At 41.7% G+C, this 230,686-nt stretch carries 217 protein-coding genes and 1 pseudogene (2 of these 218 cut by a window edge); 99 read left to right on the top strand and 119 right to left on the bottom strand.

The annotated features are described in order from the left end of the window. Positions 1 to 1,691, top strand: partial view of a carbamoyl-phosphate synthase large subunit gene (gene carB, locus AC6JA8_RS09045; protein WP_497976769.1) — the end only. 2,734 nt of this gene lie to the left of the window's left edge; 1,691 of the gene's 4,425 nt are visible here — the last part of the coding sequence; its start codon lies off the left edge, out of view; its stop codon occupies positions 1,689 to 1,691. 8 nt (positions 1,692 to 1,699) lie between these two features. Continuing rightward, a complete protein-coding gene (gene pyrF / locus AC6JA8_RS09040; protein ID WP_497976768.1) occupies positions 1,700 to 2,398 on the top strand; it encodes an orotidine-5'-phosphate decarboxylase in 699 nt (232 codons plus the stop codon). Here the strand turns inward: pyrF and AC6JA8_RS09035 are convergent. Further along, complete coding sequence (locus AC6JA8_RS09035; RefSeq protein WP_497976767.1) at positions 2,384 to 2,938, bottom strand: hypothetical protein; 555 nt, start codon at positions 2,936 to 2,938, stop codon at positions 2,384 to 2,386. The two genes, pyrF and AC6JA8_RS09035, sit on opposite strands and share 15 nt — an antisense overlap. A gap of 25 nt (positions 2,939 to 2,963) precedes the next feature. Beyond that, entirely contained in the window at positions 2,964 to 4,262 is a 1,299-nt protein-coding gene (locus tag AC6JA8_RS09030) for an inosine/guanosine kinase (protein ID WP_497976766.1), read from the bottom strand. 24 nt (positions 4,263 to 4,286) lie between these two features. On the opposite strand from AC6JA8_RS09030, the gene AC6JA8_RS09025 reads away from it, so the two are divergent. Beyond that, positions 4,287 to 5,228, top strand: a complete 942-nt coding sequence (locus AC6JA8_RS09025) for a hypothetical protein (RefSeq protein WP_497976765.1) — start codon at positions 4,287 to 4,289, stop codon at positions 5,226 to 5,228. A gap of 2 nt (positions 5,229 to 5,230) precedes the next feature. Here AC6JA8_RS09025 and AC6JA8_RS09020 read toward each other — a convergent pair whose 3' ends face one another. Then, positions 5,231 to 6,499 (bottom strand): hypothetical protein, encoded by a 1,269-nt coding sequence (locus tag AC6JA8_RS09020; RefSeq protein ID WP_497976764.1) that lies wholly within the window; start codon positions 6,497 to 6,499, stop codon positions 5,231 to 5,233. Positions 6,500 to 6,627: 128 nt separating this feature from the next. Between AC6JA8_RS09020 and AC6JA8_RS09015 the strand changes: the two genes are divergently transcribed. Then, a complete protein-coding gene (locus tag AC6JA8_RS09015; RefSeq protein WP_497976763.1) occupies positions 6,628 to 7,308 on the top strand; it encodes a hypothetical protein in 681 nt (226 codons plus the stop codon). A gap of 6 nt (positions 7,309 to 7,314) precedes the next feature. Here AC6JA8_RS09015 and AC6JA8_RS09010 read toward each other — a convergent pair whose 3' ends face one another. Further along, on the bottom strand, positions 7,315 to 8,238 hold the full coding sequence (locus AC6JA8_RS09010; protein ID WP_497976762.1) for a hypothetical protein: 924 nt from the start codon (positions 8,236 to 8,238) through the stop codon (positions 7,315 to 7,317). Continuing rightward, on the bottom strand, positions 8,238 to 9,113 hold the full coding sequence (locus AC6JA8_RS09005; RefSeq protein WP_497976761.1) for a hypothetical protein: 876 nt from the start codon (positions 9,111 to 9,113) through the stop codon (positions 8,238 to 8,240). The genes AC6JA8_RS09010 and AC6JA8_RS09005 overlap by 1 nt, the downstream gene beginning before the upstream one ends. A 250-nt stretch (positions 9,114 to 9,363) precedes the next feature. Here AC6JA8_RS09005 and AC6JA8_RS09000 point away from each other — a divergent pair, with 250 nt between their 5' ends. The 3 genes from AC6JA8_RS09000 to AC6JA8_RS08990 are packed head-to-tail and all read left to right on the top strand — an operon-like array spanning position 9,364 to position 11,156. After that, complete coding sequence (locus AC6JA8_RS09000) at positions 9,364 to 9,675, top strand: hypothetical protein (protein WP_491635305.1); 312 nt, start codon at positions 9,364 to 9,366, stop codon at positions 9,673 to 9,675. Between the two features lie 3 nt (positions 9,676 to 9,678). Next, the gene (locus AC6JA8_RS08995) at positions 9,679 to 9,966 is read left to right on the top strand and encodes a hypothetical protein (RefSeq protein ID WP_497976760.1); all 288 of its coding nucleotides are present in this window, start codon (positions 9,679 to 9,681) and stop codon (positions 9,964 to 9,966) included. Further along, positions 9,963 to 11,156 carry an Hsp20/alpha crystallin family protein gene (locus AC6JA8_RS08990; protein ID WP_497976759.1) on the top strand — a complete coding sequence of 398 codons (1,194 nt, stop codon included), beginning with the start codon at positions 9,963 to 9,965 and terminating at the stop codon, positions 11,154 to 11,156. Before AC6JA8_RS08995 ends, AC6JA8_RS08990 begins: the two co-directional genes overlap by 4 nt. 6 nt (positions 11,157 to 11,162) lie before the next feature. Here AC6JA8_RS08990 and AC6JA8_RS08985 read toward each other — a convergent pair whose 3' ends face one another. Continuing rightward, entirely contained in the window at positions 11,163 to 11,903 is a 741-nt protein-coding gene (locus tag AC6JA8_RS08985) for an MgtC/SapB family protein (protein WP_102243496.1), read from the bottom strand. A gap of 66 nt (positions 11,904 to 11,969) precedes the next feature. Between AC6JA8_RS08985 and AC6JA8_RS08980 the strand changes: the two genes are divergently transcribed. Then, complete coding sequence (locus AC6JA8_RS08980) at positions 11,970 to 13,133, top strand: phosphatase domain-containing protein (protein ID WP_497976758.1); 1,164 nt, start codon at positions 11,970 to 11,972, stop codon at positions 13,131 to 13,133. Here AC6JA8_RS08980 and AC6JA8_RS08975 read toward each other — a convergent pair. Further along, positions 13,094 to 13,333, bottom strand: a complete 240-nt coding sequence (locus AC6JA8_RS08975) for a hypothetical protein (RefSeq protein ID WP_491635295.1) — start codon at positions 13,331 to 13,333, stop codon at positions 13,094 to 13,096. The two genes, AC6JA8_RS08980 and AC6JA8_RS08975, sit on opposite strands and share 40 nt — an antisense overlap. Positions 13,334 to 13,365: 32 nt before the next feature. Here AC6JA8_RS08975 and AC6JA8_RS08970 point away from each other — a divergent pair, with 32 nt between their 5' ends. Further along, positions 13,366 to 14,988, top strand: a complete 1,623-nt coding sequence (locus tag AC6JA8_RS08970) for a hypothetical protein (RefSeq protein ID WP_497976757.1) — start codon at positions 13,366 to 13,368, stop codon at positions 14,986 to 14,988. Between the two features lie 61 nt (positions 14,989 to 15,049). Here AC6JA8_RS08970 and AC6JA8_RS08965 read toward each other — a convergent pair whose 3' ends face one another. Beyond that, positions 15,050 to 15,658, bottom strand: a complete 609-nt coding sequence (locus AC6JA8_RS08965) for a DUF4360 domain-containing protein (RefSeq protein ID WP_497976756.1) — start codon at positions 15,656 to 15,658, stop codon at positions 15,050 to 15,052. A 226-nt stretch (positions 15,659 to 15,884) separates the two neighbouring features. Here AC6JA8_RS08965 and AC6JA8_RS08960 point away from each other — a divergent pair, with 226 nt between their 5' ends. From AC6JA8_RS08960 to AC6JA8_RS08940, 5 genes are all read left to right on the top strand, one after another. Beyond that, complete coding sequence (locus AC6JA8_RS08960) at positions 15,885 to 16,637, top strand: DUF4360 domain-containing protein (RefSeq protein ID WP_497976755.1); 753 nt, start codon at positions 15,885 to 15,887, stop codon at positions 16,635 to 16,637. Between the two features lie 119 nt (positions 16,638 to 16,756). Then, on the top strand, positions 16,757 to 17,581 hold the full coding sequence (locus AC6JA8_RS08955) for a hypothetical protein (RefSeq protein ID WP_497976754.1): 825 nt from the start codon (positions 16,757 to 16,759) through the stop codon (positions 17,579 to 17,581). Beyond that, the gene (locus AC6JA8_RS08950) at positions 17,578 to 17,907 is read left to right on the top strand and encodes a hypothetical protein (protein ID WP_497976753.1); all 330 of its coding nucleotides are present in this window, start codon (positions 17,578 to 17,580) and stop codon (positions 17,905 to 17,907) included. The genes AC6JA8_RS08955 and AC6JA8_RS08950 overlap by 4 nt, the downstream gene beginning before the upstream one ends. A gap of 21 nt (positions 17,908 to 17,928) precedes the next feature. Then, positions 17,929 to 18,585 (top strand): class I SAM-dependent methyltransferase, encoded by a 657-nt coding sequence (locus AC6JA8_RS08945; protein ID WP_497976752.1) that lies wholly within the window; start codon positions 17,929 to 17,931, stop codon positions 18,583 to 18,585. 96 nt (positions 18,586 to 18,681) lie between these two features. After that, entirely contained in the window at positions 18,682 to 19,335 is a 654-nt protein-coding gene (locus tag AC6JA8_RS08940) for a hypothetical protein (RefSeq protein WP_497976751.1), read from the top strand. A 23-nt stretch (positions 19,336 to 19,358) separates the two neighbouring features. Here the strand turns inward: AC6JA8_RS08940 and AC6JA8_RS08935 are convergent, their stop codons facing one another. Next, complete coding sequence (locus tag AC6JA8_RS08935) at positions 19,359 to 19,820, bottom strand: hypothetical protein (protein WP_497976750.1); 462 nt, start codon at positions 19,818 to 19,820, stop codon at positions 19,359 to 19,361. Positions 19,821 to 19,984: 164 nt separating this feature from the next. Between AC6JA8_RS08935 and AC6JA8_RS08930 the strand changes: the two genes are divergently transcribed. From AC6JA8_RS08930 to phnE, 3 genes are read left to right on the top strand one after another with little or no spacing between them, the layout of a single operon-like run. Continuing rightward, positions 19,985 to 20,890 carry a phosphate/phosphite/phosphonate ABC transporter substrate-binding protein gene (locus tag AC6JA8_RS08930; protein WP_142409541.1) on the top strand — a complete coding sequence of 302 codons (906 nt, stop codon included), beginning with the start codon at positions 19,985 to 19,987 and terminating at the stop codon, positions 20,888 to 20,890. Positions 20,891 to 20,936: 46 nt separating this feature from the next. Then, positions 20,937 to 21,695, top strand: coding sequence for a phosphonate ABC transporter ATP-binding protein (phnC, locus tag AC6JA8_RS08925; RefSeq protein ID WP_491635281.1), 759 nt, complete (start codon positions 20,937 to 20,939; stop codon positions 21,693 to 21,695). Between the two features lie 23 nt (positions 21,696 to 21,718). Next, positions 21,719 to 22,768 (top strand): phosphonate ABC transporter, permease protein PhnE, encoded by a 1,050-nt coding sequence (phnE, locus tag AC6JA8_RS08920; RefSeq protein ID WP_497976749.1) that lies wholly within the window; start codon positions 21,719 to 21,721, stop codon positions 22,766 to 22,768. Between the two features lie 50 nt (positions 22,769 to 22,818). Here the strand turns inward: phnE and AC6JA8_RS08915 are convergent, their stop codons facing one another. Both AC6JA8_RS08915 and AC6JA8_RS08910 read right to left on the bottom strand, forming a co-directional pair. Continuing rightward, a complete protein-coding gene (locus AC6JA8_RS08915) occupies positions 22,819 to 23,592 on the bottom strand; it encodes a substrate-binding periplasmic protein (RefSeq protein ID WP_497976748.1) in 774 nt (257 codons plus the stop codon). 7 nt (positions 23,593 to 23,599) lie between these two features. After that, positions 23,600 to 25,081 carry a sensor histidine kinase gene (locus AC6JA8_RS08910; protein ID WP_497976747.1) on the bottom strand — a complete coding sequence of 494 codons (1,482 nt, stop codon included), beginning with the start codon at positions 25,079 to 25,081 and terminating at the stop codon, positions 23,600 to 23,602. A 131-nt stretch (positions 25,082 to 25,212) separates the two neighbouring features. On the opposite strand from AC6JA8_RS08910, the gene AC6JA8_RS08905 reads away from it, so the two are divergent. From AC6JA8_RS08905 to AC6JA8_RS08880, 6 genes are read left to right on the top strand one after another with little or no spacing between them, the layout of a single operon-like run. Further along, complete coding sequence (locus tag AC6JA8_RS08905; RefSeq protein ID WP_497976746.1) at positions 25,213 to 26,856, top strand: ABC transporter substrate-binding protein; 1,644 nt, start codon at positions 25,213 to 25,215, stop codon at positions 26,854 to 26,856. Between the two features lie 3 nt (positions 26,857 to 26,859). Next, positions 26,860 to 27,876, top strand: a complete 1,017-nt coding sequence (locus AC6JA8_RS08900; RefSeq protein ID WP_497976745.1) for an ABC transporter permease — start codon at positions 26,860 to 26,862, stop codon at positions 27,874 to 27,876. Between the two features lies 1 nt (position 27,877). Continuing rightward, positions 27,878 to 28,744, top strand: a complete 867-nt coding sequence (locus AC6JA8_RS08895; RefSeq protein ID WP_497976744.1) for an ABC transporter permease — start codon at positions 27,878 to 27,880, stop codon at positions 28,742 to 28,744. Between the two features lies 1 nt (position 28,745). After that, entirely contained in the window at positions 28,746 to 29,753 is a 1,008-nt protein-coding gene (locus AC6JA8_RS08890) for an ABC transporter ATP-binding protein (RefSeq protein WP_497976743.1), read from the top strand. Then, positions 29,750 to 30,712 carry an ABC transporter ATP-binding protein gene (locus AC6JA8_RS08885; protein ID WP_497976742.1) on the top strand — a complete coding sequence of 321 codons (963 nt, stop codon included), beginning with the start codon at positions 29,750 to 29,752 and terminating at the stop codon, positions 30,710 to 30,712. The genes AC6JA8_RS08890 and AC6JA8_RS08885 overlap by 4 nt, the downstream gene beginning before the upstream one ends. 19 nt (positions 30,713 to 30,731) lie before the next feature. After that, positions 30,732 to 31,064, top strand: a complete 333-nt coding sequence (locus AC6JA8_RS08880) for a hypothetical protein (protein WP_497976741.1) — start codon at positions 30,732 to 30,734, stop codon at positions 31,062 to 31,064. On the opposite strand, the gene AC6JA8_RS08875 is transcribed toward AC6JA8_RS08880, so the two are convergent. The 3 genes from AC6JA8_RS08875 to AC6JA8_RS08865 form a co-directional block, all read right to left on the bottom strand. Beyond that, complete coding sequence (locus AC6JA8_RS08875) at positions 31,059 to 31,772, bottom strand: hypothetical protein (protein ID WP_497976740.1); 714 nt, start codon at positions 31,770 to 31,772, stop codon at positions 31,059 to 31,061. The two genes, AC6JA8_RS08880 and AC6JA8_RS08875, sit on opposite strands and share 6 nt — an antisense overlap. A 107-nt stretch (positions 31,773 to 31,879) precedes the next feature. Next, complete coding sequence (locus AC6JA8_RS08870) at positions 31,880 to 32,638, bottom strand: hypothetical protein (protein WP_497976739.1); 759 nt, start codon at positions 32,636 to 32,638, stop codon at positions 31,880 to 31,882. A gap of 123 nt (positions 32,639 to 32,761) precedes the next feature. Then, positions 32,762 to 33,592, bottom strand: coding sequence for a phosphatase domain-containing protein (locus AC6JA8_RS08865; RefSeq protein ID WP_497976738.1), 831 nt, complete (start codon positions 33,590 to 33,592; stop codon positions 32,762 to 32,764). Between the two features lie 87 nt (positions 33,593 to 33,679). Here AC6JA8_RS08865 and AC6JA8_RS08860 point away from each other — a divergent pair, with 87 nt between their 5' ends. Continuing rightward, complete coding sequence (locus AC6JA8_RS08860; RefSeq protein WP_497976737.1) at positions 33,680 to 34,276, top strand: hypothetical protein; 597 nt, start codon at positions 33,680 to 33,682, stop codon at positions 34,274 to 34,276. Here the strand turns inward: AC6JA8_RS08860 and AC6JA8_RS08855 are convergent. From AC6JA8_RS08855 to AC6JA8_RS08820, 8 genes are all read right to left on the bottom strand, one after another. Beyond that, on the bottom strand, positions 34,273 to 35,295 hold the full coding sequence (locus AC6JA8_RS08855) for an alpha/beta fold hydrolase (protein ID WP_497976736.1): 1,023 nt from the start codon (positions 35,293 to 35,295) through the stop codon (positions 34,273 to 34,275). The two genes, AC6JA8_RS08860 and AC6JA8_RS08855, sit on opposite strands and share 4 nt — an antisense overlap. 84 nt (positions 35,296 to 35,379) lie before the next feature. Then, the gene (locus AC6JA8_RS08850; RefSeq protein WP_497976735.1) at positions 35,380 to 36,096 is read right to left on the bottom strand and encodes a 2Fe-2S iron-sulfur cluster-binding protein; all 717 of its coding nucleotides are present in this window, start codon (positions 36,094 to 36,096) and stop codon (positions 35,380 to 35,382) included. A 9-nt stretch (positions 36,097 to 36,105) separates the two neighbouring features. Then, positions 36,106 to 36,390, bottom strand: a complete 285-nt coding sequence (locus tag AC6JA8_RS08845) for a polyhydroxyalkanoic acid system family protein (protein WP_497976734.1) — start codon at positions 36,388 to 36,390, stop codon at positions 36,106 to 36,108. 21 nt (positions 36,391 to 36,411) lie between these two features. Further along, positions 36,412 to 36,870: a dUTP diphosphatase gene (gene dut / locus AC6JA8_RS08840; protein WP_497976733.1), complete on the bottom strand. Its 459-nt coding sequence runs from the start codon at positions 36,868 to 36,870 to the stop codon at positions 36,412 to 36,414. Further along, a complete protein-coding gene (gene pnp, locus AC6JA8_RS08835; protein ID WP_497976732.1) occupies positions 36,870 to 39,002 on the bottom strand; it encodes a polyribonucleotide nucleotidyltransferase in 2,133 nt (710 codons plus the stop codon). The genes dut and pnp overlap by 1 nt, the downstream gene beginning before the upstream one ends. Before the next feature lie 237 nt (positions 39,003 to 39,239). Beyond that, positions 39,240 to 39,518 carry a 30S ribosomal protein S15 gene (gene rpsO / locus AC6JA8_RS08830; RefSeq protein WP_185902995.1) on the bottom strand — a complete coding sequence of 93 codons (279 nt, stop codon included), beginning with the start codon at positions 39,516 to 39,518 and terminating at the stop codon, positions 39,240 to 39,242. A gap of 78 nt (positions 39,519 to 39,596) precedes the next feature. Further along, positions 39,597 to 40,565: an RNA polymerase factor sigma-32 gene (locus AC6JA8_RS08825; protein WP_497976731.1), complete on the bottom strand. Its 969-nt coding sequence runs from the start codon at positions 40,563 to 40,565 to the stop codon at positions 39,597 to 39,599. Positions 40,566 to 40,607: 42 nt separating this feature from the next. Then, positions 40,608 to 42,284, bottom strand: coding sequence for a hypothetical protein (locus AC6JA8_RS08820; RefSeq protein ID WP_497976730.1), 1,677 nt, complete (start codon positions 42,282 to 42,284; stop codon positions 40,608 to 40,610). A 41-nt stretch (positions 42,285 to 42,325) separates the two neighbouring features. On the opposite strand from AC6JA8_RS08820, the gene AC6JA8_RS08815 reads away from it, so the two are divergent. Continuing rightward, entirely contained in the window at positions 42,326 to 43,735 is a 1,410-nt protein-coding gene (locus AC6JA8_RS08815; RefSeq protein ID WP_497976729.1) for a hypothetical protein, read from the top strand. 1 nt (position 43,736) lies between these two features. On the opposite strand, the gene AC6JA8_RS08810 is transcribed toward AC6JA8_RS08815, so the two are convergent. The 4 genes from AC6JA8_RS08810 to AC6JA8_RS08795 form a co-directional block, all read right to left on the bottom strand. Continuing rightward, positions 43,737 to 45,590, bottom strand: a complete 1,854-nt coding sequence (locus AC6JA8_RS08810) for a FecR domain-containing protein (protein WP_497976728.1) — start codon at positions 45,588 to 45,590, stop codon at positions 43,737 to 43,739. A 97-nt stretch (positions 45,591 to 45,687) separates the two neighbouring features. Beyond that, positions 45,688 to 47,184 carry a SpoVR family protein gene (locus AC6JA8_RS08805; RefSeq protein ID WP_497976727.1) on the bottom strand — a complete coding sequence of 499 codons (1,497 nt, stop codon included), beginning with the start codon at positions 47,182 to 47,184 and terminating at the stop codon, positions 45,688 to 45,690. Between the two features lie 12 nt (positions 47,185 to 47,196). Continuing rightward, positions 47,197 to 48,312, bottom strand: a complete 1,116-nt coding sequence (locus AC6JA8_RS08800; protein WP_102243463.1) for a DUF444 family protein — start codon at positions 48,310 to 48,312, stop codon at positions 47,197 to 47,199. Between the two features lie 24 nt (positions 48,313 to 48,336). Then, positions 48,337 to 50,394, bottom strand: coding sequence for a PrkA family serine protein kinase (locus AC6JA8_RS08795; protein WP_102243462.1), 2,058 nt, complete (start codon positions 50,392 to 50,394; stop codon positions 48,337 to 48,339). A 177-nt stretch (positions 50,395 to 50,571) separates the two neighbouring features. Between AC6JA8_RS08795 and AC6JA8_RS08790 the strand changes: the two genes are divergently transcribed. From AC6JA8_RS08790 to AC6JA8_RS08770, 5 genes are all read left to right on the top strand, one after another. Further along, on the top strand, positions 50,572 to 51,315 hold the full coding sequence (locus AC6JA8_RS08790; protein ID WP_497976726.1) for a Stp1/IreP family PP2C-type Ser/Thr phosphatase: 744 nt from the start codon (positions 50,572 to 50,574) through the stop codon (positions 51,313 to 51,315). A 133-nt stretch (positions 51,316 to 51,448) separates the two neighbouring features. After that, complete coding sequence (locus AC6JA8_RS08785) at positions 51,449 to 52,549, top strand: peptidoglycan DD-metalloendopeptidase family protein (protein WP_497976725.1); 1,101 nt, start codon at positions 51,449 to 51,451, stop codon at positions 52,547 to 52,549. A 47-nt stretch (positions 52,550 to 52,596) separates the two neighbouring features. Beyond that, positions 52,597 to 55,152, top strand: coding sequence for a preprotein translocase subunit SecA (secA, locus tag AC6JA8_RS08780; RefSeq protein WP_497976724.1), 2,556 nt, complete (start codon positions 52,597 to 52,599; stop codon positions 55,150 to 55,152). Positions 55,153 to 55,163: 11 nt separating this feature from the next. Then, the gene (locus AC6JA8_RS08775; RefSeq protein WP_497976723.1) at positions 55,164 to 56,555 is read left to right on the top strand and encodes a hypothetical protein; all 1,392 of its coding nucleotides are present in this window, start codon (positions 55,164 to 55,166) and stop codon (positions 56,553 to 56,555) included. Beyond that, complete coding sequence (locus tag AC6JA8_RS08770) at positions 56,552 to 57,997, top strand: glycerol-3-phosphate dehydrogenase/oxidase (RefSeq protein ID WP_497976722.1); 1,446 nt, start codon at positions 56,552 to 56,554, stop codon at positions 57,995 to 57,997. The genes AC6JA8_RS08775 and AC6JA8_RS08770 overlap by 4 nt, the downstream gene beginning before the upstream one ends. A 3-nt stretch (positions 57,998 to 58,000) precedes the next feature. Here the strand turns inward: AC6JA8_RS08770 and AC6JA8_RS08765 are convergent, their stop codons facing one another. The 3 genes from AC6JA8_RS08765 to AC6JA8_RS08755 are packed head-to-tail and all read right to left on the bottom strand — an operon-like array spanning position 58,001 to position 61,345. Then, positions 58,001 to 58,558, bottom strand: a complete 558-nt coding sequence (locus AC6JA8_RS08765; RefSeq protein WP_497976721.1) for a GNAT family N-acetyltransferase — start codon at positions 58,556 to 58,558, stop codon at positions 58,001 to 58,003. A 10-nt stretch (positions 58,559 to 58,568) separates the two neighbouring features. Then, positions 58,569 to 59,756, bottom strand: coding sequence for an outer membrane beta-barrel protein (locus AC6JA8_RS08760; protein WP_497976720.1), 1,188 nt, complete (start codon positions 59,754 to 59,756; stop codon positions 58,569 to 58,571). A gap of 17 nt (positions 59,757 to 59,773) precedes the next feature. Next, positions 59,774 to 61,345 carry a hypothetical protein gene (locus AC6JA8_RS08755; RefSeq protein ID WP_497976719.1) on the bottom strand — a complete coding sequence of 524 codons (1,572 nt, stop codon included), beginning with the start codon at positions 61,343 to 61,345 and terminating at the stop codon, positions 59,774 to 59,776. Between the two features lie 119 nt (positions 61,346 to 61,464). On the opposite strand from AC6JA8_RS08755, the gene AC6JA8_RS08750 reads away from it, so the two are divergent. The 4 genes from AC6JA8_RS08750 (at position 61,465) to AC6JA8_RS08735 (ending at position 65,292) form a co-directional block, all read left to right on the top strand. After that, positions 61,465 to 61,689: a hypothetical protein gene (locus tag AC6JA8_RS08750; protein ID WP_102243454.1), complete on the top strand. Its 225-nt coding sequence runs from the start codon at positions 61,465 to 61,467 to the stop codon at positions 61,687 to 61,689. 18 nt (positions 61,690 to 61,707) lie between these two features. Beyond that, entirely contained in the window at positions 61,708 to 62,661 is a 954-nt protein-coding gene (gene trxB / locus AC6JA8_RS08745) for a thioredoxin-disulfide reductase (protein ID WP_166637353.1), read from the top strand. Positions 62,662 to 62,812: 151 nt separating this feature from the next. Continuing rightward, positions 62,813 to 64,318 carry a hypothetical protein gene (locus AC6JA8_RS08740; RefSeq protein WP_497976718.1) on the top strand — a complete coding sequence of 502 codons (1,506 nt, stop codon included), beginning with the start codon at positions 62,813 to 62,815 and terminating at the stop codon, positions 64,316 to 64,318. 182 nt (positions 64,319 to 64,500) lie between these two features. Continuing rightward, positions 64,501 to 65,292, top strand: a complete 792-nt coding sequence (locus AC6JA8_RS08735) for an enoyl-CoA hydratase-related protein (RefSeq protein WP_497976717.1) — start codon at positions 64,501 to 64,503, stop codon at positions 65,290 to 65,292. Here the strand turns inward: AC6JA8_RS08735 and AC6JA8_RS08730 are convergent. The 6 genes from AC6JA8_RS08730 to AC6JA8_RS08705 all read right to left on the bottom strand — a co-directional run bounded on the left by AC6JA8_RS08730 (position 65,289) and on the right by AC6JA8_RS08705 (position 71,479). Beyond that, positions 65,289 to 66,209: a mevalonate kinase family protein gene (locus AC6JA8_RS08730; RefSeq protein WP_102243451.1), complete on the bottom strand. Its 921-nt coding sequence runs from the start codon at positions 66,207 to 66,209 to the stop codon at positions 65,289 to 65,291. The genes AC6JA8_RS08735 and AC6JA8_RS08730 overlap by 4 nt on opposite strands. Positions 66,210 to 66,217: 8 nt before the next feature. Next, a complete protein-coding gene (locus tag AC6JA8_RS08725) occupies positions 66,218 to 67,252 on the bottom strand; it encodes a diphosphomevalonate decarboxylase (RefSeq protein WP_497976716.1) in 1,035 nt (344 codons plus the stop codon). A 9-nt stretch (positions 67,253 to 67,261) separates the two neighbouring features. After that, positions 67,262 to 68,305 (bottom strand): GYDIA family GHMP kinase, encoded by a 1,044-nt coding sequence (locus AC6JA8_RS08720; RefSeq protein ID WP_497976715.1) that lies wholly within the window; start codon positions 68,303 to 68,305, stop codon positions 67,262 to 67,264. A 7-nt stretch (positions 68,306 to 68,312) separates the two neighbouring features. After that, on the bottom strand, positions 68,313 to 69,641 hold the full coding sequence (locus AC6JA8_RS08715) for a hydroxymethylglutaryl-CoA reductase, degradative (RefSeq protein ID WP_497976878.1): 1,329 nt from the start codon (positions 69,639 to 69,641) through the stop codon (positions 68,313 to 68,315). 44 nt (positions 69,642 to 69,685) lie between these two features. After that, the gene (locus tag AC6JA8_RS08710; RefSeq protein ID WP_497976714.1) at positions 69,686 to 70,705 is read right to left on the bottom strand and encodes a beta/alpha barrel domain-containing protein; all 1,020 of its coding nucleotides are present in this window, start codon (positions 70,703 to 70,705) and stop codon (positions 69,686 to 69,688) included. A 66-nt stretch (positions 70,706 to 70,771) separates the two neighbouring features. Continuing rightward, a complete protein-coding gene (locus AC6JA8_RS08705) occupies positions 70,772 to 71,479 on the bottom strand; it encodes an SAM-dependent methyltransferase (RefSeq protein WP_497976713.1) in 708 nt (235 codons plus the stop codon). Positions 71,480 to 71,590: 111 nt separating this feature from the next. On the opposite strand from AC6JA8_RS08705, the gene AC6JA8_RS08700 reads away from it, so the two are divergent. Continuing rightward, on the top strand, positions 71,591 to 72,802 hold the full coding sequence (locus tag AC6JA8_RS08700) for a GTP-binding protein (RefSeq protein ID WP_497976712.1): 1,212 nt from the start codon (positions 71,591 to 71,593) through the stop codon (positions 72,800 to 72,802). A gap of 102 nt (positions 72,803 to 72,904) precedes the next feature. Then, the gene (locus tag AC6JA8_RS08695) at positions 72,905 to 74,059 is read left to right on the top strand and encodes a hypothetical protein (RefSeq protein WP_497976711.1); all 1,155 of its coding nucleotides are present in this window, start codon (positions 72,905 to 72,907) and stop codon (positions 74,057 to 74,059) included. Here the strand turns inward: AC6JA8_RS08695 and AC6JA8_RS08690 are convergent. The 8 genes from AC6JA8_RS08690 to AC6JA8_RS08655 all read right to left on the bottom strand — a co-directional run bounded on the left by AC6JA8_RS08690 (position 74,048) and on the right by AC6JA8_RS08655 (position 82,074). Then, positions 74,048 to 75,541: a sensor histidine kinase gene (locus AC6JA8_RS08690; RefSeq protein WP_497976710.1), complete on the bottom strand. Its 1,494-nt coding sequence runs from the start codon at positions 75,539 to 75,541 to the stop codon at positions 74,048 to 74,050. The genes AC6JA8_RS08695 and AC6JA8_RS08690 overlap by 12 nt on opposite strands. Before the next feature lie 3 nt (positions 75,542 to 75,544). After that, positions 75,545 to 76,216 (bottom strand): response regulator transcription factor, encoded by a 672-nt coding sequence (locus AC6JA8_RS08685; RefSeq protein ID WP_497976709.1) that lies wholly within the window; start codon positions 76,214 to 76,216, stop codon positions 75,545 to 75,547. Between the two features lie 3 nt (positions 76,217 to 76,219). After that, a complete protein-coding gene (locus tag AC6JA8_RS08680) occupies positions 76,220 to 77,524 on the bottom strand; it encodes a hypothetical protein (protein WP_497976708.1) in 1,305 nt (434 codons plus the stop codon). Between the two features lie 104 nt (positions 77,525 to 77,628). Then, on the bottom strand, positions 77,629 to 78,063 hold the full coding sequence (locus AC6JA8_RS08675) for a hypothetical protein (RefSeq protein ID WP_497976707.1): 435 nt from the start codon (positions 78,061 to 78,063) through the stop codon (positions 77,629 to 77,631). Between the two features lie 82 nt (positions 78,064 to 78,145). Beyond that, positions 78,146 to 79,318: a hypothetical protein gene (locus AC6JA8_RS08670; protein ID WP_497976706.1), complete on the bottom strand. Its 1,173-nt coding sequence runs from the start codon at positions 79,316 to 79,318 to the stop codon at positions 78,146 to 78,148. A gap of 35 nt (positions 79,319 to 79,353) precedes the next feature. Then, positions 79,354 to 79,662, bottom strand: coding sequence for a hypothetical protein (locus AC6JA8_RS08665; protein WP_497976705.1), 309 nt, complete (start codon positions 79,660 to 79,662; stop codon positions 79,354 to 79,356). Positions 79,663 to 79,669: 7 nt separating this feature from the next. Continuing rightward, on the bottom strand, positions 79,670 to 80,866 hold the full coding sequence (locus AC6JA8_RS08660) for a U32 family peptidase (protein WP_497976704.1): 1,197 nt from the start codon (positions 80,864 to 80,866) through the stop codon (positions 79,670 to 79,672). Continuing rightward, positions 80,863 to 82,074, bottom strand: coding sequence for a peptidase U32 family protein (locus tag AC6JA8_RS08655; protein WP_102243438.1), 1,212 nt, complete (start codon positions 82,072 to 82,074; stop codon positions 80,863 to 80,865). Before AC6JA8_RS08655 ends, AC6JA8_RS08660 begins: the two co-directional genes overlap by 4 nt. Positions 82,075 to 82,132: 58 nt before the next feature. On the opposite strand from AC6JA8_RS08655, the gene AC6JA8_RS08650 reads away from it, so the two are divergent. The 3 genes from AC6JA8_RS08650 to AC6JA8_RS08640 all read left to right on the top strand — a co-directional run bounded on the left by AC6JA8_RS08650 (position 82,133) and on the right by AC6JA8_RS08640 (position 84,103). Further along, positions 82,133 to 83,299 carry a hypothetical protein gene (locus AC6JA8_RS08650; protein ID WP_497976703.1) on the top strand — a complete coding sequence of 389 codons (1,167 nt, stop codon included), beginning with the start codon at positions 82,133 to 82,135 and terminating at the stop codon, positions 83,297 to 83,299. Then, positions 83,296 to 83,757, top strand: a complete 462-nt coding sequence (locus AC6JA8_RS08645) for a Crp/Fnr family transcriptional regulator (RefSeq protein ID WP_497976702.1) — start codon at positions 83,296 to 83,298, stop codon at positions 83,755 to 83,757. Before AC6JA8_RS08650 ends, AC6JA8_RS08645 begins: the two co-directional genes overlap by 4 nt. A 142-nt stretch (positions 83,758 to 83,899) precedes the next feature. Beyond that, entirely contained in the window at positions 83,900 to 84,103 is a 204-nt protein-coding gene (locus tag AC6JA8_RS08640) for a hypothetical protein (protein ID WP_497976701.1), read from the top strand. 67 nt (positions 84,104 to 84,170) lie between these two features. Here the strand turns inward: AC6JA8_RS08640 and AC6JA8_RS08635 are convergent, their stop codons facing one another. Further along, positions 84,171 to 85,163 carry a malate dehydrogenase gene (locus AC6JA8_RS08635; RefSeq protein ID WP_497976700.1) on the bottom strand — a complete coding sequence of 331 codons (993 nt, stop codon included), beginning with the start codon at positions 85,161 to 85,163 and terminating at the stop codon, positions 84,171 to 84,173. A gap of 161 nt (positions 85,164 to 85,324) precedes the next feature. Here AC6JA8_RS08635 and AC6JA8_RS08630 point away from each other — a divergent pair, with 161 nt between their 5' ends. Then, positions 85,325 to 86,047 carry a hypothetical protein gene (locus AC6JA8_RS08630; RefSeq protein WP_497976699.1) on the top strand — a complete coding sequence of 241 codons (723 nt, stop codon included), beginning with the start codon at positions 85,325 to 85,327 and terminating at the stop codon, positions 86,045 to 86,047. Positions 86,048 to 86,076: 29 nt separating this feature from the next. On the opposite strand, the gene AC6JA8_RS08625 is transcribed toward AC6JA8_RS08630, so the two are convergent. Next, complete coding sequence (locus AC6JA8_RS08625) at positions 86,077 to 86,391, bottom strand: helix-turn-helix domain-containing protein (RefSeq protein ID WP_102243432.1); 315 nt, start codon at positions 86,389 to 86,391, stop codon at positions 86,077 to 86,079. 192 nt (positions 86,392 to 86,583) lie between these two features. Here AC6JA8_RS08625 and AC6JA8_RS08620 point away from each other — a divergent pair, with 192 nt between their 5' ends. Further along, complete coding sequence (locus tag AC6JA8_RS08620) at positions 86,584 to 87,354, top strand: exodeoxyribonuclease III (RefSeq protein WP_497976698.1); 771 nt, start codon at positions 86,584 to 86,586, stop codon at positions 87,352 to 87,354. Here the strand turns inward: AC6JA8_RS08620 and AC6JA8_RS08615 are convergent. Beyond that, entirely contained in the window at positions 87,351 to 88,652 is a 1,302-nt protein-coding gene (locus AC6JA8_RS08615) for a hypothetical protein (protein ID WP_497976697.1), read from the bottom strand. The genes AC6JA8_RS08620 and AC6JA8_RS08615 overlap by 4 nt on opposite strands. Before the next feature lie 179 nt (positions 88,653 to 88,831). On the opposite strand from AC6JA8_RS08615, the gene AC6JA8_RS08610 reads away from it, so the two are divergent. Further along, positions 88,832 to 89,365, top strand: coding sequence for a DOMON domain-containing protein (locus AC6JA8_RS08610; protein ID WP_497976696.1), 534 nt, complete (start codon positions 88,832 to 88,834; stop codon positions 89,363 to 89,365). On the opposite strand, the gene AC6JA8_RS08605 is transcribed toward AC6JA8_RS08610, so the two are convergent. Continuing rightward, positions 89,349 to 89,756, bottom strand: coding sequence for a hypothetical protein (locus tag AC6JA8_RS08605; protein WP_491635179.1), 408 nt, complete (start codon positions 89,754 to 89,756; stop codon positions 89,349 to 89,351). The two genes, AC6JA8_RS08610 and AC6JA8_RS08605, sit on opposite strands and share 17 nt — an antisense overlap. A gap of 188 nt (positions 89,757 to 89,944) precedes the next feature. Here AC6JA8_RS08605 and AC6JA8_RS08600 point away from each other — a divergent pair, with 188 nt between their 5' ends. The 9 genes from AC6JA8_RS08600 (at position 89,945) to AC6JA8_RS08560 (ending at position 98,420) form a co-directional block, all read left to right on the top strand. Further along, a complete protein-coding gene (locus tag AC6JA8_RS08600; RefSeq protein ID WP_497976695.1) occupies positions 89,945 to 90,148 on the top strand; it encodes a hypothetical protein in 204 nt (67 codons plus the stop codon). Positions 90,149 to 90,341: 193 nt separating this feature from the next. Then, positions 90,342 to 91,001 (top strand): GbsR/MarR family transcriptional regulator, encoded by a 660-nt coding sequence (locus tag AC6JA8_RS08595; protein ID WP_102243427.1) that lies wholly within the window; start codon positions 90,342 to 90,344, stop codon positions 90,999 to 91,001. After that, on the top strand, positions 90,988 to 92,229 hold the full coding sequence (locus AC6JA8_RS08590) for a beta-ketoacyl-[acyl-carrier-protein] synthase family protein (protein ID WP_497976694.1): 1,242 nt from the start codon (positions 90,988 to 90,990) through the stop codon (positions 92,227 to 92,229). The genes AC6JA8_RS08595 and AC6JA8_RS08590 overlap by 14 nt, the downstream gene beginning before the upstream one ends. Positions 92,230 to 92,241: 12 nt before the next feature. Beyond that, a complete protein-coding gene (locus AC6JA8_RS08585; protein ID WP_102243425.1) occupies positions 92,242 to 92,493 on the top strand; it encodes an acyl carrier protein in 252 nt (83 codons plus the stop codon). A gap of 2 nt (positions 92,494 to 92,495) precedes the next feature. Continuing rightward, positions 92,496 to 93,917: a phytoene desaturase family protein gene (locus AC6JA8_RS08580; protein ID WP_497976693.1), complete on the top strand. Its 1,422-nt coding sequence runs from the start codon at positions 92,496 to 92,498 to the stop codon at positions 93,915 to 93,917. Continuing rightward, positions 93,914 to 94,945: a 3-oxoacyl-ACP synthase III gene (locus tag AC6JA8_RS08575; RefSeq protein ID WP_497976692.1), complete on the top strand. Its 1,032-nt coding sequence runs from the start codon at positions 93,914 to 93,916 to the stop codon at positions 94,943 to 94,945. The genes AC6JA8_RS08580 and AC6JA8_RS08575 overlap by 4 nt, the downstream gene beginning before the upstream one ends. Next, positions 94,939 to 95,802 (top strand): alpha/beta fold hydrolase, encoded by an 864-nt coding sequence (locus AC6JA8_RS08570; RefSeq protein ID WP_497976691.1) that lies wholly within the window; start codon positions 94,939 to 94,941, stop codon positions 95,800 to 95,802. Before AC6JA8_RS08575 ends, AC6JA8_RS08570 begins: the two co-directional genes overlap by 7 nt. Positions 95,803 to 95,806: 4 nt before the next feature. Beyond that, complete coding sequence (locus tag AC6JA8_RS08565) at positions 95,807 to 97,450, top strand: fatty acid CoA ligase family protein (protein ID WP_497976690.1); 1,644 nt, start codon at positions 95,807 to 95,809, stop codon at positions 97,448 to 97,450. Further along, entirely contained in the window at positions 97,437 to 98,420 is a 984-nt protein-coding gene (locus AC6JA8_RS08560) for an NAD-dependent epimerase/dehydratase family protein (protein ID WP_497976689.1), read from the top strand. The genes AC6JA8_RS08565 and AC6JA8_RS08560 overlap by 14 nt, the downstream gene beginning before the upstream one ends. Before the next feature lie 3 nt (positions 98,421 to 98,423). Here AC6JA8_RS08560 and AC6JA8_RS08555 read toward each other — a convergent pair whose 3' ends face one another. Continuing rightward, positions 98,424 to 100,517: a hypothetical protein gene (locus AC6JA8_RS08555; RefSeq protein WP_497976688.1), complete on the bottom strand. Its 2,094-nt coding sequence runs from the start codon at positions 100,515 to 100,517 to the stop codon at positions 98,424 to 98,426. A gap of 252 nt (positions 100,518 to 100,769) precedes the next feature. Between AC6JA8_RS08555 and AC6JA8_RS08550 the strand changes: the two genes are divergently transcribed. Continuing rightward, positions 100,770 to 101,543, top strand: coding sequence for a hypothetical protein (locus tag AC6JA8_RS08550; protein ID WP_497976687.1), 774 nt, complete (start codon positions 100,770 to 100,772; stop codon positions 101,541 to 101,543). Here AC6JA8_RS08550 and AC6JA8_RS08545 read toward each other — a convergent pair. From AC6JA8_RS08545 to fabG, 3 genes are read right to left on the bottom strand one after another with little or no spacing between them, the layout of a single operon-like run. Beyond that, positions 101,540 to 102,337: an enoyl-ACP reductase FabI gene (locus AC6JA8_RS08545; protein WP_497976686.1), complete on the bottom strand. Its 798-nt coding sequence runs from the start codon at positions 102,335 to 102,337 to the stop codon at positions 101,540 to 101,542. The two genes, AC6JA8_RS08550 and AC6JA8_RS08545, sit on opposite strands and share 4 nt — an antisense overlap. An 8-nt stretch (positions 102,338 to 102,345) precedes the next feature. Continuing rightward, entirely contained in the window at positions 102,346 to 102,759 is a 414-nt protein-coding gene (fabZ, locus tag AC6JA8_RS08540; RefSeq protein ID WP_497976685.1) for a 3-hydroxyacyl-ACP dehydratase FabZ, read from the bottom strand. Continuing rightward, entirely contained in the window at positions 102,759 to 103,496 is a 738-nt protein-coding gene (fabG, locus tag AC6JA8_RS08535) for a 3-oxoacyl-ACP reductase FabG (RefSeq protein WP_497976684.1), read from the bottom strand. The genes fabZ and fabG overlap by 1 nt, the downstream gene beginning before the upstream one ends. A 166-nt stretch (positions 103,497 to 103,662) precedes the next feature. On the opposite strand from fabG, the gene AC6JA8_RS08530 reads away from it, so the two are divergent. Next, on the top strand, positions 103,663 to 104,070 hold the full coding sequence (locus tag AC6JA8_RS08530; protein WP_497976683.1) for a DUF1036 domain-containing protein: 408 nt from the start codon (positions 103,663 to 103,665) through the stop codon (positions 104,068 to 104,070). Here the strand turns inward: AC6JA8_RS08530 and AC6JA8_RS08525 are convergent. Genes AC6JA8_RS08525 through AC6JA8_RS08515 form a run of 3 tightly spaced genes read right to left on the bottom strand, consistent with a single transcriptional unit; the run spans position 104,067 to position 108,270 of the window. Next, a complete protein-coding gene (locus tag AC6JA8_RS08525; RefSeq protein WP_497976682.1) occupies positions 104,067 to 105,494 on the bottom strand; it encodes a phytoene desaturase family protein in 1,428 nt (475 codons plus the stop codon). The two genes, AC6JA8_RS08530 and AC6JA8_RS08525, sit on opposite strands and share 4 nt — an antisense overlap. A gap of 8 nt (positions 105,495 to 105,502) precedes the next feature. Continuing rightward, positions 105,503 to 106,714, bottom strand: a complete 1,212-nt coding sequence (locus AC6JA8_RS08520; RefSeq protein WP_497976681.1) for a DUF7453 family protein — start codon at positions 106,712 to 106,714, stop codon at positions 105,503 to 105,505. Beyond that, positions 106,711 to 108,270, bottom strand: coding sequence for an NAD(P)/FAD-dependent oxidoreductase (locus AC6JA8_RS08515; RefSeq protein ID WP_497976680.1), 1,560 nt, complete (start codon positions 108,268 to 108,270; stop codon positions 106,711 to 106,713). The genes AC6JA8_RS08520 and AC6JA8_RS08515 overlap by 4 nt, the downstream gene beginning before the upstream one ends. 87 nt (positions 108,271 to 108,357) lie before the next feature. Between AC6JA8_RS08515 and AC6JA8_RS08510 the strand changes: the two genes are divergently transcribed. Further along, a complete protein-coding gene (locus AC6JA8_RS08510; protein ID WP_497976679.1) occupies positions 108,358 to 109,617 on the top strand; it encodes a CinA family nicotinamide mononucleotide deamidase-related protein in 1,260 nt (419 codons plus the stop codon). 1 nt (position 109,618) lies between these two features. On the opposite strand, the gene AC6JA8_RS08505 is transcribed toward AC6JA8_RS08510, so the two are convergent. Then, a complete protein-coding gene (locus AC6JA8_RS08505) occupies positions 109,619 to 109,897 on the bottom strand; it encodes a hypothetical protein (RefSeq protein ID WP_497976678.1) in 279 nt (92 codons plus the stop codon). Positions 109,898 to 110,241: 344 nt separating this feature from the next. Between AC6JA8_RS08505 and AC6JA8_RS08500 the strand changes: the two genes are divergently transcribed. The 5 genes from AC6JA8_RS08500 to AC6JA8_RS08480 all read left to right on the top strand — a co-directional run bounded on the left by AC6JA8_RS08500 (position 110,242) and on the right by AC6JA8_RS08480 (position 122,566). Continuing rightward, positions 110,242 to 115,281, top strand: coding sequence for a hypothetical protein (locus tag AC6JA8_RS08500; protein ID WP_497976677.1), 5,040 nt, complete (start codon positions 110,242 to 110,244; stop codon positions 115,279 to 115,281). 64 nt (positions 115,282 to 115,345) lie between these two features. Then, complete coding sequence (locus AC6JA8_RS08495; RefSeq protein WP_497976676.1) at positions 115,346 to 116,164, top strand: undecaprenyl-diphosphate phosphatase; 819 nt, start codon at positions 115,346 to 115,348, stop codon at positions 116,162 to 116,164. A gap of 246 nt (positions 116,165 to 116,410) precedes the next feature. Beyond that, complete coding sequence (locus AC6JA8_RS08490) at positions 116,411 to 119,569, top strand: hypothetical protein (RefSeq protein ID WP_497976675.1); 3,159 nt, start codon at positions 116,411 to 116,413, stop codon at positions 119,567 to 119,569. A 25-nt stretch (positions 119,570 to 119,594) separates the two neighbouring features. Continuing rightward, positions 119,595 to 121,913, top strand: a complete 2,319-nt coding sequence (locus AC6JA8_RS08485) for a hypothetical protein (protein WP_497976674.1) — start codon at positions 119,595 to 119,597, stop codon at positions 121,911 to 121,913. Between the two features lie 2 nt (positions 121,914 to 121,915). Further along, positions 121,916 to 122,566 carry a hypothetical protein gene (locus AC6JA8_RS08480; protein ID WP_497976673.1) on the top strand — a complete coding sequence of 217 codons (651 nt, stop codon included), beginning with the start codon at positions 121,916 to 121,918 and terminating at the stop codon, positions 122,564 to 122,566. On the opposite strand, the gene AC6JA8_RS08475 is transcribed toward AC6JA8_RS08480, so the two are convergent. Next, positions 122,556 to 123,131, bottom strand: a complete 576-nt coding sequence (locus tag AC6JA8_RS08475) for a hypothetical protein (protein ID WP_497976672.1) — start codon at positions 123,129 to 123,131, stop codon at positions 122,556 to 122,558. The genes AC6JA8_RS08480 and AC6JA8_RS08475 overlap by 11 nt on opposite strands. An 82-nt stretch (positions 123,132 to 123,213) precedes the next feature. Between AC6JA8_RS08475 and AC6JA8_RS08470 the strand changes: the two genes are divergently transcribed. Both AC6JA8_RS08470 and AC6JA8_RS08465 read left to right on the top strand, forming a co-directional pair. Beyond that, entirely contained in the window at positions 123,214 to 123,675 is a 462-nt protein-coding gene (locus AC6JA8_RS08470) for a DUF4430 domain-containing protein (RefSeq protein ID WP_497976671.1), read from the top strand. 177 nt (positions 123,676 to 123,852) lie between these two features. Continuing rightward, the gene (locus AC6JA8_RS08465; protein ID WP_497976670.1) at positions 123,853 to 124,950 is read left to right on the top strand and encodes a hypothetical protein; all 1,098 of its coding nucleotides are present in this window, start codon (positions 123,853 to 123,855) and stop codon (positions 124,948 to 124,950) included. Here the strand turns inward: AC6JA8_RS08465 and AC6JA8_RS08460 are convergent, their stop codons facing one another. After that, positions 124,951 to 126,885, bottom strand: a complete 1,935-nt coding sequence (locus AC6JA8_RS08460; protein WP_497976669.1) for an acetoacetate--CoA ligase — start codon at positions 126,883 to 126,885, stop codon at positions 124,951 to 124,953. Positions 126,886 to 126,895: 10 nt separating this feature from the next. Then, positions 126,896 to 128,338 (bottom strand): annotated as a pseudogene (locus tag AC6JA8_RS08455) (FumA C-terminus/TtdB family hydratase beta subunit). Positions 128,339 to 128,666: 328 nt separating this feature from the next. On the opposite strand from AC6JA8_RS08455, the gene AC6JA8_RS08450 reads away from it, so the two are divergent. Then, positions 128,667 to 130,718 (top strand): ATP-dependent helicase, encoded by a 2,052-nt coding sequence (locus AC6JA8_RS08450; protein ID WP_497976668.1) that lies wholly within the window; start codon positions 128,667 to 128,669, stop codon positions 130,716 to 130,718. Between the two features lie 226 nt (positions 130,719 to 130,944). Here AC6JA8_RS08450 and AC6JA8_RS08445 read toward each other — a convergent pair whose 3' ends face one another. Genes AC6JA8_RS08445 through AC6JA8_RS08435 form a run of 3 tightly spaced genes read right to left on the bottom strand, consistent with a single transcriptional unit; the run spans position 130,945 to position 132,483 of the window. After that, positions 130,945 to 131,274, bottom strand: a complete 330-nt coding sequence (locus AC6JA8_RS08445; protein WP_497976667.1) for a hypothetical protein — start codon at positions 131,272 to 131,274, stop codon at positions 130,945 to 130,947. After that, positions 131,271 to 131,621 (bottom strand): Bor/Iss family lipoprotein, encoded by a 351-nt coding sequence (locus tag AC6JA8_RS08440; protein ID WP_497976666.1) that lies wholly within the window; start codon positions 131,619 to 131,621, stop codon positions 131,271 to 131,273. The genes AC6JA8_RS08445 and AC6JA8_RS08440 overlap by 4 nt, the downstream gene beginning before the upstream one ends. A gap of 43 nt (positions 131,622 to 131,664) precedes the next feature. Continuing rightward, positions 131,665 to 132,483: an enoyl-CoA hydratase-related protein gene (locus tag AC6JA8_RS08435; protein ID WP_497976665.1), complete on the bottom strand. Its 819-nt coding sequence runs from the start codon at positions 132,481 to 132,483 to the stop codon at positions 131,665 to 131,667. A gap of 115 nt (positions 132,484 to 132,598) precedes the next feature. Here AC6JA8_RS08435 and AC6JA8_RS08430 point away from each other — a divergent pair, with 115 nt between their 5' ends. Then, positions 132,599 to 132,997, top strand: coding sequence for a hypothetical protein (locus tag AC6JA8_RS08430; protein ID WP_102243395.1), 399 nt, complete (start codon positions 132,599 to 132,601; stop codon positions 132,995 to 132,997). Between the two features lie 60 nt (positions 132,998 to 133,057). Here AC6JA8_RS08430 and AC6JA8_RS08425 read toward each other — a convergent pair whose 3' ends face one another. From AC6JA8_RS08425 to AC6JA8_RS08405, 5 genes are read right to left on the bottom strand one after another with little or no spacing between them, the layout of a single operon-like run. Further along, a complete protein-coding gene (locus tag AC6JA8_RS08425; protein ID WP_497976664.1) occupies positions 133,058 to 133,966 on the bottom strand; it encodes a hydroxymethylglutaryl-CoA lyase in 909 nt (302 codons plus the stop codon). 5 nt (positions 133,967 to 133,971) lie between these two features. After that, positions 133,972 to 134,442, bottom strand: a complete 471-nt coding sequence (locus AC6JA8_RS08420) for an acyl-CoA carboxylase biotin carboxyl carrier protein subunit (RefSeq protein ID WP_497976663.1) — start codon at positions 134,440 to 134,442, stop codon at positions 133,972 to 133,974. Then, complete coding sequence (locus AC6JA8_RS08415) at positions 134,442 to 135,941, bottom strand: acetyl-CoA carboxylase biotin carboxylase subunit (protein WP_497976662.1); 1,500 nt, start codon at positions 135,939 to 135,941, stop codon at positions 134,442 to 134,444. Before AC6JA8_RS08415 ends, AC6JA8_RS08420 begins: the two co-directional genes overlap by 1 nt. A gap of 2 nt (positions 135,942 to 135,943) precedes the next feature. Next, positions 135,944 to 136,720, bottom strand: a complete 777-nt coding sequence (locus AC6JA8_RS08410) for an enoyl-CoA hydratase-related protein (RefSeq protein WP_497976661.1) — start codon at positions 136,718 to 136,720, stop codon at positions 135,944 to 135,946. A 14-nt stretch (positions 136,721 to 136,734) separates the two neighbouring features. Next, the gene (locus tag AC6JA8_RS08405) at positions 136,735 to 138,357 is read right to left on the bottom strand and encodes a carboxyl transferase domain-containing protein (RefSeq protein ID WP_497976660.1); all 1,623 of its coding nucleotides are present in this window, start codon (positions 138,355 to 138,357) and stop codon (positions 136,735 to 136,737) included. A gap of 175 nt (positions 138,358 to 138,532) precedes the next feature. Between AC6JA8_RS08405 and AC6JA8_RS08400 the strand changes: the two genes are divergently transcribed. Together AC6JA8_RS08400 and AC6JA8_RS08395 are read left to right on the top strand one after the other, a co-directional pair. Beyond that, the gene (locus tag AC6JA8_RS08400; RefSeq protein ID WP_497976659.1) at positions 138,533 to 139,030 is read left to right on the top strand and encodes a hypothetical protein; all 498 of its coding nucleotides are present in this window, start codon (positions 138,533 to 138,535) and stop codon (positions 139,028 to 139,030) included. A 129-nt stretch (positions 139,031 to 139,159) separates the two neighbouring features. Then, positions 139,160 to 140,200 (top strand): hypothetical protein, encoded by a 1,041-nt coding sequence (locus tag AC6JA8_RS08395; protein WP_497976658.1) that lies wholly within the window; start codon positions 139,160 to 139,162, stop codon positions 140,198 to 140,200. A 31-nt stretch (positions 140,201 to 140,231) separates the two neighbouring features. On the opposite strand, the gene AC6JA8_RS08390 is transcribed toward AC6JA8_RS08395, so the two are convergent. The 16 genes from AC6JA8_RS08390 to AC6JA8_RS08315 all read right to left on the bottom strand — a co-directional run bounded on the left by AC6JA8_RS08390 (position 140,232) and on the right by AC6JA8_RS08315 (position 161,078). After that, positions 140,232 to 142,727 carry a hypothetical protein gene (locus AC6JA8_RS08390; RefSeq protein ID WP_497976657.1) on the bottom strand — a complete coding sequence of 832 codons (2,496 nt, stop codon included), beginning with the start codon at positions 142,725 to 142,727 and terminating at the stop codon, positions 140,232 to 140,234. 38 nt (positions 142,728 to 142,765) lie between these two features. Further along, on the bottom strand, positions 142,766 to 143,515 hold the full coding sequence (locus AC6JA8_RS08385) for a hypothetical protein (RefSeq protein ID WP_497976656.1): 750 nt from the start codon (positions 143,513 to 143,515) through the stop codon (positions 142,766 to 142,768). Between the two features lie 195 nt (positions 143,516 to 143,710). Further along, positions 143,711 to 145,336 (bottom strand): sensor histidine kinase, encoded by a 1,626-nt coding sequence (locus AC6JA8_RS08380; RefSeq protein WP_497976655.1) that lies wholly within the window; start codon positions 145,334 to 145,336, stop codon positions 143,711 to 143,713. Then, complete coding sequence (locus AC6JA8_RS08375; RefSeq protein ID WP_497976654.1) at positions 145,333 to 146,274, bottom strand: YcaO-like family protein; 942 nt, start codon at positions 146,272 to 146,274, stop codon at positions 145,333 to 145,335. The genes AC6JA8_RS08380 and AC6JA8_RS08375 overlap by 4 nt, the downstream gene beginning before the upstream one ends. After that, entirely contained in the window at positions 146,259 to 147,650 is a 1,392-nt protein-coding gene (locus AC6JA8_RS08370; RefSeq protein ID WP_497976653.1) for an ABC transporter substrate-binding protein, read from the bottom strand. Before AC6JA8_RS08370 ends, AC6JA8_RS08375 begins: the two co-directional genes overlap by 16 nt. Positions 147,651 to 147,677: 27 nt before the next feature. Then, positions 147,678 to 147,905 (bottom strand): hypothetical protein, encoded by a 228-nt coding sequence (locus AC6JA8_RS08365; protein WP_497976652.1) that lies wholly within the window; start codon positions 147,903 to 147,905, stop codon positions 147,678 to 147,680. A gap of 229 nt (positions 147,906 to 148,134) precedes the next feature. Then, positions 148,135 to 151,230 (bottom strand): hypothetical protein, encoded by a 3,096-nt coding sequence (locus AC6JA8_RS08360; RefSeq protein ID WP_497976651.1) that lies wholly within the window; start codon positions 151,228 to 151,230, stop codon positions 148,135 to 148,137. 128 nt (positions 151,231 to 151,358) lie between these two features. Continuing rightward, positions 151,359 to 151,553: a hypothetical protein gene (locus tag AC6JA8_RS08355; RefSeq protein ID WP_497976650.1), complete on the bottom strand. Its 195-nt coding sequence runs from the start codon at positions 151,551 to 151,553 to the stop codon at positions 151,359 to 151,361. Next, positions 151,540 to 152,904, bottom strand: coding sequence for a sigma-54-dependent transcriptional regulator (locus tag AC6JA8_RS08350; RefSeq protein WP_497976649.1), 1,365 nt, complete (start codon positions 152,902 to 152,904; stop codon positions 151,540 to 151,542). Before AC6JA8_RS08350 ends, AC6JA8_RS08355 begins: the two co-directional genes overlap by 14 nt. Before the next feature lie 100 nt (positions 152,905 to 153,004). Further along, positions 153,005 to 153,625 carry a hypothetical protein gene (locus AC6JA8_RS08345; protein WP_497976648.1) on the bottom strand — a complete coding sequence of 207 codons (621 nt, stop codon included), beginning with the start codon at positions 153,623 to 153,625 and terminating at the stop codon, positions 153,005 to 153,007. Between the two features lie 2 nt (positions 153,626 to 153,627). After that, positions 153,628 to 154,875: a hypothetical protein gene (locus AC6JA8_RS08340; protein ID WP_497976647.1), complete on the bottom strand. Its 1,248-nt coding sequence runs from the start codon at positions 154,873 to 154,875 to the stop codon at positions 153,628 to 153,630. Next, positions 154,872 to 155,240, bottom strand: coding sequence for a hypothetical protein (locus tag AC6JA8_RS08335; RefSeq protein ID WP_497976646.1), 369 nt, complete (start codon positions 155,238 to 155,240; stop codon positions 154,872 to 154,874). The genes AC6JA8_RS08340 and AC6JA8_RS08335 overlap by 4 nt, the downstream gene beginning before the upstream one ends. 7 nt (positions 155,241 to 155,247) lie before the next feature. Further along, a complete protein-coding gene (locus AC6JA8_RS08330; RefSeq protein ID WP_497976645.1) occupies positions 155,248 to 156,228 on the bottom strand; it encodes a hypothetical protein in 981 nt (326 codons plus the stop codon). Positions 156,229 to 156,251: 23 nt separating this feature from the next. Next, positions 156,252 to 157,730, bottom strand: coding sequence for a hypothetical protein (locus AC6JA8_RS08325; protein WP_497976644.1), 1,479 nt, complete (start codon positions 157,728 to 157,730; stop codon positions 156,252 to 156,254). Between the two features lie 8 nt (positions 157,731 to 157,738). Beyond that, positions 157,739 to 158,341: a hypothetical protein gene (locus AC6JA8_RS08320; protein WP_497976643.1), complete on the bottom strand. Its 603-nt coding sequence runs from the start codon at positions 158,339 to 158,341 to the stop codon at positions 157,739 to 157,741. A 196-nt stretch (positions 158,342 to 158,537) separates the two neighbouring features. Then, entirely contained in the window at positions 158,538 to 161,078 is a 2,541-nt protein-coding gene (locus tag AC6JA8_RS08315; protein WP_497976642.1) for a hypothetical protein, read from the bottom strand. Positions 161,079 to 161,276: 198 nt separating this feature from the next. Here AC6JA8_RS08315 and acs point away from each other — a divergent pair, with 198 nt between their 5' ends. Further along, positions 161,277 to 163,145, top strand: coding sequence for an acetate--CoA ligase (gene acs, locus AC6JA8_RS08310; protein ID WP_497976641.1), 1,869 nt, complete (start codon positions 161,277 to 161,279; stop codon positions 163,143 to 163,145). On the opposite strand, the gene AC6JA8_RS08305 is transcribed toward acs, so the two are convergent. The 5 genes from AC6JA8_RS08305 to AC6JA8_RS08285 all read right to left on the bottom strand — a co-directional run bounded on the left by AC6JA8_RS08305 (position 163,142) and on the right by AC6JA8_RS08285 (position 172,599). Then, the gene (locus AC6JA8_RS08305; protein WP_497976640.1) at positions 163,142 to 164,470 is read right to left on the bottom strand and encodes an MBL fold metallo-hydrolase; all 1,329 of its coding nucleotides are present in this window, start codon (positions 164,468 to 164,470) and stop codon (positions 163,142 to 163,144) included. The genes acs and AC6JA8_RS08305 overlap by 4 nt on opposite strands. Positions 164,471 to 164,499: 29 nt before the next feature. Then, the gene (locus AC6JA8_RS08300) at positions 164,500 to 165,306 is read right to left on the bottom strand and encodes a hypothetical protein (RefSeq protein WP_497976639.1); all 807 of its coding nucleotides are present in this window, start codon (positions 165,304 to 165,306) and stop codon (positions 164,500 to 164,502) included. Then, on the bottom strand, positions 165,296 to 168,553 hold the full coding sequence (locus AC6JA8_RS08295; RefSeq protein ID WP_497976638.1) for a hypothetical protein: 3,258 nt from the start codon (positions 168,551 to 168,553) through the stop codon (positions 165,296 to 165,298). Before AC6JA8_RS08295 ends, AC6JA8_RS08300 begins: the two co-directional genes overlap by 11 nt. Positions 168,554 to 168,777: 224 nt before the next feature. Further along, entirely contained in the window at positions 168,778 to 172,119 is a 3,342-nt protein-coding gene (locus AC6JA8_RS08290; RefSeq protein WP_497976637.1) for a 2-oxoacid:acceptor oxidoreductase family protein, read from the bottom strand. 114 nt (positions 172,120 to 172,233) lie between these two features. Then, the gene (locus tag AC6JA8_RS08285) at positions 172,234 to 172,599 is read right to left on the bottom strand and encodes a DUF1304 domain-containing protein (protein WP_497976877.1); all 366 of its coding nucleotides are present in this window, start codon (positions 172,597 to 172,599) and stop codon (positions 172,234 to 172,236) included. Positions 172,600 to 172,700: 101 nt separating this feature from the next. Between AC6JA8_RS08285 and AC6JA8_RS08280 the strand changes: the two genes are divergently transcribed. The 12 genes from AC6JA8_RS08280 to AC6JA8_RS08225 are packed head-to-tail and all read left to right on the top strand — an operon-like array spanning position 172,701 to position 183,076. After that, positions 172,701 to 173,009, top strand: coding sequence for an EthD family reductase (locus tag AC6JA8_RS08280; protein ID WP_497976636.1), 309 nt, complete (start codon positions 172,701 to 172,703; stop codon positions 173,007 to 173,009). Beyond that, positions 173,009 to 173,788: an enoyl-CoA hydratase-related protein gene (locus AC6JA8_RS08275; protein WP_497976635.1), complete on the top strand. Its 780-nt coding sequence runs from the start codon at positions 173,009 to 173,011 to the stop codon at positions 173,786 to 173,788. The genes AC6JA8_RS08280 and AC6JA8_RS08275 overlap by 1 nt, the downstream gene beginning before the upstream one ends. Before the next feature lies 1 nt (position 173,789). Further along, entirely contained in the window at positions 173,790 to 174,578 is a 789-nt protein-coding gene (locus AC6JA8_RS08270) for an enoyl-CoA hydratase/isomerase family protein (RefSeq protein WP_497976634.1), read from the top strand. A 30-nt stretch (positions 174,579 to 174,608) separates the two neighbouring features. After that, positions 174,609 to 175,442, top strand: a complete 834-nt coding sequence (locus tag AC6JA8_RS08265; RefSeq protein ID WP_102243364.1) for a 1,2-phenylacetyl-CoA epoxidase subunit PaaC — start codon at positions 174,609 to 174,611, stop codon at positions 175,440 to 175,442. A gap of 6 nt (positions 175,443 to 175,448) precedes the next feature. Beyond that, a complete protein-coding gene (locus AC6JA8_RS08260; protein ID WP_497976633.1) occupies positions 175,449 to 176,312 on the top strand; it encodes a 3-hydroxyacyl-CoA dehydrogenase NAD-binding domain-containing protein in 864 nt (287 codons plus the stop codon). After that, entirely contained in the window at positions 176,305 to 176,961 is a 657-nt protein-coding gene (locus tag AC6JA8_RS08255) for a 3-hydroxyacyl-CoA dehydrogenase family protein (RefSeq protein WP_497976632.1), read from the top strand. Before AC6JA8_RS08260 ends, AC6JA8_RS08255 begins: the two co-directional genes overlap by 8 nt. Next, positions 176,958 to 178,154, top strand: a complete 1,197-nt coding sequence (locus tag AC6JA8_RS08250) for a thiolase family protein (RefSeq protein ID WP_102243361.1) — start codon at positions 176,958 to 176,960, stop codon at positions 178,152 to 178,154. Before AC6JA8_RS08255 ends, AC6JA8_RS08250 begins: the two co-directional genes overlap by 4 nt. A 7-nt stretch (positions 178,155 to 178,161) precedes the next feature. After that, a complete protein-coding gene (locus tag AC6JA8_RS08245; protein ID WP_497976631.1) occupies positions 178,162 to 179,415 on the top strand; it encodes a hypothetical protein in 1,254 nt (417 codons plus the stop codon). A 21-nt stretch (positions 179,416 to 179,436) separates the two neighbouring features. Beyond that, positions 179,437 to 180,924 (top strand): aldehyde dehydrogenase family protein, encoded by a 1,488-nt coding sequence (locus AC6JA8_RS08240; protein WP_497976630.1) that lies wholly within the window; start codon positions 179,437 to 179,439, stop codon positions 180,922 to 180,924. Then, complete coding sequence (locus AC6JA8_RS08235; protein ID WP_497976629.1) at positions 180,911 to 181,441, top strand: hypothetical protein; 531 nt, start codon at positions 180,911 to 180,913, stop codon at positions 181,439 to 181,441. Before AC6JA8_RS08240 ends, AC6JA8_RS08235 begins: the two co-directional genes overlap by 14 nt. Before the next feature lie 7 nt (positions 181,442 to 181,448). Next, on the top strand, positions 181,449 to 182,063 hold the full coding sequence (locus AC6JA8_RS08230) for a glutathione S-transferase family protein (protein WP_497976628.1): 615 nt from the start codon (positions 181,449 to 181,451) through the stop codon (positions 182,061 to 182,063). Continuing rightward, entirely contained in the window at positions 182,060 to 183,076 is a 1,017-nt protein-coding gene (locus tag AC6JA8_RS08225) for an MBL fold metallo-hydrolase (RefSeq protein ID WP_497976627.1), read from the top strand. Before AC6JA8_RS08230 ends, AC6JA8_RS08225 begins: the two co-directional genes overlap by 4 nt. On the opposite strand, the gene AC6JA8_RS08220 is transcribed toward AC6JA8_RS08225, so the two are convergent. Together AC6JA8_RS08220 and AC6JA8_RS08215 are read right to left on the bottom strand one after the other, a co-directional pair. After that, complete coding sequence (locus AC6JA8_RS08220; RefSeq protein WP_497976626.1) at positions 183,073 to 183,636, bottom strand: hypothetical protein; 564 nt, start codon at positions 183,634 to 183,636, stop codon at positions 183,073 to 183,075. The two genes, AC6JA8_RS08225 and AC6JA8_RS08220, sit on opposite strands and share 4 nt — an antisense overlap. 143 nt (positions 183,637 to 183,779) lie before the next feature. Then, positions 183,780 to 184,613: a flagellin N-terminal helical domain-containing protein gene (locus AC6JA8_RS08215; RefSeq protein ID WP_497976625.1), complete on the bottom strand. Its 834-nt coding sequence runs from the start codon at positions 184,611 to 184,613 to the stop codon at positions 183,780 to 183,782. Between the two features lie 290 nt (positions 184,614 to 184,903). On the opposite strand from AC6JA8_RS08215, the gene AC6JA8_RS08210 reads away from it, so the two are divergent. The 5 genes from AC6JA8_RS08210 to AC6JA8_RS08190 are packed head-to-tail and all read left to right on the top strand — an operon-like array spanning position 184,904 to position 190,172. After that, on the top strand, positions 184,904 to 187,639 hold the full coding sequence (locus AC6JA8_RS08210; RefSeq protein ID WP_497976624.1) for a hypothetical protein: 2,736 nt from the start codon (positions 184,904 to 184,906) through the stop codon (positions 187,637 to 187,639). Positions 187,640 to 187,642: 3 nt separating this feature from the next. Beyond that, positions 187,643 to 188,707, top strand: a complete 1,065-nt coding sequence (locus AC6JA8_RS08205; protein ID WP_497976623.1) for an HD-GYP domain-containing protein — start codon at positions 187,643 to 187,645, stop codon at positions 188,705 to 188,707. Positions 188,708 to 188,734: 27 nt separating this feature from the next. Beyond that, the gene (locus AC6JA8_RS08200; RefSeq protein WP_102243351.1) at positions 188,735 to 189,130 is read left to right on the top strand and encodes a response regulator; all 396 of its coding nucleotides are present in this window, start codon (positions 188,735 to 188,737) and stop codon (positions 189,128 to 189,130) included. Between the two features lie 15 nt (positions 189,131 to 189,145). Next, positions 189,146 to 189,649, top strand: coding sequence for an Hpt domain-containing protein (locus AC6JA8_RS08195; RefSeq protein WP_497976622.1), 504 nt, complete (start codon positions 189,146 to 189,148; stop codon positions 189,647 to 189,649). A 13-nt stretch (positions 189,650 to 189,662) separates the two neighbouring features. Continuing rightward, positions 189,663 to 190,172, top strand: a complete 510-nt coding sequence (locus AC6JA8_RS08190) for a chemotaxis protein CheX (RefSeq protein WP_497976621.1) — start codon at positions 189,663 to 189,665, stop codon at positions 190,170 to 190,172. Positions 190,173 to 190,178: 6 nt separating this feature from the next. Here the strand turns inward: AC6JA8_RS08190 and AC6JA8_RS08185 are convergent, their stop codons facing one another. Next, positions 190,179 to 191,345: a metallophosphoesterase gene (locus AC6JA8_RS08185; protein WP_497976620.1), complete on the bottom strand. Its 1,167-nt coding sequence runs from the start codon at positions 191,343 to 191,345 to the stop codon at positions 190,179 to 190,181. Next, a complete protein-coding gene (locus tag AC6JA8_RS08180; protein ID WP_102243347.1) occupies positions 191,323 to 191,688 on the bottom strand; it encodes a hypothetical protein in 366 nt (121 codons plus the stop codon). Before AC6JA8_RS08180 ends, AC6JA8_RS08185 begins: the two co-directional genes overlap by 23 nt. Positions 191,689 to 191,818: 130 nt before the next feature. On the opposite strand from AC6JA8_RS08180, the gene AC6JA8_RS08175 reads away from it, so the two are divergent. Continuing rightward, positions 191,819 to 192,352: a M48 family metalloprotease gene (locus AC6JA8_RS08175; protein WP_497976619.1), complete on the top strand. Its 534-nt coding sequence runs from the start codon at positions 191,819 to 191,821 to the stop codon at positions 192,350 to 192,352. Here the strand turns inward: AC6JA8_RS08175 and AC6JA8_RS08170 are convergent. The 3 genes from AC6JA8_RS08170 to uvrB are packed head-to-tail and all read right to left on the bottom strand — an operon-like array spanning position 192,340 to position 196,084. After that, complete coding sequence (locus AC6JA8_RS08170; RefSeq protein ID WP_497976618.1) at positions 192,340 to 193,626, bottom strand: putative Na+/H+ antiporter; 1,287 nt, start codon at positions 193,624 to 193,626, stop codon at positions 192,340 to 192,342. The two genes, AC6JA8_RS08175 and AC6JA8_RS08170, sit on opposite strands and share 13 nt — an antisense overlap. A 32-nt stretch (positions 193,627 to 193,658) precedes the next feature. Beyond that, positions 193,659 to 194,012 carry a hypothetical protein gene (locus AC6JA8_RS08165; RefSeq protein WP_497976617.1) on the bottom strand — a complete coding sequence of 118 codons (354 nt, stop codon included), beginning with the start codon at positions 194,010 to 194,012 and terminating at the stop codon, positions 193,659 to 193,661. A 41-nt stretch (positions 194,013 to 194,053) separates the two neighbouring features. Beyond that, on the bottom strand, positions 194,054 to 196,084 hold the full coding sequence (uvrB, locus tag AC6JA8_RS08160) for an excinuclease ABC subunit UvrB (protein ID WP_497976616.1): 2,031 nt from the start codon (positions 196,082 to 196,084) through the stop codon (positions 194,054 to 194,056). Between the two features lie 25 nt (positions 196,085 to 196,109). Here uvrB and lysA point away from each other — a divergent pair, with 25 nt between their 5' ends. Beyond that, positions 196,110 to 197,333 (top strand): diaminopimelate decarboxylase, encoded by a 1,224-nt coding sequence (gene lysA, locus AC6JA8_RS08155; RefSeq protein WP_497976615.1) that lies wholly within the window; start codon positions 196,110 to 196,112, stop codon positions 197,331 to 197,333. Beyond that, the gene (locus AC6JA8_RS08150; RefSeq protein WP_497976614.1) at positions 197,333 to 198,262 is read left to right on the top strand and encodes a YeiH family protein; all 930 of its coding nucleotides are present in this window, start codon (positions 197,333 to 197,335) and stop codon (positions 198,260 to 198,262) included. Before lysA ends, AC6JA8_RS08150 begins: the two co-directional genes overlap by 1 nt. On the opposite strand, the gene AC6JA8_RS08145 is transcribed toward AC6JA8_RS08150, so the two are convergent. The 5 genes from AC6JA8_RS08145 to AC6JA8_RS08125 all read right to left on the bottom strand — a co-directional run bounded on the left by AC6JA8_RS08145 (position 198,255) and on the right by AC6JA8_RS08125 (position 202,345). Further along, positions 198,255 to 199,064 (bottom strand): hypothetical protein, encoded by an 810-nt coding sequence (locus tag AC6JA8_RS08145; RefSeq protein WP_497976613.1) that lies wholly within the window; start codon positions 199,062 to 199,064, stop codon positions 198,255 to 198,257. The genes AC6JA8_RS08150 and AC6JA8_RS08145 overlap by 8 nt on opposite strands. Before the next feature lie 9 nt (positions 199,065 to 199,073). Then, positions 199,074 to 199,868, bottom strand: a complete 795-nt coding sequence (locus AC6JA8_RS08140; RefSeq protein WP_497976612.1) for a nitroreductase family protein — start codon at positions 199,866 to 199,868, stop codon at positions 199,074 to 199,076. Then, on the bottom strand, positions 199,865 to 200,332 hold the full coding sequence (locus tag AC6JA8_RS08135) for a GNAT family N-acetyltransferase (RefSeq protein ID WP_497976611.1): 468 nt from the start codon (positions 200,330 to 200,332) through the stop codon (positions 199,865 to 199,867). Before AC6JA8_RS08135 ends, AC6JA8_RS08140 begins: the two co-directional genes overlap by 4 nt. Continuing rightward, entirely contained in the window at positions 200,332 to 201,795 is a 1,464-nt protein-coding gene (gene cysS / locus AC6JA8_RS08130; RefSeq protein WP_497976610.1) for a cysteine--tRNA ligase, read from the bottom strand. The genes AC6JA8_RS08135 and cysS overlap by 1 nt, the downstream gene beginning before the upstream one ends. A 76-nt stretch (positions 201,796 to 201,871) precedes the next feature. Then, complete coding sequence (locus AC6JA8_RS08125) at positions 201,872 to 202,345, bottom strand: CarD family transcriptional regulator (protein WP_142409579.1); 474 nt, start codon at positions 202,343 to 202,345, stop codon at positions 201,872 to 201,874. 240 nt (positions 202,346 to 202,585) lie between these two features. Between AC6JA8_RS08125 and AC6JA8_RS08120 the strand changes: the two genes are divergently transcribed. Then, positions 202,586 to 203,557, top strand: a complete 972-nt coding sequence (locus tag AC6JA8_RS08120; protein WP_497976609.1) for a hypothetical protein — start codon at positions 202,586 to 202,588, stop codon at positions 203,555 to 203,557. Here the strand turns inward: AC6JA8_RS08120 and AC6JA8_RS08115 are convergent. Then, on the bottom strand, positions 203,554 to 203,964 hold the full coding sequence (locus AC6JA8_RS08115; protein ID WP_497976608.1) for an NUDIX hydrolase: 411 nt from the start codon (positions 203,962 to 203,964) through the stop codon (positions 203,554 to 203,556). The genes AC6JA8_RS08120 and AC6JA8_RS08115 overlap by 4 nt on opposite strands. A 110-nt stretch (positions 203,965 to 204,074) precedes the next feature. Here AC6JA8_RS08115 and AC6JA8_RS08110 point away from each other — a divergent pair, with 110 nt between their 5' ends. Next, positions 204,075 to 204,524 carry a hypothetical protein gene (locus AC6JA8_RS08110; protein WP_142409582.1) on the top strand — a complete coding sequence of 150 codons (450 nt, stop codon included), beginning with the start codon at positions 204,075 to 204,077 and terminating at the stop codon, positions 204,522 to 204,524. Positions 204,525 to 204,582: 58 nt separating this feature from the next. Here the strand turns inward: AC6JA8_RS08110 and AC6JA8_RS08105 are convergent, their stop codons facing one another. From AC6JA8_RS08105 to sucC, 4 genes are all read right to left on the bottom strand, one after another. Next, positions 204,583 to 204,834 carry a TFIIB-type zinc ribbon-containing protein gene (locus AC6JA8_RS08105; RefSeq protein ID WP_497976607.1) on the bottom strand — a complete coding sequence of 84 codons (252 nt, stop codon included), beginning with the start codon at positions 204,832 to 204,834 and terminating at the stop codon, positions 204,583 to 204,585. A gap of 147 nt (positions 204,835 to 204,981) precedes the next feature. After that, the gene (ndk, locus tag AC6JA8_RS08100) at positions 204,982 to 205,404 is read right to left on the bottom strand and encodes a nucleoside-diphosphate kinase (protein WP_102243331.1); all 423 of its coding nucleotides are present in this window, start codon (positions 205,402 to 205,404) and stop codon (positions 204,982 to 204,984) included. A 33-nt stretch (positions 205,405 to 205,437) separates the two neighbouring features. Next, positions 205,438 to 206,337: a succinate--CoA ligase subunit alpha gene (sucD, locus tag AC6JA8_RS08095; protein ID WP_102243330.1), complete on the bottom strand. Its 900-nt coding sequence runs from the start codon at positions 206,335 to 206,337 to the stop codon at positions 205,438 to 205,440. 2 nt (positions 206,338 to 206,339) lie between these two features. Continuing rightward, entirely contained in the window at positions 206,340 to 207,506 is a 1,167-nt protein-coding gene (sucC, locus tag AC6JA8_RS08090; RefSeq protein WP_102243329.1) for an ADP-forming succinate--CoA ligase subunit beta, read from the bottom strand. Between the two features lie 191 nt (positions 207,507 to 207,697). On the opposite strand from sucC, the gene AC6JA8_RS08085 reads away from it, so the two are divergent. After that, positions 207,698 to 208,579 carry an MBL fold metallo-hydrolase gene (locus tag AC6JA8_RS08085; protein WP_497976606.1) on the top strand — a complete coding sequence of 294 codons (882 nt, stop codon included), beginning with the start codon at positions 207,698 to 207,700 and terminating at the stop codon, positions 208,577 to 208,579. Here AC6JA8_RS08085 and AC6JA8_RS08080 read toward each other — a convergent pair whose 3' ends face one another. After that, positions 208,580 to 210,052, bottom strand: a complete 1,473-nt coding sequence (locus AC6JA8_RS08080) for a DUF4339 domain-containing protein (RefSeq protein ID WP_142409586.1) — start codon at positions 210,050 to 210,052, stop codon at positions 208,580 to 208,582. A 37-nt stretch (positions 210,053 to 210,089) separates the two neighbouring features. On the opposite strand from AC6JA8_RS08080, the gene AC6JA8_RS08075 reads away from it, so the two are divergent. Continuing rightward, positions 210,090 to 211,004, top strand: coding sequence for an arginase family protein (locus tag AC6JA8_RS08075; RefSeq protein WP_497976605.1), 915 nt, complete (start codon positions 210,090 to 210,092; stop codon positions 211,002 to 211,004). Next, positions 211,004 to 212,245 carry a sensor histidine kinase gene (locus AC6JA8_RS08070; protein WP_497976604.1) on the top strand — a complete coding sequence of 414 codons (1,242 nt, stop codon included), beginning with the start codon at positions 211,004 to 211,006 and terminating at the stop codon, positions 212,243 to 212,245. Before AC6JA8_RS08075 ends, AC6JA8_RS08070 begins: the two co-directional genes overlap by 1 nt. Here the strand turns inward: AC6JA8_RS08070 and AC6JA8_RS08065 are convergent. The 8 genes from AC6JA8_RS08065 to AC6JA8_RS08030 all read right to left on the bottom strand — a co-directional run bounded on the left by AC6JA8_RS08065 (position 212,242) and on the right by AC6JA8_RS08030 (position 218,448). Then, positions 212,242 to 212,799, bottom strand: coding sequence for a pentapeptide repeat-containing protein (locus AC6JA8_RS08065; protein WP_497976603.1), 558 nt, complete (start codon positions 212,797 to 212,799; stop codon positions 212,242 to 212,244). The genes AC6JA8_RS08070 and AC6JA8_RS08065 overlap by 4 nt on opposite strands. Further along, on the bottom strand, positions 212,799 to 213,248 hold the full coding sequence (locus AC6JA8_RS08060) for a hypothetical protein (RefSeq protein ID WP_497976602.1): 450 nt from the start codon (positions 213,246 to 213,248) through the stop codon (positions 212,799 to 212,801). Before AC6JA8_RS08060 ends, AC6JA8_RS08065 begins: the two co-directional genes overlap by 1 nt. A gap of 450 nt (positions 213,249 to 213,698) precedes the next feature. Next, entirely contained in the window at positions 213,699 to 214,499 is an 801-nt protein-coding gene (locus tag AC6JA8_RS08055; RefSeq protein WP_497976601.1) for a DsbA family protein, read from the bottom strand. 71 nt (positions 214,500 to 214,570) lie between these two features. After that, positions 214,571 to 215,254 (bottom strand): response regulator transcription factor, encoded by a 684-nt coding sequence (locus tag AC6JA8_RS08050; protein ID WP_102243319.1) that lies wholly within the window; start codon positions 215,252 to 215,254, stop codon positions 214,571 to 214,573. Further along, the gene (locus tag AC6JA8_RS08045) at positions 215,251 to 216,795 is read right to left on the bottom strand and encodes an ATP-binding protein (RefSeq protein WP_497976600.1); all 1,545 of its coding nucleotides are present in this window, start codon (positions 216,793 to 216,795) and stop codon (positions 215,251 to 215,253) included. Before AC6JA8_RS08045 ends, AC6JA8_RS08050 begins: the two co-directional genes overlap by 4 nt. A 65-nt stretch (positions 216,796 to 216,860) precedes the next feature. Next, complete coding sequence (locus AC6JA8_RS08040; protein WP_497976599.1) at positions 216,861 to 217,094, bottom strand: hypothetical protein; 234 nt, start codon at positions 217,092 to 217,094, stop codon at positions 216,861 to 216,863. Between the two features lie 11 nt (positions 217,095 to 217,105). Beyond that, positions 217,106 to 218,008: a 30S ribosomal protein S6--L-glutamate ligase gene (rimK, locus tag AC6JA8_RS08035; RefSeq protein WP_497976598.1), complete on the bottom strand. Its 903-nt coding sequence runs from the start codon at positions 218,006 to 218,008 to the stop codon at positions 217,106 to 217,108. Beyond that, entirely contained in the window at positions 218,005 to 218,448 is a 444-nt protein-coding gene (locus tag AC6JA8_RS08030) for an ATP-dependent zinc protease family protein (protein WP_142409590.1), read from the bottom strand. The genes rimK and AC6JA8_RS08030 overlap by 4 nt, the downstream gene beginning before the upstream one ends. A 199-nt stretch (positions 218,449 to 218,647) precedes the next feature. On the opposite strand from AC6JA8_RS08030, the gene AC6JA8_RS08025 reads away from it, so the two are divergent. The 8 genes from AC6JA8_RS08025 (at position 218,648) to AC6JA8_RS07990 (ending at position 226,100) form a co-directional block, all read left to right on the top strand. After that, a complete protein-coding gene (locus AC6JA8_RS08025) occupies positions 218,648 to 219,322 on the top strand; it encodes a succinate dehydrogenase cytochrome b subunit (RefSeq protein WP_102243314.1) in 675 nt (224 codons plus the stop codon). Between the two features lies 1 nt (position 219,323). Further along, positions 219,324 to 221,261 (top strand): fumarate reductase/succinate dehydrogenase flavoprotein subunit, encoded by a 1,938-nt coding sequence (locus AC6JA8_RS08020; protein WP_497976597.1) that lies wholly within the window; start codon positions 219,324 to 219,326, stop codon positions 221,259 to 221,261. A gap of 123 nt (positions 221,262 to 221,384) precedes the next feature. After that, complete coding sequence (locus AC6JA8_RS08015) at positions 221,385 to 222,134, top strand: succinate dehydrogenase/fumarate reductase iron-sulfur subunit (protein ID WP_497976876.1); 750 nt, start codon at positions 221,385 to 221,387, stop codon at positions 222,132 to 222,134. A 268-nt stretch (positions 222,135 to 222,402) separates the two neighbouring features. Continuing rightward, positions 222,403 to 222,681, top strand: a complete 279-nt coding sequence (locus tag AC6JA8_RS08010; RefSeq protein WP_497976596.1) for a hypothetical protein — start codon at positions 222,403 to 222,405, stop codon at positions 222,679 to 222,681. A 190-nt stretch (positions 222,682 to 222,871) separates the two neighbouring features. Continuing rightward, positions 222,872 to 224,077, top strand: a complete 1,206-nt coding sequence (locus tag AC6JA8_RS08005) for an SPM autocatalytic domain-containing protein (protein ID WP_497976595.1) — start codon at positions 222,872 to 222,874, stop codon at positions 224,075 to 224,077. Positions 224,078 to 224,220: 143 nt separating this feature from the next. After that, a complete protein-coding gene (locus tag AC6JA8_RS08000; RefSeq protein WP_497976594.1) occupies positions 224,221 to 225,315 on the top strand; it encodes a SprT-like domain-containing protein in 1,095 nt (364 codons plus the stop codon). Between the two features lie 91 nt (positions 225,316 to 225,406). Continuing rightward, entirely contained in the window at positions 225,407 to 225,697 is a 291-nt protein-coding gene (locus tag AC6JA8_RS07995) for a hypothetical protein (RefSeq protein ID WP_142409597.1), read from the top strand. Between the two features lie 13 nt (positions 225,698 to 225,710). Continuing rightward, the gene (locus AC6JA8_RS07990) at positions 225,711 to 226,100 is read left to right on the top strand and encodes a hypothetical protein (protein ID WP_497976593.1); all 390 of its coding nucleotides are present in this window, start codon (positions 225,711 to 225,713) and stop codon (positions 226,098 to 226,100) included. A 15-nt stretch (positions 226,101 to 226,115) separates the two neighbouring features. On the opposite strand, the gene AC6JA8_RS07985 is transcribed toward AC6JA8_RS07990, so the two are convergent. From AC6JA8_RS07985 to AC6JA8_RS07960, 6 genes are all read right to left on the bottom strand, one after another. Next, the gene (locus AC6JA8_RS07985; protein ID WP_497976592.1) at positions 226,116 to 227,078 is read right to left on the bottom strand and encodes an FAD:protein FMN transferase; all 963 of its coding nucleotides are present in this window, start codon (positions 227,076 to 227,078) and stop codon (positions 226,116 to 226,118) included. Further along, positions 227,075 to 227,503: a TlpA family protein disulfide reductase gene (locus tag AC6JA8_RS07980; RefSeq protein ID WP_497976591.1), complete on the bottom strand. Its 429-nt coding sequence runs from the start codon at positions 227,501 to 227,503 to the stop codon at positions 227,075 to 227,077. Before AC6JA8_RS07980 ends, AC6JA8_RS07985 begins: the two co-directional genes overlap by 4 nt. A gap of 9 nt (positions 227,504 to 227,512) precedes the next feature. Next, positions 227,513 to 228,676, bottom strand: a complete 1,164-nt coding sequence (locus tag AC6JA8_RS07975) for a DUF3570 domain-containing protein (RefSeq protein ID WP_497976590.1) — start codon at positions 228,674 to 228,676, stop codon at positions 227,513 to 227,515. Next, on the bottom strand, positions 228,663 to 228,869 hold the full coding sequence (locus AC6JA8_RS07970) for a DUF4266 domain-containing protein (RefSeq protein WP_142409602.1): 207 nt from the start codon (positions 228,867 to 228,869) through the stop codon (positions 228,663 to 228,665). Before AC6JA8_RS07970 ends, AC6JA8_RS07975 begins: the two co-directional genes overlap by 14 nt. Before the next feature lie 75 nt (positions 228,870 to 228,944). Continuing rightward, entirely contained in the window at positions 228,945 to 229,358 is a 414-nt protein-coding gene (locus tag AC6JA8_RS07965; protein ID WP_497976589.1) for a hypothetical protein, read from the bottom strand. Continuing rightward, a protein-coding gene (locus tag AC6JA8_RS07960; protein ID WP_497976588.1) for a C1 family peptidase crosses the window boundary here: on the bottom strand, positions 229,355 to 230,686 show its 3' portion. It continues 60 nt past the right edge of the window; only the last 1,332 of its 1,392 coding nucleotides appear in the window; the start codon falls outside the window, past its right edge; it ends in the stop codon at positions 229,355 to 229,357. The genes AC6JA8_RS07965 and AC6JA8_RS07960 overlap by 4 nt, the downstream gene beginning before the upstream one ends.

Raw genomic sequence — 230,686 nt, 5'->3', positions numbered from 1 at the left:
GTTTTAAACAAAACATCTTCCCGGTTTATAAGGCGGTGGATACATGTTCAGGTGAGTTCCTGGCAGAGACACCTTACTTCTATTCAACTTATGCTGATGAAAACGAAGCTGAGTCATTAAGTAAAAAAGGAAAATCGGTCGCGATCCTGGGATCGGGACCAAACAGAATCGGGCAAGGGATCGAGTTTGATTACTCGTGTGTTAAGTCATGTGAGCGCCTAAAAGAAAAAGGCATTCAATCAATCATGATTAACTCAAACCCTGAAACGGTTTCAACGGACTACGATAGTTCTAACAGGCTCTACCTGTCTCCGCTTTACTCTGAAGACCTGTTTGATATCTTAAAAAATGAAAACCCATTTGGAGTGATCGCATCTTTTTCAGGACAGACGGGAATCCAGCTAAGAGAGCATCTTGAAAAAAGCTTCCGTCAGGATTTTTTCAAAATCAATTTCCTGGGCCCTACTTGGGAAATTCTGGAGCTGACAGAAGATAGAAAACTCTTTGGTGAAGTGACGAGAAAAACAAAACTCGCGCAAACTCAAAGCCGCGAAGTTTCTGGATACAAAAACCTGGTTAATGCCATGGTTGATATTGGCTTCCCGGTCATCATCCGCCCAAGTTATGTTATCGGTGGTGAATCGATGTACATTTTCTACGGCCACGATGAATTAAACGAGCTGCCAAAAGCTTTCAAAGATCAACTGCAAAGTGCAACTGCTGTTTTTCAGGTAGAAAACTATCTTGAAAATGCGATTGAGTACGATGTGGACTTAGTGCGCGACCAATACGGAAACTTCTGTTTCACCGTGTGTGAGCACATTGAATACGCCGGCGTTCACTCGGGCGACTCGGGAATGATCACGCCTCCGGTTATCCTGACTCAGAAAAACTATGAAGAGCTAAAAACCATTTCATATGCACTTGCTGATGCTTTAAAAATTGTGGGGCCGATTAACTTCCAGTTCGCCATTAAAGATGGAAAAATCTACTGTATTGAAGCCAACCCAAGAGGATCAAGAACACTTCCTTTCTTAAGTAAAGCCTACAATATTTCTCTGCCAAAAATTGCCACAGATGCAATGCTGGGAGAAAGAATTGAAACCATCGAGCAGCCGCTTTCTGGTTTCTTCTCGGTGAAACAATCGACTTTCCCATTCGACCGTTTCGTCCAGGACAACATTCTTCTTGGGCCAAAAATGAGATCAACTGGTGAGACCATGGGGATTGACCGCGATAAAGAAACGGCGATCTTAAAATCTTACCAAGGCAATTACCCAAAACTTTCGGAGAAAGGATTAATTCTTATGAGTCTTGCTGACAACAGCAAGGAGCTGATTCTTCCTTACCTAAAGTCTCTGCATAAAATCGGCTACAAGTTTATCGCCACTCGCGGGACTTGTGACTACATCAAAAAACAAGGAATCCCTTGTGAACTGGTTATGAAGCTCGATGAAAAAGGACTTACGATTTTAGAAGCGCTAAAAGATGAAAACATGAAAATGGTTTTCAACACTCCTCAAAATCAGGGGCAGTCGCAAAACGATGGAGAGCACATTAGAAACTCGGCCATCCAGTATGCGATCCCATGTTTCACTCGCCCGGAAAATATCCGCGCAGTGGCCATGGCCTTAATTGGAACTGACGACTTAGAGGTGAAGCCACTAGCATTGCAGGAAATGAATCATTAGGAGAATGCGTGAGTAGACTGGATAAAATTATTGTGGCCCTGGACCAGATGTCATTAGATGAGATCGACCAGTTTTTAAAACAAAAAGAAAACGACCTGCCCTTTGTAAAAATCGGCCTGGAGCTTTTTGTAAAATACGGCCCGGATTTAGTTCACAAAATCAGCCTTGAGTACAAAAAGAAAATCTTTTTGGATTTAAAGCTGCATGATATTCCAGTGACTGTGGCCAAGGCGATTTCATCGCTAAGAAACCTGCCGATTGATTTTCTCACTGTTCACTTAAGTGGTGGTGAAGCGATGTTAAAGGCGGCCATGGCCGAAGCTCGCGTGAGCATTCCTCACTGCAAAGTCCTGGGCGTGAGTTTTTTAACCAGCCTCGAAACAAAAGATTTAAACGACCTCTTTGGTATCACTAATACCGAAGAGGCCTTCTTAAGACTTTTTAAAACAGCTTCTGACTCAGGGATAGACGGGATTGTCTCAAGCCCTCACGAAGTGGGACTACTTAAAAAACATTACCCTCACCTCTTATCAGTGACTCCAGGAATTCGTTTCCGCGATGAAATTGAAGGTGCACAAGTGCAGGATCAAAAACGAGTAATGGACCCAAAAGAAGCTTTTAATGCGGGATCTGATTACCTGGTGATGGGAAGATCGCTCACTAAGAGTCAAAATCTCAGTGAGCGTCTGCGATTACTTAAGGAATAGGTTTTTAGCTTTTAAGCGAGTTCTCAACTCACTTGCCGAGTTTGCTTTGAAACATTCATAGTCTGAGTATTTCATCGGCACATGAAAAGTTTTTCCATCAACGTCTAGCGCTAGTGATGACTTTACGTAAGCGTACTCTCCGGCAAAACTTTTTTCGACACTTTCAGATGTATGAACGGCCCATAGGCTCACTTGGTGGCCTCCCATTTCAACTGCTGGCTGAGTTCCAAAACAATTAATCAGCATTCCATCCATTTGCTCGCAAGCTTTAGCTGGCATTTTGAAATCAAGAACACTTCCCAGGTCATAAAGCGCATTGGCCGCTTCTTGAATGTTTGGAAGGTCGTTAGGAGTGATGATGTTGCCCCAGATCGGCATGTACTTTGGTCCGTTGTGGTGAATCAGGCGGATCATTGTTTCATCCCCTTCCGTCATCGCGACAAAACTTGTCGTAGGAATTTCTGTCACGCAGGCCATGTTGATGCCGGCAAAAACATTGGCGCTTACTAAAAGAGAAGCGATGGTTAGAAACTTTTTCATTAAAACATCCTTGTTAACAATAAAATTATAAATCCCAATAGGCGTCTTCTAAACTTTCCTCTCTATTTGGCAGACCCTTAATTAGTCTTGGCGAATTCTGCTTTAAGACTTCAAAGCTTGCGCGGTTACAGTACTTACTCACCTGGTGAATAGATGAGTACGTTAAGTAGCGCGTGTTGTGCTTAGGAGAATTCGGTGTCACCTGACGGTGATATGTGTTGGAAGCAATATCATGTAAAACAGCTGAAAGGGCCGCATCTCCGGCGCCGTTAGTGTTCTTAATCACCCCTGGTCCACCCATATATGGATTGATATGAGTGTAAATTTTAAACGGGTGCTTGCAGTCTTTCTTTAAAATCGCACGCGAGTACTCATACTTGTTGTACTCTCCGATTGATTTTGAATGGATCATATCTTTTGTTTCGCGCTTATATTCTTCATCTGCATAAGCTGCGATATAAAGCCCTCTCGGCCCCACCGTTAAAAGCACCATATCCGTGTAATCCAGGACTTTTTCACAGGCAAGAAGCGGGTCATTTTCATTCACCAGCGCATGGGCCTCTTCTTCGTTCATTGCACAGACTGAAACATACTCTTTAATAAAATTTAAAAAGAACTCTCTTTTTGCTGCAATCAATGAGCTGGTTCCAAGCGATAAAATAACCGGAACATTATTTTGTTTGGCGTATTGGCAGGCCTTTAGATTCGATTGAAACATTGATGAACTTTCATCGCGAAGTGAATAGGCCGACACTAAAAGGGCAGCAGCTCCCTTGATCACATCCCCTGGAACATAATCAGGAGAAAGCTCATTCATTATCCCTTTGCCAATCAAAAACGATCTCTCGTGGTCGGGAGTCAAGAGACAAAGGGCCCTTCCCATTGGACCGTCAACCGGTTTTAAGTAAGAGAAGTCGACAAATGAATTCGTCGTACAAATGTATTTAAAAGCGTAGTCACCTACAGAAATATTTTTTGAAATAGCTCCCAGGGCCACTGAGCGCGAATCAGAAAGAACACTGTAGTTATGAAGTGTGTTTCCAATCGCCCCTCCGGCGTATTCACCGACGATGCATTTGTTGGCCTTCAATTCTCGATAAATTTCTTCAACTATTTTATCATCAAAAACAACTGACTCACCTTTTTGAATCTTGTATTTCTCCAAAAACTCAAAGCTCACATTGGCCTCGATATCGACAATCAATTGATCAATACCTACAACGTACACTGAGCTTCTCTCGGAGAAATCCGGATCAAAAGGAATACGTCCTGATTCATTGACTGGAAAGTAATGCTTCGTCTTTCTTTTGCCTGGAAATTTCAAAGGATTCCCCTTATAATTTATTTAATGCTAAATTTTAAAATTTATCCTGTTATTTTAGGACTTCTTTTGTCGTTCGTCACTATGGCAGCCGACAATTCTGTTATCAATGACCACGGCACAGTCGTCCTGACTGGTTCGACCCATAAGGCCCGTGTTATCACCAGTAAAGCTATTGTCTACGCCGATGAAAATATGCTGACACCCCTTGGGTATATTGCCAACGGGAAAGCGATCATCGTTGGAAATCCAAGACGCATGAACCGCGACCTCGTACCATTAGTAGTTTACGGAAGAATTGCTTATATTGAAACCAAAGACATCCGCTTTGAAGACGGCACCGAAGAAGAATACAATACCAAGCGCGGGGCACCAAGAGAGCACGATGTAGACATCACTATCCAAAAGCCAGAAGAGCGCCTTTCTGAAAATAACTCTTTTTACTTTAGCCTTCACCGCTACGGCGCTGGAGATGAGATTAAGCAACTCTTTCTCACAAACGACAATACTGAAAAAGATGTGATGACCGGGTTTAACCTCCAGTTCATCCACCGCCAGACGACTTCAAATTTCTTCTGGGGTGCTGCTGCTGATTACAGTGCCGTTTCAACCGGCAATATGAAATTTGGCTACTGGCTTTTTTCACCAACAGTTGGTTACAGCATTTTTAAAAATCCACTTTTCTCTGTTGATATCTACGCTTCACTCGATCTTGGTGTGAACCTGGAATACAACATTGAAACCAATTACGAAGAAGAGCCGGCCGGATGGATCTGGGGAGTACAAGGAAACGCGCGTGTTGTGTTTTTCCCGACAGCTAAGTACCACGCTTTTGCCGGAATGGGTCTTCGCAAATACAGCGTCACTGACCTGGCCACCGTTAAAGACCTCAATGGCAACGCCATTCCGGGAGTCAAAGACATCACAGGCGTGAGTCTTTTTATTGGTGCAGCAATAGAGTTTAGATAAGACTATTCAATCGAGAGCACTTTATCACTGTCATCTGAATTGACCTTATTGTCTTTGGCCTTCTGAAGATTGTATTCTATTTTTTCTTCAGGTGTACTGAACTGTCCTTCAAACTTCGGCTTCCCATCCACAGACTCTTGATTGACTTCTTTATCAAGGTCTTCATTGATCTTGCGCTTTAAGGCCTCTGCTGCCGTCTCATTTAAATAACCACTGGCCGATGAAAGTGTTGAACCGAATTTGCGGTAAGCAAACTCATAAAACGGTTTTAAGTATTTCAGGTTGAGTTTCCCGCGCTCAAGAAACAAAATAATGACACGAACAAAATCGCGGTTATTCAAATCGTGCGACCACGCCGAATAAAGATAAATCATCCCTTGCTGGTCCAGGCGCTGATTGTAAGAAATTTGCTTATAACGGGCGTAGATCGGGATGGCCGAATCAGTGCTTGTGGCCTTGTATTTAATTTCGCGGATAAACTTAGTCCTGAAATTCATCGCGGCCAGTTCATTGGTCTTCGTCTTGATAAGAATGGGATAGATCAATCCTTTTTCAATGATAAATAAGCGCTCTACTTTCATCTTGTCGCTATCGCTTGGAAGCTCCACAATCCCCATATTTTGTTCAGGATAAAAAGAAAACTTTGTCGTCTCTTCTGGCAAGACAAAATGGCGGTTGTAGAGAATATAAAGATTGTAAACCAGCTCGTAGTAGCTCACGTCCTGCAAAGTCACCAATGATTCAAAAAAACTTTTCCCATCGTTGGATGGAAGCGAAAGTTGCTTTTTAAACACATCGGCCCAAACATCATCACTGCTTTTGCGATTGATGTAATTTTTAAAAATCGGCAGAATGAAAATCTTCTGGTCACCGGAAGTTGTTTCAAACTTATAGGGTCTCTCTATCATAAAACTAAAAAACTCTGAGTTTTTAGAGTTTTGAAAACTCGCCCCAAGTCTTGGGCCTGCAGCTTCAATACGAATAATAGGAATTAAAGAAAAGAGCGAATGATTAATCGGTATCGGCATTTCAAAATGCCCAAAATGAACACTCTGGTAGAGTCTTTCATCATCCATTCTCTCTGGCATTTTAACGTCGATAGTTTCACCGTCATAAAACACAGCTTTAGTGGGCTTCATTTGTAAAAACTGCGTGTTCACCCCTTCCGTCAACGTCAGAGTGTAGATGTGGTATGGAGCGATCGCCACCAGGACGCCGGCACCACCCAAAAGGGCCAGTGTTATGATCAGGTAAATAATCTTTTTTAACATAACCCCTTATCGACTCGTTAAAGCATTAAGATTAGGGGGTGCCTCGATTTTGGCTAAACTATTTAAAATAATAGCCGAAGAGTTTAATGAACTAATAGGCCCACGCCTTCTTGGGGTAAGGTAATTTTATGAAAAAACACATTCCAACACTTGTACTGCTAGTCGCGACCAGTATCTTTGCAACCTCTTGTGACTCACCTAGGTCTGCAAGGTCAATCATTTCATCTCAAAGCGGAAACTCATTAACTGGCAATGGAACAACTTCTGGCAATGGTATTGATCTTGGCGGAACAACGACAGACAATACAACAGGAACAACAACCAACACAAACATTCCTTCAGATGCTTCTCACTGTAAGTTCTCTACTGACGGTGTAAATGGATTTGAATCGACAAGCACTCACCTTGGTTCATACACTCTATGCCAAAGTAGCACTGATAAAAACAGCTTCTACATGCAAGTTAAAACTCCTCCTGTCGGAAGTTCTGGGGATGTGAGTATTTGTTTTATCCCACACACGACAAGTGGATCTAACTCGATTTACGTTGGTAACCCAATGTGCGGGACATTCTCTGATCCAAAAACTGTTAAGAAAATCACTTTCGTAAAATACACTCAGTATAGCAGCGCGCTTATTAACTCTGTTATGTTCTTTAAAGACACAAGCTACTACTACTCATCACCCTACAACCGTACGATGATGACATTAGATGCATATAAGACTTGTATGAACGCTTTAGCGTACAACAACTCTTACTACTGCCAGGCCTTCAAAACTGTTGGCCAGTACGTTTTAAAATCTTTTTAATTAATTCTAGTTTTGTAGAGGGCCGGTCAATCTTGTACCGGTCCTAAATTCCTGACACATTTCCATATCAATCGTCGGCAGTGCCAGAATCGGGTAGACATTTGTCATGGCATTGTCTGAATTTCTCTTAAGACAAATAACAATGTAGAAAAAGCTCTCATCTGCACGAGTGCCCATCGAAAATGATTTGATGTAATGAAAGAGTTTGTCCCCTTCATTGTCACGGGTTTCGAAGACTTCATCCGGTTGATCCAGAGTTTCCTGAAAACAAGACTCATAACCTGAATAGTCTTCAAAAGGTATATCGTTGTCTTTTCTTTTTATCAGAATATCAGCAAGGACTTTTGATTTTTTACTTTCCAAAAGCTGCAGAAAGATCATGTCCTCGTCTGCATCGGCCTCTTCCATCCCGGCCGCAAATTCTTCTTCTGAAACACTCATCATGCCCGTAGGTGCCTCTTCTTCATTTAAAGAAGAAAACCAATCGCGCACTTCCTCTCCAGTTCTAAATTCATTAATTAAGGCCTTAGAGCTGGTTCTGGTTGTCAAAAAGACAAAAGACGCTTCTTTGCGATAAACACTAGAGACCACAATCACAGAAGAATGCGAGTAGTGTTTTATAAAATTGTAATAGGTTTCATGAAGCTCATTGCTTTGGCGGTAAATCTCATCGGGAGTGGCCAGCACTTCTTCCACCATCTCTTGGTCCACGATCTGATTGATGGCCTCATCTAAGAGATTAAGTTTTTTCCGAAGAGAGTTCTCCATCACTTCATAATACTTAATAAGTGGAAAATAAAAGTCTTCAATGCAGTCTTCAGAGCAGAAGCCTTTAAGGGAGTATTCATCAACAAAGAGCAGGTCATCGAGATGACCCACTACTTTTTTGCATTCGTTACAGAAATAAAGAGGTTTTTTTAATGTTGTCACTAGATTGTTAAGTTAAGTCCCGCAAAAAGAGAGTTTGAATTTGCGCCGTGAAGGTCAAACACTTTGGCCGACATCAAGTCAGCTTCACTCTTTGCTTTTTTCATTCTGAATCTCGCTCCCAACTCCAGGTTAACGGCCGGTGCAAGTCCCAGATTGACTTTAGGTGATAGGGTTGAAAAACTCACTTTCTCGCCCAGGCGTGCTGCGCGGTTAGTGTCCTTAGCTTTATCGATTGTAAAACTTTCAGCTTCGATTTCAAATTGAATGTCATTAGAAACCATCCATCCTCCACTGATTGTCAGACGGCTGATGTTTCCAATCGCACGCTCTTCTGTATTCTTTGGTTTTCCAACCAAAGTCACGTCATATCCGATCCCCAGACCGAATGTTCCAAAACGTTTTGTGGTTTCAGCACCAATGATTTTATCGGTGCGCGAGCTTCCAAGCTTTGAACTTGAAGAAAGTTTCGCTCCACCATAGATGTCCACTCTTGCTTCTTCGCTTGGGTTTCCAAAACGAAGCCAATTAAATCCTAAAATAAGTTTTGGGTTACCGCTTGATGAACCTTCGTCACCATTAGCGTGCCAGTAAGAAGCATCAAAATAAACATCCACCGGTGTTTGAATATGAGTGGCGAAGTTCATCACTCCATATTTATTGCCGCCGACTTCAAGCGATTCATAATTGGTTTCGAGCGACATATCCGCCTTCCATGAAAGACTTCTTCCCGATCCTGAACTTTGTGGTTTTGACATTTTTTGAACTGATCTGGCAGGTGATTTATCAGCGGGCTCGTTTACTGTTTCCGAATAATCCACCAAGGCATGTGCATTTAAAGAAATAAGAGCACACGATAAAAGCAGAGACTTCTTCATTCAAACCTTCCTGGTCAATTTTTGCCCAAATCTTATGGGCAAATGGTTACTCCTTAATAGTATACTTAAACTTTTTTTAAATCCATACCCTGAAAATTTATCCGACCATTCCGGGCAAATATCTTAAGTTATGAGAATCCTTCGGGCAAAAAAAATAAGGACAAAGTTACCCTCTCCTAAAAAGTCGGGGGTGCCCATTAAAATAAGAAGTACTTGCTTAGGATGAGCGAGCGACTATTAGGAGGATTGTTTGGACATTACTTATCGCCCTGAAGAATCAATGAAGGCCCTGATTCACCTTGGAACAACGGGACATTTCCCTCTATTTCACGACATTTGGATGAATGATCCGGACATGAAAGAAAAAAGATTCCAGAAAATTACAGGGATCGAGCGCGCCAGAGCGAAAAAACTATTTCAACAAGTCTCTAAACACCGCCAGCTTGAACACAAAAAAACAGTGCTCCTTTCAATGTGCGACGAAGACAGAAAACTTTTCATGAAAGCTTTCTTTAAACTGGTTGAAGGAAAAATCCTCGATCAAAGGCCGGAGCTTCACTAGAAAATGAAACGCGGATCAATCATTCTACTTTTAACTCTCCTTTCTTCGCAGGCCTTCGGCGAATACAGGGTTTATCAGTATTACGTCCGCTCAAAATTAAAAAACATCAACCCCACTAACGCTCAACTGGTGACTTCAACCATGAACCCTACTGCCTACGCCGTTTATCATGGAGGAAAGGATTCAATTGAAGTGAGCCTTTTGCGCTCATGGGTTTGCATGGGTGATACGAGCAAAAAATCCATCTGTAGTATGAGCGAAGGGCGTGAGCTCGAAGGAAGTGCCCAATGAAAATCCCTGCCAATTCGGAAATGGCCCAAAGATTTAAAGACAATGAAGATCTGCTAAAACGCATGAACCAAGGTCTGGAAAAAAAGATCGCCGGAAAAGAACAGGAAATCAGGCAAGTCGACGAACTCTACGACAAAAAACTCGCTGCTGCTAAAACAGAAGGCGAACGCGAATACATGCAAGGATTAGATCGCAACAACCAACGCCTGGTTGGTGAAACAAAAAATTACGAAGAAAAAATGCAGGGCTACAAAGACCAGTTAAAAAAGGCCCAGGATACTGTCGAAAAAGAACAGGAGGCCCTTAAAGGCTCTCATAAAGAGAAGCTTGCTGACTTAAAAGATCAGATGGAAACCAATTACCAGGATCAATACTTAAGCTCTGAAGAGTCTCAACGCGAAATCCAGAGCTCTACTCAGGATGCCGTTAAAGAAATCGCTACCAAGTCAAAGATTGAAAAAATGGCAATGGAAAGCAACGCTCAATACGAAATCAACGCCCTCTCAAGTGAATTTAATCAAAAGGCCGCTACAGGCGAGCGCAATTTCAGAGATAAACTCGACAACGACGTCCGCCTTCACAATGCGGAAGTTGAAAGACAAAAGAGTGAACTCAAAAAAATGATGACCATGGATGCGGAAAAAAATAAGCGCTTAAGCGATGAAAAAAACCGCGTACACAAAGACCAGCTTTCTTTCCAGGACAAGCACCAACAAGAAATGCTTAAGCAGCGTGAGAGCGATTTTAAAGTGCGATATGAACGAATGGTTAAAGAGCACGATGAAATTTTAAACCATCTGAAAACAACATTTGCTGCTGACGTTAAAAAAATGGTCGATCAGACCTCAAGTGAGAAAAAACAGATCTCTGATAAAGTCACTGATCCTTTCTATCGCGTTGATAAATTAAACCCGAGCATGGTTGAAGATTTAGAAACAGTGACCATCAGTCTGCCAGTGGCCGACTACGAAAAAGAAAACGTGCACCTTTCAACTCAAGGGCGAAATATTAAAATCACCCTCTCAAGAAAATACTCCGATAGCACCAACGGTGAAGATGGAAGCATGAACAGGTCAACTCGCAGTGAGCTTTTCTCAAAAGAGTTCAACGCCAAAGACCTTTTAAGTCCAAAGCACATCACCCAGAACTATCAGGACGGGGTGCTGACTTTTAAAATCAAAAAAGCTTAATTAAGACTAAGACTCGCTCGTCGTGCTCTTGCTTTCAATCTGGTGATAGTGAACGCGGTCGACCTGAACGATGTCGCGAAGTTCATCCCCCATAATACGCATTTTTTTCGGGTGCATGTACACGTAGAAATCAATGTGTCTCTTGTTGGTTTCCTTGTCGACAATCTGCTCATGAAGCTCGTCAATTCTATCTGTTGTGTTGAAGACGATTTCTTTAACCAGGTTTTTAATATCCCCGTGTGAAAGAACTTCAATGTGATAGTATTTGTGGTTTTTTGTCGACTCGAAGCCTTGGTAAATTGGCCCAAGAAGTTTTAAAACCGAAAGAATTGTAATGGTAAAAATAGTGGCAATAACCGGGAATCCATACCCGATCGTCATCCCGATTGACGCCACAACCCAAATAGTCGCTGCTGTCGTTAGACCGATGATGTTACCTTTGTCTTTCATGATGGCACCGGCACCAAGGAAACCGATCCCTGATACGATCTGAGCTGGAATCCTCGCAGAATCGTACTCAATCCCGCCGCCTTGAACGTGGCCGAGCATTGAAATAGCAGTATAAAGCGTCGCTCCTAAACAGATCAAAACGTTCGTTTTGATCCCCGCGTTCTTCATTTTCTGTTCGCGGTCATAACCAACTAAGCTTCCCAGAATCAGACCTGTGACAATCTTGATTCCCATTCCTAAATAAACGTCAACGTTTCCTAAATATTCAATATAGACAGTTTGTTCGACATGCCCCATCTGCAATAATCCTTTTTAACTATTTCTTAATTCTGCTATACTTCATCTAAGAGAGCAACAGCGTTTATGAAAAGACCTCACCTCGTACATTTTTTGGCCATTGTCACTGATGATTCAATCAACATCAAGGCTTCCATTACAATGAAAGAGAACCTGATGGCCCAAAACCTGGACTTCGACATTGTGACGAAGAAGCTTCCCATTCAGGCCCTGCGTCTCTTGAATGCTTACCAGTTCACCATGAAAATAATTGGGGTCTCAAAGGATCAGCGTGAGATTTATAAAAAATCTTTTGAATCTGATTCTTTTGGAAACTTCAACTTCAAGATCCCGCTGACCAAAGAGCGCGAGGAAATTGAAATCCTGCAAATTTACGAAACCAAAAAAAGACCGGGGCTGGAATTGCATCTGGGGACATACATCCCTCTGCGCATCTTTTCGCCGAAAAAACTCATTATCTGTGATTTTGACAAGACTCTGGTTGATACAAAGTATTCAACAACCAAAGAAGTCTACCGCTCACTGACCCGCTCGCTGGAGGAAAACCCAACAGTGGCAAGCTCGGTAGAAATTCTTCACCGCTATATCCGTCGTGGGCATCACCCCTTTATTCTTTCGGCCTCTCCGCATTTTTACGAAGATGCGATGAGAGACTGGTTATATAAAAATAATATTTTCTCGGCCGGGATTTTCTTAAAAGACTACCGCCATTTCTTTTCTTTCCTCGACGGCGAATTGACCACGAAGGATTTAAAGCTTCAAGGTCTCTACAAGCTCAATCACCTTTTAGATATTCTGCTAATGACCGGGATTCCTGATGAGCTGGTATTAATGGGCGATAATTTTGAGTCGGACCCGACGATTTATTTAACGCTTACAAAAATCCTGCGCGAAGACATCGACCCGTGGGTTATCTGGAATGAAATTAAAGAGCAGGATATTTTCCAGCTTAAGAAAAAACAAAACTCGCAGTTTTTAAACAAGATCTATCAGCTGGATAATCTTTTAACCAGAAAGAGAAAGGAAAACCGCGGAAAAAAAATCGGTATCAAAATTTATATCAGAAAGCGCTTTAAAGCTGACGAGCTCCAGCTCTCACCTATTTTTGAAAAGCAAAAGAGATATCTCGAGATGATTGAGATGTACGACGGGCTTTACCAGGATGAGTTCCAAAAAATGATGGAAGAAGCTCAGGCAAAAAGCGTAAAAGGCGCAGAAAGCACAATATAGCCCAGACTCAAAAAAAGTCCGCTGCGGTGAAATTGACGGGCGCGCTCTTCATCTCCTTGAAACATTCCTTTGGTCAATGGAAGAGCTGCAAAATCAAATTTAATAATCTCTAAATACACTCTGAAAAGGGCGGCGATCAGAAGGAAGATATTGAGCCATTGATTGCTTCCAAGGTCATTTGCATTTACAATATCAAACATACATCACTCCACTTTTAGGACCCAACAAAGATATGGATCTACTTACTTTGATCGGTGACATTGACGAAAACTTTTACCAGCTGGGACTCAAAGACCGCGAAGTAGGAAAACTTGTTCATCAAGACGTCAAGATGATGCTGAGAACGCCCTGGAACTCCCTGAACTTAGTGATTCAGGAAGTGGGAAAGGCCGTTTTAAAGAACTCTCTTTTAAAAAACACCGAGCAATTTCGTCACCTAAAACACTATGCCGAAGGCATGGGGATTGCCGTCGATGAGGCGGCCTACGTGATGCTGATTCCGGAGCTTGTGAGCTCAATGAGCAAATGGGCGCCAGGATTTATCAAAGGAAACCTGGGCTGTTCGAGTTTTATGCTAAGAAACCCGGAAGGCGAAGTCGTTCACGGGCGCATCCTCGATTTCCCTCTACAGGGCTCGTACGATCGTTATGAGCGCGCTATCTCCTACGACCTGACTGGCATGCCTAAAATGTTAGGTTTTGGAGCAAGTGGCATTCCCTATCCTTCCATCACCTTGATGACTGAAGATGGAATCACCCTGGCCCTGCACCAAAAATTCACCAATACCTTTAACCCGAAAGGGATGTCGATTTTTGAATACATCTTTGCACTGACAAAAGTGGCCCGCGATAAAAAATCGGTCATGGAGTTTATCAACACCCACCAGACGATTACGACCTGGTGTTTATACATGACTTTTAAAAATGGTGAAGTTCTCGCTTGCGATCTTCACGGCGATAAACCTTTTATCAATGAACTGGAAGTGCCAGAGACAGGAATTCTTTATTTCTGCAATCACCTGGAAGATAAATCACTCAACCAAAGACAATTCCTTCCCTTAGGTTTTGACCAGTACAACCTAATGAGAGAGAGCATTGCGACGAAGAAGATTCACAACTTCTTAAACAAGAAAAAAACGCAACCGACAGAAGCTGAACTTATCCAACTCATGTCTACACCTCTGGATCAAAAGATTACTTCGCGCAATTTTAAAGACTATGAACTCGACAACGTCACTTCAACCAGTCTTTCAATTATGACGATGAATCCGACAGCTGGGCGCGCGCTTTATTTAGGCGGGCCAGCTCCCAAAATTTTTAACACCGATATTATTGAGATCAGCGATTCTTTTGGAAGAGCTAAGCAATCCCCTCATAAGCTTAAAAAAGCGGTTAATTTCGATCCTGAATACCACACAGGTCTTCACCTAATGATGGAAGCGCAAAAAGGATTTGATGCCCATGATTCGCAGGCGATTTATCACTACCTGCAAATGGCCATTGACCACCTAGAGCACTACCCGGAAAGAAAAATTGCTGAGTTTTATTTTTTAATCGCCCAGTACCTATACGAATCACATCCTCAGGTCCTGGCGAATTTATTGGGTGAATTTAAGAAGTTTGAAGATCACCTGCCGCCTTACCTCAACGACCAGTGCCTGCTTTTTATCGGGCGCCTGGAGAGGATTTTAAAACTTCCTCCGAGTTTGGAAGAAGATAAAATCCAAACGAAAAAATTAAGAGAGATTTATAACCGCGAACTCATGATTCCAAGAGCGGTTTTTCATGTGGCCAGCAAAGGGATGATTGTCCCGCGAATAGATATTTTAGATGTGATTTACGTTTTGACGGCATAAAAAAAGGCTTCCTTTCGGAAGCCTTTTTTCTTTGGAAGAATCATTATCAGTCAATTTATCACTAAAGAGAACATCTTCTCCATTGTAATTGGTATAAAATCCCCGCTTTAAAGTCAGCAGAGTCCACAGTCGCCATCGCTTCATCCAGGTAACGGTTTGTCTTTACCAGCATCGCTGCGTTTACACGTAAAATCGTGTCAGCTCCACATGGCGACCAAACCTGAGCGTTGATTCCAATCACGTTCTTAAATGTGTAATCAGTGTCTGTGCGGCCTAGGAAAGTTTTATCGAAGCGAGGTCCCAGAGATCCGGCCAGGAAGTATTCAGCAGTAAGGCGCGCAGAGGCCTGTGCTGGAAGTGAAACGTACCCGCGGTAGTCGACATCGATAACTGAAACGCTGTAGCCTTGTGGCACGTGAACTGGAATGGCAATATTACAGGTTTTTCTTTCTGTCTGTTTGTTCATCCCCCCAGCTTCAACAATAAACTGATCAAAGATGATTGAAAGTGATTTTGCATCTTCACTTAATGTAACAGAAGCAGAGTTTGCTGGACATCCGTTCCCACCATATCCTGGAACACCAAGCTTGATGTCGTTAAGATCGGCCATGGCCACAGATGAAAGAGTTAGAAGTGAAAGACAGAGTCCTAGAAGTTTCTTGTTTGTCATAAATTTTTCCCCCTCAATGGAAACGAACTTTTTTGTTCGTGTTTAATTTTTTTAATGGATATTTTTTTCGAAAGATAGTTCAAAATGCATGAGCTTTGAGTTTGACCGCCACGTGGTTTTTTAGAAAATCATGTCATCGCCAGCTGGCGGACAAAAAAGATTCACGCGCAGTTTGGTATTGAAAGCAACTCCTGCATCCGTTACATATAGAAACATAGGGGGGCCTATGAAAACATTAATCACAGCACTATCTTTTCTTTCACTCACGACTGCCACATCTTTATATGCGGCCGACTTTAAACTGCAAAACATCCGAGTAGGTGGTGTTGGTTGCCCAAGTGAATTGACAACCATCATCCTGGCACCAGATGCCAGCAGCGCTAGTTTAATTTTTTCTCAGTTTGAATCGCGCGTTCCGGTTTTAAATGCCGGTCCAAAAGTCTCGCGCAACATCTCAACTCTTAACTGTAATATTTTTTTAGATGTTAAAGTTCCGGCGGGTGTGAAACTTGATGCTTTAGAAGTCGCTTACGATATGCGCGGCTTTACGACTTTAGATAGAGGGGTTCAGGGAAGCTTTAAAAGTTTTCTCGTGAGTAAATCAGGTCTCGGCACAGAATCAGTGGGCAGCAGAAACCCAGAAACGCTGGCCGAAAGATCGTGGTTTAATACTTTTTCTAACCAGGAGGAAGATTTTACAGTGTCTGCTTTAAAGTCCATTGCCATTCCTTCACAGTGTGCCCGCGGATCAGCGACAGATGTCGTCTCAATCAGGCTGCAACATACATTAACTAGCCAAATCCTCGCAGGTTTTGAATCCCAATCACAGGGAAGCATTACAATGGATACCTCTGATATTAAAGGTGGGCTAAGACTTAGAGCACTCACTTCAGCATGTGGTTCGCAGCCGCAAACTCAGCCGGGGAGAAACTGTCGTTTGGTTAGAGTTGACGGGCGTACACAACAAGTTTGTATCTAAAACTATTGATGATCAGCTGGTGTCTTAATGGCGCCAGTTGATTCTCTATACCTAACTCTTTCCTACTTCTCATTGAATTTTGTTTTGCTTTTTTTATTCAACTGTTACAACCAAGAAATATGAATGAAACAACTTCAGAACAATCACATTCATCTTTCTCAGTTAACCAGGAACTCAGACGCATGACTGCTGCTTACCTGGATAAACACCCAGGCCTTACATTAAATGCCCTGGCACAAAGAAGTGGAGTTCCGGCCACGACCATGAGACGACTCATGCAGGAGGAGCAACGAAGCGAGCTTGCTCCCCACACTGTCTTGGCCCTTACCTCTTACCTGTTAAAAGAAAGAAAAATCTCAAAAATTTTAAAACTTGTTGAAGGCCCAATCGCCGATCTTCTCAATAAATGTTTTGATCAGTTCATCTTTGATGAAAAGTCTTCAACTCATGAAATGAGCGCAGATTTAAATACTGTGTTTCAAGATAAGTTTTGTTACTTGATCTATAAAATGGCCGCCAATAAAAATGGAACGAGCATTGATGAAGTTAAAAATGCTTTTGGCCTGGTTGGATTAAGAAAGCTTATTGACCTGATCGATAAAAACTGGATCTTAAAAAACGACAAAGACGAAAGACTTCACGCCAGAGAAAAAAATTTTTCAGTCGACCTTGCCCTGGCCCACGAACTAAGCCACGCCCTGGTTGATCTCTATAAACCATGTGACGTAAAAAGTGGTTTAAACCTTTTCTACTCACTTTCTGAAGGTATGAGTGAAGAAGGAATTAAAAAAATCAAAGAAATCGAAAAAGATGCCGTCAAAAAGATTTACGATGTGATGAATACCGAATCCCTCCAAGGGGATCTTCCCTACTTTGCTCTGGTCGTCTCAGACGTCATGGGCCCAACACCTTTAAATGAATCCAATACAGGAGTGCTCCAATGAAAATAATCATTCTTTCTCTTCTTTTTGTGGTCTCTTCCATGACGAGTGCTCTGGCCATAGATCAGCACAGTCTTGAGGAATTAAAAAAGCAGGGCTTTCAAGTCCGCATGGGAGAATTGACTGGAGCTGGTTCAAAACTTTCATTAGCAAGACTTGCAGGGTTTATTCACCCATCGGGAATTGTGATGAAGGGCGATTGCAAACAAATCGCTGTGGCCGCAACAAGTGACCGCGTAGACCCAAAAATTTCCGACGTCACAAAAGTTGTCGTTGATAAAAGTGTCATCTCCGCGCAAGAGTTTGAAGGCTTTTTTACATTTCAATAATCCTGAGCTACTTTAGGGGGCATGAATGATAATACCCTGCCCCCTACACCTAAAGAATTTTGGAGCGACGTCTGGAAAGAAGGCGTGATTCGCTTTCACCAGAAAGACTACAACCAGGCAATGGTTCATTTCTTTAAAGATATTGATCTAAAAAATAAAACAGTTCTCATTCCTCTTGCTGGAAAAACTAACGACATTCTTTTTTTCCTGGAAAAAGGGGCAAACGTCACAGCGATTGAGTTTTATGAAGGTGCTGTCGAGGCCTTTTTTAAGGAAAACGCTATCGCTTTTACTAAAAAAGAGCATGTCTACTCGGGCACCAATATCACGTTTTATGCCGGAGACTTCTTTGAATATAAGAATCAGACTCCTTTTGATGTCATGTACGACCGCGCCAGCCAGGTTGTTTTTAACCAAAACGACAGACCTCGATACTACCAGCACATGTCGAGTTTGATTAATGCACGCACCATTCTTTTTTCTGGGGCCATTGATCATCAAGGCCCTGCTGACTATGGCCCTCCATTTAAAATTTCACCGGAAGAAGTCATCAGCGCATATAAAAAGATGGGAATAACTCTCCAGATGGCCAGCTCCCGTCAGGATCCTGCCAGCGAAAAAATGCAGGCAGCTGGAGTTCAGGAAGTGAAAACTTATTTTCTTTCCAATATCGTTTGATTTAATTTTAAAACACAAATCTGACACAATCATAACTTGAGTCTCGTGCGGAAAACTGGCATAAATCGGCCAAAACAACCCTGCAAGGAGATACTCATGAAAACGATGCTGTCACTGGCACTACTTTTAACTTCACTTAGCTCTTTTGCCTTCGAACAAAAGGCCACTTTAGATTTCACAAACACTTACGGAAACACAAACGCAGGTCTTTATGAAATGACTGTTAACCTAAGCGCTAAAAAAACAATTTCTGAGACAACTCTTTCTTTCGGCACTCACCGCGACGACAACGATCTTTTCTGCGTTACAACTGCTAACTTTGAAGTCGGTGAAATGAATTTCAAACTTACAGACAAAAACACTGGATGGACAAAAAACATCACGAAAAAAGTTTTTGCTTCAATCACTCACCAGTCTGACGATGAGACATGTGAAACAAACCTGGAAAAATTCGCAGGAAATACCAACCTATACGCTTCCCTTTCACTTGAAGGAGCTATCGCTCTTCCTGTCAAAGCTCCCTTTGACTACACATCTGTCGGTGTATGGCTTTCTCCATTTAATGGATACCTTTACCTGAATGCTAATGTTGAAGTAAAAGGCACTAAGCTCTCACTTGACCCAAGCGAGCTGTTAACATCGAGATCAATTCTTTCAACTAACGTTGACAACAAAGCTGTTGGATACTTCGTGTACGCTTCAAAAGAAGCAACGACGCTTTCACTAGCTGTTGGTCAAGTTAAGTTCTAAAAAATAAGTGGGTCGGGCAGAAGTTATTTCTGCCCGATTTTTAGCATTTTCTGAATGTATTCGACTGATGAATTAAGATTTCTAATATCTGACTGAACCTTCTCGATGTCTTCATTTTTAAGCGTTAAAATATCCGCCTTTAATTTATCCATCTCTTGCATCGTAGGTCCCGGAGTCGCTTGAGCTGAAGCGGGAGAATCTGTTTTTTTCTCTCCTAATTGATCCTGGATTTTTTTGATATCCTGCTCTCTGATGGCCTTGACGATATCTTCGAGAGTTTTAATTTTTATGGCATTGGCATCCAGTTTAGCCTCCATATTTTTTAAAGAACCCGACAACTCCATCAAGTAGCGCTCAAGGTTATCGATTTGCTCTTTCTTATTTAGGCCTGTGTTGTCGGTGGATTGATAGGTTTTAATCTCCGCAAATGTGCTTGTCGTTAAGGCCATCAGCGCCAGCATCGAAAAAACAGTCTTTTTATTCACTGCAACATCCTCTCAAATAAGATCTCTTCACTGTAAAAAGTAACATCTTTTCAAAAAACGGCCAATAAAATCAATTCCTGACTAACCAAATCTAATATTCTATGTTAGTTTGACCCATCATTTTTTAATATAAACTGTTGAATTCTTTATTCTAGGAGATTTTCATGAAGTTCTTGAAAAGACCATTAGTGGGCCTTTTACTGATTGCTGTGTCTACTGTTGCTATGGCCGAAGACAAACTAGGTACTCGCGATAACCCAGTTAAAATTTTCTTCACGCCTTCTGTTGATGCCAACACAATCGCTACAAACTCAACTTCTTTTCTTAAATTCATGGAAAAAGAAACAGGACTTTACTTCAAGTCTGGGATTCCATCTAACTTCATCGCTGTAGTAGAAGCTTTCGGTTCAAACCGTGCTGACGTTGCGGTTATGAACTCATTCGGATACCTACTTGCTAATACAAAATTCGGAGCAGAAGCTAAGCTTAAAGCTCTTCGCCACGGAAAAGACTACTACGCTGGAGCGATCTACGTTTCTGCAAAATCAGGAATCAAAGACCTTAAAGACCTAAACGGAAAGAAATTCGCGTTCACAGACGCTTCTTCAACTTCTGGATACCTTTACCCGCTAAAAATCTTCAAAGATGCTAAAGTTCAACTTGGAAACACAATGTTTGCTCAAAAGCACGACAACGTCATCACGATGATCTACCAAGGTCAGGTTGATGCTGGTGCTGCTTTCTACTCTGATGCTTTCGATGGAAAAATCAAAGACGCAAGAGAGAGAGTTATGACTCAATTCCCAGACGTTGAGCAAAAAGTAAAAGTTCTAAAAATCACTGACAAAATTCCTAACGACCCATTCGTATTCAGAAAAGGAATCGATCCAGCAATCACGACTAAGATCGTTGCTGCTCTTAACAAGTACCTTTCAACTGAAGAAGGAAAAACGACTTTCAAAAACATCTACGCTATCGACGGAATCGTTCCTGCTTCAAACAAGGACTACGACTCTCTTCGCGCAGTTATTAAAGCTGCTAACGTAGACGTTGGTGCTCTAGTTAAGTAATTAACTGAACTTTTTTTTGAACTCATTTATATAGGAATAGATTGATATGTTAGAAATCAAAGGACTCGAAAAGGTTTACCCGAACGGCCACCACGCCCTGAAGAATGTTTCATTCAGTGTGCCTCAAGGGGAATTTTTAGTTGTTATCGGTTTATCAGGTTCTGGTAAATCTACTATGCTTAGATGTATTAACCGCCTTCACGACCCGACAGGCGGAGAAATCATCTTCCACGGTACAGATACAACAAAACTTAAAGGAAAGGCGCTTCGTAAAATCAGATCGGAAATCGGAATGATTTTCCAGCATTTCAATCTTATTCCTAGAAAAACAGTTATGGAAAACGTGCTTTCAGGAAACCTGTCTCGTACGGGAATCCTGGCAAGTATCTTCGGAATCCACTCTCCAGAGACTCGCGCTCTTGCCCAGAAGTACATTGAGATCGTAGGTCTTAAAGGAAAAGAGAGAAACAGAGCTGACAACCTTTCAGGTGGTCAACAGCAACGTGTTGCGATCGCTCGCGCACTTATGCAAAATCCAAAAATCTTACTAGCTGATGAACCGGTAGCTTCACTTGACCCGGCAACATCACACTCAGTTATGCAGTACCTTAAAAAGGTTAACGAAGAACTAGGTGTAACAGTTATTTGTAACCTGCACTTCCTTTCTCTTGTTCGTCAGTACGCTCACCGTGTAGTGGCGCTTAAAGGCGGAAAGATGATCTACGACGGAAAACCGTTAGAGATCAACGAAGAATGGTTCAAAACTATTTACGGCGAAGACGCTGTAGAAGTAACAATTAACTAATTTACGATCACGAGATAAATATAATGAAACAAAAAACGCACAAAACACCAAACAAATACGTTCAAAGCTTTAAAGCTTACGTTCTTGATACATTGGCATGGGCCTACATGGCACTTGTCGCTTATAAAGTTATTTACGAAAAGATCATTATTGATGAGCGCTACCCAGAGTTCACATGGAACCAGCCGCTACTTGCTCTTTATATTGGTCTGGCCATTGCCGCAGTATTATTCTTTACAAAATTCTCTCTAGGTCGCGGGATGTTCGGTCTACTAAAGTACGACGAAAACGAAAGCCCGACGTCTCAACCATTTGCATGGATTGGATACCTGCTTATCCTTTTAACTTTCATCACAGGGTTCTACTCTTCTCAAGTTTCACTAAAAGAATTCCTTTCTGAAAGTGGTCTTGAAGGTGCAAAACGTATCTTTAAAGCCTTATTTAACCCTAACTGGGGAATCTTTGAAGAAGGTCTATTCGCAGCGATCGAAACAATCTACATGGCCTTCATCGCCACTGCAGTTGCTATTCCTATCGCTTTCTTATTAGGATTTTTCGCAGCAAGAAACCTTATGAACACTAACCCTGTTCTGTTCTTCTGCTATAACGCTTTAAGAGCTTTCTTAAACATCTCTCGTTCAATTGAACCACTGGTTTGGGCGATTATCTTCTCAGTTTGGGTTGGTATCGGGCCTTTCTCAGGGATGCTTGCTCTTTGTATCCACTCAATCGCTTCACTTACTAAGCAGTACTCTGAGCAGATTGAATCTATCGACGACGGTCCAATTGAAGCGATCACTGCAACAGGTGCTCACCCAATCCAGATCGTATGGTTCGGGGTTGTACCTCAAATCGTTCTTCCATACCTTTCATACACAATCTACCGTTGGGACATCAACGTTCGTATGGCGACTGTCATCGGTCTTGTTGGTGGTGGTGGTATCGGTAACCTGCTAATGCAATACCAAGGTCAAGCACGTTGGAATGAAGTAGGTATGCTGGTTATCCTGATTGCTGCTATCGTTTGGACGATGGACTGGGCCTCTTCTAAGCTTCGCGAAGCTCTTAAGTAATCTCAAAAATGCACATAAAAAAGGCCTCCATTTCGGAGGCCTTTTTATTTCTACTCTACCCAATCACTCAGGCCGTATCGTAAAAGTATCTCTTTTAATTTTCCGCTTTTTCTTAACTCTTCCATCCCTTCATCCAAAATCTTTGCGTACTCTTTAGACTTGGGGTTGGCCGGAGAAAAGGCGATAAAAAGATCGGGGTCATTTGCCAGGTTTTTACTGACAATTTTAAAGATCGATTTATCTTTATTGAGCTTTTTCATGTTGTAATCCAGCACTAATGGATTTTCCACAAAGGCCATAAGTCTTCCGGTCTCCGTCATCTGAATCAATCTCAACAATGGGGATTCTCCAGAGACTTCTTTAATCGATTTGTGTTTTTTCTTAATCAGTTTATCAATTTCATCGCCATAGCTGTAATCGTTAACGACTCCTACGCCCACATAATCTAAAGAGCCCGCATCTTTGTAGCTCCATTTGCTGTCTTTGAGCGCCCAAAAATAATTCACCAGGATTCCGGTGGGAACTTGCGGAATCACAAACCCCTTTACATCAGTGCGGCTGGCGCCAACGACGGCATCATACTCTCCATTTTTGACGTCAGAGAGAACGCGTGCCCAGTTCATTACATTGTAGTCAATGGTGTAGCCTTTTTTCTTAAACACTTCACGGGCGATTTCCACCATGAATCCCGGGTGGTCGGATGTTGGCTCGCAGGCGTAAGGGCACCAGACGTCTGAGCGCATAGAGATGACTCTATCTTTATCTTTGGCCTGCAAAGAAAAACTTAAAATGAGACAAAGGATAAGAGAGAGTGGTTTAACCATAATCTCCTCAGGCGCTTTTGAGAACCGCTTGTACTTTTTTCAATGTAAAAATAAATTGCGTATTCATAGAGCGATCATTGTATTCCAATATCCCTTCATGTTCTTCGATAATTCCCTTGGAAATAGAAAGTCCAAGGCCTGTTCCCTTATTCAATTCTTTCGTCGTAAAAAAGGGACGCATGATTTTTTCCTGCAGCCCTTCGGGAATACCATTTCCACTATCCGTGACATAGAAATAAATCATATCTCCCCTGTCTTTGACTGCCAATGTGATCCAGCGGGCATCGGGGGAATGAATAATAGCATCGACGGCGTTTCCAATTAAATTAACCAATACTTGAGAAATCTGAACTTCACGCCCTTCGGCCATTAGCGAGTTGTCATCAATTGAAATATCAAAATTAATATCATGAGATTTAATTTTCATCTCAACAAGCATCTTCACATCTTCAATCATGCTCACAATAGAAAAAGGCACTTTCGGGTCAGCGTTACCATCGCGAGAGAGAGACTTTAACCCTTTGATGATCTTGGCAATTCTTTTAACCATCGCCTGAACTTTAGTCACCGATTGAGCAGCTTCCAAAGGAAGGTTGTAGTCCAGTTCGTGTTTTTTTAGTTTGTTAATGTGTAAGTCAATAACCGTGAGCGGGTTATTGATTTCGTGGGCCACATCGGCCGCCATTTCCCCTACGGCTGCCAGGCGGGCCGTATTGAGGTTTTTACTCATCTGGTCTTCAAGTTCGGCCGTGCGCTCTTGAACCAGTTTTTCCAAATCATTGGTGTAGTACATGATGTCGTTGTTGCGTTTTTCAATCATGCTGGCGGCCTGATTCAGGGCACGCGAGACGGTTTCCAGCTCATCCGGAAGGCCTTCTTCCATCACCATTTGATAGTCTTCATTCTCTAAACGGTGAACCTGGCTTAGGATTTTATTCAAAGGCGAGGTCAATGTTTGGTTATAATAAAAGCGAACAAGCTGGGAAACCAACAGAAGCATTAAAAGCGACACCACAAGAATTAGACCTAGCTGATTTCTAATAGCAACAATGTATCCTTCATTGGTCATGGCAATGGAAATAGTCGCAATATACTGCTTGCCTTTAAAAAGCTTAATCGTCTTCGTTTTGGTGTATGGAAGCTTCTCTGCCAGGCTAAAAGAAGCGATATTGTTAATACCTTTTTCAAATAATATGCTGTGCTCGTTCGTCTCAATCTTAAGCGCTGTAATATAAGTGTACTTGCTGTCGATTAAAAGAGAATTCCCCACCTCTTCAATCTGGTGCTGGTCATAAGTCCAGATGGGTTCCGTCAGGGCCTTTTTAATGAATTCCGACTTCTCCTCCAATTCGTTTTCCAGGAAGTTTTCTCCGAAGGAAAGCACTGTCAGATACACCACCGAAGTGATAAGAAGAATCGAGCCCGCAGTCAGCGCCAGGGCCGAAAGGGTCAATTTCTTAGAAAGACTGGTAGAAGATAAAACACCCATTAAAAGATTATCCTAGCATGCTCTAGTGTCAGAAAATGTAAGCTTCTGCTTACGGTCTTTTATCGGAGTTCTTGAGTAGAAAAGAACAAAATTTTACCTAAAAAACGACTAAAAAAGTTGTCAGAAAGGATATGTTATTAAACAATTATCATTACCTTTTATTAATCAACCACACCAAAAACCAAAGAGGGAATGTGAAAGCACTTCTATTTTTAGCGTTATCATTATCTTTTGGAGCACAAGTACAGGCAAAGAACTTTGTTTACTGCTCTGAAGGCTCGCCTAGTTCATTCAACCCACAGCTAGTCACAGATGGGACATCAATCACGGCTTCATCGGCAAACATCTATAACAGACTTGTAGAATTTGAAGCTGGAAGCACTAAAGTAGTTCCTGCTCTTGCCAGCTCATGGGAAGTTTCTAAGGACAAAAAGACATACACTTTCACGTTAAGAAAAGGTGTAAAGTTTCACACAACTAAATACTTCACTCCAACTCGTGAGTTCAATGCTGACGACGTAGTGTTTTCAATTGAAAGACAAAGAAACAAGTCTCACCCATACCATAATGTTGGTGGCGGAAAGTACGAGTACTTCGATGGAATGGAAATGGGGACATTAATCAAGGACATCAAAGTTCTTGATCCATACAAAGTGCAAATCACTCTTGCTCAGCCAGACGCTCCGTTCATCGCGAATATGGCCATGAGCTTTATGAGTATCCTTTCAAAAGAATACGCAGACAAACTAGCTGCCAGCAAAAAAATGGCCGACATGGATAACTTCCCAATCGGAACTGGTGCTTACCAATTCATCTCTTACCAAAAAGACTCTGTTATCCGTTACGAAGAAAATAAATCATTCTGGGGTAAAAAAGGAAACGTAGATAAACTTATCTTCGCTATCACTCCAGACGCTAACGTTAGAACGCAAAAGCTAAAGACTGGCGAATGCCAAATGGCCACTGACCCATCTCCTGCTGACGTAGCAGAGATGAAGAAGAACCCAAAGCTAACAGTGATGGAAGACGCTGGTCTTAACATCGGCTTCTTAGCAATGAACGTAACGAAAAAACCATTCGACAACGTTCTTGTAAGACAGGCCATCTCTCACGCGCTTGATAAAAAAACGTACATCAACGCTATTTACATGGGGAACGCGACTCCTGCTAAAAACCTTATCCCACCAACAATCTGGTCATACAACAACTCTGTAGCTGACTACGAATACAATGTGGCAAAAGCAAAAGATCTTCTAAAAAAAGCTGGTCTTCCAAACGGATTTGAAACAGAAATGTGGACTCTTCCGGTAGCTCGTCCATACAACCCGAACGGGAAGAAAATGGGTGAACTAATGCAAGCGGACCTGGCAAAAATTGGAATTAAGGTAAAACTTATTTCTTATGACTGGCCGACATACCTTGAGAAATCAAAACAAGGCGCTCATTCAATGTTACAAATGGGATGGACTGGAGACAACGGGGACCCGGATAACTTCTTTAACGTTCTTCTTGGATGTGCGAGTGTCAAATCTGGAAGTAACTACCCAAGATGGTGTAACCAGAAATTCAACAAGCTCATCACTGATGCCAAACTGGCAACAGACATTAAGACGAGAACAAAATACTACATGGAAGCTCAAGTGATTGCTCACAACGAAGCTCCTCTCGTTAACATTGCCAACTCAAAAACATTTAAAGTGATGGCAAAAAATATTAAAGGCTACAAGCTTGATCCATTAGGACAAGACTACTTAACTAACATTACTGTTGAATAAAAAATGAAATACATCGCTAAAAAATTACTAGACCTGATCCCGACTTTGCTCGGGATCAGTCTTGTTTGCTTCTTTTTAATCAGGCTGATTCCAGGGGACCCGGTTCTAAACCTTATCGGTGAGCGCGGGGCCGATCCCGAGCGCTACATGGAAATGAAAAGGGCCCTGGGCCTTGATCTTCCTATCACCCAACAGTTCTGGATTTATTTAAAGAGCATTTTTCAAGGCGATATCGGAACGTCGATTATTTCTAACAACTCTGTCTGGAATGAATTTATCGAGCGCTTCCCTGCTACATTAGAGCTTGGAATTGTGGCCCTGATTGGTGCAACGGTGATAGGTATCCCGGTTGGGATCTTTGCGGCCATGAAGAGAAACAGCTTCTTTGATTATTTTTTAATGAGTACCTCACTGGTTGGTTACTCAATGCCTATCTTCTGGTGGGGTTTAATCCTCATCCTTTTATTCTCAGTAAAAATGGGAATCACTCCGGTTTCTGGTCGCATTGATTTTATCTACGACATCCCGGTTTTCTCTGGACTGTATCTCATCGATACACTTAGACCCGCCGTTTTCTCTCAAGAAGGATTTGCTCCTTTTTTAAGCGCACTAAAACACCTTATCCTGCCGGCGATTGCTCTTGGAACTATTCCACTAGCAGTTATTGCTCGTATGACCAGGTCATCAATGCTGGAAGTTTTAGGTGAAGACTACATCAGGACAGCTAAAGCAAAAGGGATGAGCAAAAAAAGAATCATCTATATTCACGCTTTAAGAAATGCCCTGGTTCCCATCATCACAACTCTTGCTCTTTTATTCGGGTCTATTATCACTGGTGCGATTTTAACTGAAACCATTTTCAGCTGGCCTGGAATTGGCAAGTGGATCGTTCAAAGTATCACGGCCCGCGACTACCCGGTTATCCAAGGTGGGGTTTTGATCATCTCTTTTGTGATCGTCTTAACCAACATCATCGTCGATATTATCTATTACTTACTTAACCCAAAAATGAGGAGCTAAAATGAGAGTCTTTTTAAGCGAACTCTTTTTTGAGTTAAAGAAAAATAAAGGATCAATGATGGGAGTGATTATTATCATCCTATCAGTAGGTATCGCTCTACTGGCACCAGTCATTGCGCCTCACGATCCCACTCATATCAACTCTGAGTATTTAAAACTCCCTCCTAGTTTTGCAGCTGGTGGGAATTCGCAGTTTCTTTTGGGAACAGATGACCTTGGCCGAGATCTTCTTAGCCGCTTGATCTACGGGTCACAAGTCTCTCTTTCAGTTGGATTTGCCGTCGTTGTTCTCTCTCTTATTACCGGGACATTCTTAGGAGTGCTTGCTGGTTATTTCGGTGGATGGATTGATAAATCTATCATGAGACTCACAGATCTTATTATGTCTCTTCCAAGTATCCTTTTTGCGATTGTTATCGTAGCAGTACTTGGACCAGGAATTAGCAATGCCATTATTGCCGTTAGTATCGTGGCCATTCCAAACTTCGTGCGTATTATCCGCGCGCAAGTGATGGTGGAAAAAAACCGACAATACGTTCACGCTGCAAGACTTTTTGGTGCTTCTCACATGAGAATTATGTTTGTTGAGATCCTGCCAAACTGTATGGCCCCTTTAATCGTTCAGGCCTCTTTAGGTTTTAGTGACGGTATCCTTAACTGTGCCGCTCTTGGATTTTTAGGTCTTGGTGCCCAGGCACCAATGTCTGAATGGGGAACGATGCTTTCCGATGCCAGAAGCTATATTGAAAGCTCACCTTGGATGGTGACGCTTCCGGGGCTTTGTATCTTAGTCATCGTATTATCTTTTAACTTACTAGGCGACGGGCTTCGCGATGCCCTTGACCCTCGTTTAAAAAAGCAGAACTAAAATGTTATTAGAAGTTTCAAAATTAAATATTCATTTTAAATCTGACCGCTCCCCGGAACCGATTCATGCGGTTCGCGACCTCTCTTTCACTCTTAAACAAGGTGAAATGCTTGGTGTTGTTGGTGAGTCTGGATCAGGAAAAAGTATCACTAACATGGCGCTGATGGGGCTTCTTCCCGACACCGCTCTGGTTAAAGCAGAGAAGGCCAATTTTAACGGCCACAATCTTTTAAACTTAAAAGAAAAGGAATGGCAAAAAGTCAGAGGCCAGGAAATCGCCATGATCTTCCAGGACCCAATGACAGCACTCAATCCCTTTCTTTCAGTTCAATTCCAGATGGTAGAAACCATTCAGGCCCACCTGAAACTTTCTAAAAAAGATGCCATCGATAAAAGTATTGAACTCTTAAACCTGGTGGGAATTCCTTCACCAAAAGACCGCCTTAAGTCTTACCCTTTTGAACTCTCAGGTGGGATGGCCCAAAGAGTGATGATCGCCATGGCGATTTCAACCAATCCAAAACTTCTGATTGCCGATGAGCCAACGACCGCTCTCGATGTAACGATTCAAAAGCAGATTTTAAATCTTATTAAGATGCTTCAAGAAAAAAACAACATGTCAGTGATCCTGGTCACTCACGACTTAGGTGTTGTAAGTGAATACTCTGAGCGCCTACAAGTTATGTACGCTGGGGAGATCGTTGAAACAGGGGCCACTGCCGATTTAGTCAGACACCCTCGCCATCCGTACACCCACGCTCTTTTAGCGTCTCGTCCGGGTGCTGTCGTTGATGATAAAAAACGCATTCCGAAAACTCCACTTCCATCTATTTCCGGCATTGTTCCGGCCTTCCACCAAAGACCGCTTGGATGCCAGTTCAATCCAAGATGCCAGTATATGACTCATGAATGTCAACAGGGACACATCGCCATCGTAGGCGAAGGTCCACAAAACGATCAATTCCGCGAATACCGCTGTATTCACCCTATTGAGGAGGCCATCAGATGAGCCAAGTGAATACTCCCATTTTAGAAGTTAACGACGTTCATAAGATTTTTGAAATCAAAAAAGCGTTTAAGCCTAAGCTTGAACTAAAAGCGCTTTCAGAAATCAATTTTTCACTTTCAGCTAACGAGACTCTAGGGATCGTTGGAGAATCTGGATGCGGGAAAAGTACGCTGGCAAAAGTTCTCACTCAACTTGAAATTCCTACAAAGGGCGATATCAAACTTTTAGGTAAATCATACAGTGACTACAAGGCACGTGAGTTCCACTCGCTGATTCAAATGGTTTTCCAGGACCCATACCAGTCTTTGAACCCAAGAAAAAAAGCGTTTGATATCATCGCCGATCCTCTTCGCATCAACAGCGATAAATCAGAAGCAGAAATCAAAGAATTGGTTTATGCCATGATGAAAAAAGTAGGTCTGCGTGAAGAATTTGGTTCGCGCTACCCTCACCACTTTTCAGGTGGGCAAAGACAGCGTCTGGGCATTGCCCGCGCTTTAATGTTAAGACCTAAAGTTCTTATCCTCGACGAGCCAGTTTCTGCTCTGGATGTTTCGATTCAGGCCCAGGTTTTAAACCTTCTGATGGAGCTTCAACAGGAATTTTCTCTTTCATACTTATTTATTTCTCACGACCTTTCAGTCGTTGAGCACATTTCTGACCGCATCTTAGTTATGTACTTAGGTCGCATTGTCGAGTACGGTCCACGCGATCAACTCTTTAACAACCCAAAACATCCATACACTAAGATTCTTCTTGAAAGTGCTCCGAAAATTACTGGCGAGCATGTGGAGAAAGTGACAAGTGATGTGGCCCCAAGTGAAGCGCCATCAGCGCTTTATCTGCCAAAGGGATGCGCTTTTGCTCCAAGATGCCCGATGAGAACAGATCGTTGCATGGAGTCGATTCCACACCTGGAAATGAAAGAAGGCCGTCAGGTTGCTTGTTTTAATGCTTAGATTTAGGTAGATGCTATATATGAAAACTTTAATGTTCATTGCTCTTTTTTCTTTTTCACTCAACGCGTACTCGTTGGAAAAATATGTTTGCACGACCAACAATTTAAAACTTGAGATCACTGTCACTGAAGAGCTTGAAGGAAAATTCGTTCACTGGATTTTAGGCCTCGTCAATGATGAGAGTGCATCACTAGAGGGTCGCGGCCTTTGGCAAAAAGAAGTCGAATCAGACGATGCTTTCTCTGCTTACAATGAAGAGACGGCCATTTCTTACAAAAACAAACGCGCTGTATTTGTAAGCGGCACAAACTTGGGAGATGCTATTTTATTTCCTGTCTGTAAACAGCTATAGCCCTTTTCTATAATCAACCTGATAAAGGTCGCGCACAAACATCACTGGAAGTTTTCCATTTAGGTATTGCTCAATAATCTCATTTCCCCTTTTTGAAGCATCCCATTCCAGGTGAATGTGGGCATAAAAAAGATCAGAACCAGTATTGTAGTTTGAAAGCACGTTGTAGCAGTTTTCGATACTCGTTCCCTGAAGTGTGCTCGATTGCTGATAGAAGTTCACACAGTTTAGGGCGTGAATTGGTTTATTATAAGCAAACGGTGTGGGTTTAGAGACACCATCAATCAAGATCGTAAGATTCGGCAGCTGCCCGCATTTTTTAAGATACATGTCCGCCAGCTTCTGGGACATCTTGGCCCCCCAGCTATTGACCATCATAATGAGACCTTGCTTCTTTTTACACTCACCTTTTTCATCGACAGCGAGATTCATTACAGATTTTAATTCTGAGTCTTTTGAATAATGAGAAAGATAAACTGTTTTAAAGATTTTTGGATGGTTAATGTTCATGTACGTCCACACACCACTATCTTCTGAACCTTTTCCGATAGAATTAGAAAAAATATCCTCGCTTTCGCTCTTATCTCTTCCGGTTTTAAAACCAGAGACGGCCACCAAAAGGTATTTATCCGCATGGGCAGAGGGTTCAACATAATCCGCGCCAAAAGCGCTTCCTGCTAGGGTAAGGGCAATAAGTAGTGTTTTCATAAGAAAGGGTAAATACAAAGAAGGGGCCAAAAGTACGGATGAGAATTCAGGAGTTTTTAAGGCCGAAAAAGAAAAAGGCCGTCTAGTTTTTAGACGGCCGTATAGTCTTACTTAGATAATGAATCAGTATGGGCTGGTTGCTTCTCAGAAGGGCCATCGGCTTCAATAATTTTTGGAGAACGTCTAGTATTAGATGAATTATCTTTCACATTGCTCAATTGAAAATTCACATCTTCTTTAGGCAATAGAGAAAAATTACATTTTGACTCTGTTTTGATTGGCTTGTTATAAATTGAAACTACATGATGACTTGAGAAATAAGCTTCACATTTGACAGCACCAGATTTGGCATCAACTTCCCACTTATAAACCAATCGCGGGGCAATACAGTTCGGATCACCTTCTTTATAAGATGATGTTGGGCCCCCTAGATAATCTGTTTTGTAGCACTTTAAGTTTTTATTACCTACCAGCCAGCTAGCAGAAGTTGTCACTTCTTCTTTCTCTGGAACTTTTTCTACTATTTTTGGTAATAATTTTTTATCGCATTTATCATTTGTTGGAATCGTTTTCCCATAAATTGATGAGACTGGTATTCCCATTGAAGTAAATCCGGCCTGACATTCTACGGCTCCATCTTTCTTCACGGCCCATTTGTAGACAAGTTTTGGAGGTGCACATTTTGGATCACCTTCTTTATAGGCCCCTTGTCGAGCTCCCATGTAATCGACCTTATAACATTTAAGGTTTCCCCCATCACTAATATTCCATGAAAATCCTGGCCCTGCCACTGCAGGTTCCATATCCGCGGCCATAAGCCCCGAAATAAAATGCAAAGATAAAGCAATGTTAATAAGAACTTTCATAAAGACTCCCTATAAAGCAAAAAGCTCCTTATCTGGTCGGTCATCTCTTAGACAAACTTAACCCAGGGGCCTTCTAAGAGGGCCTCTGGGATTCTAAGTTATTGTTAAATTTGAAGGTGATTTTTAGTAACGGTGGTAGTACTCGGCCCAATACTTAAGCGCCTGAGTCTTCCCTTCTGCTTTACAGCTCTTTTGAACTTCTTCATTCACGACAATCGACTTGCCTTCACAGATAGCTTTCAAGCGATCACCAAGTGTGTCCAGAGTGTAACCTGGGATGAGGTCTTGTTTCTTGTATTGAGTAGTAATTAGGTCCTGAAGTTTTGGACTCATATAAGAAAAGAATGGGTCTTCAATAAGCTCGCGCTCAGAAAAGAAATACTTCACACCTGGAAGTCTTACTACTGGAAGAGTTGCACTAAAAAAAGTTGCTTCTGTACTTACATCGCGGATATAAATATCAGCGTTCAAATTCATTTCATTGTTTAGGTCGTAGTAAACTTTAGCGTCGTGCTGAGAGTTGTCTCCAAAGAAAATAACTTTTGGGGACTGATCTTCCATCATCTCTTTTTGCAGAAGCGCTTTAATCGTTCTGTATTTGTAAGCGTATGTTTCGCCGCCATTGTCTTTTGTTTTTAAAATCACCGGCCCAATTGGGAAATTATTTTTTCTAATCCACTCATCACCATCGAATGTAAATGAAGGAGCTGCTGAAACGTAATAGAAAGCTGTAGTCTCTCCATGATCGTTTTCATCTTTTTTGATTTCATTGAATAAATCGCGAGTTTCTTCGTAAGGCTTCTTCTTTAAAAAGTGCCACACGCCTCCGATCCCACCCATAGAGTTGGCCTTTTTGATGGTGTCGTCGATATCAGAAACAATAATTGTTTTAGAAAAGCTCGCAAAGGAATATGAGAACAAACTTAATAGAACTAAAAGCTTAATCGATTTCACTGGGTGGCCTCCATGGAGTTTACACATATATGGGAAATAGTTTAAAGTGAGGCCCTATCAAAAGTAAAATTTAACTCAAGGCGTATTATGGGTCTTATGTATATTTTCCCGGTTACAGACGATCAATCAGAGGGCGATCGCGCAGTTGTGAAAGACAACACCCTGACTCTTAAGACTTATGGTCTTCCAATGATCTTCTGGGGCTACCTGGCAGCGGCCTTATCAGTTCTTTTAATTATGTGGCTCGCTAGCCGTGCCGTTATTGCCAAGCTTTTAAGCTACGGGGAAGACCCTACAATGCTTTTTCTGGGGCACCTGGTTCAATGGACACTCATCTTGACTCCAATCGTCCTCTTAGGCTTTTTTTTCTACGAGAAGATGCTGACAAAAAAAGGACAGGAACTCGTTGTCACTTACCGCGTATTCTTTATCCCATTTTGGATTAAAAAATTCCGCTTAAACGCTCAAGACTCTTTTACTGTTGATCACTTTATGGACTCACCAAATATGGCGAGAATCAGAAACAGACAGGGCCTAGGAAGTGCTGAAGCGATGAAACACTTTGAGAACAAAGGGTACTTTGAGCTCAACATCAAGACTGACAAGAACAAGTCCGTCAACATCGACAGACACTCTCGCAAAGCTGATCTACTTAAGCTTAAAGAACTTCTTTCAAAGTACTAATTGAAAAACTTTTCAATCTCCAGCAGGACCACGCCTCTGTTGTGGTCCTGATCCATCAGCACTTCATGCTTCGAATCTTTCAGGAACACGCGGTTGCAATGAGGGGCCTCTTCACATAGGCGAACCATTTCACTTGGCTCAGAGTAAGTCTCATTTCCAGCATGGGCCATGCGAAGTGGAAGCTTTAGGTCGCTGTAGTTTTTTCTGATGTGAGCTGTGGCACTCATCACTTCATTGAGCCATCTGTTGGTCACTCCACCCAATTTTGTCTGTGGGAAGTAATCAAACATGTCCATCGCCATATTGTAGCGGGCCTGTGAAGTTGTAAAAGTGTTAGCTTCGAAGTTTCTATTTGGGTTAAAAGGTTTTTGTCCAATAGCGTACTTTTTCCCGCGTCCTGCGGCCATGCTGGCAAGGACGATGCTTCTAGCGACAGCGTAGCTATAAGGCGCCGTCTGGATTTTTAACATTGGGCTGGTTAAAAAAGCGCGGTCAAAATACTCCGGATTTTTCTGCATGAAATCCACAGCGATCCCAGCTCCTAAAGAGTGAGCAAGCAAAAGCTTCTCAGAGCAGCCGGCATTTCCAACGACGGTATCTAAAAATGTTTTTACGTCTAAGGCATAGTTTTCAAAATGATCAACATACCCTTTTTCAGAGTCACTTGCCTCATCATTAATCATGCGCCCTGAACTTCCCTGCCCTCTGTGATCCATCAGGAAATACTTAAAGGCCCCTGCCTTTGATCCATGGTCTAGGTCGTAGACGACTTCTGCATACTTCTCTAGTGGTTCGCTTCGCCCAGGAAGAATAACAAGACAGCGAGTGCTTTGATCGTTTGAAGTGTAAGTGGCGTAATGAATATTCACACCCGCCTGGCCTTTAAAAGTAGCATTTTTAAATAAGCCGATAAGCGGGAGGATTTTTTCTTTGTATTCTGTGCTGTAGTTTGATTCGCTAATGGCGAATGCTGATGTGGAGAAAACTGTTAAAGCGACAAGTGCTAATAAGTTTTTCATGCGTTTCTTCCTTGAGTGATGAATACCTAATACCAGAATAAGTATTAATTCAACTCTCAACATCGTCAAAACGCGAAGCGTTTTCTAGCCTCGGAACTTCTTAAAGTCTTTGTCCGACTTAGGAATCTCTTGAGATTTCTTCACGAGTTCCTTGTCATTCTTTAGCTCAGCTTCCTTAGCAAGACGCTCGTCTCTAAGCTTCTGCTTTTCGGCCGAAAGAGGTCTTGTGTACGTTTCTTTTTCGTAGTCGACCTTATCAGTGTCAAAGAACTTTGGACGCTTTCCACCGGCAAGTCTCTTGGGCGCGTTTGCGTCTTTTTCCTTTTCCCAGTGCTTTTGCCAAGTATCATTCTTTTGTTTTTGGTCGCGGTCAAACTGAGCGCGCTCTTCTTCTTGCTCAGCGCGGGCGCGGTCAATATCGCTTTCTTTTCTGACTCGCGTTTGAACTTGCTTTTTTTTTGAAAAATTAGAAGTCTTGCTTCTTAGTTTTTCTTCATCAGAGGCCTTATCGTGTTTTGAAATATCAATCGTCACGTCCCCAGTTACCATTGTCTGGCAAGCAAGGCGCTCTTTTGTGATGTGGAAAACATTCCCTAAAAGCTTCAGCTCCTCAAACGGAGGTGGAGTCAGGTTGTCTTCGCCTGAAACAACTTTAATGATACAGTCTGTGCATGTCGCGTGTCCGCCACAGCTTGATTTAACGTAAACGTCCTGGCCGCGTAATGCTTCAAGAAGATTTTTCCCTTCTTCAACTTCAACGACTTTCCCTTCTGGTCTTAACGTTACTTTATGAGATGTCATATATTCCTTCTATAAATTCTTTTTAATTTGCCCTTCGATTTTCTCTAAAATTTTGCCTTTAAGGGGCTTAAGAAGAAACGAAAGGTCTAAGTCTACATCACAGTGCTTATCAAAAAAGCATAGCTCCAATGTGAAGCCCGATCCTTTTGCTGTGACCTTTTTGCCGGCATCGTCGTATTTGATATCAGCTTTAACTTGAAACTTTTCAATATACTCAGGAGTAATCAGCTTCTTAACTTTTTCGTAAGCGTCTACTGAATTCGTGAGATTATTGTAATCAATTTTTAAACTCATCCTTGAATCTCCTAATACTAATTATTGTCTGCCAGTTGAGCCGAATCCGCCGGCCCCTCGAGCAGTTTCTGAAAGATCGCTCTCTGCAACAACATACGAAGCTTGTGTAACCGGTGCAAGCACCAGTTGGGCCACGCGGTCGCCGTGATTGATCACTTCATCATTCTTACCAAGATTTCCTAAAATGATTTTCACTTCACCACGGTAATCAGAATCGATTGTCCCAGGTGAATTTAAAACCATAAGTCCTGTTTTAAATGAAAGTCCTGAACGCGGGCGAACTTGAATTTCGTACCCGTGTGGGATTTCCATTGAAAGACCTGTAGGGATTAAAACGCGCTCCCCTGGTTTAATCAGCATCTTTTCACCGTTGCCAAGAGAAGCGCGTACATCTGCACCCGCTGCTCCTGTCGTTTCATACGATGGTAATGGAAAGCTCGAGTCGTAATGCTCGAGCTTTTTTACTTTTACAGTAATCACTATTTGCCTTCTTTCTTTTTTAGAGATGCGACAGCTTTAGCTGAAAGCTTGATTCTTCCCATCTTATCGATTTCAAGAACCTTAACTTTAATTGTCTCACCTTCTGAGATGTAGTCAGCTGGGTTTTGAACACGGTCATCAGACATTTCTGAAACGTGAACAAGTCCAGATACACCCGAACCGATATCAACGAAAGCTCCGTACTCTTTAATAGAGTCAACGCGAGCGTCGTATACTGATCCAATTTCTGGCCCATTGATTTGCATATTGATTGTGCTGATAGCAGTCTTAAGAACTTCCATATCAGATCCAAGAACCTTAACCATTCCTTCTTCAGTGATTTCGATTGTCACTTTGAATTCTTCTTGAAGCTTCTTGATGTTTTTTCCACCAGGTCCGATTAGAGCTCCGATTTTATCTGTCGGGATCATCACAGTCATGATTGTTGGAACACCTGGCTTGAATCCTTCTCTTGAAGTCTTGATCGTCTTTTCCATTTCACCAAGGATATGTAGACGTCCTTTGTGTGCTTGAGCGATCGCTTCAGCGATGATCTCGCGAGTAAGACCTGTAATCTTAATATCCATTTGGATAGCTGTTACACCATCTTTTGTTCCTGCAACTTTAAAGTCCAGGTCCCCAAGGTGATCTTCATCTCCAAGGATGTCTGTTAGAACTTTATACTTTCCACCGTCAGTTACTAGACCCATTGCGATTCCCGCAACTGGAGCTTTAATAGGAACCCCTGCATCCATAAGAGCAAGAGACCCAGAACATACTGATCCCATTGAAGACGATCCGTTTGACTCTAGAACTTCACACACAACTCTCGTCGTGTATGAGAAAGTTTCCTGAGAAGGCATAACAGCTTTAAGCGCGCGCTCAGCAAGGTTACCGTGACCTAATTCACGTCTACCAGCTCCGCGAGATCCTTTTGCTTCCCCTACTGAGAATCCAGGGAAGTTGTAGTGAAGGTAAAACTTATCGTAAGTTTGTCCTGAAATTCTGTCGGCCATTTGATCCCCTACAGATCCACCAACAGTTACAGTTGCCATTACTTGTGTTTCACCACGAGTAAATAGAGAAGATCCGTGAGGAGCATCTAGAACAGAAACTTCAGTTTCAATCTTTCTTACTTCATCAAGTTTTCTTCCAGCGATACGTTTTCCTTCGTTAAGGATGTCCGCTCTCATCATGTCGTATAGAAGACCATCTACTGCTTTGTAAGCTTCTTTAGATGCGCCTTTATCGTCTTTTAATCCGAATGCCGCCGGGTCAGCTTTGATAGCTTCAGCAACTTTCTTGTTAAGTGCTCTTACAGCGTCCTGACGTTGCATCTTATCGTTGATTGATAGAGCAGCACGAGCAGCTGTTGAGAAGTCTGCAGTTACTTTAGTTGATAAAGTTGTGTTTGCTTCAGCTGAAACGTATGTACGTTTTGCTTTACCAACTTCTTTTTGCATTTTAGCTACTAGTTCACAGAATTCTTTTACATGATCGTGACCAAAGTTGATCGCTTCAAGAACTTCTTTTTCCGGAACAATGTGAGCTTCACCTTCAACCATTAGAATCGCATCTTTTGAACCAGCGATAACGATTTCCATGTCTGATTTTGCCCAGTCAGCGTGATCAGGGTTAAGAACTAGTTTTCCGTCGATACGGCCAACTTTCGCCGATCCTAATGGAGCAGCAAATGGGATGTCAGAGATCGCGATAGCAGCGAAAGCTCCAAGACCTGCTAGAACTTCTGGGTCCCCTTTTTCAGAGTATGAAAGAACTGAACATGTAACAACAGTGTCGAACATGTAGTCGCTTGGGAACATTGGTCTTAGCGGTCTATCAATTAAACGACACGCTAAAATTTCTGCTGTTGATGGGCGGTTTTCACGTTTAATGAATCCACCTAAGAACTTTCCGGCAGCGTAGAATTTTTCTTGATACTCAACTAGAAGCGGGAAGAAATCCTGTCCATCTTTTAGTTCGCGTGCAGAGTTAACAGCAACGAGAACCTGAGTTCCGTTACAGCTTACTAAAACTGCTCCGTCTGATTGTTTTGCGAGTCTTCCAGTTTCGATAGTAACTTCCTTACCACCGTAATTGATTTTGTACTCTTTCTTGTTGTTTAAAGCCATAAAGTCTCCATGTCTATGCACCACCATCTTTGGCATTGGTGCTTTGTTATGGAAAAGATCTTTGTGCTTTTTAGGGAGGGATTTTAAAAGATATTTCAAGGCAGTGGTGTTTAAGACAGACACTAACTTCAAATATCCTTCAAATTCCTACACCCAAAAATTCGAAGTCTTTTCTCTAGTAATAGTTTAACGATATAAAACAAAAAGGGAACCCGTAGGTTCCCTTTTTTGGTTTTTTTACTTTCTTAGACCAAGTTTCTTAATTAGAGCTTGGTATTTTTTGTCATCAGTCTTAGCTAGGTAAGAAAGAAGTCTCTTTCTTTGACCAATTAGCTTTAAAAGACCTCTGTTTCCAGAGTAGTCGTGCTTGTTAGCTGCGAAGTGAGGTGCAAGGTTGTTGATTCTTGTTGTGATAAGCGCAACTTGAACAGCTGTACATCCTGAGTCTTTTTCTGATGAACCGAATTCTTTTCCGAACTCAGCTACGATTTTTTTTGATTCTGCTACAGTAATCATAATGTCTCCTCGCCAATGCCCAAGCATGGGGCCAATCCCCAAACCTAGATAAAGGTGTTTTTTAATAGTTCTAACCTTTTAGCGGATAAATTCAGACATGTAAACTTTTAAATTTCCGATCAGGCGCTCTTCGATCTGGCGGATTCTCTCACGCGACACACCATATTGATCGGCGATACTTTGAAGCGATGCAGGAACCTCTGATAAGAGGCGCATCTCAAAAATCTCTCTATCTCTTTCTTTTAGACCACTTAAGAAGTTTTGAAGCTGCTCTTTTAAGATCTCTACCCCTTGAAGGTCGGCCAGCTTATCATCGATAGCAAGCTCATCCTTGTCGGCCAGGACTTCCCCAAGGCTTGGGCCGTTTTCATCAATTTTGGCCTCTAAAGAAAGTTCGTTTCCTGAACTTCCCAGGCGACGGTCCATCACGGCCACGGCCTTTTCAGAAACACCTAAACTCTCCGAGATCATCTTGTTGTCCGGATTAAACCCCAAACCAATCAAGCGCTCTTTTTCTTTCATCAGATTAAAGAAGAGTTTTTTCTGTTCGTTAGTCGTCCCGATTTTTACCAGGCGGAAATTATCGAGAATGAATTTTAAAATATATGAACGGATCCACCAGCTGGCGTAATAAGAAAGCTTCGCCCCTTTACTGGCATCGTATTTTGAAACGGCCTTCATCAGACCAATGTTTCCTTCCTGAATAAGATCCATGACGTTTTGCCAGGCCGAGCGGTATTCGATGGCAATCTTTACGACGAGTCTCAGGTTGGCCAGCACGAGCTTCTTGGCCACTTCGATATCGCCGGTTTCCTGAAGCTCTTTTAACAGAGCTTCCTCTTCTTCATTTGAAAGAAGTTTGTAGCGGCTGATCTCACGCACGTAAGTTGTAAGCGGGTCAGTCGTTGTCGGAAGATCGCTGGCGCGGTTGTGCTCGAGAATGTTCTGAACCACCAAAGCATCAGATGTCTTTGGAAGAATCACCGGAAGGTGGTCTTCGCCTTTTTTAGATGCCTGATTTTTTGGTGTGCTTGTTTTTTTGGCCATGAAGGATTTTAAACCATTTCTGCCATTGTTGTCACATTTCTTTTACTTTTTACTCGGGAGTTTTTCTTGACTCTTTTGCACATTTAATTGGTGATTAAGGTACTTTAATGCAAAGAGGCCATAGTTGATTTCTACGTTTACTTCGTACATGCCGGCGCCTGTGAAATTAAGCAGCTTCTCAGGTGTATCGAGGATCTGAGTGGTTAACTCATTGACGATTAGCCCTTCAAGATCTCCCTTCCACGGAGGGATGATAAATTTTTCACGCGCACCTTGAACATCCTTAGTCACCTGCATTTTAAAACGGTTTTTGAGGCGCGCCTTTTCAGCAGTATCACGGTAGTCAGTATTCTTCATCGCAGTTCGGTAGTATTCAAGGAAACTTTTTTGCACAAAAATCTTAAACTGCACTTTTAATTTTCCGGCGCGCTGATTGATGCGGTCAAATTCACCCAGGTTCACATCAAAGGCCACGCGCAGTTTTCCCGAGCGGAAATCATAATACTGGTTGCGGTCGATCAGCTCCAGAGTAAGCGGCTCTTCGAAATAGAGATCGAGAGTATTGGTTTCACTTTGAGCGCGGGCCCATTTGCTCCAGGTATAATCGACACTCGAGCGGAAAACGTCTTCACCTGATTTGAACTTTTCTCCACGAAGAAGGAAGTCAGGAACACCAGTGATTAAAGCAATAAACTGTGAATTGATGAAGTTCTCTTCTTCAAAAGTCATACTGTTCATCATCTTGGCAAGTTTTGGGTCGCTGTCTTTTGGTTTATAATCAACCGTTCTGAATTCTTCACAGTAAAGGCGTTTGATATCATCAGTAATGTTTGTTCCCCCCACCGAGTAATAGAACTTATTTAAAAATTCTTCGCGGGAAACTTTTCTGCAAATCAGGTTTTCGCACCAGACTTGCGCAGTGTTTTTGTTTTCTTTTAAAAAAAGCGAGTTGTCGATTTCTTTCCAGCCAATATCCTGATTGGACATTTGTCTGGCAAAAAACGACATCAATGCCGGGTTTTTCAGGATGGGAACCATCAGGCCAGGATTAGTCGGATTTCCATTCCACGAACAAAGCGACTGAAAGAGCTTTACTGTATAAAGCATCTCCTGCTCCAGTGCTTTTTTCTCGGGAAGATAGCTTGAAAGATTATCAGGAAAATAAGGATTCCCTTCTACACTTGGAAGTTTAAAATTATTATCCTTGTCGAATTTCAAACGAAAGTTGGCCAGGAGTTCTTTTTTACTGATGATTGAGAGATTCGTTGAGCAATAGTTTCCAACCAGACCCTCTACCATGTTGTTGTATTCATCGCTGGTGAACTCCAGGGCCTTGGCGTACTTAGGAAGCGCTCTGGTGGTTAAGTCCAGGCCGATATACTGAATAAGCGCCAATACAGAGCGCTTCACCTGCACTTTCTCCCATTCAGTCGCATAACGAATATCTCTGCCTCCACGGCAGTAGTTCAACGTGTTTTTTCCTTCTTCGTAAAAACCGCGGTAAATAGCGAGCTCGCGCTTTAATTCAACAGAGGCATTTTTTAGAGACAGGTCGCGGGTGTAGACATAGTTGAGTGGATCACTTTTATTTTCAGAATAATCATCAGAGAAATTCCCTAACACTAAACTCTCCACCGGCGCCAAAGCAAAAGCACTTGGAAGAAGCACCAAGAAGGCAAAGAGAAAAACGGCAACAAGTTTTGTGTTTAAGACTTTCATAGTTTTTTAAAGTTATCGGGATAAAACCCGAAAAATTAAGCATGAAAGCATTATATGTCCTTTTATTCCTGAGCCTCACGGTTGGTTTTATTCCAACGAAGGCACATGCTCAGGCCAATGAAGACGAACTCAAAGAGATCATCCTTGAGGGCGAAGAATACTCGCTTGATGCTTTGACTGAAACCAATCAGATTAAAGACAACAACCAAAGACAAGTCGATCTCTACAATTTACAAAAAGCAAAATTTAAAATGATCAGCGGTGATTTAAAGCTGGCCGAATTTTTCCTGGGAAGAATCAGCGAAAAAGAAAGTGCGGTCATGGCGATAAAAAAACGCTACCTGGCGATGATTTATTTTGTCGAAGGACGCTTTGATAAATCGATTAAAGAACTCGATGACCCCAAAGTTAATAACAACAATTATTTTATTCAAAACTGTCTTCTGCGCCTGATTAACTTCATGGCGGTTAACGATGTTGCGGCCATTAACCGCGAAAAACAATCCTGCCAATTCTACACCATGAAATTCTCCAAGAACGATCAGTTCTGGCTGGATTCAATGATAAAACTAAAAACCAACGACACTCAGGGGCTCAAAAAAAACATGCTCACTGATATCGAGTACACCATCAGCGACGATGAAATGTCCAAGCTGTGGCTTAAGACCGGGCTGTATCTCAACAAAGAAAAAGACCTGCTTAACTTGATTTCTCTTTTACCGGAGAGCTCATATCAGTCTAAAAAACTGCGCGAGATTATCGCCTTCATGTATCTGCGCTCGGGTGATCCGAAAAAGGCCCTCTCCTTCGTCGATGACATCGACTCTGCCAACGCCGAAAACATCAAAGGGAATATCAATCTTGCCAACAAAGAATACGAACTCGCTTTTGGTCACTTCCGCCTGGCCCTGCAAAAAAAGCAAGACTCGCAAAACTCGCTTGAGCGCGCGATCCCGCTTTCATGGCTGCTCAACCAATGGGCCGATGGTCTTTCAATGCTCAACAATATTTCCAATAAGAGTCTAGATCCAAGAAATTCGCAGGCGCTTAAAATTGCTTTTTTAATCAGAGAAAAAAGATTTGTTGAGGCCCAGAGAGAGCTCACTCTTTTAAAGATCGCCTTTAAAAACGAGCCGCCTTTTGAAGTCAACATCATGGACAGTTACGTCAACCTGATCGTAGGCTCTGAAAAAAGAAAGGCCGAAGAGACGGCAGAAAAATCGTGTAAGTCTTTTGATGGTATGAGCTGCTGGATTTCTCTGCAGTATATCCAGTGGGAGAATCTAGGGAAAACGATTCAAAGGGATGAAGCCACTTATACAGATAAGACACTTTCTTTGGATTCACTAAAAGAAAAGAAAACAATTGAGCCGTTGGTTGAAGCAAAGAGTATCGACCAGTCTGATATTGAAGAACTTGATGGTGAGACCATCAAGATCTCACCGCAATAACTTAAAGATTCATTGTATATTTTAATTCCAGTCCGCGTTTTTCGCGTTTGATGTCGTTAGTGATAAGCCCCGTCCCGACCTTGGCCGATTCGTTTTCCATCACAAAACCAAAGGCCAGCGATCTCTTCTCATCCAAAGCATACTCTGGCATTAACTTAAATGTAAAACCGCTGATCTCTGAAACAACTGCATTGTTAAAACGTTTTCTAAATCCCATATTCGCAAAAAATTCAGCATTGAGTGAAAAGCGGTTTGAGCGCATTAACTCGGCCGTCGCTCCTAAGTTGATCTTAGTGACCACGATGCGGTTGAGATTAAAAACATCGGGAGACACTGAGGTTTGAACCGCATAAAGCGATTGATCTAAAACAAGTTTAGACACCAGGTCCATTCTGTTAGTTAAAGCGTATTTCAGACCAACAGTCATATCAAACTGCGCTTTTGAATCCTGAGAGAAACCACGGTTAGAAAGATCGTCAAACTCAGTCGCTCCATATGAAAGGCCTAAAAGAGGTGCAAATCGGTTAGTCGAAGCAATCTGCCATTCAACATTAAACTTATAAGGTTTGTCGGCATCCATGTCGAGGCCATCATTAACCTTGATTTTTTCTCCACCCATTCCCAGCATCAAACTCACGTGGTCACGGATAAATTTCTCGCGCAGAGTTTTAGCGGCGATGACCACTTCCCCATCCAGATCACCGACTACCACATCGCGGGCAATAGACTTGTTGAGGTCTTCTCTTAAAGCAAGAAGCTCTGGTTTTACTTCAGCATTTTTTTCAACCACAAATCCCTTTTGAGCATCAAGAACAAGTCCTTTTGGCGCCACATACTGTCCAGTATCGGCATCGATCTCTCCGCTTTTTTCTGAAACATAAACACCGTTTTTAGAATCAAACGTTGAGCCTGCTTCCGGAGCAACATAAAGACCTGTGGCCTCATCAATAAAACCTCCGGCCCTTGGTGCGAAATCGCCGTTTTTAGCGTTATAAAGACCATCGGCCGGTGCAGCTTGAGGAGCAACTGCAATTACTGGTTCAACTGCTTTGTCCATTTCTGCTGATTTTAAGTTCACCAGATTCTTTTCGTTAAACTCAGTGTTTTTGTATAAAGCATTTAACTGCACGGGAGAAATCTTAACAGGCAGAGAGGATTTTTTCAGGGCCTGTGAAGAAAATGAACTTTGTCCCGGAGGAACGATAACCACATCGTTTGAAGCAAGAACTTTTTTCAGTTCTGTTTTTTCATCAATCATTTTTCCCGGGACTTTTTGAATCTCAGGCGCCTTTGTCACGTCATCTCTTACGACTTTCGTTTCGCTGGTTTCAAAACGCTGGTGAGTGCTCTCATCAACCTTGGCCATGGCCACGGCACCTTTATAAGTGAGTAGCGAGGTCATGCGGTTTTCAGGGTTGTAAATTGTCTGGAAATCCGTCCCGCGCACACCGAGAGCAGCAGTGCGGGTTCTGATATAAAATTTATTCTGGTTTTGCGAATTAGGCTTTTGTGATTTCTCAACTTCCGTCCTGATTCTTCCTTTTAAAAGGGAGATGATCCCCACTTGCTCATTAGGATTCATTTCGGAAATAACGATTTTACTCTCCGGCCCCATATTGAGTTCTGACTTATCAATGAAAACGATTTTAACGAAACTTTTTGGGCCCGTAACAATCGATGTATCTTCCGGAAGCTGATCACCTGCTTCCAGGACAGTGGCCTCGAGAGCGCCAGGAAGAAGCTTCGTTACATTCCCGCGGATTTTTGCAACAGAAGCAATCGGAGTTTTTGCTGCAAAAAGTGGTGAAGACAATAAAAGAGTGACCAATAAACCTGTCGATTGGATTGTGCGCATAAACTCTCAAGCAAAACGAGTTAATATTTTTTTATTTATTTTACTCGAATTGATAAAGAGTACAAGGAAAGATCAGGAAAACTAAAGTGAGTTAACCTTACTTTGTCTGCTTGAATTCTTTCCCGTCAAAACTCAATGTGATGTTCTGCTCTTCCTGACGGCTGGTGATATTCACCGGTCTCTTCCAAAGAGCATAAAGGTTTTTAAGCGTATCAGAAGCATAACCAAAATCCAGGTCTACGCCACGGTGAACGTGACGAAGGAGTAGCTCTCCTCTATTTTGATAGTTTCCGCTTTCAATTTCAATCACCGGCGAACCGAAGTTTGAAAGAGATGAAAGAAGCTTATTTTTGATATCCATGAAATCGCGGGTCTCAATTTCATTGCGGCCCGTGCGTGGATTGAATTTATAAGTAAAGAGCTGTTGGCGCTCACAGAACTCAGGAGTGAAAAACTCATCGATAAAGCTTACGTCATTATGAGTTTTTCTCACTTCAAAGATTTTCTGGCGGCCCAGGCCTAGTTTTTTATCCCAGTTTGCTTTGACGTGCATATCTTCGCACTCGTTGTATTCTTTTCCGAAGCGTCCTGTATTCCAGCGGTATTCGATGTCTCTATAAAGCTCAATTCCGATTTTATACGGGTTGATGTTCTGTCTGCTCATTGCCATAACACCTGCGTGGTGATCGGCGTAATCGATGATCTCAGAGGCCTTAAGCGCTCTGGTTGTCATGATGTGTGAGTGCCAGTAACTTGCCCATCCTTCGTTCATAATTTTTGTTAAACGCTGAGGAAGGTAATAGTAAGCTTCATCTCTTAGGATCCCCAGAATATCTGCTTCCCACTCTTCTAAGGGAGCATTTTCCAGGAGGTAATGCATAATATCGCGAGGGTAATTAATTTTTTTCTCGCGCAGATCGGCCGATTCCTCAATCACTTGTTGAGGAGCAGATCCTTCTTTTCTATCTTTAGAACGCATAAATGACTTAAGCGCATTTGAGCGGTCATCAGAAAGGTTCGCGATCTCTTCGCGGGCTACTTTCATGCGCTCTTCACTTTGCCTTCTGCTTTCTGGTGTTTCAAAAAGCATTCCGACATCAATTAAATTTTCAATTGAGTTTACGCGGTCGATGAATTCTTCGACTCTATTTTGCCCGTAACGTTCCATATAACGACGGATTTTTGTCCCGTGGTTGGCCATAACGGCAAGCATATTTCTATCTGTGTTGGCAAACCAGGCATTGTTCTTAAAGAAATCAGCGTGCCCGTAAACGTGGGCCATAACGATTTTTTGATCGACCAGGTGGTTGGCATTTAACAGGTAGGCATAACAAGGATTGGTGTTAATAACCATCTCGTAAATTTTTTGTAATCCGTAAGCGTAGCCTTTAGAAAGTTGATCGTAGTCCATCCCGAAACGCCAGTGCGGATAACGAGAAGGAAATCCACCTTGAGCGGCCAGAATGTTAATAGTGTCATAGTCGCAAACTTCAAAGCGAACTTCGTAAAAATCCAGCCCGAACTCCTTGGCATAACCATGGATTTCATCTCTGATTCTTAGTAACTCTCCATCAAGTGGTTTGGTTCTCGACATCTGTCTTCCTCTTTATTTTCCCTTTCCTAGGAAATCTTTGATTGAATCAAGAATAGCGTCCTTATTTTTAATTTTTGAAAGGATCACTTTCTCGTCGTCTTCGCCGTAACGGCCGGCAAGGTCTTTATAGAACTGTCCTGAACCATAACGGCTTTCAACTTGTCCGTAGCAAAAAACGTTTGAAGCTGGAAGAAGGTCCTGATCCAGGATTTCTAAACACAACTTTGTGTCGTCTGCTGACCAGTTATCACCATCAGAAAAATGAAACGGGTAAATGTTCCACTCAGATGGGTCGTAGTCTTTTTCAATAATTTCTCTACATAGTTTAAGCGCACTGGAAATCAGTGTCCCTCCCGATTCACGGGTCTTAAAAAATGTTTCTTCATCCACTTCTTTTGCTGTGGCATCGTGGATGATGTATCTGACTTCAATGTCTTTATACTGAGACTTAAGCCATAGGTTGATCCAGAAAGACTCCGTGCGGACAATCTCTTTCTGCTCATCACCCATCGATCCCGAAACGTCCATCATGTAGATAACAACAGCTGAGTTTTCAAACTCAACTTTTGCGTCACTGGCACGGTAACGGAAGTCGCGCTTATGCGGGATCACTCGCGGGTCATTAAAATCGTAAGTCCCCGTCGCAATCTGGCGCTTCATCGCTTCTTTATAAGTGCGTTTAAAATGTTTTAATGAATTTGGACCAGTCATCCCGATAGACGTGTACTTGTTCGTCACCGAAGGCATGGCCTTCTTTCCTTTGGGTTCAATGCGTGGAAGTGCCAGCTCATCACCAAGAATTGAAGCCAGCTCTTCTAGAGAAAGATCGACTTCTAGTTCCTTGTTTCCGGCCTGGTTGCCGACTTCCTGTCCTTGTCCTGGTTGATCGCCTTCTTGTCCATCAACCGGGTCTCCCGATTGACCTTCACCCTGGCCCATTCCGCCCTGGTTTCTGTCGCCGAATTTAAAGCGAGGTGTATCGATCGAGGGCATCGGGATTTTAAAAGTCCCGTCGCCCTTCGGACTTGGCATTTCGCCTTTAGATACATACTTTCTAAGATTGTCGCGGATTCTTCCTTTAACAATCTTACGAAAGCGTGCATGGTCTCTTTTAATTGGATGATCCATCTAAAACCCTTTTAAAAGTTAGTCTTATGACTTAGCAGAGTCACCTTTAGCAAAAATCGATGCTACGAAGTTCAGTGCGTCTGTCGCACAGATTTCACAGTAGCCATGGTTTTTGATAAGGCGAGACTTCACAACATCAATCTTCTCTTGTGTTTCTTTATCCACAACTTTAGAGATGATAGTTGTAAGCTTGATTGAATCTTTTTGGTCTTCAAAAAGTTTCAGTTCAAGCGCTCTGTGCAGACGCTCATTCATTTTGTAATCAAAAACTTTACCTTCGATCGCAAGAGCTCCGATGTAGTTCATGATTTCTCTTCTAAAGTCGTCTTTTCTCGACTCAGGAATATCGATTTTTTCTTCAATCGATCTCATGAATCTTTCATCAGCGTCTTCTAACTTATTAGAGTATTTATTTCTGATCTTTTCTTTCTGTGTATAAGCTTTCACGTTGTCGATATAGTTCGCACAAAGTGTCTGGATCGCTGACTCATCAACTGAGATCGCTTTCTGCACGTCGTTTTTAACTGTATCTTCATACTCCTGACGAGCGATCGCCAGCATTTCTCTATAGTGATCAAGCTGCTCAGGTGAGTTGATCAAACCGTGGTGCTTAAGCCCTGATTCTAGTTCGTTGAAAACCATGAATGGGTTTAGACATCCTACGTGGCCGTTTTTAACCAGAGAGTTTGAAAGTTTATCCTGGATATAACGAGGAGAAATCCCTTCAAGACCTTCGCGGATAGCTTCTTTTCTAAGCTCTTTTACGTTGTCTTCGTTGTATCCCGGAAGTGTTTTTCCGTTATAAAGTTTAAGCTTTTGAAGCTTAGTCAGGTCAGATTTTTTCGGCTCTTCAAGACGAGTTAGAATCGACCATGTCGCTGCCATCTCAATTGTGTGAGGAGCGATGTGCACGTGAGGGATTCTTTCAGCATTGAAATCTTTTTGATAGATTTTTACTTCCTGATCCAGACGCGTGATGTATGGAACGTCGATTTTTACCGTTCTGTCTCTTAGGGCTTCCATGAATTCGTTAGACTGAAGTTTTCTGAATTCCGGCTCGTTAGTGTGGCCAAGAATAACTTCATCGATATCAGTCTGAGAGAATTTTTTAGGTTTAATTGACTGCTCTTGAGACGCTCCAAGAAGGTCGTACAAGAAAGCTACGTCAAGTTTTAACATCTCGATAAATTCAACGATACCGCGGTTAGCGATGTTGAATTCTCCGTCGAAGTTAAACGCACGTGGATCTGAATCCGATCCGTACTGAGCGATTTTTCTGTAGTTGATATCCCCAGTTAATTCTGTTGAATCCTGGTTCTTCTCATCTTTTGGCTGGAATGTACCAATACCAATACGGTCTTTTTCAGAAAGAAGTAGTCTCTTCACGCGAACGTGGTTGAGAACTTTTTTCCAGTCACCGTTGTATTTTTTTAGGTACTCACCAAGAATGTAGCGGTCAGCTGGACACACTTCACCTTTGATATTGATCTTATGTCCGTCTTTTCTTCCTTTGTTGATTTCTTCAAGGAATTGCTTTCTTACTTCAACCGGAAGAAGCTTAAGCGGCTCTTCGTGCATTGGAGAAGGGAAAATTTTCGCTCCACCAAGGATGTCTGATTCAGTTTCATCAAACCATTCAAAAGTAAAAAGAGCTCCGGCATCAGTGCGCGCGTAGTGCTCAATTCCTTTTTTGATCATTCTTGAAATCGATGATTTTGCCGATCCTACCGGCCCGTGCAGAAGAAGAACGCGTTTTTCAGTTCCGTATCCTGCAGCTGCAGATTTAAAGAAGTTCACCAGTTTCATCAAGTGAACGTCGATACCAAATACCGCATCTTTTCCGTTTTGGATTGGATCATCAAAGAAGTGGTAACGAACAACTTCTTTTTTGTATTCTGTATATGTAGTAGATCCGTATGACATAATCATATCGTGAACACGTTGGAATGCATTTCTCGTGATTTTTGGATTTTCAGTAACTAAATCCAGGTACTGTTGAAACGTTCCTGACCAGTGCAAATGAGAAAAGTCTGATACTTTATAATTCTCATCCATGAATCTATTGATATCTAATTTCGACATTAGGCCTCCCATCTTTTTAACGATTTCCACTTATAATTATGGCATAGATTCAAAAATTTACCTAAATATATAAACCCGAGCAAAAAACTCCAGTGTGTAAAAATGAAATTGACAAAAATTCCGGGCTTCCTGACAATAGATAAATAGAAACAACGTTTTTTAGGAATTTGCGAACAAATGGGTTTAATAGCTGCAGGTGCAACAGACATTGGGCGCAAACGCAAGAGTAACCAAGATGCTTACTTCTTAAGCCTTGAGAACAAACTCTTTGTAGTAGCTGACGGTATGGGTGGCCATAACGGTGGTGACATCGCTTCGCAGATGGCAGTTAAAGCGCTTCCTGAATACTTGATTAAAAATCTTTCTATGGAACCTACGCCCCTACTTACTGGTTCAATTAAAGAATCAAACAGGGCCATTAAGAATTTCGGAGAAACTCATCCAGAACTTGTTGGGATGGGGACAACGATTGTTAGCTTTTACTTCCGTGGGCAAAATATTTACATTGGAAACGTAGGCGATTCACGTGCCTATCTAGTTAATAATAAAAAAATTTTCCAACTTACACGCGATCATTCTCTCGTGCAGGAAAAGCTTAATTACGGCGTCTATAACCGTGAACAAGCGGCCCTTGATCCTCAAAAAAATGTCCTCGTGCGCACCGTAGGGTTTGAGGACGATGTCGATGTTGATGTCTTCATCTACAAAGTTGTCAAAAACGATATCTTTCTTTGCTGCTCAGATGGACTACATGGGAAAGTAAGTGACGAAGATATTCTCTACATCATCAACAAGCATATTCCCGACCCGGCAACGGCTACGGAAGCGACTTGTGAGCAAGTGGTAAAGAGTCTTATTGCTCAGGCCAACGAAAATGGGGGCCAGGACAATATCACGGCAATTCTGATCATAGCGCAGTAGAGCGAAAAAATGCGAAGCATTTTTACTTGTTAATTTAAGAGTTCGCTCTACCATATTTTCATTGCATTCCTCCCCCTCTAAATTTACAATTTATAAGTACATTTTCTGCTAGTGAAAACATTTGGAGTTCCCATTGGATCGCTATTACACTTTAATGATCATTCCGGAAAAAAATAAAGACGTCCGTTCGATCAAAATTCCACGCCTTGTTTTTAAAAGTATCGTGTTTCTTTTTATTACGTTCACGGTTCTTTTAGGAATCTTAACTTATGACTACTGGAACGTTCTAAGTCAGGTTTACGAAAACAAACATCTACTGGTTGAAAACCGCCAGCTCAAAGAACAAGTTCAACTTTTTCAGATGAAGCTTAACTCGATCACTGAAGATCTTGAGCGCATTAACGTTTTTGAAAGAAAACTTCGCGCCATTACCGGCCTTGAAGCGATTCAAGCGACAACGGTGGACAGCGGAAGTGCTGGACGTCCTAACGGCTCAAACGTTTTAGGCGAACCAGACCGCGATTACTCTCCGGGCTCAATGATCAGAATCTTCAAACAACAGCCGACTAAAACGGCGCAAAAGCTTGAGCAGTTTGAAGACGATAAAAAATACCAGGAAACAAAAAAGTCTTACGAAGAAAAAATCGCTACCGCTTATGTACAGAACAACGATTTTTCTTATTCAAAAGAATGGTCATTCCTGACTCGCCAGAGTTTAACAATGGCCCCGCTTTATGCGGAATTCGACTACAAGTATGAAGTGGTCGTCTCTTACTTAAAAGAAATTGAAGTGCGCGTTCATCAACTCGATCAGCACTTACTGGATAAAGAATCATTCCTGCGCTCAACGCCGACACTACTGCCGGCAGCAGGACATCTCACATCAAGTTATGGTCCAAGAATGTCTCCGTACGCCGGAAGAATCAAAATGCATGAAGGAATTGATGTCGGGGCCCCAAGCGGCACGGCCATTATTGCTCCTGCAGACGGTGTCGTGACATACTCTGGAGCGAAACCGGGATTTGGGAACTTTGTCCAGATCGACCACGGATACGGGGTCGAAACTATTTACGGTCACGCTTCTACTCTTACAGTTAAAAAAGGTCAGAAAGTTGTTCGTGGCGATCGAATTGCTACCGTCGGAAACACAGGGTATTCGACAGGACCGCACGTCCACTACGAGGTTCGTGTCAACGGCACACCCGTTGACCCACTTTACTACACGCTTAACTAACAACACTTAAAATTTATTTTTATATTGTATCTCAGGAGACCTTTTTTATGTTCAATCCATTGCAAATGATTTTCGGGACAAAATACGACCGAGATCTAAAAAAACTTAAACCAATTGTTGAAGTGATCAATTCACTTGAACCAAAAATGCAACAACTATCTGACGAAGAACTAAAAGCTCAAACGCCAAAACTAAGAGCAATGCTTGAGTCAGGAAAAACCACGGCCGACATCCTTCCTGAAGCGTTTGCAACAATCAGAGAAGCATCTAAACGCGTCCTTGGAATGAGACATTTTGATGTGCAGTTAATGGGTGGTATCGCTCTATTTAACGGCGCTATTTCGGAAATGAAGACCGGAGAAGGTAAAACTCTTACAGCAACCGCTCCTCTGTATCTTGTGGCCCTTGAAGGAAAAGGCGCTCACGTCGTAACTGTTAACGACTACCTTGCCCGCCGTGACTCGGAAGAAATGGGTGTTCTATACAAGTGGCTAGGACTAAGTGTAGGTGTCATCCTTTCACAAATGTCGGATGAAGACCGCCAGGTTGCTTACAAATGCGATATCACTTACGGAACAAACAACGAGTTTGCTTTCGACTACCTTCGCGACAACATGAAATTTTCTCTTGAAGAATACGTTCAAAGAGACCACCACTTCTGTATCGTGGATGAGGTTGACTCGATCCTAATCGATGAAGCAAGAACTCCACTTCTAATTTCTGGTCCATCTGAAGGCGACCCTTCACTTTACTACGTGGCCAACGACGTTATCCCAAAACTAAAAAAAGATGTTCACTTTACTGTGGATGAGAAGGCCCGCTCAGCAATGTTCACTGAAGAAGGGGTTATCCGCGTTCAGGAACTTTTAAAAATTGAAAACCTTTACAACATTGAGCACTCTAACCTACTTCACCATTTAAACCAGTCACTAAAAGCTCACGCGCTTTTCAAACTGGACGTTGACTACGTTAACCGCGACGGACAGATCATCATCGTTGATGAATTCACAGGACGTCTAAAAGAAGGCTCTCGCTGGTCTGATGGTCTTCACCAGTCGGTTGAAGCTAAAGAAGGTGTAAAGATCAAGTCTGAAAACCAGACACTTGCTTCGATCACTTTCCAGAACTACTTCAAACTTTATAAAAAGCTCTCTGGTATGACAGGTACTGCGGATACAGAAGCTGAAGAGTTTATGAAAATCTACAACCTGGATGTTGTCGTTATCCCAACGAACCTTCCAATGAAACGTATTGATGAAGCAGATATCATCTACAAAAACAGAGCTGCAAAATACAAAGCTGTTGCGGACTTAATTAAGACTCTTCATGCTAAAGGTCAGCCCGTTCTGGTTGGTACAATTGCGATTGAAACATCTGAGTTAATTTCAAACTACCTTCGCCAGGAAGGAATTCCTCACGAAGTTCTAAACGCGAAACAACACGAGCGTGAAGCTGAAATTATTAAAAATGCAGGTCAGCCTGGAGCGGTTACCATCGCTACCAACATGGCCGGTCGTGGTACCGATATTAAGCTGACTCCGGAAACAAAAGCGGCCGGGGGTCTTTACATCCTTGGTACTGAAAGACACGAATCTCGTCGTATCGACAACCAGCTTCGCGGTCGTTCGGGACGTCAAGGTGACCCAGGAAACTCGAAGTTCTTCCTTTCTCTTGAAGATGACCTGATGAGAATCTTTGGTTCTGATAAAATTTCAGGATTAATGAACACTCTGGGAATGAAAGAAGACGAGCCGATCGAACACAAAATGATTTCAAACGCGATCGCTAAGGCGCAAAAGAAAGTTGAGGCCCATAACTTCGATATCAGAAAGCACCTTCTTGAATACGATAACGTTATGAACGAGCAACGCCGTATTATTTACAAAATCCGCCGCGATATCTTAAACGACCAGGACAACAATGGTTTCGTTCAAGAGATGGTTGAAGATGTTGCCGTTGAATTATTAGACAACTACCGCCCGGAAAAGAAGGCTCCGCTTGATTCATGGGACTGGGAAGAAATGAAGAAAGGGTTTAAGTCAACTTTCAATACTGACCATGAGATCTCTTATCAAGAATGTATCCAGAACTTTGATGGTGAAGTTGAGCGCTACTTCGGGGCAACGGCCAACAGTGTACTGGAGAAGAAATTCTCTCAATACGAGCCTGAGCAAGTGACTTATGCTCTAAGAGAAATCCTGCTTTCAGCGTTTGATCAACACTGGAAAGATCACCTTCTGAATATGGATCATGCAAAAGAAGGGATCAACCTGCGCGCTTACGCTCAGAAAGACCCTCTGACAGAATACAAAAAAGAATCGTTCATGCTTTTTGATGCAATGAAAGTTCAGGTTAAAAAATCTATTGTAGCTAACCTATTTACTGTTAGACTTTATACTAAGGCAGAGATTGAAGAGCTTCAAAAGAGACACCAGGAAGAACTGGAGGCTCAACTTGAGGCCCACAGACGCGCCTTAGAAGCTGAAACTGTAAAAGAAGAAGCAAAACTGATCAGAAGATCAAACCCTAAAGTGGGTAGAAACGATCCTTGTCCATGTGGATCAGGGAAAAAATACAAGCAATGTCACGGGACAGAAGCTTAACAAGGTCTTAAATGACAAAAAAGAAAGATGACGAAAATAAAGACTTAACGAGAATCGAGGATCTTTCTGAGTTTTTACACCAGGAAGATTCTGATCTCGACTCTAGGTTCGACAACTTTCACTCTAACTCTTTCGACAACAATGATTCATCTTCTACGGGCATCAGTCTTGATGCCCTGGATGATGACCTTTCTCCCGATGTTCCACCTGAAGTTCCCTTTGATTCTGGATCTAATGCCTCTGAAGAGATGAGTTTTGAAGTCTCTGAGATGGAAGCTGACTCGCAAGAAGAAAATGTTTTTGGTGCCACAGAGGACAATCCTTTTGGTGAATCAGAAGAACTATCAACAGAATTATCTAGTGAACTGCATGAGCAGCAGGAAGGATCTTTTGACATCAATCTTGATGATGACTCACCTTTTGACTCAGAATCAGAAGTTTCCGAAGATTTCGCTCCATCGGAAGAGTTAGCTTTTGGTGAAGAAGAAACAACAGCTGCTGAAGAAGACTTCGCTCCAATGGAAACCGAAACTCTTCAGGAAGAAACTTTCCGCGACGAAAGCGCCTACACCAACACTTCAGAAAAATTTGAAGATGTTAAAACCTTTGCTCAAAATTTTTCATACGGCAAGGCCTCTGTCGGTGGAGGAAATCCTCCCTACAGCATTATCGCCCGTCATATTAAATACAAAGAAGAAGCTGACGACATCCTGGAACTTTTAAAAGAGTTCGGCGTGGTCAATGCTCAAAACGAAAAAGACACTGAACGCTCACTTGAACTGGGCTCACTTATCATTCCTCAGATCAGCGAGTACACGGCCATTGTCCTGGCCCATAAACTGCGCCGCTTCGATTTAGACCTGGAAGTTGGTCTCTCAGATGAAGTGCATCCTTCAAAATCAGGCGAGAGCAATCCACGCGGACTACTAAAAAAAGACAACCTAAAACAAAACCGTGCCGAGAGTTTAAAACTCTCAGACATCGATACGAGCATTAAAGATATCGTCGTCACCACCAGCTCACAAGTTCCAGGATACGTGGTGGAAAATTACATCGGCGTACAAACGACCTTTACCATTGTTGAAGAGGCCGAACTGGAAAGACTTCAATACGTGCAAAAAACCCAGCGCGATGCAGGTGAAATTCTCAATATGGAAGACCTGGAGAATCCAGAACTAACGTCTGAGAAAGCATTTAAAGACTACCAAAACTCATTTGCACTTCTCTACGAAGACCTGACGATGCAGTTAAAACAAAAGGCCTATGCTCAACACGCAAACGCTCTTTTGGGACTCAATTTTCAACTATCACCGCTGCAATTTGAACGCTCACATGGAAGAGTGAATGCGTACCAGATCACTTGCAGTGCCACTCTTGCCATCATAGGCCCGGAGACCACTTGAAAACAACGCCAGTAAAAGATTCTTATAAAACCGTCATCGTAGGCGGTGGGATTGTTGGCGCGGGCATTTTCCGCGACCTGGTTTTAAATGGCGTAGAAACGCTTTTAGTTGAGGCCGGAGACTTTTCATCTCAGACAAGTGAGCGCAGCTCAAAGATGCTTCACGGTGGAATCCGCTACCTTGAAAACATGGATTTCCCGCTGGTGTTTGAGGCCCTTCATGAAAAAAATTTATGGCTCAAACTCACTCCTCACCTCACTCGCGAAGTCCCTTTTTATATGCCGGTCTACAAAGACTCAAAACGTCCTTTATGGATGATCAGAATCGGGCTTTTCCTTTATGATTTTCTTTCTAGCTTTAAAAACTCACCTTTTAGTATGAAAAATAAAGATGAGTGTGCCAGAGATATTAAAGGGCTTAACCCTGACGGACTCTCAGGTGCGGGCGTTTATTATGATGGAATCATGGACGACGCTAAAATCACGCTGGAAGTGATTTACGATGCGCTCAATGAACCCCATGCCTTTGCCATAAACCATACAAAAGTCACCAACGTCAGAAAAATTAACAACAAAAATACACTCACGCTCAAAAACCAGATCACCGGCGAAGAAAAAAACATCATCGCTGATCAGGTGGTCTATGCCTTAGGTCCTTTTACTGATTCATTTTTAAAACAGTATAGCTTTTATCACTGGCAAGATGTGCTTCTTCCTTCAAAAGGTTCGCACATCTGGGTAAAGAGTGCAGATCTTCCTATCGCCCATCCGATTGTAATGACTCCTCAGGATGAGTACGGAGACCGTGTTATTTTTGTTATCCCTCATGGTGAAAAAGTTCTGGTGGGGACAACAGAAGTGCCTAACAAAGATGACCTCTTCCATGTCAAACCTACGGAAGAAGAAATCCAATACCTGCTTAAAAATTTAAACCTGTACTTTCCTCAGTCAAGCCTAACAAAAGATAAAATTATTGGGAGTTTTGCAGGAATTAGACCTCTGGTCAAAGAAGAAAACACAGGTGGAGACCGCGGAAAAACATCGCGAGAGCATAAAGTTTTTCAACCGGCCAGCGACACTTATGTAATCGCCGGGGGAAAATACACAACCTTCAGAGTCATGGGCAGAGAAATCACCCAGAAAATCTGTCATCGTTTTCAGCTAAGCTACAATCAAGATAAAACAGAATCACCTCTGCGCAGCCCTTCTGTGGTTGGCCCTTTCGAGTGGCATTTACCAAGTGAAGCTGAGCTGATTCATATTTGTGAAAAAGAAATGCCAAAGACGTTTGAAGATTTAGTGGTCAGAAGGCTCTCGGTTTTAAGCCGCGCGATCTGGAAAGAAAAAACGAAAGAAGATTTCGATCAGTACTTCCTTAAGCATCTTTCTGTTATCGAAAAATTTATCAAAGTCACAAAGGAAGATATTGCGAGTTTTAAATAATCACTAAGCGATTCTTTGTTTGATCTTCTGAAGCAATTCGCGGTCAACCTCATAAAGATTGGCCTCCAAAGGCCCAATTAAAACGGGAGATTCGAACACGGTTTCTCCCAGACAAGGTATCCCTAGCTTTTCTTTAACTTTATTGGCCCCAGCATTGATGAGCGGCGTTTTAAAAATCACTTTTTTAAGTGATAAAGTATCCATAAAAAACTCGATGGCAGCAGGATAAGAATAAAACCCTATTCCTTTCTTGCGGTACTCATCACTCCAGATATGAGCATGAAAAATGGCCGATTCATTTTCAATAAAATCAGTCAGCGTATGCACTCCGATAGGCTTTCCTCTAAAGAGAATCACCGCGATTGTTCTGACTCCGCCTGAAGTCTTAAATGAATTTTCATAATATTCAGTGAATTCTTTTTCAGATGAGAGTTTGGATTTATCAAGCCCTCTTTCTCTCCAATACTCAGCACTACTCTTTGTCCAATAATCGACAAGAGGAGTGATGTCTTCAAAAAGAAAACGCCTGACACTGATATCGTCTTTTTTTATTTTATCCATTTTTTAAATTTTAAAAACGGTAAGAAAGACCAAACTGAACACGAGGACCGGCCAGGGTTCTTGTTGAAACAAAAGTTCCGCCAGCTCCGTCATCAAATTCAAACTCTTCTGATGAATGGTAATAATCCAGGATTGCTCTTACACCAAAACCATTATTGAGGATGTATTTTGCACCTACGCCAACTGAGAAAAATGTATTTGTCCCATCAGTTGTGTTTTCAGTCGCCACTCCTCCAGTTGTCGATACCGACTTAACTGAAGCGCTTCCTTTCCCTGCCGTTAAGGCCCCGTAACCGATGAGCTTGTTAACTGAAGCTGCTGAGTTATAAAAATGGTAATTCGCTCCTACTCCATATTCAAACCAATCACTCGTCGATTTAACATCGTCACCAGTCTCAATTGTTCTCTTGTGTGCAAAAAGTGAAAGAGAAAACTCTTTAAAAAAGCTTGATGAAGTTAAGAAATATTTTTCAATTCCGGCGGAAAAATCAATTGTTGATCCAGAGGCCGCAGTAGAAGATGATGTCGTCGTATCACTTTCAACTGTTCCAGACAAAGAGTTCACGTATAAAGTTCCCCAGGCCTCCCAAGTCTTCGACGTATTTGACGAGTAGACAGGAGCTGATTCTTCAATCACTGGGGCCGATTTTGTTTTTTTAGAGCTGCTTACCGTCTTGGAAGGCACCGACTTTGTCGTGCCTACTGACATATCTTCTTCCAGTCCCAGACCTTTTAGTTCGTCTTTATCAGCATCGCTTACTACGATTTCATCACTTCCAGCGCCGTCTGCTGAATTGTCTTCAACATTCATCGTTTCAGTCCCACCTGGGATTGGCTCTTCTTTTAGACTTTTACTTGGGTCATCTGTGATTTTTACCGGAGTCGCGATCTTTAAGTTAAGCACTTTATCCTGCGTAATTTCATTTGGATCAACAATGCGATAAAGCGACCAGACCGATCTTGAAGGAGATACTTTTTCGGCCACTCCACGGGCCACAACACCTGCTGTGATAAAAAACTTGGCGTGATCTCCGACCACTAAACCGTCTTCACCACCGCGGTTAACGAGTACTGTTTTTTTACTTGATGAAACTTTCAAAAAACGAAGAGTTAATTTTTCATCGATTTCTAAAGCGCTGACGTTAGTCACATTAAAAGCGAAAACGGCAGGCAAAACAAAATATAATGATCTTCTCATGCCTCTAAATCCTCATCCTAAAAATAAACACTCATTCCTAGTATATATTTTAAGTCAGTGACAGAAATTTTGCTATTAATATTGTCATCTACGCGGTCGATGACTGACAAATTCTTCATGTCGATATTGACCCCAAAATTCACACTTACTCCCACATTGACCGTGTCTTCCTTCAGGTCTCCTGAACGGAAGCGGTATTTAGTCATGAGCTGCAGAGAAGGAGATAAAAGTTGATAAGAATACTCTTTTGAGAGATCAGGTGAAGAGACGCTGGCACTTCCATTCTTAAACCCAACTCCGGCCAGGTAAATGAACGAATTTAAGGTCAGCGGATTGTTGATGAAATAATAATTCAAGTAGGCCCCATAGTCTGTTTCTTCAGAGCGCGCATTGAACTCTCCAGTGTCGTATTCAGTTACCCCACGTTCAAGAAAAAATTGCAACGACCATTTTTTAAGAGAGGCCGATGTGCGTGCTAAATGCAGGTCATAAGCAATACCTAAACTATAACCGCGGCCTTGATAATTTGGATCTTGAGTGTTCCCATGGGCCACCATTGAACCCGAGTAATGAAGCATGATCTCATGGCCTTCAAGTTCATTAAGGGCCAGATCCCTTCTTCTAATTTCTTTTTCCATTCCCGTTTGAATGAAATAACGTCTTAAAGCAGCATCATCCATATCTGAGGACCACTGATCCCCGTCGCGCTTCATCTTCGCCATTGCTCTCGGGTCAACCTGATCAGCAAGTTTGGCGTCTTCTTTCATGCGGGCATAAGTTGAAAGCTCCACTCCTTTTTCTGCAATTTCCGGAAGTCCTGGAGTTCTCGCCTGCTCGCTGTAAAAACTTTTAATCCCGTATTTCATGCCATTGGTTTTTCTCTCATAACCATCGCTCATAGAATCAAAAAGTTTTTTATCTTCTGCTTTTTTAATATCACCTAAGGCCACTTGCTTATTGCCGATAAAATACTTTTGCGCCGTCAAATCACCGTAGTCATCGCTGTAATAGTTGCCTGATTTTTTCTTATAAGATTCATAGGTCGTCAAAAGGACATCTGTCTCAGGGGTGACGTCTTTAATTTCGTCGCGCTCAAAAATATCTGCTGAAGCCGCATAGGGTTTATCTTCTTTTACCAGTCTCGAAGGAACATTCTCCTGGTTTTGATCGATATAATCATCCACATCCTGGTACTGAGAATCAGAAATCACCACGTGCTTGTTTCTCATTTTTAGTGGACGCTCTCGCAAAAGCTCATTAGAAGTTGAAATCAAAACCTTTGAATCGCGCTTAATGGCCGAAGGAATATGGATTTTTCTTAGGATCCAGTAAGACTTGCGTGGAAAACTTTTAACCAGTTCCCCTTCTGCAACAAGGAATACTTTCGGGAACTCTTTTGGCCCTTTTTGCAGGTAAAAACGGGCCAGAAGCCCTTCTTTGTACTCTTCGAGGTTCCCGCGGTCGATAATCAAGCTTTTCCCCGAAGTGGAAATGTCCTGTAAATTGACCTCAGTAAGCCCAATTCCAAAGGCTTTGCCGGTAAAAACACCCATAAATAAAAGAACTGTGATTAAGGCTGAATTTTTCATATTAATTAATAGTTTAAAGCAAACTTGCGCGCCTTCCCACTGATGGGAAATCCTTGCTCTATTGGGGATAATTCTCTATAACTAGAGGTACATTATTCCCAATGAAGTAGGACTCAAAAATGAGCAAGAAAAAGATTAAAAAAATCTACAAGTACGAATGTAACGTGACAGGTGAAACTTTCAAAACAACCTCAGAAGCTCCGTCTCCAGGAGACCTGATGACTGTCAGCGCTTACTACCAAATGCATCCAGAGCTAGACGACCGTCCAGTTGATGTAAAAATCAAAGTTAAGCAGGAAGAAGAAACTGCTGCGGAATTAAAAGCGGCATTATTATCTGAGTAATCTCTTAAGGAATTTATCATGACAACAATCGCTCACAGACAAGTTATCATCGTGGGTTCTGGACCTGCTGGGTATACAGCGGCCCTTTACTCATCACGCGCTGGTCTTAACCCTCTCGTTATCGAAGGCCATGAGCCAGGCGGGCAATTAACAACCACAACTGACGTAGAAAACTTCCCGGGATTTCCCGAAGGAGTTATGGGCCCTGATCTAATGGCCAACATGAAAAAACAAACTCTACGTTTTGGAACTGAATACCTTTCAGCAAAGGTTACAAGTGTTGATCTTTCAAAAAGACCATTCCATGTAAAATGCGACAACGGCGCTGAATTCATGGCCGAAACACTGATCATTTCAACAGGGGCTTCAGCAAAATACCTGGGCCTTAAAAATGAAATGGAACTTATCGGTAAAGGTGTTTCTGCGTGTGCGACTTGCGATGGATTCTTCTATCGCAATAGAGTCGTTCACGTTGTAGGTGGTGGTGACACTGCTCTTGAAGAAGCAAACTTCCTGACTCGTTTTGCAGAAAAAGTTTACCTGATTCACAGAAAAGACCAATTCCGTGCAAGTAAACCAATGCAAGAGCGCACTTTCAAAAATCCAAAAATCGAAGTGGTTTGGAACACAGAAGTAAAAGAAATTCTTTTCAATGAAACTGGGGTTACAGGTCTTAAAGTTATTAACAATAAGACAAATGAAATCACAGAAAGAAAAACGGATGGGTTCTTCCTTGGTATCGGTCACGAACCAAATACAAAATTCTTAAACGGCCAGCTTGAGCTTGATGACCATGGGTATATCAAAACTCAGGGCTTCCACCCGGATACATCAGTTGCCGGTGTATTTGCTTGTGGTGACGTTCAAGATCCATACTACCGCCAGGCCATCTCGGCGGCAGGCTCAGGATGTACAGCTGCTATCCGCGCTGAAAGATTCCTGGAAGCAGAACACGACAAAAAGAATCAATAAAGACCTTTTAAAGGCCGCCTTGAGCGGCCTTTTTTATTGGATCAACCGACAACTCAACTTGGTTATGTGAATTATAAAGCATAAAAATTCACCAAAACGCTAAAGAATTTTATCGGATTCCCGCAAAGACATGTGGGGAGTTCCGAAATAAATGAAACTATCTCTTTTTGCCATAACCTATTCACTTCTTTCGCTCACTGCAGTTCATGCGGGCAATAGCCAATTTGAAAACCTGCTGGAGAAAAATGAAAATTACAAAGGTATGGTAGAAAAATTCGATTCCCATGTCTCAACCGGCCAGACGGCCGAGGGCTTTTCAAAAATCAATCAAGCGCTGGATAAGTATATTGCTGATAAAGAGGCCGGGGTAGCGGGAGAATCAGAACTGCTAAGCACTGCTCTCATTGATGAATCTGAATGCCAGACATGTGACACTCACCTCAACTTAAGTAAAGACGTCAGTAAAATTATCGCCAAATTAAAAAAAGGTGATGATGTGACAACCAATAACCAGATTGGCGTAGAACTCAATAACCTGAATTTCATGTACTATGTCGTCAGATGGGAGACTGCTGACGGGAAAATCCAATGTGGTAAATTTGGAAACATCGATGCCACCACAAAAAAATATGAAGGTGACTACAAGTTCATGCGCGAAGAACTAGTCGGTCTTCCCAACGTAGAAAACATTCAATACATTCCGGCCGATGGCCAGGAAGTAGTCTATCTTTACCGCGGCTCTGGCTCGCAAAGAAACACACTGGTCGAAGTACGCATGCAACCAGACGGGACGGCCAAGATTAGATACTTCGCCTATAAGCCAAGTGCTTCAGAGCTCAATCTCGAGCGTATCGCCAATGATAAAAGTACAGTTGAACTCCTTCGCAAGATTAAACCAAAGCCTAAGGCCGAGCCAGATGGATCATATATCGATATCGTTCCAAGTGTAAAATTCCGCGACGGTGCAGTTCCAACAGATGTCGAAGTTTTAAAAGCTAAAACTCAGACTTCCCTCACTGAGAATTTAAACTTTGAAACAAAAACAAAGTTTTCGTACAACGAACAAAGCACTGAATTATCTCTAAAAAATGACAAAGGCGCTGATTGGGTAAAGGTCAATGCCATTAACTACACAGCAGGAACAAAACAAATCGTTACCGTTGTTCCAATGTCTGTAAATATTGATGCCGATTCAAAATTAAAAGTCGATGCCAGCGTAAAAAACGAGACAGTCATCCCGGCCTCTGACAAAGCAGATGACAAAATCTCCAATGCCCAAACATACAACATGGCCCTTACCGACCATAGCAACAAGTATCTTGATCTTGAGCTTTATCAAAGACCAATTGATAAATACAGCAAGGTCTCTGTTGGAAATGAATTCAATAACGATGTTGTTGGAACTGTAACGACAAAGTTCTCAACCGACACTGACGGCGCTAAAACCTACAGTGTAGGTAAAAAAACCGACTTCGGTGACTACGGAAAACTAACGACTTCATTCGGAAGTGCGACAACTTCTGCCGGTGAACGCAATCGTTTTGTTGATCTTCAGCACGAAGTGGCCATCGGTAAATCTTCTTCACTTGCTATCACAGCAAGGGCCAGTGACGACCGCACCTACACGACGATGCTCCAATTTAAGTCCCGTTTCTAATCCGACCAATTTACTTTTATTGCTTTTAACTACCTAAATTCACATTATTTTATTTTTTTGTTACAAAAATGAACAATGGCCCTTTGACATTCATTTTTAAAATTTGAAAGAATAGATTCATGAAAGAGAATGACTCTCTTTCTTTCCTACAGGCCCTAAGTGTTTACTACCAAGGAAGGTTAATGAAAGCACTCACACGAATTCCTATTTTTAGTTACAACACCATTGCCACGACTCTATTAACAGACACCAAATCACTGGAAATCAAATTCAGAAAAAAGTTCATCAACCTTGAAGCACTTTTTGAATTTGAATCTATTCTTGCCTGGTGTGCAAGTCATCCTGAAGTGCAGTCGCTTTATATCACTGTCTATGGTGATTATTTCATCCAGGGAATTGACCCGGAAGAAATGAAGACAATGAACGAAGAGAAACTAAAAAAAATCACAGGGAAGCTCTCAACAATCTCTCAGTCACTTTTCTGCCTTCCTCAAACTGTGATCATGGATGTGAAACAAGGAACAAAAGGTATTGGACTTGAGCTGGCCCTGGCCGCTGATATCCGCCTTGCTGCTGAAAATGCTCAGTTTACTTTTGATCACCTCTCACAGGGACTGACTCCGGTTTGCGGTGTCTTCTCTTACCTTGCTCCTTACTTAAACCAGAATGTGGTTCGTTCGCTGATTTTAAGCGGAAGAACTTTTGATGTGAATGTCATGAATACACTAGGAGGCTGGTGTGACGTGGGTCTTCACCCGAAAGAAATCCTGGCCACTATCTTTGCTCAGGCCCCGGTTGCCCGTATGCAGGCCAAGCGCGGTCTTCTAGGAAGCAACTTCACTAATGATGTTAACGCTAAGATTGAAGTTGAAAGACAAATCTTTAATGCATCAGTGAGAACTGGTGACTACACATTAGAGCAGCCTTTTATGAGCCACTCCGAGTTTAAAGAAAAATTACAACAAGAAGTTTAAAAACTTAAAAGCAATCTAATTTCATGCGCCGAGAGGACTTGTTTTGCCTTCTGGAAATCGCGAGTGATCCCCATAAGGAACCCTCCACCTCCGGCGCCACATAATTTAAGCGCAAAATCCCCGCCTTTAATCCCTTCTACCCAAACGTCGCGGTAGAGTTTTGGAATCATCGGAGAAAGATGCTCAAACTGGAATTCAGAAAGTTTTTTGAAGTTCTCGGTTAGAGTTTCCATGTCAGCTGCCAGAAAATTTTCGATGCAGTTGTTGGTGATTGGCTTTAACTGAGTCTCACATATATCGTTAAAACGTGCATTGGTTGTTTTTTCAAGGAAGAGGTTTACCAGAGGTTCAGTTTTTCTTGAACGTTTTGTATTAAGCAGGAAAAGCCCCCCTTTTCCTTTGGGGAATTTAGGAAGAGTCACCGGCCCTAAGTCATTTTTATTTTTTATCAGGATAGGTGAATTTAAATAACTAATCAGCGGATCCATTCCAGAGCTCGCGCCGTGAAAGTGTGACTCCATCTGAGCAAAAATTCTCTTAAGCTTGCTGATATCCAGGTTCGAATGGCTCTCCTGTTCATAACGATCAAAGACCGCTGCCACCAGCGCCCCGGAGCTTCCGACTCCATATCCTTGAGGGATCGTAGAATCAAAATAAAGTCCTTGAGAAATATCAAATTCAAAAGACGTCACATCAAACTGAATGTTCAGTTGATTGCTTTCGATTAATTGTTTTAAGTATAAAGAAAAGGCCTTAAGTTCAGGATCAATGATCGCTGAGTTGTCTCTTCTAAAAGTCAGTTTTCCATCAAATAATGTATAAGGAATCACCAGCCCCATCGAGTGCTGGATCATGCTGTATTCACCGAAGAGGATAACCTTCGAGTAAAATTTCTTTTCTGTATGAGTTCTGCTCATTCTTAAGTCTAATCCTTGATCTTCACTGGTCCTGGCCCTGTTTCATCGTGAATGATTCGTAAATCCTTAAACTCCAGCGCCAGCCATTCTTTCACGAGCGTTTCGTGGGCCTTTGGGTATAACAGGTGGATGTTTGGCCCGGCATCAATTGTAAAACACACCGGGATATTTGTTTTTGCTCTGTAGTCCCTGATTTTCTCAATCAACAGAAGCGACATTGGTTTTAGTAAAATAAAACTCGGAGTCGATGTCATCATCAGCGCGTGAAGCATGAGTGCATCTTCTTCAACGATAGAAATAAAATCGTCCATCTTCCCTTCTTTCATCGCCGAAAGAAGTTTTTCTAAATTTTCGTGAGCACGCTTATAACGAAGCTCTCTAAAAGGATGGGTATCCATTAGCGAGTGTCCCGCACGGCTTGAAACTGATTTTTCAGCGGCATCCACAATCATGATTGAGTCACAGTAATCGTGAAACATTGGATGAACATCGCTCTTATTTACTGGAGCGGCAAAAAGATTGCTCGATCCAACAACTGAATCGATTTCTCCCCAGCTTACAAGAAAGGGATAAACAGATCTTGCGGCCGAACCTGAAGCTCTGCGAGAAAGATCAGAAGCTTCTTTATAGAAGTCTTCTGTCTGCGCCTTAACTCCAGTGATTTTTTCATCCAGAGAAAGAAGCGATAAACAAAGTGCTGACATCGAAGAGGCCGATGAGGCAATTCCTGATGAGTGCGGAAATGTATTTTCTGATTTAATTGTCAGTTTATAATTTGTAATCCATCCAAAGCGCTCGCGCTCAGACTCTAGAAACTTTACGATTTTTGATTTGAATTTTTCATTGATCTTCCCTTCAAAAAAGAAATCCACCAGGATCTCTCCAGCGTTGGTCTTTTCTGCCTCCACATCCATTCTGGTTAGCGAGTTTTTTAGAGTAAAACTCACCGATGGATTGCAGGGAATCTGGTGTGGGATCTTTCCCCAGTATTTTACCAGGGCAATGTTTGAAGGAGAGGACCAGCTGACGCTTAATTTTTCCAAAAGAAGTCCTTAGTGAAGCAGATGGTTTGAAAAGCCCATCTTCACTGCATCTTTAGACTCAGCTTCAATTGGATCAGAAATCAAGTCACTGTATCTATAAACTGTGTCTAACCCTTTGCCGGCAAAATAACTTCTTATGAAGTCAAAATCGTTTTCTGTGGCCACTAAAACGAAGTCTCCACCCCATGCTCCCAGAGATTTAACAGCTCCCGGGAAATCAGCAAAAAGCGCTGATTTAACCGTCTGCTGGTCAATCGTTTGTGAGACAAGCTCTTCATGCGACATCATTAGCGACTGGAATTGTTTTAGAGTTGAAGCATTGATAAATTCTTGAGTCAGCTCAGTGATCTTAGCGATCATGGCCGAATCAACCGGTCTTTTCTTTGTGTATTCCTTGATGGCCTCGCGCGAGTTTTGCTTTTTTCCCAGGTAAACAAAATAAAGATTTTGTTTAAAGCTTGGGTTGAAATAAATCGGCGACCAGTTAGGACCGCTTGAAACTTTCTTATAAGCAATCGGCCCGTCAGACTGCGCACACGCGATGTCGTAACCAGAGCCACCATGAGTTTTAAATAAAAGCTCAAACGGCGAGATGTAGGCCCATTGAGCGATATTATAGATAAGTGAAGAAGAGCTTCCCAGTCCCCATGTTAATGGGAATCCCAGGCGAGTTTCAACTTTTACATCGACATTGTCTCTTAAGAAATGAGGGTTTTGTTTCCTTACCTGCTGAAGAATTTTTTGCAAGAAAAGAGCTTCTTCCGATGGATTTTCATCAGTACACTTGAAGTGCCAGAACTCAAACGTGCTATCAAACCAGATATTGCCGTTCACATCGTATGATTTCCAATTAAGCGACGGAGAGAATGATTGATTGTATTTTACTGAAAGTGATTGACCAACTTTAGTCGGTAGAGCAAGAGAAAGGGCACCATCTAAGACGAAGTACTCGCCTGTCAGAAGAAGTTTGCCATGACCGAAGTAATACTGGTCTTTTTCCGGGCAAGTCTTCTTAAGTTCGTTGTTAATCTGGTTAAGGTTAATTTGATTCATACTTTTCCTAAACGTAGTTCCTTAAGCTGGCAATAAATTCACGCACTGATTGAAACGAGATCACTTCGTTAGCAAAGTGAACCTTGGCCTTCTCTCTTTCTTCTTCAGAGGCTTCAAGGTGATTTAAAATGTTCATCAAGTGCATTTTCATGTGACCCTTCTGAATTCCAGAAGTCACCAAACTTCTCACGGCACCAAAATTCTGAGCAAGACCAATAGTCGCCACCACTTTCATCAGCTCTTCGGCCCCCGGGCGTCCAAGCATATCAAGAGAGAGTTTCGACATTGGGTGAAGAGATGTCAGCCCCCCTACAGCACCAATGGCCATCGGGATATCCAGGCTAAAGCGGAATTTACCGTCTTTAATTTCTACGTTTGATAGACCTCTGTATTGACCGTCGCGGGCAGCATAAGCATGTCCGCAGGCCTCGACAGCGCGGAAATCGTTACCTGTAGCAATCACCACAGCATCGATTCCGTTAAAGATCCCTTTATTGTGAGTTGTCGCTCTCGTCACATCGATTTTTGAAATGCGAATAGCGCGGGCAAATTTCTCTGCGAACTCATGAGCATCCATCTCGAGCCCTGGCTCGTTAAGATCGGCGATATTGCACTCTACAGAGCTTCTTACGATACACTCAGGAGTGTAGTTTGAAAGAATCGCCATTACGACTTGCATTTCTTTTTCTGTATCAGTGAAATCTTTTGCATCAAGAAGCATTTCTTTCCACGTGCTGCCTAATTTTTCTAAGATTGAGTTGATGAAGTTTGCCCCCATCGCATCGCGAGTGTCGAACTCACCAAGAAGTTGGTAGTAACCAGCTTCATCTTTTGTTCTGTCTACTAAACGCAGATCAAGGATACCTCCCCCGCGCTTAACCATGTTGGCCGCAAGAGGTTCAACGGCCTTTAGAAGCTCTGCTTTTTTAAGAGCAAAGAATTTTTCGAGTTTTGAAGTTTCGCCATTCCAGATGAAGTGGACTTGCCCAACTTTTTTCACACCTAAAACTTCTGCTTTAAATCCTCCGCGAGTCAGCCAGAAGTTAGCGGCCTTTGCTGAAGCAGCAACAACCGAACTCTCTTCGATAACCATCGGAACACAAAATAGTTTTCCGTTGATCAGAACGTTTGGCACAACTCCCATTGGGAAGATAAAATTTGTCAGCGTGTTTTCGCTGAATTCATCAATTGTTTTTTGTAGGTTTTCGTCGCTAAGCCAGAATCTCTTAAACTGAGTTTTTACTGACTCTGAACCACTGAAGTAGTTATCGGCGATAAAATCGATCTTCTCCAACTTTGAAAGTTTAGAAAAACCTTTTACCGGAGCTGTTGGCATAGAAAGAATATTCATTCCTGTGCTTTTTGTTTCGATAGTCTGATTCACTGGACCTCCGAGGTCTTTATCGTCAGGAATTTCCTCGCCATTTTTAATCCCTCGATCTGAGCATTGGTAAAAGCTTTAAGCTCTTCATAGTTCTCAGAGCGAGTCAGGAAATTTTTGGCCTGGCCAATAATTGAAGAAAAGTGCAATTGCTCCTGCAGGTAGAATCCATCAAGGAAATTTCCAATCCCGCCAGAGATGATGATTTGTTTTTTAATATAGTCAGGATTTGCTTTGAGAAGATTATTAAGAATAGAGATCATTTCCAGAGACGTGTGACCAACTTTGGCCAACGCTTCGATCTCCAGTTTGTCTGCACCCTTTGTTCTTAGGTATTCAAGCTGAGAAAAATTTGTCCCGCCAAAACCAGCTAACTCAATAGCATCGATAGGAAGATCCAGAAGAGACTTTAAGCTCTTTGGTCCCATTCCCTGCCCAACTTCTTTCACGATGATTCTTTTACCGCTGCCTTTAAAAGCTTCACTTAATTTGGCAATCGTTTCAATCGGACTAAAAAGAAACTTGTCCCCTTCCGGTTGAAACCACTCTTGCAAAGGATTCACATGAACAATAAGTCCGTCTGTATCCAGTCGGTTTATTAAATCAAAAATTTTATTAATCTCCTGGTCGTGAACAAGTCTTTCGACTTGCGCGATTCCCAGGTTGGCATAAAACGGAAGATCATTTCCTAAAATAGGGCGAAGATTAAAATCTTCAAAGTACTGTCCTGATTCTAAAAGTGTTCTGCAAGACCCAAGCCCCATCCCCAAAGAAAACTCGCGGCAGACGCGCGCTAAGTTTTGATTGATATGGCGGGCTTCACCCACTCCACCAGTCATACTTGAAACCCAAAACGGTGCCTGGATTTTCTTTCCTAAAAATGTTGTTGAGATATCAGTTTCCTGAGTAGGATGCGCAGAAAGAAGAGGCTCATAGTAAAAGCGCGAGTCCACCAAAAGTCCATTAGTTTGGGACTTGGCGGTAAGCTCAATATGATCTCTTTTACGTGTCTCTTGCATAGCGCCCTATTTTTATCATGACGACAGTTAAACGTCATTTCTTTTTAACAATCTATCATCTTGAAATTACTCAGAAACTATCAATACAAATTCGCGTTTTACGTCGTTTATTACATTGAGAAGCTCCTTAGGGGTCCCTCGTTGTAACTCTTCCGTTTCCGCGTTTAAATCCATGGCCACAAAAAGCTTCTTTTTCGATGACCCCCACGCACTTTGAAATTCTTCAAGTACGCGCTTTAAGCGATAAGGAGTGTCCATCACAATTGCCGTGGTTTTTAAATTCAAAATATTTTTAATGGCCTTCGCTCTTTCTTCACTATCAATAGGAAGAAATCCTTCAAACCAAAATTTTCGATGAGAGAAACCTGAAAGGGCCAAGGCCAGACTGACAGAATTAAAAAACGGAGTTGAAGTCACGCGGATTTTATTCTGATGACAAAGATTCACCAGCTCAACACCCGGGTCATAAAACGCCGGAAGACCACCGTCACTCATAAGGAAAACGTTTTTTCCCTTCTGTAATTCAGCGAGAAGTTCTTTAGAAACAGTTTGAGCTGTGTGTTCATTATAAAGAACAAAACTCTCAACACAATCGCGTGGTAGTTTAAAACCAAGCCATCTTCTTCTTCCCGGTTTTAAATCCTCAATAACAAAAACAGAGTTCTCACGCTCGTTTGTGGCCGCTTCATTGAGAAGCCTGAACGCGCGAGGCTCAAGCTCTCCTTCTTCAGACAAAGGAGTCGGAATTAATGTCAAAGTCCCAGTGGTTTTCATGGGCGTGAAGGTAACAAAACCCCTTGCAAATTAAAAGAATAAAGAAGGCCCTGTGAAAAACCAACTTGGTGGGCTTGACATTTTTGCGAATCGCTTGCAATATTCAAGAATATGAAAAATGCAAATCAATCGCAAAACAAACTACCAGTCACTGTTCTTTCGGGCTTCTTAGGGGCCGGAAAAACAACCCTCCTAAACCATATTCTCCATGAAAATCATGGACTTAAGATCGCTGTAATCGTCAACGATATGAGTGAAGTCAATATCGACGCCGGCATCGTCAGGACCCAGGAAAAACTGGTGGAAATGAGCAACGGCTGCATCTGCTGCACACTCAGAGAAGACCTTTTAGTAGAAATTAAAAAGCTCGCTACCGAAAAAGCGTTTGATTACCTGGTTATTGAGTCCACTGGAATCAGTGAACCCATTCCCGTGGCCGAAACGTTCACCTTCGAAGATGAAAACGGAAACTCACTCTCGCAATTTGCAAAACTCGACACAATGGTCACAGTTGTTGACGGTTACAATTTCTTCCGCGACTACATGGAAGCAGTCGACTTGAAAGAAAGAAAAATGGAGCTTTCAGAAAACGACGAAAGAACGATCACTGATCTTCTTATTTCACAAATTGAATTTGCTGATGTCCTGATTATGAACAAGATGGACCTGGTCACACCAGAGGAAAAAGCGCGTTTAATCGGCATCCTGAAAAAACTAAATCCCAAAGCAAAAATCATCGAGGCCCACAAGTCTCAAGTGGATGTAAAAGAAATTTTAAACACCAATCTTTTTAATTTCGAAGAGGCCATGAACAATCCGGGATGGATGATGGAGCTGCGTGGACATGAAACAAAAGAGACCGAAGAATACGGGATTTCTAGTTTCGTTTATAGAGAGCAAAGGCCATTTCATCCAGAGAGATTATGGGATGTTTTAACTGCGCTTCCAGAGGAAGTCGTGCGCTCAAAAGGATTTTTCTGGGTGGCCTCTAAACCTGAAATCGTCGCTCTTTGGTCACAGGCCGGAAGAACGAGCACTCTTGAGGCCAGAGGAGCATGGCTTGCTTCCATGGATATGAGTGAATGGGAAATTGATGAAGAAGAACTCGCTCAGGTAAAAAAGAGCTGGCACAAAGATTACGGTGACCGCGTTCAGGAGATCGTTTTTATTGGACAGAAATTTTTAAATTCCTCTTTAAAAGAAGACTTAACAAAAAGACTCAACGACGCCCTTTTAGATAAAAGTGAACTCGCTCTCGGAAAAGAATTCTGGACGACAAACTTCAAGGATTCAGCAATCAATCATTATCTCAGCGCTGAGTAATCCCGTAACTTCCTCAGCACTGATGACATAAAACTGGCCATGGACGTAACCCCCATGGCCTTTTTTTTGGACTTTTAGGACTTTTTCCTCCATAACCTTTTTATGGAACAAACCGCACAATTTTATCTTATCTACCCTCTTGGTCTGGTTGATCAAGGTTTAGATGAACTCAAAGAAAAATGGGAGCTGCATTTTAAAGATCGGCCTCTTTCTATTCTTTCTGTGGATGAAGGTGGGATTCTTTTGTCGGCCACAACACTGCAAGGTTTTTTACTCAATCACCTGCTTCGCACTCCCACTCGTATTTTAATGAGGATTGCTGAATTTAAGGCCCGCGATTTTCCAAAACTTTTTCAGAAAATTTCTAAAATCCCATGGAAGTCTTTAATGATCGGACAGGCCCCTGAAGTGGTGGCCGCGGCAACAAACTCAAGACTTTTTGACTCGAGAAAAATTGCCAAGGCCGTTCAAGATGGAATTCTTGAGAGCTACCGCAAGCAACCGGTTAAGAAAAAATACCTCGATCACTTAGAGGCCAATAAAACGGCAGATCTTCCAAAAGTTTATTACCGCGCAGTCGATGATGTCATCACCATTAGTCTCGATACGACCGGTGAAATCCTCCATAAACGTGGAGATAAAATCTATACAGGTCTTGCTCCAATCAGAGAAAACCTGGCGGCTTTGCTTCTTTTAGCGACGACTAAAAATCTTCAAAAGGAAGAACTGACATTAATTGACCCCATGTCTGGTTCGGGTACATTCCTCATTGAAGGACATGATTATTTTTCGGTGAACACTGAAAGAGAGTTTGCTTACCAGCACACTCCTCTTTGGATTGATGTGGCCTTAAAGAAAAAAGTGATGGATGAACTTCAGGAAAAACCATCTCCTTTTGCCAAGCTTCAAGGTTTTGAAATTAATTCGGATGTAATCGCCTTGGCCCGAAAAAATGCCGAAGGTAAAAAGATCAACTTCACTCAAAGTGACCTTTTTTCAGAGGAGAATGCTCTCACTGGAAAAAATGTGGTAATCATTAACCCGCCTTATGGGCTGCGAGTTGGTGAAAAAGAAGAAATCAATCTGGATTATTATAAAAAGATCATTTCGATGATCAAGAAGAAGTACCAACCGATTCGTTTGGGGATTATCATCCCGGAAGAGCACAAGTTCACTCCAAAAAAAGAGGAACTCGTCGCCCGCCTTCCTTTTAAAAACGGCGGGCTTCCAGTTGTTTTTTATATCCTAAACGTCTAATCGCGGAAAAGTGATTCTTAAAACGGCGCCTCCGCCAGGATTATTATCAATTTTCATTTCGGCAGAATGGATTTCACAAATCTTGTTCATGATCACGGCACCAAGGCCTACTGAAATTTTTCCTTCAGTGTTTTCATTAATTCTTCTTGTGGCACGTTTTTTTCCAAATGTATCGATCTCATCCTGAGTCAGCCCTTGCCCATCGTTAGTGATTTCGATGGAAATATTTTTTGGGTCCACTTCAAGAATTCTCACACTCACCATACTACTAGCATTTTCAGCAGCATTAGAAAGTGCATTTTTCATCAAGCGTTGGAACAAGTGCTGGTCTGCTTTGACGAAGTAAAATTCATTGTACACAAAGGCAATCTTCACTTTCTTATGAGTTTCATTGGCCACTTGAACTTCATGCTGAATAACATCGTTGACATCAACAGTTGAAAATTTCCCGCGGTATTTTAAATCGTGCACACCCGATAAAAAAAGCAAGTCTTCAACCAAGTGATGGAAGTAATCCACTTCTTTAAGTGTCATCTCCAGGCTTTCCTGCCTGATTTCCCCACTCATGCGCTCGCCCTGATAAAGAAGACTCTCAAGCATACTCTTCATAGAGGCCACAGGAGTTCTTAAGTCGTGGGCCAATTCTTGGAGTAATTTTCTTCTTAAGCTATCTACATCGCGAAGATCGACAACGAGTTTTTCAATCTCATCGGCCATTTGGTTAAACTCGAGCATGAGCTCTGAAGCTTCATCAATTTTTGAAATAGGAAATCTCGCCTTCAAATCACCAAGCTTAAGAGCGCGCAGAACCTCTGCGGCCTTCTGGGCCTGACGTTTTAAGAAATAAAGCACAAGCAACGAAGACGCCGTGATAACAAAAAGAATGATCACAAAAGTTAAAACCAGAGGGATCATCACCATTGGAAGAGGTCTCCCTCCAATATCGATACGTGGCCCCGGAGGCCCCCCACCAGGTCCGCCCGGGCCACCAGGAGGTGGACCAAAATCGCGGCCACCTTTTCCAGGTCCACCTGGATCAAACTTAAAAATTAAAAAGTGTTCGCCGTCGTAATTATAAACCTGATCTTTAAATCTTTTTACATCGGAAACATTTCCCTGGATTTCTAAATACTCACCCACATTTTGTGGAAGACTAAACTTTGCCTCTTCGCGAGTGATAACTGAAATCGACACCGGAGGTTTTCCTCTGCCTCTTCTTTGTGGGCCAGGACCTCTGTCTTCGCGGGGGACATCCTGAAAATTGTTGTATTCAGAAACAATTTCTTCAATGGGCATTTTTGTTTTTTTAGCAATCAGCTCAATTGTCCTCAAGGACTCATACATGAAATGTCCTTCCATGCGTTTTTCCTGAGAGCTTAAAATGAGGTGAGTTCCTAAGAATCCAAGTCCCACGGCCAGAAAACTGATAACGAAGGAAGCGAGGATAAATTTAACCAGAAGCTTTTTATTTTTACTGACCATAACCTACTCTATAATTTCCAGTTTATACCCAACTCCATAAACAGAGCGGATCTGGATTTTGCTGACTTCATTGGCCTTTAATTGTTTTCTAATATGGCTAATATGAGAGTCGATCGTGCGATCGAAAATCTCTCCGCCTTTACCTAAAAACTCCATCAAGCGGTCGCGGGTAACGATTTTTTCTGCATTGATTGAAAGGCAATAAAGCAATTGGATTTCTGTATTGTTGAGATCAATTTGTTTTTCACCTAAGCGCACTTCGCGTTTTTCCAAATCAATCTTTAAATCGCGATAAGCTGTATTAGATTTAGACCCCGCCACATCGCGAGTGTGGGCCTTAATCCTTGCAAGCAACTCTTTTTGGCTAAAAGGTTTTCTCAAAAAATCATTTCCTCCGGCATCGAATGCCATGAGCAATGAGTCTTCATCTGTCTGTGCCGTTAAGAAGATAATGGGAGTTTTTTGAAACTCTTTCCTTAGCTCTTTACAAAGACTGATCCCGTTTCCATCCGGAAGTCCAATGTCCAAAAGAATGCATTGGAATTCGTTGTTAGCAATTAAATCGTGGGTCTCTTGAACACTTTTGCACCAAAGGACTTTAAAAGATTCAAGCTCCAAGGTCGTTTTAATACTTCTTCCTAAAATTGGATCGTCTTCAACTAAAAGTACTAACATTCTTTAATTCCCCATTTGTGCAAAAGATGATGTTCCCATATAAGGAATCCCAATTTGTGAGCCGTACGTTGCGTAGTAGCTGTTTCCACTGTAAGGATTCATCATCGAGTTGCCATAAGTATAACTAGAATTCATGCCTGGGGCCATAAAGTTATGGCCAGTCGTATTCGTTGGAAATGGATTCATCTGCAAGCGATCATTTCCATATCCGCCCATATTCATCTGGTTTCCATAGACGTTCATTTGATTATTCATCATGCCTTGTTGTGGACGACGCATTCTTGGCATTTGATTGCCAGTTTGCATACCGTACATTCCTTGTGACATTTGATTCATATTTCCCATTTGTCTTTGGTTCATACCACCCATCTGCATTGGGTTCATGTTCCCCATTTGCTGATTCATTCCACCCATCTGCATTTGATTCATGTTCCCCATTTGCTGATTCATGCCTCCCATTTGCATTCCAGATGACTGCCCCATATTTTGAAAGTTATTCATCATTTGTTGGCCCATGGCCGAAGCTATTTGAGAATGATTTAATGATGAACCACCCACGTTCATATTCATTCCCATTCCTTCGCCTCTGCCCTGACGGCCTTTGTTTTTTCCTTCGGCCATTTTTGGACGGTCTTCTTCTTTATCTTTATCTTTTTCTTTATCTTTCGAAGGACGATCGCGCATTTCTTCATTTGGTCTATTTTGGGCCATTTCTTTTTTCAGCTCTTCTTTTAGTTCATTTTTAAGTTCATTGCGCAGGTCAGACTTCATGCGCTTATACTCTTCTTCAGTCAGGATAATTTTTGTCACCTTCGCTGAGTCTTTCATTGAATCTGTCGTCGCTTTTTCAAGCACAGGTTGAGATTTTGCGCCTTCGCACTTCACATCCGCCTTAGCAATCGTTGATTTCTCTTTCTTTTTATTTTCCAGGATATTTTTGATGGCCTTTAAAAGGTCAAACTGAGCAACTTCTCTTTCTTCCTTCATTTTTTCAAAATCAGGACGAGTGCCGCTCTTTCTCATCTCATCCATTTTCTTTTTGCGCTCTTCTTGAACTTTAGCGAACTGATCTTTAATTTCTTTTGAACCTTTATTTTCAGTAAATAGCTTTTGGTATTCACTTGCTTCAGCTTCATCTTTAAAAAGTCTATTTTTTGAATCGTAAGTAAATTTTAAATCGTCCAGTGACTCTTCAGGGGGGCGTCCCATTTCCATGCCAGGAGTTCTCATTGGTGGAGGCGTAAGAGGTTCAGCTTTTACCGAAACCGAAAAAAGAAGGATTGTTAAAATCAACAGCCCGTTTGCCATAATAACTCCCGAAGTTTTGTTATTTTTGTCATTATGGCAAAGGATTGTTGAAACATCATGGAAAGGTCTTAAAGTGCCAGAATCCTTAGGGTTTCGAGGGGACCCTAAAGATCTTTTATTGCACTTAAAGTCTTATTCATCGATCTTTCTAAATTGCGAAGAAGGGCCATTTCTTGTTCAAGCCTGATCATCTCTAATTTCTTTTCTAAAAGAACTAGATTCTTTTCTTCCAATTTTTGTCTGTAGGCCTTTAATTTTTCCGAAGGGCTTAGAGTTTTACTCTCAGCAATCTCATCAACAGGAGGAACTTCAGTGGCCTCTGCAACTTCTGCCGCAGCAGGTATTGGTGTAGAAATTTCAATTGTTCTATCTGGAAGTGTCGGTTTAATAGCAGAAGCGCTTTTTTGACGTCCGTCCACAGTGACGCAGTTTAAGACTTCAGTACTTTCTTTAAGAATATCATCTTGTGCCACTTGAGTTGTATCAGCTGATGCAGCGGCCATAGTAAACAGAGAACTCATTAAAACAATTTTCTTCATAATCCCTCCAAGAATCGTCGATACATTCAAGTACCAAATGACTATGGAAAGATTGTGGAAGGATTGTCATTCTTACACGGTTTTAATCCAGGAGTTTCTTCCTGATGGTCTCGTCGTTAAAGCGCCAGACGACGCTGTCGATGAAAAAATGGTGAACATTGATAAAGACAGGGATGGCCACAAAGAAAAACATTACCTGAAAGCGTCTGTCTGTAGAAAAAAGTGAATCCATTGAACGTGGAATATAGTCAAAAGAAAGATATCCGACCAAAAAAAGAATGAGGATTTTTAGGCCCATCACTTTCATTTTTTTAATTCTTTCCCAATTATGATCAGGAGCTTCCAACTGGTAAGCAAAAAGAAGGTATTGAAGACCATGGAAAAAAGGAACGGCCAAATAGAAAAAATCCATCATCCCGAATAAAGGAATCCACCAAAAGTGCAACGCAATCCATGGAGCAAGAATCGCACTTGTCGGAGTTTTCCCTGCTTTAAAGTTTTTATAAAGGACAAAATAGACCACCATCAATCCACTGATAATGACGGCCCATAACGACCAGGTCTCCAGGATTGTTGGCAAAATGATTTTACTCATTGGAACATTAAAAAACATAGCAAAAGGACCATTACTTTGCGCTGCCAGGTTTGTCACAAAAAAGAAATTGTAAATCGCCACACTAAAAAGACTGATTTTCCAAATAAGACGTTGAAACTTACTAATGGGGTAATCATGATAATGAGAAAAAACCATAATACAACCGAAGGCCTGCTTAGAATAATGCCATCCAGTCGTAAGGTACATAATTCGAACAGCAAGTCCTAACAACTCAATCCCCAAGTTAGGAAGCTCTCCTACTTTATAGCCAATCCCTGCCGCACTAAAGATACTATTGAGTCCGGCGACAAATGATGAAGTGTAAATTTGTTCGTGAAAAAGAAAAAACGTCACAATATAGAGGATGAGAAAAAAAACTGGAACACCAATGAGCGAAGGCCAGTTTTTTAAAATGAAACCTTTCCCTCTTCCGTAACCAAAACGATAGGAAATTAAAAAATGTGGATAGTTGCAGACAAGAGAAAGCCAACTAAAGGCCAGCATCATTTGAAAAAATTGCGGCTGGGCATCCTGCTCTGTTTGTAAAAGTCGCATTGATGTCATGACTGCCCATACAATCAAACTCAGCCCACCTAAGAGCAAAAAATCCATCGATGGCGTTGTCAGCGAACGCAATGGTTTGTTTTCTACATTTTCCATAAATAAATTGTACTGATGATTCGAGAAGATGAGAACTAATTTCTCACAAAACACTGATAAGAGCTGTCGTTTTCAAATGTGCCCAGAAGTTTTCCGTCTTCGTAGGATTCAACACTAAAAACAACCTCTCCTTCGAGAGTAAAGATAAGCGTAGAGTCAACAGCAGTGCTGTCTACTTCGTCGAGGATATTAAGCTCATTGCCAAAGCGATCTTTAACAATGATCTCTCTTCTTTCGGTGTCAGCAATAATCAGCGCGCCTGTCTTGTAGCTACGGCACATAAATGTACTGCTAAAGGCAGAAGCTGAAAAAAGGCCGATAAAAAGAAGAGTCATGATTTTCATAAACTTCCTATTGAACCAGGTACACTTGAGTTTTTGCAACCACTCCACTTAAAAAAGGCAGAAGCACGATCTCGTTAGTCGCTGCACTTTCTTTTTCTAAGCGGCTAGTGTCAATCATCGTGTTGATGCTGACATTTTTCACTTTTCCTTCAGGGGTGACTAACTGAACTTCCTGGCCAAGGTTTAGTTTTAAGTGTTTTGACTTAATCACGAGGGCCATCTGTTGGTCGCGTTCCACATCAACGATCTCGCCAATGTAGTTGTCGTCCTGGCGCTGGATGCGCTTATTCTTAAGTTTCGTAAACAGGACATCAGTTTTATTGATGTTGTAGAAACCCTTAATCATCGGGCGAGGATGAGCATTTTTGATATTAATATCAGCATGAGACACGCGGCCATAGTAAAGATCAAGTATTGTCTCTAAGTGATTAAAGCTTTCATCAAAGCGCAGGTCAAAACGAACAGCAGCGATGTTTAGCGCTTTTAATTCTTCTAAGTGATCAAGTAAGTACAGGTCTTTTACGTTGAACATAAAAGTCCCGTGAGCGTTTTCAATTAAAGGGAATCCTGCATGGGGACTCTCCTCACTTGTTCCGAAGGCCTCGATATTTTTATCCTGAAGCGACTTCTGAATCTCTTCTTTTTTTAGTGGAGAAAGTAAAAGGCGTGGAGAATAAAAAAGAAGAATGCGACCAAAGGCCAGGACTTCTAGTCCCGATGACAGTTCACTAGCGTAGCGGCTTAAGTGCTCGCGTGAAAGCTCATTTGAAAGCACCAGGCGGTCTAGTTGAGAGCCCAGGAAAGAACTCCAACGAGAAAGGCCTTGGAAGTTATGGTTTCCATTTTCTAAAATCAACTGCACTTTTAACCACGGGTATGTTTCTACGATCGTGTTAAGCGCTCCCGGGTCTTGAACTCGGATGGCCTTAAATTCATGCAGAGGAAGTCTCGCAATTGTTTCCTTATTTTTTAAAAACAAGCTCTCTTGCTGAAGGACATCCCACTCTAAAACAAGCGGAAGCTTCAGCGACTGGTTTAATGTAACCAATTCTAAAAGCCCTTCAAGCCCCATTTCACTGTAGCGAGAAAGAGTTCTTGTCCCAACGATTACTTCGAGGTCATCGCGGTTAACTTTTCCAGCACTCACAAGTGAGGCCAGTTTTTCTAATTGAGTTTTATTTTCTGCATAGGTGATAAATTTCATACGCGCACCTCTGCTTTTTTTCTAATCAGGTTGAATCTTTCAGCTCCGGCCATATACGGAACCTTCACCACACTTCCCGGTTTTGATTTTGGGATTTCAATTCCTGCAATGGTTTTAATCGTCGCGATCTTATGATTAATGATTCTGCCCTTAAAAGGCATGATCTCTAACTCATCTCCAGGATAAAATGCACTTCTAACTTCCATCAGAATGTGTTCATTTTCTTTTACTTCAAGAACGACACCACTGACCGTATATTCGATTTCATCGCTTTCGCGCTGATTGTAGATAGAGCTTTCATCCGCATACTCATCCAGGCTTCCTGTCGTGTAATCGCGGTGAGAGATTTTTCTTAGTTCTTCTTCCCAACGGATTAAATCGTCTGAAAGGAAGTTCCCGTGAGTTTTATAATAGCGAAGAGCTTCAGCATAAACCTTCGACACAGTTCCTGCGTAGTAATGGCTTTTGTTTCTTCCTTCAACTTTTAGTGAATCAATTCCCGCTTCGATGAATTCTGTGAGCATGCGGATTCCTTCCAGGTCTTTGGAAGACATGAAGAAAGCTTTTTTGGCCTCTTCATCCTGGTTGAAATCAATACTGTATTCAAAACGGCAAGAGTGCGCGCACCCTCCGCGGTTTGAATCGCGGCCTTGAGTATAATTTGAGATCACGCAGTTTCCAGAGAAGGCCATACACATTGATCCGTGTACAAACATTTCAATCTCAAGACCTGTCTCTTCTTTAATTTTCTTTGCTTCTTTAATCGTCACTTCGCGACCAAGAACAATTCTCGTCACGCCCATTTTTTTCCAAAGTTTTGCAGACTCGACGTTTAAGCATGAAGCTTGAGTTGATAAATGGATGACTAAATTAGAGTGTTTTTGAATTTCAGTGATAACCCCTAAGTCAGAAACAATAACGGCATCAACTTTTAATTCTGATAGCAGAGCTAAAAACTCAGGAAGCTCTTCTAAATCTTTATCGTGAAGGAAGCTGTTAAGAACCACATAAACCAGTGAACCTCTTTCATGAGCGAACTCTACGCCTTCTTTTAATTCTTCGGCAGTGAAATTGTCTGAGGCCTGGCGAAGTCCAAACTTCTGCCCACCCAAATACACAGCGTCTGCTCCGTAAAGAACAGCTACTTTCAATTTCTCTAAACTTCCGGCCGGGCTCAAAAGCTCCGGGGTCCAAATGGTGTTGGTCATACTTTTCCTTTTTAAATACGCCCTTTTAGATACCAAAAAAATCCAATACAATCAAAGTATGTTAAAAAAGTTACTCATTTTGATTCTCCTTGGGGTTGTCGGCGCAAGTGCCTACTTATACTGGGATTATTCCAAAAAACGCACGGTCATCACCCCGTACCCATACTCTTTCCTAAACAGTTTTGATGAAAAATTCCAGAAGGACCACGCTAAGGAGATTCAGGAAGCAGAAAATGCCAAGATTCTCATTGTCGGCGATCGCATGGGAAAAACCCTAGATCCGTATACAGAAAACATTCGTTCGCAGTTTCAAGGATTGGTGAAAACACCTCCGACAATCTACAACTGGAGTGCGGATAATGAAGGGCTCTTTCGTACAATTCATAAGATAAAAATGCTTAAAAAACTTCCTCCCATCATCATTTATTTTGGAGGAACCAGTGAACTCTTTGAAAAAAAATTTGAGATCGATGACCAAAGAAAGATCCTGAAAAACTTTAAGACCTTCGATGATGAAAAACTTATCTCACTCATCATCACTTTCCCATGGGTCTCAAAAGCACTCTACCGCGATATTCATTATCAGGACCTGGGTGAATTTAAAGAGTACAAATCTAACCTGGCCGCCAATGCTAAACTGAGTGAAAAGCAACTGACTTTCAAACTTTTTGAATATGAAATCAGAGAATTTGTCGATTACATCAAAGACAAAAAAAGCAATCTGATTTTTATCACAGCTCCGCTCAATCTTGAGGCCGAACCTAAAGAAGTCTGTGCTCATGCTGAAAGCGAAGATGTCATCGGTGTCCAGCAGGAAATCGAAGCTGAACTAAAAGAAGGCGCTTATAAAATGGCCTTCCCTAAAGCACTAGAGCTCTCAGGTGTCACCTTCTCCAATGCCCGTTCATTCTATCTTCTGGGTCGCGCGGCCCAAGGGGTTGGCGATATCAAAACGGCCAGAGATGCACTGATGAAGGCCACTGTTTTTGACTGTGCAAATTGGCGAGGAAACGCTGTCTACAACGCCATCATTAAGGCCTATGCCCAGAAGAACCAGGTCAATGTTTTAGACTTTGATCAATTCATGAGTTCCAAACTCGGAGATGAAGGACTCTTTCAAGATGAAATTGTCCCGCAGAATGTTTTCTATCAAAGCATGGTCAGCGAACTTGGTGACATCTTAAAAAAGATTTTAAGTGTGAACGAAGAAGGAGTATCGAAATGAGTCTGGAGTCTGAAGGTACTGTAAAAATCAAATTGAAAAAAGATGACATTCTTTTTTTGGCCGAGGATGAAGAAAACGATCTCTTCATTATCCAGAAAGGAAAAGTCATGGTCTTCGTTCAGAAGGGATCACAGATTATCCCTGTGGCCTATCTCGGTGACGGAGAATATATTGGTGAGCTTTCTTTCTTCGATGAAGGCGCAAGAAGTGCCAGTATCATCTGCATGGAAGACACAGAGTTCGTTAAAATCCCTTACGAGGAAATGAATCAGCGCTGTCCTCCCTGGATGAAAGTCTTAGGTCAACAACTGACTAGAAAGATAAGAGAAGGAGATGAGCTGATAAGGTCAAAAGGTATCCGTAAAAAAAATGTAGAGGGCATAAAACCCCTGACAATCGAAGAGCAAACCCATTGTTTTAAGTTAGTCGATCAAAAAAAACATTCACGATCATCATAAAAAACGAGGCCATCGGTGCCACAAAAACACCGATAGTCACCTAAATGCCCAGCGAAACTTTGGCACGATACTAGCAGTATACATAGTAGAAGATGTTGAAAGGAATTCATCATCTTACTGAACGACTTTACAAGGAGGTCCTATGAAAACATTACTATCTAAAAAAGGTCTTTTAAACCTTTCTCTTTGTGTGTTTACAGTCGCTCTTCTAGCAAGCTGTTCTTCTTCGCCTTCAAGACAAATCGCTGAAGAACAAAAATCTGATGTTGCCAAAATTCAAGATGGAGAGCAGGCACCACACAAATTCCACAGCAAGAGATTTGAGAATTATAACGAAAACTATTAGCTAATAAAAAGGCCCCTTTAAAAGGGGCCTTTTTTTTAAGTGAATGTTTCGTTATGTTGTAAAGGAATTAGATAAGACCTAATTCTTTTACAGCGTCTCTTTCTCCGCGAAGCTCGTTAAGAGTCACGTTGAATTTCTCTGTTCCGAAATCGTTAAGCTTCACGCCATCTACGACTTGAAGTTTTCCGTTAACAGTTCTGCATGGGAACGAGAAGATTAGACCTTTATCGACACCGTACTGACCTTCAGAGGCCAGACACATTGAGTATGTCTCACCTGCTTTTGTTTCGTGAGTAAGGTGGTAAATTCCATCTACAACAGCATTTGCAGCTGAAGCAGCTGAAGAGAGACCGCGAGCTTTAATGATCGCAGCTCCACGCTTTTGAACAGTTTCAATGAAAGCGCCTTTTAGCCATTCCTGATCAGCGATTGCTTCGTGAGCAAATTTACCGTTGATTTTAGCATTGTAGAAATCAGGGTATTGAGTTGCTGAGTGGTTACCCCAGATCGTCATGTTTGAAACAGCAGTTACATCAACACCAGCTTTTTGTGCCAGCTGAGTTTTAGCTCTGTTTTCATCAAGAGTTGTCATTGCATAGAATCTGTCAGATGGAACACCTTTAGCTGCGTTCATCGCGATCAATGCGTTTGTGTTACATGGGTTACCAACAACGAACACTCTAACGTCTTTTGCGGCGTGTGCTGCGATTGCTTGTCCCTGAGTTGTGAAGATACCACCGTTGATCTTTAGAAGATCAGCTCTCTCCATTCCGTCTTTACGAGGAACAGATCCAACCAGGATGGCCCAGTTTACATCTTTAAATCCTACAGCGTAGTCAGATGTACATGTTACTTTTTTTAGTAGTGGGAATGCACAGTCGTCTAGCTCCATTGCTACACCTTTAAGTGCACCAAGAGCAGCTTCAAGCTCGATGAGTTGAAGTTCAACTTCTGTTTCAGGTCCAAACATTTGTCCAGATGCAATTCTGAATAACAATGCATAACCAATTTGTCCTGCAGCTCCAGTGACTGCTACTTTCACGCGGTTTTTTGCGCTCATTAGGATCTCCTCTATAGATTTTTGTGTATGAAAAAGAGTTTTAGATAGCTCTGGCATGATAACGCTAGAGAAAGCTTTGGTAAATAAAACATTTGAGCATTATGCGGATTGACTTAGATGAGTTTTTACCAATAATGTAAGCATCAACTAAGGATCAAAGAATGAGCGAGCAATCAAATAATAATTCTGGTGGAAATCAGCAGAGACCTCAAAGTAACCAAGGTGGCCAAAGCGGTCAGGGACAAAATAACAGAAGGCACAACAACCGCCGCCGCCACCGCCCAGGCGGAGGACAAGGAAACAACGCAGAGCCTCGCCAAGCAGGACAGGGCCAGCAAGGACAACAAGCAAGGCCGCAAGGTCAGCACCCTAATCGCCCTAATCAGCCTCAAGGACAGCAAGGCCAGGGTCAAGGTCAAAAAAAGAAACCAAGACCACACCACAACCGTCCACGCCCTCAAGGACAAGGCCAGCCCCAAGGGCCAGTTTCTCCTATTGAGCGCATTTATGAAAAGTATTTAAACCTGCTTGATCAGCATATTATTGCCAGAAGAAAATACCACGACCTTTTCTACAGAGCAGATCCTGCTCAAAAGGCAAAGCTCGAAAGAAATTTCTATAACACACTCAACGACATCCGCGACTTCGAAAGCAAGCTTGCGCCAGATGTGAAAGTGCTTTTTGAAAAGAGAAATAACGGTTATCAAAATGACCGCATTTATACGACTAACCACGAATTGCCGATTGAAGGTGATGTGGTTCCAGAAGACCTGCCACCAGCAGAGCCTCACCTTTTACAGTCGCAAATTAATTGTGATTATTCAGACGATACGGAAGAAAGTGTGGGAACGGCCGAAGACTATTTAAGGTATAAAAACCTATAGGACTCGGCCGGAGTTTTTTTAAATTAAAATTATAGAACTTCTACGTTTTCTAGGTCGCGAGAAGGAGCTTTTTTCGTCGCAGTTGCTTTATTGAAGTAGTTTGTCAGAGTTTCTTCGTGATCTTTAAGGATCGCAGTCTTAATCTCTTCAGCCGAGATATCTAAAACTTCTGAGATCTTCTTCATCATCTTTAGCGGCACGTTACATAATCCACGTTCTACGTTTGAAATAAACTGGCCGTTTTTATATCCAAGAAGTAATGAAAGGTCAGATTGTGAATAGCTCTTTGGATGGTTAATACGCTTTGTTCTAATCAATGCAGCGATATTTTTGAATGATCTCATAAATAATTTTCCTCCATCAGGTCGTCACTCACATGTTGTTATGTGGTACTTAATATTTTGTTTATATTCCAGAGCGAATTAATAAATTTTGAACTGTTAACTTCAAAACCTTTAGACTACCTTAACAAACTTTAAGAAAAACTTAAACAAAATTTTTGTAAAATATGCATTTTTTATTCACAGGGGTTTTTTATGCACATCGTCACATGGAATATCAATGGACTCCGCGCCGTAACTCAAAAGGGTTTTGCCAAATGGTTTGAAAAAAGTTCACCAGACATCATTGCCCTACAGGAAATAAAATCCACTCACGAGGATGTTCGGGAGATTTTGGAAGGTTGGAGCGACTTCTATGAGGTTTATTTAAACCCGGCCACCCGAAAGGGCTACTCCGGCACGGCCTTGATGATAAAAAAAGGTTCGGTACCCCCATTAAAAGTAAATATTGGTATTGGGATCGAAAAATTCGACATCGAAGGGCGTTTTATTTGGGCCGAGTACGCAGACTTCTACGTACTGACTGGCTATTTTCCCAATGGAAAGGAAGACCACTCTCGCGTCGACTATAAACTAGAATTCTCGCGTGAAGTTTTAAAGCTCGCTAAGAAACTCTCTCAAAAAAAAGGGGTTCTCATTACAGGAGACCTCAATACCGCCCATAAAGAAATCGATCTTGCTCGCCCAAAAAACAACGTCAATAGCACCGGCTTTCTTCCTCACGAGCGCGCCTTCTTAGACGAGATGGTTGAAGCAGGATTTGCTGATGCCTTCAGGCTTCATTATCCGGATAAAAAAGATGAGTATACCTGGTGGACTTACCGCGGAGGTTGTCGTGAGAAAAATATCGGGTGGAGACTCGATTACTTCTTCATTGATGAAAATATCCAAAAGCGCATGAAAAAAATTAAACATCTCCAAGATGTCATGGGAAGTGATCATTGTCCGGTGGAAATTATTTTCTAAAAACGGCTGCGCAACTGATAGGTAAGAGTCGCTTTTTTGTTTTCGTCGAATTTTACGTCGAGAACCATCGTAGTGCTCTTGCCTACTAACTTTTTGTGTTGAAGAGAAATAAACTTGCTGCGCTCTTCATCGCGACCGACAAACACAGAGGCCATTTCAGTTTTTCCCATATCAAAGTCACGCCCCAAAACCAGCGATGTTTTTGAAGTATTTTTATCGCGTCTCAATTCGGCCCTGATATGCTGGATATACCCATCAACTAAAGCAAGACTTGCAACTTGTGCGTGAGTCTGGTCTTCAACTCTTCCGGCCAGGCGATAAGCATCCTTATCATCCACACTGCTTAATCTCACTTCATAGGGAACAGCAAATGAATGCTCTGTCTCTCCGGTAATTTTTGTGCGTACATTGATCTCAACATACTTAAAACCTTCTGCATTTTGGATATCTAATCTCGCTTCATTCCCCTTCACTACAGATAGAGCTGTCCCCGCGTTCACACGAAGCCCACCGATAATCTCTTCACTCACTTCACCATCGGCAAGGTGTATGTTCTTAGGAAGATACTTATTTCTTTTTTCCAGTCGGGGCTTAAAATTCAAATTAAATTTGTCTTTACTTGCTGGCGCGGAAAAACCTGTCATTGTTTTTTCTTCAGGAAATTCCGGGCCTTCACTGATTTTCTTTTTCTTCGCTGTGACATCAGCTACTTCTTCTCCCAAAGAAGGAAGATTATAAGGATTTTTTTCTTTTTCACTCGGTCGATAATAATAGTAGCGAAACTTACCGCCGTCTTTTCCCATTACTGCTTGCACGATGATATTTTTTTGATCACCTTCACCGCGATAATAATAAATCACTTCTTCTTTATCCGGGTCTAAAACCTGAACAGTGGTGACTCCTTCAAACTTATAGGCATCCTCGGCCACCAGCTCCATTTGTCCGTCAAAGGCCGTCGGTTTTAAATCTTTTGTCACATCCATATAACGGTTGCACTTTAGAGCTCCGTCTTCTGTTCTGGTTTTCACTGTGAAATAGAGGAACTTTAAATGATTGATGTTCACCGGGATTTCATCATTGTCTTTAAGTTCCGGATTCTCTCTCATTTTCGAGAGAATATCGTTAATTGAGCGGGTCAATTTCAAATGACTTGGGCAATGACCACAGGCCGGTTTGTTATTAAACTCCTCTTCTTGAAGCTTAGTGAGTTCGCGCGTCTTTTTATCTTCATCCAGCCCCACTTTAACAATGGCCTCGGCTTCGCTGTACACTGCTGTGTTATAATTTTTTGCAGACATCCAATGATTGGCGTTATTGACCTTCGTAAAGGTATCATTGTCAAAAGCATAAGAAGTCTTCAGTAAGAAGACATAAGAGAAAAAAATTATAAAATACGCCCATTTCATAGTAATCTTCTCGGTAACATGATGACTTAAAGTAAATTCAAAATAACCAAACGTTTAAATCGGATTTCAAAATGGCAAAATTTTCTCTTACTCCTTTTAACAAAGAAAGCGCTCCTACCATCACTATCGCCAGCGAGTTCAACAACACAGAAGAATGCATCTATATAAGTTATAAGGTGCAAGGAAACCTCCCTGCCCTTGATTTAGGAACCGGCACACCAAAACATGCACGCGTGATAAAACTGTGGGAAAAAAGCTGTTTTGAGCTTTTTATTAAGAACGATAAAAACAGTTACATGGAATTTAACTTCTCACCCGACTTTGAGTGGAATGCTTTTTACTTTGAGAAAAAAGGCGACGCCTTAACTGAGTATGCCCCAATGGACAAAGTGGAATTTGATATCCTCTTGAGTATGGACGTGTTTCATCTGATCGTGAAAATTGATAAGACTAAATTTCCAGAAGGATTCTTCAAGGGAGAAATGTCGGCCGGGATTACCAGCGTGATTAAAGCGAAAAACGGTGATTTGAGTTATTGGGCCTTATCTCACGAGGATACAAGACCCAACTTCCACCATTTGGATTCGTTTAAATGTAAGTTTTAATCGAGATCGTATACTCTTTCTCAGAAACTTTACTCACAAGACCAGTCACCAGGAATTCCTGGAAACATGAAGCTGTCAGCTTCTTACCCATATCGTCCATAACGACCGAGTAAATCTTGTCATCAGTTTTGAAATCCAGACTAATTACTTTGCCTTCTTTTGAACGCTCTTTTGGTCTGATCGTTCCTGAAAGTTGAACTAATTTGTCTTTATATACGTAATAGCTTTCACGGTTAAAGCCACCAGATTCTGATTTGCCTTTTTTCCCGCTACCCTTGCCTTCTTCCCCGTCTTCGTCGTCGTCGAATGAGAAATCATCATCCCCACCCTCGTCTCCGTCGAGTTCTAGTTCTTCATCTAAGTCATCCAAATCGTCTTTAAATCCGCCCATGCGCACCTTTAGAAATTAATGTTTATCGAAAATATTACACTATCTTAGTCTAAATTTTTAAGAATGTTTCAAGGAAAATCAACATATTTGTAGGGGGAAGCCCCGAATTTCTTGCACTATTTTCTACTACCACCCGGCCAGAGAGAGTGCTATACTGGGGCATAGGCACTAATGGAGGCTCTTACCCAATGAAAACTAAACGTCTTTTATTACTAGGACTAGTTCTCTTCAACGTATCTCTGTCTTACGCACACGCTCAAGACGACGAGATGATCTTCCCAGAATCGGAAGAATCTGTTGCACCAGCTCCAGGATCGGCCTCGACTCCCCCAGTAATCATTGATGAAAGTGATTCATCGGATGTGTCTGACGTAGAAGAATACGACGGCTAAACACAATAATTAAATTCAAGTTTCTCTCAATAAAAGCATCCTTCGTGGATGCTTTTTTATTTTCATAACGCATATTCTTTATTCCCAAAGACATTTCTTTTACTAAATACCACTGGACAAACCCGCCTTAATCGCAAATATTTTATATATTATATTTTTATAATAACTTAAAAATATCAATGGGATCAGTCTTATGACGACATCAAATTCGATTGTTGAAGCAGAGATCTTAAAAGAGCTTCCAAGCTTTGAGATTTTCTTCTCGCGCATAGGTTTCAAAAGAATTGATGGAAGTGTTTTTGGTTTACTGGTTCTCGCTAAAAAACCACTCACTTCTGAAGAAATCGAACAGACATTAAATCTTTCTCAAAGTGCCGTTTCACTTTCACTAAAAACTCTCACCCACTTCGGGGCGATTGAAACAACTGGTGATAGAGATAATCAGGGCTCCAAGGCGAAACTTCATTCAGCGAAAGAAGACTCACTGGCGATTGTGGCAAGTGTGTTTAGAAAACGCGAAGAAGAAGTTGTCGCTGACTTTAAACGCATGGCCCAGAGGGTGCTGGATAAGTCCCAATCTCCTGAGGACGCCAGTAGAAAAAGAAGAATGCAGTCTATTGTGACGACTTGTGAGATCGCTGAGAGTGTCATGCATTTTGTAATCACTATGGCCCACAATAAAACGCGCGCTGAATTTGATGCTCAATATGAAGCGATGGTAAAGCGTCTGCCAAAGGCACTGGATCTTCTGGCGACGACAGCGGGACCACTTGCTGACATTACAATGACTATTAAAGATAACCTGACTGAAAAATTTAAAAATAATTTAAAGGGTATTTATGAAAAACGATAATCAGAGAATTGTGATCACTGGTATTGGATTAACTTCTCCTCTGGGAAATAACCTGGCCGAACTGCGCGAAGGACTTCTTACAGGAAAAAGTGGAATCGTTCACACGGAAATCCGCCATATGGGTGTCGTGGCCGCTGGTCTATGTAAATTTGATGAAACAAAACACCAGCCAAAAAAGATGAGAAAACGCGGGACACGCGCTGGAGCAATTTCAATCTACTGTACAAAAGAAGCATTGATTGATTCAAAAATCGATTTTGATGGCGTGGATAAAAACCGCGTTGGTGTTTATTTAGGAATCACAGAACACGGAAACGTGGAAACTGAAAATGAAATCCACGATCTTTATAATACTCATAATAAAGATGTGAGTTTTTGGTCTCACCACCACAACCCAAGAACAGTTGCCAACAACCCTGCTGGTGAAGTGACTCTTAACATGGGAATCACAGGCCCTCATTATACTATCGGCGCCGCTTGTGCCGCTGGAAACCTGGGAATCATTCAAGGAGCTCAACAGCTTCTTTTAGATGAAGTGGATTTAGCGTTTGCTGGTGGAGTTTCTGAATCGACAGAAACATTTGGGATTTTTGCTGCTTTTAAAGCCCAAGGAGCTCTTGGCCATCACGAAGACCCGGCCCTTGCCACTCGCCCACTTGATAAAGACAGAAATGGAATTGTCGTTAGTGAAGGTGGAGCTGTGTACGTACTTGAGAGACTATCAGACGCTAAAAAAAGAGGCGCTCATATCTACGCTGAAATCGTAGGATACCACTCTAACAGTGATGCTACAGATTTCGTTCTTCCCAACACTGAAAGACAAATTGAATGTATGCAGTTTGCGATGAAAAAAGCGGGTCTTGAAGCTTCTGATATCGACATCGTCAGCATGCACGCGACAGGGACAAACCAGGGAGATATCCAGGAATGTCAGGCAGTCGCTCAGGTTTTTGGAAACTCAAAAAAGACATTCGTCAACGCGACTAAAGGATTTATCGGACACGCCATGGGAGCGGCCGGGGCCCTTGAACTTGCAGGTAACATTCCATCATTTACAGATGGCTATGTTCACCCATGTAAAAAGATCGAAAACCTCGATCCAGAGTGTGCGATTCCCAACCTGGTTAACGGTGAAAAAATTGCTCATGATTCAAAATACATTTTAAATAACTCATTCGGAATGCTTGGAATTAACTCATCATTAATCATTAAGAAGTTTGCTCAATAAGGAGAGAAAATTATGTTATCAAACGCAGAAGTACGTACAAAAGTTCTAGACATCATCGCTGACATCGCTCTTGATGACGATGTAACAGGAATCAAAGACGAAGTCGCACTAAGAGAGCAACTTGACCTGGACTCAATGGACTTCCTGGACATCGTAATGGAGCTAAAAAAGCGCCACAAAATCGAAGTTCCACAAGAAGACTACCCAAGACTTGCTACAATGGCATCTTGTGTTGAGTACCTTGCTCCGAAGTTCAATCAATAATAATGAACACGACCGAAAAAGTTGATTGTGTGGTTATCGGTGCTGGAATGTCTGGTCTTGCGGCCGGCATCCGCCTTGCCATGTACAATAAAAAAGTCCTGGTTTTAGAAAAACACACAATCAGCGGTGGTCTGAATTCTTATTACGCCAGAGGAAAGCGCAAGTTTGATGTGGGTCTTCACGCCCTGACAAATTTTGTGACTCCATCTGATAGGGGAAAACCTTTTAACAAGCTGATGAAGCAGTTAAGAATCCCCTATGAAGAATTTAAACTTTCTCCACAAAACTATTCACTGATTCAGTTCCCGGATAAAAGTTTAAAATTCACCAACGAGATCAATGTCCTGATCGAAGAGATCAACCAGAAATTTCCCCAGGAAATTGACGGCTTCATCCGTTTACTTGAACACATCAAAAATTTTGATGAAGTCAATTTAAACAATGAAACCGTAATGGCCAAGACCGTGGTGAAAACATTTATTAAAAACGACTCCCTGGTTGAAATGATCTTTTGCCCCCTTCTGATTTACGGAAGTGCCTGGGAAAACGACATGGACTTCTCTCAGTTTGTTATCATGTTTAAGAGCATTTTCCTCGAAGGCTTTTCTCGCCCGGAAGGTGGAGTGCGCACGATTATTGACCTGTTGTTAAAAAAACTATCTGATGTCGGCGGAGAATTGCGCTTTAAATCGGAAGTGACAAGAATCATCAGCCACGGGGGGCGTATTGTCGGGGTTGAGATCAATCACAATCAAATTATTGAATGTGATCAGATTTTATCCAGCATGGGTCTTCCTGAGACTTATGGTGTCGTCAGTGAGTTTGAAAGCTTAAATCACCCGGCCGTGGGAAAACTTTCCTTCTGTGAAAGTATTCTTGTAACAGATAAAAAGCCGCGCGACTTGGGTGTCGATGCGACGATTATTTTCTACAACAACCGCCCAGAGTATTTATACCAAAAACCCCAGACTCTTTTTGACCGCGAAAGTGCGGTGGTGTGTTTCCCGAATAATTTTAAATACGACAATTACCAGGATGATTATCCTGAAGGTGTTTTACGAATCACCAATATCGCCAACTTTGATCTTTGGAATGAATTAAAATCAGCTGAAGATAAAACGCTTTATAAAGAACAAAAAGAACTCCTGTGTGAAAACGCAAAAGGGATTCTAAAAAATTGTGGAATCAATCCAGACTACCAGATTCTTTTTAAAGATATTTTTACACCGACGACGATCAAGCGCTACACTCAGCACTTTGAAGGAACGGTGTACGGCTCGACAGACAAATCAAGAAACGGAAAAACTCTGATTGATGGTCTTTACATTTGTGGAACTGACCAGGGCTTTTTAGGAATCGTGGGCTCTATGCTCTCAGGTATCTCAATGGCAAACCTCCATGTTCTACAAGGGGATTTAAAATGAAATTTAACAATGTCGTGATTCATAGTTTTGGTTACGACTTATCAGAAAACGAGTTTACCTCTGCCGCAATCGAGCAGAGACTCTCACCTATTTATGAAAAATTAAAACTTCCGGAAGGCAGACTGGAACTCATGACCGGAATTTCGGCCAGAAGACAATGGGCCCCGGGAACAAAACCAAGTGATCTTTCAACAGCTGCAGCACGCGCTTGTTTAAAGAACTCACAAATTAAAGCAGAAGAGATCGACCTTTTAATTCACGCTTCTGTTTGCCGCGATTTTTTAGAGCCGGCCACGGCTTCTGTTGTTCACGCCAATCTTGGACTTTCTCCAAAAGCGATGATCTTTGACTTATCCAACGCCTGCCTTGGTGTGATTAACGCCATTGTTGTTGCTGGAAATATGATTGAGTCAGGACAAATTAAAACAGCACTGATTGTTTCAGGTGAAAATGGCGGGCCATTACTTGAAAGCACGATTAATGAGCTTTTAACGAATCCATCTATTGATAGAAAAAATATTAAGAAGTATATCGCGAACCTGACAATCGGTTCAGCGGCGACGGCCTTCTTAATCACCCACAAAGACCTCTCTCCAGATTCTCCCCGCGTTTTAGGGGGAGCTGTCATGACGGACTCAAGTGCCAATCACCTCTGTCGTGGAGATGGAAACACTCACTCGCTGGTGATGGAAACAGACTCTGAAGAACTTTTAAAATACGGCATCGCCCTTGGCAAAGACACTTGGATGCTTGCTAAAAATAATCTTTCATGGACCAACTCAGATGTTGATTTCGTTCTCACTCACCAGGTGGGAAGTGCCCATGAGAAACTTTCCCTTGAATCTCTCGAACTCAATAAAACAAACACATTTAGAACGTATCCTTTTTTAGGCAATACGGGCTCAAGTGCTCTGCCTATTACTCTTATGATGGCCCATGAAAAAGGACTCATCAAAAAAGGCGACAACATCGCCCTTCTAGGAATTGGCTCAGGACTCTCTTCAATTATGTTAGGTGTAAAATGGTAACAATTCCTCAAGAACTAAAAAACGAATATCCTTTTTCTGCACATTTTTTAGATGTAAAAAATGAAAAACTTCACTACGTCGATGAAGGACAAGGGGAAGTCATCCTGATGCTGCATGGGAATCCGACATGGTCGTTTTTCTATCGCAATCTAGCGAAACATTTTTCAAAAAACTTTCGCGTCGTTGTTCCCGATCATATCGGCTGTGGTCTTTCGACTAAACCTCAGGACTACGAGTACACTCTTCAAAACCATATTGATAATACGATTGCTCTTGTTAAAAAACTTGGCCTAAAAGATATCACTCTCGTGGTTCACGACTGGGGTGGTGCTATTGGTATGGGTGTGGCGACTGCTCATCCAGAACTGATTAAAAAGATGGTCGTTATGAACACGGCAGCTTTTAGATCCCTTGAAATCCCAATGAGAATTAACATTCTAAGAAACCCGGTGGGCGAATGGTTCATCAGGACTTTTAATGGATTCGCAGGGCCTGCCACAACGATGGCCGTGACAAAGAAGCTCTCTCCTATCGTTAAAAAAGGATTTGTTCTTCCTTACGATTCATTTGAATCAAGAATTGCGACGGCAAAATTCGTCCGCGATATCCCCATGAATGAAGTTCACCCGACTTATAAAACACTTTCGGGAATCGAAGACAAACTTAAAAACCTAAAAGTTCCGGTTCTTCTTCTTTGGGGAGAAAAGGATTTTTGCTTCACTATGAATTTTCAAAAACGCTGGCTGGATTTTTTCCCGAATGCCAAAGTTAAGACTTACCCGGATGCAGGCCACTACCTGGTGGAAGATAAAACCAGCGACGTGATCGCCGAAATTGAAACGTTCTTAAAAAATTAAAACTATGAACATCGCCGAACGCTTAAGTCAAAATGCCAAACTTCACCCCGATAAACTGGCGGTGAAGTTTCCCAAATTTAATAAAAAAACCAAAAAATACGATTATGAGGCCCTGACATTTAGAGAGCTCGATATCAGGTCGAATAAATTTGCCACTTCTTTGCAGAAGATGGGCCTTAAAAAAGGCGACCGCACTCTGCTCTTCTTAAGACCGAGCCTGGATTTTTCGGCCATGACATTTGCTCTTTTTAAGCTGGGAGTTGTTCCGGTTTTTATCGATCCGGGCATGGGAAGAGAAAACCTTTTAAAGTGTATTAAAGACTGCGCACCAGTGGCGCTGATTGCAGAAAAAGAAGTGCACTTTGCAAGGCTCATTTTTAGAAAGACTTTCAAGTCTATCAAATTTAATGTCACAAATGGAAAGCGTGCTTGGGGAAAAATGCAAAAAATCTCCAAGATGAAAGAAGAAAAGGTGCAAACCTTTAAGATGGAAAGTTTTGCTCCTGAAGATACAGCAGCGATTCTTTTTACTTCGGGTGGAACTGGTGCTCCTAAAGGTGTCGTCTACTCGCATTTTATTTTTGATCAACAAACCAGCATCTTAAAAAACCTATATGGGCTGACAGAAAATGATGTGGACCTTCCAGGGTTTCCCTTGTTCTCGCTTTTTACTATCGCCATGGGAATGACAAGCTGTATTCCAGACATGGACCCGAGTAAACCGGGACAGTGTAATCCGGCAAAGCTTTATCAAAATATCATCGATAATAAACCGACTTTTGTCGCCGGCTCTCCGGCCATCTGGGAGCGCGTGGCCGACTACTGTCTGGATCAGGGACTGACTCTACCAAGTATTAAATACGTGGTGATGTTTGGGGCCCCTGTCTCTGTTCTTATTCACCGCAAGTTTAAAGGGCTTCTACCGAATGGGACGACTTACACTCCTTATGGAGCGACTGAAGCTCTTCCAGTTTCAAATATCAGCGGTGATTTTATTTTAAAACAAACAGCTCACCTGACAGAAAACGGAAAAGGCACTTGTATTGGTGAAGTTGCTCCGGGATCAGAAGTTAAAATTATTGCGATCACTGATCAGACGATTGAAAAACTATCAGATGCTAAAATTTTAGGAACAAACACTGTGGGAGAAATTATTGTTTCCGGCCCGACAGTGACCAAAGAGTACCTGGATCTTCCGGAAAAAACCCGTGAGGCCAAAATCTATGAAGGTGACAAAATCTGGCACCGCATGGGCGACATGGGATTTTTAGATGAAAAAAACCAGCTGTGGTTTTTAGGACGAAAAGCTCACCGAGTGGAGACGCAGGAAGGGCTTATGACTCCGATTCCCGCTGAAGCTATTTTTAACAAACACCCGGCCGTAAGACGTTCGGCCCTTGTAGGTCTAGGAGTTCGCGGTAAACAAACTCCGGCCATTGTAATCGAAAGAAAAGACGGGCAATTCCTCTCTGGAAAAGAGAGATCAATCTTTGAAAGCGAGCTTCTTTCTCTGGCAAAAAAATTCCCGCACACGTCGATGATTCAAAAGATTTATTTAAGTAAACACTTTCCGGTCGATGTCCGCCACAATATCAAAATTGACCGCAAGAAATTAAAAGAAGAGATTGAGTCCCATGAAATCAACTAAGGTTTTAGTCACCGGTGCCGGTGGTTTTCTAGGAAGCTATATCGTGCGAGATCTCAAAGAGCGCGGTTATGAAGTTTATAGTTTCTCGAGAAAAAAATATAAAAACCTGGACGATTTAGGCGTTATCCAAAGACAAGGCGACCTGGGAAACTACGACGATGTCGAGGCAGCCTTAGAAGGAATCGATGCCGTTATCCACACCGCTTCTCAAGTGGGAATGTGGGGGCGCTATGATGATTTTTATAAAACCAATGTGACGGGAACGGACAACATTATCCGCGCTTGTCACAAGCACCATATTAAAAAATGCGTTTATACCAGCACACCGAGTGTGGCCTTTGGAGAAGAAAGTCTTAAAGGTGTTGATGAGTCTATTGGTTATCCTGAACGCTATCTTTCAATCTATGCCGAAACGAAGGCCATCGCTGAAAAGAAAGTACTTATGGCAAACAATGGTATTCTTTCCACTGTTGCTCTTCGTCCGCATTTAATTTTTGGACCTGGGGACTTAAACCTGGTTCCTCGAGTGGTAGAAGCCGCCCGTGCCGGTCGATTAAAGATTGTGGGCGACGGTGAAAACTTAGTCGATGTCACTTATGTTGAAAATGCTTCCCTGGCCCATGTCATGGCCCTAGAAAAACTCGAAGCAAACTCTCCTATTGCCGGTAAAGCTTATTTCCTGGGTCAAGGCCCAATTAAGCTATGGGACTTCACTAATGAGCTTTTAGTGCGCTCAAAACTTCCGCCCATCACTAAGAAGGTTCCTTTTAGAATCGCTTATACAGTCGGCCTTATGATTGAGATGGGGCTTAAGCTCGTAGGAAAATACGACATCCACCCGCCGATGACGAGGTTTGTGGCCCTGCAATTAGGAAAATCCCATTACTACAATCACCACAATCTTGAGCACGATTTAGGGTTTAAACCTAAATACTCTATTGAAGAAGGTCTTGATAAACTTTTTTCTTAAATTCTACTGGTCAACAACAACTGACGATGGTGCTCTTAAGTTCTCCACACGCATATAGTGGTCAACTGCTCCCAACCCTTTAAACGCTCCTTCGTGGAAGCTGGTTGTGAAAGCACGGCCATCAGCTGTGTTGGCATCAAATGTACCAAAGAAGAACACATTCGTTAAACCAAACAGGTTGTAGAAGTGAACTTTGCTATAAGAGTTATTCACAATATTTGTCGATAAGTTCTTAAGCGGCCAAAGAGGAACATTTACCCATTCTGTCGCCGGAAGTTTATTGACATCGGCCAGGCAGTTTTTAATGAAAGCTCTTCTTTTACTTGGGAAGAAAATGTATTTTAAAGATTTCTTCTCACAACGATCAATTTCATCACTTGAAACTTTATCGTGAGTTAAGTCTTTCATGTAATCAATATAATCATTCTGAAGATTCTTGCGGCAGTTATCAAACAAGTTTCTAAAATTGATGAAACTGTTTTTTGGGTACTCATCACACAATCCATCGAAATGATCAAAGACGGTGTTAACACCCAATGTATTCAAGTAGCGGATACCATCGATGTTGACCTGGTATTTTCCTTCAATGTGGAAAGGGGCCACAAGATGCTCACTTTCAATCATACTGATGGCCAGTGGGTCTACACCTGAATATCTCTCAAGAATAAATTTCGCACGCTCACGGTATTTTTTCCCAGAGAAACCTTTTGTCTTTTGTGTTTTAAAGTCTGAAGTAAAAGTCATCGAGAGCTTTTGTTCATTCGATGCTCTTTCTCCAACATAAAGGTCTTCACGCCCTTCAAGCAGGTTTCTGGTTGCATCGTACTCAATAGTGACTTTTTTTGTATCGCTGGCCAGTTTTGTCGCAGAAACATCCGAATTTGTAATCGCATAGATTAAGCTTGCAAATAAACGCGAAAGAAAATCTTCCGTATACTTCATTTTCTCATAATAATGACGGAAGAACGTTTTTACTCGTCCTTCTTTCGTGATTTCGATTTGCTGTGTTTTAGAACTCTTTTGAGCTCCTAAAAGAAGGAAGTTGTATTTGTGAGACACTGCTTGAGACACTTTCTTTTCTTCAGAAATAATGTAAGGAGCAAGGGTATCTAAATCCCCTTCGCGGTTTTTCAAGATCTGAGTCAACTCCATCGCCACCGGGCTTTGAGTGTCCATTTCCATTAAATCCATTTGTGGGATGTTTAAGTAAACTTTATAGCTTGATTGCATTTCGTAGTTAAAGTCATACGAAAGCAGAGTCATTCTTAGAATCTTAAGGAAGTCGGCCTGGATAGCGAGGTTAAAACCAGCAGAGGCCACTTTTGTTTTTTCAGAACTTACCTGGATGTTTGAATTTCCAAGTGAAACCACTTCTACTCTTGTTAAGCGCTCAAACCTCGCCAGAACTCCGGCCATACCAGTGACACCGGTATAAAGAGGAGCTGAAACAAGCCCTCCTGCTTTTACAGAAATAGAGTCTTCTTTGAAGATCATTTCATTGGCATCAAGTTTAGCAACGTTAGAAAAAGTTAAAGCATTAAAAGGCATGAACAGTTTTTCAAAATGCCCCATTAATCCATCGTTATATGAATTAGCGTAGTGAACCCATGTGAACTTTCTTTTAAAGACAACTCCGGCAAAGGCCGCGAAGTTTTGTTCTGTCATATCAATCGCACCTGAGTCGCGCAGGCTTCCTAAAACTTTAGAAGCGTCGATATCAACAGTGAATGTATCTGTTACGATCCATCTCTTGTCATCAAAAAGATCCGGTGCCAGGTTTCTATCCACACTGACTCCGAAATTGATAAATGGCTTTTTATAAGAAAACCCGATACTGTTGAGACCACCAGTAATGGAAAGAGCATTGCCTGCCAGAACTTTGGCAGCTTCTCTTTTTCCGATATTTTCATACTCAAGATTAAATTCGTTGGCGATTTGTTGATAAAGATCCGCTTCTCCACCACCGATTGTATCCAATCCGCTTCCGGTAGAACTCGCGATATCTTTGTTCAATGTCAGGTAATTAAAATCTTCCTGGGCCAGTGCAAACTGACTCATCAGAAGAAACGTTAATGTAGCGATGAATTTGATTTTCATGACAGGCCCCATCCACTACGTGACATTGTATAGAGGCTCTTCGGTGTTCCCTAGATAAAACTTGACCATTTTAATTGTGTATATTTAGCGTCCACCAGCTCCCTGTAAAAGTGCCCAGAATTGTTCTCACGAGAAGTGTTTTTCACATAAAACTCAAGAAAATTAGTCAGGATTCCGATAGGACTCGCAAACTTGGGCGTCTTCGGGCATTATTCTTAAATTATGCGATTAAAGATATTTATTCTTTCTACTATGCTTATCACTCTCATCAGCGGTGTGCTCTTCTATAAAAACCTCACACAGATTGAACCGGGAAAGAGTGTTTTACGCTTTGATTTCGATGAACTGCGCTCTATTGACTCTCAGGTGGCCAACACCGCCTTCTATCTTCGAAAAAATTTAACGGCCGATAGTTCTGAGCTTTCAGATGAAATCCTTAGAATCAATGAATTACTCGGGCTCATTAACGACATCAATCGCAGCACACCTGAACTTACTGAGTCTGTAAAAAAAATCAGGTCACATTTTGAATTGAGAGTTAAGCAGTTACAAAACTTTGAAAAGGCCCGTGCAGAATTAAGAGACAGTTCTTCGGCCCTTCTTCCCGCTTACAATGAATTAGAAAAAAAGAATATCAAGTACACTCTTGATAAAAGAGATTTCTACCGCGAATGCATCTTAGACGCTTACATGTTCATTGCTTCATCTCATAAAGAAAATGAGATGCGCTTATTAGAAGACCAGAAAATCCTGGGGCAAATCATTAGCTTTGCCAATACAACTAACGAAGACCTGGTGAAATACCAAAAGCATCTGGATACAATTCATAAAAGAGTTAAAGAGATCGATGTGATCTTAAAGGGTGTTAAAGAAGTAAATATCTCTGCTGAAATGAAGATCATCGCCAAATACTATCAAGAGAGCGTGCAGGCCCAAAATGAGCAGACGGAAAACATCCTGAAGTTCACCATCGCGGCCATCGGGATTTATCTCATTTTCATGATTTTTATTCTGAGAAAGTCTTAGGTTCTTTTCGCGTAGGCCTCAACTACTTTTTCATCGAAGTAGTTGGCGCCCATACCTGCATCCACCACCATATTTGAAGCATTAACTCCACTTGAGGCCGGGCTCATAAGAAACGCCACCGTGTTTGCCACTTCTTGTGTCTCTAAAGCAACATGTCTCATCGTCAGCTGTTCAGCATAAAGATAGTTGTCGATATAACCTGGGATTCCAGCTGAAGCTGAAGTTTTAAGAGGTCCTGAGCAAACAGCATTAAAGCGCACTTTTGTATCGCTTGAAAAAGACTTCGCGAGGTATGCGACAGTCGCATCTAATGAAGCTTTAATCGGCCCCATATAACCATAGTTAGTCGCACGCGTGCTTGAAATAGAAATAGTCACCACTGAAGCGTCAAGGGCCAATACCGGCTTAATGGCGTTAGACATCGCCACCAGTGAGAAACATGAAATGTTTGAAGCCTGAAGATAATCGGCAAGCTTTGTTTCGTGAAAAGGCTTCATTCCTTCTGAGTAATTGGCAAAAGCAATGGAGTGAAGGAATCCATGAAGAGTGACTTTGTCATCTTGGAGTTTTCTTCCAAGATCTGTGATGCTCGCTTCATTTTCAACGTCGAGAATAAAAACTTTTTTACCAGGAAAAAGTTTTTCCACCTTTTCTTTGGCATCTGCATTTTGAACAGTAAAAATCAGGTCTGCTCCATTTTCTTCCAGCGTTTTTGCTGAAAAATAGGCCACCGATTTTTTATTGGCCACACCAGTGATTAAAAATGTTTTATTTTCTAATTTTAAAAAGCTCATAGTTTTCCTTAAACGCTGGCAACAGCAAACTCGATCACTAAAACAGTTTTCCCATCAACCTTCGTTGTGCCCTTCATGTAATGAGCATTAGAAATTGATTCTGTTAATTCAACATCCATCACTAGTTCATCTCCAGGACGAACCATATTTTTAAATTTGGCGTTTTGTACTCTCGTCACAACACCCAATCCCCCGCCTGCACGTCCTGCCATTAAAGCAGCACCTGACTGAAAAAGAGCTTCCTGTAAAAGCACTCCCGGCATAATAGGATTGCCTGGAAAGTGGCCTTTAAAAAAGTCTTCATTCCCGGTTAATTTTAAAGTCGTCGTGATTTTACTTTCTGATCTATCGATAATTTTATCGACGAATAAAAAAGGAGGTCTTTGTGGAATTAAGTCCAGGATATCCGGGTGAGTGTTCATTAAAGTCCTCCAGAAATCTCAAGGCTTGCTCCCGTGATGTAGCTGGCTTCACGGCTTGCTAAGAATAAAACGGCACTTGCCACTTCTTCAACGCGACCAAAGCGCTTCATCGGAACATCTTTCATGTATTCTTTTCTTTGCTCTTCTGGAAGATCGGCCAGAAGTTCAGTGTCGATAAATCCCGGGCACACGTTATTGACTGTGATCCCACGTTTAGCGACTTCTTTTGAAAGTGATTTTGAAATGGCAATCTGTCCTGCTTTTGAAGCAGCATAGTTTGCTTGCCCTGGAAGACCAAGTGATCCACCAATAGACGACATGTTAACAATGCGCCCGTAACGGTTTTTCATAAATTGAAGAACTGCGTGCTTACTCATCAGGAATGTTCCTGTTAAGTTTGTATTAATCACATCATTCCATTCAGTCATCGACATCGTCGCTGTTAACTGATCTTTTCTAATTCCAGAGTTGTTGATTAACACTTCAATTTTTGGAAATGTATTTTCGATGTATTTAAAAAACTCTACAACTGCCGCTTCATCGCGAACGTCACATTTTTTCACTTGCAGTTTCTCACCGAAAGTTGAGTTTTCTTCTTTCATTTTTCTTGCCGCTTCATCGTTGCCGGCATAAGTCGCGATAACGGTCGCTCCATTTTTTAAAAAGGCCTCAGTGATCCCACGTCCAATTCCACGCGTTCCACCAGTGACAATAACCGTTTGGTCTTTAAAATCCATAACACTTCCTTAAGTCTATTTTGTGCAGGGATTTTAGCCTGAGAAAGTTTTAAGCTCCACTTGCCCTGTGTCATATAGGTGTTAGAAAATGGATGTTTTCTTTAGTTTGCAGACCCTAATAGAGTTCCTACATTTAAAATGGAGAGCTTTTTCCTTGGAGGAATGAATGAAAACACTAGGACTTTTAATCGCGCTTTTTTCAAGCATCAGCGCCTTTGCCACAACTGGGACTGTAGAATCTTATTTCTCACCTTCGGCCGATAAACACGACAAGGTCGTTCACTTGTATCTACAAAATAACTGCTACCAGGAAGTCATGGTGGCCACTCGCTCACAAAACCCTAATGGGGTTTGGGAGACAAAAGGTTACATGCGCCTTTTTCCGGGGCAAGTGATCCCGAATGGAGACATGGTCAACAATATCTATTACCTCAATGCATTCACGATTGATGGAAGAGTGAGATGGGAAGGCGAACATCAGTTTGAAATCCACTCTCGCCCGGTAAGAGCGCTTCTGGTTGAACTGCCAAAAGAATACGGTGGGAACTGGACGACAGTTCTTTATTGCTACTAAAGCTTCTCTAATTTTGTAAGGTAGTTGTCGACTTCGTGGGCCTGAATGACTCCGTAGTTGGCAGCTCCCAGCCACCCCGACATAATAATGCCCACAGAACCTGCGTGGAAAAGCCCAGGAAGTTCTTTGTGCATATTCATCGAGACATCTAAACCTTCAAATTTTGTCCCGAAGCTTGCGCCCCTTTCATGAAGTGTATAGCGTTCAACTGTTAACGGAGTGGCCGCATCGACGTAATCGATTTTCTCGCGGATACCTGGAAGAATTTTTTCTAATCCTGATAGCGCTTTCTCAATCAAGTAAGCTTTCTGCTTCTCATACTCTTCTTCAGAAAGATTTTTCCAATCTTCATAACGGGCATTAGAGCTTGAAACAATAGCGTACTTTGGATCGAGGTGCGGTCTCATTTCCGGATAGTATAAAGAGAAAGTCTGGCTTCCTACTTTGGGAGAAAGAATCAGATCTGTTGAGAAATCTTTATCTTCTGAAGTAAAAATCAAATCACCGATAAAAGGGATACTCTCCCCTTGTTTTAGTCCCATGTAGACCTGACAAGAAGAAGTGTTCAGTCTCACTTCATCAGACTTTTTTACAAACTCAGGTGAGAAGTGTTCACGTCCAACCATTTTATTAACGGTGCTTTTTAAGTTTGAATTCGACACTACGGCCTTAGAATTAATTCTGTGGCCTTTAACTTCCACTCCAACCGCTTTGCCTTGCTCAATCACAATTCTATCTACGCGGGCCTGAAGTTGGATATCGACGCCATTTTTAAGCATCTCTTCCTTCATCATCCCAATCATCGTGTCAGTTCCACCGTGAAAGATATAAACACCTTTACTCATGAAGTTTGAGAAAACGATCCCATAACTAATCGCCGGGTCTTCCAAGTTAGATCCGTTGGCGTAGACGATCGGCTCTAATAAAAAGCGTGTAATGTCTGAGCGCCCCGGGAAGTATTTTTCAAACAACTCTCCGTTAGTCATCTTTGAGTTGTCGTAGAAATTCATATTGGCAAGTTCTTCAAAGAAACCAATGACGGTTTCTTCTTTCACACCGAATTTTTCGATGAGAACTTTAATGAAGTGCTCTTTTGTAAAATCTGTTTCCACTTCAAATTGTGGATTGATATAACGGACAGATTTTAACTGGTGAATGCGATCAGCGATGTCCTTGCTCCAGTACTTGCGGCAAGTTTTAATCATTCCCACAGGGAAGCCGTGAAGAGAGACATCAAAAATATGTGAGCCGTCTTTTCTTTTAAACCACGTGGCAAATCCACCAAGCTTATTGTGAGACTCTAGTAGTAAAACAGAACGTCCATCGCGGGCCATTTTATTAGCGAGGGTCATGCCGGCAAGGCCTGACCCAATAACGATGACATCGTAATTTTTTTCGATTTTATCTTTTGAAGAATACTGCATGCTTTATTTTAGAGCTTAGGCGAGACTTTGTAGACTGCCGAACCCCATTCCTTATTGTCTTTTGCGCCCACTACCAGGCAATAAAAAACAATCTCTCCATGATCGTTCATATCTACATCTCCTCCGAATCCAGGGAAATTTGGATTTGAAAGGATTTTTCCCATACCTAAGTCAGTCATCACTTCATCACCTTCTGCGACGATCTTTTTGACTTCTTTTGAATCAGCAAGATAAATTCCACGCTTGCCATCCATATCTTTTGCTCTAAAAAGAATTTGTCCTTGCTCATTGATTTTTGGCGAGAACATTTCGATTTCTGAAATCCCGTCTGATTTTTCAATCACAACATTTTTCAGATGCCCTTCTTTGTAGCGAATAAGGGCTTTTGTCCCGTCTTCTAAAACAGCAGTAAAGGCCACCATGTTGTTTTTTGAAATACTAGCTGAGTTAGTAAAACCTCTAAAGACAGAATTTGGGTCCATGTCTTTATCACGGGCAATAACCACTGGTTCCAATGAAGATCCATTTGGTTTTAACATCAGGATTTCATCGCCGTTTGATTCATCCCACTGTCCGACATCACCAATGCGTCTCTTAAAGGCCATGGCCCCAGAGTCGTTTAGGTAAGGTTTAAACAGGTATGAAGATTTTTGTCCGTATGAGCTCGCCCCTTCTGTGATGATAGGTTTTAATGAACCGTCATACTGGAAATACGTACGTGCATTTTCCTGGTCAGTTCCACGGAAATAAACTTTTCCGTTTGTCAGAACTTGAGGGTATGTATAAAAAGCAATGTCTTCATTTGCTGGCTTTAGAACTTGCTTTACTTCAGACGAATCACCGTTAAAAGTAAAAATCCCATCGCTTGCAAAATCATCGTACGTGTTAAACGCAATCACACCCGCATCGTTTAGACTTGGGTCTGTGACAAATTTTGTTTCATCTGTTGAGTAAACAATTTTTCCGCTCTCATCAATCCCACGCTTAAGCCATAGCCCTTGAGTGTTTTCTCCATTAAAGGCCATAAGCTTAAAGCTTACATCTCCACGGTTATTGATAACCGGTGATGTGTTTGAAAGAAAACTCATCGGTGGAAGATTGTATCCGTCGCCAATATTAGCGCGCGCCAGGATTTCTGGAGCATTGTATTCTGAAATGGCCGCGAAAGTTGAAAATGATAGCGAGAAAAGAGTAAGCGCTAACGTCGTTTTAATAGTCATGGTTCAAATCCTTTTTCTGTTTTTAAAAGAGACATGGCGATTTTTACGCCATCAACCGCTGCACTGGTAATCCCTCCGGCATGGCCTGCGCCTTCGCCGCAAGGATAAAGCCCCTGGTGGCTGGTTGATTCCATCGTCTCTTTATGGCGGGCAATCGTCACGGGTGCCGATGTCCTGGTTTCCGGTGCAATCAGTAGTGCTTTATCTGAAATAAAACCCTTTAAGTTATCATCAAATTTTACCAGAGCTTGCTCTAAATGTTTAGTCACAAATTGCGGTAATATGTCTCTTAATGGAGTTTTTACAATTCCCGAAGGTGTCGATGTTTTGACTCCTTCATTCGAAGGATTCAAAGAATGATTCATAAACTCTTTGAGTGTCTGAGCAGGAAGCTCTCTTCCATGGGCGCGGGCCATTGAAGCCTGGTAGGCCTTTTGTTCAATCCCGTGCTGGAAATCCAACCCGGCAAGTAGTTTATCACTTGAGAAATCTACTCCGGCGCGAACGCTGACAACTAAAGCGGCATTCGACCAGCGGGAATTGCGGGCGTAGTTACTCATTCCATTAACGACAATTCCATTGGCCTCTGTCCCCGAAGAAAGCACGTAGCCTCCCGGACACATACAGAAACTATAAGTTCCTTTTTTTGTCTTCGGGTCTTCGTAACTCAAGCGGTAGCGGGCAGCTCCCAGCTCAAGGCCTGCAAATTTTCCGTATTGAATATGGTCAATGAGTTCGCGCGGGTGCTCGATGCGAACTCCTACCGCGAAGTCTTTTTGTTTCATTTCCACCCCTAACTCTTCCAGGTGGTAGTACATTTCTTTTGCCGAATGCCCGGTGGCCAGGACAACACTGTTAGAAAAAAGTTTTTCTCCGGTGTTTAATTCAACACCGATGATTTTTTTTCCTTCAAAAAGCAAACGGTCCACTCGGGTATTGTAGCGAACTTCAGAGCCTTTTGAGACCAGGTACTCAGTCATCTTGTTAATGAGCCCTCTGATCTTGTTTGAACCCAAATGTGGGTTAGAAATATACGCTGTTTCTTTCGGGGCTCCAAAATCCACAAAGCGGTTCATGACGTACTGAACGAAAGGAGATTTGATTCGGGTAATCAGCTTTCCATCAGAAAAAAGCCCTGCGCCACCTTCACCGTAACACACGTTGTTTTCTGTGTTGAATTCTCCGTATCTCCAGAATTTCGAAATGTGCAGCATTCGGTTGTGAGCGCGGTCTCCGCGTTCAATCACAATCGACGGCACTCCGTAATCTGCTAACCGTAAAGCACAAAAAAGCCCACCAGGGCCGGCCCCAATGATAATAGGTTTATTTTTAAATGATCCTAGTTGAGGGAACTCCTCTCTGGCCGCTTCAAACTGCTCGCCTGGACTTAAAATCTCAACGTTGTAAGTGTAGCGAGGAGTTTTTCCTCTCTGGGCACCTCTGGCGTCGAGGGCCTGATTTAAAATGCGGTAGTCCACATGATCGGGAAAATGAGAGTCCAAATAGACTTCAACGTCCTCATTGTAATCGAGTGTGAATTGAATTTTTTTTGTCATTGGTTTGTCTCAATATTGGATGAGACAAGTATAAGCGTTTTATGGCAAAATTTAAAGCTATAAAACAAGAGTTTCTCGGAGAGAAAAATGAGTAAAGCACTAACCGTTTCCATGATCGTCATTGGGGATGAAATATTAAATGGCAGAACGACTGATTTAAACGGTTCGTGGCTCTCGAAGTTTCTCTTTAAAAAAGGCCTGGAATTTAAGTCATTGCGCTTTATTCGCGACAACGCCGAAGAGATGACTGCAGCCTTGAGCGCTTCTTTTTTTGACAGCGATATTGTCATTACCAGTGGTGGAATTGGGCCAACTCTCGATGATAAAACCAAAAACACGCTGGCCGACTATTTCAAAAAATCAGTCGTTGAAAGAAACGACGTCGCCGAACTTGTTGCCGAAAATTACATCCGTTTTGGAAGAAGCTGGACTCCGGAAACCAACCACTATCACTTTTTCCCCCAGGATTTTATCGCCATCAATAATCCAAGAGGACTTGCTCCCGGACTTGCTTTTTTTACAACCGATAAAAAACTAGTCATGGCCGCTCCCGGAGTGCCGCGCGAATTTACGGCGATGGTGGAAGAAGAATTTTATCCGCTCATCAAAAAAGGATTTGCCGATCGACTCAAAGAAAACCACCAATGCGTTATCAGGACTCAAGGAGTCCCGGAAGAAAAAATCTTCTTTGAACTCTGCCCGACTCTTTGGCAAGACCTGGAGGCCTTTGGAAAAGTGAGTTCACTTCCCCACACAATTGGTATTGATATAGTCATCGGTTTTACCGGGTCACAAAAAGAATTCGAGGAGAAATCACAAAAGATTAAAGAGCTCGTCATGAAAACTCCGCTTGCCCCTCATGTCTGGCAATGGGGAAATCGTGCCATCCACGACATGGTGTTAGAAAAAGCTTTAGAGAAAAAATGCACATTCGCTTTTGCTGAATCATGCACCGGTGGACTGACATCATCAAAGATCACAGATCTCTCTGGATCGAGCGCTGTTTTTTATGGTGGAATTATTTCTTACGACAACTCGATTAAAGAGAATGTTTTAAAAGTAAAAAAAGAGACGTTGGAAAAATTCGGCGCAGTCAGTGTTGAATGCGCGATAGAAATGGCCCGTGGAGTGCGCGAGCTTTTAAAAACTGATTATGCTGTTTCAATCACCGGCATTGCCGGCCCAACCGGCGGCTCAAAAGAAAAGCCGGTGGGAACAGTCGCCATTGGAATTGCCTCTAAAGACAAAAACACAGCAGTGCTTTATCAGTTTCCAGGAGACAGAGTAAAATTAAAAGATCGCTTTTCAGATAAAGCGCTTTTAACTTTGTTGGAATTAATGGAGTAGATTATTTGTTGGCAAAAGATTTAGAGGTCTGAATTTTTTCAAGAGCAGAAGCTTTTATTTCCTGAACACTCTCCTCTTGTACACTGGCAATTTCTCTTTTTGCTCTCTGAGCTTCTTCAGAATTAAAACGCCCACTTTGAGCAAGACGGTTAATCATCACTTCGGCCTGCATCTTTTCAAGCTTCATTGAGCTTATCATTTGATCAATTGTCTTACTCTCTGCCATCACCTGGAATGACATCGTTGCAACCGCGATCAAAAAAAGAATTTTGCATTTCATCGTGATTAACTCCACTTTGAGTTGTTTGAACTCTCCCCAGTATCGGGGAAAACTGCCTTTTTCTTGAGTTTTTCAATCGGAATTAAGCTGCTAAATCGTGATCTCAAGGGCCTAGAATAGAAACCTCAATGGGAAGATTTTTTATTTAAATTTTCTCCTCGCCGAGAAAAATGGGCAGAAACGTCCCACTCCACACTTTCCACAATTGTCTTAACTCTCTGAAAATAATCAATCACCGGAATTAAAGCCCTACTGTTTCAGAAGGCTTTTAAAATTAACGAAAGGTTATTAAGGGAAAACCGAATAGATTTAAGAACTTTGTTGCAAAAAGGCTTGTGGACTTGATGGATTATTTAAAGGCACATTTTAAAAAGTTTGGAGGCATCACTATCGTTGTGATGGTTCTCACTCTTTTTTTACAAGGCTGTATCCAGGCGCCAAAAGCAAATCGCAATTCTCTTAAAAGCGCCAGCACAACTGATTCAGGTGGCGCAACAAAACTTCCAGAATTCACAGCGGGAAACAACTTCATCCAAAATGGTGCAAGTGTTTATCTCTCAAGTGTTCCACTGAGTTTAAATTTTTCTGACTATATCCAGCTGCGCGGAAAAGACGTCGACAGTTACATCAGAAGCACAGGGACTTCGAACATTGTGTGTTTAACTTCACGTTATACGCAAGCATCAGTCAACAAAGTAATCCTGATGGCGGCGATTCCTCGCTCGGTATACAACTTCACTTCACAGACTCTTGAGTACTACTACAACATTTCTCCATCTGACGTAACATCAAACCAAAGTTTTTGTCAGAAGACAGGTGTTATCAACAAGCTTTATAGCTTGTACCCTACACTGACTCCCAAATATCAAATTTCAGAAATCTGTCCATCTGGAACATGCTCTAGTTCATCGTATCCGGGACAATCGCTGGAGTTATACAACACAACAGGAACGGCCTTAACTCAAATTGCAACGAAGCATCTGCTTTTTACTGTTTCCAACAGCACAAGCGGAAACTCTTCATCAGGACAGACTTGTACAGATTCATCGCAATGTAAGTCTCAAGGTTATGACTGTTGCAGCTCTGGTCAGTGTGTGAAAGACCTTGCTCAGAAGCCAGGAGTTGACACTTCTTCAAATGAATACCTTCAGGCCTTACAGGATATTTTAAATAACCCTTCTAACGTTTATTTATACCCTCAGTATTATTTTATCTGTTCAGAGCCGGTGACAAACCCAACGACACCGACAACTCCAACAGATCCGGTTAATGAGGCCAATGTTCGTTTAAAGAAGATGGCAAACCTTTATAACTGTACGACTAAAATTGAAGGGGAATACGGTCTTTGTACTAAGACTTATACCAATGCGACAATCGGTCAATTCTACAGCGCTGGAAAAGACGACAGAAGTTTTGCCGACACATTCACTCACATCAATGTTGATAAACAGACCCTGGTTTCAATAGAAGAAATCAGCTACGGTGAAGTTGTTATTTACGACTACACAACAAAAACTGACACTCAACTTCTGCCAAATATCTATGAAGATACAGCTGTTCGAATTGAAGGATCTCACAATGACGACCTGGCCACAGGTGCTGCGATTCAAGTTAAGGTAAAACCTTCTGCCGCAGTTTCAAATGACCTGGTTATCAAATACAAAATCGATGCAAGCTGTACGCAAGTCAACGCTTCTTTAGCGAAGTGTGAGAAATATTATATTCAAGGACAGGACGATGCTGGAGACACAATCGCAGCTCACCGCCGCGGCCGTGTCACAGACCACTACCCTGACTCAAATATTTTTAAGCTTCCTTACTACGCTAATACTGCTAAAGCGATCACTGTTGAAGTCGATGGGATCACTCAAAAACAAGACCTGGACTGGCAATTAAACATCGGTGCTCCAAGCACTATTCAATTCCTTCCTGTCAACTCCCTTAAAGTTTTCAAAGACCAAAAGGTTCGCATCTCATATTTTGTAGACCTGACAGTCAACAATGTTATGGAATCAAAACTAGCGGCGTTGAATGAAATTAAAACAATCTGTTCATGCTCAGGAACAAACTGTAGCCTGACTCCAGTAAAAAACACTTCTGGGGCCATCACTGATTACGCCTGCGTTTATCCAGACCCAGATCCGGTTGACCCACCGATGTCTCAAAAAATTTATTTGAGCTCAAAAACAGTTCCAGTGCGCTTCTTTGATTCAAATGGAGCAGCTCAGACAACTGTTAATGCCAGTACTTTAAAACAGGAAGGAACTGAGTTCAAATACAGAAATGATAACCTGCTTAACCCAAGCAACATGCCGGACATTACCAATGCGGCAGATACAAGTGACACCTACACAGGGTTCAACGAAATTTACGGAAGCCTTTCATACACTAACGGTTCAGCAAAACCAGCTTATGAAGTTTCGGTGAAAAAAGGCACGACATACGATATCTACGTTGACCGCGGGTCTTTTTCAAACTGTGTTCAGTGTGGAAACGACTACTACTCTCAACTAAATAAACTCTTCCCTCTTGCTCAATTTGGTGGTGGCGCTGTTCCACTACTTGGACAGACAAACCGCTCAATGAGTAACGGAATCCGCTCTGATGAAATGAAATTCGGTCGCGCTTGTCTTGTCCCTGCGACAATGATCCCATGGACACATGGAACTGAGTCAACTGCGCAAGTTCAACGTATGAACCGCATGCGTGCTCAGCATTTTATGTTCGCTAACGGTTACCAGTATGACTGGTATGGATTTGACTATGGTTCGGTTATCGGGTCTTTTGACGGTGTAAAATGGTTCTCTATCGGAACAAACCGTCGCATTAAAGCAGAAAGCAATAAAATGTTCGTTGCCGTCAACGGTCTTTTTGGAGACCTGACTCTTGAAGCAACTTATGAAGTGACAATCAATGATGGGACACTCAATCCTCTTGGTTCAAATATGGTCACGACAGATTACAATTCTGATGGGGCCCAATGTCAGCAGTTCCACCAATGTTCAACAGACAATGACTGTGCGACCACTCTTGGATGGGAATACTCATGTGCTTCTGTTAATGAAATCACAACGAGCTGGCCAAAATTTGATGACAATGCCAAAGAAATTCCTGAAACGAATTTCGACAATAACCGCTTCACTAGCATCCTTGGTATTTCAACAACAGGAAAACGTTGTGTGTACCGTGGTCGTGGTGCGCTTTGTACACAAAACTACAACAACGTAAACGTGAACTCGACTTTCAATCAGTCGACAAGCCAACAGATGCACTCATGTTCATCAAATACTTACTGTCAGTCAATTTCAGTAAATGGAACTCCTGCTGCGAAATTCAACAACCGCATCGCTCGTTACGGAAAAGTAAGAACAGACTCAACAGTCGATAGTTTCGGTCTCGCGGCCCTTATCCCGGGACGTCCATACTTATTTAATGGTGTTGAAACAGTTAGAGCTGAGACGCTAAAAAATCTTAACGTCAATAAGGCCATGGCAATGTGTATTCCTGGTCGCGATGTCGACCAGACAAGCTTCCTTGAACAAAACCGTGTGGCCCCTACTGGCACTGAGTTCACAGGTGATAAAGTTCTAGGAATCGGGATGAGTTATAGAAAGAGCACGCCAACCGCAGCTCCAAACTATCTCAATGCATGTTCGATCATGGATTCGACAAAAAATTTCTATCACAATACGACAACTCAGGCCGCAGCTTCTTTCAGTAGTGCAACCGTGTACCCTAATTTAAAATACGATGCCGGCTCTCAAGCAATGTCGACCAACGTCTTGGGAATCTTTGATTCTATCTTCTCAAGCAAAGGGATTTCTTTTGGTCTTTATAAATCGACAAGTGCAATCCTGACGACCACATCGTTCCAGGAAAACAGATGTCTTCGCGCTCCTGGTTCATCATGTTTTACAGACATGGATTGTGGTCCTTCAAAAGTTGTATCTGATAAAATCAAGTCATTAAGCGCTGCTGATTCAGTCGTGACTAATATCCTAAATAAATATGAAGTTATGTTCTGGCAGGAAGAACTAGTGTGTTCTCAGGCCGAGGCAAAAACCAGCTCTCTTTATGATCCAAAAAACAACCGTTGTTGTCGCGAAGTTGGTAAGACAATTTCACTTCCATCTGGAGACAATGTAAACCTGATTAACTATAATCAGGTTCCGGGCCTTGATACATCGATTGGTTATAAGTACCGCTACTCTCGTGCTGCGACTATGTACAAAGAATCAAATACAGATGCAGGAAACTTCCCTGCACTATCTGTGGCCTCAAAAGATCAGTGTGGTTCACCGGCCGATCCTCTTCTTTGTAAATCGACGGCCAATCTTGCAAATCAATTTAGAACCTTCACATCGCTAGCTGAAAAAACCAGCTGTTCAGGTGACTGGGTAAGAAGTTTTGCAACAAGTGGAACAAAATGGGAAAGCTCTCGCTTCCAGGCCTTTGCTCCATCTATGTTTAAATGTTTCAACTGGTATGGTGGTACAGGTGGATACACTTGTTCACAATATGAAGCGGATGATCCGGCCTGTCCAATGGCCCAAACACAACCAAGCACACCTAAAGCAAAAGAAATTTTAAGTTACCTTGGAAGACTGGAGCTAATGGGGATTCCACAAATTTCATTCCCATCAGAAGAGTATTACAGCGATGCAACTGAAGAGCGCGGGATGTCTTGTAAATCTCACCCGGCGGGAAGATCTAACACTTATCCAAACAATGCTTCAAGCACTGGTGGTACATACCTTCCTCCAAGCACTCTTTATAAGAGCGGTGCGATTAAAGAATACGTCGACAGCAATACGGCACCAACAATGTACAGTTACTCTGCTGTAGATAATACGAACTTCCAAAGCATGAAACAAATCTTCAAGTCTGATGAAGTGAGAGGATGTCTACCGGCCGGTACACAAATGACAACGGGTGCTGACCCTGCTCTATGCTGTACAGGGATGATCAACTCAAAAACATTAAAGTGTCAGCTTGATGACTACGTAGACGTCAGCGTTTATACAAACCGCTACGTTTCGAGTGAAGCTAAAAAGCTTAACATCACTCTCTTTGACTCAAACGGATATATCAAAGACCCGGCCTACGCAGCCAACCTGGCGTGTGAGAGACAAATGTGTGCGTCTGGGAAACTGGCCTACGGTATCTTGATTTCAAGATTAAAAACTCCTGGTCAAGAAAGCCTGCCAAATAAATACTTCCGTTTCCTTGAAGGAAACACTGCTGATAATATCAATAAGCTTCTGGATATCTACAATAAGGGGTTAAAGTTAAACAACCACGTTTATTGTATTCCAGAGTCTCTGGATAACTCTGCCACTCAATCAGATTCTGACGACTTGACGATTTTTACATGTGGTAATTAATTGTCAAAAGCTTTCGATGCTCTCATAATAAATCAAGACAAAAACTTTTCTTAAAGAGAGTCGCATGGAAGCATTGATTATTGCCGCAATCCTGGGCCTGGTTGAAGGTCTAACAGAATTTATTCCCGTATCCTCTACTGGACATTTGATCATCGTCAGCGAACTGCTGCACTTAGATCACGCCAAAAGTGATTCATTTAATATCATTATTCAATTAGGGGCCATCCTCGCAGTTGTTTATCTCTATAGAGAGAGATTCGCCGAGTTCTTTAACCTCACAAAACTCAAAGAGCTGACCGATCTTGAAGGAATTAAAAAGGCCAAGAGACTTAACCTGGTTCACGTCGCTTTAGCGATTGTCCCGGTTTTAGGAATTGGTTTTGTCACACGCAAACTTATTAAGACATACCTCTTCAACACCAATGTGGTGGTCTTCTCTCTTATTTTCGTCGGGATCCTGATGATCGTAGTTGAAAAGTTCAAACCAAAACCAAAGATTACTAGTCTTGATGAGATCACTTACTTCGATGCCTTTATTATTGGTCTTGGTCAGTGTTTTGCTCTGATTCCAGGAGTCTCGCGCTCAGGGGCCACGATGCTTACGGGGATGCTAAGAAAAGTCGATGTTAAAACTTCGGCCGATTTCTCTTTCCTTATTTCGGTGCCAGTTATCTCGGCCGCGACTATTTATGAATTCATCAAAGTCTACTCGCTCTTTACCATGGCCGACATGATGTCTCTCTTGGTGGGATTCACTGTCTCATTCCTGATTGCAATAGTCGGAATAAAAGGTTTTTTAGTCGTTTTAAAGCGCTTAAGTATCACGCCCTTCGGTATCTACCGCATTGTCTTCGGGCTGGTCTATTACCTTTTTATCAAGTAAAAAACCGCCTCATTTTATGGCCAGACAGAGGGAGAATATGCCCATTCAATCTTATTGAGGGCACTCTCCCTAACACTCCGAAACCATTATCCTCTCCTCTAAATTTATCGAATGTTTACCATCAGATGCGGTAAAAAGCGCATGATTAAATTAATCAAGCATTAAAATAAGGCCAAGATACCAAGTTTTTTGGAAAACCATCCGAATAGACTAAAGAATGATCTTTAAGCCTTAGGAATGATTGCTATGAAAAATTTAAAACGACTCACAAAAACATTCGCGGTTCATGCAATGATTATTTCATTGCTGCAGACTTCGTTTGTTTTCATGCCTGCTTACGCTGCTAACATGAATAGCACTGAAAAAACAGGACAGGAAATTTTAAATGTCGCTAAGACTGCCGTTGGTATCTATGGTTCTTTCTTAGGACAAAAACAGCAATCAATCATGCTGCAAATTCAGGCGCAAAAAAACCAACAACTAATGCAAACGTTAAGTCCAAGCTGTCGCAAAGCAGACGGGACTTCATGTTATACGACTGGAAGTAAATTCTTTCCAGAGTGTCCACTTCCCGCTTCAATGACGAGCATGCCACAAAACGTGTGTTCTGCTGCGAGCCCTGATCCAAATCAGATCGCGCAAATGATTACGTATGAATCAATTGCAAAGAGCTGGATGAACTACTTTGACCAGATGTCAAACGAAGCTTCAAACGCGAAAGTACCCTTTGGTCTTAAATGTCTTGGTGACAAACAAAAGGCCCTTGACTCTCAGTTAACTGAGATGGTGAACAACCTGACTCGCCTTCAGGATCAGTTAAATAAAGACAAAGAAACTTTCCGCAACAACAACAAAAAACTTCTTGAAGATCTTGCGACTTATAACGACGAACTTATGGGTGCAAGTGGTACAGGAAAAAACAACCTGAAACTTAAGACTCAAGACTTTGCAAAATACTTCTCAGCTAGCTGTCAATCAGTTATTGGCGAAGATGGATTGAGAGATGGACCAAGCATGGGTCTTTTAGGGATCATGCAGTCACTTTCTCCTGCAAGCAAAAGAGCTGCTGACTACAACAATAACCGTGCACTGATTGAATCAGAAATCAGAAACGATGTTGCAAAAATCCAGGCGGCCATTCAAAATGGTGGTCTACAAGATTACTTCGATGGAAAAATCGCTGAAACATCTAAATACCAGTCTCTGGTAGTGGCGACTCAAAAGCAGTCTAAAGAATTCAGCATCGCCAAAGAAAGAATTGCCAGCGAGTTAAAGAAGATTGGTTACACTCTTCCAGAAATGGATAAGAACTTCTCTGTCGATTTTGATGAGTTTTTAAAAGACTCGCAAACTTACTTCAAGAAACAATACATCAATGAATGTGTGACTGGTGCAGACAAGAGTGGGATCGCCATCTCTACTGACCAAATCCTAAAAGCTCTTCAACAAAGAAGTACAGGAAATGCCGGTACTGCTTTATCGAAGTATAAAGATGCTTTAAAGATCATTATGGAAAGTGACTCATCGATGGAGCAAAAACTTGCTGACATCAAGGCCCTGGAAGGAACTTACCAGGACATGAGCATCACTTATCAAAGCTCGGATGGACAAAAAGTTACAGAAACTCCTTACGATCTTTATATGAGAACTCTGGAAAAATGTAACCAACACTACAACAGTGACAAATCGAGCTCTGATGGCTCAGTTGCTGTGTCTCAAAAGAAAAAAGTTGAAAGAGGTCAGGCCCTTTTAAGAGAGCTTCAATCTCTACACAACAACTACTCTTCTCAACTGGCAAGCCGTGTTCTTGACCAGGCCCTTAACTGTAACGGTGAATCGAAAAAGGCCGGATCAGGATGCGGGAATAAAGAAGCCTTCGATCACACATCGGCAAACTTCTGTATGTCAAACGCTAACCTTTGTGCCAACGAAGTCTCTGGCTGTTACGCTGAAGCGACAAAACATGTAGAAGCAAGAAAAGCTAAAATGGAAGCATTGGCAAAAACATTTAATGCCAACACTGAAATTATGGTGGCAAGAGCTAACCAACTTTACAACGCTCAAAAGAACGCGGTTATGGACATGATTAAAGTTGTTCAGGCCCGCTTCCCTGGTACAAACTTCGAAATCCCTGAAGGGATGTTCGTTTCAATGCCAGAACTTAAAAAAGATGCTTTTGGTGTTGAGCTCGCTAACGACGGAAACCTCTCTTTTATGGACGAGCTTCCAAAAAAGATCGCTCTTCTAAAACAAGTTTTCGAAAAACAACAACAAGCTGTTGATAGAGAAATCGACGAGTATATCGAAAAACAAGCAGCGGCAATGCAAAAAGAAAGAGGCCGTTGGGAACAACTTGCGGGTGAATGTAAAGGCATGATCGACAGGTCTTCTCAAGAGCTGGCGAAATCTAATGCTGAAGGCGCTAAGAAACAAAATGAACTGGACCAAAAAGTTGGAAGCTTCTGTAGAAAATACTCACAGCTTCAGGACAACCCGTTTGGTGCCTGTGAAGATGCTAAGGATCTTGCTGAACAAGCAGATAAAATCAGCGCTCGCCTAACTAGCAACGCTGAAAACGTCACAGCTCAATTCCGCTCTCTTTGTAACATGTACAACAATGAAAGTTCTTCGGCCAGCAGCGAATATGAACTGTGTCGCAAGGCCAGCTACCGTGAAAAGAACGAAGACCGTTGTGCGATCGCTGAGAATAAAGAGCTGGCGAAACTAGGTAAAAAAGAAGAAGGCGGAAAAAAAGGTGGAAAGAAAAATGGGGCCATCTCCCTTGCCTCTCTTTGTGGAACAGATTCAAAACCAGCTACGAACAAAGACCTGGTTGAGCGCATCTTGGGAAAACTTCCTGAGAAAGAAAGATCGAAGTTTGACGGTGATAGAAAAGACAAACTTGTGAAGGCACTTGAGTCTCGCGACTTTGACGGCCTTGATGGATACGGCGACCTGGAAGATGAAGGTGTTTTCCAAAACATCGCTGATCTTGGAGGCGGTGCTGAGAACGTATGTTCGAAACTTTTCACGCTGAACACTGGGACTTCTGCAAATACAGATAAGCAAAAAGCAGAATTAACGGCTCTTGAAAATGAACTAAAAGCTGCTACGACAGAAGAAGCTAAAAAAACATTCACAACAAAAATTGAAGATAAAAAGAAAGAGATTGCTGCAGCTGACACAAAAGGAAGCAATCCTGTGACAAAAGTTCTTGATGATTTAAAATCTGCCGCTCTTGCGGGCACGACAGTTGAAGCTCAAAGAGAAGTTGCATTCAACCGTCTCGGGGAACAAATCGACGGTTCATGTGACGCTCAGGCAAGCAACACATCAATGCCTAAGGACTGGGGAAGCCAGCTGTTACAATCATTCGATAAAGCGATTTTGGGGAATACAAAGTAGTACGTTAGCGACAAGACAGGTTTAGATGGGGAAAAGAAACTGGGGCTTAAAACATTGCAAAACACTCACTGCACTTCTTTTAGTGTCAGTGGCGGTGTCGTCATGTATTCCGTCTGTGAGTTCTAATCCTCGCAGCCGTCTGAGTGCAAATGCGACCAATTCGAATGTTGGGCTTTACCAAGGAAAAATCCTTGCCGACAACCCTATCATTCTTTCAAACGATCCAAGTCTTAGCTTAAAGTACGACCTCAACAAGCTAACAAGTGTAGCCAACATCACGACTAACTCTTTTCTTCAAGGAAATCCGAATTGCTCGGGACTTACTTATTGTTTTGAAGTCAGACAGTATAAAGAGTCTGTTTCTGCTCTACAAACGACAGATGGGAAATGGGGTTACTCTGCCGCATCGGAAGAGTTTCTTCAGGTTAATACCTACTTTCATTTGAATAAGATTTTCGATCAGTTCTTTTCGAATCTTGGGCTTTCATATGGCAATGCCTACGATTCTTTTGCCTTCCCTATTTACGATACCGCTATTCCATTAAACCTATATAACTCAGATGGGACTTTTAACTTAAATAACCAAACATTAATGGCCTTCTCGGGTTGCGACCTGGAAAACAACGCCACTTATGACCAGGCCACAGAATCACTTTGTTTTGGATACACTGGAAGCAAAAAAGAGCTTCGCTGGGCACACGATAGCACAATCGTTTACCACGAAGCCGGGCACTTCTTCCAAAAGCTGCAATTGAATTTTAGAAACACAGCTTCTGTCACAAAAGCTCAACTGGGTAATTACCTTTACACAGAAGCGGGCTCTATTGGTGAGGGTCTATCAGACTTCTTTAGCTATTATGTCAATGGTCGCACGCACTGGGGTGAATGGGCCGCTGGAAAACTTGGCGGGTCTCGCCCACTTTCTGAAGACGACGCTCTTCACGTTCCAAGTTTATCAACAGATGATGACCAGAGATTAAACTATCCACAATACTTAAACTACGATCCAAACGATCCGGAAATCCCAGTTGAAGACATTCACATGTCAGGGATGATTATCTCCCATTACCTAACGGCCCTTTCAGTTGACTTGCAATCAAAATGCAGTATGACCTCAAAAGATGCTCGTGAATTTGTTATGTCAATTCTAAACGAAACGATGGCCGAACTTGGAGACTTAACATCAAAAGGAACTGTCAATGGTTCTGTAGGTAAAGTAAACATGGACGCCACGAATTCACTTCAATGGCTTTCAACAAATAATCCTATTAACTACCGTTCATTTTCTCAAACAATTGCCAAGAACCTGCTAAATACAATTGGAAACGCGGGTCTGAACCGTTGTAATGGGACATACTACACTCGCGATAATATCGAGGGGCTCCTTGATAGTTACGGGCTTCTCCTCTTTAAAACTTACAATCAACACAGAAACCTGACGAATACATCGACAAAGATCAACACTCAGGTAACTGCAACCAACAGAAAAAAATCAGTGTTGATTTCTAAAAACAGTTTAATTCTCGACCCGACAACTGGAGCAAGTTCTGCTTACGTTATCGATAGCCGTACACAAATCGCTGCAGGTATCACTCAACTTCAATCTTCAGGATTGATTGGGACGATGTCTGCCCAGACACCAAGTGATTTTGGTTTCAATAACGGAAACAGCAAAGTGAGCCCGGGTGAAGTTGTCGCCATCGCACTTAACTTATACAACAATTCAAACTCAGTGATGGGTGGAATTGAAGTCCTGGCCAACGATTGGGACCATGCTGACACGGCCACAAAAAAGCCATGTCTGTTTGATTCAAATCTTTCAAATGATGGATGGCCTCTGTCTTCTGAAGGTGCCTCAACAGATACAAACTGCCAGACTATCGGTGCCTCAACGACAGAATTTGCTCCTGTGTGCTTCGTGCAATCAAACGAATCCTCGGCCACAAAATGGATCTCTCAGCACGAGTTCAAAGAAAAAATGTCGATTGATACCAATTCATGTCTGGATAGATCTAATGACAAAGACTGTTTTATCCGCGCCATCAAAGGTGCAGACAAAGCTTACTTCTCAAAGATCAATCCAAAGTCAACATGGGGCCAGACGATGGCCAACCCAAAAACAGGAAAGGCCTACGGACTGGATTGGGGTAATGTGCTTTTATTTGAAGTTTCAAAACACATTCCTCCTGGAACAGTGATTGACTGTCGCTTGAGAGTACGCTTTACAAACTGTGAAGACTGCTTCCACGACAGCACAAGAAACAACAACGACTATTATGACTTTGAATACAATGGTCCAAGACCATTTAAGATTATCCACCTGCAGATTCCGATTACAGATTAATTATGAAGAAAACGTTCCTGTTTGTCCTTTCTGTATCCCTGGCCTTTGGTATAACTTTTTATATCAAAAGAAGGGAGTCTCAAACTTTTGCGAACAAGAGTCGTGAGTGGAAAACGTTTGTCAAAAAATCTGACTCTGAGGTTGCTTCTCACAACACGACTTCCGATGAATTTCAGGCGGCAAAAATCGTCAATCCTGACGAGAATAAAAAAGAAAGAGCAAGCCGCACAGTCGCCTCTGTTAACCCTTTTAAAGGGTTTATGGTCAGGCAAAACCGCATTCTCATGGGCGATATAGACCAGAAGTATGAAGATGAGGCCACAGAGCTAAAAATGCTCAATGCCATCAATCCTGACTGGAAAGAGATTATGGGTGAAGACCTGATGCGCTTTCAGCCTGAAGACACCAAACTCATGGTCAAAGAAGAAGTCCCGGTTATTAAGATCGTTGACGGCAAAGGACGCTTCTTAGAGCAAGTCATTGTGACTTATCTAAAAAAGAACGGTGATAAAAACAGCTTTAAAGCGCTTGTTGATTCAGAGACTGGAACCATTGTTGAAACCTGGGACAGGACAATTCATGAACAGCTTGGAAGACGAAAAGGAAGGATGGCCTTCCCTTCCGTCAATGAAAGCGGTATTGTTACAAAGTAAGTGGTAAACTCACACCAAGAACGATTTCTTTAAAATCGCGCTCAGGGCTCAAAGAGCCATTTCCTGCGCTAGATTCAAATTCATCAAAGTTAACCATTCTGTACATTAAGTTGATTGAAAGAAATGGCAGTCCGGTAAATCCAACTCCCAGCTCTTTTGTGTTTCCTTTGTATTCAGTGTTAATAGAATTATCGGCCTTCGTTGTGTTGCTGAAGTAATAGGCCCCCCATGCACGCACAAGAATTGGAAAATTATATCCGGCAAAAACACCAAACTCATTTCTTTTCATGTCTGTTTTCACAGTTCCTGTACTGCTTTTGGCCTCTTGTTCATAACTCGAACGTGTGTAATCAAGACCCAGCATTAAACCAAGGTTCTGCCACCCAATTCTCGCCCCTAATTGAGGCCCGTTATAATCGTATTCTACGCCTCCAGCATCGCCAGAACCTGAAAGGTTGTATCCAATATGCGGCTCGATTAAAAGGGATGCAGAAGCCGTCTGCGCGCTTAAAAAAACAACACCCAATACCAGGGCCAGTTTTTTTACATTTTTACAAATTCCCATAGTTCCTCCTTGATTTTCACGTGAATCAGTACTACTTACTTTCAATTATCCATTGAGCTTCTAAAAAGGAAAGATAAAACTTATGAAATCGCTGTATTCTCTTCTAGTTATCGCCCTTGTGTCTACGTTCTCCTTCAACGCGCACGCTGTGTATTTTAATGTGATTGGAGCATGTTCTGAGAGGCCAGTTCATTCTGGTTCTTTTAAGACAGATCTCGATGACAGTGTTGGAAAAATCTCAATGGACATTTTTGACTTTAACAAAATCCCCTATGCAGGGACTGAGCACGGAATGAATTCTATCATCAATTCCTCTGTTGGGTTAGATGCTATGGAAGTTATTTCAGACTCTAAAATGCGCGCTTATGGATGGTGCTTTTCCATCAATGGTGTAATTCCAGACGTTCTGGCCAGTGAAGTTCACTTTAGTAAACAAAATGATGTTTTAACCTGGTTCTACGCTTATTCAACGTACGATCAAGGGGTTTGGACTGATTACTGTGTTCCTTCGTATAAAATTAAGTCACCACAATTTTGTAAATAGTCCTCAATAACCGAGCGTCCTAATCCGATAAGTTTTTGATCTCGGAGGACGCTCATTAAAACTTATTCTCCCTACCTATTCATCCTGGTTGTCGCAAGCGCTGTTGGCCTGTGGTCAAGCCAGCAAAACTATACTCCATCGAGAGTTCAGCGCGATATTGCCAGCGACTGCAATAGCATGGTTCGCGAAATCGTCAGCCCGAGTGTTGAAGCAGAAAAAATCAAAAAGAAAGCTTCGGCCGATGAAGCCTTAGAAAGAGTTTATAAATTCAGAACGTCTATCTGGAATAAGATCATCAGTACAAAAGAATTCGAATCATTCAACGACATCGAATACTTTCGTTGGATGGCCATTTACAAGGACGCTAAAAGCGATCTTTCAAATGTTAACCCGGTAAGCATCGAACAAAAAATGGCCTTAATTGAAGTGATTAACGGACGCTTGATTCCAACTGCAATGAATGCAGAAAAAAATCTTTCTGCTGATGTTCAAAAACTCAATGCACTCAAACTCCGTAAACTGCAAACACGCATGAGAAGTTTTGATCTATCTTCAAAACTGACTCGCGATGACCTGGAAGATTTCTCATCAGAGTTGATGTTGATCCTTAAAGGACCTCCGGCAACGCTGCTGGATTATTTTACAAAAAATAAAACGAAACGCATGAACGAGAGACTTATGCGTATGGTTCAAGAAGACATCCTTCTTATGGGATTAAAAGGAATGGTTGAACGCATTCCTGAAAAGCAGTCTTACACATCACTTGAGCGCGGAAAATATATTGTAAAGCGCTTCTTCCAGTACAAAATCTGGAAGTACCTGGTAATCCCATACGACCTTCCATGGTTTGAACGCGTAAAGATCCCTGATGAACTTTTAGAAAAAATTATTATTGATGGATTGGATGCTCATGAGCAAGAACTCATTGCTCACTTAAAAAAGCAGAACATGATCGATCACTATGAACGCTTTAGAAAAGTTTATAAACCAATGGCCTTTGCTGTCGGTTTCTACTTCTACTACGATAAGTTCAATAACCAGATGAGTGGGAAACTGGATGAAAACCAGGAAGAAGAAAAGAAAAGATTCCTAGATGAGTTTAAAGAACTATCAGAATCCATCATGGAAGCTAACGATACGACAATTAAATCTGAGGATACATTAAAGCAGGAGCAATTTGAGCGCGTGCTTGAATCCTTCAGAAAGAAATACAAAGAAGAGCCTACTCCACAAGAGTATGAAGAAATGAGAGCGAAGATTTTCGGTAAATCTTAATTACGCCTGATACTGGTAATACTCTTCCAGCGACTCAGGGTTTGTCAGCGCTTCAAGGTTAGTCACCGGTTTTTTCGCCAGCACTCTTGCCACAGCTAACTCCACCTTTTTTCCAGAACGAGTATACGGGATGTCTTTCACCACATAAATCTCGCGTGGAACGTGCCTTGGTGTCGTATTCTTTTTGATTAAGTCTTTGATCTGTTTTTTGCGCTCTAAAGTTAATTCTTCGTTCGGTTTAAGCTTCACAAAAAGCACAACCTCAACGTCCCCTTCTACCGGGCGTCCAACGCAAAGAGAGTCCAGGATAAAGGCAAGGCCTTCAGTCTGACGGTAAATTTCCGCCGTCCCGATTCTCACTCCTCCAGGGTTTAGAGTTGCATCCGAGCGGCCATAAACAATCACTCCACCGTGCTCAGTGATTTTTACAAAATCCCCATGAGTCCAGACTCCCGGGATTTGGTCAAAGTAAGCGGCCTTGATTTTTTCTTTATTCGTGTCGTTTAGGAAATAGATAGGTCTGCTTGGAAAAGTCTGAGCACACACTAACTCTCCTTCAACTCCAACGACACTCTTGCCGCTTTCATCAAGGGCCTTCACATCCATTCCAAGCCCTCGGCACTGAATTTCTCCGCGGTAAACCGGAAGAATCGGGCAAGCGAGCATAAAACATGAAACGATATCTGTTCCACCGGAAATGCTTCCAAGCAGGACATCTTTTTTAATGTTGTTGTAAACGAAGTCGTATTGCTCAGGTAAAAGCGGTGACCCCGTTGAAAGGATTGTTTCAAGTGTTGGGTAATCTTTAAACTTCGCGTGCGTGTCTTCTAGTGCTTTTAAAAACTTTGGAGACGTCCCGAAGATATTGATCCCTTCTCTTTCAATCACATTAAAAAAATACTCAGGAGATGGAGTTGCCGGAGAGCCTTCATAAAGAACAACTGTTCCTCCTGAATACAATCCGCCCATGAGCCAGTTCCACATCATCCATCCACAAGTTGTGAAGTAAAGAATCTTTTTTTCAGCTGTCATATCACAGTGAAGGCCCATCTCTTTTATTAACTGAAGGAGTGTTCCCCCTTGAGAGTGAACGATACACTTTGGTTTTCCCGTCGTTCCCGACGAGTACATAATGTATTGAGGATGAGCAAAAGGAACTCTGGTGAATTCGATTTTGTCGTCACTCATGTTTTTAGCGATGATTTTTTTGTAGTCCACCGCTTTCGAAAATTTAGAAAGCTCATATCCTCTGCCTAAAAAATCGACCAGGATAATTTTCTCTAAACTAGGAATACGTTTTTCAATCTCAGCAAGCTTCTCTTGCAGGTCAAAATACTTTTCACCGTACTCATAACCTACAGCGGCCACCAGAACCTTAGGTTCAGACTGCCCGAAACGATCAAGCACACCTTCAATCCCGAAGTCACAGCTCGTTGATGTAAACACTCCTCCCATTGAAGAAGCGGCCAGCATTGAGATCGCCGTTTCTGGAATGTTTGGCATATAAGCTGCGAGCACATCCCCTTTTTTCATCACAGATTTCAGATACGTCTGAAGTGCTTTCACTTCTGTGCGCAGTTCTTTGTAAGTGATCCTTCTAGTGCGTTTTGATTCATGCTGAAAATTAAAAGCAACAGCATCGGCCTTGCCATTTTTTAGCAGGTTTTCAGCCGAGTTGATTTTCACATTTCTAAACCAAGTGTAATTTTCAAACCCCTCTTCCAGTAAAGCTGGATCGAGGCTTCCTTCATAGGCCACACCAAAATATGAAATAAGAAATTTCCAAAATAAGTCTTTTTTACCAACCGAAAATGCATGAAGGTCCGCATAGTTATTTAAATTGAGATTAAACTCAGTATTGAGCGCTTTCATAAAAGCGCTCATTTGAGATGATTCAATTCTTTTAGCTGACGGCGACCAAAGCATTTCGTTCATGGCAAAATCCTTACAGAACTTTCTTTAGTGCATCGTTTGATTTTGCCTCAACTTCAGCGTGCAGAGAGTTTCCGTGCGCATCCATTGTGACAACAACCGGGAATTCAGTCACTGATAATTCCCAGATCGCTTCTGGAGACCCAAGGTCTTTCCAGTAAACGTTATCAACCGAGTCGATTTTTTCAGCGAGAACCTGAGCGGCCCCACCAACAGCGTGGAAGTAAACACACCCATACTCTTTACAGCCTGCAAGTGTTTTTGGTCCCATTCCACCTTTACCGATAACTCCTACGATCCCGTAGTCTTTCATAACTTCTGCCTGGTAAGGCTCCTCGCGGATTGAAGTCGTTGGCCCTGCAGCCGTCACTTTATACTTTCCATCTTTTTCAAGAATAACTGGACCGCAGTGGTAAATGATTTGGTTATTTAGGTCTACAGGAGGTTTCACACCTTCGTGTAGTCTTTTGTGAACAGCATCTCTTCCGGTAAAAAGTTTTCCGGTGATTAAAACCATGTCACCAACTTTTAGTTCTCTTACAGCTTCGTGTGAAAATGGGTATTCTAATCTTTTCATATTTGCCTCTTAATATAACCACTTTTTAATTGTGTTGTTTGATGAAAGCTCAATTCCTTGTCTTCTGAATGCCCAGCACATGTATGAGATAGACACGAAGAAAGAGGCAGGCAGACGGTTAAGCGCGCTGATCTTGCAACCAAGAAGCGTCGTCTTTCCACCAAATCCCATAGGTCCGATTCCAAGCTTGTTAGATGTTTCTACGATTTCTGTTTCTAATTCAGCAAGTGAAGCATTGGTGTTTTTGTCATCAAGCTTTCTTAGAAGTTGCTCTTTTGATTCAATGTAGCCCGCTCCGCGGTCTCCACCGATACAAACACCAAGCACTCCCGGGCCGCATCCTTTTCCTTGAGCTTTATGAACAGCATCCAGGATAACTTTGCGAACACCATCTAAATCTCTTCCTGCTCCCAGAGCTGTGTGAGGAAGTGAGTATTGAGCCCCAACGTTCTCACATCCACCACCTTTAAGCATAAGCTTCACTTCAACAGTACTCTTTGCATGTTCATGGTAGTGAATTGAAGGGTGACCTGGCCCAATATTTAACCCCGAGTTTTCTCCCGTTAAAGAGTCTACTGAGTTTTGGCGAAGGTAGCCTTTTTTAGTTGCTTCAACGACGGCCTTTTCAATCAGCTTCGTGAATTTTGATTGATTGAATCCCACTGGGTGAGCGACGTAGAATAAAACTGTTCCCGTGTCCTGACAAAGTGGTTGTGATTTTTTCTTCGCTAAATCAATGTTCGCTTTGATGATGTTCATTGCGTATTCAGCTGTTGTGTTTTTTTCTTCGCGCTCAAGAGCTTCAAGAATAACTTTTTGAACGTCATCTGGAAGTTCAGCACTTGTTACACGGATAAGTTCCAGAAGAGATGCTTCCAGGTCCTTATCACTAGCGCCCGATGCTTTTGCTGCTTTAGGAGCAGCTTTTTTCGCAACAACTTTCGTTGATTTTTTTGGTGCTGTTTTCTTTACAGTTTTCTTTGCAACTTTCTTTGTAACTTGCTTTGCTGCCTTTTTTGCAGCTGGTTTTTTAGTTGATTTCACAGGCTTTGCCGCCTTAGCTTTAGACTGTTTTTTTGCCACTTTTTTGGCGGCCTTTTTTATAGTTTTTTTCTTCATCGCCATACACGAATCTCCGCTAGTTTTTAAGAAATTTAAGTACAAAAATTATAGCAAGACTCCTTTGGATTTAGTACTCTTTTTCCCTATGATTTCCCTTAGTGGTCTAAATGACAAACAGCGAGAAGCGGCCGAAACGGTCGAGGGGCCAGTCCTTATTCTGGCGGGCGCTGGCTCAGGGAAAACCCGTACCATTACCTATAGAATTGCCCACATGGTGGACAACCTGGGTATCAAAGGCGACTCAATCCTAGGGGTGAGTTTCACCAATAAGGCCGCCAAAGAGATGCGTGAACGTGTTGTCACCCTCTTAGGTGCGAAAAAATCACGCAAAATTGCCTTACTTACTTTCCACTCACTGGGAGTGCGAATCCTAAAGAAGGAAATTGATAAACTCGGCTACCACTTAAACTTCTCTATCTATGATCAATCTGACCAGCTGGCGATCGTGAGAGAGGCCCTAAAGCTTTATCACGCAGAGAAGAAATTCGATCAAAAAGATGTTCAAAGTAAAATTAGTTACCTGAAAAATGCTGGTATTACGGAAGACGAATTTGCGGACTCTCCCCACTTTAACCCGGAAGATCCCTATTCCCACGCTACGGAATACGCTTATCGCTACTATCAGGAAAAACTAAAATTTTACAATGCCATCGACTTTGATGACATTCTCTTTTTAACTCTCAAACTCTTTAGACAGAATCCTGATATCGCCCGCGCGTACTCTGAAAAATTTCAATACATCATGGTTGATGAATACCAAGATACAAACGCACTTCAGTTTGAACTCATCCGCCACCTGACAGTCACTCACAACAACCTGTGTGTTGTAGGTGATGACGATCAATCGATTTATGGATTCAGAGGCGCTGACATCACCAATATTTTAGAGTTTGAAAAAACTTTCCCTGAAGCCAAAGTTGTGAAGCTCGAAGAGAACTATCGTTCAGTAAGTTCAATCCTCGATCTCGCTAACAACGTTATTAAAGAAAATAAAAAACGCCGTGATAAAACTCTCTGGAGCCAGAAAAAAAGCGATCATATGCCGCTTCTCTGGGCCATGGGAGACACTGACCACGAGGCCGAAGTTATCGTTGAAGATATCGTCCGCCACCAAGGTAAAGGCGGCCATTTAGGCGATATCGCCATTTTATACCGAAGCAACACTCAAGCACCACCACTTGAAGATCAGCTGCGCATGAGCCAGGTTCCTTACACGATTATCGGAGGACAAAAATTCTACGATAAAAAAGAAGTCAAGGACCTCATGAGTTATCTCTTTGTCATCATGAACCCAAGTGACCAGATGGCCATCAGAAGAATCCTCAACATCCCTCACCGCGGGATCGGGAATGCCACTCTGGAGAAATACCTGGCAAAATCACAAGAGGACAACATCCCTCTTTTTGATGCCCTGGAAAAATACCCGGCAATCGACCCACAACGCTCGGCCGGAATTATTAAGTTTGTTGAACTCATCCGAAAATTCAAAAAAGTTTTCGAGATGCACACTCTTAGCCAGTCTATCAGTACACTGATTGAAGAAATCGATTACCTAAATTTCATCGACAAACAATACGACAACGCTAAACAAGTTGAACGCAGAAGAAACGATGTTATGCACTTTATCGAGTCAGCAGAACGTTTCACCAATTACTATAAAGAAAACGCCGACCTCAAAAACTTTTGCGAACGCCTCCTACTTCAGGACTCTCAAGACAAAGAAGAGATGGATGAAGAACACGACGGCGACGTCAGAAAAAATGAAGTCACCCTCATGACTCTGCACTCATCAAAAGGTCTGGAGTTTAAAAATGTCTATTTAATTGGGATCGAAGAAGAAACTCTTCCCCACAAGAAAACCATTTCTCAAGGTGAAGACATCTCAGAAGAGCGCAGGCTTTGTTATGTAGGTATCACCCGCGCCCAGGAAAAACTCATCATGACTTACTGTAAGCAAAGAAAACTCTTCGGTAAGGAAACTCCACGTTTCGTCTCTCGCTTTTTAAACACTCTTGCCGCCGATAATTTATTTATCGAACAAGACCGTACAACCTTTGGCCACATGTCCGAAGAAGAGGCCACAGACTACAAAAAAAGCTTCTTTTCAAACCTGCTTGGCTCCCTCGACGAAGACTAAATTACAAATTTATTTCCCCTTCAGATAACCCTTTTTGAGGGCGATGAAATGGGCAGATTCTAGGCGCCAAAAGAGTAAGGGAGGAGACGTACTTCTGTACGTCGCACGACCGAGCGATTGCCGGCAACGACGAAGATGCCCGTTTCAGCGCCCTCAAAAAAAAAAGGGGCCATCCTTGGCCCTTCATATAGAATGAATGTTGCCAATCCCTGGCACCAATCACAATTTAATTTTTAACAACTTTTAAAGCTATCTCGCGCACAAAAAACCACTTGGTAGTCATTTCCACTCGAATCTTTTTTACTTCTTCACACTTAATTCCGTGCTCTTCCAAAAGATCACGCAAACGAAGATCGCGGTCATAGAAAACATAAAATTGCTCACGCGCCTTTATGTCGATGACTTTTTCCTCTTCAATCTCTTCACGAGTGATCTCGCGAGTCGACAGCGGATTAGTCCCCCAGACCGCATTGGTCTTACAGCTTTTTGGGTTGATCCTCAAAGAACCACATCCCGAAAGCATAACCAACGCCATCACCAGTATCACCTTTTTCACTTGGTTTCTCCTTTTGAAAGGAGCGTAACCTTGTAGGTGGCCGGGCAATAAAGCCCTAAAGTGACAAAAGTAAAAAATATATCTTTAAATGTATATCTTTGTTCAATCGAGACATAAGACGGGTTGTCGACCCCTTCACCTTGTGTCTCATCCTGAAGATTAAATTCCGCATAAGTCGGAGTCATTCCCCAGAAATAAAAATCTTTCGTTTTTTCGACCTCGATTAGTCTTTCACTTCCCGAACGAGCTCCGACACTAAAGTCCTCTCGCCCGCTGGTGTTAAACTCCATCGTTGAACAGGCATTGGCCAGAAACAACATGAGGAACGACAACGTTAGATTTTTCATCTTCTTTAATTGTGTATCGTTCCGTCTTTCTATGTCAAATTTTTTATTCGCCAGAAAAACGTGGAGAGCGTTTTTCTTTAAAAGACTTCAGTGCTTCAAAGTGATCTGCTGTTCTTTGAGAAATTCCCTGGTAGCTCGCAAGCATATCAAGTGAGGTCTGTAGGTCGTGCAGGTAAGAAACCTTCATCGCTTTTTTAGTCAACTTCTGCGCCACTGGTGCAAGAGAAGCTACGGTGTCGGCCAATTTTTCTGTTTCACTTTCTAGATTTGAATCTTCGAATAAAAAGCTCAGGAGTCCAAAGTCCAATGCTTCTTTTCCTTCATAGCTTTTTGCCGTTAAAAACATCTGCATCGCTTTGGAATATCCGATTACTCTTTGAAGAAAGAATGTTCCCCCATCACCGGGCACAAGTCCCATGCGGGTAAAGGTCTCGGCAAATTTAGATTTAGAGTTTCCTGTACGCATGTCACACATCATAGAAAGATCACAGCCAGCGCCCACTGCCGCTCCATTGACCATGGCAATCACGGGAACAGAAAGATTTTCGATACACTGAGGAATGCGCTGAATACCGTGCTGGTAGCGCGAACGAAGCTCATTGGACTCTCCGGCAAACATTCCGGATTTTTCTTCCATTGCTTTAATGTCCCCACCCGCGCAGAAATTTTTCCCTTTCCCTGTAATAACTACAACCCTGATTTCCGGGTCGAAATCCGCCTGTCTCAAGACCTCTGTTAAAGAGTCGATCATTGGAGTCGTAATAGCATTCATTTGGTCGGGATTATTAAGAGTTACCCATAGTTGATTGTTTTTTTTCACTGCCACTTCAAGGTCTGGAAAGGTCTTCTGGTAAAAGCTCATATGGGGACTCCGTTTAAATAAAACAGTAAATTTTTCATGTTTGATAATGTCTATCTCTTTTTATGATAAATGAATTCTACTCAACAAAACAACACGAACTTTATTTGGAGGACACATGAAATCACTTTTAGCAGTATTCGTTCTAGCTCTATCACTAAACGCAATGGCCTATGAATCAGGAATGGGAAGAAATGGACCATACACTGTTGGACCATTAGGATATACAGACCCTTCAGTTTCTTCAGCTGGTGTAGGTGTAATGTCTGCAGGTTCATCAGTAGGATCATCAGTTGGTAACCCAACTCTTGGAACATCTGCTGGAACTTCAGCTTCTCTACAAATGAAGGCAATCGCTCAAGCTGTAGAAAACGACGCTCAAAACTACCTTCAAACGGGTGAAATGAGCCTTCTTCTTAACAACCAAGTTAACAACATCCTAGCTCAAAACGGTGAGCTTTCGGTTGAAGAAGCTGTTTCTATCGTTCTTGAATTCGCTGAACTACACCTTCAGTAATTATTTTCTAGAATAAAAGACAAAAAAAAGGCCTCCGAAATGGGGGCCTTTTTTATTTTATCAGCCCTTGTTGGCCAGAAATGCAGTTAAGCTTTTTGAAGATGACCCTTTAGAAAGCTTGCTTAGAATAAAGCTTGAAGCTTGGGCCAGTTTTTCCATGTTCACGCCAGTTTCAATCCCCATTGAAGAAAATAGATACACTAAATCCTCAGTGGCCACGTTTCCAGACGCTCCCTTTGCGTAAGGGCATCCCCCTAGTCCTCCTGCTGATGAATCAAAACTCGTCATCCCCATTTCAAGAGAGGCCAAAATATTGGCCACCGCCATTCCACGGGTGTCGTGAAAGTGCATTGCAAAGAAGTCCAGGCTGAAGTCCGACTTTAAAAATTCGATTGTTTCTTTAACTTGTAATGGATTGGCCACTCCAATTGTGTCCCCTAGAGAGATCTCATGGACTCCCAGACTTTCTAAATGATTGGCCACTCGCTTAAGTTCAACCAGGCTGGTTTTCCCTTCATAAGGGCAGCCAAAAACCGTTGAAATATACCCTCTAGTCTTAAGGCCCTCTTTATTGGCCCTTGCCATCACGGCATCAATTCTCTTGAGGGATTCATCAACTGTCGCATTGATGTTTTTTTGGTTAAATGTATTTGATGTCGCCGTAAAAACCGCGATCTCTTTTACACCGGCACGAAGGGCATTATCGAGCCCTTTATCATTGGGAACCAGAGAAATAAGTTTCGCCTTTTTAAGCGCCTCTTCTTTTACAAGCGCCCCATAAAGTTCAACCCCATCACTCATTTGCGGGATTTTTTCTGCACGGACAAAACTAGTCGCTTCGATTTCAGAAAGACCTGCGTCTGCCAGCATTCTGATGAACGTCACTTTGTCTTCTAATGAGACAATAGTTTTTTCATTCTGAAGCCCGTCTCTTGGACCGACTTCAACGATACGAACTTTTTTTGGCATGTGACTTAGCATAACTTAACCAGCTCCACGCCACCTTGCACTTGATCGCCTTCTTTATAGAAAATCTTTTCGATCTTCCCTTTTTTGTTGGCCTTAATCGTATGCTCCATCTTCATCGCTTCCATCACCAGGATTGGAGTTCCCGCTTCAAGCTCAGCGCCTTCGCTTACCAGAACTTTTAAAATTTTTCCTGGCATTGGGCTCACCATCTGACCGTGGTCACCGCTCTTTCCTTTTCCTCGCACTCTTCTTGGCGTATCAATCGAAAACTCGATTCCATCCACTACAATATGAGTGTCCAGTGCGACCACTGATGAATTGGTATTGTTGTAATTTAAGTTTAATTTGTAATCATCGATGTTGCCTAGATTGACTGCGTATTCAGTCCCATCAAGGTTAAAAAGAACAAAACGTGGGTTTTGTTCAATAATGTCCACATCAATAAGTTCTTCGTTTAATTGGATTTGTCTTTTCATTAAATATTCCTAAAGCCCGACAGGCGTTCCCAAACACTATTAGTCTTGAATTCTTGAGAAGAAACACTCTTCCCCTGATCTTTTTTTAGCAAGAAAGCGGCCACGGCCAGCGCTCTTTGCTCTTTTGAAGCTTGCTTCTTCTGCAGTTTATCTTCGTATGTTTTTACAAAATGCGTGTACGTCGTCCCAGCTAAAAACTCAGGTAAAGTCAGGATGCGCTTTAAGTAGTCACGGTTAGTTCTTAGTCCTAAAAATAAAATATCATTTAGGGCAAGATTTAATTTTTGTGCTGCTACTTCGCGGCTTTCTCCCCAGCTGATAAGTTTTGCCAGCATTGGGTCAAATGAAATTGTCACAACGTTGCCGTCAACATAACCGCAGTCCAGTCTTGTATCACGAACTGTTGTCTTCCCGATTTTTTTAATGGTCCCAATACTTGGAAGAAACCCGTTATCCGGGTCTTCAGCATAAAGTCTCACTTCAATCGCATGACCCCTTTGCTTGATGTCGTTTTGAGTGAAAGGAAGCTTATCCCCTTGGGCCACAATAATCTGCAGGCGGACAAGGTCTAGTCCTGTCACCATTTCAGTTACCGGGTGCTCTACCTGAAGTCTCGTGTTCATTTCCAGGAAGTAGAAACTTCCATCGGTATCAAGGATCAATTCAATTGTTCCTGCGCCTTCGTAGTTAATCCCGCGAGTAATCTTTATCGCTGCTTCCGTCATCTTTGCACGAAGCTCAGGTGAAACAGCAGAGCTTGGAGACTCTTCTACAATCTTTTGGTAACGGCGCTGGATTGAGCACTCTCTTTCATAAAGGTGAAAGTGATTGCCGTGCCTGTCGCTCATGACCTGGATTTCAATATGGCGAGGTGAAGTGATGTATTTTTCCAGAAGAACAGTGTCGTCTCCGAAAGCGTTCATCGCTTCTCTTTTAGCTCCTTCCAGGGCGTCTTGGAATTCGCTTTCGTTATAAACGATTCTCATCCCTTTACCACCGCCACCAGCAGAAGCTTTAATTAAAACCGGAAGACCGATTTTTTTTGCTTCTTTAACCAGGAAACTAATTTCCTGATTGTCACCGTGGTAACCCGGAATTGAAGGAACTCCTAGTTCCTGAATTTTAATTTTAGAAGTCTTTTTATCTCCCATTAGGTCAATTGATTCTGGAGATGGACCAATAAAAATAAGACCTGCATCTTTAACTTTTTTAGCAAACGAAGATTTCTCTGAAAGAAATCCGTATCCAGGATGCACAGCATCCGCACCACAGCTACGCGCGATCGCGATAATTTTATCTTGGTTCAGATATGTTTCTTTTAAAGGCCCTGAACCTAGACTAAACGATTCGTCACCGGCCAAACAGTGAGGTAATCCTACTTCTTCATCAGAATAAAGAGTAACGGTTTTAATCCCCATTTCACGGGCCGTCTGAATTACTCGCAGGGCAATTTCCCCGCGGTTAGCAATTAAAATCTTCGTAATTTTTTTTGTCGTCATGATTAATACCAACTCGCTTTTCTTTTTTCTAATAATGCACTCATGCCTTCCTGACCTTCTGCTCCTGCGCGAGCTTTGGCAATCATCTCACAAGTAAAGTCGCGGGCGTCTTCCATTGTTTCAGCTCTCACCACGCGGTTAATAAGTTCTTTTGCTCTGACAGCAGCACTTGGCCCTGCCAGTAAGAAATCTGCTACAACTCTTTCAATTTCTGCATCCAGATGTTCGCTAGTTGTTACCTGGTGAACAAGTCCCATGACAAAAGCGCGGGACATGCTGATCTTGGCCCCACTTAAGAAACTTGCTCTAGCGTGAGACTCACCGATTTTAGCGATAACAAAAGGAGAAATAACTGCTGGTAGAAGTCCTAGTCTTACTTCAGTAAAAGCAATTGTAGCTGTGTCTACAGCGACTACGTAATCACAACAAGCAACGAGCCCTGCTCCACCACCAAGGGCCGAACCGTTAATCTTTCCAATCACCGGACGCGTGAAGCGGTTGATGACAGTAAAAAGCTCCGCTAAGTTTTGCGAGTCCTTCACGTTTTCTTCATGCGAGTAATCTTTCATGCGTTTCATCCAATTCAGGTCAGCTCCCGCACAGAAAGACTTTCCTTCACCAGTTAAAATCACCAAACGAACACCAGAGTTATTTTCCAGGTCGTTAAAACAAACGATTAAATCGCGGATTAAATCGTCGTTAAAAGCATTGTGAAGCTCCGGACGATTTAACGTCACCGTCGCCACTCCTCTTTGATCAATATCTAATTTATAAAGCATAAACTTTTCTCCAATTACATTCTGAAGACACCAAACTTCGCCTCTCCGATACCAGAGTTAAGTGAAGTGGCGATCGCTAATCCTAAAATATCTCTCGTCTGAGCAGGATCAATCACCCCGTCATCCCAAAGCCTTGCACTTGAGTAGTAAGGGCTTCCCTCTACTTCGTATTTATCTAAGATTGGTTTTTCAAAAGCTGCTAATTCCTCAGGAGACATTTCTTTTTTCCCTGAAGCTTTTAGACCGCTTTGTTTGACTGTTGATAAAACTTTTGCTGCCTGCTCGCCCCCCATGACGGAGATACGAGAGTTAGGCCACATCCATAAGAAGCGCGGACTATAAGCACGCCCACACATTCCGTAGTTTCCGGCACCAAAAGATCCACCGATAATAACCGTGAACTTTGGAACTTGAACAGTTGAAACCGCCGTTACCATCTTGGCACCGTGTTTAGCGATCCCTTCGTTTTCGTATTGGCGACCAACCATAAAGCCAGTGATGTTTTGTAAAAAGAGAAGAGGAATTTTTCTTTGACCGCATAGCTCGATAAAGTGCGCGCCTTTTTGAGCACTCTCAGAAAAAAGAATCCCGTTATTGGCGACGATCCCAATCTGATGGCCGTGGATTCGTGCAAATCCCGTAACCAGAGTATTACCATAGCGCTCTTTGAATTCATGGAATTCACTTCCATCAACCAAGCGGGCAATAATCTCTCTTACATCAAATGGTTTTCTCGTATCTTTTGGAACAATTCCGTATAGCTCTTCGCTTGAGTAAAGAGGCTCTTTTACTTCTTTTGCCTCAAGGAGTCCCTGAAGTTTTCCAGGAGATTTGAAGTTGAGGTTCTCAATAATATTTCTGGTGATAATGAAAGCTTCTTCTTCATCGTTAGCCAAGTGATCTGAAACCCCGCTGACTCTCGTGTGAACATCTGCTCCACCTAAGTCTTCTGCTGAAACAATTTCACCCGTTGCTGCTTGAACTAACGGAGGTCCACCAAGAAAGATTGTCCCGTTATTTTTGACGATAACCGTTTCATCACTCATGGCCGGAACATAAGCTCCACCAGCAGTACATGAACCAAGAACAACAGCAATCTGAGGAATCCCTTTTGCTGACATCTGTGCTTGATTATAAAAAATTCGACCGAAGTGATCTCTATCCGGGAAAACTTCGTCTTGTTTTGGAAGGAAGGCCCCACCGCTGTCTACCAAGTAGATACATGGCAGGTTATTTTCAAGAGCAATCTCTTGAGCGCGCAAGTGCTTCTTTACCGTCATCGGGAAATACGTTCCACCTTTAACAGTTGCATCGTTAGCTACGAATAAACATTCAATTCCGTGAACGCGACCAATCCCCGTCACCATTCCGGCCGCAGGAACATCGTCTTCGTAAAGATTGTAAGCAGCTAAAGATGAAAGCTCGATAAAAGGAGAACCCGGATCAAGGATCTTTTCAATGCGCTCTCTCGGCATGAATTTTTTTCTATCGTGATGGCGTTTTACTGAATCAGCGCCACCGCCAAGTTTGATAGTTTTTAATTTTTCCGCCAGCTCCTCACGAAGGCCCTGATGGTATTTTTTGTTCTCTTTAAAATCGGCAGAATTGGTGTCTATGTTAGACTCGATAACGTCCATGAAAAGTCCTCGTAACTATGAGCATTAATTTATCCTCATATATTAGAAAAAAGAGCCTTTTTCGTAAAGCTTTACCTGTGCGTGCGCTATGCAGTAACCCACAAATGATTTTCTTTACATCACCAAAACGACCATATAGCATTTATGCTTTAATATTACTTAAGGAGTTACTCTTATGAAGTTCTGTCTTTCGATCTTAGCATCACTACTTGTAGCAACAACTGCTTTCGCTGCGCCTTCTGACATTGTTTCAGGAAGCACAAACTCAAACCTTTTCTTCTCTAAAAACAGCGACGACAAGTACGAAGCTTCTCTTTACCTAGCGACTGAATACGACCATGCATTCGAAAATGGTCTACAAGTTGGTGGATTACTAGAAGGTGCATTCACTGATGACGATAACGCTTTCACATTCCTTGTTGGTCCAGGTTACAACATGAACGCACAAGACCTAGGGAACTCTTTCTACGGAACTGTTAAAGCTGGTTTCACAAGAGTTTCAATCAATGGAGATAAAAACACTGAGTTCACAGCAAGAGCTGAATTCGGAAAAAGATTCAAACTTTCTGAATCTGTAAGCTACGCTCCAGGTGTTGCAGTAACTCACGTTTTTGCTGACGAAACTGACCCAACTTTCCAAGTTAACATCTTCAAATTTTCTTTCTTATTCTAATTTGAGATATGAAAAGGGTCGCCTTTAAGGCGGCCTTTTTTTTTGATCAATGACCTAAGTTTCTTATTTTCGCTCAAAAAAAGACTTAAACTCTTCACAATTCAAAAAAAAACAGCCTAAATAATTGTTATGAATAATACTTTTTCTCAGAAACCTTTTTCCTTAAAGGATTACCTCAATCAAATTTCACAATCATTAGCTCAGATTGCCGACGATTCTCACTCTCTTAAAATAGCATTACGAAATATTTTAATAGGCCTATGCGCTGAAAAAAAAGAACTCCCAACAAATTCAGACCTTGAACTCGTTTATACTTCGTCTACAGCATTAGGATTTACATTATGGCAACACTTAGCTGCAGTCGAGAGACTTCAAGGCCATGAAGAATGGCAAAAAAATAATCAAGTCTTATGGGATGAAATTTTAAGCGCACAAAAGACTGTTGGACTTGGAACAACTCACCTGGCCCATGCAGGAAAGGCTCCGCTTTCTGGCGAACTTATCAATGATGAATATCTAATCACTGGCCATATCCCATGGGCGACAGGCACGGGAATATTTGATTATATCCTGCTGGCCTTCGAAGCTGGAGAAGATAGAGTTTTTAGTATTATTCCTTTCCCGACAACTCTCAAAAGAAATGAGAATGTCGAAGTTCTACCCTATAAACTTTCATGTATAAATGGCTCAAGTACATCGAAAATCAACTTCACTCGTTTTTCTATAAAAAAAGAGCAAGTCATTTTTCTTTTGGACAAAAAAGTCTCAAGACCAAACCGTAAATCACAATATATTTTCCCTGAAATTGGGATGGCCGTTTCTGCAATTAATATGGCTGAAAATATCTTATCCACTTCGAGCAACCCAAGGCATCTAAAGGCAAAAAAAGAAGTTTCTATTCTAACTCAACGATTAAGTGATTTTCGATATGATCTTTCACGTATTCACGAACTAAATCCTGTCTTGGTTTCATATAAAAAGGATGAACTTATTCGAGATGCTGTTCGTTTTCTAATTCTAATAGCAGGGGGAAGTGCGATGTCTTCAGGCTCTCTTCCATCACGTTTACTTTCAGAAACCATGCTTCTTGATGTTCTTATCCAAGACCCGCTACTAATTGAGCATAAAACAACTATGACTTCTCATGAATCATTCATTACAAGTTTTTAAAAATCATTCTTAAAGAAGGCTTTCCTAAATTTTATCTCGAAGCTCTGTCTTTTTCTGCCTGATACTGGCGGTAGTCGTTGAAGAGCGGGCTGTTGTAAACGATGCGGGCAAGATCTTTGTTTCTCTCATTTAAAAGAGGCACAAACATACTCTTACCGTTGTATGAAAATGTCTTAACAGGTATATCGTAAATCTTATCCAGGTGGCGAACTTTGATAATGAATGAGTCTGCAGGCACAATACCTAAACTCTTTAAAGACTCTTTTCTTAAAGTCGCTAAATTTTCTGAATTCACTACAGACTGCTCACCTTCAACCCCTTCGGCCCCCTGAGCTCTTGTCGCTTCAGCTTCGCCCTTACCGTTAGCAACGGCGCCTGAAGCTCCGGCACTCGACTTCGAAAGTCTTCCTGCTACCGCAGATGACCCATAATCATTAGATGCTGAGTTCGAACCAAAATCATCCGATGCTGTATTTCTTCTAGGATCTGCAGCATTGGCGGAGTTACCAGAACTTCCTGCCCCACGGCTGATTTCTCTGTCTGTCAGTTGGTTTTGCCAGCCACGAAGCTTAGACTCCCATGCACTTAAATTATCACGATACTGATCTAATCTATTCTGTTCTGCCTGACTTAGGTTAACTGGTCTTGCAACTTCAGCACTTGATCCTTTTGGAGCAAGCACCATGCGGTTATTATCCGCAATCGTCGAGAGTTTCTCCTCATCAGTTCCTTTTACACTATTAATAGCTTCTGCCAGCTCTGCACGAAGTTTTTTCATTTCTTCCGTGCGGTCATTTTCGGCCGATGAGGCATCAGACTTCTTCGCCTTCGAAGCAACAGTCTCTGCGCCCCCTTTCATATTATTGTGAACGAGGCTTCTTCTAAAGTCTTCATTCGCACTATTTGGATTAGATGAGACGAATGAATTGAAGCGTTCGTCATTTCTCATCATTTGATTATTGACCATATCACCTTGAGTCTCTTGCTTCATGGCCATTTTATTTTGGGCCAATTGAGCAGACGATGAAAGTGAAGCTACACCTGGATCAATTTTCTTTTCTACGAATTCAGCTGTTTTTTCAGCAACAGTGATTGGAGTGATTTTTTTACCCTCGGCGAGAAGAGTTCCTTCAACACCTACGAAGTTTTGATAGAAAGATGAAAACCCTCTCGCTTTCGTAGTTTCTCCATTCAAATAAGATTCTGATGAACCTTTTGCATATTTTACAACTTCTTCATCTTTCTCTAATGACTTTAAAAAGGTAATTTGTTTTTGAATTTGTTGGTCACAGCTTGTTATATCATCTGACTTTTGACAAAGTTTCAGTAGATCTTCACTTTTTAGTGGCCCACCATTTTTACAAGAATTAAACCCTTTCACCTGTGGATTGCTACAGTCGTAAAGACGGCAAAAGTTATCTACAATGATAGCAATATCATTATTTGTTGGGATTGCTCTAGTATCTTCAAGAAATTTTTCGTCCCAAGATGCAACTGTTTCACCTTTTGTAAAAACAGCATTATTCCCTTCATCCTCGCCTTCAGCATTTTTTAAGCCACAACTGAATCCCTTGGCGATTGTACGATTAACTTCAGTTTCTTCCCCTTCTCCTTTAAAGAATTCGGATGCAAACTCATCATTCATTGCCAAATGATCCAGGTCATTACAAAGATATTCTTCAATGTTTTTGGCGATCGTTTCACATTTATTAGCTAAAACTTTAGCAAATTGCTGTTGGGTATCTTTGGAATCAAAAAATTTATCAATAAAGATTTTTTGAGAACCATCTTTTGCTTGATAGCTTTTCATCTGTTGCTCAAATTTCTTTAAAAGAGCAGCTCCTTCCGGTCCTAAGCTCTCAGCGTCTTTAAGCATCTTAAATTGAGGATAGGTTTCATAAAACTTCTCAATTCTAAATTTCGCAGCAATAGCCGTTCCACCTGTTGCTTGCAATGAAGAAATAAAATCGACCGCAGCACTTTGACTAAACTGTGAATCCAAAAAGAAATGCCCCGTTGTTCCTGAGGCTGGACAGCTATTAACTTTCTTCTGTTTTGCTCCTCTTAGTTCTCCCATTTTGGCGCGCATTCTTTCTAAGAGATTATCTTTCTGGCCTTTTCCCAGAGATGCAGTAGGGAATTTATTTAGCAAATGAGCTAATTTATTAGCATATAATTTTTCATCTGCTCCACTTCCACATTTTGGGCTAGCGATAACATCAAGACGACATTTTCTTTCTACATCTTTTGAATCCATTCCCAGATCGAGACCAATCTGATCAAAATATCTATCCATGATAACGATTTCTTCTAATCTTTGACTCGCTTTTGTAGCTAATTTATCAGCAAGCTTATCGTTAACTTTATCTTCAAATGCATTTTTTACTTTAGGATCATTAGATACAGCTTTTGTTAAATTGCAGTCAAAAGCTGAAAGACTATTTAAACCAATCCCACCATTCTTTTTTAAGCATGGAATTTTTGCATCATCTGCAAATGCAGAAGCCAGAGATAATACTCCAGCCACTGATAATATTAATAGGCTCTTAAAATCTTTTCTCATTACTACTTATATAAAGTTAAATATTCTGCAGGACATCGCTTTCCAGGAGATTTTGAATACTCTGCCCCATTTTCACACAAAAATTTTATAAACTCATTCAGACCTTTTTCTTCAATATTGGCAAATCGTCTATTGTTAAAAGCATACTGAATATAATCAAGAACTGTTTGCCCTTGGCTATTTTTAGAATTGATAATCTTTCTAAAAGTTCCTGGATCTTTTTTATTTGTATAATACTTCTTCAAATACAACATATATTGCATTCTATCTGTTGAGTTTTCTGCAATGACATGAATTAATGGAGACATTGTCTGAGCAATATACATTGGCTCACAGCCTGCTTCTTGCCAATAACCATCAATATTTCCATTTACAGCTGTTTCTTTCATTGAGTCCAACATCTTCTTATTAAAATCTTTCTCGCCTCTTAATCCTGGAACAGTCATACAGTAAGCAGAAAGATAGATGAAGAATGATTGCTCTTCCTGGCTCATCGCCTTATCCGAAACCATCGCAATCGCTCTCGCCGACCTATTGCCTGTCAAAGGAAACCCTGGTGCTAAATCAGGCGTGCAAGTGACACAATCTTTTTGCAGCACTTTTACTATCTCTGAAGTGACCACTGATGGCTTTTGAGCAGGAGCATTAGTGTTTGATGGAGACATAAATGCACACACTGCAAAGGAATGCATCGTAACCGTAAGGATGGCCAACAATTTTAAAGGCCTGTTTTTCAAAATTTGCAGTCTCATTTTTCCTAGTCCTAATTCTTATATTTTTAGAATTATAGGCTAGTTATCGAAAGATCCGGGCAAACACTTTAGTCGTGATATTAAAAAGATCGGGTAAGTGGCTTTATTTACCTGAGTAATGTGCTCAAAATAGTCTGATTGGTATCTAAGATGTCTAAAAACTAGTCATTTTTGGGTGACAAAAAAGTGAGCTTTTTAAAAAGGACAGGTTTTCCCACTGTTTCTTAGCCAGGGGTAGAATTCGGGCATCTCATGGCTGCTGGCCATGAAAAGCTTCTGATAACCGGCCTTGTGAAGTTTTAAAGCAAACTCTTCTCCAGGGATTTGTTCTTCGCCCAGGTCACTGTCTATATAGATGCATGTTTTTTCTTTATCAATTTGCTGAAGGTATTCGTCGAACTCGGCAAGGGTTGAAAGTGACAGTAGTTTCACTTTATTCTTTCTCGCTCTTTGCTCCCATGCCAGGCGCATGATTTTATCGTTATCGATAAAGACATAATCAAAAAAAGAAGTCGCGTCTTCTTCATGGCCAAAGGCCGCAGGAAGAGAGAGATTTATTGTGGTCCCCTTTCCTTCTTTAGATTCAATGACCAATTGTCCGGCAAAAGACTTCATGGCCTCTTTGGCGTGGGAGAGACCAAGCCCCGATCCAGACGCACTCCCATCTTTCCCATGAGTCAGACCGCGCTCGCCGATTTTTCCTAGGATTTCTTTGGGAATGCCAGCACCTTGATCAGTAATAGAAATGACGATTAAGGGAAAGTGTTTACTCACTTTAATATCAATCACTCCGCCAGAACTCATCGCTTCGACTGCATTGTTAACGATATTAGAAAACAGTCGCTGAAAATCAGATCGATGAATTTTGATTTTTGCTTCTTTTAATTCTAAAGGAAAATGATAAGAAAAAGTAATGTCCTCGCGGCCTTTATACTGGAGTTTTTTTTCGGCAACTAATTGGTCAAGAACTGGCGCTAATGCCATTTCATCAAGTTCATTTTTTGGTACTTTTTTCTTAAAAGACTGAAGCAAATTGTCGCTAATATCATTTATTCGTTGAATGGCGTTTTCAATCATCAGGCGCTGCTCAAGAGCGACACCACTGACTTCATCCAGGGCCATTCTTAAAACGCTCAATGGTGAGCGGATATCATGAGAAACCTGATGAGCAATGAGAATTTTTTCTTCCTCAATCTGCCTCTTTAAAAGTTCTTCTTCTGCTTTTTTGCTGCGAGAGACTTCTTGGCGAAGGTGCCCTAAGACTGGTGCCCATAAATCGCTACCGATAATGTCTTTATCTGGATGCAATAAAGCAGACTCTACACCTTTATGAAGTTTTTGGCTTTGCTTAGTCACCTGGCGGAAAATAAGCACAATTATCATTAGAAAAAAGGCCGATAGAAAAATCACGGCAGTCGTCAAACCTTTGAGATCAAGAGTGTTAACTCCCAAATGCTCTGAAGAAAACTTCACACAGAAATTTCCCCATACCCCTTGTTTATTAATTTTATCAAAATAAATGACCTGACAAAAGGCCGAAGAATCTTTTTGATCTTCACCTTTCATTAGACTGAAGCTTTCAATAACTTTCTTTTCCACCATGACATTAAGCTTTCTTTCCACTTCCATGGTGTTGTCGATAAGTAGATCGCCATAAACCTGTTCGGTAATTAACTCCAGAGAATTTTTCTGTTGAAGTCTAAGGGCGTCTTTAAGAGCATCGTTTTTTTCACGGTTAAAAAGATACAGCCCTCCACTTAATCCGGCCGAGATTAAAACCAACAAGAGCAGGAAGAAGATGAGGATTGTTTTAGTTTTCATGACAGCGGATGAACCTGCTTATTGGGTCTAAATGAATTTCCAAAAATAGATTCAAAACGTGTCTTATTATAGGATTCTGCACTCAGCTTCCCACAATAGTAAGTCTGCATGTCGATGCTCTCAGAGTAACAAACCACTCGATTGGTTTTTGTCCCCAGAAGCTCATCAATGTGACAGTTGTAAGTACGAATGCGCCCCTGAGGGATCTCATACACACTCTCACTTCCTTTAAAAAACCAATCAATGTTGCTTCTTTGTTTCATATAGTAATCAAAATGATCCATAGGCTTTTCTGGGATCACCTTGATTTTTAATTCTTTGGTATATCCTTTAACGATATAGTGAGAAAGAAAAGTCAGACTCTCAACCAAAGAGTCAAAGAGATTCGCCAAAGAGATTCCGCTTTTACAATCAATATAAAAACCTCCATTTGACATTTTCACACAACCTAAGGCCGTATAGATTCCCTCACTCATCGCAATGAGACCAATTCTAAGGTCAAGCTTATGGGCCAGATGTTCACGATAGATATTTTTATTCCCCTCGGAAAGCATTGCCAAAAGCTCTGCTTCTCCTACCCAGTAAGGGGCCATTTTTCCATGCCATGATAAAAGAAGAGCATCTCTTTCAATAATCTCTTGTCTTGAACTCTCGGCCGCCTCTTCATAGGTTAAATGAGCTGCAAAACCATTAGAGGTTTTAAAAGCGACACCAAACATGCTGTTGAGCTCGCCCATGGCCTTTCTTTCAATAAACTCTGAATAGGCCTTTTGGGCCGCAAGCAACTGAGAGTTGGCACCGCCAAACCCCCTGTCGTTTTCGTCCTTTATAACAAAATGTATCAGGTCTTTAGAAAAAGAATTATGAATGACTTCAAAGTTAATTGAAGGAAACTTCTCTTTTAGTGAATGAAAAAACGAGACTACTTGATCTTCCATGAGAATGTTTCGGCCCCGGCCTTGTTCCAGTCGCTTAGGTCGATGCCTTTTTTCGTCAGGACAACACCCATTTTATAATAAAGAGGAACAACAAGAGCGTCTTCTAAAACCTTCTGCCCCAGTTTTTTAATTCCCTGGTAACGAAGAGATGTATTTTGTTCTGTTTTTATAGATTTTAGCAGTTCATTAAACTGCTTATTTTTTTCATCAACAAAGACCAGAGGTCTCGAAGGATTGAATGTCACAATCAAACTTGAGCGCAAATCGATTGATGAGAGGTCATTGTTTACAAACACGATGTCATAATCTTTTGCTTTGATCATTGTCGCGTACTCAGAGAAATTTTCGTAATACTCAATTTTAGTTTTTGCCCCAATAGCCTTGAGCGAATTTTCAATTTCTTTTTGAACACTTTTAGGCAATAGCACCGAAAGTGTGCGTTTGATTTCTACGCTTGCCTGTTTTTTAGATGAAATGGCCTGAATTTCAGCTTCATTCATACGTCCTGGACCATATGGTAAAAAAAGCTGAGAAGAAGGGATGAGATTGTTTTCAATAAAAAAAGTGCTTCCCTTCCAATACTTTGTCACGCGTTCTGAAATGCTTTCGCGTTCAGATAGAGATAAGTTTTTTGGATTTAAAGCAAACCAAAAAGAAAATCCCAAATTCATTTGATAAAGGCTAAAACCAGCTTTCTCAATCCTGGCCAGTTCTTCTTTTTTGATTGTCGATTTAGGCCAGATGACATCAAACTTTTTTAAGAGTTCATCAGTGATGGGCTTTTCTACATTGTAGCCTTCAAAGTGAACCTGATCATACTTCACCGTTTTTGGGAAAGGATAGTTCTTATTAAGTTTAAGGGTGAAACCAGATTTTGCTGAACCTTCAGAAACAACATAAGGGCCAGAAGTCACTTTGTATTCTTTACTATCAAGCTTGGTCACTCTGTACTCTGGAGAGGAAAGTTCTGTCAGAAAAAAAGGGTCTGACTCAAAAAGCTCAATTTCAAAACGCGCTTTATCAATCAGAGACACTTTCTTAATTTTTTTGCCATCTCCATGAACAATATCCGGACCGGCATTCAGGTATTTTAAAGACGCCACCACATCATTGGTGGTGATAGGAGTTCCATCAGAAAATGTTTGATTGTCTTTTAGTGTGAAGATAAATTTTTTATAATCTTCTTTGATCTCCCACTTCAAAACCAGGTCTGCCGAAATTTCACCGTTAGTGTCAAACTTCACAAGAGGTCTAAGCAGGTCATCAAATATCACATACTCATAAAGCGAGTGAATCTCAAGATGGTTCAAGCGCTCTGGAACATGAGGCATTCCCACTTGAAGAGTTTTGGCCTCTGTGTTCGTTAAAAGAGTCATAAAAAATACCATCACTAAAAACTTCAATTAAATACCAACAACTTCAGTTCTAGAGTTTTCGTTCATTGCTTTAATTTTTTCAGACACATCTTTAATCAATACGTCTTTGTTCACATGCTTTTGGCCTTCTGGAAGTTTAACTTCTTGAGGCTTTTTCACTTCAATCGAAGGCGGAAGTTTTACTGCCGCTGTCTGTGCATGTGCCGATAAAGCTGCTGCTAAAACTGTCGATCCCAATACTGCTTTTATTTTCATCTTTTCTCCCCTTTTTCGCTACTAAAAAGCAGTTGGAACTTACCTGTTGTTTGACCCAATTTCAAATGGAATCTTCCAACTTAAAATATTTACAGTTGGTGTACTAAAATAGATACAGATTAAGTGCTCATTTTTTGATTTAGCCTATTTGGCTAAAGTATCCATTTACAAATGAGGCCATTTTCTGGCCTCACTTTTTGTCTCTGTAAATTACCAATTTAGTCCTGTCTTATTTTTTGTGAGAAAAACTATACTTGACCTTAATTTGGGCATATTGAATATCCAGATCTGCAAGGTTCCCTACCAGTTTAATAAAAAACTTTGAATTAAACCCTACTCGGCCATAAAGACTGCCTTTTTCTTGAGCACGGTTGTCATCAAATAAAGCAGAAAAAAGATTTTCAGTGTCTGGAGACTCTTCAAGAAGCGTTGTCGTTCCACGTGAAAGATCAAGACGTGAAATCCAAATGTCGTTTGCGTTAATGTGAGTAAATTTATACTCTCTTCCATCTTTGGTAATGAAAGACTGCCCTCCATGATTGACAATAAAGTCGACATTACCATTTTTACCTTCTGAACGTAATACAACATCGTTCAGTGAAATAGAAATAACTCTTGCATTCTCTTCGTTGGCCTTCAGTGGGCTTCTCTCACCAAGAGAAATCGCAACTTGCTTGTTATTCAATAAGGCATTGATCTCCTTCTTATTTAAATCTACTAAGATCTCTCCCTCATATTCTTTTAATGATCCCGATTCTATCTGGGTAAAAATATTGTCAGCAATGTTTGATAAATCAGCCTTGTATAGCCTCTTGAGCATTTCAATATCAATCGTTTCACCGTTACTTGAGGCGAAACGAACTATTTGCTCTTCAATCTTCTGAATATTTAAATTAGCAGCAATAGGTGTAAGTAAACGATACACAGAAGCTTTTGCTAAAATGAGTTTATACTTCATCAAAGAATTTTTCGCGTTTTTCTCGTAAAACTCAATCGAATCGTTAACCGAAAAGTTTAAACCACTCGAAAAGTTTAAGTAGTCTGACTCTGCTGCAGCAATCATTACATAGCTATTATTAATTTCTGATTCTGTTTGATTAATTATTGAAAGAGTTTCGATTAAGAGATTATTAACCTGCTCTTTCTTTGCTTGCAGAAGACTCAACTTTTCTACAAGTGTCTTAAAGCGAGGATTCATCGATTTGATCTTTTGAACTTCTGCCTCATACTCTGAGCGTGGAACTTCCGTCGCAATATAATCCTTGTAATACTTGCTAGCTGCATCGAATAGTGGCTTAGTTGTCTCAAAAGTGTTCTTTAAATATTTCTCAAAACGATGATCCTTTATTTCCGGATTATTTGTTTTGAATTTATCGTAGTAAAGATTGCTATATTTCTCATTCCAGTTTTCTTTAGACTTCTTAAAATCAATATCCCTAACACTTTGAAAAATGTCATACCCGGTTTTAAGCTTGTCTAAGATACTGCTATCCTCATTCTCGGTTGCCGATACTATCGTATCTATTGAAGTCCCAATAGCAGCCGCTGCTGGTTGACCGACAGGTGAAACTTTTGCAAGAGTGGCCACTAGCCTTATCGCTCCAATAAGCTTTTTCTTCTTATTTCTCGTATCAATATTTCTTTGTGCTTCTTTTTCTATTTCATTTTCAACTTCGGCAAGTGCAACATCAAAAGCTTTTTGGTCTCTCTTTAGCTCTTCAATCTCTTTAATTATAAGAGGAAAGGCTTTATAAGCTTCATCGTTTTCTTCCTTTAACTGCTCAACTCTAAGCGAAAGATGCTCCTTGTTTTCAAGAAAACGATTCCTCTTTTCTTGTGCTGTTTTCACTTTATTAGCAAAATAGCTTGTAAACTTAAGAGTCTCAAACGAGTCATCAATTTCTTTCTTATAAGCTGTCAAAAGCTTAACTAAAGATATTTGCGGAACCGCATCTAGGGGCATCCCATAAAAATCTTTTTGCGACAATAACTGATTAAGAAGTATCTGTGCTTCTCTTTGAACTAGAGATGCCTGGACGTCTTCAACGATAGCTTCCGAAGCCACTAAAACATTTTTCAACTCTGTTTGAGCTTCATTAAAGTAATTATTGCGGTATAGGTCTTTGGCGTAATTAAATTGATGAATCAATAATCTGCCTGTAAAGATTCTTCTCTCTACTCCTAATGGAAGCACACTTCCACCTAATGAACTCTCAAGGGGAGATTTAGGTGAAGGTATTACTTTATTTTTTGATGAGTTTTCAATCACTCCCTTAATAAAGCTTTCTTGATTAGTAACCGTAGCATGCCCATTATACCCACTTGTACATTTCGCTCTTGTTTTTTTTATTGTGATATTTTTAACTTGAAATTCAAAAGGTGTTCCATCTGCACCATATGGTGTATCGGCCGCGACCTTCCCCACCTCACCAGGTTTTGTCAAAAAAAGACCTTTTTCAATTTGAAGCAATGACTCTGGCAAATAAATGTTTCCACTATCCCCTCCTGCTCCAGGATGACCTGCGATTTCTCCAACAGCTCCCGCTGTCGGATTGTCATTTCCACCGCGGCACTCGACAGGGAATTTATGCTCTAGCCCTTTATCTACCTCATTGCACTCCTCAATTCGTGTCACGCACTCTCTAATAATATTTGTTCCCTCATAAAGAGGATAAACCGACCTTCCTGGTTTGCCGGTAACGCCTAGACCTGCCTCTTGCCCCCTGCCACCAGAAAGATCAAAACGAACTTGCCCAGCATCAGCATAAAGCTCCGATACATTTAAAATAATATCTCCACCACGTGCACCCTTTTTCCCATTGCCTTTTACTTCGGCCCTCGTTGAAAAATCATGAGGAGTAGTCACAATCTTTCCATTTCCTTCAAAAATGAGTTTCTGAACGTTTAGAATAACCTGGGCCCCAGGAAGCAATAACTTCTTTTTAATGACAAGCTCTTCGGCCTCGATTGTCACTGTTCCTAAGTTTTCAGAGAGATTAATGTCTGATGGTGAACCTTCTTCAACAAGAATTGATTTTCCTGAAACTAAAAAATTTTTTTTATTAGTTTGTGGATCCAAAAATTCACTTAAAGAAAAGTAATCGACACTTCTCTTGTCTGGGAAAGCCCCTAAAGAGTAGATAAATTCCGTTTTCGCGACTGAGGCCCAATCTAAATTAACTTCACCATCTGCGGCTATTTTTTTTACTGAATTTGATTCTGATTTTTGAATTGTTTGGTTGATAGTCTGTGTCTCTTTTGAACAACTTACCAGGACCAACAAGGCCACCAATATTGAATGTTTTTTTAAGCACAACTTTTTCATCAAGATACCCCATAAATAATGATCAGTTAAAAGAACTATCAATATTTAATTTAATCGTCTCTGAAAATGTAATTCTTATAGGATTATATGTACTCAAGCTGTGTACAATGATAAACGCCATTTTTTTTTTAATTCTTTGATTTACTTAAAAACTCACGAGAGGACACGAGCATTTTTTCGAAGGCTTCATTGGCAGCCTCAAGAATTTCTTGAGAATCTTTGGTCTTTAGGTCCCCTTCTTCAAGCGATTCAATCATCTCTTTAAGAATGGCGAATTTCCCAATGGTGTCGTGCTTGTATTTCTGGAAATCAGTGAACTTCACTCAATTCCCCTTTACCCGACTTGATATGCTTATAAAGCCTCGCCTGATTGATCTTTAACTGTGCCAGGGTCTTTCTGATAGCGTGATTGTTATTGGCCAGGGCGTGGTTCACAACTTCTTTTTCAATCTCTTCTAAAAACTCTGGAAGTCCCATCGTCAGGGCCATTTGCATCTGATTTTTTACCAGAAGATTGCCTTTTAATGAGAAAGCTCTTTCTTCTAAGTGCTTTTCGATATCGTCTTTTGAAATAAGCCCTTTGTTATCAATAGCAATCAGCTGGAAGACACGTTTGAGTTCGCGGATATTTCCTGGCCAGCTGTGATTTTCCAGAATCGATTTTGCCTCTTTTGAAAGAACGATCTTGCGTCCACTTTCCGAGACTTGAACAAGTTCTTTTTTAATCAAATCCAGGATGTCTTCTTTTCTCTCTCTCAGAGGAAGAAGTTCGACGTTGAGTCCACATAGACGCTGGAAAAGGTCAAAACGAAATTCGCCCGATTTTATTTTCTCTTCCAGATTATCCAAAGTCGCCGAGATAATTCTGAAATCTGACTTAATCAGTTTATCCGAGTTCACCTGGTAAAATGACTTTTCTTCAATCGCTTTAAGAAGTTTGGCCTGAAGCCCTTTTGACATTGAACCGATCTCATCAAGAAAGAGTGTCCCATGGTTGGCCAGGGCCAGCTTTCCTTTAGAATCTGAAGTTGCTCCGGTAAAGGCGCCTTTTGCATGCCCAAAAAGTTCTGATTCCAGAAGTTCTTCGCTTAAGGCCGCGCAGTTTACCGCAACAAATGGACCGGGTCTCTTTGACTGTTCATGGATTTCTTTGGCAAGGAAAGTCTTCCCTGTCCCACTTTCACCCAGAAGGCAAATCGGCAGTTCAGTCTGAATAACCGGGATAATTTTCTTTAAGATATTCTTTTGTTCTTTTGATTTCGTCGGAAAAATCTCTTTAAAAAAGTGATTCTCCAGATAGTCGTTCTTGCTTAAAAGAAAGCGATTAAGTGTGTCGGCGATACTATTTTTCTCTGTTCCCTTGGTGTAATAATCATTACAACCCAATTCATAAGCATGCTCGATGATTTCTTCATCATGCAATGAAGACATAACAACGCTATAGATTCCTTTTTGAACAGTGATTTTTAAGATTTCAAAACCCAGAAGGACTTCTGTGTTATCTAAATTGAGATCAATAAAACACAAATCAAAATTTTGAGTCAGTCTCTCTACCGCTTCTTCATACGAAGAAGCTTCCACCACATGGTGGTCAGCAAGATGGGACTTAATTTTCATTCGCGACAATTTATCATCGTCGATAACCAGTATTTTAAGCATGAGCATTTTTAGCATAGATCAAAACACTTTAGTGGACCTGTGAAATTAATTCATTTAGAAATATCCCTTTAACTCTATGATAACAGGCTAAAAAGAGCGGCCCGGACAAGGCCGCTCAAGGGTGGGCAAGAGTCCTTTCGGCCAGAGGCGGAAAGAACCCTTGAATAAGGTCATAGCGATCACTTCTGTGTTTATCCAAAGAGAATTGAAGCTGGTAGCGCTGCCCTGTTGGACGAGTCAGGAAAACATCCACTCCATAACTTCCCAGGCAGGCCTGGACGTAAGGAAGAGAGATCTCGACATCAACGATTCCTTCTCTTTCATTGATACTAAATTGCATCACACTCTCAGGAAGAATAAAGTGGTCATTGACCCAATTAAAAAATTCGGACTGAACTTCCACTTTATTTTCTTGTTTAAAAAACAGCATTTCCTGAGAAGTCAGAATCAGTCTTTCTTTATAAATGGCCACTGCTTCCAGATTAAGAGGAATATTGGTTCTCTTCCATAACTCCGTCAGGCGGATCACTTCATTCAAAGTGAGCTGACCTTTAGAAATCTTTTCGGCAAAACTCACTTCAGAAAGGCGCTGATAGTAATTGGCCACACGCTTTCTGTATAAAACACAGCTTGGCACATTATTGCTTTCAACGACCCATCTTTTACCCTCTCTTTCAAAAGCATAGGCCGACTCTAAAACAAATAAACAAACAATTGTGACAATAAAACCTTTCATTTTTATTTCCTTTTTCCAAAGCCCATCATGCCAATAAACTCAATTGGACGATTTTCAGTTACGCTCTCAGTGACCTGATGATTGTTTTTAGCAATATACTGGTCAGTCTTTGATGAACCACCAAAGATACTTGAGGCCACATCAAGAACCACGGCCGCAGCCTGACAGTAAGTGTTCGGGCATTTTTTTAAAGCATCCGAAGCGGTGCTTGCTCCATTTTTCCCTGGCTCAGGAGCATCCGCCGGTTTTACTGAATAACCAACTTTAGTAATGGCAATCTGGTCTAGTACTTCCTGAACAAGGCGCTGCTTAATTGTCAGGGCCGTCTCCATTTTTGCCTGATCACACACGCGGCTGTCATCACAACTCATTTCCAGGTTAAACCACCCAGAGCTCTCCGCCGTCTCAATCAACTTTGAAGTTGATGACGTACTAAATAATCCTCCAGAAGAAGACATCGATTTAATTTTCGAAGCGAGCCCGGATAAATTATAAGTTGCCGTGTATTTGTAAGTTGCCCCGATATCGTATTTATACGTCATGTTCGGAGTGATAATTCCTGAGAGATCCTGCGCTTTAATTTTTTCAGGAATCGTTCTCTCGAAAGGATCAATCAACGGACAGGCCCCAAACAGGCTCAAATCCAGTCTGCCTGAAAAAGAGCCCGGGCCGACATTATTGAGGTCACTTAATGGAATGGTCTGATTAAAGGCCACTTGCATTTGTGAATCAAACGGTGTCGTTTGGTTATAATTTAATTGAAGATTCTTTAATTGCACGGGAACAAATTCCACCGCCACATTCTGGTTTAACTCTCTAAAGCGGGCCAGGTTATCATCGATTCCATTAGAAAAAAGAAGCTCCACCGAAGCTCCCATTACTCCTTCGAGATCTCCAAATTCATCAGCGATCATTTTTCTTTGATCAAATAGTGCCTTAACGTCTTCAGCACTTTTCTTTGCTTTGACTGCATCGTTAATATTGGTGTTAATCGTTTTAAGCATTTTATTAAACTGCTTAATCTCTTTACAACGTGAAATATCTCCCACTGTCCTTCCACTCACGGTCATTGAACCAATTGATGGCGGCAGGACATAAGCTTTTTTACAAGTCTTATCCATAAAATAACCTGAAGAGTATTCCGGGACAACGATCTCACGGGCCACATCACAAGACGTTGAGTAAATAGGACCAGCAAAAGCAGATCCTGATAATGATAAAGCGATTGCCGCTGTTAATTTTAGTTTCATGATTTCCTCCCCTTTAACAAGACCTTTGCCATTTGATCGAAATTGATGGCCTTGCCTTGTCTTTTATTTTCAAATTCAGTGTATAAAAATCCTGCGCTTTTAATGTCGAGCTCTTTCATTTTCAAACAATCGTACAACATGGCCCCAAAAGCGATTGGTCTTTTTTCTTCCTGAACTTTTTCTTCCTCCCAAATACTTGAGCATAATTTTAGTTCCGAAGCATAGGCCTTTTCTTCTTCCGTGTACTCTATTCTTTGGTTTTCCTCACGACCTGAAGCTTCAGTCGGTTTTTCACTTCCACCATTTTTCCCGCATCCAAAAAAGCACAAGAGAAGAAGAACGAAGAATAAAGATTGAGTTTTCATACATCACCTATTCGTTAAGAACTTCAACAAACACATCGCCTGAAACAATTGAGAGTTTCTGATTCGTCATTAATGACGTAGGCTTTGCGTAGTCAAAAGTTTGTCGCCACATTGATTCAGTCGCTTCGCTAGATTCACTTTTCATTTTTAGTGACTTTAGAAGTTTTGCTCCTTTATCTCCATTTTTTAAGACGACATCTTTTAAACGCTCATTCCCCTGGGCCAGCGACCATCCAAGAACCAGTCCTTCATTGAATTTTTGAACATCGCGCTCTACAGAAGGAGTCACTTTTTTCATCTCATCATTAAAGAGACGATAAAGTTCGCTATAACTCTTTTGATCAATCCAGTAGCTCAGGTTAGGCATGGCCTTCTCATAAGAAATCGTTTGAGTCACAACAGGTTTAATAAAACCAAGTCCAATATCACAGGCAATTCCCAAGTTCTTTGAAAGGTCCACAACCACTGTGTCACCCTGTGTGTTTTCAATTGCCGAGTTCATAAGCTCTGAGTATTCAGAAATTTCATCATTGGCACTGTTAGTGTATGGTGAACGGTCTGATGGCCCCAGATCTTCTACTGCCACTTTTCCAATGCTCAACTGGTTATCAAAATCAGCACTGCTGTAGTTTTTTCCATCCAGGTTAAAAGAGAAGTCTTTTGCGACTGCTCCTTTTTTAAAAACCAGCTCGGCCTTGAATTTATAGCGTCCACCAAGTTCCGCATAATCTCGGCAGGCCTCTTCCAGGCCTTTTTTCTTCATGTGGTAGACAAGTTTTACTTTATCTTTGCTGCTTAAACGGGAAAAACCGTTAAAGCGCACTTTTCCACTGTTAAATTTCACCAGGTCGAACTCGACAAAACGTTTATCCAACTCCACTCGGTAAGTTTTTGCTTCCGGTGCTTCTAAAACAAGCTGATCCCAATTGGTTTCGGCCATCGTTGTTGTATGTACTGCCAGTAGTCCCATTATTAATGCTGTTTTCATAATATCCCCTTTTATTTTTTTAATTATCTTTTTCCAAAAGTTGAAGAGTGTCTTACTGTTGTCGTTTGATGTGTTTCAAACGTTACTTCATCTTCAATCTTAGAAGTGTCCGAGTTTAACTTCAGAAGCTCTGAGACCCCCGGATAATTTACCGTGACATAAACCGGTTGCTGGCTGCATGATTTATGGCTACTAAACCAGCTTGATCTCGAGCTACAGATTGTTCTGTATCCACCAATTTCCTGTCTCGTCTGCGCTTGGATTTCTTTGGCACGTGTCTCTGTCACTGATTTTAAAAGACCATGTTTTTCCAATTTTTCTTCAATTCTATCCAGGTGCATTTTGATAAATTTTCCAATAAGTGGTGCCATTGGGTTTAAGTTTTCACTTTCGCCATCTCCATTTTCAGAAAAAACAATTTTTGAAAGGTCTACTTCTTGTCCCTGGTCATCAATATCAATGATCAAATTGTTTAAAACTCCACCTTCAACCATCGCTCCCAAGAATTGATCTCTTGAATAAGCTGTATTCACAATTCTTTCCTGGATACGCGAAAGGAAATCTTTCATCTCCAAAGTCGATTTCATATGCAGCCTTACTCCGGCCTGAACTCTTACCTGGTAGTCATAGTTTAAGGCCACCGCTGAATGAAACAGGCTTACTAAATCTTCTTCGTCAGAAGGATTTAAGTCTTTTCTTTTTGCCAATGCCGAACAGTAACTAACGGCTGAAATGTCAACCACACCACTCATAGATCCATTCATATTGATGAGAGTCGTCAGTGGTGAGTAATAATCTTTTTCTTCTTTTGTTGGTACATATCGAGTTCCTGGGAAATCAATCTTTAAAACTGATCTTCCTAAATACCCTTTTGCATCTTTTGAAGAAATGGCCAGCAATGAATCAATCGTTTGAGCTGGAGCAAATCTCACTGGGAAAACGCGCTCTGCTGAGCTTACAGCGTTCAGGTTTTCTGTCTGGAAAGCTGCAACTTCATCCATAATGTCAGATTCAACTCTGATCTGAGCTCTTAGAGCTGAAGTATTATAGAATGGATCAAGCGCCACATTTCTTTCTTTAACGAGCGCCTCTTTGGCCCCCTGAAAATAGTCCAATTTTTCTTTTAAGACTCTTCTATCACTGTCATTGTTGGCGTTGGCATAACTTTCTTGAAGCTTATCAATTGTTTCATCTAACTTTTCAACCTTAGCATCCACCTTATTTAATGAATTAATCACCTGCGTATAACGAGTACAAATTCCAGCATCAGCTGTCACATAAGGTTTTAGAACCGTTTTTCTCATATTAAGTGATGGCAGTACGTAGGCCGTTTGACAGTCTTTACTGAAATAAATCTGTGAAGACGATCTACCTTTTGGAACATTAACCTCACATGAGTACTGAGGTTTTAGCACAGCAAACTGCCCATCAGCAGGCGATACGCCAGCAAAAAGCGATTGACTTAAAAGCAGCATTGAACTTAAGCACATTGTTTTTTTCATAATTCCCCCTAACGTGTTTTTAGGTGTGTTAACCACCACCAAAATGATTTAATTTTATGTTTTACCGGATGTTCTCTAAGATAAGCTTCGCGTTCAAAACCGCAGGCCATCCACTTAGGAGGCACATAACCTTCTCTTTCTCTTTCAACTTCACTAGTGAAGCCAACTTCGATGTAATCAAGCTCTTTTGAATTTTCTTTGCGGATAAACTCGATATCGTATTTTTCGTCTTTCCCTGTTTCCGGGTCTTCATTCCAGTCTTTCAGGCGATAGACAAAGGCCCTTTGATTCTGGAAGGTCACTTGCTTTTGCCATTTTGTTTTTTCGGTGCTGATGAAAAAAGGAATGTAGCGCTCACCTGAACGGTTAATCACCACGATGTCCGCCGCAAATGAACTGGCATTGTCGTCTGCAGGAACATTCAAGTCGCAAACCTGCAATTCAATAGAGCAAGAGCCAAGGTTGAAGCTTCCTTCATAAGGCCTAAGAAATTTAATGGCCTCTACTGCGCTGGCATTTTCTCTAATGGATTTCGAGCAGCCCCATCCCGCGTGAGCAAAGGCCGGCAAAAGACTCGTTGAAATAGCTAAAGACAGTACCCAGTTTTTCATAATCACTCTCCATTATGGAGACGCTATTACAACCTGAGTGCCAAGTTTTTCAGTGTATAACCAATTGATAAAACGATAAAAAACATCGAGAGCGTATTAGATTCAAATATGGGCGTATCATTTTAGATACAATAAGAAGACAAAAAAAAGCCCCGCATAAAGCGAGGCCTTTTCTAATCAATGAATGATGTGGGGATTATTTTTTGTTAATAGCACCGTTAGTGATATTTTTTAGTTTCAAATACTCAGCTCTCTCGCGCTTAACCTTTTCTTCCTGATCACGTTTTAAATCAGCAGCGTCTGTAATGCTTGCCGGCTCGCGCTCTTTGCCTTTTTTAGCAAACTTCTTATCACCTACTTTTCCTTTAACAATCTTTTCAAAGATTGGGTTTCCTTTGTCATCAAGAAGAACCTTACCATCTTTAACGACGGGAATGATTTCTTTAACAAGACCACCTTCTTCAATGTAAAAAGGAGCACCATTAAGTTCCATAATTCGGTTAGAGATCGTCTGAGTTGCCTTTTCAGATGTCAAACCATCAATTGTCGTAAGAACTAGTCCCGAGGCCAGAGTTGTCGTTTTAACTCCATCGTTATTAGATGTCGAAGTTAACACTGCACCTGAAGAAGAGGCCACTGATCTTGAGATAGATGACCCAGATGTCGGTGAAGCCTGCGATGATCTTCCCGAATCAAAATTTTCAGCGGATTGTGATTTAGCCGTTGCCGACTCCCCTCGCGTATAACCCATGACCGGAGATGAACTGTAGCTGTTATAATTTGATGCTACTGATTTCTGCGCTTCTTGGGTCTGAACCGGAGTAGTCGCGACAGTCGCTTCTTTTTTAGACTGAGACTTAAGGTCAGTGATCTGTCCTCTTAGTTCTTTGATCAATGCATTTTCTTCTTCAATTTTCTTTTGTTTCGCTCTGTCGGCTTCAGCAGCTTCGCTGTCGGCCTTCATTTTCTCAACTCTTTCTTCAGCTGCCGAAAGACGCTTCATTAAGTCGTTGACCTTATCGTTCATCGCTCCCGAAGCCGTTGCTCCTGAAGCAGAGGACTCTGAGCTTGTGGCCTCATCTTTTTTAGCATCAGGCTGAGTCAGTGCAGTCTGGTCAACAAAAGTTGATCCAAACTGGTTTGCATTGTATGAGTCTGCAAAAGTACTGCTGTAATTATTCATTGGAATCTGATTGCTGATAGCATTGTTAAATCCACCGGCAAGGCCTTCACTACTTTCCTCGTGAACCTGAATATCGCCTCCAGGAGTGCTCTCACCTAATGAACTACTCCCCGAGCGAGAACTATCACTTTTACTTGTGTAATATTCGCCGGTCTGCCCGATATAGTTAGTAATTGAATCTTCTCTGGTAGCGTCTTTCGTTCCACTATATTTTTCATGGCCGTCATAAACCATACCACTAGTCATTGAAGAGGCAATATTACCAAATGGATCAATAACCTTACCATTTAAGCTAAAGCGGTCACTTCCTAAATCAAACACTGTACAGCGCTTGGCTTCAATGAACATATTAATCTTGTCTTCATCACCTTCTTTAGCACTCGCAAGAATTTTCAGGCGGTCATAATCAGAATCTTGCTCTACTTGCTTTGAAGAAATGTGATCGGCGTTAGTAGCATCCTTCGGAAGCATTTTACCGTCAGCGATACCTGTGACCTCAATACAAATGTTTTGCATCTTTTTAGTATTTTCACAGAATTCCCCTTTTTGCAGGATTTCTGTTACACGGTTTCTTCTATAACCTTCAAATTTTTCAGTGAAAGATTCTTTCGTCAGGTCTTTATCTGAAAGAATGGCCGAAAGCTGCTTGTACTTCGGGCTCTTTTTAAGCAGGTCACTGTTAAGCATAGAACCAAAATCCATTGCCAGGACTGGGTCATTTAACTTATCCAGCATATCAGTTCCCATTTCATCAAAGAATAGGTCCATCTTCTGATCAGCTGTGGCCTTTTTAAAATGTTCAGATGTTACAAGAACAGAGAGCTTCTCCATTCTCACTTTATCATCGGCCAGGTTTTTAGCGTTGGTCGCATTCACTCTGTTATAAAGGAAATCGAGCATGAAATTTGATTTCTCTTTTGGTGTCTTTAGGGCCTGCTTAAAATCGCTATAGTTTTCTACGACGTCATTTCCACCCAGTTTTTTATTAAAACATGAGCTTCCTCCCAAACACTTCTCCTGGAAATTTTCAAAAATCCCCACAAGAAGATCTGGACGACATGAATCATTGGCCTTTAATTCAAAACGATTTTGGCATCCCTTTTCAATCAACCCATATTTTCTAAAAGCAAATCTCTTAAGCTCTTCCAAATTCTCCATCGAGTCGATACTTTGCTTAAGAACGTTTTTACCGTAGTCTTTGGCAACAATTTTATTGAGAACCATGTTGATGTTGTCTGCTTGAGAGTCATCCCACATCTTTTTACATTCGATGGCCTGCTGACATCTGGTCAGACTGTATCTCTCTGCCCCAAAAGCAGCAGATTTTCCTTCATAACAAGAAGTGAATTTATTAATCTTAGTTCCATTAGTTAAAAAGGCACCTAGACCGTAAGTTGGTGCTGCTAAAAATAGGCCGTCTCTATCGCATGATGTGGCCTTATTAATGTCACCGAACTGGAGTCCAGGAGAGGCCGCTCGGTCTCCAAATTTCAATTGAGCGTAACTGTTAGCACTCAACATCATGACGGCAAAAAAGTATGTGAACATCTTCATAAGAGACTCCTATCTAATCTATCTTATCGGATAAATTGATCTAAACTTGAGAAAAGGACTCCAGTACAATGAAGCCATTGTAAAATTGGTTATTTAAGGAAAGCTTCGCAGTTTCAATTCCGCCCCAAAAATTTGTCATCGCTGAGTTAAGTGGTCTAAAATTATCTCATCAATAAACATTTATGGAAGGAATCAGATATGTCTAATCTACTAAGTAGCGAACAATCCGAGTATTGGAGTGAGCTGGCCCAGACTTATGTCTGGAAGAAAAAGTGGGACAACCTTATTAGCGGCGATTTCCACAAGGCCGACGTGAAGTGGTTTAATGGCGCCGAACTCAACATCACAGAAAACTGCCTTGACCGCCATCTGGAAAATAGAAGAAATAAAAAAGCACTCATCTTTGAACCCAACAATCCAAATGAGCCTTCATCATTTTTAACTTACGGTGAACTTCACTTAAGTGTTTGTCGTTTTGCTAATCTTTTAAAGTCTAAAGGAATTAAAAAAGGTGACGTCGTTTGTTTCTACATGGGAATGACTCCTGAACTGATGATCGGTATTTTAGCTTGTGCCCGCATTGGTGCCATTCACACGGTCGTCTTTGGTGGATTCTCTCCTCTTTCTCTAAGAGGAAGACTGGAAGATTCAAAAGCAAAACTTATCGTCACTCACGATGGAGCTTACCGCGGGGATAAACTTATCCAGCTTAAGGCCATGGTCGATGAGGCAATCGAAGGACTAGATTCTGTAGAGACCGTTTTAGTTGTGAAGAGAACCAACAACGAAATCAACATGAAGGGTGGACGCGATTATAATTATGAAACAGTCATTAAGAGCGCTGAACTTTACTGCCCGCCAACTCCGGTTGAAGCAGAACATCCTCTTTTTATTCTTTATACGTCAGGATCAACGGGTAAACCAAAAGGACTTCTGCATACAACAGCAGGATATATGGTTCACGTTGGGAAAAGTTTTAAAGATGTTTTTCAATACAAAGAAAATGATATCTTCTGGTGTACAGCAGATATCGGCTGGATCACTGGTCACAGCTACATGACTTATGGCCCGCTACTTAACGGTGCAACCACTGTTATGTTTGAGGGTGTTCCGACTTTCCCAACTCCAGCACGCTTTTGGGAAGTTGTTGAAAAACACAAAGTCACTCATCTTTATACGGCCCCAACGGCCATCAGGTCGCTGGAAAAATTTGGGCATGAGATCCCGGATAAATTTAAAATGTCATCGCTTAAAGTTCTGGGTTCTGTGGGGGAACCGATCAACGAAGAAGCATGGCACTGGTATCACAAGCACGTAGGAAAAGAAAAATGCCCGATCGTCGATACCTGGTGGCAAACAGAGACAGGAGGAATCCTGATTTCTCCACAGGCAGGGCTCACAAAATTAAAACCTGCCCACGCGACTCTTCCACTTCCTGGAATTGAGCCGTGTTTAATGGATGAAAATGGAAAGGAGATCAAAGATCTGGTGGCCAGCGGAAACCTGTGTTTAAAAACACCATGGCCTTCACTTGCCAGAACAATTTACGGTGATCACGAAAGATTTATTCAAACTTATTTCTCTACCTATCCTGGGTACTATTTTACGGGAGACGGCGCCAAGAGAGACAGCGATGGTTATTACCGTATCACTGGACGTGTAGATGATGTTATCAACGTTTCTGGACATAGAATCGGAACGGCCGAAGTTGAAGATGCCATCAACGAGCACCCATCAGTGATTGAAAGTGCAGTGGTTGGACTTCCTCACCCGATTAAAGGCCAGGGGCTCTACGCTTTTGTTATCCCGGTGGATGGAGTTGAAGATTCTGAAGCTCTTGAAAAAGAAATCCGTGAGACTGTTAATAAGATTATCGGGCCGATTGCCAAGCCGGACCTTATTCAGGTTGTAGAAGGTCTACCAAAGACACGCTCTGGAAAAATCATGAGACGTATTTTAAGAAAGATCGTTGAAAATGAAATTGAAAGTATCGGCGATACTTCAACTCTTTTAAACCCAGAGATCGTTGAAAAACTGATTGCCGGTAAAAAAGAGCTGAATTCTTAATTGTTTTCGTTATTAATTTTTGTAATGTGAGCTTCTATCGTTTTTAAAGCATATGGTAGAAGCTCAGGTTTAAGCCCGACATACACCACATCGAGAATCTCCTGCAGGTTTCTTCCCATCTTTAAAAGTTCTTTGATTTGATTCTCACGCTCTTGCCTGTGCTTAAGCGTTTCAGAAATCTTATGTGTCCCACCAATAATGATCCCGTGACTTGGAATAATATTTTTTGGATTTAGATCAATCACGCGCATAAGAGAGTTGAAGTATTTCTTCATATCCCCTTCAGGCCCACCAATAACAACTGTTCCGATTGTCTGGATTAAATCTCCAGCTAAAAACCAGCTTAAGTTTCTTGGTGCAATCGCCAGTTGTCCTTCGTCGTGTCCAGGAACTTCATAAACGATGACATCTTGACCTAAACTTTTTGTCAGGATGTCCCCTTCTTTTCTAATAACGACTTCAATACCTTTAAAGTACTCAGCACCAATAATCGCATAAGTGAACTGACTCATCTCCATTGGCACTTTGTATTCTAAAGCGATGTCGCGCGAGAATTCATAATGATCAGGGTGATGGTGAGTAATAAGAATGCGATCAAAGCCAATTTTATTCACTGACTTTAAAAACTTCTTAAGTTCCACTTCATCACGAGGAGAAGGGTCAATTAAGTATTTAACAGCATCATCATCGCCGATAATAAAAGAGTTCGTGCGATTGGCAGGAGGGAATGTGTGTGAGAGAGGGAGAAATTGTCTGACCCCGTAAAGCGATTCAATCATCGGCACTTCTGTTTCCGGATCATGAGGAAGAGTCATTTCAATCGGAGTATTGTGCAGGGGATTTTTTTCAAATGTTTTTAAAAGCACAACGGCTGGAGGAACAGCAAGCATATGCCCCTGACGGTAGCGCTCAAGCAAGTTCTTTGGCGTATTCCACTCTCCAAACTCCACTTCACTTGGGTCAAGGTTAAACTCTTTAGGAGCTTTAAGATGGATCTTGATATAATAATTTTTAAATCGGTATGGATTGAATTCAGGAGTAATCGCCAGACCGATATCTTCTATGGCCTCCACCTCTCCATTTTCAATGGCTGCTACTAAGTCGTAATTTAATTCTTCTCTTACTTCGCGAATAAGCGCGTGCAGAAGCTGAGGCTTAACATGCTTGGGCCAGATCGCATGAGGCAGGGCCTCTTCGCTGTCTGTAGCATCAACCTTTCCCCCTGGAGTTGCATAATAACCCGGGAAAACATTGAGATAGTTTTGTCTCTTAATAAAAAAGATTTGGTCATTGGTGGTAAATACGGCGGATACTGATTCTTTCATGCGCCTAGAGTATCATCAATGGACTTCTTTTAGAAGGTTTTGAACTCTTTTTTAAGGATAGGGTCTTTAAGGACTTTGCTATTTTTAAGTAAACAAAGACGCAGTAGATACGCCTCTTTGACTTCTTTAGTAATGAAGCATTTCTCTAGGGCTTTTCCCATAGCTTCGGCCACAGCGCGAGAGGCCCCTTGAAAGCTCTTAGTCCCCGAAGGAAAATAATAATCAATATGGTCTTGGTATAACAAGGCCTGATCGTAAATGATCTGTCCTTTATCAAAATAATCACCGATCATAATGATGTTTGGTTTAGGAGTGAGGCTTTGTGGAAACAACACTGTTTCTCTAGAAATGAGTCGTTCAGTTCTGCCTGAAGGAATAAACCATATAGAAGGAAGTTCACCCACAGGTTTTTTATCTGAAATAAACCCTGAAGCTGTCAGCACCAGGTCTATCTTTTCTTTTTCAATATACTCAATGGCCTTGCTCCACCCTTCTTCAGTCTGAGTTCCCGTTTTATCGTAGACAACCAACGGAGTGATCTGTGCTTCAATTTTTTTAGGAAGGAATTTTAAAAATTCATTCAGTACATGCTGCCCATGAAAGCGGCCTGATTCACTAAGTTCTTTTGATGTGACTTTAGCGCAATTGTATTCATTGCTTTCTGTCATATCTATTGTGGGAAGAATTTTGTGAATCTTTGAATGTGTCTGAGCTTTATTTGAGCAAAAGCCAGTATCGACAATGGCAATTTTTAGGGCCCCATGGGCAGAAGTCAGTGAAGAAAAAAAGAAAAAGGCCGCTCCTAAAAGAAGCGGCCCTATAGACTTAGTTATCAAAAGTCGTTGGTTCTGGAATGTAGAATGGATTATGTACGGCCTTATTTGCATACGCCTTATTATAAGTCTCTTTGAAATTCTTTTTCAAACTTTTCTCAAAAGAATCTTCCATATCCTTAAGAACTCCATTTGTTGCGTTCTGGATCTTAAGCTTCATGTCTCTGTAGATTCCATCTCCACGACTCATTGCACTTGAAAGAGTTTCTTTCATGGCGATTGCCGAAAGAACAAATGGAAGCTTAGAAACAACAACATCACCAGAAGAAGCAGCTTTTAGAGCGTTATGGAAAAGAGATCCATCTTCTTCAATCATCTTCGCCCATTTCTTATCACGAGAGAAGATTCCACCTGATTCATCGTACGCTACGTTGATTGCCAGGACTTCAGAAAGCGCCTTAAGCGAGTACACCTTAATTGTATCGTTTGGTGTATTGAAGTTTTCTGGAGTTACTTTTGCCTTAATTTCAGCAAGTAGTTCTGCTGGAGTCAACGCTAGAGACTGAGCAAGAGCTAAGTCTGCTGTGAATCCTCTTAAGCTCGACTGCATTAAAGCACTCGACTTAAGAACACCTGTTGCTCTGTGTGGGTTCGTGAAATGAACAGAACGTTTTCCAAACAGAAGCTTTGAAGCATCTTTCATTGACCCAATTGACTGGATATTTTTTAAACCAGCATTCGAATCATCTACTAAAAGGAAAGTTGAAGACTTCGACTTTCCAAGGAAAGCGTTTAGTGACTTCATGCTTGTTGAGCTTGAGTCATCAAGAACAACTAGTACTTTTTGAGAGAGACCGTTAGCAATAGTTCCAGCGTTCAGAGACTGAAGGCTTAAGTCAAGGATAGATACTTTTTCAGATCCACCCATTGCCTGTAGAGCATCTAAGAAGTCATTTAACTGAGCATCTGTATTAGCAACAAGAACTGGCACTTTACCTTTATCAGCAAATTGCGCTTTTGCCATTGTCACGAAATCTTGAGGAAGAACTCCGATCACGACACCGTTTTGCTCAACGCGAGCGCTGATGGCCAGGTCACGGTAAGCATCTTGTTCAGCATCTACCAGGATTTCAGCATCTGATAGAGAAACAGTTGACTGAAGAGAGCCTACAACACCAAACTCTTTAGTGATGATTGGGTTTTGTGAGTTTGTCTCAAGCTTAATTTTAAGCTCGCCTTTGTACTCGCGCTTAGAGTTGTTCGTTAGAGCAATTCTAAGTTTATTTTTTGATCCTTTTAGTAACTGAGACTCAAGACTTAAACCAGAAAGAGCAAGCGGGTATGCCACGCGAACTGTCTTTTGGTCAGCGTCTTTAAGGATTGAGTTGTTGATCTTATCAAAGTGACGACCTTCAACTGCATCTTGAGATGTTAATGGAGATACAACTCTTAGAGCTGATCTGTATACTGCGCTTAGAGCAGCATTCACTGTCCCTTGAGCTGCACCTTTAACAGTTACGATACTTCTAGCAGGGATACTTGGAAGTTTTACGGCCTGTCCACCTTCAAGGATAACAGAGACGTTTGTTGCATCTTTAAATCCGAAGTTTCTTAAAACAACATTGTGGTTTGTTGTCTCACCTGGTTGAAATACACCATCAAGTAGAGCTACGCCTTTAATACCGCCATCAAGCATATCGCTTGATACGAACTGAAGAACTGCGTTTGTGTTATAGATAGTCGTAACTTCTGCAATTCTCTTTTGACGGTAGATTTCTGTCTGAGAAGCAATATTGGCATTAAATGTATCCAGTTCAGTTTTATCAAAGTTTGCCGAACGGATATCTTCATATCTTTGAGCGTAAGCAGAAGCTTCGCTTCCTGTATAAGAAGATTTGAACTCTGCACTTGATCTGTTTGGAGAAGCATCGAATTGAGCAAAAGCAATTCTGTAAGCTTCAGCTTTAATGATTGGGTAATCACGGTTGTAAGCGCGAGCGTCTGCTTCACGACGACCTTGATCGTAGTAAGCTGGGTAATCGCGGTTAACAGCTGAATCGTAAGCTCCTTTATAAGAAACATCGTATCTTTGGTTGTAATCCGTATCGATTCTTCTTTGGAATTCAAAACGTGTGTATTGACGGTAAGTAAACACGTACCCATCAGCAAACGCTCTTCTCATAATGTCTTTGCTGTGGTTGATGTTTGGTTTATAGTTTGGCCCATTGAAGTCACCTGGGTAATCCGGGCTTCTTCTCTGAAAGCTTCCAGCAAATGTTCCATCAAGGTTAATTGATTTCAATTCACCAGCTTCTAGCTTTCTTGTTGTTTCGGCTTCACCGTTGTTGCGTCCATCAACTTTACCAGTTGAAACGGCACGCTCCATACCAGCTTTTTTACCTTGATCAATACCAACCTGAGCAGCGTTACTTCCGTCAGCTCTCTTGATACCTGCAATGCGGCCTTCTCTGTTACCGGCACTTGAGTTACCGTTAACTGTCCCTTCGTTTGTTCCGTCTTTTTGACCATTGATGCGCGCTCTTGCCGATCCATCGCGCTCACCTTGTTCAGCTCCTCTTCTATAGAAGCGCTCTTGTCCGTCAACAGTTCCCTGTGAAAGACCATCATTTTGACCGTCAACATTTCCACGGTCGTTACCTAAACGGTAAGACATATCTGCTCCGTCCATTGATCCATCAGATTGACCAACGCGAGCACCTTCATTGTTAATTTTCTTAATCGCTAAAACCAGCTCATCTCTATACTCATCTCTTTGGCGAGCAGCAATCTGCATTCTTTGACGAGCGTCTTCTGCTTTTCTTCCAGCAAGGTTGAAATCGTTTCTTATCTGATCAAGGCGAACGTTCACTGGCCCAAGCTCTAGTTTTGCTTGTCCTGCTTGTTTATTCTTTTCTACGATTTGAGCATCAAGGCTCTCGATTTCTTTTTGAACAGCATTGATGGCTTCAGCATTTACTTCCGGAGTCTTTTTTAGCTCTTCAAGTTTTGCTACTAAAGTCGCTTTCACGTTTTTAAGTGAAGCTGCTTCCGCTGTCAGCGAATTCATTCTTTCAGTTAGTGTGCGTTGTTGTTGCTCCAGCACTCTCACCTGGTCTCCAATCTGGGCCTGGGCCTGTTCTGCGCGGGCAACGTCAACTTTTGCGTCTTCTGCACGTCTGTTAACATTATTTAATTCTGGATCGTCAGTTAATCGAAAAGACTGGTTTCCGATGTAGCCTGGAATGTCAGCTGCCTGAACCACTCCGATTGCTACCGCAATCATCAGGAAAAATTGAGTTAATAAACGCATAGAGATCTCCCAAGTCGGCACCAAAAATAAAAACGACGATTTTTCAGGGCCATTTAGACACTAAAATAGTGCTAAATAGTCTCCAAAAATCGTCCATTATTTTGGTGGAGTTTATTGTCAGTGTGTTTAAAGCAATGTCTTTGCCAATTCTTTACAAAAAAGGCCGGATATAATTTGGGATATTATAACCGGCCTTTTTGTTTAAATGTGAATGTCTGAAATTTTTATAGGTGCCTTGCCATATCGTAACGAACCTGACGGTAGCCTTTAATATTCTCCAGGGCACGAAGCTCTTTAAAGTCTAAAGGCTTGCCAAGGATTCGCGATCTTACCTCACTGGCAATCCTGCGCTCCTCTTTATGCCAGGCCGGAAGAGAGGCCCTTAAAAACCTCATATGCCTCATCGTCTTAAGCATCCATGGTCTTGGAGAGAAATCAAACTCTACCTTTTTATCGCCTAAATCAAAGCTTGGGCGGTTGATAAAGACCTTCTTATAAGAAGTCCCTAAGTCGCGGTAGTTCTTTTCGTCTTCTAAGCGTCTCATAGGTGAAACCATCATATGGGCAATGAAGACTTCGTCTTTAATAAAGTAAGTCTTTGCCAGCGTCCTTAAGGCCATGGCAAACATCTCCTGGTCTTTATATAAAGAAGGAAGTTTTTTAGCTTCGGCCAGGAAAGTATCAAGCTTAAGACCACGATCAAAGATTAGCAGGTCGTGGATATAACGGGCAAGGTGCTCTTCTTTAACCCCAAATCCTTCGGCAATTGTTTTTAATTCGACAAGTGCTTCTTTTGCTTTTTGAACCAGAGCACTTCCATTAAAGATTGAGCTTTCTCTTAATGAAGCAAAAAGCAGATCAATCACCGGAGCTTCTTGTTTTTCAATTCTTAAGTCTTCACCTAAAGCAAGTCTGCGCCCTAGGGTGAAAGCTGTCAGGTTATTTTCCAGTTCAGCTTTTTTCATTGTTCTGGCAAAAGCTTCTTCCAGGTCATTAAGTGAAAAGGGAATCAATCCCATCTGGAAAGCCGCCCCTAAAATAAGAGCTGAAGCGTAAACGCTTTTACCAAGATGATTTTCTGAAACTTCTTTCATCGGAAGAAGAGTGATTCTTTCTTTTAAAAGTCCCTGAAGTTTATTAGCGAGAGTGATCTCATTGACAGGATTCTTCTCTACTCCACGGTCTAAAAGAAGAGAAAGAGGAATCTGGAATTTTTTATCTAAGATCGCCATCCCGGTTTCACTTAAAAATCCCAAATGATGAGATCCATCTAAAAGATCCGGCGATAAAAGCACATCTGCTCCCCCCATCGGTGTGACTTGAGCGTGCGACTTTCCTTTCTTGTAAAGAGCAAGGTGACTTGTTACGTTTCCGTTTCTTTGAGCAAGACCTTTTTGATCGACGAATTTAAAATCCACATCCGAGCGACCGCCCATTGCTTTAGCGGCTTCAGCAAGAACGCGGGAAATCGTTGTCACTCCAGAACCACCGACTCCCGTGACAACAGCGCGATAATCAACACCAGCAGCGATTGATTCAAGGGTCTTCTTCTGGTTTGGAAGTGGAAGATTCACGCTCGCTAATTTCTTTTGTTCGCGAGTTCTGTATTTTGTCGGGTGATAGTTTGAAACTTCTACCAACTCAAAACTTGGACACGCTTTAATTTTTGTACAGTAACTATCAGACACACAGATTTGTGGGTCAATCGTCACCTTAGATCCATAGGCATCAAATGTCTGCGAAAGCCCCGGGCATCCCGTCATCTCAACACAAGCACGGCAATCTTCGCAGGCATCAGTGTTGATTTGATAGAAACGTTGAACATCAAGTGTTTCGTTATTATTAAAGAGCTTTCTTTCTGTCGCCTTCTTTCTTCCATGGAAAGTCAGTCCACATTCTTTATTCGAGATGATGACCTTCGTTCCTTTTTTCATCACCGTTTCACGAAGCAGGTTCTGATAAAAGTAGCGGTCGCTTGGGTTCACTTCGATCGCTTCATTTACACCTAAGGCCTGAACCATTTTTAACATGTCCTGGGCCGGGCGCTTAAAGCCTTCCACCGATTCTCCTGTTCTCGGAGTCATCTGGTGACCTGTCATCGCCGTGTTGTCATTATCTAAAAGAATGTAAGTAATATCGTGGCTCATTTGCACTGAGTTTGAGATATCAGTGATTCCTGAGTGGAAGAAAGTCGAGTCTCCCATCAAAACAACTGAAGGGTTCGTCGTGAATAAATCCACACCCGCTCCCAAAGCTCCCCCTTGCCCCATGGCCGAAAGGTTATGCATTTCTTTAAATGGTTCAAGAAAAGATAGTGAGTAACAACCAACATCTCCGTGAGAGATCAGGTTGATATTTTGTTTTTTTAAGTGACCGCGAAGGTCTTTTAAAAGAGAAAGTGTTTCTCTGTGGGGACATCCTGGACAGAAAGTCGGAAGTCTTCTTGGCATGACTTCAGAAAGTGTCACTCCAGGTTTTGAAGGGTGACAAGCCCCAAGGCTTAATTTATTAAAAATCGTTGTGATTTTATCTAACACCAGGTCGTAATTTAGACCACCGTAGATAGGAAATCCTTCAACGTCATCAAAACGTTTCCCGTAAATTTTCGCCGTGATTCCATGACGGCTCATCAGCTCTCTTAATTCTGTTTCTAAGAAGCCGCGCTTTTCTTCAACGACAATAATCGTCTCAAGAGTTTTTAAGTAAGGGACAAGCAGGTCATCAATTAATGGATAAGGAGCTCCCACTTTGTAGAGAGAGAATCTCTCTAAAGCATCATTGTCATCCAGCACTTGTTTTAAAATTTCAAAAACAGCACCACTGGTGATGAATCCAACTTTTGAAGCTGTGTTACCAAATACCTGGTCTAATTTTTTAGCTTTTAGAACATCAAAGACTTTTGGAAAGCGGTCTTTGATCATAGAGATATCTGCTCTAAATGAGTTTGGTGGAACCATAACGTTTTTGGCCAGGTCAAACTCAGCAGGGTTTAATTCAATAAGTTCTTTATCAATTTTTTTCTCAGCACCAATCTCAACACGCCCTCCTCCTTCTGCTAAAAAAGTTGTGAGCAGGACTCCTTGATAAACCGAAGTTTCAAGGGAGATTTCCAGTGCAATCTTCATCCAGTCTTTTAACTCTTGCGGAGTAGACGGGTCTAAAAATGGAATGTGCAAATGTTTAAACAGGTAACGAGAATCAGCAGGGCTTGAAGTTGAAATCGACCAAGGGTCATCTCCAACAACGACGACCACTCCCCCTTTTCCCGGGTTGGCAAAGTTCCCAACAGAAAGAGCATCTGAAGCCACGTGAAGACCCATCGACTTCATAGCGACAAGTGCATTCTTGTGAGCTTGTTTTGCTCCAGAGGCCATGGCCGCAGCGTTGGCTTCAGAGTTCGCAATCACTACGCGGATGCCTTTTTCTTTAAACTCATTTTTTCTTTCGTAAAGAATATTGAAGTAATCTGCTAAAGGAGATCCAGGATAGCCCGTGTATAAATGAAAGCCTGCTTCCAGGGCCCCTTGAATAATAAGCTCATTCCCGTTAAGAATTTCGGTAGTCATATGTAGGATTCTCGTTAAATATTTTTATTTTCAAAAATATCTCACAAAAATACTGGAAAGCCTATTTTGAGAGGCCCAAAAAAAATCCAAGGGAAGATTTTTTGTCAGACTTAACTAGAAATACATGTTCAGGACTAATGCCATAGCAATCAGTGCTGGCAGCGCCTGGATAAAAAAGATTTTTTTGTTAGCAGAATACCCGCCGTATAACCCCGCCACGATCACACATCCAAGAAAGAAAATCTTCAAATGGAGGGCTTCATTTCCCGAGGCCATGGCCGACCAAATAAGACCTGCCGCAAGAAAACCGTTATAAAGCCCTTGATTCGCAGCTAAAACAGCGCTTTTGTTAGCAAACTCAGCGTCATTTCTGAAGATTTTTCGCCCTAAAGGCTTGGTCCACTGAAACATCTCCAGGTAGAGAAAATATATGTGCAAGACAGCAACTAAAACCACTGCAATATTGGCCACTAAATTGATCATTTTTCCCTCCGAAACATACACCTTTAAAGTTTGCTAAAGCAAAAAAGCTAATGCTACTATTTTGAAACTTTTTTACTAAAATTACCAAGGAAAACTTTATGTTTAAAATGATTGCTGTGTACAAAGTTCCAACTGACGTTAATGCATTTGCAGACTGGTTTAAAGGCCACACAGAACTTGTAAGAAAAGTGCCTCACGTAAAAGAAGTTCGCATGAACAAAGTTTCTGGTGGACCACGTGGAGCAAGTGACCTTCACTTAATCACAGAAGTTTGCTTCGCAACGAAAGATGATTTCAAAGCAGCAATGGGTTCTCCAGAAAACATGGCCTGTGGAAAAGATGCTTTCTCAAACTACAAAGACATCGTTTCTGTTCACTTTGCTGAAGAAGAAGTGGTGAAGTTCTAATGGAAAACATTTTATTAGAATACCCGTATAACAATCACGAGCACATCGCTCTGGTGAGGCTTAACCGTCCAAAGGTCTTGAACGCGCTTTCAACTGACCTGATGGAAGAGTTAGTCGATACTATGCTGACTCTGGATAAAAATCCGAATGTCCGCGTGATTATTTTAACTGGAAACGAGCGCGCTTTTGCTGCTGGTGCTGATATTGCCCAGATGGTAACAGCGACTCCCATTGATCAAATCAACGACCAACGTTTCCGCACTTGGGAAATGTTAAAGCTAATCACAAAGCCCATCATCGCGGCCGTTAACGGTTTTGCTCTGGGTGGTGGATGTGAGCTGGCGATGTCATGTGATTTAATCATTGCCGGTGACGACGCTAAATTCTCTCAACCGGAAATTAAAATCGGAACAATCCCGGGAGCTGGTGGAACTCAAAGGCTCACTCGTGCGATTGGAAAATCAAAAGCCATGATGATGGTTTTAACCGGCGACATGATTGATGCCCACACTGCTTGTGACTGGGGTCTGGTGGCAAAAGTTGTCCCAGCTCAAACACTTATGCAGGAAACGTTTGAACTCGCTAAAACGATTTCAGACCGCGCACCAGTTGCTGTTCGTTTGGCAAAAGAAGCCGTCAACAAATCATTTGAAATGACGTTAAAAGACGGAATGGATTTTGAGCGCCGAAATTTCTACCTGACGTTCTCTTCAGGAGATCAGAAAGAAGGAATGAAAGCCTTCATGGAAAAAAGAAATCCAACCTACCAAGGGAATTAAGATGAGCCAGTTTAAGTATATTAAATATTCTGAAGAAAACAGAACAGCGACGATCGCAATGAATCGTCCTGAGCTATACAACGCTCTTAACTTCGACGCTAAAATGGAAATCGTTCAGGCGATCCGCGAAGCTAACAAGAGCCCGAATGTTTTTTCAATCATTCTGACGGGTGAAGGAAAAGCTTTTTGTACAGGACAAGACCTCAACGACCGCAGTGTTCAAGTAGGCAATGGCGGAGTTGATTTAGGTCATACGCTGCAAACTGAATGGAACCCACTAGTCAGTGCCATCCGCGATTCAAAGAAAATTGTTATCGCTGCCGTTAACGGCGTTTGCGCTGGAGCTGGTATTTCAGTGGCCATCGCTTGTGATTTAATCGTGAGTAAATCAGGAGTGAAGTTCGTTGGAGCTTTCTCTAAACTGGGCCTTGCCCCAGATGCTGGTTCTACTTACATTTTCTCGCGCGCTCTTGGTTACCAAAAGACGATGGAATTTTTCCTCTTAGGTGAAGCGATCACGACGGATGAACTTCATGCAGCGGGATTAATCAATGCTCTAAGTGACGACCCAATGGTTAAGGCCATGGAGTACTCACAGTCCCTTAACAAGCTCTCACCTCTTGCTTCATCAATGATCAAGGCCAACGTAAAAGCGGCGCTAGATTCAAACTTTAGTGAATCGATGGAAAGAGAAATGCACGTTCAGCGCTTTTTAGGCAGAAGTGCAGATTACAAAGAAGGTCTGACGGCTTTCTTAGAAAAAAGACAGCCTAATTTTACTGGAAACTAATTTCGATACGGATTTTTATAGGAGAAGATTATGACAGGAAATGCTTACAGCTACTCAGCAGAAGAACTAAAACTTTTTGAAGACATCAAAAATGGAAAAACATTTGAGGCGACAGATGACATGCCGGCGTTCTACCGCAAGCACCTTCTAAACCTTATGTGGATGCAAGGTGACTCTGAGTACTCTGGTGCTCTTGGATACATGCCATGGATTGAAAAAGCTCCAACTCTACAAGAAAAAGTTATCGTTGCTCAAATGGTTAAAGACGAAATGAGACACGCCAACGTTATGTACCGTTTATTAGACGAATTGGGACAAGACACTCTTGCTCACACTGAATCTAAAGACCTTGGATACAAACTGGAAGAAGACCAAATCAACATCGGTTTCAAGAGAATCAAAGACGACTACCGCGTAAATATTTTCTACTACAACATCAAGCACTGGGAAGATTACATTCTTTTTAACTTCCTGATGGACAGAGCTGCTGGTCACCAACTTCAAGACACTTTCAACTCAAGCTACCTTCCATGGAAGAAGGCCATTGAAGGGATCTACAAAGAAGAAGTTATGCACCTTGCTCACGGGGACAAGTGGATCAAGATCCTGGCAAAAGACCCGGCGAAAAAAGAATTCCTACAAGAAAGACTAAACCTTTGGTGGCCAAGAGTGATGAACGTTTTTGGAAATACTCAAGGTCAAACAAACGATCTTTACGTTCGCCTTGGACTTAAGCAAAGAACAAACCAGGAAGTTCGTACAGCTTTCCTAAAAGAAATCCAGGAGCTTTGTGATGAAGCTGGATTAGTTGTTCCTACTTACAAAGAAGAAGACCAACCTCAAAGAGACCCTAAAAAAGCATAATCAAAAATGGATATTAAAAACGTTATCGTTATCGGAACAGGAACTATGGGGCAAGGAATTGCCCAATGGTTCCTGCAACAAAACACCACTGTTGAAATGGTGGATGCAAACTACGACTTCGCCCAAAAAAGTATGGGCCGCATTCATGAGAGTCTCGACTCTCTGGTTGCCAAAGGAAAACTTGAAGCGGCACTTGTATCTGACCTAAAGAAAAAACTTTCGGTAAAAAAGCTTGAAGATATCAACCCAAAAGCGGACTTAGTGGTTGAGGCCATCATCGAAGACAAAGAGATCAAAAAAGATCTTTTTAAAAAGCTCGATGAGTTAATGGATCAAAACACTGTTCTTGCTTCCAACACGTCCTCATTTCCGATTACGGAGATGGCCAAGGACCTAAGTGCTGGGAGACAAAAAAAGTTTTTAGGTCTTCACTTCTTTAACCCGGCAACAATTATGAAGCTGGTGGAAGTTATCAATGGACTGGAAACAGACCGTGCCCTTTCACAAGACATCCTGAACTGGTTTAACAGTAAGGGGAAAGTCGCTTGCCTTTGTGGGGATGCCCCAGGGTTTATCGTTAACCGCGTGGCCCGCAACTTTTACGGCGAGTCCCTAAGAGCGGTCGGACACTACGACCTGGAAAAAATCAAAGAAGTCGACACTGTGATGAGAGAAGTTGGTGGATTTAAGATGGGACCATTTGAACTGATGGATCTTATAGGAATTGATGTCAACTTGAGTGTCACAGAATCAGTTTACCGCGCTTTTTTTGATGAACCACGCTTTAAGCCTCACCGCCTGCAAAAGGAAATGGTCGATGGCAAACGTTTTGGTAGAAAGACTAAAAAGGGGTTTTACATTTATGAATAAAGAAAACACCCTGGTGGTGATTGAAAACAATCATCCACTCTACGCTACCATTAGTAAAAATTTCGCTACTAGATCAGTTGAAGAAGCTCTAAGCAGTTATGAAACATATGAACTGGTCATCGACCTCTCTCCTCTTCGCACTAAAAACAAAGTTCTTTTCTTAAAAGAGCTGGTGCGCACGACTAAAGCTGAAGTCATTTCTGATTTAAGCTTAACGTGGCCAGAGATGGTTTTACAAAACTGCCCGAAAGTATCTGGGGCCGTTTCTCTACTCTTTTTCTCGCCAACTGAAAAAGTTGAAACGTTCGCTAAAACTCCAGTTGCTCAAAAGCACATTGATGATTTTTTAGCTGTGATTGGAAAAAGCGGTGTTAATCACCAAGACTTAAAAGTGGGCTTTCACTACCCTCGTGCCATTTCGATGATTATTAACGAAGCCTATTTTGCTCTTGAAGAAAACCTGGCCTCGCCAAAAGATATCGACCTCGCTATGAAGTTTGGTGTGAACTATCCCCTGGGCCCAATTGAATGGGGAGATAAAATCGGACTTAAATACATCGTGGACCTTTTAAATGAACTTTATGAGATCACTGAGGATTCACGCTACCGCGTTTCACGCGAATTAAAACTTAAAGGAAACCAACTATGAAAAGAACATTTATTGTTCACGCTAAAAGAACAGCGATTGGAAAACTTAACGGAAAACTCTCAACAGTAAGAGTCGATGATCTTTTAGCTCACGTTTTTACTGATATTAAAAATACGATTAACTTCGACCCAGCTCTTATCGACGATGTTATCGTTGGTTGTGCTAACCAGGCCGGAGAAGACAACAGAAACGTGGCCCGTATGGCGGTCATCCTTTCAGGTCTTCCCCTGGCAGTTCCGGGAACGACAGTTAACCGTCTTTGTGGATCATCTCTTGATGCTCTTATCGACGGATACGCACGCATTCAGGCCGGCATCGCTGATTGTTTAATCATCGGTGGAGCTGAAAGCATGACTCGTGCACCTTACGTTCTTTCTAAAGCTGGAGACGCTTTCGGGCGCGACCAAAAAATGTTTGATACGACTTTAGGGTGGAGATTTCAAAACCCTAAGATGGAAAAGATGTTCCCACTTTTTACGATGGGAGAAACTGCTGAGGAAGTTGCTAATCTTTATAAAATCTCTCGTGAAGAACAAGACCAGTTTGCTGTGAACTCTCACAAAAAAGCGGCAGCGGCATGGGATCGCGGAGACTTTAACGATGAAATCATCCCTTACACTGTAGAAATGAAAAAAGAGTCATTCGTCTTTAGTAAGGATGAGTGCGTTCGCAATGACACAACAATGGAAGCGCTGGCAAAACTAAAACCAGTCTTTAGAAAAGAAGGATCTGTGACAGCTGGGAACTCAAGCCCGATGAACGATGGGGCTTCAGGGCTTCTTCTTGTCAGTGAAGACTTCATGAAAAAACACAACCTGACTCCGATGATGGAAGTGACAGGAGCTGCTACTCGCGGAGTTCACCCAAACACAATGGGACTTGGTCCGATTGAAGCAGTTAAAACTCTGCTTACAAGATACAACAAAAAGATCACTGACTTCGATGCTATCGAGCTTAACGAAGCTTTCGCCGCTCAGGCCCTTGGATGTATCAAAGGTCTGGAGCTTGACCCGAATAAAGTGAACATGAACGGTGGAGCGATCGCTATCGGTCATGCTCTGGGAAGTTCAGGAACAAGAATTGTGACGACTCTTGCTCACCAAATGAAGAAAAATAAAAACATTAAAGAAGGTCTTGCCTCGATGTGTATTGGTGTAGGCCAAGGGATCGCAGTAAGCTTTAAAAACTGCTAGGACATTAATGAAAGCATTACTACTCTCACTTTTTATCACGGGAAGCGCTTTTGCTGAAATCGCACCTCCACATATTGGACCTGAAGGTGGACGTTTTAATAACATCCACGCGCTAAAAATCGAGCGCATGATCCAAAATAGAATCGCTTCTGAAAAAGACGCTCAGGCAAGTGAAGAAGACAGAAAAATCGAAATGCTTCTTGCGGTTGGAAAAAGAGCGAGCCAGTGGATTACAAAAGTAAACACGGTAAGAACTCCGGAAACGAAACTTGATCTTTCAAGTCCATCGAAGTCTGGTGGGATTCCGATTACTGAGCCACAAAAAAGCAGCACTGAAATCATGATGAAGCGATATGAAGACTTCCTAAAGTCGACAAGCCCGCTTATTACTGACGTCGTGACAAGTTCAAGAGAGCTTCCAGTTAACCCTCCAGTTGAAGATGCAGAGTTTGTTAAATCTCTGCGTGTCCTTGATCGCATTTATCAATCGACTATCCGCTGGGCCGGAGCTCGCCAATGGCTTGCCTGGTACATCAATCGTTCGATCTATGACATCAGAGGGTTTATTTTCCTAAAAGGAACTCCTGATTTAGAAAACACACTAAAGGCCTATAAAAATCTTTCAACTGAAGACCAGGCTAAATTCAGTGGATGGCTTTTAGGTCTTTGCCGCAATGGCGATTTTGAAATGAGCGACTGTAGAGCTGAGCTTACAAAAGCTGTGTCTAAAAACACTCTTTTTGATTTCTACAACCGTTTCAATAAATACGGTCAAAGCATGTACGATCTGCTTTTTACAATCAAGGCCACTCGCCCGGAAATCTTTTGGAATACAGCAAAGACTCAACTGATCTCCCCTTTTAAAACTCCAGAAAGAGCTGATGTGACTGCATGGTTAAAAGAAAATGTTGAAGACGAATGGAAGTTCGATGCATTCAACCTGATTATTGATTACAAAAAAACGACAGCTGATATTCCACGCATTCAGTTTAAAGAAGGTGTTACGGCCAATGTTAACGGCATCGCTGGAAACCTGATTACGATGGAAGCTGAATACCCGATTGAAAGCCGTGACCAAAAATGGACTATCCGTCACGAGTACGGTCACGTTTTAGGATTCCAGGATTGTTACCTGGAGTTTTACGACACCAATGAAAAAGCGATCATCTATTACGAAATCGATGTCGACAATCTAATGTGTTCACGCAATGGGCACTTAAAAGAGACTCACGTCACACAACTTAAAAAAGCTTATAAATAACCTGCACAAGGACATACATTTATGGAAATTAAACTATTCATCAACGGACAATTTAAAGATTCATCTGACAAGATCATCAAAACATCTTTTGACCCGTCTAACGGTGCAGAAGTGGCGAAATACCACGTACCATCAGTAAAAGACATTGAAGAAGCTGTTCAAGCGGCAAACAATGCTTTTTATAACCCTGAATGGAAAAACATGTCTCAGGACGCGCGCGCTGATTTACTTCTAAAGATCTCTGAAAAGATCAAAGAAAGAGCAAAAGAAATCGTCGACGTGGAAGTCAGAGACTCAGGCTCAACACTAAGAAAAGCAAAAGCTGACGTTCACAATACTTCGGCCTTCTTTAAAGTGATGAGTAAAGTGGCCAGAGAGCTAAAGCTTTCAGTTAAAGATGAAGCGGCTTCTCGCGCAGGCTTTTCCATCAACTCTCGCGAATTCGCTCCAATCGGAGTGTGCGCGCAAATTATCCCATGGAACTTCCCACTGGTTATGGCCGGATGGAAAATCGGACCAATCCTTGCGACGGGATGTACGACAGTTCTAAAATCAGCAGAAGAAACTCCGGCAAGTGCGGCGATCTTAGCTGAAATTATAAGAGACGCTGGTGTTCCTGCAGGTGTTGTAAACATCATCACAGGGGGAGCTGACGTAGGTCGCGCTCTTATCTCTCACCCACTGGTTAAAAAAGTGGCCTTCACTGGTTCAACTCAAGCTGGAAAAGAAATTCTTAAAAACACTGCTGGCGGTGTTTTAAATGCCACAATGGAGCTTGGTGGAAAATCAGCAAACATCGTTTTAAACGATGCTGATCTCTCAATCGCTGTAGACGGCGCCCTATACGCTTTCCTATACCACTCAGGACAAGCTTGTGACTCAGGAACAAGACTTCTGGTTCAAGAAGGAATCTACCCTGAATTTATGGAAAAATTCCTGGCGCGCATTAAAGATGTAAAGGTTGCCCCAACAACTGATCCAAACGCTGGTTATGGGCCGGTTGTCAGTGAAAAACAAATGAAGACGATCCTGGGCTTCATTGAAAAAACAAAAGCGGAAGATGGAAAACTTCTTTTTGGTGGAAACAGAAAAACTGACGGCGAATTCGCTAAAGGATTCTTTATCGAGCCAACAGCTTTTGAAATCACTCCTAAACACACTATCTTCCAGGAAGAAATTTTTGGACCAGTGGTCGGAATTACAAAATTTAAAACTGAAGAAGAAGCCGTTCTTCTTGCTAACAACTCTAAGTACGGTCTAGCTGGTGCTGTTTGGTCAAAAGACGCAGACAAAGCTCATAAGATCGCTAGTCAACTTGAAGCTGGAACTGTGTGGATCAACGAGTATCACCTTCTAAACCCTGGTATGCCATTTGGTGGATTTAAAGAATCTGGAATCGGCAGAGAGATGGGATCTGAAGGGATCATGAGCTACCTGGAAGTCCGCCACGTATGGGAGTCTGACTGTAACGAGCGCGAAAAAAAGGTTTGGTTAGATGCAATTTTTTAAAATTATCTTCATTACATTCTTTTTAATGTCGGGAGCGATGGCTTCCGACTTAAAAACTACCATTGAGTCAAAAGAGCTGGGAAGTTGTGAAACACAAAACCTGATGTACACAGCGATGAGATTCTACAAAATCCCACTCAATGAAAAGTACGACAACACTTATGATATTTACTTGAGAGTGATCCTCTTCTTTAACCAGAACGGGTCCCTTTCTCTTCGCTCGACAACTCAAGCGCTTATTGGCTGCCAGACATCGAATTCAGGTGAAGAACTTTGCAGCTTTAAGCCTCTTTATGACCAATGGTTAAAAGGTGATTACAGTGCCTCTGAAGCGGTACACGTCCCTCTCTTAGGTGACATCACTTTTACTAACCCTGCCAATATCAATCGCGGCTTCACTCTGACCATTAAAAAGGATTTTATCTACCCTCACCTTGAAGGCCAGAGCTTTCCAGGTGGCATGGTGAATGTAAACTTTAATCAGGACGGCAAGAACGTTCTTAATATCTGCAAGTGAGACTAAAATGACAAAACCAATTGATCTATATGCGATGGCCTACCAGGATAGAAGCGACAGAGTAAGATGGCTTCTTGAAGAAATGAATGTTCCTTACACGAATCATTTCCTGAAGAAAAAAGATGGCGAAATGAACACGCCTGAATACCGCAAGCTCAATCCAATGGGACGCGTGCCAACGATTGTAGATGGAGACATTGTTCTTCACGAATCAGCGGCCATCTGCCTTTATTTAGCTGACCGTTATAGCTATGGAAAACTTGCTCCAAAGATGGAAGACGTCAAACTCCGTGCTGAATACACTAAATGGATGGTTTTTTCAGTGGGCTCACTCGAAGCTGTTATCGCCCGCATGTTTACTCACGTGAACACTCCGGAAGAATCAGCAGTGACTTACAAATATGTAAAAGAGCAGTCTGAATTTTTCAAACTGGTTTTAAACCCTATTCTTGAAAAACAAGATTATATTTTAGAAAGCGGCTTCTCTGCTGCCGACATCATGCTTGCTGCCGTTATCCCGGGAGCCCATGATTACCTGGTAAAAGGAAATCCTCCACTAGAGCGCTATATGGAGCGCATGAAGGCCCGTCCAGCGGCCATTAAGGTAAAAGTATTCGAATGAAACTAAGATACACACTCGTTCTTGCGCTTGCTCTTTATTCGGCCGTCTCTTGTAGCTCCAGTGAAAAATATAAAATCACTGACCATTACGACGGCAACACATTTAGAAATGAAGCCCCTATCACTCCACGTGGTTTTCTGGATCTTTTAAAATGGAAACTCAGCTTTAAAACAGAAAGCTGGCCTTCTAAACTTGAAGTGGATTATCCCAAGGCCATTCCTGCAGATAAATCGACAGACAAAACAATTATAACTTTTGTCACCCATGCTTCATTTTTAATTCAGCTCGACGGCCTAAACATTCTCACCGACCCGGTCTGGAGCAATCGCACGTCTCCTTTTAGCTTTATTGGCCCAAAAGGTGTGCACGCTCCTGGAATTGATTTTGAAAAACTTCCTAAAATCAATGTCGTTCTTATTTCTCATAACCATTATGATCATATGGATGCAAAAACGATCCACGATCTTGATGAAAAATTCTCTCCTCTCTTTTTAGTTCCTCTGGCCAATAAGGAAAAAGTAAAATCCTTTGGCGCTAGGAATGTTGAAGAATTTGACTGGTGGGAGACGAAACAAATTGGTCCCGGGGTGAAAGTCACTCTTACTCCAGCTCAACACTGGTCGAGCAGAACTCCTTTTGACCGCATGAAGGCCTTGTGGGGAAGTTATTATATCCAAGGCCCAAAAGAAAAAATCTACTTTGCCGGCGACACTGGGTATGGACCTCACTTTCTTGAAATCACTAAAAAGCTAGGTGCCCCGGATGTCTCTCTCCTGCCGATTGGTGCTTATGAACCGAGATGGTTTATGAAAGATATGCACATGAATCCGGAGGATGCGGTTCTCGCCCATCTTGACCTGCAGTCAAAATTTTCTATTGGAATGCATTTTGGTTCGTTTCAACTTACAGATGAAGCGATTGATACACCCAAAAAAGACTTGGAAATGGCGCTGGATAAACACAAGCTCAATAACTTTAAGACTCTAAATCCTGGGCAGAAACTAGAATTCTAGTGGATGGCCCAGCATTTTAAATTGTCGTTTTCAAAGAATCCCATCTCGCCGGAATACGAAGCTACATCGAATTTTACGTATTTTGATTTTAAACGATCACTTGAAATAAGCTTATTTTCTGAAGTGTACTGGTGACCACCAAGAGAAATCTTAATTCCATTTCCCGTCAGAGTCCCTTGGTATCCTAAAAAAGGCAATTTTCTTAAGTCTCTGGCATTTTTTAGACAGCTAAGTTTACCAGAAGAACTCTGAGCGAACCCGTAAATGCGAATATCATCACCCGATGTTTTGAAAATCTTCACTCTTACACGAAGACCATTACAGAAATTGATATCAGAATCGGCCAGGACTTTTTTGACAACTTCCTTTTCGCCCAGGTCTTTTTGCATAACCTCATCAATACATGTCTCTTCATTAATCGGCTTTACTACTTCAAAGGCCTTTTTAGTCGAGAGAGAATCAACGATTCCCATTGATGAAGGCTCAGAAACAGTCTCCTTTTTCCCGCACGAAAAAATAAGAGAACTAACCATTAATGCCAGGACCATGTTTGTTTTCATAATTCACCCTTTGAAGATGAGCGAATTATAGTAAATCTATGGAGTCATAGGGAGAAATTGTAATTTTTACAGGGCGAAAAGCAAAAAAAAAGGCCCGCCATACTGGCGAGCCTTCTTATGATTCTTAGGAAGAAAGCACAGGATCAACCTAAAAGTTTTAGTGCAGCTTGACCTTGAGAGTTCGCTTGAGAAAGAACCGAAGTACCAGCAGAAGTTAAGATGTTCATCTTAGTGTTCTTAGCTGATTCTGCAGCGAAATCTGTATCTCTGATACGAGAGTTAGCAGCAGATAGGTTTTCAGAAGATGTCTGAAGGTTGTTAATTGTCGATGTCAGACGGTTCTGAATCGCACCAAGTTCAGCTCTTTGTCCCGATACGTTTTGGATCGCCATATCGATTTTAGCAAGAGATGACTGAGCAGATTCTTTAGATCCAACCGTTAGTTCAGAAACTCCAAGAGCGTCTAGACCAGCATTTTGTTTAGCTGCATCGTACTTGATTCTATCTTGGAAATCGTCGTTGTTGATACCGACTTGGAAATCAAACTTATCTCCAGATCCGTTAAGAAGTTTCTTACCGTTGAACTCAGTAACCTGAGAGATTCTTTCCATCTCTTGTTTTAGGTTTTGATATTCAAGATCTGTATATTTTCTTTCTGTATCACCTACTGTATCAGAAGCTGATTGAACAGCTAGTTCGCGAAGACGAACAAGGATGTTCGAAGTTTCATTCAGACCACCTTCTGCAGTTTGAATCATAGAGATACCGTCGTTAGCGTTTCTTTCCGCTTGGTTGACACCTCTAATTTGTGCTTTTAATTTTTCAGAGATCGCTAATCCTGCAGCATCGTCTGCAGACTTAACAATTCTTGAACCTGACGACAACTTACCAAGCGTATTAGCTTGCTCAGTGTTGTTTGCTTGCAAAGTTCTTTGCGCAGCAAGTGAAGTAACGTTCGTGTTAATACGTAAACCCATGAGATCCTCCCTGTAGTTTCGGTCGTCCCTCCTTGGTCTTGAAGTGCCTTTGCGGCCTGTACTTCAACGAACATACTGTTCAACTGAATGTGGTATTCAAGCGTCGTCACCATGACTCAGCCTTTGATTGATGAACATTTCGGTTAGCCTTCCGGAAGCTTTAGCCCTTTTTCAAAAATATTTTACTTTTTTCACTGGTGGATTTTAGTCAGGTATACGCCCTACTTAATATGCAAAATTAGGCCAGAATTTACTTATCTCTTTATAGCAAAAAGACGAAAAGTTCAGGTATGGAAGCCAATAAAAAGCAGCTTGTAATTATTCCACCAATGTCAGAGGCCTTAAAGAAACTTAACGAGGTTCTTGAGGGTATTTCTACTGACGAAAATATCGAGATCACACTCATTGACGATCTCAAAGAACTCTCGCAATTTATTGCGACTACTGGCCAGTGTTTGATTCTTGCTTCCAACGCTAAAAAATGTGCAACTTTCCTTCAAGATAACCGCTTCACTCTGGCAAAAAACCATTGTAAGACGATTCTCTTTACACCTAAGGAAATTCCGGCCAAGACCATGGTAAAGCTTGCAAAGATTGGTCTGACGGAAAGTATTCTGGAGAGCTCTCCCCCAAAGACATTCTTGTACAAAGTAAAACTCCTTTTGCGCTCGATTAAAACAACAAAACCTCAAGAAGAAGGCGACAAGCTGGTTAAGTCGCTGGACGTAGCGGCTAGACCGCAGGAAGAGCTTCAGGAGAAAGAAGGCAAAGAAAGAGCTGAAGTCGAAGAAAATGTTATCGACATGGACATGGGGAAAAAGAAAAAGAGCGATGTTCAAGATGACAATGCTTTTGATTATAGCAATCCGTTGAAAGGAAAAATAAAACCACAGGAAGAAAACCTCGACACTCACTGGAAATCAAACCGCAAAAAAGATATTGCGACTGGCAGTGAAGATGATGCAGGAAATATGGCCGCTGAGTCTGAACAGACCAGTATCGATATGTACTACCGTGGGAAACAAAAAAAGAACGACACTCTTCCCGTTGAGGAAGAGGAAGAAAAAACTAAATCTTCTGTAGCTCTACCTGAAGAGGAAGAAGAGAAGAAACGCAAGAGCTCTTACGCTGACGTTATCGACGAAGGCTCAATGAAGCAAAAACGTTTCGATCGACCAGAAGAAGAGGAAATCAAAAAAGATAAGGTTCAACTGGTTGAACTCGACCTGATCGAGAGCAAAAAGAAAAAAGACCTACGCGAAAATATTGAAGAAGAAACCATCCCTCTCTTTAACCGCGACAAGAGAAAAAATATTGAACCTGAGGCCAAAGAAAAAGAACGCGAAGACAATGCGGTAGAAGACCTCGGCGGTTACCTGAAAGGGAAAATCTCTCAGATTGAGGAAGAAGAGGAACCAGAAATCACCGCGACTCAAGAACAGGTTTACGACAACTCTGAAAAAGGCGAAAAAGAACCTCAGGTAAATCTTGAGCTGGAAGCGGGCGATTCAAAAAGAGACAATCGCAAAAACGACGAAGAAGCAAATGATAACGATCCTCATGAAGGTGAAGTCGATAAAATTGACGGCAACATGATTGGAGACGCCAGCACTGTGGAAAAAATCCGCACACGCATGGAAGGCAAATCAAGTGGAGATGACCTGGCCCCTCCTGAAGAGGAAGAGTCACTGGATCTCTTTGCCAAGAAAAGATCAGAAAAAGAAAATGAAGAAAAAGACAAAGAAGAGCAAACCTCTCTTGATCTTGATAAAAATAAAAAAGAAAAAGAAGCTGCCAAAGCTAAAGAAGTTGAAGAAGAGCTGGAGATGGTTCAAAAGGCCTCGAAGCTTGCTCCTCTTTTAGAAGGCAAAGAAAGAGAAAAAAGCGATCTTCCAATAGAAGAAGAAAAAGAGCGCTCTCGCCTCTCTCCCATTGAAAAGCTAGAAAGTATTCGCGAGCGCCGTGAGGCGGAAGCCAAACGCGAAGAAGAGAAAAAAGGCCAGGCCAGAGAGAATACAAATCTCGACCTGGAAAAATCAAAAAATCAGACCCACACGGGTCAGGTAGATAAAATCGACACCTTCTATAGAAGTGGCGAGGCCAATAAGAAAAAAGACCAAAACTGGGACAACCTGACAGATAAGAATACCACTTTGGACCTTATTCCTGGCAAAGGGAAAAAAGGCGACAATGCAACTCAGGCAAAAGAAAATAACGACCTGGGTGAAATGACCATCGATTATAGAAAGCTTAAAGAAGAGTTCGATATGATCGCGATGGGAGAAAACGTCGCTGATAGCGGCGCTATCAGGTCAAGTGGTGAGAATAAACTTAAAAATGATGATGATGAAGGTTCTTTTAAAGTCGTTGAAATCGACCCAAAAAGTTTAGACTTCTCTATCTCTATCATTAATAGCATTTATCAAAAAGACACGAAAGCTAAACAGATTTTTGCGATGCTGGCCATGGAACTTCTGGAAAACTACCATGCCTACCCTGTTTTCTATACTTACAAACTTTCAGACAAAAAATTTAGTGAATCTTATAACACGTTTTTAGAAGTATCTGGCGATAAGATGCCCGCGGACAAAAAAGAATGGTGGCTTGAGAAGAAAAAAGACACCGCCCTTTTTGAGCACTTCCAGGAAAAATCGATGAATACCTGGAGATGCCCGGAGATCATTCAGAACAATGAAGTCTGGGAAGATGTAGAACTTCCAACCTGGGCCGAAAATGAACTGAAGACAAAATACGTGGAACTGGCCTTCCCTTATTTTGATGGACTCGACCGCATGGGACTGGCCGTGGTCTTTTTCCCTGAGGGAGTTGACCCTAAAACAGCAAATGCCGTTTTAGTAGTTTTAGAAATGGCCCGTACTCTCTTCTTAGATACGATTCAGCGCTACCAGGTTCAACCTGTGCGTGCAGTGGATCCAACTAAGGAAGAAGAAGCGCCTAAGATAGAAGAAAAGAAAAATGTGCTGAGTTTCTTCTCCGGATTATTCGGGAAGAAAAAGGCAGGATAAAAAATGAAAACCGAATACGATTTTTTTATTATTGATAAAGAGCATTTAAAGGATAAGAAAACTTTTCCTTTCCAGCTTTATATCTTTAATCCTGCTCACAAAAAATTTTCGATGTTCTTAAACGGAAACCGTCCGCTGACAAAAGAGCACAACGATTTCCTGGATTATATTTTAGAGCGCGGTGGAAAACTGGCGATTCTAAAAAACCAAAGAAAAACTTTTTTAACTGCACAGGAAACCAACGCGTCTGAAATTCCTTCTTTAAAAGAAAGAGAGCTTCATCCGCTGGAAAAAGAGCGCATAATGAATATCAAACTCAAAGAGATGTATGAAGAAAAGCGCGGAGCTTTTTCTCTACAGACCGAATTTGAGCTTGCTTGCCAGACAGATAACTTCGAAGCGATTATTGAAAATGCCCGCATGGAAATTCTCACTTTTAGTGTGACCATGTCTCCTACTGTGTCTCTAGCTGTTCATCTGGCCAAGACCCACCTGGAAAAAGACAACTTCACTAACCGCATTGTTGCTGTCTCTTACCTCCTGGCAAAAAACTGCAACATCGTTGATCAGGACGCTTTAGCAGATATCATCTGCGGAGCTTACTTCGCCCATATCGGATTAACCCAAACGCCTCTGACGATTGCGAGAACTCCGTACTTAAATCTTCCAGAGAAAGAAAGAACACTTTTTCAAAAGCATACTATTTTAGGCCACCATCTTATTAAGAAAAGCCAGATCGATTTAAGTGAGAGATGTAAAAAAATCATTCTCGATCACCACGAAAGAGCGGCCGGAGGCGGATATCCTTCAATGAAGTATGGTGAACAAATTGAAATGCTCTCACAAATTGTGGGTGCAGTGTCGCATTTGTTTGAGTACTCAAGCGGAAGAATTACCGGTGGAAAACAATCAATGAAGGCCATCCTCATTGCGATGAAGTCAAAATCTTATATGCAAGGATTAGAATTTGATTTTGGGGAAAAGGTTTTTCAGTCTATAATTACACTAATTAATACCGATAAAATTGAAACAAAAGAAGATCATACAGAGTTAAAAAAAGCTGCGTAAGTTTTTTTATTTTGAGGAGTATCGAAAATGGCTTTAAAAGCGGACATTAAAATTCTAGTTGTCGACGACATGTCAACGATGAGAAAGATTATCAAGAACATGCTCGGGCAAATTGGTTTTACCAATATTACTGAAGCAGACGACGGTGCCACTGCGTGGCCAATGATGGAAAATGCCATTAAAGAAGGAGCTCCTTACGAATTCATCGTTTCAGACTGGAACATGCCTCAGATGTCGGGACTAGACCTACTTAAAAAAGTAAGAGCGACTCCAGGTCTTGAAAAACTTCCTTTCCTGATGATTACAGCGGAAGCAGAACAAGGAAACGTCGTTATCGCGGTTAAGGCCGGGGTAAGTAACTTCATTGTTAAGCCTTTCTCTGCTCAAGTTCTTAAAGAAAAAATTGATAAAATTTTTAAATAAAAAAAGAAGTAATATATGTCGATGTTAAACGATCCTTCAATGAAGGAAATCATTATCGATTTTTGCAAAGAGGCCGAAGATCTCTTTGATCAGCTTGAGCAGGCATTGGAGATATTGGAGGAAAACCCTTCAAAGACCGGCCAACTCGAGCAGTTCGGACAGATCATCGATAGGATCATGGGAGCGGCGAAATCTATCGGCGCCTCAGAGATTGCGACTTTTTGCGAGCTGGGAAAAACGATCGGTTACAAGTCTTCACAGATTACCGATATCCCATTAATTGAAGTCGTTGTGGCCGTTTTATTCGACACTGTTCACCTTCTAAGAAAGATGATCACAGCCTTGAAAATCGGCAACGACAGTTCAATGGCCAATCTTAACACTAAGGCCTTCGTCACTCGTTTAACCTGGCTGTCGGCCAAGTTTAAAGACATCGAGAGATCGTCGGTCGCCATTGATAAGAAGAGCAATCTTTCTCAAGGCTCTATTGATGAATTAATGAAAAGTTTAGGACTATAATTGGAGACTCTATATGACAGGCGATTCTAACTTTATTGACTTCTCTCGCCCATTTGTTGATGCTTGCAAAAACATCTTTTCAACGATGGTTCACTGCACTCTTGAGGCTAAAAAACCAACGATAAAATCAGACAATGAATCACGCGGCGATGTCACTGCGGTGATTGGTCTTTCCGGCGACCTTGATAAGGGCGGGAAATCGACTCCGTACAAGGCAATGCTGGTACTCTCATTTCCTTACGAAACCTATTTTAAGGTCGGCAGCGCCATGCTGGGTGAAACTTATACATCATACCACCCGGATATTCATGACCTGGGCGGTGAGATTGTTAACATGATTATGGGGAACGCCAAGAGAGACCTAAAAACTCTGGGCTACACTTCAAATATGGCCATTCCTTCAATGATCGAAGGTAAAGGTCACTCGATTAAGTATCCATCGGGAACGACTGTTGTTTTGATTCCTTTTGAATCAAACCACGGTCCTCTGTACATGGAACTTTGTTACGCTACTGAATCTTAACTCTCATTAAAATCGGAACTCTTTGAATGGAAGGTCACTTTTACCTCTCCATTCATTGAGGCTGATGTCCAGGTGATCAAAGCGCTCAATAACCTTTCCTTCTTCCGCTTCTTCTTTTTCTTTCACATCGACTCTGGCAAACGTCAGCCTTGCTCCGTAGAAGTTTTTCCCGAAATCCAGGTTGTACATTTTTGTCCATGTACCAGTGTTGATAAAAATAGAGCCATCGTCGTATTCCCTGAAAATCGGGTCGTGGGTGTGTCCTACGATCAGGGCATGAACGTCTGAATTAGTAGTGACGTAATCCTCAGTTAAGGCCTCATAGTTTTGAAACAGGATAATCTCTTTTTTAACGTGCTCCAGAACTTCAAAAATTCCTTTGTTCTGTTTAAAGATCATTACGAATCTTACCATGAGAAAATAGAAGATATTGGCAAAAGCAAAGCGCAGAGTATAGAGCGAATCGTAAATGATTCCGTTGATCATAAACTTATTGATCGGGCGGACGGCATTGATATAGTCTCTACCCTCTTTAAACTTATTAATAACTCTCGTTACGTAATATGAACCCCAAGGTGGGATAAAATACTTCTTTCCTTCCACATCAGCGACAATGTTATTTTTAACATCGTAATGATGGGCCAGTTCATACTCATGTCCATGCTTTAAAACCACTCCCTCTTCAGGAATATAGACTTCATCTGCATTGAGTAAGATTTTAAATTTGCTTTGGTCTTCTTTTGGAAACTGGTCAACTAAGTATTCTCTTAGCGACTCAAAAATAAGTTCAGCATCATGATTGCCCAAAATGTAAACCAAGCGGTTATTAGGAAAGGTCAGGAAATTTCTTAAAGCATCAAAAACACCCGGGTGGGCGCTGATGATCATTTTTAATTTATCCAGGGCCGCTTGCTCACTCCAGAACTCGTCGTCAAAATAAGGGACAAAAGGAACTGCTAGAAGATCGAGGAAGTCTCCGTTGATAATTAATTCAACTTCGCGCTCCTGATAGTGCATGCTTCCATGGTATTCGATAAACTCAATGAGCTCTTTATCGTAATGAAAATCTTCAAGAAAATTTTTTCTTTTATTGACGATGAGTCCTGCACCCAGGTGCAAGTCTGAAATCACCAGAATAGTTTTTTTAATATTATTTTTTTGGAGGAATTTCATATGTCTTGTTTCCAACAATTAATTCTACTTCTTGAAACGCAGGAGAGAGAGGAACAAAATGCAGAATGTCCCCTTTTTTTAATTTCACCACTGCTCTTTGGTATTTCTCCGGATCAATCGACACCATACTTGCATTGGTTTGCTTGTTAATAGTGAGTTTTCCAATCAAACGAACCAGTGTTTTATTTTCAATAATCACTTCCATAGAATTTTTAAATTTCTCTGGTGAGATCACTCTAAAACGATCATCATAGGCGCTCACTAAAAAACCATCCAGCGACTCAATGGCCAGAGCACTGTGAACTTGCAGACATAAAAATAAGGCCAGGATACCTTTTAACATGAAAACCTCATATCAATATTTTAGCAAATCTCCAGCACTTCTCCAGTGAGGGAAAAAGACTACCGGAGCATTTCACTCTACTTTGTTTTCTTTTTTTAACTAGAATGGAAAACTCTCCGATAAGACCCATATGTTGGACTTCTTCAAAAAATCAAAACCTGTAGACCTAAAAACCAGAAGAGAGAGCTTTTTTAAGGCCCTTTTAACAGACGGCAACCACCGCTGGATTGCCGAAGACCGCATGATCAGACGAGGCATGGCCATTTTAGTGAATGCCCTCTCGGATAAGCACCTGGCCTTTTTTGAAAAACACCCGACTTACTTTATCCCCTGCCAGGCCCATTTAAGCTGCGCTATCGGTAGAACGCAAAACCATCACCTGATTTTAGTTTTCCCGGAGCTGATGCAGATTTTAAGATCTGCAAGCTCAATGCATGGAGTGGCGATTCTCGCTCATGAGTTGGGACATATTTATTATCAGCACACAGAAAATAAAGTGGAAACTCTTCAGGCGCAGATTGAGGCCGATGATTTTGCCTTTGAATTAGGCTTTGGTGAAGAACTGCAGGAAATCCTCCTCGACCACGCAAGCAGTGTTGACTGCCGAGTGAGAATTTCCAAACTGACTTCTAAGCTTATTACGCAAAAAAATCAAAGCAGATAAAAAACTAATCCCGCAATAAATGTTGGAATCAAAGCCGCTTTAAAAAGTCCAAGCGGTTTAAAACTTTTTCCCGGGCAATACGCGCGAAGAAGTGCAAATCCAGCAGGGTTAGGCGCGTTTGCAATAATCGTCATTCCCCCACCGGCAACAGCGGCAGCCACAACTAGGTATTTAGATGAATCACTTAAATTCGCTACCTGAGAGGCCAGTGATGTGATGGCAGCGTTATCCGTAACAGGTGCCAAGGCCATCGTTCCTAAAAAGAGCTGCAGGTTTTCAATAGAACTTAAAATAGGTTTTAACCACCAGCCTTGTTTTGCTGTAAGGATAACTAATCCTCCGAGGAAAAACCCTACCAGCATACTTTCTTCAATGCGAACTTCTGACTGCTCTTCTTTCGTGATGCCATAAAATCCAAGAAAGAAAATAAAAAGCCCTAAAACAAAGGCCGGGTGGTGAACTGACATCACACATAGAGTGATAAAAATTAAATGTACTACAATGATCCAGGCCGGAGCTCTTTTGGCCGGAGCGTGCGCGACACCTGAAACTTTTTTAATAGATGTTAAAATTTCTTTATTCATCATCGTGACAATCGCTGTATTAATCGCCGCTGCCACAACGGCCTTCCATCCAAAATTCATAAACATGTAAGGAGTGTCCCAATTCCACACACGGGCCACCATTAGAACTGGAGGAGCTGCAAAGTGAGTCAGGGTTCCACCAATTGAAATATTGACGAACAAGACAGCGAGAGTTGAATAAAATAATCTTCCAGTGATTCTTCCAGAAAGAGGCTTAAACACTGAGCGCTTTAATAAGAGAGCTGAAATTGTCATCGCTGCCGGTTCAGTGATCAATGACCCTAAGAGAGGCCCGATAAATAAAATCGTCGCAAAGATTCTCATTCCCGCAGGCAGTGGAAGTGCGCGCGAAATTCCACTAATGATCATCTCTGCAAAATCCGTCACTGGTTTTGATGAGGCAAGAATCATAATAACGAAAACAAAAGCAACTTCAGAAAAATTGAGTTCATCCATCCAGTGAAGTCCGGCCGAAAAGCCATCCATCACCATGAGGGCAAATAAGAAAATCGCGGCCCAGATCCCGAAGACAATTTCAGGCTCTCCCGCAAAGTGCAGAAAACGAGACCATGAAGGTCGCGTCGTTTTATAATAATCTGAAAGGGCCAGAATCTTCCCTGCACGCAGGGACTGAATCAGGGCACAGGCAAAACATATCGTGGCAATTATACCAATAGCGGTCATTTCCATAGGACATCCTCACTAACTAAACATTATCAGTTTTAAACAAAAAATGTATTAATTAATTCCGGCGGGGAACGCGCTTTGATTCTTTTAGTGAAGCATTTTTTATAGTGAACGATCAGAGGAATTTCCAGGCGCACAATCGGCCCGAAAACAAGTGAATAAGAAAAATCAGGTGGGAAAAACAGTGCGCTATCGAGAACGACGCGCTTTTTAGACTCTGAGGTATGGTGTTGTCCAAATATAAAAGGCACCACACTCTCTTGGGAGCGTTTCATTACCGGTGATGCTGGTAAAAGTTCTGCCTGAAGTTGAGGCGCCTGAAGAATAAAAAGAGCTAAGAAGATTCTCAGGACGGCAGAAAAAAAGTAAGAATTACGATTAACTGTCACCTGAGAATGATAGCACAAAAAGCCCTATTTTGGGAGAAAAACTAGACTAAAATCCTCAAATCAGTGATGGATTTTATCTCGTCGCGGATCTTAGCTGCATCCTCAAAACGCAGGTCGCGAGAGGCCTCTTTCATGAGCTTTTTAAGCTCCTCAATTCGCTTATCAATCGACTCAGGTGTAAGAAGCTCCACCGTCTGTTTTTTCTTCGGTCCTTTCGATCCTTTTGTCCCGCGTAGCGTTTCAATGACTCCACCGCTGACACTTTTCTTAATCGTCTTAGGAGTGATGCCATTCTTTAAATTGTACTCTTCCTGAATCTTTCTTCTTCTTTGTGTTTCAGTGATCGCCACATTCATACTTTTTGTGGTCTTATAAGCGTAAAGAATAACTCTTCCTTCTGCGTTTCTGGCCGCACGACCTATTGTTTGAATCAGCGATCGCTCCGATCTTAAAAATCCTTCTTTGTCCGCATCGAGAATACCAACAAGAGAGACTTCCGGAATATCCAGACCCTCTCTTAAAAGGTTGATCCCAACAAGAACATCAAATTCGCCCAAGCGCAAGTCGCGGATAATTTCCATGCGCTCAAGTGTGTCGATATCTGAGTGCAGGTAACGAACTTTAATTCCACTTGAAGTGTAAAATTTTGTTAACTCTTCAGCTAATTTTTTTGTCAGAGTTGTAATGAGAACACGGTTACCTTTAGCAATCGTCGCACGCACTTCTTGAAGAAGGTCGTCAACTTGAGTTTCCGCACCTCTGACCTCGATAACAGGATCTAGTAAACCTGTGGGTCTAATGATCTGCTCGACATATTCACCGTTTGTTTTTTCTAATTCATAATCGGCCGGAGTTGCCGATACATAAAGAACCAGGTCTTGCCTGCTTTCAAATTCATTAAACTTTAAAGGGCGGTTATCCAAAGCCGATGGCAAGCGAAAGCCGTAGTTCACCAGGTTTTCTTTTCTGGCGCGGTCCCCTCTATACATCCCACCAACCTGTGAGACAGAAATGTGGGACTCATCAATGATCATTAAAAAATCTTTATCGAAGTAATCAATAAGCGTTGGAGGTGGATCTCCTGCTTTTGCTCCAGTTAAGTGGCGCGAGTAGTTTTCAATTCCCGAACAAAAGCCCAGCTCTTCCATCATCTCGATGTCATAAAGAGTTCTCTGCTCAATTCTTTGGCGCTCTAATAATTTTTCCTGAGCGGTAAACTCTTGAATGCGCTCGCGCAGCTCCTCTTTGATATGGGCCAGAGCATCCTTCATTTTTGCCTCACTAACAACGTAGTGAGACTTTGGAAAGATTGTGACCCCTTTTAAGGACTCAATCACTTTTCCACGAAGTGGATCTACCATGGCAATGGTTTCAACTTCATCACCAAAAAACTCTACACGAACCACATTGCTTTCTTCGTGGGCCGGGAAAACTTCCACCACATCTCCGCGAACACGGAAACAGCCGCGCGAGAAATCAATATCATTTCTTTCATATTGGATAGAAACCAGCGTTTTTAAAAAGTCGTCGCGGTCTAGAACTTCGCCGACAGAAACCTGGGCCTTCATCGCCGAGTACTCTTCTTTAGAACCGATACCGTAAATGCACGAAACCGAAGCGACGACGATAACGTCTTGCCTTTCAATTAAACTTCTCGTGGCCGAGTGGCGAAGCTTTTCAATTTCATCGTTAACGGCGGAGTCTTTTTCAATATAGGTGTCTGTCCCCGCAACATAAGCTTCCGGTTGATAGTAATCATAGTAAGAAACAAAGTATTCAACAGCATTGTGAGGAAAGAACTCTTTGAATTCTGCGTACAACTGCGCTGCCAGCGTTTTGTTATGGGCCAGAACTAAAGTCTTTTTTCCTAAGGCCTGGATGACATTGGCCATTGTAAAGGTCTTACCGGAACCAGTGACACCTAAAAGTGTTTGTTTGGTTTTACCTTCATTAAAGCCTTCCACCAACTCTTTGATTGCTTTAGGCTGATCTCCACCTGCCGGCCATGGAGTGACGAGCTTAAAAATGGAACTACTTTCTTTGCTTTTGGCCTTATTATTTTCTTTCTTCATTGATGTTTTCTTCTATAATACTCTTATGAAAAATATACTACCAAGTCCGCTAGAGTACAAAAATAATAACCTCTATTTTGATGGAAAACGCCTAGACACCATTGCTGCAAAAAAGCGCACGCCTTTTTATTTATATAGTAAAAAAACTCTGCGCCATTATTATGAGCACTTTAGCAAAGCGGCCATTAAAAATAACCTACCATCACCATTGGTTTGTTATGCATTAAAGGCCAATTCAAATAAAGACGTCCTGGCCCAGTTAAAGAAAATGGGAAGCGGTGCAGATGTCGTTTCAGTCGGAGAGCTTAAAAAAGCACTTAAGGCCGGAATCGATCCACAAAAAATCGTTTTCTCTGGTGTTGCTAAAACTGCTGAAGAAATCAGATTTGCGCTTAAATGCGGGAAAAAAGGGATCTACTCTTTTAACGTTGAATCAATTGAAGAGCTACAGCTCATCAATGAGATTGCTAAAAAGGAAAAACGCATTGCTCGCGTAGCTTTCAGGCTTAACCCGCAAGTAAGTGCAAAAACTCACAAACACATTTCAACAGGAAATAAGACTCACAAATTTGGTCTACTAAAAGCTGACATTGTTGAAGCCCTTGAAGCAAGAGAGTTCTGGACGAACACAACACTAGTGGGACTAAGTATCCATATTGGCAGCCAGCTCACAGAAATGAAAGCGACGGTAAAAGCGATTGAAGAGATTTCAAAGCTTGCCCTAAGTATTGATGTGGCCCTTGAGTTCTTAGATTTAGGTGGTGGACTTGGAATCGACTACACGGCCGAAGAGAAAACAAAACTCACGTCAATCGACACTTATATGAAAACAGTGGCAGACGCCCTGGAAAAATACTACTACTCAAAAACTGACCACTGCCCGCGCGTCGTCTTTGAACCAGGCAGAATCATCGTTGGGAAAATGGGAGTTCTCGTCTCTCGCGTTGTGCGCACAAAAGTCTCAGACTCAAACCACTTCACGATCATCGATGCGGGAATGAACGATCTTATTCGTCCTGCTCTTTATGAAGCCTACCACGAAGTGCTTCCTGCACAAGCGTCTAAGAAATTAATTAAGACAGATATCGTGGGACCTATTTGTGAAACCTCAGACTGCTTTGGAAGCAAAAGAAAACTTCCGTCCCTGTCTGCTGGAGACTTAGTCGTTATTGATAATGCTGGAGCTTACGGTCAGACGATGGCCTCAAGTTATAACGAAAGAGAAATCGCGACAGAGTACTTTGTGTAATGAAAACAAATCTCGCACGTTTTGTTTTTTTTGCCCTTGTTCTTTTTGCCTTGAGCCCTTATTCATCAAGTGCTCTTGCCCTATTGGCCGGGATTGTCCTGGCCAGCACTTTAGGAAATCCATTTCCTGAATTCACTAAAAAACATACTTCTACTCTGCTTCAATACTCTGTCGTGGGTCTTGGAGCGGGAATGAATCTTAAAGTCGTCGGCGTTGTCGGCGCTCAAGGTGTAGGCTACACCATTACCGGAATCGCTCTGACCGCTCTTGTGGGTTACGGTCTTTCAAAACTCTTAAAAACGCCAAACGTTCTTTCAACTCTTATCACTGTGGGAACCGCGATTTGCGGAGGAAGTGCGATTGCCGCGACTGGGCCCATTATTAAAGCGGAACACGAAGACATGTCAGTGTCTTTAGGTGTGGTCTTTATTTTAAATGCCTGCGCTCTTTTTATTTTTCCACCTATCGGCCACTACCTGGGCTTAACTCAGCACCAATTTGGAATCTGGAGTGCTCTAGCGATCCACGACACAAGCTCTGTTGTGGGAGCTTCTATGCAATATGGAGCTGAAGCACTGGAGCTCGCAACAACTGTAAAACTTGCGCGCGCTCTGTGGATCATCCCTATCAGTCTTCTTTTTGCCTTTTTTATGAAATCAAAAAGTAAAATCAAAATGCCATGGTTTATCTTTGGGTTTATTTTAGTCGCTGCTTTAGTGACATGGGTTCCAGCTCTTTCTGAAGTTGGGCATCAGGTCTCTCGCATCGCTAAACAACTCTTAGTCCTGACACTCTTTTTTATTGGGATTAATTTAAACCTGGATTCAATTAAACGCGTAGGAATTAAGCCGCTTCTTCTTGGTTTCATCCTGTGGGTAGTTGTGGCCACAACGACTGTCATGGCCTTAAAACTTAACTGGATTATTTAATTTTACAGTTTTTTACGTGCTCTGAGATTTTTTCCGGCATCCCTTCATACAAGAAACCAATGTACTCACGTCCTGCGATCTTAGGAATACTCCATGTGTAGCTTGGGTATTTTTTGATATAGACGTTTTTCGTTGTGCTTGGAAGCTTCTCCCACTCTTTAATCGACCACTTTTCAAATTCAGGACAAGCAACTTGGTAAGCATGGATGCGTTCGTGATTAATCGTCAGCGCCATATCTTTAATAACACTATCTGCAGTTGCATCCGGTGTGTGAATTGAAGCGTATGGATTTAAACCAATCAGCGCCACTCTTCCTTTTAAAGAAAGCTCTAAATCGGCCACTGTGACTTCAGCTTCTTTTTCTACGCGCGCTTTACAGTTTTTCCCGGCCGTTTGCGTGTTCAGCCACTTCTGGTACGCTTTGACGTCTTCATTTAGGATTGAAAAACCTGAAGCACTCATGGCCAATGCATCCGGGCCAATTTCAGAAGGGCTAATCCAGTTTCTATAGACAAAATAACAGTAAGCAATTCCCGAAAGGTAATTCGGGTCATTGAACATGAAAAACTGGATTTTATCGTCAATAGGAGCTGATGGTGCGCCTACTTGAGACGGTGTAATGGGCGTGATGTCTTGAGTTTTATTAGCAAGAAAAAACTTCTGATGAATCGTCTCACAAAGAGGAAGGCTTTTTGGATTATTTTGCAGTGTCGTTTTACACAGGCTTAAAAAATCTGAGGCCGGCTCAGGTGCTGCCGCAAAAACATTAAAAGAAACCAAAAGAAGTAATAAGTATTTCATAAATGCCCCTTAAACTGTCTTAATAAATTGCTCGCGCGGAAATCTCATACGCGGACCGTACACTCCGCCCTCATCTCTTTTTCCAGCACTGATGATCATCACAATATCGGCCTTGCAAGGAAGTCCTAAAATAGACTTCACTCTCTTTGAATCAAAACCTTCCATCGGACACGTATCATAGCCGTGAGCTCTAAAAGCAAGCATCAGGTTTTCGCAGGCAAGGGCAACTGATTTTGCGGCCCAAACTTTTAAACCAAAGGAGCTGATAGGCTCGCGAGGAACAACTTTAAAGAACCCCAGTGTCGTGTTTAAAAGCCATTTAAAGGGAGTTAAAACGTTAAACCATCCTACGGTGTAAACGAAAGGAACAAGCTTCCCATAATAAGTCAGAGCGACCTTTGGCGTTTCCACCGGAAGCTTTTTAAATTCGGCCAGCATTTGTTTACTGTGCTCGCGCCACGTATCTCTGCGAGCAACGCAGACAATGAGTTCGGAAGCCGTTTTAGCGGCCGATTGAGAAAAACACGCAAAAGCAATCTGCTCTTTAATCGCCGGAGTCGTAATCCGGTAGAACTCCCACTGCTGAAGGTTTGATGAGTTTGGCGCCAAAAGCGCCATATCCAGGCATTCATGAACAATGTGATCCGGGATTTTTTCGCTGGTGTATTTTCTTACTGAACGGCGGGCGTGAACAAGCTTTTTAAATTCAGAAGGGTTGTAATAATCCATTCCCTCTTTTTGAAACGCTTCATTGCCTTCGAATTTTCCGTCCATTTCCGTAAAGACGTTTTTTTGCTCACTCATAGAGTTTTTTCCATATTAAGATTGGTGATTTCATATCCAAGTGATTCATAAAGACTGCGGGCTACTTTATTGTGCCCAAAAACATGCAGACCGATATGACGAAGACCAAGTTTTTTTACTTCGTCTTCTAAAAGAATCATCGCTTTTTTGCCAATGCCTTTTCCTCTGGTCTCTTCATTTAAAACGATGTCGTAGATGTAACCTTTACGATTGTCGGGAGCACCTTTGACTCCAAGCCAAAGTGTCCCGACCCAATCGTTATTGTCTTTAATTGAAAAAATGTACTGATCTTTGGACTTAAGACCTTCAGGCAATAGCCTTGCAAAATCTTCATCCGCTTTTTTTTGAGCTTCCGCGAGAGTCGCTCCGTTTTTCACGATCTCATCGCGGTAGTTTGTTTCGCTTTTTGCTCTCCAGATAACATATTCCGCTTCATTCATCGGAACAAGGAGAACTGCACTCATTACTTGTAGCTCCAAGTGTAAGTTCCATCAGGGTTGTCTTTTACAACAACACCAAGTTCATTTAAGCGGTTTCTGATTTCATCAGACTTCGTCCAGTCTTTTGCCGTTCTTGCTTCTTTTCTTTGAACTAGAAGTTCTTCGATTTCCGCTTCACCAGCGTTGCTAGTCCCTGATAAATGTTTTCTTGCAATATTTAATTCATTGAGGATGTTCTGTGGATTATCATGAACCAATCCCGTCGCATCTTTCATGAACGTTGTAATTTCTCTAAGCTTTAAAACATACTCTTCAGTAAGATGATTTTTAGTCCTATTAAATTCTTTAATTAAACTAAAAAATACGCCCATTGCCCCTGGAACATTAAAATCATTCGCAAGTTCTTCCTTAATTTTCTGAAAGTTGGATTGAATTTCTTTTATATCCACATCAAAACCAGCGATGGACTGACTTCTCGTAGTTAAAGGAAGATATAGCTGCGAAACAAATTCATGAATGCGCTCAATTTCTCCAATTGCTCTAGCGATTGAATCTTCCGTCCACTCTAGTTTTGATCTGTAGTGAACAGATAAAAGAATATGACGAAGAATGGCCCCAGAATAAGTTTCAGTGAATTTTCTGATCGTCACTACGTTACCAAGTGACTTACTCATTTTCTCTGAACCAAAATTTAAAAATTCGTTATGGGCCCAATTATTACAGAACGGGCATCCGTTAGCTGCTTCCGATTGAGCAATTTCATTTTCGTGGTGTGGGAATAATAAATCCACTCCACCGTGGTGAAGATCGATTGTTTTTCCTAAGTGTTTTTTTGCCATGGCAGAACACTCAATGTGCCAACCCGGTCTTCCTTTCCCCCATGGAGAATCCCAGCTCCAGCCTTCTTCAGGTTTTGCCGGTTTCCATAAAACGAAATCAGAAGGGTGTTTTTTATGTCCATCAGTTTCAACACGAATCCCGTGCTGAAGAGATTCAAGCTGAACTTTTGAAAGCTTGCCGTAGTCTTTAAACTTAGGAACGTTGTAAAGAACTTCCTGTCCACCATCTTTAGCAACAGTGTACGCGTAGCCATTTTTAATCAGGTCTTCAATCATCTGAATAATTTCTGGCATGGTTTCACTTACTGTCGGAGTGACAGTTGCCGGAAGCATTCCCAGGCATTCCATATCTGTATTGCACTCGCGGATGAATTCATCTGCGTGTTGTTTCGGGTGAATCCCGCGCTGGCGAGCAGCTTCTAAAATTTTGTCATCAACGTCAGTGTAGTTACGAACGAATTTTACGTTGTAACCAAGAGTCTTCATCGTTCTATGGAAAAGGTCTCCCACAACTAGTGCACGCGCATTTCCGACGTGAAGAAAGTTATAAGTTGTCGGTCCACAACTGTAGAATTTAACCTGGTTTGAATCGATGGGTTTAAAGACTTCTTTAGAACGAGTGAGATTGTTAAAAACTAGAATTTCCATTTTCTTCCCAATAATTAGACTTTTTTAGTAACCCTAAAAGTCTAACATAAAAAAGGCCCAAAAAGGGCCTTTTTCGCTATTGGAAATATGAATTAATTTTGTCGTTCACAGAGTTTTTATCACTCTGGTTTGAAAGTGAGAATTCCTGTGCCAGTAACTCACGGCACTGATCTAACATTTTCTTTTCCCCAAAACTTAGGGCCTTTTTCTCTTTTAGAAGGAAAAGTTGGCGCAGAACTTCAGCGATTTCGACTACTGAACCAGTCTTGATTTTAGCTGAGTACTCTCTGTATCTGCGATTCCAAGTTGAATTATCAACTTTAATGTCATGGTCTTTTAAAAGCTTGTAAACTTCTTCTACTTCAGAGTCCCCGACCAGCCCACGGATACCCGTTTCACTGTCAGTTGGAACCATAACCGTCATCCCATTAGCTAGGATTTTGATGATGTAGAAGGTCTTCTTTTGAGCGCCCATTTCTCTTTCTTCAATGTCGCAAATCTGGCCGACACCGTGTCCGGGGCAGACTGCATAATCTCCAATTGAAAACATTTAGACCTCCAAAATATTAATCCCTCCGATCATAACGCATCGAGGCTCGGGCTTCAATAAACCCTGTAATATCTACATATAAGGCTTATTTTTTAGAAAAATTGGAGGTAAGGCCAAAAACCGCCCTGTCAAAAAATCTGTCTAACCCTTAAACACCCATGAATTTATCACTCGCCCCCCTCCCATCCCACTCAATTTAGCCTCAAAATAGCTTCACATAACCACTATGAGGATATTCTTGTGAAACACGCTTTAATGATTGCTCTCGTTCTCCTTTTTTCTGCCTGTAAAATTGAAACCCAAAAATCGACTCAAACAGAGAGTGCCTCACAAGCATTAAGAGACAATCAAATTGCCCTGGAAGCCGACGTTAATAACTCAGAAGAAATCGCCCGCTTTAAAGAAGAGCTGGAAAGAAAACAGGCAGAAAACCCTGATCAAATTTTTGAAGTTGTCTCTAAAGAAGTCTCTTCAGGAAGTGTGATTCTATCTGGTCTAAAAGACGATCACCTTTATAAGAATAAAAACTTTTATATCTTTATTGGCCTGGGAAGCACTCAAAAAGATGAAACCATCCAAAAGACCGATTGGGATGCTATCTACTACATCATGAACTACGTCTCGAAACTAAAGTTCCGTGTCATGATCAATGTTCAGGCCACATCAGAGCACTTAAGACTAGCTGCAAGCGATGAAGAAACATCAGTTATTCTTTGGAGCTCACACGGAAATAAAAAGGCCTTCTACGATTACAATGGAAAAGCTGTTCCTTTTGATGTTTTTAAAGGGAAAAGTAAAAACTTCTACCAACTTGTTCTTTCAAGCTGCGAAGGAAGAATCGCTCTGGACAATAACTATTTCACAGATGGTATTAAGACATGGGCGTGGAGTGGTTTAACAAACTCGACTGAATTAAAGCAATTCTTAGTTTCAGATAAGTGGTCTGCTCAAGATGGAGCGATTCTTTCAACTCCTAAAAACAATGTGACTTGTACTGCTGCTGGGACAAAATACGCTTTAATGAAAGCTTCAACTCGCTCTGAATTCTACGGTTACACATTTGAATCTCTTAATGACTGTAATGCCAGAATCCAGACAATGAAAAACAATAAAATCTGCTCTAGAGGTGATGAGGGAATTAAAAGAATTGATATCAACACTCTTAATCTTTCAAACGAAACATACGCTACTTTTGAAGAGTGTATGAACTAGAGAAGCTCCCCGAAATTCCCGGTCAAGACTCTTTTGGCTTCCTCTATAGGGAGCCAAAAGAAATCAAAAATCATCCCATTATCCTCACCATCACTCTTTACAATATGCGACCAGCGCTCAGGTAAAGCATCAGATGCGAAAGAAAAATAATGGCGGAAATTGACTTCAGGTTTATCTTTGCGATGGTAGGTCGTTTCACCAATTTTAATAAATGAAGAAGGATCAATGGTCAGCCCCGACTCTTCCAGGACTTCGCGGGCAAGAGCGATTTTAAAATCCTCGCCTTCTTCCAAAGTCCCACCAACCACCTGAGTGCCGGCCTCTGGAAAATCCGCATGGTCAAAAACCAGGACTTCACTTGCGGCCTTTCTAAAAATGTAGGCAATGACCTTTGTTTTTTCCTTCATACTTTCCAGCATGAGGGGAAATGAAACTAAAAACAAGCGAAAATTTACATGCATCCTATTTAGCATCCCAATTCATGATAAAAAGTCTTTAACTTTTTGGAGGACACATTATGAAAGCATTATCTTTAATGGCCCTGACAGTTTTAACTCTTTCAACGGCAGAAGCTAAACTTCCAGCTGAAATCGCAAAATTAAGCGGACGTTTAGGAACGTTCACATCTATCTATAATGGTAAATCAGTGGCCGCTGAAACTGGTACTGATTGTAAAATCGAAGAAAGCCAATATGGTGAAGGATCAGTTGTTATTGACTCTGTTTCTTATTTCACTCCGACAGCTCACCTGGATGGAGCTTCAAGATCAGAGAAAAATGGTGAAGTGACTTACATCACGACTGCGACAGGGAAAAGACCTGGTGGATCTGTTTGCGGAGATATGATTCCTCTGACTTCATATAAGCAAACAGTCATCGTGACAAAAAACTCTCTGACAATTAAGCAGAAATTTTCTTGTGCTCTAGTAGATAGAAATGAAATTATTGAAACTTGTACTGTAAAATAATAAAACGCGCGAATCTTTTGGGCACTAAAAGACCCGCGCGCCTTCTTATGGGAACTCTTTAATCAAAGAGCTCTTCTAATAATGATTTTTTTCTTTTTGGTTTGTAATAATCGGTTTTATAAATCACGTCATTGACCTTTTCACGGGCCATTTCTCTAGGGGTTTCCTCTGATGATCTGGATTTTTCAATTAGCTTATCCAGCTCTCCTCTATCCAACCAGATCCCACGGCAGTTAGGACAGTAATCAATTTCAATTCCCTGGCGGTCAGTCATCGACAAGACAGAATCAGTGCAGTTTGGACATTTCATTCAAAAGCTCCTTGATCCACTTATAGTAATCGGAGTTTGAACTTTAAAAAAATTGATAATAGCTAAGGGATTCTTCGTTTATCTTGATGGATAAAAAAAGGCCTGGATAAACCAGGCCTTCTTTATTTTTAATTTATTGAGTATAAATTAGAATCTAGCTTTAACTTCGTTCTTGTCGAAGAAGTAGTTAATTTCTCTTTCAGCAGATGCTAGAGAGTCAGATCCGTGAACAGCGTTCGCTTCGATTGACTTAGCGTAAAGCTTACGAAGAGTTCCTTCTTCAGCTTGAGCAGGGTTAGTTGCTCCCATGATTTTTCTGTTTTTCTCTACAGCGTTTTCACCTTCAAGAACCATAAGAACCACTGGTCCTTCAGTCATGAAGCCAACAAGTGAACCAAAGAATGGTCTTTCTTTGTGTTCAATGTAGAATCCTTCAGCTTTCTCTTTTGAAAGGTGAGTAAGTTTTAGAGCAGCAATACGAAGACCTTCTTTTTCGAAACGAGCAATTACGTTTCCGATGTTGTTGTCAGCTACTGCGTTTGGCTTAATGATTGAAAATGTTCTTTCCATTTGTTTTTTCTCCTTTATAGAAAACAACTAAAATTATGAATTACGAATTGTTACGTTTTTTGCTTTCATTGCTTCTTCAAGTTTAGAAGCAAGATCAGCAGGGCTTCTCGCCACAGTGATACCACACTCTTCTAAAACTTTGAATTTCGCTGCCGCTGTATCGTCTTCTCCAGAGATTAGAGCACCTGCGTGACCCATTCTCTTTCCTTTTGGAGCAGCTGCACCAGCAATAAATCCAACAACTGGCTTTTTCATGTTCTTTTGGATCCATCTAGCAGCGTCAGTTTCAGCTGAGCCTCCGATTTCCCCGATCATGATAACACCATCTGTGTCCGGATCTTTATTGAACATCTCTAAAACGTCAATAAAGTTTGTACCGTTTACAGGATCCCCTCCGATACCAACACATGTTGATTGACCAATACCACGAGCTGTTAGCTGTCCAACGGCTTCGTAAGTAAGTGTTCCAGAACGAGAGATGATCCCGATTCTTCCTGGAAGGTGGATGTGTCCTGGCATGATTCCGATTTTACACTGACCTGGAGTGATAACACCTGGGCAGTTCGGGCCGACTAAACGAACTTCTGGGTTTCTTGATAGGGCGTCTTTTACTTTAACCATATCTAGAATAGGAATCCCTTCAGTGATTGTGATGATGATAGGAAGTTTTGCTTCGATACACTCTAAGATAGCGTCAGCAGCAAACGGAGGTGGTACGAAAACCATTGCAGCGTTAGCTTCTGTTTTTTTAACAGCTTCTTTTACAGTGTTGAATACCGGCCATCCTTCGTGAACTGTTCCACCTTTTCCAGGTGTAACCCCACCAACAACTTTTGTCCCGTAGGCTTCAGATTGTTTAGTGTGGAAAGTTCCTTGTTTACCAGTAATACCGATTGTGATCAGACGTGTATTTTTATCAATCATGATGGCCATGGTTATGCTCCTTTTGCAGCAGCTACTACTTTCTTAGCTGCGTCCCCTAGGTCGTTAGCAGATGTGATTGCTAGACCTGATTCATTTAAGATTTTCTTTCCAAGCTCTACGTTTGTTCCTTCAAGACGAACAACAAGAGGAACGTTTAGAGAAACAGCGCGAGCTGCCGCTACTACACCTTCAGCAATAATGTCACACTTCATGATTCCTCCGAAGATGTTAACAAGGATTGCTTTTACGTTTGGATCAGAAAGGATGATTCTGAAAGCTTGCTCTACAGCTTCTTTCGTTGCTCCACCACCTACGTCCAGGAAGTTCGCAGCGTTTCCACCGTGGAGTTTTACGATGTCTAGAGTTGCCATCGCAAGACCTGCTCCGTTTACCAGGCACCCGATGTTTCCATCAAGTTCGATATAAGAAAGGCCGTATTTTGAAGCTTCAACTTCTTTAGCTGATTCTTCAGTTAAGTCTCTGTAGGCCGCGATTTCAGGGTGTCTGAACATAGCGTTTTCATCGAAGTTAAGTTTAGCGTCTAGTGCGATGATTGTGTTGTCAGCTGTTAATACAAGAGGGTTGATCTCTGCGATTGAGCAGTCTGATTCAGTGTAAAGTTTGTATAGACCTTTGTAGAAAGCGTCTGCTTCTTTTGCTTGAGCAGCATCTAATCCAAGTGCATTTGAAAGAATTCTTCCAATGTACGGCTGGTATCCAGCTCCTGGTTCAACCGGAACTTTTACGATAGCTTCTGGGTTTTTGTGAGCGACTTCTTCAATCTCCACTCCACCTTCTTTTGAGGCCATGAATGTTACTTTAGAAGTGTTTCTGTCTAGAACGATCCCAAGGTAGAATTCCTTAGCGATGTTACAGCCTTCTTCAATTAGAAGAGTGTTTACTTTTTTTCCTTCTGGACCTGTTTGGTGAGTCACAAGTGTTGAGTGAAGGATGTCTGTCGCGTATTTTTTGACTTCGTCTAATGACTTAGCAACTTTTACTCCACCAGCTTTACCTCTACCACCAGCGTGGATTTGAGCTTTAACAACCCAAACTTTTCCGCCAAGAGCTTCAGCTCCCTTAACTGCGTCTTCAACTGACTGAGCAGTTTTTCCGTTTAATACTTTAATACCAAATTTGCGCATCAAATCTTTTGCTTGATACTCATGGACGTTCATAGATTCTCCTCTAAAGAGTTTGTGTGAAGTGTAAGATAATAGTAAATGAGACGCCGATCATAATAATAGTCAGGCATAAGTCCTTAAAGGAACATCGCAAAAATTGATGAAAAAAAATGCCAAATCGCGAACAATTTTTTACCCTAGGGACTGCCTAGGGATCATTCTGGGCAAAAAACAGGCTTAACAATATGCAAAGTAAACAATATTTCTCTCTTGAACCTGCGCGCTTTAAACTGGATGGCGGGGCCATGTTTGGGATTATCCCCAAGCCTCTTTGGAATAAAGTTCACCCGGCCGATGAGCTCAACAGGATCGAATTAGCGCTTCGTTTAGTGCTTATTAAGGATGCCACAGGGACTTCAAGAAAAAATATTTTAATCGATACCGGCATCGGCGATTACCATGGCCAGAAATGGGATGAGCGCTTTGGAGTCGTGGGAAAACCCTCGCCACTGGAACTTGCTTTAGAAGAGGCGGGTTTAAAACCAGAGGACATCACCGATTTAATTATCTCTCACCTGCACTTTGACCACGTCGGTGGAATTGGCAAAATGGTGGATGGAAAAATCGAACCCGTTTTAAAAAAGGCCACAGTTCACCTGCATAAAAAACACTACGAATACTCTCATCATCCAACAGACAGAGACGCTGGCTCATTTCAGATTGAATACTTTGAACCAGTCATTAAGTGGTATCAAGACCACAACCAAGTGCACTTTGTCGATGGAATGGAAGGAGAAATCTTTCCAGGAATGAAATTCAAATGCTCAATGGGACACACGCCTTACCTGCTTCACGCCTACGATGACAAAATCATTTATATGGCCGATCTTATCCCGACATCAAACCACGTGCACATTCCATGGGTCATGGGTTATGACATTTCTCCGGGAGTGACGACGGAAGATAAAAAAGTTTTCCTGGATTTCATTGAGAAAAAAGGGCTGACGATGATTTTTGAACACGATCCACTCTTTTATGGATCGACTGTTATTAAGAATGTAAGAGGCGAATTTACTTGTGGGCAGAAGCTCAACTACACAGATAAAACGGCCTACAGTATTCTTTAATTAATTGCTGATTTTATCTATTTCAGCTGATAAAAGCGTGATGTTGGCATCGATTTGCGACTTGATATTTTTATAGCGCCCTTCAAAGTTTGCTCTCAGTGCATTTTTTTCGGCGCTATTAAACTTCTTAAGTTTTTTGGTTTCTACAATCATGTCAGATGCAAGCTCACCGATTTGTTTTCCCATCATCATCTGTGTTTTAAAGGAAGCGATCTTATTCTTCGGAGCTTCTTCATCGCCTTCAAACTTCTTTGAATTCTCATTCGCGGCCACAACTAATGACTGAATAATGGGAGAGACTTCTTTAATGTAGCCTCTTTCAAATCCGTCCATATCCTTTGCTCTCTTCACACTCTCCAGAGTCAGGATGTAATTTTCCATCGTCTTAGTTAAAAGCGACTGGAAAGTTTGAAAACGCTCAAGCTTATCAGCAAAAGGTTTCATTTTTTCTTCAACGATGCGCTCGCGGTACTGAGTAATCTTAGTTTCAAACTCACGAGGTGTACCTGCATAAATCAGGGCCGATGTGTGGTAAGTAAAAGTTGTATTAAGTTTCTTAAAAAAACTAATATCGTTTAAAAACCTGAACTTTCTATTTAAGAAATGAATGCGTCTTCCGGTGAAATCGATATTGTATTCACCCGGAACAAACTGAGGTCCTTTGGTTAACTGCATACGCGAAAATTCACCCAAGTGATTGCGAATCACTCCGCGAACCATGATTTCCACATCGTCAGTTCCCAGCGTGCGCTTTGGCAGGGATTGCATTTTAATGATTGAAACAATCTCACCTTCTTTGTTTGAAGAAGCGTAAAGAGTCTTTCCATCAAGAGAAAGCGCCATCGTCATGGCAAAAGAAGGAGTTTTTTGGGTCGCCACTTCCTGAAGTTTTTCCAGATAAACCGGCATCATCCCTTTGATCCTGATTTGAATCGCGGAACTTTGCTCGTTGGTGTAAAACCATCCGACAACCAGAATAAAAATTGAAACAATAAGCCCTAAAATCACTTTAGGGTCAGTGATAGAAAAACGATCGCTCTCTTCTTTTTTAAAGACACGTTTTTTTCCATCCGGATTTAAAATCGCATCCAGAGGAATCGGTGGCGGCTCATCCTCATCCATTTCAACAGGAGCTGGTCTCTTGGCCGCTTTTGGCATCGGCGGAGGTAGATCATCTGGAAGATCAGGGAGGTCTGGCAAATCCGCTAAGGCAGCCTTTGGGGCCGGCGGAGGTGTTGTTGATTTAGAGGGAACGGGAGGTGGCGCTGTTTTGTTGACTAAAAACTGCAGCTCGCGGGTCTTTCCCAATGCTTCCCATTTTTCGGCCCCTTCGCGCCATACCAATGACTGAGCGTTGATCTCGCCAACGCTAACAAACTCCTCCATTTCCTGCAGGGAAAATGGACCGAGGTGATGAGTGCCTTTAAATATAAACCATTCTTTATTCATTTGATCTTTTAATGATATACTCACACTAAATTTTGGTAAACGCTAAACTATAGGATGCCCCATGAAAAAAGATCCGATCCTCTTAAACGCCAGCACCCGCGACCAGGAACGCGTGATTGCCGGAAAGTCTAAACCGAGTGAAGCGAGCATCCTTTTTCTAAAATCATCTTCCGACATCGGGACCATCAGGAATATGGGCAGACGTGGCTCTGGCTACGCTCCAGAAGCGATTCTTAGTATTGTCAAAAAATTGGCCCTGCATAATGAAGGGACTTGGTCTGATATTGAAATGGCCAATCCAGAGCTTGAGAAAGAAAGTTTTGAGCACGCTCAATCGGAATACGCGAAAGCACTCTCTACTGCTTTGTCTGGTTATACCCAGGCAAAAATGTTCATTCATTTAGGCGGCGGACACGACCACGTCTACCCGCTTTTAAAGGCGATGAACACCCTTTCAAAAAAAATCAAAGTCATCAACATCGACGCCCATCTGGATACACGCATCGACACTTTCGTTAATTCGGGAACTCCATTCAGGCAATTTGCCAACGAGTTTGAAGGGCAGTTTGAATTGATTCAACTTGGGATTCACGATTTTGCCAATACGAAAACGACCATGAATGAACTAGGTAGAGCAAAAGAAGTCGTAGCGACTTATGATGACTTAAAAAACCTGACTCAAAATTTTACCAATAACCGCAAACTCTTTGAGCGCATGATTCCTTATGACCGCGATGCCCTTTATCTCTTTAGCCTGGATGCCGATGCTCTTGATGCTGGAGTGATGGAAGGAGTGAGTGCTGTTAATCACCGTGGTCTTCCCTACCATTTTGTTGAAGAGCTTCTGACTTATTCACTCGATGTACTTAGAACACGCCATTTTGGTATTTACGAATACAACCCTGTTTACGATAACCTTTCTCAAAAAGGAGCAAGGGCACTGGCCGGTCTTCTTTATAAAATAATGGATCATTGATGCTTAGAGTACTCCATGACCTTGAAGAAGTTCAGTCTTTAAGAAGGGTAAGAATTTTTCTTTTTAGCTCTGCCATTTGCAGTATGCTTTTCTATTACCTGATGACCGCGCTGAATTCATCCTATATTGATGACATCCGTGGACGCCTGGCCATTAGTGTGGCAGCGCTCACTTTTCTTGTGGCCACTTTTTTTCTTAAAGAGCCGCTCAAATGGGGCCGTTCTCTCCTGCGCCTTTGCACTATTGGCTTCATTCTTTTTTACTTATACTTGTTACAACTCAATCACTGGTCTACTTTCCACTGCTGGTCTTACTTTGTTTTGGCCTCAATTATTTGCTCCACTGCTATGACCTGGGACAATTATTTACTGCATGCCTCATTAGCTTTAGGCGGCCCGCTTCTTCTTAGTGCAATATCGCCTTTGACGCCTTTAGAATTGCTGCATTTTCATGCGGCCAATCTGGCCTCTTTTGCCATCATTGGAGTTGCCGTTCATTCTAATGCTCATTACAAGCAAGAAGTTCTTAAATTAACTAAAAACCTGATAGAGCAATCCAAGATGACGGCCTTAGGTGAAATGGCCGGCGGTGTTGCTCACGAGATCAACAACCCTCTGGCCATTATAAAAGTCTCAATGGAGCAAATGGAGAGAATTCCTCTTGCATCCAGCGAGGATAAAGAAAAATTCGATAAACTGGCCGACAAGATCTCGCGCATGGTGATTCGAATCAACAAGCTCACAAGCGCTCTGAAAGATTTCTCGATTGATGGTCACCTTCAAGAAAACCGTTCCCATAACATGAACGAACTGATTGAAGCCGCCATTTCTCTTTGCCATCAGAAGTTTAAGCACACTGAAACACTGGTGCACTTTACTCCTTTAGCAGATACGCCAATGTTAAAATGTAAAAGCAATCAAATCGTGCAGGCCATTTTTAATCTTTGCACCAATGCTTTTGAGGCCACAAAAAATACTTCTTCACCTGAAATAAAAATCGAACTCGTCAGGGAACAACACGACTACGTCATTCATGTCATCGACAATGGCATAGGGATCAGGCCTGAGGATATTGGCAAGATGATGGAGCCTTTTTTTACCACAAAAGAGGCCGATAAAAATTTAGGATTGGGGCTCAGCGTGGCCCATGGTGTGGCCAAGGCCCATGGAGGAAGTTTGAGTTTTATGCCAGAAGAAAAGCAGACACACTTTATTTTAAGACTGCCGCATTCTCTGGCCTAATCAATCACAATATCTAAAGAGCTCAAAAGTGAAAGCGCTTCTGGCACACTGAATTTCGCTTTTTTTACTGTCGTCTCGCGCACATCGATGAAATACTCTTTGGCCCCTCGAAAATCGGCCTCAGATATATTGGCGCGGTTAAAAACAGCTCCCTTTAAATGAGAGCCCGAGAAATCTGCCTTCATAAGAGCTGCTTCATAAAAATCCGCTTCCGTCAGACGGCACTCTTTAAAGACAGCACCCTTAAGACTCATGCCTTGAAAGACGCTGTAATCGAGTACACATTCTGCGAAAGAGCACCCTGAAGCATTGGAAGCTTCAACCCAGTTTAAACCAATGAGTTTACATTTTTTAAAGACGCCGCTTCTGATATGAGTGCTCTTTAAAGAAATATTGCTGAAGTTACAATCGGTGAACTCACAATCGAGGAATTTAAAGTGACTCATATTCACGGCAGTGAAATCCACTCCCTGAAAACGACACTCGACAAACTCGGCACGACCCACACTGGGATCAAAGGAGCTATAAGTCTCCCCTTCAAAGTAATCATTCATTAAAAGAAGAACCTTCCACCAAGACCGGCCTGAAAATCACCATCAGTAGATTTAATCAAGCGCAGGGCCGGCACCAGCTCTCCAAAAAGAACAATTGGTGAGTTGGGAATTCGCCAGTCAACTCCCAGAGGGATACGCGCGCCTAAGGCCACATCATCATCGTGTTTTTTGTCTTCAATTTTAAAGAAAAGACCAATCCCTGCATAAGGAACTACGGGAACGGAACCTTGGAAAAGATTTGGTAAGTGAAATTTATAATCGCCAATAAAAACCCACTCTTTATCCCAAGTGTAAGCGAAATAAAAATCTGTAAACTGTTGAGCGTTGATCTTATGTTGAAAGGTAAGCCCTGAAGGATCACCAAAAACAATCCCTGCGCCGTTATTTCCTTCGGCCATTACTTGAGTGGTACTAAATAATAAAGCGATTAAGCAAATGAGTTTCTTCATGATAAAAATCCAGGCTGAGTATTTAAGACTAATGTTAAAGAAGTCATGATGATTATAAAAGAAGTGGGCTAAAACAAAAAAGCCCAGTGCATATTTCAGCAATGGGCTTTTTGAGAGACATTCACAGGAGGTCTAAAAAAATCCTTTTAATAGATTCTCCACACACACACTAATACATATTGCAGGAGCCGTGCCAAGTTTTAAAAGGCCTATTAGAGTGCCTAATAGTGTGGATAAGGAAGGTAACTCATTGATATATCGTAACTAAACTTACATTGTGTAAGTCACTAATTTGACGATAAATCACTTTAGTAAGTCATTAAAATGACGGAGTACTCTTACTGGATCTTACACGGTTGGGGTTTTGACGGAAAGTTGGAAGGAGGAATGGAACTCTAAGTTTAGTGTGGTCTCGAATTCTCAAGACCACACCAATCCTAGAATGTCTTCTTAGATTTTAATTTTGCCGCGTTTTTGAAGCTCGTCGATTAGCGAAACAAAGTATTCTGTAGGGTACGCCCCTCTAACTGGCACCCCATTTAATAGGAAGCCAGGAGTCCCCTGCATTCCAAATTTCCCTGCTTCTGCGACGTCTGCTGCAATTCTGTTTTTAACAGCGTCAGAATGTAAATCTTTTTTAAGTTTAGTCATATCCGCTCCCACCTTCTTAGCTGCAGAATCTAAGAAAGCAGTTCCTTCTTTAAGTTTGCCTTGGTTGGCGAAAACTTCGTCGTGGAACTTGAAGGCCTTGTCATTATTTTGCAGACGAATGGCCTCGAAGTATTGCGCTGAAATCATCGCTTGCTCATGGAAAGAAAGTGGTAAGTGTTTATACACGAAACGAATCTTTCCTTGGTACTTTTTCATCAACTCATTAACCGTTGTGTTTCCACGTGAACAAAACGGGCATTCAAAATCAGAATACTCCACCAGTGTGATGATGGCGTCCTTGGGACCAAGGATCGCCTCATCACTTCTGATTTCTGCCACCAGGGGGTTATTGAATGATTCTTCTAGCTGTTTCTTCTCATCGGCTTCACGGTTTTTGGCCATGGCTTCCTGAGCATTTTTAGCTGCGTTTTGGAGGGCCGTTATAAATTCGGCGGGGTGTTTTTCGATTGCTTCAGTCAAGATACTAGGGTTCTCTTTTAAGACTTTAGCCAGCTTCTCCTTCATGTCCTTCTCAGACGTAGTACAGCTCATTAAAAATGCCGTAGAAAGAAGCGCGATTGTGTAAGTGAATTTATTCATAGGTCCTCCTGATGGTAATCTCATCGTAGCAGAGGACTAAATTCTTGCGTCAGTTCTTGGTAAAATGATTGTCAATTCGAATTGACATTGGAGATGGTTCCTAAGCGGTAACCAAGCCCTCTTACCGTCTCAATCACTTCATCAGACGTTTTTTGTCTGATTTGTAAAACGTGAGTGTCGACAGTCCGGGTGGTTGGGTAATTTTCATAACCCCATACTTTATCAAGCAGATTCTCACGCGAAAAAGTCTGGCGAGGATTTTCGGCCAGAAGTTTTAGAAGTTCATACTCCATCTTTGTCATGGTCACGCGTTTGCCGTCAAAAAGAACTTCTTTATCGGCCGAATTGATAATGAGTTTCCCCATCACAATGCGCTCGTCTTTTTCTTTAGGAGCAAGCTTTTCACGCAACTGCACGCGAACGCGCGCGACCAGTTCGCGGGACTCAAAAGGTTTCGTCATATAATCGCTGGCCCCAGTCTCCAGGCCCAGGACTTTATCAATGAGATCTGTTCTCGCTGTTAACATAATGACAGGAATAGAAGCGTTTTTCGCGCGCAATTCACGGAGGAAATCAATCCCCTGTCCATCCGGCAGCATCCAATCCAAGACAATCACATCCAGTGAATCACTGGTGAGTTCGCGCGCTTCTTTTAGTGTCGGAGCTAAATGGGCCACAAGTCCTTCATCTTCGAGAATCTTCTTAAGCGACTTCCCTAAATTTTCATCGTCTTCAATAATGAGAACCTGTTTCATTTTTTATTCCTTAAAAAAAGCGAAAACGTTGTGGGGGTCTGGTTGTATGAGAGTCTTCCGTCCATCTCTCTCATAATCTTCTGCACGATACTCATTCCAAGACCCAGACCTGCGCTTGGCTTTTTACTGCGATCGGCAGAGAGAAGTTCATCTAAACTTTTATAAGGACAATGTCCCGAATCGCTCACTGATAATGTTAGTGCCTCTTCCGTCGTCTCTAATCTTACCACAACTGGGCCTTGCCCATGATAAAGCGCATTTTCCAGAAGGTTTTTCACGCAAATACCAAACCAGTAGACATCTAATGAAAACGAGCGGTCAACTGCTGGAAGAATCACCTTAACGCCTTTTTCTTCGTAATCAGCGAGCATACTCTCCATTAATTCATTAATCGAAGGCACTGGAGTTAAATTAATAAAGACCAATGACTGCCCGTCATGGGTTTGAAGATAACTCGTGCTTTTTTCGGCCAGGCGTTTTAAGCGGTAAACTTCTCCTTCGACTTTTAAAAAGTCTTCCAAAACATTGGCAGGGATAGTGTCGCTTTCTTTATTGATGCTTTCTACTAAAAGCATCAGGTTCGCGATTGGAGTTCTTAACTCATGGGTCAGAACGCGAAGTGCATGCTTTTTTCTTTCTTCTTCAAAGCTTTGCTGCTTAATCTTTTTATAAAGAATAACGGCAATTAAAACTAAAACGATGATAGAGCCAACAAAAAGAATGATCGATGACTGCATCAACACTGCAATCAACGTGCGGTCATCTTTTTCCCAGCAAAAACGCCCTTCTTTATAATAGCAAGCTTCTCCTTCCTCATATGTGTGAAGGAAATAAATTTTCTCTTTAAGATAGCTGTCTAGCTCTGAACGAGGAAAAATTTTATAAGTAACGTTTAAATCCTGGCGGTTTCTCACTAAAAAGTAATGATCAGTAACAATATAACTTTCGCCCTTAACTAGAAGCTCCAGGTCTGGCTTCTTTAAATTTGAAAGAATTTTAAAATTCCCTTCCAGGCTTCGCGCCGGAAGCTCTTCTAATTCATAAGCATGAAATAAATTTAAATTCGACCTCACCCAATCTGGCGTATAAAAAGGCTCGCGCCCCGACAAAAAGGCCAGGTAAGCATAACTCACACCACTTTCATGAATAAGAGGTGGCGTTTCAAAAAACTGCTCCGGAAGTTCACTAATTTTATTGCAACGGAAATCTTCCCACGTCTCGCTCTTACTTTGGTAGAGCTTACTCATGAAATCGCTGGTTGATCGACAAGGTCTAGAAAAATACGTCTTCGTGTTGTTGCCTTCGCGAGAAAAGGCGTTTACCGGTTGAAGAAGCTGAGCGTATCTGCGCGACGGATACATCGCACTTAAGTCGATTTCAAGCACGGGCTTTTTAGTGAGTTCAAACTCTTTTTTATAACCCTGAATCTCTTGAATCTCTGCTGGCCCTGCAATGCTTTTTTTCTGGAGATTGATAGCGTAATAGGCCGCCTGAAAAGACAGAAAGATGGCGGTAAATATAAGGAGGACGTACATTCTCATTGAGGATGATTATAACATCATACCTGGCCCGTTTGTTAAGGGAATGTGGGCCCAAAGTCAATAAATCAAGGCTTCACATATTTAGATAACATCTGAACAGAGGAGGTTATCGCTTCATCGAGGTCTGCAACGTTATAAAGGTTGCCTACATGGGCAAAAATCTTCTTCGATTCTTTTTGAACAATATCCACTTCAACCCAAAAACTACTGTTCATTTTATTAATAGATAAACGACCAAGAAGAAATTCCTGGCCCTCTAATTTAATGAAATACTCTGCGGGAAACTCTGTAATTTGCACTGGTATCTTCCTTAGCCGTTTCCTTTGGTCTCAGTCGAACTCTTATCCATGCGCTCAAGATATTCGATAATCATTCCAGCAACATCTTTTCCTGTCGCTGTCTCAATTCCATTTAGACCTGGAGATGAGTTGACTTCCATAATAAGTGGTCCGCGCGATGACCTTAGCATATCCACACCGGCAAGGTTAAGACCTAGGGCCTTGGTTGCATCGAGTGCTGCTTTTCTTTCTTCTTCAGTGATCTCGATAATCTTAGCTGTTCCTCCGCGGTGAAGATTACTTCTAAACTCACCCGGCTTTGCTGTCCTCATCATCGAGGCCACGACTTCATCACCAACAACGAAACAACGGATGTCGCTTCCTTTGGCCTCTTTAATAAACTCTTGAACTAAAATGTTAGCGTCCATTTCCCTGAAGGCATCAATAACCGACTCTGCTGCCGATTCTGTTTCAGCAAGCACCACTCCCTTTCCTTGTGTCCCTTCTAAAAGCTTCACAACCAGAGGTGCACCACCAACAAGCTTGATGAGTTCCTGAGTCATTTTTGTCGAGTGAGCAAATCCTGTAACCGGAAGGCCTAATCCTTTTCTCGATAAAAGTTGTAGAGAGCGAAGCTTGTCGCGGCTTCTAGTAATGGCCACACTTTCATTTAATGAGAACACACCCATCATTTCAAATTGACGGATAACAGCACAACCATAAAAAGTAATTGACGCGCCAATACGGGGAATGATGGCATTGAAATCATCAAGTGCTCGGCTTTGGTAGTGAACCATGGGTTTAGTGGAAGTAATATCCATATAACACTTAAGTGTATCGATGACTTCGACTTCGTGTCCGCGCGCTTTAGCGGCCTCTACTAATCTCTTCGTTGAATACAGCCCCGAGTTCCTTGAGAGAATACCAATTTTCATTGTGCTTTTTCCTTTTTAGATTTGAGCATATTGTGTTTGGCCGGATTAATCAGGAATCTGCCATTTAAGGCCTCACGTCCAATGAGCATTTTAAAACCCATCAGGTCGCGGTTAATTAACGTCACTTCGATTTCAAAACGCTCTTTGCCCATTTTGATTTCTGTCTTCACGACAGGCCTAATCGTCTTGTCACCGTTAGAGCTTTTAATCGCGCGCTCTTCAATAAAAGGCGACTTTATATAATGATGCTTGCCATCTTCAGTAATAAAGAGAAACTTGACGTATTTCTTACCGTTAATGTTGATGAATTCAATGCTGTCTGCGTGCAGGGCCGATGTCTTAGCACCTGTATCAATTTTTGCTCGCAAGTCTTTTAACTTAAATTTGGGAAGACTAACAACTTCTCGCCATCCCACAAATTGCATATCTGTATCTTTCATATTTCCTCAAATAAAACTTACCTAATAGTGCCACAGCATCTGATCAAAAAATAGTGACTTTTTTAAAGTAAAACAAGGCTAAAATTAACCTATTTAAAAAAGTCCATATTCTGCTTAACCATTCGTTTCCACTGGAGTAAAATCCTTTTGGACAACTCACATTATTTTGATAACGATTTTTTCCAAGGGGCACTTACCTATGAGTTCTAAATGTTCGTGCTCGTACCTCAACTCTGTAACTAAAAAACAGATTATGGGTGTAACGGGTCTCCTTCTTTGCGGTTTCGTTTTATCTCACTTACTCGGCAACGTTCTTCTCGTTGTTGGAAGCGACGCTTTTAACAAGTACTCGTACACGTTAACAAGCAACCCGCTTATCTACTTAGCGGAAGCTGGTCTTGGTCTTCTTTTCATCGTCCACACTGTCATGGCCATTAAGCTTGTTCTTGAAAACAAAGCGGCAAGACCCATCCAGTACCACTCGAGAAAACATTCAGGCCGGGGGGCTACGTTTGCATCGAGCACGATGCCTTTTACAGGTATCATCACTCTGATCTTTTTAATCCTTCACTTAATCAATCTGAAATTCGGTTCTCACTATGAAACTGAAGTTCATGGTGTAGTGATGAGAGACATGTACAGAACGACGATTGAGTATTTCCAAAATCCTCTTCACGTTCTTTTCTACATTGTGTGTGTGACGAGCTTAGGTATCCACGTCAGCCACGGTTTCTGGTCAGCGTTCCAGTCTCTGGGATTAAACCACCCTAAGTATATGCCAAAACTAAAATGCGCAGCCTGGGCCTTCGGTATCCTTGTTTCTGTAGGATTCTCAGCGCTTTCAATTTTCTGTTATTTCCAAGGAGCACACTAATATGACAACTCCAGCTGATAAAATTAAAAAACTAGACGGGAAAGTTCCTGCTGGTGCCATTTCTGAGAAATGGAAAAACCATAAATTCCACATGAAGATCGTCAACCCTGCTAACAAGAGAAAGTACTCTGTTATCATCGTTGGAACTGGTCTTGCTGGTGGGTCGGCAGCTGCTTCTCTGGCCGAATTAGGATACCATGTAACAACTTTCTGTATCCAGGATTCACCAAGACGCGCTCACTCGATTGCCGCTCAAGGTGGTATCAACGCTGCTAAAAACTATCCAAACGACGGGGACTCTGTTTACCGCCTATTCTACGACACTGTAAAAGGTGGAGACTACCGCGCACGCGAAGCAAACGTTCACCGTCTTGCTGAAGTCGCCAACAACATCATCGATCAGTGTGTTGCTCAAGGTGTACCATTTGCTCGTGAATACGGTGGAACTCTTTCAAACAGATCTTTTGGTGGATCTCAAGTATCAAGAACTTTCTATGCCCGTGGACAAACAGGGCAACAGCTTCTTTTAGGTGCATACTCTGCAATGATGAAAGAAGTGAATAACGGAAAAGTAAAATCACTTACTCGCCGTGAAATGGTTGAGCTAGTTATCGTTAACGGTAAAGCTCGCGGTATCATCACAAGAAACCTTGTGACTGGTGAGTTCGAACGCCACATGGCCGACGCTGTTATCTTGGCAACTGGTGGATACGGAAACGTGTTCTACCTTTCAACAAATGCTAAGGCTTCAAACGCTTCAGCAGCATTCCGCGCTTACAAAAAAGGTGCTTATTTCGGAAACCCATGTTTCACGCAAATTCACCCTACTTGTATCCCGGTTTCAGGCGATCACCAATCGAAGCTGACTCTAATGTCTGAGTCTCTTCGTAACGATGGACGCGTTTGGGTTCCAAAGAAAAAAGGCGACACAAGAAAGCCACAGGATATTCCAGAAGAAGAAAGAGACTACTACCTAGAGAGAATTTATCCATCGTTTGGTAACCTTGTTCCTCGTGACGTAGCTTCAAGAAACGCGAAGAATATGTGCGATGCTGGTTTTGGTGTCGGGGCCACAGGTCTTGCCGTTTACCTGGATTTCTCTTCGGCAATTAAGCGCGATGGTATCGATAAAATCAGAGAAAAATACGGAAACCTTTTTGATATGTACCAACAAATTACAGATCAAGACCCGTACCAAACTCCAATGATGATCTACCCTGCTATCCACTACACAATGGGTGGTCTATGGGTTGACTATAACCTTATGTCAAACATCGAAGGTCTATTCGTTCTTGGAGAAGCAAACTTCTCTGACCACGGAGCAAACCGCCTTGGGGCTTCAGCACTAATGCAAGGTCTAGCTGACGGGTACTTCGTTATCCCGTACACGATCGGTGATTACTTCGCTTCAAACAAATTCGAAAAACTTGAGACATCTCACCCTGAATTTGAAAAAGCGTTAAAGAATTCAAAAGAAAAATATGACAGACTTCTGGCAATCAACGGAACAAAGACAGTTGATGATTTCCACAAAGAGCTTGGAAAAGTTATGTGGGACCACGTTGGTATGGCAAGAAATGAGCAAGGTCTAAAGAAGGCCATTGATCAAATCAGAAGCATCCGCGAGAGATTCTGGAAAGATGTAAAAGTAACTGGATCAAACGTTGACGTTAACACTGAGCTTGAGAAAGCTGGTCGCGTTGCTGACTTCTTAGAGCTTGGGGAGCTAATGGCCCTTGATGCTCTAATGAGACCAGAATCATGTGGTGGACACTTTAGAGAAGAGTCTCAAACTGAAGAAGGTGAAGCAAAACGCGATGACGAAAACTACTGTCACGTTGCCGCTTGGGAATACCAAGGCGACGGCGTAGAACCACTTCGTCACATTGAAGAACTGAAGTTCGAAAATGTTAAGTTAACTCAGAGATCTTACAAGTAAGTTTGTGGAAAAAATGCTCCACTGGAGCATTTTTACTCCGCATGAAAATGTAAAAGAAATGAACTCTTTATTTAGAGTTCCACAAACAAGGACCTTAATATGGGTGGAAATAGCACAGAAACAATGTCTCTAAAGCTTAAAATCTGGAGACAAAAAAATAGCAAAGATAAAGGACAAATGGTCGACTATAACCTGGATGGCGTCTCTCCTGATATGTCATTCTTGGAAATGCTAGACATCCTTAACAACAAACTGGTTCGCGAAAAAGGTGACCAGATCGCATTCGACCACGACTGCCGCGAAGGTATTTGTGGAATGTGTTCTCTTATGATCAACGGACAAGCACACGGACCACAAGGTGGAGTCACAACTTGTCAGTTACACATGAGAAAATTCAAAAACGGTGATGAGATCGTTATCGAACCATGGAGAGCAAAGGCCTTCCCGGTTGTTAAAGATCTTATGGTTGATAGATCAGCTTTCGATCAAATCATGGCCGCTGGTGGATACGTTAATATCAACACTGGAAACGCTCCAGATGGAAACTCAATCCTAATCGGTCACGAAGAAGCAGAACTAGCGATGGACGCTGCCGCTTGTATCGGTTGTGGTGCCTGTGTTGCGAGCTGTAAAAACGCTTCAGCGATGCTTTTCGTTGCTGCAAAAGTTTCTCAACTTGCTCTTCTTCCGCAAGGTCAAGTTGAAGCTGAGTCTCGCGCTTTAGCTATGGTAGAAAAAATGGACGAGCTTGGATTCGGTAACTGTACGAACGAAGCTGAGTGTGAAGCTCAATGTCCGAAAGGAATTAAGCTTGATAACATCGCACGTATGAACCGTGGTGTTGTTCAAGGAATTTTCGCTGCTAGAAAGTAACTCGACAAAACAGTCCTATGGACTGTTTTGATTCTGCAGAATGGAATAAAAGCCGTCTTCGGTTTTTAAGAGTTCGAGTTACCAACCGATGAACTTCAAAAACATAAAGGCCCCGAAAAGGGGCCTTTTTTATACTGACGATTTGCAATGAGTGCCTGAGGCCCTGGCCGTCTAAATTTTTCACACCCCTCACTTTTTTTCTCAGTTTAGGGATTTAAATCACGAAATCCCCTACCATGAATAAAACCAAATCAATCTGGAGACCTGTATGAAAATGGCCATCGCATTTCTTGTTTTAACTCTTTCTTTCGGTGCTTTTGCCAAGGACCAGGCCCCATGTAAAATAGAGGCCCATTCAGCGGCAGCAGAACTTTACCAACACGAAAATCCAGGAACAGGCTTCTCCCTAAGAGCTAAGTTTAAACCGGTTCAACAGGATAAAGTTGTGTATCACATGGTGGAAATCGTTGATTTTGAAGGCGGACAGAAAACCAATATGACGGTGTCCCTAAACCCAAAAACTTGTGCCGTTTTGAGTATTGATTAATCACCTTCCTTAAAAGATGATGGTGTCCATGTTTTTATACTCCGACACCATCAAAGCTTTCGCTTATACTATTTCGTTTTAATGACAATGGACTGGGACTACTAGAAGCCTTTGTAAGGCTTTCAAAAATTTGAGCTAGACCTCATACGCAATTCCTGTAAGAATAAAATCACTATTTTCAAGGAATTATATGAAGGTTTTTTTTTATACGTTGCTTATAACAATCAATGCTCATGCCAAATATGTTGAAGTAAAAAAATCTGAAATACCTATTCAGCAAATCATTCAAAATTTAGAAAAAAAAGAAAAAGAAAATCCATCGAATATAGAGACTAAATTTCAATTAGCACGCGCCTATGGATTGGCCGCCACAATGACTACAATTCAGACGGCAAAAACAGATAACCCTTTATCTGATGCCATTTATGGTAAGCCTGAAAGTGTTAATCCAATGTTTGATGGACAGAAAAAAAGTGCTACTGAAGTTGATTATTACGAGAAGTCACTATCCCAGTACAATCAAATCTTATCAACCGATCCAAAAAATTATCAATATATCTTAGGAAGAGGCTGGGTCTATCTTCAACTGCAGAAAATTGATCTCGCTCGCACTGATTTTATGTCTATTATTGACGACATAAAACCGCTTAATCCTAGCTTTATAGATAGTTTTTTAATACTCATAAAAATTAAAGATGCTCCCCTTTTACTAAAGAGGAAATGGGATTTTTCACCTTTTGATCGTTTTTTCTACAAAGGAGCTATTAAAGGATATCCATTAATCAAAGAAACAATTCATTATCTACGTCCGCTTTTAAAAGAAACTCATACAGACAATGTCATTTTAAAGAAAATAGCTTCTATATCGAATGACTCTACTGAGCTTGCTTTCATGACACCAATAATTTTCCCGATTAATAAAAAAACAAGTTATAAAGATTTAAAAAATGAAAATCTATATGTTCAATTTAATATGGATGGAATGGATACTCATACAAAATGGCAATGGATAAAAAAAGATGCTGCTTTTCTCGTTTTCCTAGGAAAATCTCAAAAGAAACTGGTCTCCTCTGGAAAAGAGTTATTTGGAAATGTTACTTTTTGGATCTTTTGGAATAATGGATACGAAGCTCTTGATTCATTGGATAACAATCGTGACCATTATTTAAGTGGAAAAGAGCTCGAGGGAATTTTTGTTTGGAATGATGCAAATGAAGATGGAGTCTGTACTCCAGAAGAAATTTTTAATTTAAATGCATTTAAAATAAAAAAGATTGCGACATTGTATAAGCACCACAAAGATGACATCGATTACAATCCGAATGGACTTATCTTAGAATCAGGAGAATTTCTTCCTACCTATGACTGGATAAGTAAATCCAAAACAGAAAATTAATTTCTATGACAGCGGTACCATACGCATTGAAAACTATTGATTTTACATTAACCAAAGCACGAATATGACTGCTTCCCTAAACCCAAAAACTTGTGCCGTTTTGAGTATTGATTAATCACCTTCCTTAAAAGATGATGGTGTCCATGTTTTTATACTCCGACACCATCAAAGCTTTCATCTCCCGCGTCCGCGAAGACGTGCGCGATATTGTAAACAATGAAATGTCGCTCAAAATGGACCGCAGTCGCGTCCTCTATAAAGGCATCCTCTATCCTCTTAACATCATCGTTTTTGAAGATAACTCGAGACTAGGTTATTTCGATTCGAGAACCTATGAGCTGGGACTTTCGAAAAAACTTATGTACACGGCCCACGACCGCGTTTTAAAAAATGTCATCCGCCACGAGCTGGCCCACTTTTGGGCCTATATCATTCATGGCCCGCAGGTCATGCACGGTGAAGAGTTCAAGGCCATCTGCCGCAGTTTTAACTGGGACCAGGATGTTGAGCGCGCCTACTCTAACGTGCAAATTGAAAACGATAAGATTGAGGGCGACCTCAAAACCCAAAAGCTACTAGAGCGCCTAAAAAAGCTTCTTGCCTTATCCAGCAGTGACAATCCTCACGAAAGAGAGCTTGCCACTCTAAAGGCCAATCAGCTCCTTTTAGAGCACAACCTGGATATGACCCGCACTCAGAGTAAAGACGATGAGACGGTTTATGTAAAACGCGTCTTGGAAGCTTCCCGCAAGCAAACGAAACACGTAGCGATCTATGAAATCCTAAAAACCTTTTTCGTCTCTCCCGTTTTTAACCACGGCAGAGGGATTTTTTACCTGGAAGTTATCGGTGATAAAACCAGTGTTGAACTGGCCGAGTACGTCGCTCATTTCTTGGACCACGAACTGGAAGTGATGTGGAAAGATGTGAAAAAGAAAAACCCTACTTTTAAGAGCATTGCCGCTAAAAACTCTTTCATGCGTGGAGTTTCTAAAGGTTATGTAGAAAAGATTGAAGACCAGAAGAAAAAATCGGCGCAGAGTTTTGAGCTCGCTTTAATTGAAAAAAACCTGGCCCATAAACTTCATACTGTCTACTCACGCATCGGACACTCTTCAATGAGCGCCGGCACCCATCATTCAGGCGCCAATGCCGCTGGGATTGAGTCGGGTCGAAACCTCTCGATTAAACCGGGGATTTCGGCCGGTAAATCGGGAAAAACACTACTTCTGTCTTAACTTTTTACACCCCTGTAGAATCTATTCAATCCCCAAAATTCCCCTCCTTTTTTAGCTACAATTAAGCAAACTATTTTTTGAGGTTTAGCTTATGAAAGCACTATTTGTTTTAACTCTTCTTTTATCTGCCAGTGCGGCCCACGCCATTTCAGATGAAAAACTAATCACTAAATGTGCACCTGTGGCCTACTTGAAAATCTTAGGTCGCTCTAAAGAATTAAAATGTCCTTTAATCAAAGACACCTTTGCTGCCATTAATATCGATAACAGAACACTTAATCCGTACAAGTACGTTATGTACCAGGCGGACACTGAGTGCCAGGACATTCCAACAATTACCGCAGTTACTCAATACAGCGCTACTAAAAAAGATTGTTACTAATAACGGAGACATTATGAAAAAAATCTTAACGACAACCCTTCTTGTTTCTCTTCTTTCGACTTCAGTAATGGCCGGAGAATTTGTCAGAAAACATGGCGAAGCTCTAGGAATGAGTTATATTGGCGCCTCTATTTTCCTGGGAGTTTATGCAACGACAGGGCCAGCAGTTGGTATGGTGGTTGGTGTCTCGACACTGGCGAGTGTAACGAAAAAAGAAATTGAGGCGAGCAAAAGAGAAGCTGCCAAAATGTTACTAAATGATCTTCAGGATTATTACCAGAGTGGTTCTTTGACTGCATCTCTGGCAACATCGGTTGCAAAATTAAAAGAAACTGACGCTGAACTTTCAGAAGCTGATGCGCTGGATATTTTACAAGAAGCTGCTGAATCTATTTTAAATTAAAACTTCCGGCCCTGCTTAAAGTGCAGGGCCTTTCACTTCCATTCCAAAATGCTTAAGTGCTGTTTCAGAAAGATAACTCTTTCCTTCCTTGCAAAAAACCAGTCCAAATAGTTGTCGTCTATTCAAATATTCAATGCCCTCTTTTTTTGAAAGATTCATCAAAATAGTCGCTGTGGTGTCCGCAGTGATGGCATTATCTGCAAGCACAGTACTACCTATAATTTCCCTGGCCGACATCCCCGTTTGCGGATGAATAATGTGGTTATTGAAGCGGTCTCCACCGACATTGTGGACATAACCACCAGATGAGGCAACGGCACCATTATGCAGTTGAATTACTCCCACTGCTTTTTTTGGGTCCGAAGAAAGAGGATTGCGGATGCCAATTCTCCACGAGCGCGGCGCCGTCAGTTCTGCGGCCACTCGTATATCACCGGAGCCATTGATATAAAAATTAACCAGACCGCGTTTCTTAAAAAGGTCATACACTCTATCAACAGCATAACCTTTACCAATTCCTCCCAGGCCGATTCTCATTTGAGAAAAAGGAAGGAAGATCGTTTTCTTTTTTTCATCTAGCTTAATGAGGCGGTAATCAATGTATTTCAAATGCTCTTTGATAAAATCTTCGCTTAGGACTTTTCCTTCTTCCTTGTGCGCTCTCCACCAGTGCCCGATAGAAGCAAAGCTGATATCAAAAACACCGTTGGAGTTTTCTGCGACTTCATGTGATTTTTTAATGAGCCCCAAAGTCTCTTCATCTATGTCAACGGGGCCCACTCCGGCCATGGAATTGATGCGGCTGAAGTAACTTTCTTTGAAGTCTGTAAACTTCTCTTCAATTCTTTTGACTTCCTGGTAGGCTTCCTCAAAAAGAGCGTAAACATCTTCCCTAGATAAAAATGACTGGGGAAAGCACAAAAATTGAAACTCTCCCCCCATCACTTGATAAGTTTTTTGGCAAGTCACCTGATTCATAGGCTTGTTGGCGGAACAACATCGCGATAAATAATGTTCATGTCTTTATCCACCACGATTGTCACCGGTAATGAATCGACGCCCAGGCTTTTTGAAAATGAGCGGTCTTCATCTTTTAACATTGTATAACTGAACTTATATTTTCGTTGAAAACGCTCAATTAGGTTGTCTTTTTCTCCAGCATTCACAGAAACAAAAGTCACGCTATCAGAGTATTTTTCTTTTAAGGCCTCTAGCTTTGGCAGCTCATGAATGCATGATGTGCACCATGTGGCCCAAAAATTAAGCAGGACTTTTTTCTTCTTCACTTCTTCCTGCAAATGAAACTTTTCGCTCTTTTGATGTATAGGAAGAGTGAAATCCTTCATTTTTTCCGCTTGAGCATTTAGAGAAAAAAGCATTAGAGCAACTATTAACACTTTCATTATGACTCCTTAAAATGAAACACTCAGTGATGTTTGTAAATAAGCATACGAAAGCCCGGTATTTCTCTTTCCGTAAGTTGCCCCTGTCGCCCATTCAGAGTCGGCCAGGTTCATTCCAAACACCTTTAAATCTCCCAAGAGATGCGAGTACATAACGGAAGGCTCTAATGAAGTAAACTTACTCATATCAGAATCACTCGTCATAAATCGCTCTTGTGTCCCGAAGGCATCTTTATAATAATCCACGGCCGTTTGAGAATGCACTCTCATGGCAAACTCTAAGAAGTCCTGGTCATCACGAAGGGAGAATAAATAGGCCAGGCGTGCAGTGTGGGCCCTTGATCCCCAGTCATCAAAGTAATTGCGGTAACTCAAGTGAAAAGACATCTCTTCACCAACAGCATGCACCCATTTAGCAGAAAAGGCCGTTCTCTCTCTTCTTCCCGGAAGTGATTCGAGTTCACGAGTCCCATTGATATTGACTGTTCCTGCCGTTGACTCCAGTCGCCCTTGTGAGTTGGCGTAAGTTGCATCGAACTCAACAATGTCACTTCTGGTTAGGATTTGTGATCCACCTAAACTGATGGCATAAATATCGCGGTCGTGTTTTTTGTTCATCACCGCATTTTGTGGTGGTGTGATATCCTGGAAAAGCCCCACGGTATCGGCGTAGTACTGCAGTCCAAGTCCAATAGTGAAGTTGTCATTTTTAAATGAATGAGCGTAATCCAAAGAGATGTTTTTTGAAGTATAATCATACTCGCTGGAGAAACCAAGATTCATGCCATAAGTGGCCTTCCCCGATTCTCTGCGAACACCGATATTAGGAGCAACACGCGCCTGCCCTTTTTTCCCTTCTCCGCTGGCACCAGTGTTACCATCTAAGATGGTATCAGACTCGGCCGTCCAGGTGTCGAGGACAAAACTAGCATTGATTTCTGTGTCTTCCGTGATTTGATGTTTAACAAAAATCTGTGGCTCAATCACTCTGACATCTTCATTACCAGAGTTGTCCAGAACTTGCTTTCCTGTCTTACTGTTTTGAGAGTAGAAATTAAAAAGTGTTTTTACTTTCGTCTTTCCCTTCACCATCATTTCAGCAAAAGCGTTTGAAAGTCCTAAAATAAAAATTACAAGTGATAAGAAAAAACGCTGAAGCTTAGTTGCACCCACAACCACCTCCTACTGCTTTTCCTCCACCAATAGCACCTTCCCTAAAGGCCCTCACTTCATCCTGAAAAACGGTCTCTTCCGGATGAGGGTCAAGTTGCATAATTCTTTTAGCGAGAAGACCGCGATCAATCTGATCGACATTTGCACAAGACGTCAGTGCACTCAGCAATGACACGATAATAAGCACGCGCATGAAAAACTCCCTTTTTTCTTTTCCATTCTATTGTTGGCCTGGAAAAGACAAAAGACAATCCATCAAAATAAATTTTTACTTAATATAAGGCTTCCATTCACGGCTCAGGTAAGAAATCTCAACAAAGTCGATTTTACCAAACAAACAGCGCTCAGCACTTTGCCAGAGACCTTTATCAGAAAAAGTAAACTCAAAAATCTGGGGAACACCACCAAGTTCTTGGCAAAGCTTAAAGCCAGGTGAACCAATATTTGAGCGATAATCTTTAATGACCAGTTCACTCTTATATTTCTTTAGGATATTGCATTTATCGTTTGCACAGCTTGCAGAAAGGTAAAAAAGCATATTGTCTGGTGTTTTTTTCTGACAGAGCTCAGTTTTTTCATAAACTGGTTTTTTATCAAAAATGTAGCGAATGCTCGCCTTCTTACAAACATCAGCGACGGCCGAAAATGAAATAAGATTGATGAAAATGAGCAGCGTCTTCATTTCAGATAGGTCACTCCACTAATTGATTGCTTAAGTTTTGATTCAGAAACCCAGAAATGCCCGCTGTAGCGGCAGCCATTGCTATCGCAATTTTTATGGCAACTCAGCCCTTCACCTTCATTTTGTTCGCAGTTTTTCCCCCAGCTATTTCTCAGGAGATACTCACAAGCTCCGGTCTCAGGATTCGTTCTTCTTCCTACGACAATAGATCCATGGTCCCCAGGGCCAGCTTCACCGTTAACTTTATTGTAGTCGTAACCCACTCCGATAATCTCACCATTTGAAATCTGATCATTAATGGTTTTCATCAGAGTATCGACGGGGTAGCGCGAAGTAAACTGACTGATAACTTCGGCGCGGTAGCCTTTGAAGCTCAACTCTTTACATTGATTGTCGTATAAGGCCTCAACTAGTTTTTTTGTCCCATAACGATTCGTGTGGTTGCGAATAAAATTAACATCTACACCTGGGAAGGCCTTCTTAATATCGCTTCCGAAACAATTGCTGGTCAGGTCCTGCTCAATTCTTTTTTCTCTGGCAGAACTCAAAAGATTATTTAAAAAATCACTATAGTTACTATCTGTACAAAACTTAAAATCGTTAGAGGGCAAGTCATCCTCTAAACACAGGCCATTTTTTTTCGTGAGATAATTATCAATACTTCGTTTAATATCTCCCCCATTGGCCGATTCACGAGTCTTGATATCCTGTTCGATTTCTTGTCCGGAATTATACAAACTCACGGCCGAAATTCTTTTTTTCAAGCGGTAACTTAAAAGATCAGCTGCCGTGTAGGCGTAACACCAACCGACTGTATCCTGATTCCTAACATTGTCTAAGTTCACAGCTTCGTTTTGATTAATTTTATCTGCACACTTTCCGCCACTGATAGCTGGCTTTACCACTGATTCATTTTTTTTCGGAGGCACAACAATGTCTTCATACACTTTGTTATTAACGACAACTTTTCCGGCCGGCTGGTTGAAGACATCTTCAAAGTCGTATTTGTATTTTTTACTTTTTCCTGTGAGGTAATCGTATTCGCTCGAAAGATCTTTACCGCCTTCTTCTTTAATCCCAAGCTTCATGTACTTCTGAACAGTCTCGATGCGCTTTTCTTTCACACTCTGACGGATATCATTTGTTTCAAGAATGGCATTTGAAGAACATTCTTGTCCGGCAATTTGCGATTTAAACTGCGAATAGATTCCTGAGAAGGCCTTGACATCATCGTAGGCCATTAAACGTTTGCTGGTATAGGGCTCTGAAGCGACTTGAAATTCTAAAACGGCGTCTTCACAAACATCGGCGCCAGCCTTTGAGAGGAC

This window comes from Bacteriovorax sp. HI3 (assembly GCF_059738875.1).
Note: the sequence above shows the minus strand (reverse complement) of the source record. Positions and strands in the feature narration are given on the sequence as shown.

Excerpts from the sequence above, each read along its gene's own strand:
- AC6JA8_RS08525 (WP_497976682.1), bottom strand. The coding sequence starts at position 105,494 with ATGCAGTATTCTTCAAAAGATAAAATCGAAAAAAATTACGATGTCATC.
- AC6JA8_RS08955 (WP_497976754.1), top strand. The coding sequence starts at position 16,757 with ATGAATGAAACAACTTCAGAACAATCACATTCATCTTTCTCAGTTAAC.
- AC6JA8_RS08225 (WP_497976627.1), top strand. The coding sequence starts at position 182,060 with ATGAAACTAAGATACACACTCGTTCTTGCGCTTGCTCTTTATTCGGCC.
- AC6JA8_RS08975 (WP_491635295.1), bottom strand. The coding sequence starts at position 13,333 with ATGTTTGATATTGTAAATGCAAATGACCTTGGAAGCAATCAATGGCTC.
- AC6JA8_RS08055 (WP_497976601.1), bottom strand. The coding sequence starts at position 214,499 with ATGAATAAATTCACTTACACAATCGCGCTTCTTTCTACGGCATTTTTA.
- AC6JA8_RS08250 (WP_102243361.1), top strand. The coding sequence starts at position 176,958 with ATGAAAAGAACATTTATTGTTCACGCTAAAAGAACAGCGATTGGAAAA.
- AC6JA8_RS08395 (WP_497976658.1), top strand. The coding sequence starts at position 139,160 with ATGAATAATACTTTTTCTCAGAAACCTTTTTCCTTAAAGGATTACCTC.
- phnE (WP_497976749.1), top strand. The coding sequence starts at position 21,719 with ATGAAACAAAAAACGCACAAAACACCAAACAAATACGTTCAAAGCTTT.
- AC6JA8_RS08890 (WP_497976743.1), top strand. The coding sequence starts at position 28,746 with ATGTTATTAGAAGTTTCAAAATTAAATATTCATTTTAAATCTGACCGC.
- AC6JA8_RS08110 (WP_142409582.1), top strand. The coding sequence starts at position 204,075 with ATGAAAGCATTATCTTTAATGGCCCTGACAGTTTTAACTCTTTCAACG.
- AC6JA8_RS09035 (WP_497976767.1), bottom strand. The coding sequence starts at position 2,938 with ATGAAAAAGTTTCTAACCATCGCTTCTCTTTTAGTAAGCGCCAATGTT.
- AC6JA8_RS08635 (WP_497976700.1), bottom strand. The coding sequence starts at position 85,163 with ATGAGCGCAAAAAACCGCGTGAAAGTAGCAGTCACTGGAGCTGCAGGA.
- AC6JA8_RS08705 (WP_497976713.1), bottom strand. The coding sequence starts at position 71,479 with ATGAAAACCACTGGGACTTTGACATTAATTCCGACTCCTTTGTCTGAA.
- AC6JA8_RS08560 (WP_497976689.1), top strand. The coding sequence starts at position 97,437 with ATGAAATCAACTAAGGTTTTAGTCACCGGTGCCGGTGGTTTTCTAGGA.
- fabZ (WP_497976685.1), bottom strand. The coding sequence starts at position 102,759 with ATGAACACTCACCCGGATATCCTGGACTTAATTCCACAAAGACCTCCT.
- AC6JA8_RS08565 (WP_497976690.1), top strand. The coding sequence starts at position 95,807 with ATGAACATCGCCGAACGCTTAAGTCAAAATGCCAAACTTCACCCCGAT.
- AC6JA8_RS08280 (WP_497976636.1), top strand. The coding sequence starts at position 172,701 with ATGTTTAAAATGATTGCTGTGTACAAAGTTCCAACTGACGTTAATGCA.
- AC6JA8_RS08405 (WP_497976660.1), bottom strand. The coding sequence starts at position 138,357 with ATGGACGTTATCGAGTCTAACATAGACACCAATTCTGCCGATTTTAAA.
- AC6JA8_RS08050 (WP_102243319.1), bottom strand. The coding sequence starts at position 215,254 with ATGAAACAGGTTCTCATTATTGAAGACGATGAAAATTTAGGGAAGTCG.
- AC6JA8_RS08170 (WP_497976618.1), bottom strand. The coding sequence starts at position 193,626 with ATGGAAATGACCGCTATTGGTATAATTGCCACGATATGTTTTGCCTGT.
- AC6JA8_RS08465 (WP_497976670.1), top strand. The coding sequence starts at position 123,853 with ATGGTTCGCGAAATCGTCAGCCCGAGTGTTGAAGCAGAAAAAATCAAA.
- AC6JA8_RS08175 (WP_497976619.1), top strand. The coding sequence starts at position 191,819 with ATGTTGGACTTCTTCAAAAAATCAAAACCTGTAGACCTAAAAACCAGA.
- AC6JA8_RS08275 (WP_497976635.1), top strand. The coding sequence starts at position 173,009 with ATGGAAAACATTTTATTAGAATACCCGTATAACAATCACGAGCACATC.
- AC6JA8_RS08875 (WP_497976740.1), bottom strand. The coding sequence starts at position 31,772 with ATGAAAACACTACTTATTGCCCTTACCCTAGCAGGAAGCGCTTTTGGC.
- sucD (WP_102243330.1), bottom strand. The coding sequence starts at position 206,337 with ATGGCCATCATGATTGATAAAAATACACGTCTGATCACAATCGGTATT.
- fabG (WP_497976684.1), bottom strand. The coding sequence starts at position 103,496 with ATGGATTTTAAAGACCAAACGGTTATTGTCACTGGTGGAACGCGTGGA.
- AC6JA8_RS08630 (WP_497976699.1), top strand. The coding sequence starts at position 85,325 with ATGAGCGAGCAATCAAATAATAATTCTGGTGGAAATCAGCAGAGACCT.
- AC6JA8_RS08765 (WP_497976721.1), bottom strand. The coding sequence starts at position 58,558 with ATGGATAAAATAAAAAAAGACGATATCAGTGTCAGGCGTTTTCTTTTT.
- AC6JA8_RS08945 (WP_497976752.1), top strand. The coding sequence starts at position 17,929 with ATGAATGATAATACCCTGCCCCCTACACCTAAAGAATTTTGGAGCGAC.
- AC6JA8_RS08670 (WP_497976706.1), bottom strand. The coding sequence starts at position 79,318 with ATGGAAAATGTAGAAAACAAACCATTGCGTTCGCTGACAACGCCATCG.
- AC6JA8_RS08880 (WP_497976741.1), top strand. The coding sequence starts at position 30,732 with ATGAAAACTTTAATGTTCATTGCTCTTTTTTCTTTTTCACTCAACGCG.
- AC6JA8_RS08905 (WP_497976746.1), top strand. The coding sequence starts at position 25,213 with ATGTTATTAAACAATTATCATTACCTTTTATTAATCAACCACACCAAA.
- AC6JA8_RS08365 (WP_497976652.1), bottom strand. The coding sequence starts at position 147,905 with ATGAAAATAAAAGCAGTATTGGGATCGACAGTTTTAGCAGCAGCTTTA.
- AC6JA8_RS08870 (WP_497976739.1), bottom strand. The coding sequence starts at position 32,638 with ATGAAAGTTCTTATTAACATTGCTTTATCTTTGCATTTTATTTCGGGG.
- AC6JA8_RS08715 (WP_497976878.1), bottom strand. The coding sequence starts at position 69,641 with ATGCCAACAGCTCCGGTAAAAGGTTTTTCTAAACTTTCAAAGTTGGAG.
- AC6JA8_RS08740 (WP_497976718.1), top strand. The coding sequence starts at position 62,813 with ATGAAACTATCTCTTTTTGCCATAACCTATTCACTTCTTTCGCTCACT.
- AC6JA8_RS08655 (WP_102243438.1), bottom strand. The coding sequence starts at position 82,074 with ATGACCAACACCATTTGGACCCCGGAGCTTTTGAGCCCGGCCGGAAGT.
- AC6JA8_RS08755 (WP_497976719.1), bottom strand. The coding sequence starts at position 61,345 with ATGAAAAATTCAGCCTTAATCACAGTTCTTTTATTTATGGGTGTTTTT.
- AC6JA8_RS07995 (WP_142409597.1), top strand. The coding sequence starts at position 225,407 with ATGAAAGCACTATTTGTTTTAACTCTTCTTTTATCTGCCAGTGCGGCC.
- AC6JA8_RS08085 (WP_497976606.1), top strand. The coding sequence starts at position 207,698 with ATGCAAAGTAAACAATATTTCTCTCTTGAACCTGCGCGCTTTAAACTG.
- AC6JA8_RS08960 (WP_497976755.1), top strand. The coding sequence starts at position 15,885 with ATGAAAACATTAATCACAGCACTATCTTTTCTTTCACTCACGACTGCC.
- AC6JA8_RS08795 (WP_102243462.1), bottom strand. The coding sequence starts at position 50,394 with ATGTCGAAATTAGATATCAATAGATTCATGGATGAGAATTATAAAGTA.
- AC6JA8_RS08625 (WP_102243432.1), bottom strand. The coding sequence starts at position 86,391 with ATGAGATCATTCAAAAATATCGCTGCATTGATTAGAACAAAGCGTATT.
- AC6JA8_RS08135 (WP_497976611.1), bottom strand. The coding sequence starts at position 200,332 with ATGAGTGCAGTTCTCCTTGTTCCGATGAATGAAGCGGAATATGTTATC.
- AC6JA8_RS09020 (WP_497976764.1), bottom strand. The coding sequence starts at position 6,499 with ATGTTAAAAAAGATTATTTACCTGATCATAACACTGGCCCTTTTGGGT.
- AC6JA8_RS08500 (WP_497976677.1), top strand. The coding sequence starts at position 110,242 with ATGGATTATTTAAAGGCACATTTTAAAAAGTTTGGAGGCATCACTATC.
- AC6JA8_RS08305 (WP_497976640.1), bottom strand. The coding sequence starts at position 164,470 with ATGAAAGAATCAGTATCCGCCGTATTTACCACCAATGACCAAATCTTT.
- AC6JA8_RS08410 (WP_497976661.1), bottom strand. The coding sequence starts at position 136,720 with ATGCTTTATAAATTAGATATTGATCAAAGAGGAGTGGCGACGGTGACG.
- AC6JA8_RS07985 (WP_497976592.1), bottom strand. The coding sequence starts at position 227,078 with ATGAATCAGGTGACTTGCCAAAAAACTTATCAAGTGATGGGGGGAGAG.
- AC6JA8_RS08440 (WP_497976666.1), bottom strand. The coding sequence starts at position 131,621 with ATGAAAAATCTAACGTTGTCGTTCCTCATGTTGTTTCTGGCCAATGCC.
- AC6JA8_RS08205 (WP_497976623.1), top strand. The coding sequence starts at position 187,643 with ATGAAAACCGAATACGATTTTTTTATTATTGATAAAGAGCATTTAAAG.
- AC6JA8_RS08855 (WP_497976736.1), bottom strand. The coding sequence starts at position 35,295 with ATGAAAAACTTATTAGCACTTGTCGCTTTAACAGTTTTCTCCACATCA.
- AC6JA8_RS08195 (WP_497976622.1), top strand. The coding sequence starts at position 189,146 with ATGTCGATGTTAAACGATCCTTCAATGAAGGAAATCATTATCGATTTT.
- AC6JA8_RS08210 (WP_497976624.1), top strand. The coding sequence starts at position 184,904 with ATGGAAGCCAATAAAAAGCAGCTTGTAATTATTCCACCAATGTCAGAG.
- AC6JA8_RS07990 (WP_497976593.1), top strand. The coding sequence starts at position 225,711 with ATGAAAAAAATCTTAACGACAACCCTTCTTGTTTCTCTTCTTTCGACT.
- AC6JA8_RS08375 (WP_497976654.1), bottom strand. The coding sequence starts at position 146,274 with ATGGAAGATCAAGTAGTCTCGTTTTTTCATTCACTAAAAGAGAAGTTT.
- AC6JA8_RS08825 (WP_497976731.1), bottom strand. The coding sequence starts at position 40,565 with ATGGCCAAAAAAACAAGCACACCAAAAAATCAGGCATCTAAAAAAGGC.
- AC6JA8_RS08640 (WP_497976701.1), top strand. The coding sequence starts at position 83,900 with ATGAAAACATTACTATCTAAAAAAGGTCTTTTAAACCTTTCTCTTTGT.
- ndk (WP_102243331.1), bottom strand. The coding sequence starts at position 205,404 with ATGGAAAGAACATTTTCAATCATTAAGCCAAACGCAGTAGCTGACAAC.
- AC6JA8_RS08885 (WP_497976742.1), top strand. The coding sequence starts at position 29,750 with ATGAGCCAAGTGAATACTCCCATTTTAGAAGTTAACGACGTTCATAAG.
- AC6JA8_RS08970 (WP_497976757.1), top strand. The coding sequence starts at position 13,366 with ATGGATCTACTTACTTTGATCGGTGACATTGACGAAAACTTTTACCAG.
- AC6JA8_RS08265 (WP_102243364.1), top strand. The coding sequence starts at position 174,609 with ATGACAGGAAATGCTTACAGCTACTCAGCAGAAGAACTAAAACTTTTT.
- AC6JA8_RS08320 (WP_497976643.1), bottom strand. The coding sequence starts at position 158,341 with ATGAAAAACTGGGTACTGTCTTTAGCTATTTCAACGAGTCTTTTGCCG.
- AC6JA8_RS08520 (WP_497976681.1), bottom strand. The coding sequence starts at position 106,714 with ATGACTATTAAAACGACGTTAGCGCTTACTCTTTTCTCGCTATCATTT.
- AC6JA8_RS08425 (WP_497976664.1), bottom strand. The coding sequence starts at position 133,966 with ATGCCAAAAAAAGTTCGTATCGTTGAAGTCGGTCCAAGAGACGGGCTT.
- phnC (WP_491635281.1), top strand. The coding sequence starts at position 20,937 with ATGTTAGAAATCAAAGGACTCGAAAAGGTTTACCCGAACGGCCACCAC.
- AC6JA8_RS09015 (WP_497976763.1), top strand. The coding sequence starts at position 6,628 with ATGAAAAAACACATTCCAACACTTGTACTGCTAGTCGCGACCAGTATC.
- AC6JA8_RS08850 (WP_497976735.1), bottom strand. The coding sequence starts at position 36,096 with ATGACATCTCATAAAGTAACGTTAAGACCAGAAGGGAAAGTCGTTGAA.
- AC6JA8_RS08045 (WP_497976600.1), bottom strand. The coding sequence starts at position 216,795 with ATGAGAATGTACGTCCTCCTTATATTTACCGCCATCTTTCTGTCTTTT.
- AC6JA8_RS08190 (WP_497976621.1), top strand. The coding sequence starts at position 189,663 with ATGACAGGCGATTCTAACTTTATTGACTTCTCTCGCCCATTTGTTGAT.
- AC6JA8_RS08245 (WP_497976631.1), top strand. The coding sequence starts at position 178,162 with ATGAAAGCATTACTACTCTCACTTTTTATCACGGGAAGCGCTTTTGCT.
- AC6JA8_RS08595 (WP_102243427.1), top strand. The coding sequence starts at position 90,342 with ATGACGACATCAAATTCGATTGTTGAAGCAGAGATCTTAAAAGAGCTT.
- AC6JA8_RS08660 (WP_497976704.1), bottom strand. The coding sequence starts at position 80,866 with ATGAAATTTATCACCTATGCAGAAAATAAAACTCAATTAGAAAAACTG.
- AC6JA8_RS08615 (WP_497976697.1), bottom strand. The coding sequence starts at position 88,652 with ATGTCTGCAAAAAATTATAACACAGCAGTGTACAGCGAAGCCGAGGCC.
- AC6JA8_RS08475 (WP_497976672.1), bottom strand. The coding sequence starts at position 123,131 with ATGGGAATTTGTAAAAATGTAAAAAAACTGGCCCTGGTATTGGGTGTT.
- AC6JA8_RS08750 (WP_102243454.1), top strand. The coding sequence starts at position 61,465 with ATGAGCAAGAAAAAGATTAAAAAAATCTACAAGTACGAATGTAACGTG.
- AC6JA8_RS08900 (WP_497976745.1), top strand. The coding sequence starts at position 26,860 with ATGAAATACATCGCTAAAAAATTACTAGACCTGATCCCGACTTTGCTC.
- AC6JA8_RS08505 (WP_497976678.1), bottom strand. The coding sequence starts at position 109,897 with ATGAAATGCAAAATTCTTTTTTTGATCGCGGTTGCAACGATGTCATTC.
- AC6JA8_RS08430 (WP_102243395.1), top strand. The coding sequence starts at position 132,599 with ATGAAATCACTTTTAGCAGTATTCGTTCTAGCTCTATCACTAAACGCA.
- AC6JA8_RS08005 (WP_497976595.1), top strand. The coding sequence starts at position 222,872 with ATGAAGGTTTTTTTTTATACGTTGCTTATAACAATCAATGCTCATGCC.
- AC6JA8_RS08315 (WP_497976642.1), bottom strand. The coding sequence starts at position 161,078 with ATGAAGATGTTCACATACTTTTTTGCCGTCATGATGTTGAGTGCTAAC.
- AC6JA8_RS08600 (WP_497976695.1), top strand. The coding sequence starts at position 89,945 with ATGAAAACTAAACGTCTTTTATTACTAGGACTAGTTCTCTTCAACGTA.
- AC6JA8_RS08400 (WP_497976659.1), top strand. The coding sequence starts at position 138,533 with ATGAAGTTCTGTCTTTCGATCTTAGCATCACTACTTGTAGCAACAACT.
- AC6JA8_RS08060 (WP_497976602.1), bottom strand. The coding sequence starts at position 213,248 with ATGAAGAAACTCATTTGCTTAATCGCTTTATTATTTAGTACCACTCAA.
- AC6JA8_RS08360 (WP_497976651.1), bottom strand. The coding sequence starts at position 151,230 with ATGAAAAAGTTGTGCTTAAAAAAACATTCAATATTGGTGGCCTTGTTG.
- AC6JA8_RS08115 (WP_497976608.1), bottom strand. The coding sequence starts at position 203,964 with ATGAAGGAAAAAACAAAGGTCATTGCCTACATTTTTAGAAAGGCCGCA.
- AC6JA8_RS08460 (WP_497976669.1), bottom strand. The coding sequence starts at position 126,885 with ATGAACGAAATGCTTTGGTCGCCGTCAGCTAAAAGAATTGAATCATCT.
- AC6JA8_RS08350 (WP_497976649.1), bottom strand. The coding sequence starts at position 152,904 with ATGCTAAAAATGCTCATGCTTAAAATACTGGTTATCGACGATGATAAA.
- AC6JA8_RS08580 (WP_497976693.1), top strand. The coding sequence starts at position 92,496 with ATGAACACGACCGAAAAAGTTGATTGTGTGGTTATCGGTGCTGGAATG.
- AC6JA8_RS08680 (WP_497976708.1), bottom strand. The coding sequence starts at position 77,524 with ATGGCAAACGGGCTGTTGATTTTAACAATCCTTCTTTTTTCGGTTTCG.
- AC6JA8_RS09025 (WP_497976765.1), top strand. The coding sequence starts at position 4,287 with ATGCTAAATTTTAAAATTTATCCTGTTATTTTAGGACTTCTTTTGTCG.
- AC6JA8_RS08075 (WP_497976605.1), top strand. The coding sequence starts at position 210,090 with ATGAAAAAAGATCCGATCCTCTTAAACGCCAGCACCCGCGACCAGGAA.
- AC6JA8_RS08965 (WP_497976756.1), bottom strand. The coding sequence starts at position 15,658 with ATGACAAACAAGAAACTTCTAGGACTCTGTCTTTCACTTCTAACTCTT.
- cysS (WP_497976610.1), bottom strand. The coding sequence starts at position 201,795 with ATGGAAATTCTAGTTTTTAACAATCTCACTCGTTCTAAAGAAGTCTTT.
- uvrB (WP_497976616.1), bottom strand. The coding sequence starts at position 196,084 with ATGAAGAAAGAAAATAATAAGGCCAAAAGCAAAGAAAGTAGTTCCATT.
- AC6JA8_RS08240 (WP_497976630.1), top strand. The coding sequence starts at position 179,437 with ATGGAAATTAAACTATTCATCAACGGACAATTTAAAGATTCATCTGAC.
- AC6JA8_RS08370 (WP_497976653.1), bottom strand. The coding sequence starts at position 147,650 with ATGACTCTTTTAACGAACACAGAGGCCAAAACTCTTCAAGTGGGAATG.
- AC6JA8_RS08345 (WP_497976648.1), bottom strand. The coding sequence starts at position 153,625 with ATGAAAGGTTTTATTGTCACAATTGTTTGTTTATTTGTTTTAGAGTCG.
- AC6JA8_RS08020 (WP_497976597.1), top strand. The coding sequence starts at position 219,324 with ATGACAACTCCAGCTGATAAAATTAAAAAACTAGACGGGAAAGTTCCT.
- AC6JA8_RS08620 (WP_497976698.1), top strand. The coding sequence starts at position 86,584 with ATGCACATCGTCACATGGAATATCAATGGACTCCGCGCCGTAACTCAA.
- AC6JA8_RS08940 (WP_497976751.1), top strand. The coding sequence starts at position 18,682 with ATGAAAACGATGCTGTCACTGGCACTACTTTTAACTTCACTTAGCTCT.
- AC6JA8_RS08435 (WP_497976665.1), bottom strand. The coding sequence starts at position 132,483 with ATGAGCTTTTACCAGAAGACCTTTCCAGACCTTGAAGTGGCAGTGAAA.
- AC6JA8_RS08990 (WP_497976759.1), top strand. The coding sequence starts at position 9,963 with ATGAAAATCCCTGCCAATTCGGAAATGGCCCAAAGATTTAAAGACAAT.
- AC6JA8_RS08325 (WP_497976644.1), bottom strand. The coding sequence starts at position 157,730 with ATGAAAAAAACAATGTGCTTAAGTTCAATGCTGCTTTTAAGTCAATCG.
- AC6JA8_RS08950 (WP_497976753.1), top strand. The coding sequence starts at position 17,578 with ATGAAAATAATCATTCTTTCTCTTCTTTTTGTGGTCTCTTCCATGACG.
- AC6JA8_RS08380 (WP_497976655.1), bottom strand. The coding sequence starts at position 145,336 with ATGAAAACTAAAACAATCCTCATCTTCTTCCTGCTCTTGTTGGTTTTA.
- AC6JA8_RS08290 (WP_497976637.1), bottom strand. The coding sequence starts at position 172,119 with ATGACTACCGAAATTCTTAACGGGAATGAGCTTATTATTCAAGGGGCC.
- AC6JA8_RS08000 (WP_497976594.1), top strand. The coding sequence starts at position 224,221 with ATGTTTTTATACTCCGACACCATCAAAGCTTTCATCTCCCGCGTCCGC.
- AC6JA8_RS08450 (WP_497976668.1), top strand. The coding sequence starts at position 128,667 with ATGATTTCCCTTAGTGGTCTAAATGACAAACAGCGAGAAGCGGCCGAA.
- rimK (WP_497976598.1), bottom strand. The coding sequence starts at position 218,008 with ATGAAAATTGGTATTCTCTCAAGGAACTCGGGGCTGTATTCAACGAAG.
- AC6JA8_RS08490 (WP_497976675.1), top strand. The coding sequence starts at position 116,411 with ATGAAAAATTTAAAACGACTCACAAAAACATTCGCGGTTCATGCAATG.
- AC6JA8_RS08270 (WP_497976634.1), top strand. The coding sequence starts at position 173,790 with ATGAGCCAGTTTAAGTATATTAAATATTCTGAAGAAAACAGAACAGCG.
- AC6JA8_RS08330 (WP_497976645.1), bottom strand. The coding sequence starts at position 156,228 with ATGAAAACAGCATTAATAATGGGACTACTGGCAGTACATACAACAACG.
- AC6JA8_RS08575 (WP_497976692.1), top strand. The coding sequence starts at position 93,914 with ATGAAATTTAACAATGTCGTGATTCATAGTTTTGGTTACGACTTATCA.
- AC6JA8_RS08235 (WP_497976629.1), top strand. The coding sequence starts at position 180,911 with ATGCAATTTTTTAAAATTATCTTCATTACATTCTTTTTAATGTCGGGA.
- AC6JA8_RS08415 (WP_497976662.1), bottom strand. The coding sequence starts at position 135,941 with ATGACGACAAAAAAAATTACGAAGATTTTAATTGCTAACCGCGGGGAA.
- AC6JA8_RS08995 (WP_497976760.1), top strand. The coding sequence starts at position 9,679 with ATGAAACGCGGATCAATCATTCTACTTTTAACTCTCCTTTCTTCGCAG.
- AC6JA8_RS08420 (WP_497976663.1), bottom strand. The coding sequence starts at position 134,442 with ATGAAAAGACAAATCCAATTAAACGAAGAACTTATTGATGTGGACATT.
- AC6JA8_RS08255 (WP_497976632.1), top strand. The coding sequence starts at position 176,305 with ATGAATAAAGAAAACACCCTGGTGGTGATTGAAAACAATCATCCACTC.
- AC6JA8_RS08545 (WP_497976686.1), bottom strand. The coding sequence starts at position 102,337 with ATGAGCTTTTTAAAATTAGAAAATAAAACATTTTTAATCACTGGTGTG.
- AC6JA8_RS08675 (WP_497976707.1), bottom strand. The coding sequence starts at position 78,063 with ATGAAGAAAATTGTTTTAATGAGTTCTCTGTTTACTATGGCCGCTGCA.
- AC6JA8_RS09005 (WP_497976761.1), bottom strand. The coding sequence starts at position 9,113 with ATGAAGAAGTCTCTGCTTTTATCGTGTGCTCTTATTTCTTTAAATGCA.
- AC6JA8_RS08555 (WP_497976688.1), bottom strand. The coding sequence starts at position 100,517 with ATGAAAATCAAATTCATCGCTACATTAACGTTTCTTCTGATGAGTCAG.
- AC6JA8_RS08685 (WP_497976709.1), bottom strand. The coding sequence starts at position 76,216 with ATGTTAGTACTTTTAGTTGAAGACGATCCAATTTTAGGAAGAAGTATT.
- AC6JA8_RS08590 (WP_497976694.1), top strand. The coding sequence starts at position 90,988 with ATGAAAAACGATAATCAGAGAATTGTGATCACTGGTATTGGATTAACT.
- AC6JA8_RS08985 (WP_102243496.1), bottom strand. The coding sequence starts at position 11,903 with ATGGGGCATGTCGAACAAACTGTCTATATTGAATATTTAGGAAACGTT.
- AC6JA8_RS08385 (WP_497976656.1), bottom strand. The coding sequence starts at position 143,515 with ATGAGACTGCAAATTTTGAAAAACAGGCCTTTAAAATTGTTGGCCATC.
- AC6JA8_RS08915 (WP_497976748.1), bottom strand. The coding sequence starts at position 23,592 with ATGGTTAAACCACTCTCTCTTATCCTTTGTCTCATTTTAAGTTTTTCT.
- AC6JA8_RS08470 (WP_497976671.1), top strand. The coding sequence starts at position 123,214 with ATGAAATCGCTGTATTCTCTTCTAGTTATCGCCCTTGTGTCTACGTTC.
- AC6JA8_RS08200 (WP_102243351.1), top strand. The coding sequence starts at position 188,735 with ATGGCTTTAAAAGCGGACATTAAAATTCTAGTTGTCGACGACATGTCA.
- AC6JA8_RS08340 (WP_497976647.1), bottom strand. The coding sequence starts at position 154,875 with ATGAAACTAAAATTAACAGCGGCAATCGCTTTATCATTATCAGGATCT.
- AC6JA8_RS08930 (WP_142409541.1), top strand. The coding sequence starts at position 19,985 with ATGAAGTTCTTGAAAAGACCATTAGTGGGCCTTTTACTGATTGCTGTG.
- AC6JA8_RS08805 (WP_497976727.1), bottom strand. The coding sequence starts at position 47,184 with ATGTCGAGAACCAAACCACTTGATGGAGAGTTACTAAGAATCAGAGAT.
- AC6JA8_RS08070 (WP_497976604.1), top strand. The coding sequence starts at position 211,004 with ATGCTTAGAGTACTCCATGACCTTGAAGAAGTTCAGTCTTTAAGAAGG.
- AC6JA8_RS08720 (WP_497976715.1), bottom strand. The coding sequence starts at position 68,305 with ATGAATCAAATTAACCTTAACCAGATTAACAACGAACTTAAGAAGACT.
- AC6JA8_RS08910 (WP_497976747.1), bottom strand. The coding sequence starts at position 25,081 with ATGGGTGTTTTATCTTCTACCAGTCTTTCTAAGAAATTGACCCTTTCG.
- AC6JA8_RS08495 (WP_497976676.1), top strand. The coding sequence starts at position 115,346 with ATGGAAGCATTGATTATTGCCGCAATCCTGGGCCTGGTTGAAGGTCTA.
- AC6JA8_RS08760 (WP_497976720.1), bottom strand. The coding sequence starts at position 59,756 with ATGAGAAGATCATTATATTTTGTTTTGCCTGCCGTTTTCGCTTTTAAT.
- sucC (WP_102243329.1), bottom strand. The coding sequence starts at position 207,506 with ATGAACGTCCATGAGTATCAAGCAAAAGATTTGATGCGCAAATTTGGT.
- AC6JA8_RS08735 (WP_497976717.1), top strand. The coding sequence starts at position 64,501 with ATGAAAGCACTCACACGAATTCCTATTTTTAGTTACAACACCATTGCC.
- AC6JA8_RS08585 (WP_102243425.1), top strand. The coding sequence starts at position 92,242 with ATGTTATCAAACGCAGAAGTACGTACAAAAGTTCTAGACATCATCGCT.
- AC6JA8_RS08710 (WP_497976714.1), bottom strand. The coding sequence starts at position 70,705 with ATGCAAGAGACACGTAAAAGAGATCATATTGAGCTTACCGCCAAGTCC.
- AC6JA8_RS08150 (WP_497976614.1), top strand. The coding sequence starts at position 197,333 with ATGAAAACAAATCTCGCACGTTTTGTTTTTTTTGCCCTTGTTCTTTTT.
- AC6JA8_RS08015 (WP_497976876.1), top strand. The coding sequence starts at position 221,385 with ATGTCTCTAAAGCTTAAAATCTGGAGACAAAAAAATAGCAAAGATAAA.
- lysA (WP_497976615.1), top strand. The coding sequence starts at position 196,110 with ATGAAAAATATACTACCAAGTCCGCTAGAGTACAAAAATAATAACCTC.
- AC6JA8_RS08810 (WP_497976728.1), bottom strand. The coding sequence starts at position 45,590 with ATGCGCACAATCCAATCGACAGGTTTATTGGTCACTCTTTTATTGTCT.
- AC6JA8_RS08800 (WP_102243463.1), bottom strand. The coding sequence starts at position 48,312 with ATGGATCATCCAATTAAAAGAGACCATGCACGCTTTCGTAAGATTGTT.
- AC6JA8_RS08065 (WP_497976603.1), bottom strand. The coding sequence starts at position 212,799 with ATGAATGATTACTTTGAAGGGGAGACTTATAGCTCCTTTGATCCCAGT.
- AC6JA8_RS08010 (WP_497976596.1), top strand. The coding sequence starts at position 222,403 with ATGAAAATGGCCATCGCATTTCTTGTTTTAACTCTTTCTTTCGGTGCT.
- acs (WP_497976641.1), top strand. The coding sequence starts at position 161,277 with ATGTCTAATCTACTAAGTAGCGAACAATCCGAGTATTGGAGTGAGCTG.
- AC6JA8_RS08665 (WP_497976705.1), bottom strand. The coding sequence starts at position 79,662 with ATGAAAATCATGACTCTTCTTTTTATCGGCCTTTTTTCAGCTTCTGCC.
- AC6JA8_RS08690 (WP_497976710.1), bottom strand. The coding sequence starts at position 75,541 with ATGGTCAGTAAAAATAAAAAGCTTCTGGTTAAATTTATCCTCGCTTCC.
- AC6JA8_RS08295 (WP_497976638.1), bottom strand. The coding sequence starts at position 168,553 with ATGCGTTTATTAACTCAATTTTTCCTGATGATTGCGGTAGCAATCGGA.
- AC6JA8_RS08700 (WP_497976712.1), top strand. The coding sequence starts at position 71,591 with ATGAAAAATGCAAATCAATCGCAAAACAAACTACCAGTCACTGTTCTT.
- AC6JA8_RS08180 (WP_102243347.1), bottom strand. The coding sequence starts at position 191,688 with ATGTTAAAAGGTATCCTGGCCTTATTTTTATGTCTGCAAGTTCACAGT.
- AC6JA8_RS08570 (WP_497976691.1), top strand. The coding sequence starts at position 94,939 with ATGGTAACAATTCCTCAAGAACTAAAAAACGAATATCCTTTTTCTGCA.
- AC6JA8_RS08645 (WP_497976702.1), top strand. The coding sequence starts at position 83,296 with ATGAGTCTGGAGTCTGAAGGTACTGTAAAAATCAAATTGAAAAAAGAT.
- AC6JA8_RS08485 (WP_497976674.1), top strand. The coding sequence starts at position 119,595 with ATGGGGAAAAGAAACTGGGGCTTAAAACATTGCAAAACACTCACTGCA.
- AC6JA8_RS08775 (WP_497976723.1), top strand. The coding sequence starts at position 55,164 with ATGACAAAAAAGAAAGATGACGAAAATAAAGACTTAACGAGAATCGAG.
- AC6JA8_RS08790 (WP_497976726.1), top strand. The coding sequence starts at position 50,572 with ATGGGTTTAATAGCTGCAGGTGCAACAGACATTGGGCGCAAACGCAAG.
- AC6JA8_RS08260 (WP_497976633.1), top strand. The coding sequence starts at position 175,449 with ATGGATATTAAAAACGTTATCGTTATCGGAACAGGAACTATGGGGCAA.
- AC6JA8_RS08145 (WP_497976613.1), bottom strand. The coding sequence starts at position 199,064 with ATGAAATACTTATTACTTCTTTTGGTTTCTTTTAATGTTTTTGCGGCA.
- AC6JA8_RS08025 (WP_102243314.1), top strand. The coding sequence starts at position 218,648 with ATGAGTTCTAAATGTTCGTGCTCGTACCTCAACTCTGTAACTAAAAAA.
- AC6JA8_RS08215 (WP_497976625.1), bottom strand. The coding sequence starts at position 184,613 with ATGGGTTTACGTATTAACACGAACGTTACTTCACTTGCTGCGCAAAGA.
- AC6JA8_RS08105 (WP_497976607.1), bottom strand. The coding sequence starts at position 204,834 with ATGAAATGTCCAAACTGCACTGATTCTGTCTTGTCGATGACTGACCGC.
- secA (WP_497976724.1), top strand. The coding sequence starts at position 52,597 with ATGTTCAATCCATTGCAAATGATTTTCGGGACAAAATACGACCGAGAT.
- AC6JA8_RS07980 (WP_497976591.1), bottom strand. The coding sequence starts at position 227,503 with ATGAAAGTGTTAATAGTTGCTCTAATGCTTTTTTCTCTAAATGCTCAA.
- AC6JA8_RS08895 (WP_497976744.1), top strand. The coding sequence starts at position 27,878 with ATGAGAGTCTTTTTAAGCGAACTCTTTTTTGAGTTAAAGAAAAATAAA.
- AC6JA8_RS08730 (WP_102243451.1), bottom strand. The coding sequence starts at position 66,209 with ATGAGCAGAACTCATACAGAAAAGAAATTTTACTCGAAGGTTATCCTC.
- AC6JA8_RS08820 (WP_497976730.1), bottom strand. The coding sequence starts at position 42,284 with ATGAAAGTCTTAAACACAAAACTTGTTGCCGTTTTTCTCTTTGCCTTC.
- pnp (WP_497976732.1), bottom strand. The coding sequence starts at position 39,002 with ATGGCTTTAAACAACAAGAAAGAGTACAAAATCAATTACGGTGGTAAG.
- AC6JA8_RS08530 (WP_497976683.1), top strand. The coding sequence starts at position 103,663 with ATGAAAACACTAGGACTTTTAATCGCGCTTTTTTCAAGCATCAGCGCC.
- AC6JA8_RS08610 (WP_497976696.1), top strand. The coding sequence starts at position 88,832 with ATGGCAAAATTTTCTCTTACTCCTTTTAACAAAGAAAGCGCTCCTACC.
- AC6JA8_RS08030 (WP_142409590.1), bottom strand. The coding sequence starts at position 218,448 with ATGAAAGATACAGATATGCAATTTGTGGGATGGCGAGAAGTTGTTAGT.
- AC6JA8_RS08480 (WP_497976673.1), top strand. The coding sequence starts at position 121,916 with ATGAAGAAAACGTTCCTGTTTGTCCTTTCTGTATCCCTGGCCTTTGGT.
- AC6JA8_RS08140 (WP_497976612.1), bottom strand. The coding sequence starts at position 199,868 with ATGAGTGAGCAAAAAAACGTCTTTACGGAAATGGACGGAAAATTCGAA.
- AC6JA8_RS08515 (WP_497976680.1), bottom strand. The coding sequence starts at position 108,270 with ATGACAAAAAAAATTCAATTCACACTCGATTACAATGAGGACGTTGAA.
- AC6JA8_RS08550 (WP_497976687.1), top strand. The coding sequence starts at position 100,770 with ATGCTTATCACTCTCATCAGCGGTGTGCTCTTCTATAAAAACCTCACA.
- trxB (WP_166637353.1), top strand. The coding sequence starts at position 61,708 with ATGACAACAATCGCTCACAGACAAGTTATCATCGTGGGTTCTGGACCT.
- AC6JA8_RS08980 (WP_497976758.1), top strand. The coding sequence starts at position 11,970 with ATGAAAAGACCTCACCTCGTACATTTTTTGGCCATTGTCACTGATGAT.
- AC6JA8_RS08335 (WP_497976646.1), bottom strand. The coding sequence starts at position 155,240 with ATGAAAACTCAATCTTTATTCTTCGTTCTTCTTCTCTTGTGCTTTTTT.
- AC6JA8_RS08220 (WP_497976626.1), bottom strand. The coding sequence starts at position 183,636 with ATGAAAACAAACATGGTCCTGGCATTAATGGTTAGTTCTCTTATTTTT.
- AC6JA8_RS08125 (WP_142409579.1), bottom strand. The coding sequence starts at position 202,345 with ATGTTTTCAATTGGAGATTATGCAGTCTGCCCCGGACACGGTGTCGGC.
- AC6JA8_RS07965 (WP_497976589.1), bottom strand. The coding sequence starts at position 229,358 with ATGAAGACGCTGCTCATTTTCATCAATCTTATTTCATTTTCGGCCGTC.
- AC6JA8_RS08650 (WP_497976703.1), top strand. The coding sequence starts at position 82,133 with ATGTTAAAAAAGTTACTCATTTTGATTCTCCTTGGGGTTGTCGGCGCA.
- AC6JA8_RS07970 (WP_142409602.1), bottom strand. The coding sequence starts at position 228,869 with ATGCGCGTGCTTATTATCGTGTCATTGCTGAGTGCACTGACGTCTTGT.
- AC6JA8_RS08605 (WP_491635179.1), bottom strand. The coding sequence starts at position 89,756 with ATGGGCGGATTTAAAGACGATTTGGATGACTTAGATGAAGAACTAGAA.
- AC6JA8_RS08185 (WP_497976620.1), bottom strand. The coding sequence starts at position 191,345 with ATGAAATTCCTCCAAAAAAATAATATTAAAAAAACTATTCTGGTGATT.
- AC6JA8_RS08860 (WP_497976737.1), top strand. The coding sequence starts at position 33,680 with ATGGGTCTTATGTATATTTTCCCGGTTACAGACGATCAATCAGAGGGC.
- AC6JA8_RS08510 (WP_497976679.1), top strand. The coding sequence starts at position 108,358 with ATGAGTAAAGCACTAACCGTTTCCATGATCGTCATTGGGGATGAAATA.
- AC6JA8_RS08815 (WP_497976729.1), top strand. The coding sequence starts at position 42,326 with ATGAAAGCATTATATGTCCTTTTATTCCTGAGCCTCACGGTTGGTTTT.
- AC6JA8_RS08845 (WP_497976734.1), bottom strand. The coding sequence starts at position 36,390 with ATGAGTTTAAAAATTGATTACAATAATCTCACGAATTCAGTAGACGCT.
- AC6JA8_RS08695 (WP_497976711.1), top strand. The coding sequence starts at position 72,905 with ATGGAACAAACCGCACAATTTTATCTTATCTACCCTCTTGGTCTGGTT.
- AC6JA8_RS08230 (WP_497976628.1), top strand. The coding sequence starts at position 181,449 with ATGACAAAACCAATTGATCTATATGCGATGGCCTACCAGGATAGAAGC.
- rpsO (WP_185902995.1), bottom strand. The coding sequence starts at position 39,518 with ATGATTACTGTAGCAGAATCAAAAAAAATCGTAGCTGAGTTCGGAAAA.